This is a genomic window from Mesorhizobium sp. M0894, assembly GCF_040319725.1.
Taxonomy (GTDB): domain Bacteria; phylum Pseudomonadota; class Alphaproteobacteria; order Rhizobiales; family Rhizobiaceae; genus Mesorhizobium.
The window spans coordinates 111,840-336,161 of record NZ_JAMYOG010000003.1 but is presented as its reverse complement, the minus strand read 5'-3'; the positions used below and the strand labels follow the sequence as shown (position 1 = coordinate 336,161).

The 224,322-nt window shown below is 63.1% G+C and carries 226 protein-coding genes, 1 tRNA gene, 1 other RNA gene, 1 pseudogene and 1 riboswitch (2 of these 230 running past the window's edge); of the genes and pseudogenes, 137 read left to right on the top strand and 92 right to left on the bottom strand.

Going from position 1 to position 224,322, the window contains the following annotated elements:
• Positions 1-901, top strand: partial view of an alkaline phosphatase D family protein gene (locus NKH91_RS07935; protein ID WP_352787997.1) — the 3' portion only. Its footprint begins 674 nt before the window's first position; 901 of the gene's 1,575 nt are visible here — the last part of the coding sequence; its start codon lies beyond the left edge, outside the window; it ends in the stop codon at positions 899-901.
• Positions 902-947: 46 nt separating this feature from the next.
• On the opposite strand, the gene NKH91_RS07930 is transcribed toward NKH91_RS07935, so the two are convergent.
• Positions 948-1,229, bottom strand: coding sequence for a hypothetical protein (locus tag NKH91_RS07930; protein ID WP_352480975.1), 282 nt, complete (start codon positions 1,227-1,229; stop codon positions 948-950).
• A 198-nt stretch (positions 1,230-1,427) separates the two neighbouring features.
• Here NKH91_RS07930 and typA point away from each other — a divergent pair, with 198 nt between their 5' ends.
• The gene (gene typA, locus NKH91_RS07925) at positions 1,428-3,257 is read left to right on the top strand and encodes a translational GTPase TypA (protein WP_023719738.1); all 1,830 of its coding nucleotides are present in this window, start codon (positions 1,428-1,430) and stop codon (positions 3,255-3,257) included.
• Positions 3,258-3,314: 57 nt separating this feature from the next.
• On the opposite strand, the gene NKH91_RS07920 is transcribed toward typA, so the two are convergent.
• Positions 3,315-3,941, bottom strand: a complete 627-nt coding sequence (locus NKH91_RS07920) for a DUF1062 domain-containing protein (protein WP_352480974.1) — start codon at positions 3,939-3,941, stop codon at positions 3,315-3,317.
• Between the two features lie 393 nt (positions 3,942-4,334).
• Here NKH91_RS07920 and NKH91_RS07915 point away from each other — a divergent pair, with 393 nt between their 5' ends.
• A complete protein-coding gene (locus tag NKH91_RS07915) occupies positions 4,335-4,949 on the top strand; it encodes a LysE family translocator (protein ID WP_352480973.1) in 615 nt (204 codons plus the stop codon).
• Positions 4,950-4,958: 9 nt separating this feature from the next.
• On the opposite strand, the gene NKH91_RS07910 is transcribed toward NKH91_RS07915, so the two are convergent.
• Entirely contained in the window at positions 4,959-5,282 is a 324-nt protein-coding gene (locus NKH91_RS07910; protein ID WP_023678126.1) for a YciI family protein, read from the bottom strand.
• Between the two features lie 123 nt (positions 5,283-5,405).
• The gene (locus NKH91_RS07905; protein WP_023719735.1) at positions 5,406-5,969 is read right to left on the bottom strand and encodes a peroxidase-related enzyme; all 564 of its coding nucleotides are present in this window, start codon (positions 5,967-5,969) and stop codon (positions 5,406-5,408) included.
• Between the two features lie 134 nt (positions 5,970-6,103).
• On the opposite strand from NKH91_RS07905, the gene NKH91_RS07900 reads away from it, so the two are divergent.
• Entirely contained in the window at positions 6,104-10,888 is a 4,785-nt protein-coding gene (locus tag NKH91_RS07900) for an NAD-glutamate dehydrogenase (RefSeq protein WP_352883967.1), read from the top strand.
• 185 nt (positions 10,889-11,073) lie between these two features.
• A complete protein-coding gene (locus tag NKH91_RS07895; protein WP_352845500.1) occupies positions 11,074-12,450 on the top strand; it encodes an MFS transporter in 1,377 nt (458 codons plus the stop codon).
• Between the two features lie 34 nt (positions 12,451-12,484).
• Here NKH91_RS07895 and purH read toward each other — a convergent pair whose 3' ends face one another.
• From purH to htpX, 4 genes are all read right to left on the bottom strand, one after another.
• Complete coding sequence (gene purH, locus NKH91_RS07890) at positions 12,485-14,101, bottom strand: bifunctional phosphoribosylaminoimidazolecarboxamide formyltransferase/IMP cyclohydrolase (RefSeq protein WP_352845276.1); 1,617 nt, start codon at positions 14,099-14,101, stop codon at positions 12,485-12,487.
• Between the two features lie 84 nt (positions 14,102-14,185).
• Positions 14,186-15,934: a heparinase II/III family protein gene (locus NKH91_RS07885; protein ID WP_023719730.1), complete on the bottom strand. Its 1,749-nt coding sequence runs from the start codon at positions 15,932-15,934 to the stop codon at positions 14,186-14,188.
• A gap of 146 nt (positions 15,935-16,080) precedes the next feature.
• A complete protein-coding gene (locus NKH91_RS07880) occupies positions 16,081-17,469 on the bottom strand; it encodes an RsmB/NOP family class I SAM-dependent RNA methyltransferase (RefSeq protein ID WP_352845274.1) in 1,389 nt (462 codons plus the stop codon).
• Positions 17,460-18,476 (bottom strand): zinc metalloprotease HtpX, encoded by a 1,017-nt coding sequence (gene htpX, locus NKH91_RS07875; protein ID WP_352845272.1) that lies wholly within the window; start codon positions 18,474-18,476, stop codon positions 17,460-17,462. The genes NKH91_RS07880 and htpX overlap by 10 nt, the downstream gene beginning before the upstream one ends.
• Positions 18,477-18,592: 116 nt before the next feature.
• Here htpX and NKH91_RS07870 point away from each other — a divergent pair, with 116 nt between their 5' ends.
• Positions 18,593-18,805, top strand: coding sequence for a DUF1674 domain-containing protein (locus NKH91_RS07870; RefSeq protein ID WP_023719727.1), 213 nt, complete (start codon positions 18,593-18,595; stop codon positions 18,803-18,805).
• Positions 18,806-18,838: 33 nt separating this feature from the next.
• Here NKH91_RS07870 and NKH91_RS07865 read toward each other — a convergent pair whose 3' ends face one another.
• A complete protein-coding gene (locus NKH91_RS07865) occupies positions 18,839-19,510 on the bottom strand; it encodes an HAD-IA family hydrolase (RefSeq protein ID WP_352845270.1) in 672 nt (223 codons plus the stop codon).
• Between the two features lie 177 nt (positions 19,511-19,687).
• On the opposite strand from NKH91_RS07865, the gene NKH91_RS07860 reads away from it, so the two are divergent.
• The 3 genes from NKH91_RS07860 to NKH91_RS07850 all read left to right on the top strand — a co-directional run bounded on the left by NKH91_RS07860 (position 19,688) and on the right by NKH91_RS07850 (position 23,888).
• The gene (locus tag NKH91_RS07860; protein WP_352845269.1) at positions 19,688-20,557 is read left to right on the top strand and encodes a transglutaminase-like domain-containing protein; all 870 of its coding nucleotides are present in this window, start codon (positions 19,688-19,690) and stop codon (positions 20,555-20,557) included.
• A gap of 319 nt (positions 20,558-20,876) precedes the next feature.
• Positions 20,877-22,238: a pilus assembly protein TadG-related protein gene (locus NKH91_RS07855; protein WP_352845268.1), complete on the top strand. Its 1,362-nt coding sequence runs from the start codon at positions 20,877-20,879 to the stop codon at positions 22,236-22,238.
• 384 nt (positions 22,239-22,622) lie between these two features.
• Positions 22,623-23,888 carry a class I SAM-dependent methyltransferase gene (locus NKH91_RS07850; RefSeq protein WP_352845267.1) on the top strand — a complete coding sequence of 422 codons (1,266 nt, stop codon included), beginning with the start codon at positions 22,623-22,625 and terminating at the stop codon, positions 23,886-23,888.
• A 3-nt stretch (positions 23,889-23,891) separates the two neighbouring features.
• Here the strand turns inward: NKH91_RS07850 and NKH91_RS07845 are convergent, their stop codons facing one another.
• A complete protein-coding gene (locus NKH91_RS07845; protein ID WP_023719722.1) occupies positions 23,892-24,635 on the bottom strand; it encodes an MOSC domain-containing protein in 744 nt (247 codons plus the stop codon).
• Positions 24,635-26,590 (bottom strand): acetate--CoA ligase, encoded by a 1,956-nt coding sequence (acs, locus tag NKH91_RS07840; RefSeq protein WP_023719721.1) that lies wholly within the window; start codon positions 26,588-26,590, stop codon positions 24,635-24,637. The genes NKH91_RS07845 and acs overlap by 1 nt, the downstream gene beginning before the upstream one ends.
• Before the next feature lie 304 nt (positions 26,591-26,894).
• Between acs and NKH91_RS07835 the strand changes: the two genes are divergently transcribed.
• Complete coding sequence (locus NKH91_RS07835; RefSeq protein WP_023719720.1) at positions 26,895-27,167, top strand: usg protein; 273 nt, start codon at positions 26,895-26,897, stop codon at positions 27,165-27,167.
• Positions 27,168-27,213: 46 nt separating this feature from the next.
• On the opposite strand, the gene NKH91_RS07830 is transcribed toward NKH91_RS07835, so the two are convergent.
• Both NKH91_RS07830 and NKH91_RS07825 read right to left on the bottom strand, forming a co-directional pair.
• Positions 27,214-28,248, bottom strand: a complete 1,035-nt coding sequence (locus NKH91_RS07830) for an aldo/keto reductase (RefSeq protein WP_352640103.1) — start codon at positions 28,246-28,248, stop codon at positions 27,214-27,216.
• A 37-nt stretch (positions 28,249-28,285) separates the two neighbouring features.
• Positions 28,286-29,464 (bottom strand): MFS transporter, encoded by a 1,179-nt coding sequence (locus NKH91_RS07825; RefSeq protein WP_352480967.1) that lies wholly within the window; start codon positions 29,462-29,464, stop codon positions 28,286-28,288.
• 136 nt (positions 29,465-29,600) lie between these two features.
• Here NKH91_RS07825 and NKH91_RS07820 point away from each other — a divergent pair, with 136 nt between their 5' ends.
• The gene (locus NKH91_RS07820) at positions 29,601-30,509 is read left to right on the top strand and encodes a LysR family transcriptional regulator (RefSeq protein ID WP_023719717.1); all 909 of its coding nucleotides are present in this window, start codon (positions 29,601-29,603) and stop codon (positions 30,507-30,509) included.
• A 67-nt stretch (positions 30,510-30,576) separates the two neighbouring features.
• Here the strand turns inward: NKH91_RS07820 and NKH91_RS07815 are convergent, their stop codons facing one another.
• The gene (locus NKH91_RS07815) at positions 30,577-31,626 is read right to left on the bottom strand and encodes an aldo/keto reductase (RefSeq protein WP_352883976.1); all 1,050 of its coding nucleotides are present in this window, start codon (positions 31,624-31,626) and stop codon (positions 30,577-30,579) included.
• Positions 31,627-31,733: 107 nt separating this feature from the next.
• A complete protein-coding gene (locus tag NKH91_RS07810; RefSeq protein ID WP_352845264.1) occupies positions 31,734-32,396 on the bottom strand; it encodes a YggS family pyridoxal phosphate-dependent enzyme in 663 nt (220 codons plus the stop codon).
• A 146-nt stretch (positions 32,397-32,542) separates the two neighbouring features.
• Between NKH91_RS07810 and leuS the strand changes: the two genes are divergently transcribed.
• On the top strand, positions 32,543-35,167 hold the full coding sequence (leuS, locus tag NKH91_RS07805; protein ID WP_023719714.1) for a leucine--tRNA ligase: 2,625 nt from the start codon (positions 32,543-32,545) through the stop codon (positions 35,165-35,167).
• The gene (locus NKH91_RS07800; RefSeq protein ID WP_023719713.1) at positions 35,154-35,735 is read left to right on the top strand and encodes an LPS assembly lipoprotein LptE; all 582 of its coding nucleotides are present in this window, start codon (positions 35,154-35,156) and stop codon (positions 35,733-35,735) included. Before leuS ends, NKH91_RS07800 begins: the two co-directional genes overlap by 14 nt.
• A 101-nt stretch (positions 35,736-35,836) precedes the next feature.
• Here NKH91_RS07800 and fsa read toward each other — a convergent pair whose 3' ends face one another.
• Positions 35,837-36,490 carry a fructose-6-phosphate aldolase gene (gene fsa / locus NKH91_RS07795; RefSeq protein ID WP_023719712.1) on the bottom strand — a complete coding sequence of 218 codons (654 nt, stop codon included), beginning with the start codon at positions 36,488-36,490 and terminating at the stop codon, positions 35,837-35,839.
• 90 nt (positions 36,491-36,580) lie between these two features.
• On the opposite strand from fsa, the gene NKH91_RS07790 reads away from it, so the two are divergent.
• A complete protein-coding gene (locus NKH91_RS07790; RefSeq protein WP_352480965.1) occupies positions 36,581-38,764 on the top strand; it encodes a primosomal protein N' in 2,184 nt (727 codons plus the stop codon).
• A gap of 8 nt (positions 38,765-38,772) precedes the next feature.
• On the opposite strand, the gene NKH91_RS07785 is transcribed toward NKH91_RS07790, so the two are convergent.
• Together NKH91_RS07785 and NKH91_RS07780 are read right to left on the bottom strand one after the other, a co-directional pair.
• A complete protein-coding gene (locus tag NKH91_RS07785; protein ID WP_352845263.1) occupies positions 38,773-39,228 on the bottom strand; it encodes a type II toxin-antitoxin system VapC family toxin in 456 nt (151 codons plus the stop codon).
• Positions 39,225-39,470, bottom strand: coding sequence for a type II toxin-antitoxin system Phd/YefM family antitoxin (locus NKH91_RS07780; protein ID WP_023719709.1), 246 nt, complete (start codon positions 39,468-39,470; stop codon positions 39,225-39,227). Before NKH91_RS07780 ends, NKH91_RS07785 begins: the two co-directional genes overlap by 4 nt.
• Before the next feature lie 215 nt (positions 39,471-39,685).
• Here NKH91_RS07780 and NKH91_RS07775 point away from each other — a divergent pair, with 215 nt between their 5' ends.
• The 7 genes from NKH91_RS07775 (at position 39,686) to lepB (ending at position 46,540) form a co-directional block, all read left to right on the top strand.
• Complete coding sequence (locus NKH91_RS07775; RefSeq protein WP_023719708.1) at positions 39,686-40,081, top strand: AGROH133_08824 family phage infection protein; 396 nt, start codon at positions 39,686-39,688, stop codon at positions 40,079-40,081.
• A 246-nt stretch (positions 40,082-40,327) separates the two neighbouring features.
• Entirely contained in the window at positions 40,328-40,888 is a 561-nt protein-coding gene (locus NKH91_RS07770; RefSeq protein ID WP_023719707.1) for a F0F1 ATP synthase subunit delta, read from the top strand.
• On the top strand, positions 40,888-42,417 hold the full coding sequence (gene atpA, locus NKH91_RS07765) for a F0F1 ATP synthase subunit alpha (protein ID WP_023719706.1): 1,530 nt from the start codon (positions 40,888-40,890) through the stop codon (positions 42,415-42,417). The genes NKH91_RS07770 and atpA overlap by 1 nt, the downstream gene beginning before the upstream one ends.
• A 28-nt stretch (positions 42,418-42,445) precedes the next feature.
• Positions 42,446-43,330 carry a F0F1 ATP synthase subunit gamma gene (locus NKH91_RS07760; protein WP_023719705.1) on the top strand — a complete coding sequence of 295 codons (885 nt, stop codon included), beginning with the start codon at positions 42,446-42,448 and terminating at the stop codon, positions 43,328-43,330.
• A 67-nt stretch (positions 43,331-43,397) separates the two neighbouring features.
• Positions 43,398-44,963: a F0F1 ATP synthase subunit beta gene (atpD, locus tag NKH91_RS07755; protein ID WP_023719704.1), complete on the top strand. Its 1,566-nt coding sequence runs from the start codon at positions 43,398-43,400 to the stop codon at positions 44,961-44,963.
• A gap of 102 nt (positions 44,964-45,065) precedes the next feature.
• Positions 45,066-45,473, top strand: coding sequence for a F0F1 ATP synthase subunit epsilon (locus tag NKH91_RS07750; RefSeq protein WP_023719703.1), 408 nt, complete (start codon positions 45,066-45,068; stop codon positions 45,471-45,473).
• An 89-nt stretch (positions 45,474-45,562) separates the two neighbouring features.
• Positions 45,563-46,540: a signal peptidase I gene (lepB, locus tag NKH91_RS07745; RefSeq protein ID WP_502898975.1), complete on the top strand. Its 978-nt coding sequence runs from the start codon at positions 45,563-45,565 to the stop codon at positions 46,538-46,540.
• Between the two features lies 1 nt (position 46,541).
• On the opposite strand, the gene uxuA is transcribed toward lepB, so the two are convergent.
• Positions 46,542-47,720: a mannonate dehydratase gene (gene uxuA, locus NKH91_RS07740; RefSeq protein ID WP_352480964.1), complete on the bottom strand. Its 1,179-nt coding sequence runs from the start codon at positions 47,718-47,720 to the stop codon at positions 46,542-46,544.
• Positions 47,717-49,219 carry a mannitol dehydrogenase family protein gene (locus tag NKH91_RS07735; protein WP_352845261.1) on the bottom strand — a complete coding sequence of 501 codons (1,503 nt, stop codon included), beginning with the start codon at positions 49,217-49,219 and terminating at the stop codon, positions 47,717-47,719. Before NKH91_RS07735 ends, uxuA begins: the two co-directional genes overlap by 4 nt.
• Before the next feature lie 175 nt (positions 49,220-49,394).
• Here NKH91_RS07735 and uxaC point away from each other — a divergent pair, with 175 nt between their 5' ends.
• The 9 genes from uxaC (at position 49,395) to recQ (ending at position 58,732) form a co-directional block, all read left to right on the top strand.
• Positions 49,395-50,804 carry a glucuronate isomerase gene (gene uxaC / locus NKH91_RS07730; protein ID WP_352883982.1) on the top strand — a complete coding sequence of 470 codons (1,410 nt, stop codon included), beginning with the start codon at positions 49,395-49,397 and terminating at the stop codon, positions 50,802-50,804.
• Between the two features lie 37 nt (positions 50,805-50,841).
• Positions 50,842-51,819 carry a TRAP transporter substrate-binding protein gene (locus NKH91_RS07725; RefSeq protein ID WP_352845257.1) on the top strand — a complete coding sequence of 326 codons (978 nt, stop codon included), beginning with the start codon at positions 50,842-50,844 and terminating at the stop codon, positions 51,817-51,819.
• 103 nt (positions 51,820-51,922) lie between these two features.
• Positions 51,923-52,450 carry a TRAP transporter small permease gene (locus NKH91_RS07720; protein ID WP_023719697.1) on the top strand — a complete coding sequence of 176 codons (528 nt, stop codon included), beginning with the start codon at positions 51,923-51,925 and terminating at the stop codon, positions 52,448-52,450.
• Between the two features lie 4 nt (positions 52,451-52,454).
• Positions 52,455-53,735, top strand: coding sequence for a TRAP transporter large permease (locus NKH91_RS07715; RefSeq protein WP_023719696.1), 1,281 nt, complete (start codon positions 52,455-52,457; stop codon positions 53,733-53,735).
• Positions 53,736-53,744: 9 nt separating this feature from the next.
• Positions 53,745-54,521 carry a FadR/GntR family transcriptional regulator gene (locus tag NKH91_RS07710; RefSeq protein WP_352480962.1) on the top strand — a complete coding sequence of 259 codons (777 nt, stop codon included), beginning with the start codon at positions 53,745-53,747 and terminating at the stop codon, positions 54,519-54,521.
• A 28-nt stretch (positions 54,522-54,549) separates the two neighbouring features.
• Complete coding sequence (gene kduI / locus NKH91_RS07705; protein WP_352845256.1) at positions 54,550-55,407, top strand: 5-dehydro-4-deoxy-D-glucuronate isomerase; 858 nt, start codon at positions 54,550-54,552, stop codon at positions 55,405-55,407.
• The gene (gene kduD / locus NKH91_RS07700) at positions 55,404-56,171 is read left to right on the top strand and encodes a 2-dehydro-3-deoxy-D-gluconate 5-dehydrogenase KduD (RefSeq protein WP_352845254.1); all 768 of its coding nucleotides are present in this window, start codon (positions 55,404-55,406) and stop codon (positions 56,169-56,171) included. The genes kduI and kduD overlap by 4 nt, the downstream gene beginning before the upstream one ends.
• A gap of 24 nt (positions 56,172-56,195) precedes the next feature.
• On the top strand, positions 56,196-56,534 hold the full coding sequence (locus tag NKH91_RS07695) for a cupin domain-containing protein (RefSeq protein WP_352845253.1): 339 nt from the start codon (positions 56,196-56,198) through the stop codon (positions 56,532-56,534).
• A gap of 362 nt (positions 56,535-56,896) precedes the next feature.
• Entirely contained in the window at positions 56,897-58,732 is a 1,836-nt protein-coding gene (recQ, locus tag NKH91_RS07690; protein ID WP_352845251.1) for a DNA helicase RecQ, read from the top strand.
• Positions 58,733-58,753: 21 nt separating this feature from the next.
• Here recQ and NKH91_RS07685 read toward each other — a convergent pair whose 3' ends face one another.
• Positions 58,754-59,008: a hypothetical protein gene (locus NKH91_RS07685; RefSeq protein ID WP_245278615.1), complete on the bottom strand. Its 255-nt coding sequence runs from the start codon at positions 59,006-59,008 to the stop codon at positions 58,754-58,756.
• A 197-nt stretch (positions 59,009-59,205) separates the two neighbouring features.
• The gene (locus tag NKH91_RS07680; RefSeq protein WP_352845250.1) at positions 59,206-60,099 is read right to left on the bottom strand and encodes an alpha/beta fold hydrolase; all 894 of its coding nucleotides are present in this window, start codon (positions 60,097-60,099) and stop codon (positions 59,206-59,208) included.
• 740 nt (positions 60,100-60,839) lie between these two features.
• On the opposite strand from NKH91_RS07680, the gene NKH91_RS07675 reads away from it, so the two are divergent.
• A complete protein-coding gene (locus NKH91_RS07675; protein WP_352845249.1) occupies positions 60,840-61,439 on the top strand; it encodes a TetR/AcrR family transcriptional regulator in 600 nt (199 codons plus the stop codon).
• 76 nt (positions 61,440-61,515) lie between these two features.
• Positions 61,516-62,091, top strand: a complete 576-nt coding sequence (locus tag NKH91_RS07670) for a DUF308 domain-containing protein (protein ID WP_352845247.1) — start codon at positions 61,516-61,518, stop codon at positions 62,089-62,091.
• Between the two features lie 129 nt (positions 62,092-62,220).
• Here the strand turns inward: NKH91_RS07670 and NKH91_RS07665 are convergent, their stop codons facing one another.
• The 4 genes and pseudogenes from NKH91_RS07665 to NKH91_RS07650 form a co-directional block, all read right to left on the bottom strand.
• Positions 62,221-62,631, bottom strand: a complete 411-nt coding sequence (locus NKH91_RS07665) for a DUF2182 domain-containing protein (protein ID WP_352845246.1) — start codon at positions 62,629-62,631, stop codon at positions 62,221-62,223.
• 76 nt (positions 62,632-62,707) lie between these two features.
• A pseudogene (locus tag NKH91_RS07660) lies at positions 62,708-62,773 on the bottom strand (hypothetical protein); the annotation flags it as partial.
• 300 nt (positions 62,774-63,073) lie between these two features.
• Complete coding sequence (locus NKH91_RS07655; protein WP_023719685.1) at positions 63,074-63,712, bottom strand: DUF1326 domain-containing protein; 639 nt, start codon at positions 63,710-63,712, stop codon at positions 63,074-63,076.
• A gap of 432 nt (positions 63,713-64,144) precedes the next feature.
• Positions 64,145-64,234, bottom strand: a tRNA-Ser gene (locus NKH91_RS07650).
• 339 nt (positions 64,235-64,573) lie between these two features.
• On the opposite strand from NKH91_RS07650, the gene NKH91_RS07645 reads away from it, so the two are divergent.
• From NKH91_RS07645 to NKH91_RS07635, 3 genes are all read left to right on the top strand, one after another.
• Positions 64,574-65,266 carry a 50S ribosomal protein L21 gene (locus NKH91_RS07645; protein ID WP_352845244.1) on the top strand — a complete coding sequence of 231 codons (693 nt, stop codon included), beginning with the start codon at positions 64,574-64,576 and terminating at the stop codon, positions 65,264-65,266.
• A 98-nt stretch (positions 65,267-65,364) separates the two neighbouring features.
• Positions 65,365-65,634 carry a 50S ribosomal protein L27 gene (rpmA, locus tag NKH91_RS07640; RefSeq protein ID WP_023678077.1) on the top strand — a complete coding sequence of 90 codons (270 nt, stop codon included), beginning with the start codon at positions 65,365-65,367 and terminating at the stop codon, positions 65,632-65,634.
• A 115-nt stretch (positions 65,635-65,749) separates the two neighbouring features.
• Positions 65,750-66,337, top strand: coding sequence for a GNAT family N-acetyltransferase (locus tag NKH91_RS07635; protein WP_352845243.1), 588 nt, complete (start codon positions 65,750-65,752; stop codon positions 66,335-66,337).
• A gap of 10 nt (positions 66,338-66,347) precedes the next feature.
• On the opposite strand, the gene NKH91_RS07630 is transcribed toward NKH91_RS07635, so the two are convergent.
• Complete coding sequence (locus NKH91_RS07630) at positions 66,348-67,217, bottom strand: endonuclease/exonuclease/phosphatase family protein (protein ID WP_352588214.1); 870 nt, start codon at positions 67,215-67,217, stop codon at positions 66,348-66,350.
• A 171-nt stretch (positions 67,218-67,388) separates the two neighbouring features.
• On the opposite strand from NKH91_RS07630, the gene obgE reads away from it, so the two are divergent.
• The 5 genes from obgE (at position 67,389) to NKH91_RS07605 (ending at position 73,076) form a co-directional block, all read left to right on the top strand.
• Complete coding sequence (obgE, locus tag NKH91_RS07625) at positions 67,389-68,420, top strand: GTPase ObgE (RefSeq protein ID WP_352845242.1); 1,032 nt, start codon at positions 67,389-67,391, stop codon at positions 68,418-68,420.
• Positions 68,421-68,422: 2 nt separating this feature from the next.
• The gene (proB, locus tag NKH91_RS07620; RefSeq protein WP_352845241.1) at positions 68,423-69,577 is read left to right on the top strand and encodes a glutamate 5-kinase; all 1,155 of its coding nucleotides are present in this window, start codon (positions 68,423-68,425) and stop codon (positions 69,575-69,577) included.
• 13 nt (positions 69,578-69,590) lie between these two features.
• Entirely contained in the window at positions 69,591-70,877 is a 1,287-nt protein-coding gene (locus NKH91_RS07615) for a glutamate-5-semialdehyde dehydrogenase (RefSeq protein WP_352845239.1), read from the top strand.
• A gap of 249 nt (positions 70,878-71,126) precedes the next feature.
• Complete coding sequence (locus NKH91_RS07610; RefSeq protein WP_352845496.1) at positions 71,127-71,714, top strand: nicotinate-nucleotide adenylyltransferase; 588 nt, start codon at positions 71,127-71,129, stop codon at positions 71,712-71,714.
• Positions 71,715-71,786: 72 nt separating this feature from the next.
• Complete coding sequence (locus tag NKH91_RS07605) at positions 71,787-73,076, top strand: MFS transporter (protein WP_023719677.1); 1,290 nt, start codon at positions 71,787-71,789, stop codon at positions 73,074-73,076.
• 29 nt (positions 73,077-73,105) lie between these two features.
• On the opposite strand, the gene NKH91_RS07600 is transcribed toward NKH91_RS07605, so the two are convergent.
• Positions 73,106-73,963: a mechanosensitive ion channel family protein gene (locus NKH91_RS07600; protein WP_023719676.1), complete on the bottom strand. Its 858-nt coding sequence runs from the start codon at positions 73,961-73,963 to the stop codon at positions 73,106-73,108.
• A 240-nt stretch (positions 73,964-74,203) separates the two neighbouring features.
• On the opposite strand from NKH91_RS07600, the gene rsfS reads away from it, so the two are divergent.
• The 8 genes from rsfS to NKH91_RS07560 all read left to right on the top strand — a co-directional run bounded on the left by rsfS (position 74,204) and on the right by NKH91_RS07560 (position 82,473).
• The gene (gene rsfS / locus NKH91_RS07595; protein ID WP_023678068.1) at positions 74,204-74,581 is read left to right on the top strand and encodes a ribosome silencing factor; all 378 of its coding nucleotides are present in this window, start codon (positions 74,204-74,206) and stop codon (positions 74,579-74,581) included.
• 61 nt (positions 74,582-74,642) lie between these two features.
• Positions 74,643-75,125, top strand: a complete 483-nt coding sequence (rlmH, locus tag NKH91_RS07590; protein WP_352845238.1) for a 23S rRNA (pseudouridine(1915)-N(3))-methyltransferase RlmH — start codon at positions 74,643-74,645, stop codon at positions 75,123-75,125.
• Positions 75,126-75,276: 151 nt separating this feature from the next.
• Positions 75,277-76,620, top strand: coding sequence for a murein hydrolase activator EnvC family protein (locus tag NKH91_RS07585; protein WP_023719674.1), 1,344 nt, complete (start codon positions 75,277-75,279; stop codon positions 76,618-76,620).
• Positions 76,621-77,946 carry a S41 family peptidase gene (locus NKH91_RS07580; protein ID WP_023719673.1) on the top strand — a complete coding sequence of 442 codons (1,326 nt, stop codon included), beginning with the start codon at positions 76,621-76,623 and terminating at the stop codon, positions 77,944-77,946.
• A gap of 198 nt (positions 77,947-78,144) precedes the next feature.
• A complete protein-coding gene (locus tag NKH91_RS07575) occupies positions 78,145-79,356 on the top strand; it encodes a divergent polysaccharide deacetylase family protein (protein WP_352494139.1) in 1,212 nt (403 codons plus the stop codon).
• A 1-nt stretch (position 79,357) separates the two neighbouring features.
• Entirely contained in the window at positions 79,358-79,879 is a 522-nt protein-coding gene (locus tag NKH91_RS07570) for an RNA pyrophosphohydrolase (protein ID WP_352480951.1), read from the top strand.
• Between the two features lie 29 nt (positions 79,880-79,908).
• Positions 79,909-81,078, top strand: a complete 1,170-nt coding sequence (alr, locus tag NKH91_RS07565) for an alanine racemase (protein WP_352883991.1) — start codon at positions 79,909-79,911, stop codon at positions 81,076-81,078.
• Positions 81,079-81,216: 138 nt separating this feature from the next.
• Complete coding sequence (locus tag NKH91_RS07560; protein WP_352494141.1) at positions 81,217-82,473, top strand: D-amino acid dehydrogenase; 1,257 nt, start codon at positions 81,217-81,219, stop codon at positions 82,471-82,473.
• 38 nt (positions 82,474-82,511) lie between these two features.
• Here the strand turns inward: NKH91_RS07560 and NKH91_RS07555 are convergent, their stop codons facing one another.
• Positions 82,512-83,393, bottom strand: coding sequence for a LysR family transcriptional regulator (locus NKH91_RS07555; protein WP_352480948.1), 882 nt, complete (start codon positions 83,391-83,393; stop codon positions 82,512-82,514).
• A gap of 375 nt (positions 83,394-83,768) precedes the next feature.
• On the opposite strand from NKH91_RS07555, the gene NKH91_RS07550 reads away from it, so the two are divergent.
• The 3 genes from NKH91_RS07550 to NKH91_RS07540 all read left to right on the top strand — a co-directional run bounded on the left by NKH91_RS07550 (position 83,769) and on the right by NKH91_RS07540 (position 86,590).
• Positions 83,769-85,265 (top strand): CoA-acylating methylmalonate-semialdehyde dehydrogenase, encoded by a 1,497-nt coding sequence (locus NKH91_RS07550; protein WP_352845236.1) that lies wholly within the window; start codon positions 83,769-83,771, stop codon positions 85,263-85,265.
• A 405-nt stretch (positions 85,266-85,670) separates the two neighbouring features.
• Positions 85,671-85,970: a hypothetical protein gene (locus tag NKH91_RS07545; RefSeq protein WP_023719666.1), complete on the top strand. Its 300-nt coding sequence runs from the start codon at positions 85,671-85,673 to the stop codon at positions 85,968-85,970.
• 305 nt (positions 85,971-86,275) lie between these two features.
• Positions 86,276-86,590, top strand: a complete 315-nt coding sequence (locus NKH91_RS07540; protein ID WP_352494142.1) for a hypothetical protein — start codon at positions 86,276-86,278, stop codon at positions 86,588-86,590.
• 14 nt (positions 86,591-86,604) lie between these two features.
• On the opposite strand, the gene NKH91_RS07535 is transcribed toward NKH91_RS07540, so the two are convergent.
• Positions 86,605-87,258 (bottom strand): GntR family transcriptional regulator, encoded by a 654-nt coding sequence (locus tag NKH91_RS07535; protein WP_352845235.1) that lies wholly within the window; start codon positions 87,256-87,258, stop codon positions 86,605-86,607.
• 103 nt (positions 87,259-87,361) lie between these two features.
• Here NKH91_RS07535 and NKH91_RS07530 point away from each other — a divergent pair, with 103 nt between their 5' ends.
• The 13 genes from NKH91_RS07530 (at position 87,362) to NKH91_RS07470 (ending at position 102,217) form a co-directional block, all read left to right on the top strand.
• Positions 87,362-88,255 carry a dihydrodipicolinate synthase family protein gene (locus NKH91_RS07530; protein ID WP_023719663.1) on the top strand — a complete coding sequence of 298 codons (894 nt, stop codon included), beginning with the start codon at positions 87,362-87,364 and terminating at the stop codon, positions 88,253-88,255.
• 48 nt (positions 88,256-88,303) lie between these two features.
• Positions 88,304-89,554: an NAD(P)/FAD-dependent oxidoreductase gene (locus tag NKH91_RS07525; RefSeq protein ID WP_352815015.1), complete on the top strand. Its 1,251-nt coding sequence runs from the start codon at positions 88,304-88,306 to the stop codon at positions 89,552-89,554.
• Between the two features lie 28 nt (positions 89,555-89,582).
• Complete coding sequence (locus tag NKH91_RS07520) at positions 89,583-90,584, top strand: 4-hydroxyproline epimerase (RefSeq protein ID WP_023719661.1); 1,002 nt, start codon at positions 89,583-89,585, stop codon at positions 90,582-90,584.
• A gap of 334 nt (positions 90,585-90,918) precedes the next feature.
• Positions 90,919-91,821 (top strand): branched-chain amino acid ABC transporter permease, encoded by a 903-nt coding sequence (locus tag NKH91_RS07515; protein WP_023719660.1) that lies wholly within the window; start codon positions 90,919-90,921, stop codon positions 91,819-91,821.
• Positions 91,822-91,825: 4 nt separating this feature from the next.
• Positions 91,826-93,421, top strand: a complete 1,596-nt coding sequence (gene livM, locus NKH91_RS07510) for a high-affinity branched-chain amino acid ABC transporter permease LivM (protein WP_352480943.1) — start codon at positions 91,826-91,828, stop codon at positions 93,419-93,421.
• Entirely contained in the window at positions 93,421-94,932 is a 1,512-nt protein-coding gene (locus NKH91_RS07505; RefSeq protein WP_023719658.1) for an ATP-binding cassette domain-containing protein, read from the top strand. The genes livM and NKH91_RS07505 overlap by 1 nt, the downstream gene beginning before the upstream one ends.
• Entirely contained in the window at positions 94,932-95,660 is a 729-nt protein-coding gene (locus NKH91_RS07500) for an ABC transporter ATP-binding protein (protein ID WP_023719657.1), read from the top strand. The genes NKH91_RS07505 and NKH91_RS07500 overlap by 1 nt, the downstream gene beginning before the upstream one ends.
• Positions 95,661-95,677: 17 nt before the next feature.
• Positions 95,678-96,025: a DUF6867 family protein gene (locus NKH91_RS07495; protein ID WP_023719656.1), complete on the top strand. Its 348-nt coding sequence runs from the start codon at positions 95,678-95,680 to the stop codon at positions 96,023-96,025.
• Positions 96,026-96,165: 140 nt separating this feature from the next.
• The gene (locus tag NKH91_RS07490) at positions 96,166-97,284 is read left to right on the top strand and encodes a branched-chain amino acid ABC transporter substrate-binding protein (protein ID WP_023719655.1); all 1,119 of its coding nucleotides are present in this window, start codon (positions 96,166-96,168) and stop codon (positions 97,282-97,284) included.
• A gap of 174 nt (positions 97,285-97,458) precedes the next feature.
• Complete coding sequence (pyc, locus tag NKH91_RS07485; protein ID WP_352845234.1) at positions 97,459-100,917, top strand: pyruvate carboxylase; 3,459 nt, start codon at positions 97,459-97,461, stop codon at positions 100,915-100,917.
• A 161-nt stretch (positions 100,918-101,078) separates the two neighbouring features.
• Positions 101,079-101,339, top strand: a complete 261-nt coding sequence (locus NKH91_RS07480) for a DUF2312 domain-containing protein (protein ID WP_023719653.1) — start codon at positions 101,079-101,081, stop codon at positions 101,337-101,339.
• Positions 101,340-101,390: 51 nt separating this feature from the next.
• On the top strand, positions 101,391-101,831 hold the full coding sequence (locus NKH91_RS07475; RefSeq protein WP_023719652.1) for a hypothetical protein: 441 nt from the start codon (positions 101,391-101,393) through the stop codon (positions 101,829-101,831).
• A 71-nt stretch (positions 101,832-101,902) separates the two neighbouring features.
• On the top strand, positions 101,903-102,217 hold the full coding sequence (locus NKH91_RS07470) for a hypothetical protein (RefSeq protein WP_352845233.1): 315 nt from the start codon (positions 101,903-101,905) through the stop codon (positions 102,215-102,217).
• A gap of 3 nt (positions 102,218-102,220) precedes the next feature.
• Here the strand turns inward: NKH91_RS07470 and msrB are convergent, their stop codons facing one another.
• The 5 genes from msrB to NKH91_RS07445 all read right to left on the bottom strand — a co-directional run bounded on the left by msrB (position 102,221) and on the right by NKH91_RS07445 (position 106,159).
• A complete protein-coding gene (gene msrB / locus NKH91_RS07465) occupies positions 102,221-102,625 on the bottom strand; it encodes a peptide-methionine (R)-S-oxide reductase MsrB (RefSeq protein ID WP_352845231.1) in 405 nt (134 codons plus the stop codon).
• A 108-nt stretch (positions 102,626-102,733) separates the two neighbouring features.
• Positions 102,734-103,555 carry an MBL fold metallo-hydrolase gene (locus tag NKH91_RS07460; protein ID WP_352480939.1) on the bottom strand — a complete coding sequence of 274 codons (822 nt, stop codon included), beginning with the start codon at positions 103,553-103,555 and terminating at the stop codon, positions 102,734-102,736.
• Positions 103,556-104,746: a vWA domain-containing protein gene (locus NKH91_RS07455; protein ID WP_352845230.1), complete on the bottom strand. Its 1,191-nt coding sequence runs from the start codon at positions 104,744-104,746 to the stop codon at positions 103,556-103,558. It lies immediately after the preceding gene.
• A gap of 8 nt (positions 104,747-104,754) precedes the next feature.
• Positions 104,755-105,201 carry a GNAT family N-acetyltransferase gene (locus NKH91_RS07450; protein WP_352845229.1) on the bottom strand — a complete coding sequence of 149 codons (447 nt, stop codon included), beginning with the start codon at positions 105,199-105,201 and terminating at the stop codon, positions 104,755-104,757.
• A 118-nt stretch (positions 105,202-105,319) separates the two neighbouring features.
• On the bottom strand, positions 105,320-106,159 hold the full coding sequence (locus NKH91_RS07445; protein WP_023719646.1) for an AAA family ATPase: 840 nt from the start codon (positions 106,157-106,159) through the stop codon (positions 105,320-105,322).
• Between the two features lie 176 nt (positions 106,160-106,335).
• On the opposite strand from NKH91_RS07445, the gene ssrS reads away from it, so the two are divergent.
• The 4 genes from ssrS (at position 106,336) to NKH91_RS07425 (ending at position 108,900) form a co-directional block, all read left to right on the top strand.
• Positions 106,336-106,491: non-coding RNA, 6S RNA (gene ssrS / locus NKH91_RS07440), on the top strand.
• Positions 106,492-106,571: 80 nt separating this feature from the next.
• Positions 106,572-107,159 carry a 5-formyltetrahydrofolate cyclo-ligase gene (locus NKH91_RS07435; protein ID WP_352787922.1) on the top strand — a complete coding sequence of 196 codons (588 nt, stop codon included), beginning with the start codon at positions 106,572-106,574 and terminating at the stop codon, positions 107,157-107,159.
• Between the two features lie 81 nt (positions 107,160-107,240).
• Entirely contained in the window at positions 107,241-108,065 is an 825-nt protein-coding gene (locus tag NKH91_RS07430) for a TIGR00282 family metallophosphoesterase (RefSeq protein WP_352787920.1), read from the top strand.
• Between the two features lie 70 nt (positions 108,066-108,135).
• Entirely contained in the window at positions 108,136-108,900 is a 765-nt protein-coding gene (locus NKH91_RS07425) for a TerC family protein (RefSeq protein ID WP_352494148.1), read from the top strand.
• 128 nt (positions 108,901-109,028) lie between these two features.
• On the opposite strand, the gene NKH91_RS07420 is transcribed toward NKH91_RS07425, so the two are convergent.
• The 4 genes from NKH91_RS07420 to NKH91_RS07405 are packed head-to-tail and all read right to left on the bottom strand — an operon-like array spanning position 109,029 to position 110,849.
• Entirely contained in the window at positions 109,029-109,496 is a 468-nt protein-coding gene (locus NKH91_RS07420) for an SRPBCC family protein (protein ID WP_352845228.1), read from the bottom strand.
• Positions 109,497-109,527: 31 nt separating this feature from the next.
• Positions 109,528-109,890: a hypothetical protein gene (locus tag NKH91_RS07415; protein WP_352640128.1), complete on the bottom strand. Its 363-nt coding sequence runs from the start codon at positions 109,888-109,890 to the stop codon at positions 109,528-109,530.
• Between the two features lie 55 nt (positions 109,891-109,945).
• Positions 109,946-110,338 carry a VOC family protein gene (locus NKH91_RS07410; protein ID WP_352640129.1) on the bottom strand — a complete coding sequence of 131 codons (393 nt, stop codon included), beginning with the start codon at positions 110,336-110,338 and terminating at the stop codon, positions 109,946-109,948.
• 28 nt (positions 110,339-110,366) lie between these two features.
• Positions 110,367-110,849 (bottom strand): SRPBCC domain-containing protein, encoded by a 483-nt coding sequence (locus NKH91_RS07405; protein WP_352787918.1) that lies wholly within the window; start codon positions 110,847-110,849, stop codon positions 110,367-110,369.
• 51 nt (positions 110,850-110,900) lie between these two features.
• Here NKH91_RS07405 and NKH91_RS07400 point away from each other — a divergent pair, with 51 nt between their 5' ends.
• The 3 genes from NKH91_RS07400 (at position 110,901) to NKH91_RS07390 (ending at position 112,514) form a co-directional block, all read left to right on the top strand.
• Positions 110,901-111,224 carry an ArsR/SmtB family transcription factor gene (locus NKH91_RS07400; RefSeq protein ID WP_023719639.1) on the top strand — a complete coding sequence of 108 codons (324 nt, stop codon included), beginning with the start codon at positions 110,901-110,903 and terminating at the stop codon, positions 111,222-111,224.
• Between the two features lie 232 nt (positions 111,225-111,456).
• On the top strand, positions 111,457-112,206 hold the full coding sequence (locus tag NKH91_RS07395; RefSeq protein WP_352480936.1) for a YebC/PmpR family DNA-binding transcriptional regulator: 750 nt from the start codon (positions 111,457-111,459) through the stop codon (positions 112,204-112,206).
• Entirely contained in the window at positions 112,203-112,514 is a 312-nt protein-coding gene (locus NKH91_RS07390) for an Rdx family protein (RefSeq protein WP_352480935.1), read from the top strand. The genes NKH91_RS07395 and NKH91_RS07390 overlap by 4 nt, the downstream gene beginning before the upstream one ends.
• A gap of 20 nt (positions 112,515-112,534) precedes the next feature.
• Here the strand turns inward: NKH91_RS07390 and NKH91_RS07385 are convergent, their stop codons facing one another.
• Both NKH91_RS07385 and NKH91_RS07380 read right to left on the bottom strand, forming a co-directional pair.
• A complete protein-coding gene (locus NKH91_RS07385) occupies positions 112,535-113,014 on the bottom strand; it encodes an anthrone oxygenase family protein (protein WP_352480934.1) in 480 nt (159 codons plus the stop codon).
• A gap of 1 nt (position 113,015) precedes the next feature.
• The gene (locus NKH91_RS07380) at positions 113,016-113,849 is read right to left on the bottom strand and encodes a Rossmann-fold NAD(P)-binding domain-containing protein (protein ID WP_352884001.1); all 834 of its coding nucleotides are present in this window, start codon (positions 113,847-113,849) and stop codon (positions 113,016-113,018) included.
• 112 nt (positions 113,850-113,961) lie between these two features.
• On the opposite strand from NKH91_RS07380, the gene NKH91_RS07375 reads away from it, so the two are divergent.
• Entirely contained in the window at positions 113,962-114,603 is a 642-nt protein-coding gene (locus NKH91_RS07375; protein WP_352845224.1) for a TetR/AcrR family transcriptional regulator, read from the top strand.
• 16 nt (positions 114,604-114,619) lie between these two features.
• Here the strand turns inward: NKH91_RS07375 and NKH91_RS07370 are convergent, their stop codons facing one another.
• The gene (locus tag NKH91_RS07370; RefSeq protein WP_352640133.1) at positions 114,620-115,693 is read right to left on the bottom strand and encodes a helix-turn-helix domain-containing protein; all 1,074 of its coding nucleotides are present in this window, start codon (positions 115,691-115,693) and stop codon (positions 114,620-114,622) included.
• Between the two features lie 160 nt (positions 115,694-115,853).
• Between NKH91_RS07370 and NKH91_RS07365 the strand changes: the two genes are divergently transcribed.
• Positions 115,854-116,108, top strand: a complete 255-nt coding sequence (locus NKH91_RS07365) for a hypothetical protein (protein WP_352884004.1) — start codon at positions 115,854-115,856, stop codon at positions 116,106-116,108.
• A complete protein-coding gene (locus NKH91_RS07360) occupies positions 116,105-116,560 on the top strand; it encodes a hypothetical protein (RefSeq protein ID WP_352884006.1) in 456 nt (151 codons plus the stop codon). Before NKH91_RS07365 ends, NKH91_RS07360 begins: the two co-directional genes overlap by 4 nt.
• Positions 116,561-116,630: 70 nt before the next feature.
• On the opposite strand, the gene rpmE is transcribed toward NKH91_RS07360, so the two are convergent.
• Entirely contained in the window at positions 116,631-116,852 is a 222-nt protein-coding gene (gene rpmE, locus NKH91_RS07355; RefSeq protein ID WP_006327661.1) for a 50S ribosomal protein L31, read from the bottom strand.
• Positions 116,853-117,056: 204 nt separating this feature from the next.
• Between rpmE and NKH91_RS07350 the strand changes: the two genes are divergently transcribed.
• On the top strand, positions 117,057-118,859 hold the full coding sequence (locus tag NKH91_RS07350; protein WP_352480929.1) for an ABC transporter transmembrane domain-containing protein: 1,803 nt from the start codon (positions 117,057-117,059) through the stop codon (positions 118,857-118,859).
• A gap of 25 nt (positions 118,860-118,884) precedes the next feature.
• Here the strand turns inward: NKH91_RS07350 and NKH91_RS07345 are convergent, their stop codons facing one another.
• Together NKH91_RS07345 and NKH91_RS07340 are read right to left on the bottom strand one after the other, a co-directional pair.
• Positions 118,885-120,912, bottom strand: a complete 2,028-nt coding sequence (locus NKH91_RS07345) for a DUF3857 domain-containing protein (RefSeq protein ID WP_352845220.1) — start codon at positions 120,910-120,912, stop codon at positions 118,885-118,887.
• A 206-nt stretch (positions 120,913-121,118) separates the two neighbouring features.
• Positions 121,119-122,603, bottom strand: a complete 1,485-nt coding sequence (locus tag NKH91_RS07340; protein WP_352884009.1) for a carboxypeptidase M32 — start codon at positions 122,601-122,603, stop codon at positions 121,119-121,121.
• 184 nt (positions 122,604-122,787) lie between these two features.
• On the opposite strand from NKH91_RS07340, the gene NKH91_RS07335 reads away from it, so the two are divergent.
• Complete coding sequence (locus NKH91_RS07335) at positions 122,788-123,138, top strand: DUF1304 domain-containing protein (RefSeq protein WP_352950962.1); 351 nt, start codon at positions 122,788-122,790, stop codon at positions 123,136-123,138.
• 79 nt (positions 123,139-123,217) lie between these two features.
• Here NKH91_RS07335 and NKH91_RS07330 read toward each other — a convergent pair whose 3' ends face one another.
• The 7 genes from NKH91_RS07330 to NKH91_RS07300 all read right to left on the bottom strand — a co-directional run bounded on the left by NKH91_RS07330 (position 123,218) and on the right by NKH91_RS07300 (position 129,319).
• Positions 123,218-123,616 (bottom strand): hypothetical protein, encoded by a 399-nt coding sequence (locus tag NKH91_RS07330; RefSeq protein WP_023719630.1) that lies wholly within the window; start codon positions 123,614-123,616, stop codon positions 123,218-123,220.
• Between the two features lie 262 nt (positions 123,617-123,878).
• Positions 123,879-124,910: a peptidoglycan -binding protein gene (locus NKH91_RS07325; protein WP_352480924.1), complete on the bottom strand. Its 1,032-nt coding sequence runs from the start codon at positions 124,908-124,910 to the stop codon at positions 123,879-123,881.
• A 1-nt stretch (position 124,911) separates the two neighbouring features.
• Positions 124,912-125,937, bottom strand: coding sequence for a MotA/TolQ/ExbB proton channel family protein (locus NKH91_RS07320; RefSeq protein WP_352849185.1), 1,026 nt, complete (start codon positions 125,935-125,937; stop codon positions 124,912-124,914).
• Between the two features lie 115 nt (positions 125,938-126,052).
• Positions 126,053-126,760, bottom strand: a complete 708-nt coding sequence (gene trhA / locus NKH91_RS07315) for a PAQR family membrane homeostasis protein TrhA (protein WP_023719627.1) — start codon at positions 126,758-126,760, stop codon at positions 126,053-126,055.
• Positions 126,761-126,859: 99 nt separating this feature from the next.
• Positions 126,860-127,660 carry an inositol monophosphatase family protein gene (locus NKH91_RS07310; RefSeq protein ID WP_023719626.1) on the bottom strand — a complete coding sequence of 267 codons (801 nt, stop codon included), beginning with the start codon at positions 127,658-127,660 and terminating at the stop codon, positions 126,860-126,862.
• An 81-nt stretch (positions 127,661-127,741) separates the two neighbouring features.
• A complete protein-coding gene (gene efp, locus NKH91_RS07305) occupies positions 127,742-128,308 on the bottom strand; it encodes an elongation factor P (protein ID WP_023678016.1) in 567 nt (188 codons plus the stop codon).
• A 138-nt stretch (positions 128,309-128,446) separates the two neighbouring features.
• Positions 128,447-129,319, bottom strand: a complete 873-nt coding sequence (locus NKH91_RS07300; protein WP_352849188.1) for a LysR family transcriptional regulator — start codon at positions 129,317-129,319, stop codon at positions 128,447-128,449.
• 95 nt (positions 129,320-129,414) lie between these two features.
• Between NKH91_RS07300 and NKH91_RS07295 the strand changes: the two genes are divergently transcribed.
• Complete coding sequence (locus NKH91_RS07295; protein ID WP_352494151.1) at positions 129,415-130,431, top strand: zinc-dependent alcohol dehydrogenase family protein; 1,017 nt, start codon at positions 129,415-129,417, stop codon at positions 130,429-130,431.
• A 45-nt stretch (positions 130,432-130,476) separates the two neighbouring features.
• Here NKH91_RS07295 and NKH91_RS07290 read toward each other — a convergent pair whose 3' ends face one another.
• The 3 genes from NKH91_RS07290 to NKH91_RS07280 all read right to left on the bottom strand — a co-directional run bounded on the left by NKH91_RS07290 (position 130,477) and on the right by NKH91_RS07280 (position 133,218).
• Positions 130,477-131,508, bottom strand: a complete 1,032-nt coding sequence (locus tag NKH91_RS07290; RefSeq protein ID WP_023719623.1) for a tetratricopeptide repeat protein — start codon at positions 131,506-131,508, stop codon at positions 130,477-130,479.
• A gap of 1 nt (position 131,509) precedes the next feature.
• Positions 131,510-132,157 (bottom strand): thiamine phosphate synthase, encoded by a 648-nt coding sequence (locus NKH91_RS07285; protein ID WP_023719622.1) that lies wholly within the window; start codon positions 132,155-132,157, stop codon positions 131,510-131,512.
• A 176-nt stretch (positions 132,158-132,333) separates the two neighbouring features.
• Entirely contained in the window at positions 132,334-133,218 is an 885-nt protein-coding gene (locus NKH91_RS07280; protein WP_023719621.1) for a DMT family transporter, read from the bottom strand.
• A gap of 133 nt (positions 133,219-133,351) precedes the next feature.
• On the opposite strand from NKH91_RS07280, the gene NKH91_RS07275 reads away from it, so the two are divergent.
• Both NKH91_RS07275 and NKH91_RS07270 read left to right on the top strand, forming a co-directional pair.
• Entirely contained in the window at positions 133,352-133,801 is a 450-nt protein-coding gene (locus NKH91_RS07275) for an Lrp/AsnC family transcriptional regulator (protein ID WP_023719620.1), read from the top strand.
• Between the two features lie 95 nt (positions 133,802-133,896).
• Positions 133,897-134,667: a sulfite exporter TauE/SafE family protein gene (locus NKH91_RS07270; protein WP_023719619.1), complete on the top strand. Its 771-nt coding sequence runs from the start codon at positions 133,897-133,899 to the stop codon at positions 134,665-134,667.
• A gap of 40 nt (positions 134,668-134,707) precedes the next feature.
• Here the strand turns inward: NKH91_RS07270 and NKH91_RS07265 are convergent, their stop codons facing one another.
• Entirely contained in the window at positions 134,708-135,259 is a 552-nt protein-coding gene (locus tag NKH91_RS07265) for a DUF2269 family protein (RefSeq protein ID WP_023719618.1), read from the bottom strand.
• Positions 135,260-135,837: 578 nt separating this feature from the next.
• On the opposite strand from NKH91_RS07265, the gene rcdA reads away from it, so the two are divergent.
• From rcdA to ftsH, 19 genes are all read left to right on the top strand, one after another.
• Positions 135,838-136,365: a protease adaptor protein RcdA gene (gene rcdA / locus NKH91_RS07260; protein WP_023719617.1), complete on the top strand. Its 528-nt coding sequence runs from the start codon at positions 135,838-135,840 to the stop codon at positions 136,363-136,365.
• A 305-nt stretch (positions 136,366-136,670) separates the two neighbouring features.
• Entirely contained in the window at positions 136,671-137,183 is a 513-nt protein-coding gene (gene ruvC / locus NKH91_RS07255; RefSeq protein ID WP_352480921.1) for a crossover junction endodeoxyribonuclease RuvC, read from the top strand.
• Between the two features lie 56 nt (positions 137,184-137,239).
• Positions 137,240-137,509: an AbrB/MazE/SpoVT family DNA-binding domain-containing protein gene (locus tag NKH91_RS07250; protein WP_023719615.1), complete on the top strand. Its 270-nt coding sequence runs from the start codon at positions 137,240-137,242 to the stop codon at positions 137,507-137,509.
• Positions 137,487-137,909, top strand: a complete 423-nt coding sequence (locus NKH91_RS07245) for a type II toxin-antitoxin system VapC family toxin (RefSeq protein WP_352849190.1) — start codon at positions 137,487-137,489, stop codon at positions 137,907-137,909. Before NKH91_RS07250 ends, NKH91_RS07245 begins: the two co-directional genes overlap by 23 nt.
• Positions 137,910-137,922: 13 nt before the next feature.
• Entirely contained in the window at positions 137,923-138,543 is a 621-nt protein-coding gene (gene ruvA / locus NKH91_RS07240; RefSeq protein ID WP_352849192.1) for a Holliday junction branch migration protein RuvA, read from the top strand.
• 67 nt (positions 138,544-138,610) lie between these two features.
• Positions 138,611-138,895 (top strand): AbrB/MazE/SpoVT family DNA-binding domain-containing protein, encoded by a 285-nt coding sequence (locus NKH91_RS07235; RefSeq protein ID WP_352494156.1) that lies wholly within the window; start codon positions 138,611-138,613, stop codon positions 138,893-138,895.
• Positions 138,892-139,296: a type II toxin-antitoxin system VapC family toxin gene (locus NKH91_RS07230; protein ID WP_352494157.1), complete on the top strand. Its 405-nt coding sequence runs from the start codon at positions 138,892-138,894 to the stop codon at positions 139,294-139,296. Before NKH91_RS07235 ends, NKH91_RS07230 begins: the two co-directional genes overlap by 4 nt.
• A complete protein-coding gene (gene ruvB / locus NKH91_RS07225; RefSeq protein WP_352494158.1) occupies positions 139,293-140,333 on the top strand; it encodes a Holliday junction branch migration DNA helicase RuvB in 1,041 nt (346 codons plus the stop codon). The genes NKH91_RS07230 and ruvB overlap by 4 nt, the downstream gene beginning before the upstream one ends.
• A gap of 125 nt (positions 140,334-140,458) precedes the next feature.
• A complete protein-coding gene (gene ybgC, locus NKH91_RS07220; RefSeq protein ID WP_023719610.1) occupies positions 140,459-140,929 on the top strand; it encodes a tol-pal system-associated acyl-CoA thioesterase in 471 nt (156 codons plus the stop codon).
• A gap of 297 nt (positions 140,930-141,226) precedes the next feature.
• A complete protein-coding gene (gene tolQ / locus NKH91_RS07215) occupies positions 141,227-141,937 on the top strand; it encodes a protein TolQ (protein ID WP_023719609.1) in 711 nt (236 codons plus the stop codon).
• A 9-nt stretch (positions 141,938-141,946) separates the two neighbouring features.
• Positions 141,947-142,405 (top strand): protein TolR, encoded by a 459-nt coding sequence (gene tolR, locus NKH91_RS07210; protein WP_023719608.1) that lies wholly within the window; start codon positions 141,947-141,949, stop codon positions 142,403-142,405.
• Positions 142,406-142,412: 7 nt separating this feature from the next.
• Positions 142,413-143,579, top strand: coding sequence for a cell envelope integrity protein TolA (gene tolA / locus NKH91_RS07205; RefSeq protein ID WP_352849196.1), 1,167 nt, complete (start codon positions 142,413-142,415; stop codon positions 143,577-143,579).
• Between the two features lie 29 nt (positions 143,580-143,608).
• The gene (gene tolB, locus NKH91_RS07200; RefSeq protein WP_352849199.1) at positions 143,609-144,919 is read left to right on the top strand and encodes a Tol-Pal system beta propeller repeat protein TolB; all 1,311 of its coding nucleotides are present in this window, start codon (positions 143,609-143,611) and stop codon (positions 144,917-144,919) included.
• Between the two features lie 44 nt (positions 144,920-144,963).
• Entirely contained in the window at positions 144,964-145,200 is a 237-nt protein-coding gene (locus NKH91_RS07195; protein WP_352849200.1) for a four helix bundle protein, read from the top strand.
• The gene (locus tag NKH91_RS07190) at positions 145,191-145,340 is read left to right on the top strand and encodes a four helix bundle protein (protein WP_352815064.1); all 150 of its coding nucleotides are present in this window, start codon (positions 145,191-145,193) and stop codon (positions 145,338-145,340) included. The genes NKH91_RS07195 and NKH91_RS07190 overlap by 10 nt, the downstream gene beginning before the upstream one ends.
• 231 nt (positions 145,341-145,571) lie before the next feature.
• On the top strand, positions 145,572-146,078 hold the full coding sequence (gene pal, locus NKH91_RS07185) for a peptidoglycan-associated lipoprotein Pal (RefSeq protein ID WP_352480915.1): 507 nt from the start codon (positions 145,572-145,574) through the stop codon (positions 146,076-146,078).
• Between the two features lie 187 nt (positions 146,079-146,265).
• Entirely contained in the window at positions 146,266-147,375 is a 1,110-nt protein-coding gene (gene ybgF / locus NKH91_RS07180; RefSeq protein ID WP_023719604.1) for a tol-pal system protein YbgF, read from the top strand.
• Between the two features lie 54 nt (positions 147,376-147,429).
• Entirely contained in the window at positions 147,430-148,851 is a 1,422-nt protein-coding gene (gene tilS / locus NKH91_RS07175) for a tRNA lysidine(34) synthetase TilS (RefSeq protein WP_352588259.1), read from the top strand.
• 106 nt (positions 148,852-148,957) lie between these two features.
• Positions 148,958-150,883 (top strand): ATP-dependent zinc metalloprotease FtsH, encoded by a 1,926-nt coding sequence (gene ftsH / locus NKH91_RS07170; protein ID WP_023677989.1) that lies wholly within the window; start codon positions 148,958-148,960, stop codon positions 150,881-150,883.
• A 595-nt stretch (positions 150,884-151,478) separates the two neighbouring features.
• Here the strand turns inward: ftsH and NKH91_RS07165 are convergent.
• On the bottom strand, positions 151,479-152,144 hold the full coding sequence (locus tag NKH91_RS07165) for a hypothetical protein (protein WP_502896311.1): 666 nt from the start codon (positions 152,142-152,144) through the stop codon (positions 151,479-151,481).
• An 874-nt stretch (positions 152,145-153,018) separates the two neighbouring features.
• Between NKH91_RS07165 and glmM the strand changes: the two genes are divergently transcribed.
• The 5 genes from glmM to serA all read left to right on the top strand — a co-directional run bounded on the left by glmM (position 153,019) and on the right by serA (position 159,576).
• Positions 153,019-154,371, top strand: coding sequence for a phosphoglucosamine mutase (glmM, locus tag NKH91_RS07160; RefSeq protein WP_352494163.1), 1,353 nt, complete (start codon positions 153,019-153,021; stop codon positions 154,369-154,371).
• Positions 154,372-154,598: 227 nt separating this feature from the next.
• Positions 154,599-155,441: an outer membrane protein gene (locus NKH91_RS07155; protein ID WP_352849204.1), complete on the top strand. Its 843-nt coding sequence runs from the start codon at positions 154,599-154,601 to the stop codon at positions 155,439-155,441.
• Positions 155,442-155,675: 234 nt separating this feature from the next.
• The gene (locus NKH91_RS07150) at positions 155,676-156,425 is read left to right on the top strand and encodes an outer membrane beta-barrel protein (protein ID WP_352494165.1); all 750 of its coding nucleotides are present in this window, start codon (positions 155,676-155,678) and stop codon (positions 156,423-156,425) included.
• A gap of 189 nt (positions 156,426-156,614) precedes the next feature.
• On the top strand, positions 156,615-157,790 hold the full coding sequence (locus tag NKH91_RS07145; RefSeq protein ID WP_352849206.1) for a phosphoserine transaminase: 1,176 nt from the start codon (positions 156,615-156,617) through the stop codon (positions 157,788-157,790).
• Between the two features lie 187 nt (positions 157,791-157,977).
• Positions 157,978-159,576 (top strand): phosphoglycerate dehydrogenase, encoded by a 1,599-nt coding sequence (gene serA / locus NKH91_RS07140; RefSeq protein ID WP_352849208.1) that lies wholly within the window; start codon positions 157,978-157,980, stop codon positions 159,574-159,576.
• Positions 159,577-159,660: 84 nt separating this feature from the next.
• On the opposite strand, the gene NKH91_RS07135 is transcribed toward serA, so the two are convergent.
• Entirely contained in the window at positions 159,661-160,563 is a 903-nt protein-coding gene (locus NKH91_RS07135) for a DMT family transporter (protein WP_352547151.1), read from the bottom strand.
• Between the two features lie 216 nt (positions 160,564-160,779).
• Here NKH91_RS07135 and NKH91_RS07130 point away from each other — a divergent pair, with 216 nt between their 5' ends.
• Together NKH91_RS07130 and NKH91_RS07125 are read left to right on the top strand one after the other, a co-directional pair.
• The gene (locus tag NKH91_RS07130) at positions 160,780-162,078 is read left to right on the top strand and encodes an adenylosuccinate synthase (protein ID WP_023680654.1); all 1,299 of its coding nucleotides are present in this window, start codon (positions 160,780-160,782) and stop codon (positions 162,076-162,078) included.
• A 74-nt stretch (positions 162,079-162,152) separates the two neighbouring features.
• Positions 162,153-163,859: a hypothetical protein gene (locus NKH91_RS07125; RefSeq protein ID WP_352950961.1), complete on the top strand. Its 1,707-nt coding sequence runs from the start codon at positions 162,153-162,155 to the stop codon at positions 163,857-163,859.
• A gap of 30 nt (positions 163,860-163,889) precedes the next feature.
• Here NKH91_RS07125 and NKH91_RS07120 read toward each other — a convergent pair whose 3' ends face one another.
• Genes NKH91_RS07120 through NKH91_RS07105 form a run of 4 tightly spaced genes read right to left on the bottom strand, consistent with a single transcriptional unit; the run spans position 163,890 to position 166,955 of the window.
• Positions 163,890-164,189, bottom strand: coding sequence for a CcdB family protein (locus tag NKH91_RS07120; RefSeq protein ID WP_352847118.1), 300 nt, complete (start codon positions 164,187-164,189; stop codon positions 163,890-163,892).
• A complete protein-coding gene (locus NKH91_RS07115; RefSeq protein WP_352480905.1) occupies positions 164,189-164,431 on the bottom strand; it encodes a type II toxin-antitoxin system CcdA family antitoxin in 243 nt (80 codons plus the stop codon). Before NKH91_RS07115 ends, NKH91_RS07120 begins: the two co-directional genes overlap by 1 nt.
• Positions 164,432-164,488: 57 nt before the next feature.
• Positions 164,489-166,309: an ABC-F family ATP-binding cassette domain-containing protein gene (locus NKH91_RS07110; RefSeq protein ID WP_352847121.1), complete on the bottom strand. Its 1,821-nt coding sequence runs from the start codon at positions 166,307-166,309 to the stop codon at positions 164,489-164,491.
• Between the two features lies 1 nt (position 166,310).
• A complete protein-coding gene (locus tag NKH91_RS07105) occupies positions 166,311-166,955 on the bottom strand; it encodes a thiamine diphosphokinase (protein ID WP_352847123.1) in 645 nt (214 codons plus the stop codon).
• A 127-nt stretch (positions 166,956-167,082) separates the two neighbouring features.
• Positions 167,083-167,197: riboswitch (TPP riboswitch) on the top strand.
• 43 nt (positions 167,198-167,240) lie between these two features.
• Between NKH91_RS07105 and thiB the strand changes: the two genes are divergently transcribed.
• The 4 genes from thiB (at position 167,241) to NKH91_RS07085 (ending at position 172,608) form a co-directional block, all read left to right on the top strand.
• On the top strand, positions 167,241-168,254 hold the full coding sequence (gene thiB, locus NKH91_RS07100; RefSeq protein WP_352847126.1) for a thiamine ABC transporter substrate binding subunit: 1,014 nt from the start codon (positions 167,241-167,243) through the stop codon (positions 168,252-168,254).
• Positions 168,255-168,487: 233 nt separating this feature from the next.
• Entirely contained in the window at positions 168,488-170,107 is a 1,620-nt protein-coding gene (gene thiP, locus NKH91_RS07095) for a thiamine/thiamine pyrophosphate ABC transporter permease (RefSeq protein ID WP_352847129.1), read from the top strand.
• A complete protein-coding gene (thiQ, locus tag NKH91_RS07090) occupies positions 170,104-170,895 on the top strand; it encodes a thiamine ABC transporter ATP-binding protein (RefSeq protein ID WP_352847131.1) in 792 nt (263 codons plus the stop codon). Before thiP ends, thiQ begins: the two co-directional genes overlap by 4 nt.
• Positions 170,896-171,138: 243 nt before the next feature.
• Positions 171,139-172,608: a M48 family metalloprotease gene (locus NKH91_RS07085; RefSeq protein WP_023721023.1), complete on the top strand. Its 1,470-nt coding sequence runs from the start codon at positions 171,139-171,141 to the stop codon at positions 172,606-172,608.
• Between the two features lie 13 nt (positions 172,609-172,621).
• Here NKH91_RS07085 and NKH91_RS07080 read toward each other — a convergent pair whose 3' ends face one another.
• Entirely contained in the window at positions 172,622-173,479 is an 858-nt protein-coding gene (locus NKH91_RS07080) for an RNA polymerase factor sigma-32 (RefSeq protein WP_031194549.1), read from the bottom strand.
• Between the two features lie 328 nt (positions 173,480-173,807).
• On the opposite strand from NKH91_RS07080, the gene NKH91_RS07075 reads away from it, so the two are divergent.
• The 3 genes from NKH91_RS07075 (at position 173,808) to NKH91_RS07065 (ending at position 176,153) form a co-directional block, all read left to right on the top strand.
• Positions 173,808-174,581, top strand: coding sequence for an amino acid ABC transporter substrate-binding protein (locus NKH91_RS07075; protein WP_352847134.1), 774 nt, complete (start codon positions 173,808-173,810; stop codon positions 174,579-174,581).
• A 121-nt stretch (positions 174,582-174,702) separates the two neighbouring features.
• Positions 174,703-175,383, top strand: coding sequence for an ABC transporter permease subunit (locus tag NKH91_RS07070; protein ID WP_023721020.1), 681 nt, complete (start codon positions 174,703-174,705; stop codon positions 175,381-175,383).
• Positions 175,380-176,153 (top strand): amino acid ABC transporter ATP-binding protein, encoded by a 774-nt coding sequence (locus tag NKH91_RS07065; RefSeq protein ID WP_023721019.1) that lies wholly within the window; start codon positions 175,380-175,382, stop codon positions 176,151-176,153. The genes NKH91_RS07070 and NKH91_RS07065 overlap by 4 nt, the downstream gene beginning before the upstream one ends.
• Positions 176,154-176,229: 76 nt before the next feature.
• Here the strand turns inward: NKH91_RS07065 and NKH91_RS07060 are convergent, their stop codons facing one another.
• The 7 genes from NKH91_RS07060 to NKH91_RS07030 all read right to left on the bottom strand — a co-directional run bounded on the left by NKH91_RS07060 (position 176,230) and on the right by NKH91_RS07030 (position 184,214).
• Positions 176,230-176,811: a CarD family transcriptional regulator gene (locus tag NKH91_RS07060; RefSeq protein ID WP_006327799.1), complete on the bottom strand. Its 582-nt coding sequence runs from the start codon at positions 176,809-176,811 to the stop codon at positions 176,230-176,232.
• A gap of 367 nt (positions 176,812-177,178) precedes the next feature.
• Positions 177,179-177,517 (bottom strand): ferredoxin FdxA, encoded by a 339-nt coding sequence (gene fdxA / locus NKH91_RS07055; protein WP_023721018.1) that lies wholly within the window; start codon positions 177,515-177,517, stop codon positions 177,179-177,181.
• A 148-nt stretch (positions 177,518-177,665) separates the two neighbouring features.
• Complete coding sequence (locus NKH91_RS07050; protein WP_023721017.1) at positions 177,666-178,052, bottom strand: RNA-binding S4 domain-containing protein; 387 nt, start codon at positions 178,050-178,052, stop codon at positions 177,666-177,668.
• Positions 178,053-178,064: 12 nt separating this feature from the next.
• Positions 178,065-181,469, bottom strand: coding sequence for a helicase-related protein (locus tag NKH91_RS07045; RefSeq protein WP_352847137.1), 3,405 nt, complete (start codon positions 181,467-181,469; stop codon positions 178,065-178,067).
• Positions 181,470-181,867: 398 nt separating this feature from the next.
• Positions 181,868-182,167, bottom strand: coding sequence for a hypothetical protein (locus NKH91_RS07040; protein WP_352480898.1), 300 nt, complete (start codon positions 182,165-182,167; stop codon positions 181,868-181,870).
• A gap of 32 nt (positions 182,168-182,199) precedes the next feature.
• The gene (phbB, locus tag NKH91_RS07035; protein ID WP_023721015.1) at positions 182,200-182,925 is read right to left on the bottom strand and encodes an acetoacetyl-CoA reductase; all 726 of its coding nucleotides are present in this window, start codon (positions 182,923-182,925) and stop codon (positions 182,200-182,202) included.
• Positions 182,926-183,029: 104 nt separating this feature from the next.
• Positions 183,030-184,214: an acetyl-CoA C-acetyltransferase gene (locus tag NKH91_RS07030; protein ID WP_352480897.1), complete on the bottom strand. Its 1,185-nt coding sequence runs from the start codon at positions 184,212-184,214 to the stop codon at positions 183,030-183,032.
• 278 nt (positions 184,215-184,492) lie between these two features.
• On the opposite strand from NKH91_RS07030, the gene phaR reads away from it, so the two are divergent.
• Complete coding sequence (gene phaR, locus NKH91_RS07025; protein WP_023721013.1) at positions 184,493-185,101, top strand: polyhydroxyalkanoate synthesis repressor PhaR; 609 nt, start codon at positions 184,493-184,495, stop codon at positions 185,099-185,101.
• A gap of 127 nt (positions 185,102-185,228) precedes the next feature.
• Here the strand turns inward: phaR and NKH91_RS07020 are convergent, their stop codons facing one another.
• Positions 185,229-185,675 (bottom strand): hypothetical protein, encoded by a 447-nt coding sequence (locus NKH91_RS07020; protein WP_023721012.1) that lies wholly within the window; start codon positions 185,673-185,675, stop codon positions 185,229-185,231.
• Positions 185,676-185,776: 101 nt separating this feature from the next.
• Here NKH91_RS07020 and NKH91_RS07015 point away from each other — a divergent pair, with 101 nt between their 5' ends.
• Positions 185,777-186,430, top strand: coding sequence for a TetR/AcrR family transcriptional regulator (locus tag NKH91_RS07015; RefSeq protein WP_352847139.1), 654 nt, complete (start codon positions 185,777-185,779; stop codon positions 186,428-186,430).
• Positions 186,431-186,471: 41 nt separating this feature from the next.
• On the opposite strand, the gene NKH91_RS07010 is transcribed toward NKH91_RS07015, so the two are convergent.
• The gene (locus NKH91_RS07010) at positions 186,472-187,620 is read right to left on the bottom strand and encodes a citrate synthase (protein WP_023721010.1); all 1,149 of its coding nucleotides are present in this window, start codon (positions 187,618-187,620) and stop codon (positions 186,472-186,474) included.
• Positions 187,621-187,711: 91 nt separating this feature from the next.
• Between NKH91_RS07010 and NKH91_RS07005 the strand changes: the two genes are divergently transcribed.
• From NKH91_RS07005 to NKH91_RS06980, 6 genes are all read left to right on the top strand, one after another.
• Positions 187,712-188,800 (top strand): citrate synthase/methylcitrate synthase, encoded by a 1,089-nt coding sequence (locus tag NKH91_RS07005; RefSeq protein WP_352788768.1) that lies wholly within the window; start codon positions 187,712-187,714, stop codon positions 188,798-188,800.
• Positions 188,801-189,001: 201 nt separating this feature from the next.
• Positions 189,002-189,784 (top strand): 3-hydroxybutyrate dehydrogenase, encoded by a 783-nt coding sequence (locus NKH91_RS07000; protein WP_023721008.1) that lies wholly within the window; start codon positions 189,002-189,004, stop codon positions 189,782-189,784.
• 26 nt (positions 189,785-189,810) lie between these two features.
• On the top strand, positions 189,811-190,941 hold the full coding sequence (locus tag NKH91_RS06995; protein WP_023721007.1) for a patatin-like phospholipase family protein: 1,131 nt from the start codon (positions 189,811-189,813) through the stop codon (positions 190,939-190,941).
• Positions 190,942-191,318: 377 nt separating this feature from the next.
• Entirely contained in the window at positions 191,319-192,530 is a 1,212-nt protein-coding gene (locus tag NKH91_RS06990; RefSeq protein WP_352847142.1) for an efflux RND transporter periplasmic adaptor subunit, read from the top strand.
• A 2-nt stretch (positions 192,531-192,532) separates the two neighbouring features.
• Entirely contained in the window at positions 192,533-195,709 is a 3,177-nt protein-coding gene (locus NKH91_RS06985) for an efflux RND transporter permease subunit (RefSeq protein ID WP_352847144.1), read from the top strand.
• 99 nt (positions 195,710-195,808) lie between these two features.
• Positions 195,809-195,967, top strand: a complete 159-nt coding sequence (locus NKH91_RS06980) for a DUF3309 family protein (RefSeq protein WP_023678456.1) — start codon at positions 195,809-195,811, stop codon at positions 195,965-195,967.
• Positions 195,968-196,004: 37 nt separating this feature from the next.
• On the opposite strand, the gene NKH91_RS06975 is transcribed toward NKH91_RS06980, so the two are convergent.
• Positions 196,005-196,982 carry an SDR family oxidoreductase gene (locus NKH91_RS06975; RefSeq protein ID WP_352847146.1) on the bottom strand — a complete coding sequence of 326 codons (978 nt, stop codon included), beginning with the start codon at positions 196,980-196,982 and terminating at the stop codon, positions 196,005-196,007.
• A 94-nt stretch (positions 196,983-197,076) separates the two neighbouring features.
• Here NKH91_RS06975 and NKH91_RS06970 point away from each other — a divergent pair, with 94 nt between their 5' ends.
• Entirely contained in the window at positions 197,077-197,988 is a 912-nt protein-coding gene (locus tag NKH91_RS06970; protein ID WP_352847149.1) for a LysR family transcriptional regulator, read from the top strand.
• Here NKH91_RS06970 and NKH91_RS06965 read toward each other — a convergent pair.
• From NKH91_RS06965 to NKH91_RS06950, 4 genes are all read right to left on the bottom strand, one after another.
• Positions 197,946-199,127, bottom strand: coding sequence for an MFS transporter (locus NKH91_RS06965; RefSeq protein WP_352494176.1), 1,182 nt, complete (start codon positions 199,125-199,127; stop codon positions 197,946-197,948). The two genes, NKH91_RS06970 and NKH91_RS06965, sit on opposite strands and share 43 nt — an antisense overlap.
• A gap of 169 nt (positions 199,128-199,296) precedes the next feature.
• Positions 199,297-199,758 (bottom strand): cupin domain-containing protein, encoded by a 462-nt coding sequence (locus NKH91_RS06960; protein ID WP_352480892.1) that lies wholly within the window; start codon positions 199,756-199,758, stop codon positions 199,297-199,299.
• A gap of 165 nt (positions 199,759-199,923) precedes the next feature.
• Positions 199,924-200,232 (bottom strand): DUF1244 domain-containing protein, encoded by a 309-nt coding sequence (locus NKH91_RS06955; RefSeq protein ID WP_023721000.1) that lies wholly within the window; start codon positions 200,230-200,232, stop codon positions 199,924-199,926.
• Between the two features lie 25 nt (positions 200,233-200,257).
• Positions 200,258-201,055 carry an N-formylglutamate amidohydrolase gene (locus NKH91_RS06950; RefSeq protein ID WP_023720999.1) on the bottom strand — a complete coding sequence of 266 codons (798 nt, stop codon included), beginning with the start codon at positions 201,053-201,055 and terminating at the stop codon, positions 200,258-200,260.
• A 285-nt stretch (positions 201,056-201,340) separates the two neighbouring features.
• On the opposite strand from NKH91_RS06950, the gene NKH91_RS06945 reads away from it, so the two are divergent.
• From NKH91_RS06945 to NKH91_RS06930, 4 genes are all read left to right on the top strand, one after another.
• Entirely contained in the window at positions 201,341-201,787 is a 447-nt protein-coding gene (locus NKH91_RS06945) for a DUF1036 domain-containing protein (RefSeq protein WP_502894514.1), read from the top strand.
• Entirely contained in the window at positions 201,784-203,214 is a 1,431-nt protein-coding gene (pyk, locus tag NKH91_RS06940; RefSeq protein ID WP_352847151.1) for a pyruvate kinase, read from the top strand. Before NKH91_RS06945 ends, pyk begins: the two co-directional genes overlap by 4 nt.
• 215 nt (positions 203,215-203,429) lie before the next feature.
• On the top strand, positions 203,430-203,864 hold the full coding sequence (locus tag NKH91_RS06935) for an NAD(P)H-dependent flavin oxidoreductase (protein ID WP_352847153.1): 435 nt from the start codon (positions 203,430-203,432) through the stop codon (positions 203,862-203,864).
• Positions 203,792-204,511: an NAD(P)H-dependent flavin oxidoreductase gene (locus NKH91_RS06930; protein ID WP_352847154.1), complete on the top strand. Its 720-nt coding sequence runs from the start codon at positions 203,792-203,794 to the stop codon at positions 204,509-204,511. Before NKH91_RS06935 ends, NKH91_RS06930 begins: the two co-directional genes overlap by 73 nt.
• Before the next feature lie 75 nt (positions 204,512-204,586).
• On the opposite strand, the gene NKH91_RS06925 is transcribed toward NKH91_RS06930, so the two are convergent.
• Together NKH91_RS06925 and ykgO are read right to left on the bottom strand one after the other, a co-directional pair.
• On the bottom strand, positions 204,587-205,186 hold the full coding sequence (locus tag NKH91_RS06925; protein ID WP_023720995.1) for a tetratricopeptide repeat protein: 600 nt from the start codon (positions 205,184-205,186) through the stop codon (positions 204,587-204,589).
• Between the two features lie 95 nt (positions 205,187-205,281).
• Complete coding sequence (ykgO, locus tag NKH91_RS06920; protein ID WP_006327841.1) at positions 205,282-205,407, bottom strand: type B 50S ribosomal protein L36; 126 nt, start codon at positions 205,405-205,407, stop codon at positions 205,282-205,284.
• Positions 205,408-205,643: 236 nt separating this feature from the next.
• Here ykgO and NKH91_RS06915 point away from each other — a divergent pair, with 236 nt between their 5' ends.
• Positions 205,644-206,066 (top strand): lysozyme inhibitor LprI family protein, encoded by a 423-nt coding sequence (locus tag NKH91_RS06915; RefSeq protein ID WP_023720994.1) that lies wholly within the window; start codon positions 205,644-205,646, stop codon positions 206,064-206,066.
• Between the two features lie 70 nt (positions 206,067-206,136).
• On the opposite strand, the gene NKH91_RS06910 is transcribed toward NKH91_RS06915, so the two are convergent.
• From NKH91_RS06910 to NKH91_RS06875, 8 genes are all read right to left on the bottom strand, one after another.
• Positions 206,137-207,213, bottom strand: a complete 1,077-nt coding sequence (locus tag NKH91_RS06910; protein ID WP_352480890.1) for a 5-(carboxyamino)imidazole ribonucleotide synthase — start codon at positions 207,211-207,213, stop codon at positions 206,137-206,139.
• Positions 207,210-207,707 carry a 5-(carboxyamino)imidazole ribonucleotide mutase gene (purE, locus tag NKH91_RS06905; protein WP_023720992.1) on the bottom strand — a complete coding sequence of 166 codons (498 nt, stop codon included), beginning with the start codon at positions 207,705-207,707 and terminating at the stop codon, positions 207,210-207,212. The genes NKH91_RS06910 and purE overlap by 4 nt, the downstream gene beginning before the upstream one ends.
• 99 nt (positions 207,708-207,806) lie before the next feature.
• The gene (locus NKH91_RS06900) at positions 207,807-209,012 is read right to left on the bottom strand and encodes an aminotransferase class V-fold PLP-dependent enzyme (protein ID WP_352847156.1); all 1,206 of its coding nucleotides are present in this window, start codon (positions 209,010-209,012) and stop codon (positions 207,807-207,809) included.
• A 17-nt stretch (positions 209,013-209,029) separates the two neighbouring features.
• Positions 209,030-209,491 (bottom strand): RidA family protein, encoded by a 462-nt coding sequence (locus NKH91_RS06895; protein WP_023678474.1) that lies wholly within the window; start codon positions 209,489-209,491, stop codon positions 209,030-209,032.
• A gap of 34 nt (positions 209,492-209,525) precedes the next feature.
• The gene (locus NKH91_RS06890; RefSeq protein ID WP_023720990.1) at positions 209,526-210,320 is read right to left on the bottom strand and encodes an amino acid ABC transporter ATP-binding protein; all 795 of its coding nucleotides are present in this window, start codon (positions 210,318-210,320) and stop codon (positions 209,526-209,528) included.
• 4 nt (positions 210,321-210,324) lie between these two features.
• The gene (locus tag NKH91_RS06885) at positions 210,325-210,975 is read right to left on the bottom strand and encodes an amino acid ABC transporter permease (RefSeq protein ID WP_352847158.1); all 651 of its coding nucleotides are present in this window, start codon (positions 210,973-210,975) and stop codon (positions 210,325-210,327) included.
• 1 nt (position 210,976) lies between these two features.
• Positions 210,977-211,642 carry an amino acid ABC transporter permease gene (locus NKH91_RS06880; RefSeq protein ID WP_023720988.1) on the bottom strand — a complete coding sequence of 222 codons (666 nt, stop codon included), beginning with the start codon at positions 211,640-211,642 and terminating at the stop codon, positions 210,977-210,979.
• Between the two features lie 71 nt (positions 211,643-211,713).
• Positions 211,714-212,595 (bottom strand): transporter substrate-binding protein, encoded by an 882-nt coding sequence (locus NKH91_RS06875; protein WP_031194546.1) that lies wholly within the window; start codon positions 212,593-212,595, stop codon positions 211,714-211,716.
• 127 nt (positions 212,596-212,722) lie between these two features.
• On the opposite strand from NKH91_RS06875, the gene NKH91_RS06870 reads away from it, so the two are divergent.
• Positions 212,723-213,526, top strand: a complete 804-nt coding sequence (locus NKH91_RS06870) for an IclR family transcriptional regulator (RefSeq protein ID WP_023720986.1) — start codon at positions 212,723-212,725, stop codon at positions 213,524-213,526.
• Positions 213,527-213,560: 34 nt separating this feature from the next.
• Here NKH91_RS06870 and NKH91_RS06865 read toward each other — a convergent pair whose 3' ends face one another.
• Positions 213,561-213,764 carry a YdcH family protein gene (locus NKH91_RS06865; protein WP_023678480.1) on the bottom strand — a complete coding sequence of 68 codons (204 nt, stop codon included), beginning with the start codon at positions 213,762-213,764 and terminating at the stop codon, positions 213,561-213,563.
• A gap of 241 nt (positions 213,765-214,005) precedes the next feature.
• Here NKH91_RS06865 and NKH91_RS06860 point away from each other — a divergent pair, with 241 nt between their 5' ends.
• The 7 genes from NKH91_RS06860 to NKH91_RS06830 all read left to right on the top strand — a co-directional run bounded on the left by NKH91_RS06860 (position 214,006) and on the right by NKH91_RS06830 (position 220,746).
• On the top strand, positions 214,006-214,185 hold the full coding sequence (locus tag NKH91_RS06860) for a YdcH family protein (RefSeq protein WP_023678481.1): 180 nt from the start codon (positions 214,006-214,008) through the stop codon (positions 214,183-214,185).
• Between the two features lie 204 nt (positions 214,186-214,389).
• Positions 214,390-215,643: a flavodoxin-dependent (E)-4-hydroxy-3-methylbut-2-enyl-diphosphate synthase gene (ispG, locus tag NKH91_RS06855; protein WP_352480886.1), complete on the top strand. Its 1,254-nt coding sequence runs from the start codon at positions 214,390-214,392 to the stop codon at positions 215,641-215,643.
• Positions 215,644-215,647: 4 nt separating this feature from the next.
• Positions 215,648-216,502, top strand: coding sequence for a lytic transglycosylase domain-containing protein (locus tag NKH91_RS06850; RefSeq protein ID WP_352847160.1), 855 nt, complete (start codon positions 215,648-215,650; stop codon positions 216,500-216,502).
• A gap of 174 nt (positions 216,503-216,676) precedes the next feature.
• Positions 216,677-217,873, top strand: coding sequence for a phosphoglycerate kinase (locus tag NKH91_RS06845; protein WP_352847162.1), 1,197 nt, complete (start codon positions 216,677-216,679; stop codon positions 217,871-217,873).
• Between the two features lie 140 nt (positions 217,874-218,013).
• Positions 218,014-219,039, top strand: a complete 1,026-nt coding sequence (locus tag NKH91_RS06840; protein ID WP_352847164.1) for a class I fructose-bisphosphate aldolase — start codon at positions 218,014-218,016, stop codon at positions 219,037-219,039.
• Between the two features lie 152 nt (positions 219,040-219,191).
• Positions 219,192-219,929, top strand: coding sequence for a DUF899 domain-containing protein (locus NKH91_RS06835; RefSeq protein WP_023720981.1), 738 nt, complete (start codon positions 219,192-219,194; stop codon positions 219,927-219,929).
• Between the two features lie 85 nt (positions 219,930-220,014).
• Positions 220,015-220,746 carry an SGNH/GDSL hydrolase family protein gene (locus NKH91_RS06830; RefSeq protein ID WP_352847167.1) on the top strand — a complete coding sequence of 244 codons (732 nt, stop codon included), beginning with the start codon at positions 220,015-220,017 and terminating at the stop codon, positions 220,744-220,746.
• 116 nt (positions 220,747-220,862) lie between these two features.
• Here NKH91_RS06830 and NKH91_RS06825 read toward each other — a convergent pair whose 3' ends face one another.
• Complete coding sequence (locus tag NKH91_RS06825; protein WP_352847169.1) at positions 220,863-221,024, bottom strand: hypothetical protein; 162 nt, start codon at positions 221,022-221,024, stop codon at positions 220,863-220,865.
• Positions 221,025-221,227: 203 nt separating this feature from the next.
• On the opposite strand from NKH91_RS06825, the gene NKH91_RS06820 reads away from it, so the two are divergent.
• The 3 genes from NKH91_RS06820 (at position 221,228) to NKH91_RS06810 (ending at position 222,682) form a co-directional block, all read left to right on the top strand.
• Complete coding sequence (locus NKH91_RS06820; RefSeq protein WP_023720979.1) at positions 221,228-221,395, top strand: hypothetical protein; 168 nt, start codon at positions 221,228-221,230, stop codon at positions 221,393-221,395.
• 141 nt (positions 221,396-221,536) lie between these two features.
• Positions 221,537-221,944, top strand: coding sequence for a hypothetical protein (locus tag NKH91_RS06815; RefSeq protein ID WP_352815082.1), 408 nt, complete (start codon positions 221,537-221,539; stop codon positions 221,942-221,944).
• Positions 221,945-221,962: 18 nt separating this feature from the next.
• Complete coding sequence (locus NKH91_RS06810; RefSeq protein ID WP_023678491.1) at positions 221,963-222,682, top strand: helix-turn-helix transcriptional regulator; 720 nt, start codon at positions 221,963-221,965, stop codon at positions 222,680-222,682.
• Positions 222,683-222,742: 60 nt separating this feature from the next.
• Here the strand turns inward: NKH91_RS06810 and NKH91_RS06805 are convergent, their stop codons facing one another.
• The 3 genes from NKH91_RS06805 to NKH91_RS06795 all read right to left on the bottom strand — a co-directional run.
• Positions 222,743-223,438: a DUF1013 domain-containing protein gene (locus NKH91_RS06805; protein ID WP_352847172.1), complete on the bottom strand. Its 696-nt coding sequence runs from the start codon at positions 223,436-223,438 to the stop codon at positions 222,743-222,745.
• Between the two features lie 355 nt (positions 223,439-223,793).
• Positions 223,794-223,934 carry a DUF1127 domain-containing protein gene (locus NKH91_RS06800; RefSeq protein WP_023720976.1) on the bottom strand — a complete coding sequence of 47 codons (141 nt, stop codon included), beginning with the start codon at positions 223,932-223,934 and terminating at the stop codon, positions 223,794-223,796.
• 132 nt (positions 223,935-224,066) lie between these two features.
• Positions 224,067-224,322, bottom strand: the 3' portion of a protein-coding gene (locus NKH91_RS06795) for an NAD(P)H-quinone oxidoreductase (RefSeq protein WP_352847175.1). Its footprint extends 755 nt past the window's final position; 256 of the gene's 1,011 nt are visible here — the last part of the coding sequence; the start codon falls outside the window, past its right edge; it ends in the stop codon at positions 224,067-224,069.

Below are 224,322 nucleotides of genomic sequence, written 5' to 3'. Positions count from 1 at the left end.
CAACATGATGGACAAGAACGTTCTTGCGCTCAGTGCCATCTGCCCGACTTTCTATCAGTGGGACGACCATGAGGTGCTTAACAACTGGTCGGACTCGAAGGACCTGAGCGCCGACGACCGCTACACAGAAAAATCAATCCATGTGCTGGCAGCACGTGCGGCGCGCGCCTTCCACGAGATGACGACGATCCGCTACGAACCGTCGGAGCCGGGCCGCGTCTACCGCAAAATCGCTTATGGTCCGCTGCTCGACGTGTTCTTCCTCGACATGCGTTCCTACCGCGGCCCCAACGGTCCGGATATGCAGGAGACGATGACGCCTGAATCGCGCATCCTCGGCGAACAGCAGATCAAGTGGTTGAAGCGTGAGCTGGCAAATTCCAACGCGACGTGGAAAATCATCGCCGCCGATATGCCGCTCGGCCTCGTGGTCTGGAATGACGGTACCAAGAAGGTCGGGGCCGAGGCAGTCAGCAATGGCGACAATGGCCCGGCCAAGGGGCGCGAGCTGGAAATTGCCGACCTTCTTCGCTATATAAAGAACGCGGGCATCAGCAATACCGTTTGGCTCACCGCAGACGTGCATTACACGGCCGCGCATTACTACAATCCGGACAAGGCGCAGTTCCAGGACTTCAATCCGTTCTGGGAATTCGTTTCGGGTCCGATCCATTCAGGCACGTTCGGACCGAATGGTTTCGACATGACCTTCGGCCCGGAGCTGAAGTTCATCAAGGCACCGACTGCCGAGCAGGGTCAGAACCTGCCGCCGTCGGCCGGCCTGCAGTTCTTCGGACTTGTCGATATCGATGGCGCTACAGAGCAGCTGACGGTGCGGCTGATGGATCGCGACGACAGCGAACTCTACAAGGTCACGCTCGATCCGGTGCGGTCGGCGTGAGCGACTGCACCATTATCCTCGGGCCAGCCCGAGGGTAGGACGTGTATCAATCGGGATAGCAGACGACGGGAATGTTGGGCCAGACGGCGCCGTCGCATCCGGCATTTTGCTGCCTTTGCTTGAAGGCGGCGCTGACTGGCCCGGTCACCACCGGGTCGACGCCATCGGGAGCATCGGCAAAAAGCTGCTCCGCCGACCGCTTGTCGGACGGCAGGGCAGTCCGCGTCTCCTTGAACGACGCGGCCGACTGCGCCGCGCCTGCCGCGAGGAGGACGGCGAGTGCGCTACATGCCAAAATCGGCCGGAGTCTGCTGCCTGCGTCGATCATGAAATTCGAACTGCCCGGACCATGAAAGGTTCCGCCTTGGTTAATAATTCCACTTCACACCAAGACATTTAAGATTTGGTGACTTTATTTGGTGACTCGCCTCCTCTTTCGCAATTGCGAAAAACCCTGTATGAGCCGCCCAACCGAAAGAGGCAGCGCCTTTTGGCCTGCTGCCTGCAACGCTCCCGAGACCAAAACATGAAAATCCGCAATATCGCGATCATCGCGCACGTCGACCATGGAAAAACCACCCTCGTCGACCAGCTCCTGAAACAGTCCGGCTCGTTCCGCGACAACCAGCGCGTCGCCGAGCGCGCCATGGATTCGAACGATCTCGAAAAGGAACGCGGCATCACCATCCTGGCCAAGGCGACCTCGGTCGACTGGAAGGGCACCCGCATCAACATCGTCGACACGCCCGGCCACGCCGACTTCGGCGGTGAGGTCGAGCGCATCCTGTCGATGGTGGATTCGGCCATCGTGCTGGTCGACGCCGCCGAGGGGCCGATGCCGCAGACCAAATTCGTCGTCGGCAAGGCGCTCAAGGTCGGACTGAAGCCGATCGTCGTCATCAACAAGATCGACCGGCCGGATGCTCGCCACGTCGAGGTGGTCAACGAGGTGTTCGACCTGTTTGCCGCGCTTGACGCGACCGACGAGCAGCTCGACTTCCCGATCCTTTACGGTTCGGGCCGTGACGGCTGGGTCTCCGAAAACCCCGAAGGTCCGAAGGACCAGGCTCTGGCGCCGCTGTTCGACCTCGTCATCAAGCACGTGCCGGCGCCGACCGTTCATCCTGGCCCGTTCCGCATGATCGGCACCATTCTGGAAGCCAATCCGTTCCTCGGCCGCATCATCACCGGCCGTATCGAATCCGGCACGCTGAAATCCAACCAGGCGGTCAAGGTGCTGCACCATGACGGCACCCAGGTCGAAACCGGCCGCATCTCGAAGATCCTTGCTTTTCGCGGGCTCGAGCGCCAGCCGATCGACGAAGCGCAGGCAGGCGACATCGTCGCCATCGCCGGCTTGTCGAAAGGCACCGTCGCCGACACGTTCTGCGACCTGTCGGTGACCGAGCCGCTGCACGCGCAGCCTATCGATCCGCCGACGGTGACGATGTCATTCCTGGTCAACGATTCACCGCTGGCGGGCACCGAAGGCGACAAGGTGACCAGCCGCGTCATCCGGGACCGCCTGCTGCGCGAGGCCGAAGGCAATGTCGCGCTGAAGATCGAGGAATCGCCGGACAAGGATTCGTTCTTCGTCTCCGGACGCGGCGAATTGCAGCTGGCCGTGCTGATCGAGACGATGCGCCGCGAAGGTTTTGAGATCGCCGTGTCGCGGCCGCGCGTCGTCATGCAGAAGGGCGAGAACGGCGAATTGCTGGAGCCGGTCGAGGAAGTCGTCATCGACGTTGACGAGGAGCATGCCGGCGTCGTCGTGCAAAAAATGTCGGAGCGCAAGGCCGAGATGGTCGAGCTGCGCCCTTCGGGCGGCAATCGCCAGCGCATCGTCTTCCACGCGCCGACGCGCGGCCTGATCGGCTACCAGTCGGAACTGCTGACCGACACGCGCGGCACCGCCGTGATGAACCGGCTGTTCCATGCCTACGAGCCTTACAAGGGTGAGCTGCCGGGCCGCACCAACGGCGTGCTGATCTCCAACGAACAGGGTGAATCGGTGGCTTATGCCATGTGGAACCTGGAAGACCGCGGCCCGATGGTCATCGACCCAGGCGTCAAGGTCTATCAGGGCATGATCATCGGTATCCATTCCAGGGACAACGACCTCGAAGTCAATGTGCTCAAGGGCAAGAAGCTGACCAATATCCGCGCCGCCGGCAAGGACGAGGCGGTAAAACTGACGCCGCCGATCCGCATGACGCTGGAACGCGCGCTGGCCTGGATCCAGGACGACGAGCTGGTCGAGGTGACGCCGAAGACCATCCGCCTGCGCAAGCTCTATCTCGACCCGAACGAGCGCAAGCGTTTCGAGAAGTCGGCGAAAGTGGTCGGCGCGGCGTAAGCCACTTTTCTCAGCCACTATGAGGGAGGGAGCACGTGCGTGCTTCCTCCCTTTATCTTACCCGCCGGCAGCCGCGATAATGCCGTCCCGGTCTGGATCGCTAGACAGGTCGATGCGGATCGCCGTTCCCGCCCGGGCCGGCCTGCGCAAGGCTTTGGCCCCATCCGGACCAACCACCAGCAATCGCTTCTCTTCCCAAACCTGAAGCCGCGATCGCGAGACACCGAGTTCGTTGGCGAGCAACCGGTCGAGCCGCAGCGCTGTCGGCATTTCGAGCTCGAGCTGGAGTTCGAGGGCGGCGGTGTTTTCCGGCCTGTCCCCGAGCACCTGCTTATGAACGGCGGCTTCAGGAAACTCCTCGACGCGCCCGATCCTGCTTCGCAGTGCGGCAATATCGAAAGCATGGCGCCGCGCCAGGACCGGATCGTTGCGTTCGAGCGCCTGCAATATTGCCGGTTCGATATCGCGGCGACTGCATCGCTCCAGAATGCCGAAATTCCAGGAATTGTCGCAATCGATGCAGCGGTAGATCAACCAGGCATCAATGCGTTTGCCATTGGCATTGACCCGGAATTTGCCGCTGCAGCGATAGGCTTTCAGACCGCCGCAGCGATTGCAGTTGAGGTGAGGTCGCGGTGCGGTCTTGGGCGCGATCGTCCAGCGGATACGCAGTATCGAAGGCATGCCGAAAAGCCCTTCCCGTCGGGAAGTTCGTCAGATCGGCGATGTCGAGATGCCCCTGCGGGCACGGCGTGGCGAGAGACTGCGGCAGTTGGAAATCAGGTGTCGCGGGTTATGCGCGACAGCGGTTCAGCAGTGCCAAACCGGTCTCGAACCGCCACCCTGAAGAACAGATGATGTGAAAACAGGCACCGCGACTGCGACGCCCTGCTCTGTGTCGGGGGAGTTGGCGAGACCGGCGGTTACGTAGGCAAAGTGAAGCTCGGAAAGGATTTCGAGACGACACTTCTAGCCGCGAGGTGCCTGGCCGACAAGCCTTCTTTCGGTGGACGCTACCGTCGCTGGAACAGTTGGGTTATGTTGAAGCGTCCAAAAATTTCTAACGAGATCCGCGTCATGCATTTCACGTCGCTTCTGATTTTTGCCGGCGCCCTGCTTGTTGCCGCCGGCTCGCCGGGCCCGTCGATTGCCGCACTTGTGGCGCGGGTCATCGCAAAAGGGTTTCGCGACGTGTTTCCGTTCCTGCTTGCCATGTGGATCGGCGAAGCGATCTGGCTATCACTGGCGGTGTTTGGCCTCGCCGTGGTGGCGCAGACGTTCCACTTCGCCTTTGTCGTCGTGAAATGGGTTGGCGTCGTCTATCTCGCCTGGCTTGCCTGGAAGATGTGGACCGCACCGGTCGAGGCAAAAGAAGGTTCGCTGCCGCGCGAAGATTCGCCCGTCAGACTGTTCTTTGCCGGCATGGCGGTAACGCTCGGCAACCCCAAGATCATGATGTTCTATCTGGCGCTGCTGCCGACCATCATCGATCTCGGTTCAGTCAGCGTGATCGGCTGGGTCGAGCTGACGGCGACCATGGCCGTGGTGCTGGTCGCCATCGATTTGACCTGGGTGCTCGCCGCATCGCAGGCGCGCAAGCTCTTGAGGAGCAAACGGGCGATGAAGATCGCCAACCGCGTCAGCGCCGGCACCATGGCCGGCGCTGCGGCGGCGATCGCGGCGCGGTCCTGAGCCGGGGCGTCAACCCATTTCGATTATCGGCGCAATCTCGACGCTGAAACCCGGGTCCGTCAGGATAGGACAATCCTTGGCTTTGCCGACGGCATCGTCGATGTCTTTCGCTTCGATGATGGTGTAACCGGCGGTTGGATTGCTGCCGCCATTGTTCTCGACCTTGCCGCCGGGCAGCAGGGTCTTCGACATGCCGACTGGATTGCCACCGTCGACCACGGCTGAGCCAAGCTTGCCGTACCAGCCGTTCCAGGCATCCATCGCTGCCTTCCGTTCGGCCTCCTCGGTCGGCATCTTGCCCGAGCCGTGATAGACGTAGAGAAATTTCGCCATGTTCTCCTCCTTTGATCGGCGGCATCGAACCGGCATGCGGTCATGCCGCATGCCGATCATCGGACCAAACCGGCAAACAAGCAACGAGAATGCGATGTAGCTAATATATACGACCGCGGTGCCCTATCGCGCCATCGCGTGATATTCATCGTTCGGCCGCATATCGATCGCCGATGCCAGCCGGTTCGACATGTTGAAGAACGCGGCAGTCGAGGCGATATCCCAGATGTCGCGGTCGGAAAAGCCCACTTGCCGCAGCGCCGCCCGGTCGGCTGCGACGATCTTTGCCGGCTGCTCGGTCAGCTTCACCGCGAATTCGAGCATGGCGCGCTGCCTGTCTGACAGCTCGGCGGCGCGAAAATTCATCACCATCATCTCGCCGAAGGCCGGGTCGCCGGAAAGCTGGCGCACCGCCGCGCCATGTGCAACCAGGCAATAATAGCAATGGTTGACCGATGAGACGACCACCGCGATCATCTCTCGCTCCAGCTTCGACAGGCCGGATTCACCCAGCATCAAATCATTGTACATGTCGGTGAAAGCGCGCAGCTTCTTCTCGTCGAAGGCGTAGGCGAGCAGCACATTGGGAACGAGGCCGAGCTTCTCCCGGCATTTGGCGAAATAGGCGTTGGTCGCTTCGCTCAGCTCCGCCGGTGCGAGGTCAAGCGCGGTGATTTTGTCTGTCATAGGGGATTTCTCCTCGTTTTCCGCCAGGCTGCCGGTGAATTCCGACATTTCGTCGCAAGCCGTCAAACCTTTGTCGCCAAATACCCGTCATCTGCTACGATAGTTGTAAAAACATGACGGGAGGGAATTAGCTCATGGCCGGCCTGAAATCCGCAAGCCAGTTGAAAAAGATGAGTCCGGCCAAGGGCAGCGAAAAGCCCGGCAGGCTTGCCGACTACTTGCTGGCCCGAGCTCCGGCCGAAGATGTCGCCGCCTACGACGTCATCGATCTCGAACGCGCTGCCGAACTCGCCGGCCGCGCTGTCGCCCGGCACAAGAAGGACGACTGCGTCGTTGCCATAGACGTCGATTCCGGTGTCGTCCGCCAAGGCCGGCCGATGACGGTGATCACCGTCGTCAACGACAACATGCCGTTCCTGTTCGATTCCGTCCTCGGTGAGATTACAGAGAGCGCCGGCGAGCCGCTGCTGGTTACCCACCCGGTCATCGTGGTCAGGCACGGCAAGAACGGCGTCGAGGAAATCCTCGGCGATGGCGGTTATGCCAAGGGCGAGCACAGCCATGACCGGCTGAGCGTCATCCATGTCCATATCGGCCGCCTTTCGGCCGAGCAGGCCGAAGGCCTTTCCGCACGCCTGACGAAGCTGCTCGGTCAGGTGCGCGCCGCCGTCATCGACTGGAAGCCGATGCTTGCCCGCCTCGACCAAGCGATCTCGGAATTCCGCTACTCGCCGGTGCCGCTCGACAAGGCCCATGTCACCGAGGCGATCGCCTTCCTCGAATGGCTGCGCGACGACAATTTCACCTTTCTAGGCATGCGTGAATTCAAATACACCGGCGGCGAGAAGAGCGGCATGCTCGAGCGTGCCGAAAAGCCCGGCCTCGGCATCCTTTCCGATCCCGACGTGCTGGTGCTCAGGCGTGGCACCGAAGCGGTGAGCACGACGCCGGAAATCCGCGCCTTCCTGCATGGGCCGGAACCGCTGATCGTCACCAAGGCCAACGCCAAGTCATCGGTGCACCGCCGCATCTACCTCGACTACATCGGCGTCAAGACCTACACCGGCAAAGGCGTGCTTTCAGGCGAGCTGCGCATCGTCGGACTGTTCACCTCGACTGCTTATACGCGCTCGGTGATGAAAATCCCCTATCTGCGCTCGAAGGCCGAAACCGTCATTGCCAAATCCGGCTTCAATCCCGGCGACCACTCCGGCAAAGCATTGATCAACGTGCTGGAGAGCTATCCGCGCGACGAGTTGTTCCAGGTTCCGGTGCCGATCCTGCGCAAGCATGCCGAAGCCATACTGGGCTTGATCGAGCGGCCGCGCGTCAGGGCATTGGTGCGTGTCGACCAGTTCGACCGCTTCGTCTCTGTACTCGTCTTCGTGCCGCGCGACCGTTACGACAGCGTCGTGCGCGAGAAGATCGGCACCTATCTGAAGACCGTCTTCGAAGGCCGGCTGTCGGCCTATTATCCGGCCTTCCCGGAAGGCGGGCTGGCGCGCGTCCACTTCATCATCGGCCGCTCCGGCGGCAAGACGCCGAAGGTCGAGCAGGCGACGATCGAGGCGGCGATTCGCGACATCGTACGGACCTGGGACGATGCACTGCGCGAGACCGCGACCGAGACCGGGGCCGACGCGAAGCTAACGGCCATCGCCTCGCGCTTTTCGGAAAGTTATCGCGACAGTTTCCCGCCGGCCGTGGCGCTGGCCGATGCCGGGCGCATCGCCAGGCTCGATGCGTCAAATCCGATCGCCATCGACTATTACCGTCACGCCGACCAGAAGCCGCATCAGGCGGCGCTGAAAATCTATCACCATGGCAGCCCGGTGGCGCTGTCGCGGCGCGTGCCCGTGCTGGAAAACATCGGTTTCCGCGTCATCAGCGAGCGTACTTTCGAGGTCGGCGACAATCAATCCGGCATGGTCTTCATCCACGACATGGAACTTGAGAACAGCTACGGCAGGCCGATCGACCTCGGCATTGGCGGCGCGCTGTTCGAGGACGCGTTCCTTTCCGTCTGGCGCGGCAATGTCGACAATGACGGCTATAACGGCCTCGCCCAGACCGCAGGCCTGTGGTCGGGCGAGATCACGGTCCTGCGCGCCTATGGCCGCTATCTGCAGCAGGCCGGTATCCCGCAGAGCCAGGATTTCATCGCCGCCGCACTCAACCGCTATCCCGAGATCGCCCGCGGACTGCATGCGCTGTTCGTCGCCCGCCTCGGCCCGACGGATGAGACGGAAGGCGTCGTTCAGGCCAAACATCTGAAGGCCAAGATCACGGATGCGCTGGAAGACGTTCCCAACATCGACGACGACACCATCATCCGACGTTATCTGAACCTGATCGAAGCCTCGCTGCGCACCAATCATTTCGTTGCCGATACGAAAGAGAAGGGCCAATCACTGGCGATCAAGCTCGATTCGCAATCGGTCGACGGGCTGCCGGCGCCGCGGCCATGGCGCGAGATCTTCGTCTATGGCTCCGAGGTCGAGGGCGTGCATCTGCGCTTCGGCCCGGTCGCGCGCGGCGGCCTGCGCTGGTCGGACCGTGCGCAGGACTATCGCACCGAGGTGCTTGGCCTGGTCAAGGCACAGCAGGTCAAGAATGCGGTGATCGTGCCGGTTGGCGCCAAGGGCGGCTTCTACCCGAAAAAGCTGCCGATGAGCGCCGGGCGCGACGCCATTTTCGAGGCCGGCACGGCCGCCTACAAGAATTACGTTTCCAGCCTGTTGTCGATCACCGACAATATCGGCCTGGACGGCGTCATCCCGCCAGCCGGCGTGGTGCGGCGCGATCAGGATGATCCGTACTTCGTCGTCGCCGCGGACAAGGGAACGGCGACCTTCTCGGACACCGCCAACGCCATAAGCGAAAGGCACGGCTTCTGGCTCGACGACGCTTTCGCCAGCGGCGGTTCGGCCGGATACGACCACAAGAAGATGGGCATCACCGCGAAGGGCGCCTGGGAAGCAGTCAAGCGGCATTTCCGCGAGATGAACCGCGACATCCAAACCACGCCGTTCACTGTCGTCGGCGTCGGCGACATGTCGGGCGACGTGTTCGGCAACGGCATGCTGCTGTCGGAGCAGACCCGGCTGATAGCCGCCTTTGATCATCGCGACATCTTCATCGATCCCGATCCCGACATGGCGGCTTCGATGGCCGAGCGCCGGCGTATGTTCGCTCTCGCCCGTTCAAGCTGGCAGGATTACGACAAGACGAAGCTGTCGGAGGGCGGCATCATCGTCTCGCGCAGCCAGAAGTCGATCACCTTGCCGGCGCCCGCGGCTGCGGCGATCGGCCTCGGCAAGACAACGGCCACGCCAGTCGAGATCATGAGTGCCATTCTCAAGGCGCCGGCAGACCTTTTGTGGTTTGGCGGCATCGGCACCTATGTCAGGGCATCGGGCGAGACCAACCAGGACGTCGGCGACCGTGCCAATGACGCGATCCGCATCACCGCGCTCGACCTGCGTGCCAAGGTCATCGGTGAGGGGGCCAATCTCGGCGTCACGCAGCGGGCGCGCATCGAATTCGGATTGAATGGCGGCCGCTGCAACTCAGATGCGATCGACAATTCGGGCGGCGTGAATTGCTCCGACGTCGAGGTCAACATCAAGATCGCGCTGGCTTCCGCCATGCGCAAGGGATCGCTGACCCGGCCGGCGCGCAACAAATTGCTGGCCGAGATGACCGATGAGGTCAGCGCCCTGGTGCTGTCCAACAATTACCAGCAGACGCTGGCGCTGTCCCTTGCCCGTAAGCGCGGGCTCGCCGACATCGCCCATCAGAGCCGCTTCATGGCGGCGCTGGAGGCGCGCGGACTGCTCGACCGTGCCGTCGAGGCGCTGCCGTCGCCGGCGGCCTTTGCCGAGCGCGAGACGCGCGGTGAGCCGCTGACCCGGGCCGAGCTCGGCGTGCTGCTCGCCTATGCCAAGATCGTGCTGTTTTCCGATATCGTCGCCAGCGACGTGCCGGACGATCCGCATTTCGACCGTGATCTGATGGGCTATTTCCCCGATCGCATGGCGAAGAAATATGCGGGAGAAATCCACGGCCATCGGCTGCGCCGCGAGATCATCGCCCGTGTCGTCGCCAATGATCTGGTCAATCGCGGCGGCCCGTCCTTCGTCAACAGGCTGCAGGAAGCGACTGGCCGCAGTGCCGCCGATGTCGTGCGCACCTTCGCCGTGGTGCGGGATGGCTTTGCGCTGCCGGCGCTCTACCGGCAGATCGACGCGCTCGACAACCAGATCGACGGACAGATCCAGCTCGACCTCTATCAGGCGGTCAGCCGGCTGATCTATGTGACCAGCGGCTGGTACCTGAAGAACGATGCCGGCACCGCGCCGCTCGGGCAGCGGATCACCGAATTGCAGGATGCGCGCAAGGCGTTGGAGCCGAAGCTCGTGTCGCTGCTGCCGGCCTTCTCTCGCGAGCGGATCGAGGAGCGGCGGCACGGCCTGTCGAAGGGCGGCGCGCCGGAGAGTCTTGCCGAACAGCTGGCGCTGACCGACGTGGCGGAACTCATCCCCGACATCGCGCTGACGGCGCGGACGGCGAGTGCCGGCATCGTCGCTGCCGCCAAGGCGTTCTTTGCAGTCAGCGATGTCTTCCGCATCCCGCGCGTCGAGGACGCGGCGCGCTCGATCACGCCCTCGGATTATTACGATCAGCTGGCCCTTTCCCGCGCCACCGACACGATTGGGGCGGCCAGGCGCGGCATCGCCGTGGCGGCACTCACCGGCCATGCCGAGGCGGCGGATCCGGTGACTGGATGGTTGGAGTCCGGCGGCGAACGGGTCGGACGCATCCGCGAGCGGCTGCAGGCGCTGACCGAGGGCGGCGACATCACCGTGTCCCGGCTGTCGGTGGCGTCCGGCCTGATGAGTGATCTGACGGCGCTGTGAGAAGTCTTCCACATCGCGCGGGATTGCCGGGAAGAACTGCGCTATAGAGCGAACGGCGCGCGGCGTTGGGGCGCCCGGAGCATGATCGCGAACGTAACGATCGGCTTTTGGACAAGATCGTGCTCAACAAGAAGACGGAGCATCATGCCGATTCGATCGGCATGGAGAGCTCCAGCGGAGGGGACATGGCTGAGGTGGCAGTGCAGCGTGCGTCGGGACGCGGCATCTGGGGATGGATGCTGTTCGACTGGGCGGCCCAGCCGTTCTTCACGGTCGTCACCACCTTCATCTTCGGTCCTTATTTCGTCTCGCGAATGGCCAGCAATCCCGAGACCGGGCAAGCGGCCTGGGGCTACGGCATCGCCGCCGCCGGCCTCGTCATCGCCGTTTTGTCGCCGATCCTCGGCTCGATCGCCGATCAGACCGGACCACGCAAACCGTGGATAGCCTTCTTCGCCGCGGTCAAGATCACCAGCCTCACCTTGCTGTGGTTCGCCGCGCCCGGCTCCAACCTTTTTCTGGTCGTGGCGTTGTTCTCGCTGGCATCGGTCGCGGCTGAATTCTCGACCGTGTTCAATGACTCGATGATGCCGCGCCTGGTGCCGAAGAGCGACATCGGCAGGATCTCGAACATGGCTTGGGGGCTCGGCTATCTCGGTGGCATGATCGCGCTAATCTTCGTCGTTACCGTCATGGCCGGCTCGCCTGAAACCGGCAAGACCGTCGTCGGGCTCGACCCGATCTTCGGCCTTGACCCCAGGCTCGGCGAGGACGCGCGCGCCACCGGACCGTTGTCGGCGGCCTGGTATTTCCTGTTCATCCTGCCGATGTTCTTTTTCACGCCTGATGCGATCAAAGGCATTCCAATCGGGCCGGCGGTGCGCGAGGGCCTGTCGGAACTGAAGTCGACGCTAGCCGAAGTAAGCAAGCGCAGCGGTATTTTTCGCTTTCTCGTCGCCCGCATGATCTATCAGGACGGCGTCAACGCGCTGCTGGCGCTGGGCGGAACGTTTGCGGCGGCAATGTTCCATTGGTCGATCACAGAGATCGGCCTGTTCGGCATCATCCTCAACGTCGTTGCCATCGTCGGCTGCGTGGTTGCCGCACGCCTCGACACTGCACTGGGTTCCAAGACCATAGTGATGATTTCGCTGGTCATGCTGAGCATTGCCACGATCGGCATCGTCTCGACCGGCCCGGGCTATACGCTGTTCGGCGCCTGGGTGATGCCCGGACTGGACGGCGGCGGACTGTTCGGCACGGCGGCGGAAAAAGCCTACATTTTCTACGGCCTGCTGATCGGGCTTGCCTTCGGGCCGGTGCAGGCATCGTCGCGCTCCTACATGGCGCGCAGCGTCTCCGCAGCCGAATCCGGCCGCTATTTCGGCATCTATGCGCTGGCCGGTCGGGCAACAAGTTTTGCAGCGCCCTTCATGGTGGCCACGATCACCCTGGCCAGCGGCTCGGCGCGGCTCGGAATGGCGGCGATCGTGCTGTTCCTCGGCGCAGGCATGGCGATCCTGATCGGCACGCCCTATCCGGCGGATCGGCCGGCGGAGTGAGCTGCTCTTCCCTTCTCCCACAGGGGGAGGGGGTTCAATGCCGGAAGTGCCTCACTCCGGTGAAGACCATGGCAATGCCGTGAGCGTCGGCGGCGGCGATGACGTCGTCGTCGCGCATCGAGCCGCCGGGCTGGATGACGGCGGTGGCGCCGGCTTCGATTGCCGACAAAAGCCCATCCGCGAACGGGAAAAAGGCATCCGAGGCGACGACCGAGCCCTTGGTCAAAGGCTCCGTCAGACCGGCAGCGTCGGCCGCGTCGAGCGCCTTGCGCGCGGCGATGCGCGAGGAATCGACACGGCTCATCTGGCCGGCGCCGATGCCGACGGTGGCGCCGTCCCTGGCATAGACGATCGCGTTCGACTTGACGTGCTTTGCCACGCGAAAGGCGAATTTCAGATTGGCCATTTCGGCCGGCGTCGGAGCGCGCCGGGTCACCACCTTCAGCTCGAGGTCATCCACCACCGCATTGTCGCGGCCCTGGACGAGCAAGCCGCCAGCAACCGATTTCAAGCCAAGGCCCGCCGCGCGCGGGTCGGGCAGGCCGCCGGTGACCAGCAGGCGTAGATTCTTCTTGACGCCAATGATGCGGATTGCATCATCGGACGCCTCCGGTGCGATGATCACTTCGGTAAAGGTCTTGACGATCTCTTCGGCGGCTGCGGCATCGAGGATACGGTTCATGGCGACGATGCCGCCGTAGGCCGAGACCGGGTCGCAGGCCAGCGCCTTGGCATAGGCCGCTTGCAGCGAAGCGCCTTCGGCGACGCCGCACGGGTTGGCGTGCTTGATGATGGCTACCGCTGCGGAGCGGGTCGGATCGAACTCGCCGACCAGCTCGAAGGCGGCGTCGGTATCGTTGATGTTGTTGTAGGAAAGCTGCTTGCCCTGAAGCTGGCGTGCCGTGGCGACGCCCGGCCGCCTGTCGCCGTTGACATAGAAGCCGGCGCCCTGATGCGGGTTTTCGCCGTAGCGCATCACCGACTGCAGCCTGCCGCCGAAGGCGCGCCATGTCGGATGCTCGATCTCCAGCGCCTCGGCGAACCATCCCGAGATCGCCGCATCGTAGCTGGCGGTGCGGGCAAAGGCCTTGGCTGCCAACTTCTTGCGGAAATCCAGCGACAACGAGCCGAAATTCATCTCCAGCGCGTTGAGCACCGAGGCATAGTCGTCAGGGTCGGTGACGATGCCGACGTATGCGTGGTTCTTGGCCGAGGCACGGATCATCGCCGGGCCGCCGATGTCGATGTTTTCGACGATCGCGGCGTAGTCGGCGCCGGAGCGGCGCACCTCCTCGAATGGATAGAGATTGGAGACGACGAGATCGATCGGCTCAATGCCGTGGTCGCGCATCGCCGCGGCGTGCTCTGGATCGTCGCGAACGCCGAGCAGTGCACCATGCACCGACGGGTGCAGCGTCTTGACGCGCCCGTCCATGATCTCGGGAAAGCCGGTGAGCTCGGATACGTCGTGCACCGCCATGCCCGCATCGGCGAGGGCCTTTGCCGTGCCGCCGGTCGAGACCAGCTCGACGCCGGCCGAAGCCAGCGCCCTGGCGAAATCGATCAGGCCGGTCTTGTCGAAGACGGAGAGCAGCGCGCGACGGATGGGTACAAGGTCGGGCGCGGGAATATTCTTGGCGGCGACGGCCATGGGCTGGCGGCCTTTCCACGTGTGGTTGGAGAGCGTCCGCGGGCCGTAGCATATGAGGCCCGGAAATCAAGCCGCAAGGCTTGATCAGTGTCTGCCGTTGCCACCAGCTTCAGCTTTTTCCTGACGGCCGGCGATAATTGTCCGCGTCAGTTGCCAATGGACCTCGGGAATCTCCGAGGCCTTGAAGGCAAGCACGATCTGGCGGCTGCGGCGTGGGCCGCCAAGCCCGGCGAAATAGATCGATTCCTCGACCTCGGGTGCCACTTCGGTGGAGGTAAACACCCAAGTGTCGGCGTGGTCGGCGGTCAGCACCAGACGGTCATGCTCATCCTGGAGCACGTTTATGTCGGGATGGACATGGAAACGCACTGTAACGAAATCACGGCCATTGTTGCGGATAGAAGCGCCGCCCGGCCGCAGGAAGCGGTCCCTGCCGGCAAGCACATTGCCCTCGGTCGACAATTTCAGCTCGCGCTCATGCAGGAAGCCGAAGCGCGCCACATAGCCGTCATGGCGGGCGATGAAGCCCTGGCTGCCCTTCTGGTCGGTGCGCTTGCAAGGCACATGCTGCGGCCCGCCTATCAAAGGCGTGCCGAGCAGGTCGTTGACGCGCAAGGAGTGGTTGAAGCGCGCCGACGACGTGTCGTTGATGGTAGCGGTGGAGTGGGCGGCGGTGGCGCGGGCAAGCGGCCGGAACTCGGCGGCACCATAGGTGTCTATGCCGGCATTGACGATATAATGCTGGCGGCCCGACGACAATTCGAAGGCGAGGCATCCGGCGTGAGCAGCATTGGACACGTCGACGGGCGGCGGCGGGCCGGTATCGGCGATCACCGTGACACCACCCATCGACAGGCGCTCATAACCCGAATGCGGCGCGTGCAGCAGTGGTGCGCCGGCGGTGTCGTCGTGATGCAGGATGCTGGCGATGCGGTCGTGGATGGTGGCGCCCATGCCGTTGAAGCGGGCAAGGCTGCCATCCTGATGGCGAAAGAAGCGCAGTGCCGGCAGCATCCGGTCGATGGCGCCGATCAGGGCGGCCGGCGGTGTCTCGGCCTGATTGGCGTATGTCTGGCGCAATGGCAGAAGGTCGGCGAGGATTTCAAGCACGGTCATCGGATTACGCGAGATATGGCCGCCGTCAGGCAGGATCTGGCGGTCGAGCTCCTCGGCGAGATTGCGGGTGGCACCGCGCAGCGCCGAGGCCGGCGCCGGCAGCGACAAAGCGGCAAAGGCCAGCGCAATGCGGGCGCGCAGCCTGTCCTTGCCGTCCGGCATCTCGCGCACCATGGCGCGCAGATAGCGGATCTGGACGGCAAGCGATTTCAGGAACGCACGGTAGAACGGAAACTCGGCGCCCTGCAACACGATCGAGGAATGCTGCAGCCAGGCAATGACACGCTTGGCCGTCGTGCCGGGCTCCCAGGCGACGCCGGAAATATGGCTGCCATGGATTGCAATCCAGTCGGAAACCAACGCCCGCGCGTTGGCGGCGGCGAGCTCCGTGCTGGCGGCACGCATGTGGCGCAGCCAGCGAAAGCCATGCAGCGTTTTTTGCCAGCCGGGATTGGGCACGTCGATCTGGAAGGGCGATTTGCCACCGGTCTCGACCAGATGCCCCGAAAGCGGATAGCGGCCGTAATAGATCTCGAGTGCGATCTGAGGATCGGCGAGTCGCAGGTCCGGCGGGGCAATCAGGACGCGCTCCGGCGTGCGGCCGGAGTAGCGCCAGCGATAGAGTGGCCCGGCACGCAAGCGCCGGCGCGTCTTGCGCCAGAACTCCCTCGCGACAAGCGTCCACAGACGCGTCGTGTTACCGGCAGCGATTGCCAAAACCCCTCCTGATCGTCCTCACCCAAGCACAAGTTTATATGATTCAAGAACTTGTGCGAAGGCGAATTCCGCGGCAGTGGGGCCGTTCAGCCTGTTTTCCATGCCTCCTCGCCCCAAGAAGTCGGATGGCGCTTCAAGATCGGCCCTTAGCCGGCTCTGCGCATGCGGGCGGCAAAGAAACCGTCCAGCCCGGAACGCGCCGGTGAGCCAAGCTCCAGATCGGCCGGCGTGGTGCGCAACGTGCCTTGCGGCGTCAGGAATGGGTCGATGCCGGCAATCTCGCCTGGCCGAAGCGGGTCGTCGATGATCTCCGCATTGCCGGCGAGAAAGTCGCGATAGAGCTCTTCGCCTTCCAGCGGATCGAGCGAACAGTTGGAAAAGACGATGCGACCGCCAGGCTTGACCAGGGTGATGGCGCGGGCAAGCAGCCGGCGTTGCAGGTCGGCCAATTTTTCGACGTCGGCCGCCGTCTTCGTCCAGGGAACGTCGGGATGCCGCCGCACCGTGCCGGTCGAAGAGCAAGGTGCGTCGAGGAGGACGGCGTCGAAGCGGTTCTTCGGCTCGTATTTGAGCAGATCGGCCTCGACGATCTCCGCGGCCAAGCCGAGCCTTTCGAGGTTCTGCGTCAGCCGTGCCAGCCGCGTTCTGGACATGTCGAGCGCAGTGACATGGGCGCCGGCGAGGATCAGCTGGGCGGTCTTGCCGCCCGGCGCGGCGCAGACGTCGGCGATTCGCAAACAATTGATGTCGCCGAACAGCCGGGCCGGCAGGCTGGCCGCTGCATCCTGAACCCACCAGGCGCCTTCCCCAAAGCCGGGCAGTTCGGTCACGGAAGCGCTGAGCTTCTCGACCCGCACCGTGCCGGTCGGTAAGACGAAGCCGCCGAGCCGTTCGGCCCACAGCGCCGGGTCCGACTTGACCGAGAAGTCGACCGGCGCCTCATGGCGGTGGGCGAGCAGTATCTGCCTGGCCTTGTCGAGGCCGTAGACCGTTTTCAAACGGTCGGAAAACCATTTTGGTGCCTCGTCGGTTGCGGCAATTGCGGTCGCGAGCTCGTCCTGCTTGGCCCGCGCCAGCGTACGCAGCACGCCGTTGACGAGGCCGGAAAAGCGCGCCGTGCGCGGATCGGACTTGGCGTGCGTCACGGCGAGGTCGACGGCGGCGCTGTCGGGAACATCGAGGAACAGGATCTGTGCCGCCGCCACGTGCAGGATGTGCGAAAGCGCCGTAGCGTTGGGCGGCAGCGGCTTTTCCAGGCGGCGGGCCAAAAGGCCTGATATGGTCATGCGGTAGCGCAGGGCGGTGACCAGAATGGCGCGCACCAGGGCGCGGTCGCGCAAGTCGAGCGCCTTGTATTGCGGATGGCCGTTTTCATGGTCGGTCAGCCCGTCGAGTGGCGTTCTCGCGTCGATGACTGCGGCAAGCAGGCGCGCGGCTGCCTTGCGCGCGGCGAGACCGGCTGCGGCCTCGCTGCCCGAATTGTGCTCGCGATCACCTGGAATTGCGTGCCGGCGTTGTGCTGCGCTCACGACCACGGACCTTTGGGTCCGGTCGGATTGCGTCCCCAGGGATTGGGTCTCGGCTTGGCCGGCTCAACCGGCCCCTCGGGCCGGGCGGCCCTGTCCCACGGACCTGACGGCTGCTGCCCGGTCTCTTTCGGCGCCGGCTTTGGCGTCGCGGCCGCTTCGGGTGCGCCGGCCATCTCGCTCGCCATCCTCTGCAATGCGGCGATGCGGTTTTCTGTGCTCGGGTGAGTGGAAAACAAACTGTCCATGCGCTCGCCGGAAAGAGGATTGATGATGAAGAGATGGGCGGTTGCCGGATTGCGCTCGGCATCCGGGTTGCGGATGCGTTCGGCGCCCCGCGCGATCTTGTCAAGTGCCGAGGCGAGCCACAGCGGGTGTCCACAGATTTCGGCCCCGCGCCGGTCGGCCTCGTATTCGCGGGTGCGGCTCACCGCCATCTGCACGATCATGGCGGCCAGGGGCGCGACGATCATCGCCACCAGCACGCCGACGATGCCGAAGGAATTGTTGTTGTCGCGGTTGCCGCCGAAGAACAAAGCGAAATTGCCGAGCATCGAAATTGCGCCGGCAAAGGTCGCGACGATCGTCATGGTCAGCGTGTCGCGGTGCTGCACATGGGCAAGCTCATGCGCCATCACCGCCGCGACTTCTTCATGTGAGAGCTGCTCGAGCAGGCCGGTGCTGGCGGCGACAGCGGCATTTTGCGGATTGCGGCCGGTGGCGAAGGCATTGGGCTGAGGATTGTCGATGAGATAGGTTCTCGGCATCGGCAGGCCGGCGCGTTGCGCGAGACCCTTCACGATGGCGTAATATTCGGGCGCGTTGCTTTCGTTGACCTCGATCGCACGGTGCATCGACAGCACCATCTTGTCGGCGTTCCAATAGCTGAACAAATTGGTGCCGGCGGCGATCAGCAAGGCGATCATCATGCCGCCGGATCCGCCGACCAGATAGCCGACACCCATGAACAGGGCCGTCATTGCGGCCAAAAGCATGGCGGTGCGAAGGGTGTTCATCGTCTGCTCCGTTCTGGCCCAACAAAAGGGTCGATCCTTGTGGGCCCATCGCTATATGATGGGAAACAGCGGTTCCCGTTTCAATCGGGGCCTGTTTCAATCTAGCGGAAGATCGCATGATCGACAAAACCAGCCAAACGCATGCTAACGGCTCGCCGCACAAGCCACTGACGCCGGCAGCCCGGCGCGCCTTGGCCGAGGCCGAGGCCCGGCGGGAGCAATATCGCGAGAAGGAAGCCACGCTGCCGAGGGAGATCGGTGGGCGCGGCGGCAAGGAACCCGGCCGCTACGGCGACTGGGAGGTCAAGGGCCTGACCAGCGACTTTTAGCCCAGGCAGGGTGCTGGCTAAGCAGGGTACCAGCTAAGCAGGCTGGGCGGCCCGCTCCGCTTCGATGGCAATCCAGCCGCTGGCATCGACGGCGACGCCGATCGCGTCATAGCCGGCGATGGCGGCATGCGGCGTCTCCAACGGATGCCGGTGCGTGGCGCTGATCACGACGACCGCGGCGCCCGCGGCCTCGGCTGCTGCTATGCCTGCCGGTGCGTCTTCGAAGACGAGGCAATCGCGCACGTCGACGCCGAGCCGTTCGGCCGCCAGCCGGAAGCAGTCGGGCGCCGGCTTGCCGCGGGAGACATCCTCTGCCGCAACGATCACGGCGGGAGCCGGAATGCCGGCGGCCTGCAGGCGCAGCAGAGCGAGTTCACGGGGCGCCGAAGTGGCGATCGCCCAGCTCCCGGGCGGCAGCGACGCCAGGAATGCCGCGGCGCCGGGAATCGGGTGGATGCCTTCGACGTCGGCTGCTTCGGCCTGCAAAAGCGCATCGGCTTCGCGGGCAGGATCGATCCCTGGGAGCGCCAGCCGGCCGATGGTCTCGATCGCCCGCACGCCGTGGATGGTCGGCAGGAATGCAGCGACGTCAAGACCTTGCCGGTGCGCCCAGGCTGCCCAGACCCTTTCCGCCGCGGCAATCGAATTGAGAATCGTGCCGTCCATATCGAACAGGAAGGCCGCGAATTTTCTGCCTGCAAACATCGGTTTTCCCGGGGTCATCTTGGAAGGATTATTTCGAAGGGAGCATATCGATCGACCGTAACGTTGCCGCGTCCGTATGGGAAGCCGCGAGACCTCGTTTTCGACGTTCGCAAGGAACCGCGCGCACTCTCCTGCGTTGACCAGCACTATCTTTCATGACGATCGCAGGGGAGGGCGATGCTGATTCGGCTCGGCTATGAAATTGGCATTGAATGCGTTGCACCAACGCCGGTCGTTTCATTGCTCGACATCCACGGGGATCGTCAGACAGACATCAAGCGGCAGACGCGCGTACTGACGTCGCCATCCGTGCCGACCAGGGTCTACCACGATCTTTTCGGCAATAGCTGCCGCCGCTTCACGGCGCCGGCAGGAAGCTTTCGCATCCTCTATGACGCGGTGATCGAGGACGGTGGCGAGACGGACGAGGTCAACACGCTGGCCGGGGAAGTCCCGGTCGCGGAATTGCCGGACGAGGTGCTCGGCTATCTGCTTGGCAGCCGTTACTGCGAGACCGATCATCTCAGCGATCTCGCCTGGCAACTTTTCGGCCAGCTTCCGCCGGGTTGGGCGCGGGTGCAGGCGATCGTCGACTATGTCCACAACCGCCTGTCCTTTGGCTACGGCTATGCGCGCCCGACCCGCACGGCGGCGCAGGCGCATGAGGAGCGCGTCGGCGTCTGCCGCGACTTTGCCCATCTGGCGATCACGCTGTGCCGCTGCATGAATATCCCGGCCCGTTACGTGAACGGCTATCTTGGCGATATCGGCGTACCCGCCGATCCGGCGCCGATGGATTTCTCGGCGTGGGTGGAAGTGTTCCTCGACGGCAGATGGTACACGTTCGATCCTCGCCACAATGTGCCGAGGATCGGCCGCGTCGTCATAGCGCGCGGCCGTGACGCCACCGACGTGCCGCTGCTGCATAGTTTCGGCCCGCATCGACTCAGCCGGTTCAAGGTCTGGACGCACGAGCAGGAAGGCAATCTCTTCAAGCCGCCCTATCGCGGCGTCGACAAGACCGTCAGCGCACGGATGCTGGCATAGTCCTTTCACAGTCCAGATTTCCATCTCCCGCTACCGCGGTCGTGCTGAACCGGTTCGATACATCTCGTCTGTACCGGATTGGGACGCAGTCCAGTCGTCCTGAATTGCGAGCCTGATCATGGTAAGCGCTTTGTCAACAAAGCCGCGCTGACGCGACTTTCATTTACCGGCTGTTTACCTTGCCGTCGCTTGAAACCGTTTGGAAACAATGGCCTGAGCGAGAGCCGCTCGCTTTCTCGCGCCTGGCGGCGCGATCCGGCCGGATTCCTGCAATGCGCCTTCGGACAGCTGCAGGCTGTGGCGAATGGAGGCGGAAGGAATGCAGCGTTTCGGGGGTCTTGTTCAGGCGATCGGCGGCTTTGCCGGGGATCGCAGCGGAAATTTCGCGGTGCTGTTTGGTATAATCAGCTCGGTGCTGGCGCTGAGTGTCGGCTTTGCCGTCAACGTGTCCCAACTCTACAATGTGAAATCGAGCCTGCAAGGCGTCGTCGACGCTGCGGTCACCTCGACGGCGCGCGACCTGACAACCGGCGTCATCAGCGAGGCCGACGCCAGCAAATCGGTGCAGGCCTTTCTCGATGCCAACAGCACGGCGGGTATCCTGCAGGACAACCAGATCGTTCTCGACAAGCTGACCGTCGACCGGACTGCAAACACGGTTCAGGCGGATGTCCATGTCAATGTCAGCTACTATTTCCCGCTTTTCGGCACGAGTGGCATGCAAAGCGTTCCCGCATCGACGATGGCGCTCTATTCGGACAAGCAGATCGAAGTCGCAATGATGCTCGATGTGACCGGGTCGATGGCCGGCCAGAAAATCATCGATCTGCGGACGGCTGCGGCGAATGCCGTCGACAGTTTCCTGGGCGGTCAGGACCCCTCCAAGCCACGAGTGCGGGTTGCCATCGTGCCTTACGCAAATTCGGTGAATGCGGGTACACTTGCGCCCAGCAGCGTCTATGTGGAAACCAGCACCAGCCAACGCAAACAGGCGCCGGCCAATGACGCCGTGCAATATATCTCGGGCTTCATCCGTCCGGACAATTGCGCCACCGAACGCAAGGGGATCTATCAATATTCGGACGCGGGCCCCGACGCCAGCATGGTCAACCGCGACTACCTGCTGTCGTCCTTCGCTTGGCAAACCGGCACCGCCGCCTGCCCGGCCGCCACGCTGATGCCGCTGACGGCGGATGCGACGGCGCTCAAGACGGTCATCAAGAATTTCGTCGCATCCGGCGGCACCGCCGGCCATATCGGCGTGCAGTGGACCTGGTACATGCTGTCGGAGAACTGGGGTAGCATCATGAGGACTTCGCAACGGCCGGCCAAGATGGATCCAAAAAAGGTCGCCAAAATCGCGATCCTGATGACCGACGGCGAATTCAACCTATCCTACTTCGATGCGAGCACGGTGAGCGACGTTTACAATGACGCCGGTAAGGAGCCGACCCGCACGGCCGCCAAGACACTCTGCGCTGCCATGCGCAACAAGGGCATTGAGATATTCACCATTGGGTTTGACCTAAACGAAACGAATGCCAAGGCGACGCTCCAGGATTGCGCCAGCCCGGACACCGCCAAGATCAAGCACTTTTATCAGGCGGCCAATGGAACCGAACTCAACCAGGCTTTCCAGGATATAGGGCGCAACGTCGAGATGTTGACCGTAACCAGATAGGGGACAACAGCCCAAAGGAAAAGGCCGCCGCTTCTTGCGAAGTCGGCGGCCTTCCGTGTTTCCGTCCATGACGCGGTTCCTGGCGGCGACACTGGTCGCCAGCCGCGCATCTCGCGCCTTAACGGGAAGACTGCTTCCCGAAAGTGCAATCCGCTGAGGCCACGTTCTGGAAAACGAAATCACTCGACATCGGATCACCTCCTTTCGATTTGTTGAACACTCCCCCATGATGGGGTGTCACCCGGGAAATGGCAAGGCGCCGCATCCAAAAATCCTGAACAAGCGTGCTTGCGCACCCAGGCGGCTTGCGGCCGGCCGATCTGGCAGGCAAGATCGGGCCGCTATTGTTCCGGGCCACTATTTTGCCGGGTAAGGGAGGACGGGATGGAGGCAGCCGAGAGAGCGGCCCGGATTGTTCGGACGGTCATCGAAACGATGAAGCCGGGTTTTGCGGTGAGGCTGTGGACGGGCGAGCGGATCGGCCCGGCTGCCGGCCCGGTGCTCACCATCAACGACCAGGACATCGTCTGGCAGATCGTACGTCGGCCCTCTTTATCGACGCTGATCGAGATGTGGATTGCGAAGGCGGTCGACGTCGAAGACGGATCGCTGTTCGATTTCTATGCCTTGCCCACGCACGGCAAGCTCAGGACGAAGCTCAAGACACTGCCGAAGCTGGCGATCCTGCGCGACCTGCCGGCGGTGCTGTTTTCGCGAAAACAGATGACGGCGCGAACCGATCTTTCCGGCCGCAATCCTTACGTCAGCGGTTCGAGCAAGGAGGCGATCCAGCATCACTACGACATTTCCAACGCATTCTACCGGCTCTTCCTCGACGAGCGCATGGTCTATAGCTGCGGCTACTTCAAGGACTTCGCCAACGATATCGATCAGGCGCAGAGAGACAAGCTCGACCATATCTGCCGCAAGCTTCGGCTGAAGCCCGGCGACAGATTGCTCGACATCGGCTGCGGCTGGGGAGCGATGCTCATCCATGCCGTGAAGAATTATGGCGTCGTCGGCCACGGCGTTTCGCTATCGGAGGCACAGACCGAGTTCGCCCGCGAACGCATCCGCGCTGAGGGGCTGGAGGATCGCATCACCATCGAGATAAAGTCCTATGCCGAGCTGTCCGGTTCCTTCGACAAGATCTCGTCGATCGGCATGTTCGAACATCTGGGGCTTGCCAACCATGCCGCCTATTTTTCGACCATCCATCGCCTGCTCAAACCCGGCGGCATCTATCTGCACCATGCCATCACCCGCCGCGACAAGGGCAACATGAAGAAGACGCTGCGCAAGGGGCCGGAATTCAAAGCGCTGATCAAATACATTTTTCCGGGCGGCGAACTCGATACGATCGGCATGACGCTCGGCAATCTCGAGGCGCACGGCTTCCTCATCTATGACGTCGAAAACTTGCGCGAGCACTATGCGCGCACCTGCCGGCTATGGGCCGAGCGCCTCCACGCACGCTTTGACGAGGCCATCGCCGAGGTCGGCGAATCCAAGGCGCGGCTCTGGCTGCTTTATCTCACCGGCTGCTCGATTACCTTCGAACGCGCCTCGGCGCAGATTTTCCAGACCGTCGCCACCAGGCGCGCGCGCGGCCCAAGCGGCCTGCCGCCGACGCGGGCGGATTTATACTAATAGCTACAGGAGACGCATCGTGGCGCCGATCTCGACGCGGGCCGGTCGATCGACAGTGCAGTAGACGCCGAAATTATGGGCGTTGTGGCGGACCAGGCTGCGCAGGATTGCCGGGTCGTGGTCGAACCCGTCCTGGCCAATGATGGTGAAGCCGCAGCGGCGGCACGGCTCGGAGATGGTCAGGAGCAGGTCGCCGATCGCCAGCTTGCGCCCGATCCATTCGGTTTCGGGGAATGACCCCTCGATCTTCGGCATGTCGACGACGATGTTGGGGCGGAAGCGGCGCGGGTCGGCGGTGCCGTCTGGATGCAGCAACTTCAACTGCGCCAGCGAAGCGGTGGTCAGCAGATGAATGGGGGCTTTGACATAGCGTTCCGCCAGCAGGGGACCGGCGTATCCCGGTGTAGTATTCTCGCGGCGGAACGGCCGGATGGAGGCCGCAAAGCCGAGATAGGCGGAAATGGCGCGGTCGCTATCAGCGCCCGGTGCGGCTAGCCAGTCGCCATCCGGGACCGCAACCTCCAGTGCGCCGGCCGGCGACAGCCGGGTTCGGATGCGGGGCACCTTGTGCCATTTCACTTCGCGGTCCGGCCGTGCGATTTCATTGTTCGACGTGTCGATAAGACCAAACAGGCGGTCGCCTTCAACGGTATGCCGGGCGACCGAGATCGCCTGCTGGCGCTCGCCGGCGAGCGAGCTCGCGGGATAGCGCCAAAGCTCGGTGACGGCACCCAATATGGCTTGCATCAGCTCTTCTTGTTCTGCCGATTGGCGATCAGGTCGTCGACGACCGCCGGATCGGCCAGCGTCGAGGTGTCGCCGAGCGCGGCAAAATCGTCCTCGGCGATCTTGCGCAGAATGCGCCGCATGATCTTGCCGGAACGGGTCTTCGGCAGGCCGGGCGCGAACTGGATCTTGTCGGGCGAAGCGATGGCGCCGATCTCCTTGCGGACATGGGCGACGAGCTCCTGGCGCAATTCCTCGCTTGGCGTCTCGCCGGCCATCAGCGTGACATAGCAGTAGATGCCCTGGCCCTTGATATCGTGCGGGTAGCCGACGACGGCCGCTTCCGAGACCTTCTCATGCGAAACCAGCGCCGATTCGACCTCGGCGGTGCCCATGCGGTGGCCGGAGACGTTGATGACGTCGTCGACGCGGCCGGTGATCCAGTAGTAGCCGTCAGCATCGCGGCGGCAGCCGTCGCCGGTGAAGTACCTGCCCTTGTAGGTCGAGAAATAGGTCTGCACGAAGCGGTCGTGATCGCCATAGACGGTTCGCATCTGGCCCGGCCATGAGTCGGCAATACAAAGATTGCCGCTGGCTTCACCCTCCAGCACCTTGCCGTCACCATCAACCAGCTGCGGGTTGACGCCAAAGAAGGGCCGCGTCGCCGAGCCCGCCTTGAGGTGGGTGGCGCCCGGAACCGGCGTGATCATGATGCCGCCGGTCTCGGTCTGCCACCAGGTATCGACGATCGGCACCTTGCCGTTGCCGACAACGTTGAAATACCATTCCCAGGCTTCTGGATTGATTGGCTCGCCGACGGTGCCGAGCACGCGCAGCGACTTGCGCGACGTCTTGGTGACATGGGCGTCGCCGGCGCCCATCAGCGCGCGCAGCGCCGTCGGCGCGGTGTAAAAGATGTTGACCTTGTGCTTGTCGATCACGTCCCAGAAACGCGACTGCGACGGGTAATTCGGCACGCCTTCGAACATCAGCGTGGTGGCGCCGTTGGCGAGCGGCCCGTAGACGATGTAGCTGTGGCCGGTGACCCAGCCGACATCGGCGGTGCACCAGTAGACGTCCCCGTCGTGATAGTCGAAGACATATTGGTGGGTCATCGAGACATAGACGAGATAGCCGGCGGTGGTGTGCAGCACGCCTTTCGGCTTGCCGGTCGAGCCCGACGTGTAGAGGATGAACAGCGGATCCTCGGCGTTCATCTTCTCGGGCTTGCATTCGGCCTTAACCGTCGCGACCTCGTCATGGTACCAGACGTCGCGCCCGGCGGCCCAGCCGGTCTTGCCGCCGGTGCGGCGTACTACCAAGACCTTTTCGACTTTCGTTCCGGCCTTGGCGGCGATCTCGATCGCCTTGTCGGTGTTCTCCTTCAAGGGGATCGGCTTGCCGCCGCGCAGGCCTTCGTCGGCGGTGATGAGGAAGGTCGACTTGCAGTCGTCGATGCGTCCGGCCAGCGCGTCCGGCGAAAAGCCGCCGAAGACCACCGAATGAATGGCGCCGATGCGCGTGCAGGCGAGCATCGCATAGGCGGCCTCCGGGATCATCGGCATGTAGATGGTGACGCGGTCGCCCTTCTTGACGCCGTGCTTCTTCATCACATTGGCGAGGCGGCAGACATGTCCGTAAAGCTCGTTATAGGTGATCTTCCTGTCGTCGTAGGGATTGTCGCCTTCCCAGATGATGGCGGTCTGTTCGCCGCGCTTCTTCAGATGCCGGTCGATGCAGTTCCAGGAAACGTTGGTCTGGCCATCCTCGAACCATTTGATTGAGACCTTGCCGTCGAAGGACGTGTTCTTGACCTTGCTGTACGGCTTGAACCAGTCGATGCGCCTGCCGTGCTTGCCCCAGAACTTGTCCGGGCTCTTGACGCTGTCGGCGTACCATTTCAGGTAGGTGTCATTGTCGATCAGCGCGTTCTTCTTCCACGCCGGCTGGACGCGATGGACATGAACATCGGACATTTCTTCGCCTTCCTCCCGAAACCAAACCGCCGGCTTGACTGCCGGCAGGATCGCAGCGTTGCGGCCGCGAATTCGCGCGCATTATTAACAGTTCGGCGATGACGGCAACATTAGACGTTGGATTTGCGCGGCGGGATGCCGCAGGTCCCTTCCCGGGTGGTGTCAGCACTCTAGCGAGACGGCTGCTAACCGCATGTTTTTGCGGCAGAAATCTGGCTCGACCGCAGAAATATCAATAGACGATTAAGCAAATGGGGTGCACAATTTCAGGCTGGGAGGAAAGAGAATCAACCAGGGGACCGCAATGCGCGACCATTCCGAAATGGACCTGATGCTCAAGGGCTATGGCTTGACCACGGCCAAGATTCTTTATCACTTTCCCGATCATCCGCATCTGCTGCAGAGCTTCATCTGGCAGGATTACGACATCGCCCCGAAATTTCCGGTGCTTATCCGCTTCATCGAGTTCTGGCAGGCCAAGCTCGAAGGCCCGCTGCATTCAGTCAGCTACACGCACCAGAAGCTGATCGCGCCGAACGAATGGCGCAAGGTCGACGGCGAGTTCGTGCTGCATTAAAGCACGCGGGCGGCAGCCTGGGAGCCGCCGCCCAGCTTTTGGAGCGTCAGACGGCGGGCGGGTTCAGCCGGGCAAAACCCTCCTGCCGGCGATAGGGAAAATACGGGTAGGGTGCGGTGACCTCGCTTGCCGTGTCCAAGATTTTCATCTGATCCGGGGTCAGTGACCATCCGACGGCGCCGAGATTCTGGCGCAACTGCTCCTCGTTGCGCGCGCCGATGATGACGGAGGCGACAGTCGGCCGCTGCAGCAGCCAATTGATGGCGATCTGCGGTATGGTCTTCCCGGTTTCCTCGGCGACAACATCAAGCGCGTCGACGACCCGATGGAGATGCTCGTCGTCGACGGGCGGTCCGAAGCTTGCCGTGTCGTGCAGCCGGCTTTTCTCGGGCAGCTTCTGGCCACGGCGGATCTTGCCGGTCAGGCGGCCCCAGCCGAGCGGGCTCCACACCAGCGCACCGACGCCCTGGTCGAGGCCGAGCGGCATCAACTCCCATTCATAATCGCGCCCGACCAGCGAGTAATAGACCTGGTGGGCGACGTATCGGGGATAGCCGTATCTGTCCGCCAGGCCGAGCGACTTCATCACTTGCCAGCCGGAAAAATTGGAAACGCCGACATAACGCAGCTTTCCGGCGCGCACGAGCCTATCCAGCGTCGATAGCACCTCCTCGATCGGTGTTGCGGCGTCGAACGCGTGCAGCTGCAGCAGGTCGATGTAGTCGGTGCCAAGACGCCTCAGTGCGTCCTCGACGGCCTTGATGAGGCGCGAGCGGGACGAGCCGGCGTCGTTGGGACCGTCGCCCATCGGCAGCGAGGTCTTTGTCGAGATCAGTACGGCATCGCGGCGGCCCTTCATCGCTTCGCCGAGCACCTGTTCGGAAGCGCCATTCGAATAGACGTCGGCGGTGTCGAACAGGTTGACACCCGCCTCCAGGCAGATGTCGACCAGCCGCCGGGCTTCCGTCGCATCGCTGTTGCCCCAGGCGCCGAACAGCGGCCCTGACCCGCCGAAGGTTCCAGCGCCGAACGAGAGCGCCGGGACTTTCAGGCCCGATGCGCCAAGATTTCGATAATCCATCTGTTTCTCCTATGGTGTACAAGGGTTCTTCGAGTTGCTACGAGCGGGCGGGTGCCGGTTCACCGAGCGTTGGGCGATCGAGGCGTAGCGCCAGCGCTGCCACGGAAAGCGCCGAGAGCGGCAGCAGGGCCGCGACCCAGGTGACGGCGCCGAGGCCGGGGCCATGGGCGATGACCACGCCGCCGAGCCAGGCGCCGGCCGCATTGCCGAGATTGAAGGCGGCGATGTTGAAGGACGAGGCGAGGCTCTGGCCGGCGCCTTGTGCCTTTTCCAGTACCCACATCTGCAGCGGCGCCACGGTGGCGAAGGCGGCGGCGCCGAGCAGGCCGACATAGATGACGGCCATAACCTGGCTGTGCAGGGCGAAGGTCATGGTGCCGAGCACCAGCGCCAGCACGACGAGACTGCCGAGAACGGAAGGCACCAGCCAGCGGTCGGCGAACTTGCCGCCAGCGAGGTTGCCGGCGATGAGGCCGCCGCCGAAGACCAGCAGGATCGGCGACACCGCTGCTTCCTCAAAACCGGTGATCTCGGTCAGCAACGGGGCGATGTAGGTGAAGACGGCGAAGACGCCGGCATAGCCGAGCACGGTGGTGGCAAAGCCAAGCAGGACGGGCGTGCGGCCGAGCACGGCGAGATCGGCGCGCAAATTGCTTTGCTCAGGCGCTGTCTGGCTGCGCGGCACCAGCAGCAGGATGATGGCGAAAGCGACCATGCCGACCAGGGTCACCGCCCAGAAGGTCGCGCGCCAGCCGAAGGCCTGGCCGAGCCATGTTCCGAAGGGGACGCCGAGGATGTTGGCGATGGTCAGGCCGGTGAACATCAGGGCGATCGCCGATGCCTTCTTGTTGGGCGCCACCAGCCCGGTCGCCACGACCGAGCCGACGCCGAAGAAGGTGCCGTGGGCGAAGGCGGTGAGCACGCGCGCACCCATCAGCGTCCAGTAGTCTGGGGCCAGCGCGCACGCGAGGTTGCCTAGCGTGAAGATTGCCATCAGCGCCAGAAGCACGGTCTTGCGCGGCCACCGGCCGGTGGCGATCGTCAGCAGCGGCGCGCCGATGACGACGCCCAGCGCATAGCCGGAAATCAGTTGACCGGCAGCTGAGATCGAGACGCCGAGATCGGTGCTGACGTCGAGCAGCAGGCCCATGATGACGAATTCGGTGACGCCAATACCGAAGGCGCCGGCGGCAAGAGCGTAGAGAGCAAGAGGCATGGCGGTTCCCACTTCGATGACGGCCAGTTTCGACGACGGGCGCCGTGTCCTCTCACGCCCGGCCCGAAAGATCGTGATGCACCGAACTGTGAACCAGCCTTGCCTAGGGCACATTGCCTGTGAAATAGATTCACCAATGGCCAGGCCCGACATCAACCGCTCCGGCGAGATCGAAGTGTTCGTCCGCGTCGTCGAGGCCGGCAGCTTTTCGGCCGCTGCACGTGCGCTGCGCATGAGCCCGTCGGCGGTTAGCAAGCTGATCGCGCGGCTGGAGGGGCGTCTTGGCGCCCGGCTGGTCATCCGCTCGACGCGCAAGCTGCGACTGACCCCGGAAGGGGCGGCCTTCTTCGACAGCGGCGTGCGCATCCTGGCCGACATGGCGGTAGCCGAGCGCGAGGCAGCGGCGGGTGCCGCGCCGCGTGGCCGGCTGCGGATCAATAGCTACGTGCCTTTCGGGCAGCACCGGCTGATCCCGCTTTTGCCGCGTTTTCTAGAACGATACCCCGAAATCTCGGTCGATCTGGTGTTGACCGACAGTGTTATCGACCTGATGGAGGAGCGCGCCGACGTCGCCATACGTGCCGGCCCGCTCGGCGAATCACGGCTAGTGGCGCGCAAGCTCGGGCAGAGCCGGGTGGTCGTCGTTGCCGCGCCATCGTATCTCGAAGCGCGTGGCACACCCAAGACGCCCGCCGATCTCGATCGTCACAACCGGATGGGCTTCTGTTTCGTGCGCCACGTCGAGGGCTGGCCTTTTGTCGACGCGGCCGGCAAGCCGATCACCATATCGATCGTTGGAAACACGCTGGTCAGCGACGGCGAGGCGATGCGGTTGATGGCGCTCTCAGGGGCGGGCATCGCCCGGCTGGCACGCTGGCACGTGGAGGCCGACATTGCCGCCGGCCGGCTGCTGCCGCTGCTGGAAGAGTTCAACCCCGGCGACGAGGAACTGACCCATGCGGTTTATGTCGGCCAAGGCAAGCATTTGCCGGCGCGGGTACGGGCCATTTTAGATTTCCTGGCCGAAACCGCGCGGCTGGGCTGAAGCGGAAGGCATTCGGGAGCCACTTGGCTCCCGAATTTGGCTGCCGAAATGTCACGTCGACAAGGAACTACTTCTTTGGCGTGAACGGCGCCGGCCTGCGGCCCGCCGCCTGGCGTTCGAGCATCCAGCCCGGATATTCGGGCGGGAGCGCGCTGACTTCGTCGAGACGAGCAAGATCGTCGGCATCGAGCTTCAACTCGGTCGCCGCAAGGTTCTGTTCCAACTGGTCCATGCGGCTGGCGCCGATGATGACGCTCATCACGAACGGTTTGGCCAGGACAAAGCCGAGCGCCACCGTGGCGACGCTGACGCCGTGCTGGGCGGCGATCTCGCGCATGACGGCGACCGCTGCCCAGGCACGGTCCTCATTGACCGGCGGGAAATTGAAGCTGGCGCGGCGACCTTCGCCATTGCCGGGGGCACCGGGTCCGTACTTGCCCGAGAGCAGGCCGCCCGCGATCGGTGACCAGACCATCAGCCCGAGCTTCTCCTCGTTGAGCAGCGGCACGATCTCGCGCTCGAGATCGCGGCCAGCGATCGAGTAATACGATTGGACGGTTTCGAAACGGGCAAAGCCCTTGCGCTCGGCAATACCCAACGCCTTGGCGATGCGCCAGGCCTGCCAGTTCGAGACGCCGACATAGCGGACCTTGCCAGCGGCAACCAGGTCGTCGAGCGCCCGCAGCGTTTCGTCTATCGGCGTGACCGTGTCGGTGCCGTGCAGCTGATAGAGATCGATATGGTCCAGCTGCAGCCGTTCGAGGCTACCTTCGACCGAATCCATGATATGGCCGCGCGAAGAACCGCGCTGGTTCGGGCCGCCGCCCATGGCGCCGTGAACCTTGGTGGCGATGATCACGTCCTGCCGATTAACGCCGAGATTTCTCAGCGACTGGCCGAGAAGCCGTTCCGAGGCGCCGAAGGAATAGACATCCGCCGTGTCGAAGAAATTGACGCCGGCGGCGAGCGAGCGGGCGACGATCTCGTCGACGCCATCCTGGTCGAGGCTGGCGATCAGGCCCCATTGGGCATTCTCGCCGGCGGCGCCGAATGTCATCGTACCGAGGCAAAGTTCGGAGACGAACATCCCCGTATTTCCAAGTTGATTGTAACGCATGGTGGCTCCAGAGGCTTTGGGATAACTCGAACCATATAGGAACGAAACGTTCCGTTTCTATTGCTGGCATAGTCAGCGTCAGCCTGTGGCCTAAGGCCGGCTGCGCCTCATCTGGCGCCGAAAATCGCCGATCCAACCCTGACACTTGTCGCGCCGAAGGCGATCGCCGTTTCGTAGTCGCCGGACATGCCCATAGAGAGCTTGTCAACGCCGGCCTCAAGCCCAAGCTTTTCTAGCAGCGCGAAATGCGGACCGGGGTTCTCGTCCGCCGGCGGAATGCACATCAGCCCTTCGATGGCGAGGGCGTGAACCGAGCGGCAGCGGGCCACGAAGGCGACGGCCTCGCGCGGCTCGATGCCGGCCTTTTGCGGCTCCGAGCCGGTGTTGACCTGGACGTAGAGCCTTGGCGTCCTGCCCTGCCTGGCGATTTCCTTGCGGAGTTCGGCGGCGATCTTTTCACGGTCGACGGTTTCGATGACGTCGAACAGCGCCACCGCTTCCTTTGCCTTGTTCGATTGCAACGGCCCGATCAGGTGCAGCTCGATGTCGGGGAAAGCTTCCTTCAGCGCCGGCCACTTGGCTTGCGCCTCCTGGACGCGGTTCTCGCCGAAGACGCGCTGGCCGGCCTCGATAACCGGACGGATATCGGTGGCATCGAAGGTTTTCGAGACCGCAACCAGCGTCACCGCCCCGGCCTCGCGTCCGGCCTCGCGCTCGGCAGTGGCGATCCTTGCCTTGACGGTGAAAAGCTGTTCGACGGCGCTCGCCATGCCTATATCCTGCCTGTGTTTGGCTTTTCGCCGGATCGCCGCAGTTGACGGGTCCGGTAATCCATGGTGAACACCGCGACGACATTTCCTGAGCCGCCCGGGCATTGTCCGGCGGCTCGCGCATGCTTTTAAGTGAAAAACACCCGATGGCAACCGAACGATACAATCCGCGCGCGTCAGAGCTCAAATGGCAGAACGCCTGGGACGCCAAGAAGCTGTTCGAAGCCGACAACGATGACCCGCGCCCGAAATACTACGTGCTGGAGATGTTCCCCTATCCATCGGGGCGCATCCATATCGGCCATACCCGCAACTATACGATGGGCGACGTGGTGGCGCGCTACAAGCGGGCCAAGGGTTTCAACGTGCTGCACCCGATGGGCTGGGACGCCTTTGGCATGCCAGCCGAAAACGCAGCAATGCAGAACAAGGTCCATCCCAAGGACTGGACCTATCAGAACATCGCTGCCATGCGCGAGCAACTCAAGGTCATGGGCCTGTCGCTCGATTGGGCACGCGAGTTCGCTACCTGCGATGTCGATTATTACCACCGCCAGCAGATGCTGTTCCTCGATTTCGTCGAGAAGGGCCTGGTGACGCGCAAATCCTCCAAGGTCAACTGGGATCCGGAGGACATGACGGTGCTTGCCAACGAGCAGGTCATCGACGGGCGCGGCTGGCGCTCGGGCGCGCTGGTGGAACAGCGCGAGCTGACGCAATGGTTCTTCAAGATCACCGACTATGCGCAGGATCTGCTGGATTCGCTCGACCAGCTCGACGACTGGCCGGAAAAAGTGAAGCTGATGCAGGCGAACTGGATCGGCCGTTCTGAAGGCCTGCTGATCCGCTGGCCGCTGGCCAAGCCAGTCGCCGGCGAGCATGAGCTCGAAGTCTATACGACAAGGCCCGACACCATCTTCGGCGCCTCCTTCATGGCGATTGCGGCCGACCATCCGCTGGCCAAAAAGGCGGCCGAAGACAATCCGGCGCTGGCAAAGTTCATCGACGAGGTCCGCCACATGGGCACGTCGGTGGCGGCCCTGGAGACGGCCGAGAAGAAGGGCTTCGATACCGGCATCCGCGTCGTCCATCCGTTCGACGAGAAGTGGACGCTGCCCGTCTATGTCGCCAATTTCGTGCTGATGGACTACGGCACCGGCGCCGTTTTCGGCTGCCCGTCCGGTGACCAGCGCGACCTCGACTTCGCCAACAAATACGGCCTGCCGGTCATTCCAGTGGTGATGCCGGAAGGCGAGAATCAAGGAAGCTTCCAGATCATCGACGAGGCCTATGTCGGCGACGGCGTGATGATCAATTCGCGCTTCCTCGACGGCATGAAGCCGGATCAGGCATTCGACGAGGTGGCGAAGCTGCTCGAACAGAAGACCATCGGCAACCGGCCGATGGCCGAGCGCAAGGTGAATTTCCGCCTGCGCGACTGGGGCATTTCGCGCCAGCGCTATTGGGGCTGCCCGATCCCGATGATCCATTGCGAGGATTGCGGCGTTGTGCCGGTGCCGAAAGCCGACCTGCCGGTCAGGCTGCCTGACGATATCGAGTTCGACCGGCCGGGCAATCCGCTCGACCGTCATTCGACATGGCGGCACGTCAAATGCCCGCGTTGCGGCAAGGATGCGCGGCGCGAAACCGACACGATGGACACGTTCGTCGATTCGTCGTGGTATTTCGCGCGCTTCACCGCGCCCTGGGCCAACGATCCGACCGATCCCAAGGCCGCGACTGAATGGCTGCCGGTCGACCAGTATATTGGCGGCATCGAGCACGCCATTTTGCACCTGCTCTATTCGCGCTTCTTCACCCGCGCCATGCGCGAGACCGGCCATGTCGATCTCGCCGAGCCGTTCAGGGGCCTGTTCACGCAAGGCATGGTGGTGCACGAGACCTATCGGGTTGGCGGCGCCTCGAACGGCCGCTGGCTTGCGCCGAGCGAGGTCAGGCTGGAGGACGCCGACGGCAAGCGCCGCGCCTTCGAAATCGCCACTGGCGAAGAGGCGGTGATCGGTCCGCTCGAAAAAATGTCGAAGTCGAAGAAGAATACCGTTAGCCCTGAAGAGATCACCGACGGCTACGGCGCCGATACGGCGCGCTGGTTCATGCTGTCGGACTCGCCGCCCGAACGCGATGTCGAATGGACCGACGAGGGTGCGGCCGGCGCGCATCGCTTCATCCAGCGCATCTGGCGGCTGGTGTTGACGGCTGCCGATTCGCTCGCCGGAGTTCGGCCAGAGGCGGCGAAGGACGGCGAGGCCGGAACAGTGTCCAAGGCCGCGCACAAGATCCTCAAGTCTGTCGGCGAGGATATTGAAAAGCTCGCCTTCAACCGTGCCATCGCCCGTATCTATGAGCTCGCCAATGCCTTGACCGTACCGCTCAACGAGGCAGCCGAAGGCAAGGCCGGTCCGGCGCTCCAAGCGGCCTGCCGTGAAGCCGTCGAGATCCTGGTGCACCTGATCGCGCCGGTCATGCCGCATCTGGCCGAGGAGTGCTGGCAGACGCTCGGCGGCACCGACCTTGTCGCCGAACGGCCCTGGCCGGACTACGATCCCTCGCTTGTCGTCGACGCCGAGATCGTGCTGCCGGTCCAGGTCAACGGCAAGAAGCGCGGCGATTTGACAATTGCCCGCGACGCGGACCAAGGTGCGGTCGAAAAAGCGGTTCTGGCTCTCGACTTCGTGCAGAAAGCGCTCGAAGGTAAGGCGCCGCGCAAGGTGATAATCGTGCCGCAGAGGATCGTCAATGTTGTTGCCTGATCCGAAAAAAGCGGAGCTGACGCCGCGCCGTATCATGCTCTACGGGCTGCTCGCTTCGGTGGCGCTGGTTTCCGCCTGCACGGTGCGGCCGCTCTATTCAAGCGCGCCGCTGATCGCCGGCTCTCAGGTCGGCGCTGCTGCCGAACTGGCATCGATCTCGGTCAAGCCGGTCAAGACCCGCTACGCCCAGCAGGTCCGCAACAATCTGATCTTCGCGCTCGGCCAGGGCGCCGGCGAGCCTGCTTCGCCGGTCTATTCGCTTGATCTCGGCGTCTCCGAACTCGTCGAATCGGCGGCAATCGAGCAGGTCACGACCGACGAGGACGAGCCGACCGCCGGCACAGTGACGCTGACCGCCAACTATGTGCTGAGCGATGCCAAGACCGGCACGGTCATAGCGAGGGGCAAGCGCTCTATCCCGTCCTCATACGATAGGCCGCGCCAGGAATTCGCGTCGTATCGGGCGCAGATCGACGCCGAGAACCGCGCGGCGCGCGAACTGGCGGATGTGCTGCGGCTGTCGATCGCCCAAGATCTGATCAAGCACGGCAAGCCGGCGGCAAGCTAGGTCTTTCCATCCTGGATTGAAGCGCTCCGTCTGTGGCGGATTGCGCTGTCAGCAAAAGGCCGATTGCTCGGCCTTTTTTGTTCGACGTAGGACATTTCGCTTCAGCCGATCTTCTGGCCGGTCTTTGCCCAGTCGGCGAGAAACTGCTCCAGGCCCTTGTCGGTCAGCGGGTGCTTGACCAGCGCCTTGAGCGTCGCCGGCGGGGCGGTGATGACGTCGGCGCCGATCAGCGCCGCCTGTTTGACATGGTTCACCGTGCGCACAGAAGCGGTCAGGATTTCGGTCTGGAAATCATAATTGTCGTAGATGGTGCGGATATCGGCAATCAGTTCCATGCCGTCCCAACCGCTGTCGTCGATGCGGCCGACGAAGGGCGAGATGAAGGAGGCGCCGGCCTTGGCGGCGAGCAGCGCCTGGGTGGCCGAGAAGCACAGCGTGACGTTGACCATGCGGCCGTCCGACCGGATGTCCTTGCAGGCTCTCAGGCCGTCGAGCGTCAGCGGCACCTTGATGCAGACATTGTCGGCGATCCTGGCCAGGATCTTGGCCTCCGCCATCATATCCTTGTACTCGGTGGCAACGACTTCGGCTGAGACCGGTCCCTTGACGATCTCGCAGATCTCTCTGGTGACGTCGGCGATCTTGCCGCCCGATTTCAGGATCAGCGACGGATTGGTGGTTACGCCGTCGAGCAGTCCCAAATCGTTCAGCTCACGGATTTCCTTGACATCGGCGGTGTCGACAAAAAATTTCATGGCGGTCTCCTGAAGATTTTTCATGTGCAGGTCATGCACATTCGGGGTCGGACTTTGATCTAGACCAAAGTCGGGGCAAGGTCACGCCTCATGATCGAAGATTCGCCCTTTGTCGCGGCCGCACCGGTGCTGGTCCCAATGCCTGCTGAGCGCCCCTACACCTATGCTGTGCCGGCTGGCATGCGCGTGGTGCCGGGCTCGATCGTGCGCGTTCCGCTTGGGCCCCGCCAGGTCGCCGGCATCGTCTGGGACGGCGCCGTCGAAAAGGTCGACGCGAAGAAATTGCGGCCGATCGAGCAGGTTTTCGACTGCCCGCCGATCGACCGCGCGATGCGGCGTTTTGTCGATTGGGTGGCGCAGTACACGCTGTCGCCGCCCGGCATGGTGGCGCGCATGCTGCTCAGGGCGCCGGAGGCGTTCGATCCGGAGCCGTGGATCGAAGGGCTGCAGCGCACCTTCGCCAAGCCCGACCGGATGACGGAGGCGAGGACGCGCGTGCTGGAAACGGCCGAAGGTGGGCTCGCCTGGACGCGGTCGGGCCTGGCGCATGCGGCAGGCGTGTCGTCGACGGTGGTGGACGGGCTGAGGGCGCAGGGGGTATTCGAGACGGTGATGATCCCGCCGCGGCCGGTGGTCGCAGCACCCGATCCCGGCTACGCCGTGCCGGCACTGATGCCCGACCAGAGCGATGCCGCCGAGATGCTGCGCGCCAATGTCGCGGCCGGCATATTCGGCGTCACCCTGCTCGACGGTGTAACCGGATCCGGCAAGACGGAGGTCTATTTCGAGGCGGTTGCGGCCGCGCTCGATCGCGGCACGCAAGTGTTGATCCTGCTGCCGGAAATCGCGCTGACCCACGCCTTCCTCGAGCGCTTTCAGGAGCGGTTCGGCGCCAAGCCGGCTGAGTGGCACTCGGACCTGCCGCCAAGAATGCGCGAAAAGGTCTGGCGGCAGGTGGCGGAAGGCGGCGTGCGGGTGGTCGCAGGCGCGCGCTCGGCGCTGTTCCTGCCGTTCAGGGAGCTTGGGCTGATCGTCGTCGACGAAGAGCACGACCCCGCCTACAAGCAGGAGGATCGCGTCTTTTACAACGCGCGCGACATGGCCGTGGTGCGCGGCCATATCGGCGGGTTTCCGGTCGTGCTCGCCTCGGCGACACCGTCGGTCGAAAGCCGGGTCAATGCCAGCCAGGGCCGCTACAGCAGGGCGGTGCTTTCGGCGCGCTTTGCCGAGGCGGCACTTCCCGATCTCAAGACGATCGACATGCGCCGTGCGCCGCCTGCACGCGGCGGCTTCCTGTCGCCTGTACTGCTCGGCCATATACGGCAGACGCTGGAAAGAAAGGAACAGTCGCTGCTGTTTCTCAACCGGCGCGGCTATGCGCCGCTGACGCTCTGCCGGGTCTGTGGCCACCGCTTCGGCTGTCCGGTCTGCTCGGCCTGGCTGGTCGAGCACCGCTTTCGCGGTCAGCTCGTCTGCCACCATTGCGGGCACAATGAACGCCGGCCCGAGGCCTGCCCGGAATGTGGCACGCTCGATCATCTGGTCGCCTGCGGGCCGGGCGTAGAGCGCATCGCCGAGGAGGTCGTCGCGCATTTCCCTGATGCCCGCACCATCGTACTGTCGTCCGACCTGATGGGCGGCGTGCGGCGGCTGCGGCTCGAGCTCGAAGCCATAGCCAATGGCGAGGCCGACATCGTCATCGGCACGCAACTCGTCGCCAAGGGCCACAATTTCCCCAACATGACGCTCGTCGGTGTCGTCGATGCCGATCTCGGCCTGGCCAATGGCGACCCACGCGCCGCCGAGCGCACCTTCCAACTGCTCAGCCAGGTGACCGGCCGCGCCGGCCGCACCGGCAAGAAGAGCCTTGGCCTGCTGCAGACTTTCCAACCCGACCACCCGGTGATGCGGGCGATCGTCTCCGGCGATGCCGAGGCCTTCTACGAGCGCGAGATCGCCGAACGCGAGCGGGCGGGGCTGCCGCCCTTCGGCCGGCTCGCCGGCGTCATCGTCAGCGCGGCGACTCGGGCGGAAGCCGAAGGGCACGCCCGCGGCCTGCGCCGTGCCGCGCCGCAAGCCATCGACCTGTTCGTCCTCGGTCCGGCCGAGGCGCCGCTGTCATTGATCGGCGGCCGCCATCGCTTTCGCCTACTGATCCAGGGCGAGCGGCGCGCCGACATGCAAGGGTTCATCCGCACCATGCTGGCCGAGGGACCGAAGATAAGGGCCTCGGTGCGGGTCCAGGTCGATATCGACCCGCAAAGCTTTTTGTAAGGTGTCGATTACCCTTTCGAGACGCGTTCGGTGAATGGGTTCAGGTAAGGCACGTCGAGAATCGCAAAACGCCGGGTGTTGGCCGTCAAAACTGACAGGCCGTGCAAACGGGCGGTAGCTGCGATCAGAATGTCCGCCAGTCCCGGATTGGCGCCTCTGGCGATAGTGGCGTCTTCCAGTTTTCCGGCTTCTCGCGCGATTGCTAAATCGATGGGAAGGATGCGCTGGTTGAACTCTAGAAGCAACCTTTCGAACCACTCATTGATGCGCTCCGCCTTCATATGCCCGCCCGCCCGCTTCAGTTTCGCGATTCCTCGTTCCACCTCCAAGATGACGATCGACGAGAGCTGCCAAGAGCCGCGTTCTCCTTGTACAGCAACCCAGTTCTGCACGTGTGACGGAAGCAGAGGCCGACCAGGTGCAAATGCCGAGAGAAAAGACGTATCAAGCAGATAGCCGGTCAAAACTCCACTTCCCGCGACGGCGATTCGTTTCGCTCAAGCTCGATGCCGCCTGGATACCGAAGCAGGAAATCCACGAAGTCTTTTTGGCTGTTCTGCGGATAAAGTTTCCGTCCCTCACCGATTGGCACCACCATGACTGCGGGCTTGCCGTGCTTGGTGATAACCGTGGGCTCACCGTTCTCAGCGGCCTCCACGAGCGCGGAAAGGCTGGCCTTTGCCTCTCGCAGTTGCATCGTCTTCATGCGCGGAACCCCTTGTGGTCTCATGTAGTCACAATATAGGAATTGTGCAGAAAAAAACAGCCCATTGTTTAACGTCCTGTTAGCCCGGTCGAGACAACGGTCGCGCTCGCGTTGAGCTGACGCGCCCTGCAAATTGCCGACGGCCCATCTGGCGCATGTCAGTTGCTTCGCTAGAATGCCCGAAATTTTGAATATCCATTTACGAGGGGACAAGGATGGAATTTGCGTTTCCATGGCCGATGAGCCAGGGCGAGTGGCTGGCATGGTCGAGCGCGGTCGCGACTCTATTGCTCGGCCTGTTGCTATTCCTGGCTCCACAGCTGGCGTTCCGCATCCTGCGGCTGCAGGTCAGACCGGAGAAGGCAGCGGCGATCGCCGAGGGGCGCGGCCGGATGTCGGGCTTCTATCTCGGCGTCAGCCTGTGCTGCATCCTCTTGGCGCAGCCGCTGCTCTACATGGCGCTCGGCTTCTCCTGGCTATTCACCGCCTTCGGCCGGCTGCTGTCGATGATGTCGGACGGCGCCAATACGCCGTTCAACTGGGCATCCATCGTCGTCGAGCTGGTGCTGGCGGCGCTGCCGCTCGCGTTCGCCTTCGGCTTTTTGCCCTGAATCACAGAGCAATCCGGGGTTGGTTGCTGAACTCGGCGAGCGGATGCGACAATAGTGCCTGAAAACCATGCCGGACGACGCATTGCGGTCTGAAAATGCCTGTGCTAGACGGCAATCGACTTTCGACCGGGGATAGCGGAAGCCGCGCCTCCGTGCTTGGAAAAATGCAGTAAGGTCAAAGATTTAGCCAGAGTTTTTGCTCGCGCCAACAATCTGCGGCCTGTCAGACAAGAGAAAAGACGGTCCGTGGCCCAATCGTCATCGCCAATCTCAGGTGTCGCAGAACGCTATGCGGGTTCGCTGTTCGAACTCGCGCTGCAGGCCAATTCGGTGGCCAGCGTCGAGACCGACCTCAACAGTTTCGAAGCGATGCTCGAAGGCAGCGCTGACCTTTCGAGGCTGATCAGGAGCCCGGTTTTCTCCAGCGAAGACCAGGCCAAGGCGATCGCCGCGATCGCCGACAGAGCGGGGATCACGGGCCTCACTGGCAATTTCCTGCGCGTCGTTGCCCAGAACCGCCGGCTTTTCGCCGTGCCAGGAATGATCAAGGCGTTCCGCCAGATCGCCGCCGAACACCGCGGCGAGACCGCCGCCGAGGTCACCTCGGCGCATGCGCTGACGCCTGCCCAGGAAACCGAGCTGAAAGCGGCGCTGAAAAGCGTCGCCGGCAAGGATGTGGCGATCACCGTCACCGTCGATCCGTCGCTGCTCGGCGGGCTGGTGGTCAGGATCGGCTCGCGCCAGATCGATACGTCGCTCAAAACCAAACTCAATTCGCTCAAGCTTGCACTGAAAGAGGTCGGCTGATGGACATCCGCGCCGCGGAAATTTCCGCAATTCTGAAAGACCAGATCAAGAATTTCGGCAAGGAGGCCGAGGTCTCCGAAGTCGGCCAGGTGCTGTCCGTCGGTGACGGCATCGCCCGCGTCTATGGCCTCGACAATGTCCAGGCCGGCGAGATGGTCGAGTTCCCCGGCGGCATCCGCGGCATGGCGCTCAACCTCGAAGCCGACAATGTCGGCGTCGTTATCTTCGGCGCCGACCGTGACATCAAGGAAGGCGATACCGTCAAGCGCACCGGCGCCATCGTCGACGCGCCTGTCGGCATGGGCCTGCTCGGCCGCGTCGTCGATGCGCTCGGCAACCCGATCGACGGCAAGGGCCCGATCCAGGCCACCGAACGCAAGCGCGTCGACGTCAAGGCGCCCGGCATCATCCCGCGCAAATCGGTGAACGAGCCGATGTCGACCGGCCTCAAGGCCATCGACGCGCTGATCCCGGTCGGCCGCGGCCAGCGCGAGCTGGTCATCGGCGACCGCCAGACCGGCAAGACCGCGATCATCCTCGACACCATGCTCAACCAGAAATCGGTGCACGACAACGGCCCGGAGAAGGAAAAGCTGTACTGCGTCTATGTCGCCGTCGGCCAGAAGCGCTCGACCGTGGCGCAGTTCGTCAAGGTGCTGGAAGAGCGCGGCGCGCTCGACTATTCGATCATCATCGCTGCGACCGCGTCTGATCCGGCGCCGATGCAGTTCCTGGCGCCGTTCACCGCCTGCACCATGGGCGAATATTTCCGCGACAACGGCATGCACGCGCTGATCAGCTATGACGATCTGTCGAAGCAGGCCGTCGCCTATCGCCAGATGTCGCTGCTGCTGCGCCGTCCTCCGGGCCGCGAGGCCTATCCGGGCGACGTTTTCTACCTGCACTCGCGCCTGCTCGAGCGCGCCGCCAAGCTCAACGACGACAATGGCGGCGGGTCGCTGACGGCGCTGCCGATCATCGAGACGCAGGCCAACGACGTGTCGGCCTATATCCCGACCAACGTCATCTCGATCACCGACGGCCAGATCTTCCTGGAAACCAATCTGTTCTTCCAGGGCGTCCGTCCTGCGGTCAATGTCGGTCTGTCGGTGTCGCGCGTCGGCTCTTCGGCGCAGATCAAGGCGATGAAGCAGGTTGCCGGGTCGATCAAGGGCGAGCTCGCGCAGTACCGCGAAATGGCTGCTTTCGCGCAGTTCGGCTCCGATCTCGACGCCGCCACGCAGCGCCTGCTCAATCGCGGCTCGCGCCTGACCGAGCTTTTAAAGCAGCCGCAATTCTCGCCGCTCAAGGTCGAGGAGCAGGTCGCGGTGATCTTCGCCGGCGTCAACGGCTATCTCGACAAGCTGGCGATCAACCAGGTCGGCAAGTTCGAGCAGGGGCTGTTGTCGCACATGCGCTCGGCCGGCAAGGACGTGCTCGACGGCATCCGCAAGGAGAAGGCGCTGTCCGACGATCTGCGCGCCAGGCTGAAGGCAGAGATCGACGCCTTCGCCAAGACCTTTGCTTGAGTGGGCCGGACGGGATCAGGTTTGAAGCATGCCTTCGTTAAAAGACCTTCGTAACCGTATCGCCTCGGTCAAGGCGACGCAGAAGATCACCAAGGCGATGCAGATGGTCGCCGCGGCGAAGCTGCGCCGCGCGCAGGAAGCGGCTGAAGCGGCGCGTCCCTATTCGGAGCGCATGGGCGCGGTGCTGGCCAACATCACCCAGGCGATCGGCGGTGGCGGCGATGCCCCGGCGCTGATGACCGGCACCGGCAAGGACGACGTGCATCTGCTTGTCGTCTGCACGGCCGAACGCGGCCTGTGCGGTGGCTTCAATTCGCAGATCGCCCGCTTTGCCCGCGACCACATCCGCAAGCTTCTGGCCGACGGCAAGCAGGTCAAGATCATCTGCGTCGGCAAGAAGGGGTTCGACATATTGCGCCGCGACTACGGGGCGCTGATCATCGAGCGTGTCGATCTGCGCGAGGTCAAGACGCTGGGCTTCGTCAATGCCGATGCCATCGCCAAGAAGGTGATCCACCTGTTCAACGAAGGCGGCTTCGACATCTGCACGCTGTTCTATTCGCAGTTCAAGTCGGTGATCAGCCAGATCCCGACAGCGCAGCAAATTATCCCGGCGGGCGTGGTTTCGGATGCTGCTGAAGCGAAGGATGGTGGCAGCGCTGTCTACGAATACGAGCCGGAGCCGGGCGAAATCCTCTCCGATCTCATCCCGCGCAACATCTCCGTGCAGGTCTTCCGCGCGCTGCTCGAGAATGCGGCCGGCGAGATGGGCGCCAAGATGAGCGCCATGGACAATGCGACGCGCAATGCCGGCGACATGATCAACAAATTGTCGATCACCTACAACCGCCAGCGGCAGGCGCAGATCACCAAGGAATTGATCGAAATCATTTCGGGCGCCGAGGCGCTCTAGGCACGCTCCCAAGGAGGTCATCGACCTCAAGCGTGTGAGAAACAAAGAGACGAAAAGGGTAAAGACGATGGCGAAAGCAGCGACCCCGAAGACGGCAGCCCCTAAGGCCGCGGCACCAGCAAAGGCTCCGGCGGCAGCAAAGGCCGCTCCGGCCAAGAAGGCGGCAGCAATCAAGGCCGCCGCCGTGAATACGCCGGCCGCTACCATCAAGAAAACCGGCTTGGCGGGCAAGGTTCGCCAGGTCATCGGCGCTGTTGTCGACGTGCAGTTCGGCGAACATCTGCCGGCGATCCTGAACGCGATTGAGACGATCAATGTCGGCAATCGCCTGGTGCTCGAAGTGGCCCAGCATCTCGGCGAAAACACCGTACGCTGCATCGCCATGGACTCCACCGAAGGTCTGGTTCGCGGCCAGGACGTCTATGACACCGGCGCGCCGATCACCGTGCCGGTCGGCCCTGGCATGCTCGGTCGCATCATCAACGTCATCGGCGAGCCGGTCGACGAGGCAGGCCCGGTCGACGGCATCGAGATGCGCTCGATCCACCAGCCGGCGCCGACCTATGTCGAGCAGTCGACGGAAGCGCAGATCCTGGTCACCGGCATCAAGGTGCTCGACCTGCTGGCCCCCTATGCCCGCGGCGGCAAGATCGGCCTGTTCGGCGGCGCCGGCGTCGGCAAGACGGTGCTGATCCAGGAACTGATCAACAACGTCGCCAAGGCGCATGGCGGCTTCTCGGTGTTCGCCGGCGTCGGCGAGCGCACCCGCGAAGGCAACGACCTCTATCACGAGTTCATCGAGTCCGGCGTCAACAAGAAGGGCGGCGGCGAAGGCTCCAAGGCCGCGCTCGTCTATGGCCAGATGAACGAGCCGCCGGGCGCGCGCGCGCGCGTCGGCCTGACCGGCCTGACAGTTGCCGAATACTTCCGCGACCAGGGCCAGGACGTGCTGTTCTTCGTCGACAACATCTTCCGCTTCACGCAGGCGGGCTCGGAAGTGTCGGCGCTGCTCGGCCGCATTCCTTCGGCCGTGGGCTACCAGCCGACGCTGGCCACCGACATGGGCGCGCTGCAGGAGCGTATCACCACGACGACCAAGGGTTCGATCACCTCGGTGCAGGCGATCTATGTGCCGGCCGACGATTTGACCGACCCGGCACCAGCGACTTCATTCGCCCACCTCGACGCGACGACCGTGCTCAACCGCGCGATTTCGGAAAAGGGCATCTATCCGGCGGTCGATCCGCTCGATTCGACTTCGCGCATGCTCGACCCGATGGTTGTCGGCGAGGAGCACTACCAGGTCGCGCGCCAGGTGCAGTCGATCCTTCAGCGTTACAAGTCGCTGCAGGACATCATCGCCATCCTGGGCATGGACGAGCTGTCGGAAGAGGACAAGCAGACGGTTGCCCGCGCCCGCAAGATCGAGCGCTTCCTGTCGCAGCCCTTCTTCGTCGCCGAAGTGTTCACCGGCGCGCCGGGCAAGTTGGTCGACCTCGCCGACACCATCAAGGGCTTCAAGGGCCTTTGCAACGGCGATTACGACCACCTGCCGGAGGCCGCCTTCTACATGGTCGGCGGCATCGAGGAAGCGGTCGAGAAGGCACAGCGCCTGGCGGCTGAAGCGGCGTAAGCCAAAGCGAATAGCGAATAGGGAGTAGCGAATAGGGGTCTATGAGCCGGACGAGTTTCTTCACTACTCGCTACTCACTATTCCCTATTCGCTAAATTGATCATGCCTGAAGCTTTCAAGTTCGAACTGGTCTCGCCGGAGCGCCTCTTGGTTTCCGAGCAGGTCGAATCCGTCGTCATCCCAGGCGCCGAGGGCGAAATGACCGTGATGGCGCATCACGCACCGGTCATGACCACGATCAAGCCGGGCGTCGTCACGTTGAAGACCGCTTCCGGCAAGGAAGAACGCTACGTGGTGTTCGGCGGCTTTGCCGACATCGTTCCGGCCGGCTGCACGCTGCTGGCGGAATCGGCTGTGGCCGTCGGCGACATCGACCGCGCCGAGCTTGCCCGCCGCATCCAGGAGGCGAGGGAAGACGCCGCCGACGCCAAGGACGACCAGACCCGCAGCAAGGCCGAGCAGTTCCTTAACCAGCTCACCACGCTTGAAGGCGCCATCCTGCCGGCTTAACGCGAAGGATCAGTTCGGCGTCGAGAAAGCGAGGCTTGCCTCGCTTTTTTATTTGGTGAACAGTCAGGCTGCCTTGGCGTGGGGGGCCGATGACAGAACAAACAGTGCAACAAGAAACAGTCTCGCGATCCAGATGGTCGACGGCACTGGTGTCGGCCCTTGGCGGCCCGTTTGGCGGATTTCTATGGATTGGCGCTGGCAAACTGGCTGTCATAAGCCTGTTTGTGATCAGTGCTGTCAGCATCGCGCTTTGCTACATCGGAATTCCGGTGGTGCCGGGCATGGATCTTGCGGCGGCGGGCAACTTTTCAGGTATCGGCTTGATGATCCTGTGGGCGACGCTCGTTGTTCCCTTTGCGCATCGGTTCAAGCCGGACAAATGGTATGCGCAAGGGGTGTCGGTGTTCGTGTTGGCGTTTTACGCCTCCATCGTGGCTGCGTTTGTAATCCGCTCGTTGGTGTTCCAATCGTTTTCGATCTCGTCTGGCAGCATGACGCCGACGTTGCGGGAGGGCGACTATCTCTTCGTGTCCAAATCCGCATACGGCTACAGTCGCTACAGCGTGCCCTTCAACGTGCTCTCATTTGACGGGCGCCTATTGGGCGCGGAACCCAAAAGGGGAGATGTGGTGGCATTCAAGTTCCCGCCCGATCCGAGCGTGAACTACATCCAGCGGATCGTCGGCTTTCCGGGCGAAAAGATCCAGATCATCGACGGGATGCTTTACATCAACGAGGTAGCGGTGGGGCTCGAGGATATCGGCTCTTTTTCGTCCGAAGAGTTCCCCGATCCAGTCAAACTTCAACGTGAAACTTTGCCAGAGGGCGTGTCCTACACCGTTCTCAACCTGACAGATTCATCCATCGGGGACAACACGAACTCGTGGATCGTGCCCGCAGGCCACTATTTTGCACTTGGCGACAATCGGGACAATTCCTCCGACAGCCGATTCAGCGTCGGGTTTATTCCCAGTGAAAATCTGGTCGGCAAGGCCGTGCGGCTGTTCTGGAATTTTAAAGGCGTCGACTATTCTTCCCGGCAAGTATTGGATCCGTCAGGCAAATAGCTCACACCGTCAGCGCTTCCACGGCGCGCATGACGCCGCGCAGTTCGGCGAGGCCCTTCAGGCGGCCGATGCAGGAATAGCCGGGGTTCACCTTCTTGCCGATGTCGTCGACAATGGCATGGCCATGGTCCGGACGCATCGGAATCTGCCAGTCCGCCCTGCCTGCCGCCTTGCGCCGCCGCTCCTCGCCAATCAGCGCCGACACGACCGCCACCATGTCGGTGTCGCCGTCGAGGTGCTCGGCTTCGTGGAAGGAGCCGTCGGGCTCCTTGGTGACATTGCGCAGATGGGCGAAATGGATGTTCTCGGCGAAAGCCTTCGCCATTGCCGGCAGATCGTTCTGCGCGCTCGCGCCGTAGGAGCCGGTACACAGTGTCAGTCCGTTAGCCGGCGAAGCGACGGCGTCGAGCAGCGCGCGGGCATCGGCTGCCTTGGAAACGATGCGCGGCAGGCCGAACAACGAAAAAGGCGGATCGTCGGGGTGGATCGCCATCCTGACGCCGGCCTCTTCGGCAACCGGCACGATCTCGCGCAGGAAGGCAAACAGGTTTTCGCGCAGTCCTTCGGTAGAGACGTCCTTGTAGAGGTCGAGGGCGCGGCGGAAGCTCGCTCGATCGAAGATGAATTCGCGCGCCGGCACCCAGCCGATCAGGTTGAGCTCCAGTCTCGCCTTGTCGCTTTCGCTCATGCCTTGCAGCCGCACACGCGCCGCCTCGACACGGGCCGGCGGGTGATCGGCCTCCGCCCGTTTTCGCTCGAGGATGAAGACGTCATAGGCGCAGAGCTCGACGACATCGAAGCGCAGCGCAGTGCCGCCATGCGGCATCGGATAGTCGAGGTCGGTGCGCGTCCAGTCGGTGATCGCCATGAAATTATAGCAGATGGTGTTGATGCCGGCGGCAGCGACGGCGCGGATCGAGGCCTTATAATTGTCGATCAGGGTGCGCCAGTCGCCACTGCGGGTCTTGATGTCCTCATGGACGACGATGCTCTCGACCACGTCCCAGGTCAGGCCTGCTGCCTGGATCTCTGCCTTGCGCCTGGCGATCTCGTCCGCCGGCCAGGCGCGGCCGTCATTGAGGTGATGCAGCGCGCTGACGATGCCGACGGCGCCGGCCTGACGGACATGGGCAAGCGTCACCGGGTCGTCGGGCCCGAACCAGCGCCAAGTCTGTCTCATGGCTTCTCACTCCCTATGCCAAGCGCCGCCAAGGCAGCGGCAGGCCCGCTCCGCCGCAGGCGCTCGAGATGGGCTGTCGTCAGATCAATCAGTGTCATGCGCTGGGAATGGTCCCTGGCGAAGCCGGCGAGATCGAACATCGCTGTCACAGCTTCATCAGCCGGCCGGCTGCCGAGCGCCGTAAGCCGAGTGTCGATCGGGTCGGTGAAATGGGCTTCGGGCAAGGTCTTGCCGCGCGCCTCGCAAGCGGCGATCCAGGCGGCCACCACCAGCATCAGATGGGCTGGGGGATCCCCGGCACTCAGCCGCTCGACGGCCGAGGCGACGATGCGCTGTGGCAGTTTCTGGCTGCCGTCATTGGCGATCTGCGCCGTGCGATGGGCCAGCGCCGTGTTCGAGTAACGTTCGGCGAGCTGGGCCGTGTAGCCGGCCGTATCGAGCCCGGCGTCCTGCGGCAGCGTCGGGATCGCCTCGGCCCACAGTCCGTCGACGAATTGCCGGATCGCCGGATCGGCAAAGGCGCGGTCGACCGTGTCGTAGCCGCTGAGCAGGCCGAGATAGGCGATTGCCGAATGCGAGCCGTTGAGCAGCCGCAGCTTCATGTCCTCGAACGGCCCGACGTCGCCGACCATAGTGACGCCGAACTCTTCCCAGGCCGGCCTGCCGGCCGGAAAGTCGTCCTCGACCACCCATTGGCAGAACGGCTCGGTCATCACCGGCCAGGCATCCTTGACGCCGAGCTCTACGGCGATACGCGCCCGGTCGGCATCCGTGGTCGCCGGCACGATGCGGTCGACCATGCTCGACGGAAAGGCGACGCCGTCGGCGATGTGTGCGGCGAGCCTGGCATCGCCTGAAGTGGCGAGCCTGGAATCGCGCAGTGCGGCGAATTCGACCAGCAGGCGGTGCAGCGTGGCGCCATTGGCCGGAAGGTTGTCGCAGCAGAGCACGGTGAAAGGCTGGATGCCGGTGGCACGGCGGCGCGACAGCGCCTCCGTCAGGAAACCATGCGCCGTTCGTGGCATTTGCGGGTTAGCCAGATCATGGACGATGTCGGGGTGGGTATTGTCCAGTCCGCCGCCGGCTGCCCTCAGATAGGCCTTTTCGGTGATCGTCAGCGTGACGATACGGGTGAGCGGATCGGTCAGAGCGGCGAGCACCGCAGCCGGATCTTCCGGCGCCACCAGCAGCGACAGGATCGAACCGACGACGCGCAGCTCTTCTTCGACGCTGCTCCTGATCGCCAGTGTGTAGAGGCCATCCTGCGGCGCCAATGCGTCGCGCGTGTCTGGACTGCGCAAGGACACGCCGACAATGCCCCAGCCTGTCTCTCCAGCCGCCAGACAGTCGTCGACATAGGCCGCCTGGTGGGCGCGGTGGAACGCGCCGACGCCGAGATGGACGATGCCTGGCGCAATAGCGCCGCGGTCGTAGCGGGGAACCGCGACCGAAGCCGGCAGTGCCTTCAGCGTGCTGTTGGAAAGGCGTCTATTGGTCATTGCGCGGCGTGTCTGATCGAGGTTGCTGGGTCACTGTTGGCAGGCGGCGTAACACCCGTTGCCGTCACGCACAATGGGCAATGGCCGACGAAAAGTCATCATACAACAACCCATTTTTTGTATGTTGACATTATTTCTTTCCAACCCTACCGATGTCCGGATTGGGAGGATTTACGTGGCCGCATTGACGGATCCAGATTTGCTGTTTGCCGCCGAGGCGCGCCCGCTTTCGCTGGCCCGCGATCTCTACGCCGCGGTCAAGGACCTGCCGATCGTCAGCCCGCACGGCCACACCGATCCGCGCTGGTATGCGCTCAACGAGGCGTTTCCCGATCCGGCGCAGTTGCTGATCGTGCCGGACCACTACATTTTCCGCATGCTGTTCAGCCAGGGTGTTCGGCTTGAGGAGCTTGGCGTGCCGACGCGTGACGGTTCGCCGGTGGAAACCGACGGCAGAACGATCTGGCGGCGCTTCGCCGAGCATTATTACCTGTTCCGCGGCACGCCGACCCGGCTGTGGTTCGACCATGTGCTCGCCCATCTGTTTGGTATCGACGAGCCGCTGAATGCCAAGACGGCCGACCGCCACTACGACACGATCGCGACGCTGCTGCAGTGGGAGAATTTTCGCCCGCGAGCGCTGTTCGAGCGCTTCAACATTGAGGTCATCGCGACGACCGAAGGCGCGCTCGACGATCTCAGATGGCACCAGATGATCCGCGACAGCGGCTGGGAGGGCCGCGTCGTCACCGCCTATCGGCCGGATGCGATCGTCGATCCCGACTTCGAAGGCTTTTCGGCCAATCTCGACCGGCTTGGCGAGATCACCGGCTGCGACACCGGCAATTGGGCCGGCTATCTCGATGCGCATCGCCAGCGGCGCGCCTTCTTCAAGAGCTTTGGCGCGACTTCCTCCGATCACGGCCATCCGACGGCCGAAACCGCCAATCTCTCGGATGCCGCCGCCGAGGAGCTGTTCAACCGCATCCGCCGGGGCTCGAACGACGAGCGCGAGCGAAAGCTGTTTCGCGCCCAGATGCTGACCGAGATGGCCAAGATGAGCCTTGACGACGGGCTGGTCCTGCAAATCCATCCCGGCTCCTGGCGCAATCATTCGCCGGCTGTCTTTCAGAAGTTCGGCAGGGACAAAGGCTTCGATATCCCGACTCGAACCGATTATGTGACGGCGTTGAAGCCGCTGCTCGACTGTGTCGGGCTGGAGCGCGATCTCACCATCATCCTGTTCACCCTCGACGAGACCAGCTATGCGCGCGAGCTGGCGCCGCTCGCCGGTGTCTACCCGGCATTGAAGCTCGGGCCGGCCTGGTGGTTCCACGACAGCCCCGAAGGCATGCGCCGGTTCCGCGAGATGACCACCGAAACGGCCGGTTTCTACAACACCGTCGGTTTCAACGACGACACCCGCGCCTTTCCGTCCATACCGGCCCGCCATGATGTGGCGCGCCGGGTCGATTGCGCATATCTGGCGCGTCTCGTCGCCGAGCATCGGCTCGGCGAGGACGAGGCGCACGAGCTGGCGCAGGAACTTGCCTATACGCTCGCGAAAAAGGCGTACCGGCTCTAACGGCGCTTGCCGCCATCGTTCAAACGGGAGGAAACCAATGCTGCATTTTTCAAGACGGGCGGGAGCTACGCTACTTGCCGCCGCACTGCTGGCCGGAACGGCACGCGCCCAGACGGTCCTGCGCTCGTCTGACACACACCCGGACGGCTATCCGACGGTCGAGGCGGTCAAATATTTCGGCGAGCTCGTGAAAGAGCGCACGGCCGGCCGCTATGTGGTCGAACTCTATCCTTCCGCGCAACTCGGCGAGGAAAAGGACACGATCGAGCAGGTGCGCACCGGCGTGATCGATCTCAACCGCGTCTCGATGGCGCCGTTCAACGGGCTCATCCCGGAGACCACCGTACCCTCGCTGCCCTACATCTTCCGTTCGGAAGACCATATGCACAAGGTCATGGACGGGGCGATCGGCGACCAGATCGCGGCGGCGTTCGACCAGGTCGGGCTGGTGCTGCTCGCCTTTTACGATGGCGGCTCGCGCTCCTTCTACAATTCGAAGAAGCCGATCAACACTGTAGCCGACATGGCCGGCATGAAGTTCCGCGTCATCCAGTCCGACATCTTCGTCGATATGGTGGCGGCACTCGGCGCCAACGCGACGCCGATGCCGTATGGCGAGGTGTATTCGGCGATCGAGACCGGGGTGATCGACGGTGCGGAGAACAATTTTCCGAGCTACGACACCGCCAAGCACGCGGAAGTCGCCAAATACTATTCGCTCGACGAGCACACGATGGTGCCGGAAGCCTTCGTCATGGCGAAGTCGAGCTGGGACAAGCTGACGCCGGAAGACCAGGCGATCTTCAAAGCGGCCGCCAAGGAGAGCGTCGCCAAGCAGCGCGAGCTGTGGACCGCCAAGGTCAAGGAATCGCGCGCCAAGGTCGAGGCGGCCGGTTCGCAGATCACGACGCCGGATAAGCAGCCCTTCATCGACGCGATGGGCCCGGTCTACGAGAAGCACGTCAAGGACGACAAGCTGAAGGCCATGGTCGAAGCCATCAAGGCCGTGCAGTGATCAAGCGGCGGCGCGGACATCCCGCGCCGCCGTCCTCTTGCGGAGAAAACCGGTGACTTCCAGCCTAAAACCAAGACCGCTCCTGTCCGGCGTCGCGCAAGTGATGTCGCGCGTCAGCACGGCGGCGCTGTCGATCGCCGGCATCGGGCTGGTGCTGATGACCGCCTTCGTCGCCTGGCAAGTGTTCGGCCGCTATGTTCTGAATCGTTCGCCGAGCTGGACCGAGCCGGGCTCGGTGATGCTGATGAGCTGGTTCATTTTCCTCGGCGCTGCCGTCGGCGTGCGCGAGAACTATCATCTCGGCTTCGACGTCCTGCTCTACGTGCTGCCAAAAGGCGGCAAGCGCTGGCTGCGGATGATTTCGGACCTCGTCGCGCTCGCCTTCGGCATCGGCATGATCTGGTACGGCAGCCAGCTGGTCGCATTGACCTGGGGCTCTGTCTTGCCGTCACTCGGCATATCGGGGGGCTGGGACTATGTCCCGCTTGTCGCGGGAGGCGCGCTCATCGTGCTCTTCACGCTGGAGCGCATCGTGCTTCGCCTCTCCGGCGCGCCGATCGACGATGCCCTCGATGAATTGCCGCCGGCCGAAGTCGCAGCCGAACTCGACACCGCCAACGTGAAGGTCTGACGCCATGGAACTGTGGATTCTCTTCGGCGTCTTCACCCTGCTGATGCTTATCGGCACGCCGATCGCTTTCTGCCTCGGCGTCGCAAGCCTGGCCACCGTCCTCTATATGGGCCTGCCGCCGCTGATCGTCTTCCAGCGCCTGAATTCCGGCATGAGCGTCTTTTCGCTGCTGGCCATTCCGTTTTTCATCTACGCCGGCGACTTGATGGTGCGCGGCGGCATCGCCAGCAAGATCGTTGCCTTCGCCGGCTCGCTCGTCGGCCATTTGCGCGGCGGCCTCGGGCAGGTCAACATCGCGACCGCTACACTATTCGGCGGCATTTCGGGCTCCGCGGTGGCGGAGGCAGCCGCGGTGGGCGGCCTGATGATCCCGCAGATGAAGGCGCGTGGATATGGAGCGGACTACGCCGTCAACGTCACGTCGATGGCGGCGCTGATCGCGCTGCTGCTGCCGCCGTCGCACAACATGATCATCTACGCGATCTCGGCAGGCGGAAAGATCTCCATCGCCGATCTGTTCACGGCCGGCATCATCCCGGGCCTGCTGCTGGCCCTGTCACTGATGGTCACCGCTTATTTCGTGGCGCGCTCCCGCGGCTATCCGACCGAGCCGTTTCCGGGCTTCACCGCGGTCGCGCATCTTTTCGCCGTCGCGGTGCCCGGCCTGCTGCTGATCGCGATCATCTTCGGCGGCGTACGATCGGGCGTCTTCACGGCCACCGAGAGTTCCTGTATCGCCGTCATCTATGCGCTGCTCGTGACCGTCTTCGTTTACCGGCAGATGACCTGGGAAGGGTTCGTTCATGCCACCCATGGCGCCGTGCGCACCACGGCCATGGTGCTGCTTATCATCGGCATGGCGGCGGCATTCTCGTGGCTGATGGCCTTCCTGAAAGTACCGGCAGCGCTGATAGCCTCCATGAACGCGATCTCGGACGATCCGCTGGTCGTGCTTCTGCTGCTCAACCTCTTGATGCTGTTCCTCGGCACGTTCATGGACATGGGGCCGACGATCATCATTTGCACGCCGATCTTCCTGCCCGTGGCGCAGGCCTACGGCGTCGATCCGGTGCATTTCGGCGTCATCATGATCCTCAATTTCGGCATCGGGCTGAACACGCCGCCGGTGGGCGCAGTGCAGTTCGTGGCGTGTGCCGTGGGCAAGATATCCGTCTGGGAATCGATGCGCTCGATCTGGCCGTTCTATGGCGCAGGCCTCGTGGTGCTGGCGCTCGTCACTTACATTCCAGCCATTTCGCTATGGCTGCCGAGCGTCTTCAAATAGGGGTGCGACATGGCATCGGACACCGCAGTCGGGCTCCGCGTCGAACGAAGACCGAAGCTTTCGGAAACCGTCGTCGCGGCGATCCGCAAGCAGTTGCAGGCGGGCGAGATCCAGCCTGGGCAAAAGCTGCCGACCGAGGGCCAGTTGACTGAAACCTTCGGGGTCAGCCGCACCGTGATACGCGAGGCGCTGGCCAAGCTCGCCGCGGACGGCCTGGTCGAACCGCGCCAAGGCGCCGGCGTCTTCGTCACCGAGCATATCTCGACAGCGTTCGGTGCTCTGGCAGCAGAGATGGGCAGCAAGGATTCGATCGCCCTCAACGTGCTCGAAGTCAGGTTGGCCATCGAGATCGAATCCGCCGGGCTCGCTGCCCTCCGCCGTAACGCCGCACAGGAAGCGGCGATCCAGGAGGCCTTCTTCGAGTTCGAACGGCTGCTCCTCAACAGCGAGCCGACGGGACCGGCCGACCTCGCCTTCCACCGCGCAATCGCCAGCGCCACCAACAATCCGTTCTATGTCGAGATGCTCGATGTGCTCGGCCGGCGCGCCATCCCTTGCGATGTGACCTCGCCCTGGTCGACCGAATTCGCGCAGTCCGACGCCTACCAGCGCGGCCTGCAGCGCGAACACCTGATGATCCTTAATGCCATCTCGGCAGGCGATGCCGAGGCGGCACGGGAGGCGATGCGCGCGCATCTCGGTGCCAGCCAGCAGCGCTATCGCGAACGCCTGCACGCGCGTCAGGTGTTTTATGCCGACTCGGTCAAGGCCGCGGCAACTGAATAAGCAATTGAGGCAGCTCCATGGGACAGCAATGAATCACACTGACAATCATACGGATTTCACCTCGCGCTTTGCCATCGATCCTGTTTCTGCCGCGGCGATGGGCACGGACGAACTGCGTCACAATTTTCTGATCGAGGACTTGTTCCAGCCGGGCCGTATCAGCCTGACCTACACCCATTACGACCGCATGATCGTCGGCGGTGCCATGCCCGCCGGCGCGCCGCTGCCGCTGCAGGCGATCAAGCCAACCGGGACCAAGAATTTTCTCGACCGCCGTGAGATTATCATCGTCAACATCGCCGGTGCAGGCATCGTGACAGCCGGCGGTCAATCCTACGAGCTGCAGGCGCGCGACATGCTCTATCTCGGCATGGGCACGGATGAGGTATCGTTCGCTGCGACCAATCCGGCTGAGCCGGCTAAGTTCTACCTGCTCAGCGCGCCGGCGCATCAGAGCCATCCCAACCGGCTGATCCGCATCGGCGATGCCAAGCGGCTTGATCTCGGCAGCCAGGCGACCTCCAACGAACGCTCGATCTTTCAGTTCATCCATGCCGATGGCGTGAAGACCTGTCAGCTGGTCGTCGGCATGACCCAGCTTGCCCCTGGTTCGGTCTGGAACACCATGCCATGCCATGTGCATGACCGGCGCATGGAGGCCTATCTCTATTTCGACCTGCCGGAGACGGCGCGGGTGTTTCACTTCATGGGCGAACCGGACGAAACGCGTCATCTCCTCGTGCGCAACGAGGAGGCGGTGCTGTCGCCGGGATGGTCGATCCATTCGGGCGCCGGCACCTCGAACTACGCCTTCATCTGGGCGATGGCCGGCGACAATGTCGACTATACCGATGTCGACCTGGTGGCGATGGAGGAGCTCAAGTGAGCGACCTCGCGGCCTTCAGCCTTGCCGGCAAGCGTATCCTCGTCACCGGCGCCAATACCGGCATCGGCCAGGGCATCGCCGTGTCGATCGCGCGTGCCGGCGGCGCGGTCGTCGGCGTCGGTCGCTCGGCGATGGACGAGACGGCGGAGAAGATTGCGGCGGCCGGCGGACGCTTCGAGGCGGTCCGCTGCGACCTTGGCGATGATGCCGCCGCCCAGGCGATGCTTGACCGCGTCTGGGACGATACGGGGCCGCTCGACGGCCTGGTCAACAATGCCGGCATTATCCGGCGTGCCGATGCGGTCGACTTGACCGAAGCCGACTGGGACGACGTCATCGGCGTCAACCTCAAGACGGTGTTCTTCCTCAGCCAGAGTTTTGCCAGGCGCGTGCTTGCCGACCCGGGACGGCGTGGCAAGATCGTCAACATCGCTTCGGTGCTGAGTTTTCAGGGTGGCATCCGTGTCGCCTCCTACACCGCCTCCAAACATGGCGTGCTCGGCATCACCCGACTGCTCGCCTGCGAATGGGCGGCAAAGGGCATCAACGTCAACGGCATTGCGCCAGGCTATATCGAGACCAACAACACCGAGGCGCTGCGTGCCGATCCCGACCGCAGCGCTTCGATCCTGGCGCGCATTCCGGCCGGGCGCTGGGGCGCGCCGGAAGACATCGGCGACGCAGCCGTCTTCCTGCTGGCGCCGGCGTCGAACTATATGCACGGCGCGGTGGTGCCGGTGGATGGCGGCTGGCTGGCGCGATGAACAACAAAAGATGAGAGTTTGGCGATGACCGGAACCAAGATCTTCTCGCATGCCGGCGAGGGTGCGTGGACGCCGACGCCGGATGGCAACCGCAGGCGCGTGCTCCTGCACACGGACGAACTGATGATGGTCGAGTTCGCCTTCGACAGGGGCGGCGTCGGCGCGCTGCATTCGCATCCGCATGTCCAGGCGAGCTACGTCGCCGAAGGCCGCTTCGAGGTCACCATCGACGGCAGGACCGAGATCTTGGAAACCGGAAGCAGCTTCATCGTTCCTTCCAACCTGGTCCATGGCGTCAAGGCACTGGAGGCGGGACGACTGGTCGACAACTTTACGCCGCCCCGCGCCGATTTCCTCGACTGAGCTGCGGGCCCGAAGATCAGGCTGTCAGTTCTCGGAACGAAAAACCCGCGCCTCCGGAGAGACGCGGGCGTGTTGCCTGGGCGCTTGTGGCGCCGCGGTACTCAAAACATCACCGCAGAACCTGAACCTGCCGAATGATGGTGAAGATAGGATTAACCGCTCCGAGGCGGCGCGATATTCACAGCCAAGACGAATAGGGGCTGGAACGACGGTTTGATATCGGCCAATGAGAGAGAAGTTCGCTTCAGGCGGTGCCGAGGACGGGACCAGAGGGGTCGATAAATGTTCGAATCTGCTGTCCAGGCAATCACCCGGCGATTCGCCGGGGAATTTCGGCAGGTCGTATCCCCGAAAGTTCTGTAATGCAGATTGCGGCGAGCATCCCGGCAGAGGATTCCAAGCGGCGCGTCCTGAAGGATGTCTTCGGCTTCGATGATTTTCGTCTCGGCCAGGCGGCCGTGATGGAGGCGCTGCTGGCCGGGCATCATGTACTGGCCGTCATGCCGACGGGTGCGGGCAAATCGCTCTGCTACCAGGTCCCGGCGCTGGTGCTGGGCGGCCTCACCATTGTCGTTTCGCCGCTGGTAGCGCTGATGCAGGACCAGGTCGCCGCATTGCGCCTTGCCGGTGTGGCGGCCGATACGATCAATTCCTCGCTCGATCGCGATGCCAATGTCGCTGCATGGCGCCGCGTCGCGGCAGGGCAGACACGGCTGCTCTATCTTGCGCCGGAGCGGCTGATGACCCCGCGGATGCTCGAGGCGTTGACCAAGCTCGATGTCCGGCTGATCGCCATCGACGAGGCACATTGCATCTCGCAATGGGGACCGGCGTTCCGGCGCGAATACGAAGAATTGTCGCGGCTGCGCGGCATCTTCCCCGATGTGCCGATCATTGCGCTGACGGCGACTGCGGACGAGACGACGCGCACCGACATTGCCGCGCAACTGTTCGACGGGCGCGTCGATACCGTGGTGCTCGGCTTCGACCGACCGAACATCAAGCTAAGCATCGAGCCCAAGCAGGACAGCAAGCGCCAATTGCTGAATTTCGTGCAGCGCCATGCCGGCCGAAGCGGGATCGTCTATTGCCTGTCACGCAAAAAGACCGAAGAGATGGCGGCGTTCCTCGAGCGGAACGGCGTACGCGCGCTCGCCTATCATGCCGGCATGAGCAAGGACGCGCGTGAAGCGAATCAAAACGCTTTCATGACCTTGTCCGGGGTGGTGATGGTGGCGACCATCGCCTTCGGCATGGGGATCGACAAGCCGGACGTCGCCTATGTCTTCCACACCGACCTGCCGGGCAGCTTGGAAGCCTACTATCAGGAAATCGGGCGGGCGGGCCGCGACGGGCGGGCGGCCGAGGCGCATATGCTCTTCGGTCTCGGCGACATCCGTATGCGCCGGCTTTTCATCGACGACGAGGGCGCACCGGCGGAGCACAAGAGGCGCGCGCATGGCCGGCTCGATACGTTGATCGGCTATTGCGAGACGGCGCAGTGCCGCCGCCAGATCCTGCTTGGCTATTTCGGCGAAAGTGCTTCGCCTTGCGGCAATTGCGACAACTGCCTCGACCAGGCGCCGCATGCGGATGGCGACGCCGAGGCGCGGATCATCCTGGCAGCGATCACACAGACCGGCGAGCGCTTTGGCGCTGCCCACGTTGTCGATGTCCTGCTCGGCCATGAGACCGAGAAGGTCCTGGCCAGGAACCACCACAGGCTTGCCAGCTTCGGCACCGGTGTGGCGCATAAGAAGAGTCTCTTGCTGTCGCTGCTTCGCCAACTCGTCGCGGGAGGGTTCCTGACATTGAACTCAGCCGGCCATGGCGGCCTCGCCGTCGCCGAGAAAGGCCGTGAACTCGCCCGGGGCGAGGCTTCATTCCGGTATCGCGTGGACGCGCGCCAGTCATCGCGAGGCAAGATACGTCCTGTGGATACCGCAGCAGGCACGGAAGGTCTGGATTCGGCGCTGCTGGCCGCGCTCAAGGCGGTACGGCTGCGTCTTGCCCGGGAACGCCAAGTGCCGGCCTTCGTGATCTTTTCGGATCGTACGCTGATCGATATGGCCGAACGCTGCCCGCGTGATCTAGACGCCTTCGCCGCGGTCAACGGCGTCGGAGCCGCCAAGCTCAAGGATTTCGGCGAGATATTCCTCGGCGCGATCGCTGCGCATCAGTCCGGTCTCTCGGGTTGAAGACCCACTCCAGCGACGCAATCAGCACCTGCTTCGTCTCGCCGCTGCAATCGCAGCCTCCTGCTGCCGCAAGCGCTCGATCTTCGCGCTTTGGCGGGCAGCGACGGTCGAGGCGACACGCTGCCCTCCCCACAGCCAGTCCGGAATGTTGGTGTGGACGACTTTGCCGCGAGCGATGGCTGTTGCCGACATCTCGTCAGCGACCGTGCCGATCGCCACGTTGAGCTCGACGCAACTCATCTTGTCGTATTTCGCAGCATCAAAGGATGCAGGCAAAGGCGATGCACAACTTCCGACAAACATCAGGCTGCATATCACAGGCGTGGCCGTGGAGATCGGCTTCATTCTCTTATCAAGCACGTTGATGCCGGACAGACGAATATCGGAGGATTCGCGACCTCGGGCCGCGAAGCACTCCCGAGGTTCCGCGTAACTGAAGCATGTGACCTCTACAACCCTCTGTCCTGACCGTCCTATTTGTCCTCGAAGAATTCCGAGAGAACCGCTGCTACCGTGTCGGGGTGCTCTTCTGGGAAAAAGTGCCCGCCTTGGACAGCGCGTCCTTCCACTCTGTCAGCCCATTTCCTCCAGATAGCCAGCGGCCCGCCTTCTTGCGCATACCAGTTCTCCAGGGCGCCTTCGCCACTCCATAGCGCCATTAGCGGGCACTCGATGCGACGACCGTTTGCCTGGTTCAGCGCGTCATGTTCACGATCGATCGTCGCAGCGGCGCGATACTCTTCGCAGATCGCATGAATATGCGCGGGATCGCGAAGCGCATCAACATAGGCGTCCCTGACCTCTTTGGAGACCATTTTCGTCGACGATCCCCATTGCGTTATTGCATCGTCGACGACTGCATCGGGAGCCGCGCCGATCAGACGTTCCGGCAGGGGCTCCGGCTGGGCAAGCAGGCTCCAGGGCCAGAAGCCGAGCGCCAGTCTGGCATCCGCCCGATCCCATGTTGCGGCGGTGGGGACGATGTCGAGGACGGCGATTTTGAGCACTTTGTCGGGATGGTCGAGCGCCAGGCGATAGGCAACCCGCCCGCCGCGATCATGCCCGGCAACCATGAACCGCTCAAACCCCAGTTCCTTCATGGCTTGAACCATGTCGCCGGCCATGGCGCGCTTGGCGTATTGGCTATGATCGGCAGAGGAAACCGGGCATCCGCTTTGGCCATAGCCTCGAAGGTCGGCGGCGACCACCGTGAAGCGGGGCGCCAAGGCTGCGGCGATATCCCTCCACATCAGATGCGTCTCTGGAAAACCGTGAAGAAGCAGCAGCGGCGGACCGGTGCCACCGACCCTTGCGAAAATGGTCGTATAGTCCAGTCGCAAGCTGGTGGCTCTGAAACCTGCAAACACCGTCAGCCTCCTCCGGCGCCGTCAGACAAACTCTCTAAGGGCGCTAACGGTCGCCTGAAGCGAAAACCCCGGCCGCGATGGCCAGGGTTCAAGCCGGCCAATTGCTAGAATCGAAACCAGACCCAGACGCGCCTGCGGAAGCACCGCCTGCGCCGATAGCCATTCCGCCAGTAAACGCGACAGACCCTTCTCCAAGCACGCCGGCGGCGCCGGCGCGGCCGGTGCCACCGGCGATGATAGACTGGTTGCAACTCTGCTTGAGTATCGTCGTCGAAGGTCTCGACGTCCGGCGCCTCGAGTTCATCGAGAATGCCGTTTCTGGCAGTTGGAACGCCGGCCACTGCGTTGATTGGCCGAACCGTGCTTGCAAGGGCCGCGGCCCCGGCAATGCCAAACATTCCTGTCAAAAATAGTCGCCGATCCATGGAAACCTCCCAATCTTCAACCAGCGATAGAACAAGGCTAACGATGGGGAGATAGCGCAGTCGGTGCAAACGCCTAGTGCCGCGCGGCGATTGCGATGATCCGGTCGGCCGAAGGGTGTCGCCTTCTCCTCGAAGTGGGACGGCTACTTCGATCGACAAACACTCGGCGCTTTTTTGAATTGATGGCGGCCGAGACACAAGGAACATCGAATGACGTCTGCGCCATAGCCACCCAATTCCACGCTACTGCTCTCGCTTTGGTCGTTGCGTTGCAAGAGGGCTTGACTGCCATCCTACCAGAAGGTAGGTAAGGGCATGGGCAACGTGTCTACTACCTCCGACGACATCCTGGCTTGTGCGCGTTCTCTGATCGTCGCTGGCGGCTACAACGGTTTCAGTTATGCCGACATCGCTGATGTGGTCGGGATTCGTAAGGCGAGCATCCATCACCATTTCCCAAGCAAGGTCGATCTGGTCCGAACGCTGGTTGCGCGGTATCGGGAAGAAGCTGAAGCGGGGATGGCGAATCTCGAACTTCAGGTCTCCGATCCGCTCGAACAGCTTCAGGACTACGCTGGCTATTGGGAAGTCTGCATCGCGGATGCCAGCGCTCCGTTTTGTATCTGCGCGCTGTTGGCAAGCGAACTCCCCGTGCTGCCCGAGGAAGTTGGCCTTGAGGTCCGGGCGCATTTCCGCTCCCTGTCGGCTTGGCTGACATCCGTGCTGGAGCGCGGTGCGCGGCTCGGCCGATTCCAACTGATGAGTACCCCTCGTGCCGAGGCTGAAGCGTTCATGGCGACTGTCCACGGCGCGATGCTTTCGGCACGGGCCTATGGCGATCCGAAGATATTCGCCGTCGTGACACGCCCGCTCCTGGAGCGGCTCGCTTCGCGTTCCCTCCAGATACAATCCTAAGACCTCAAATAACCATCGCCGTAACGGCTCTGCGACGTTCGTCGAGAGCCCTTCCTACTAGTCGAAAGGACATCCAATGACGGTTCACAATAGCGATCTTTCCCGCGCCAGCCAGGAACAATGGCTCAAGCTCTATTACTTCGCACGAACGGCGGTCTCGGCTGTCTGGGTGGCGGCTGCCTTTACAGTGGGACAGAATTCCGGGGTGGTGGCGGCGGTTTTGCTCGTGGCTTATCCTGCATGGGATGCCCTCGCCAATTTTGTCGACGCATCGCGCAGCGGAGGATTGGGACAGAATCGCACCCAGACCATCAACGTCGTGGTCAGCGCGGTGACAACGCTCGCGGTCGTTGTTGCGCTGAAGATGAGCATGAATTGGGTGCTTGGGGTGTTCGGCCTATGGGCGATCCTGTCTGGCCTGCTTCAACTCGGCACCGCGGTCCGCCGTTGGAAGAGCTCTGGCGCGCAGTGGGCGATGATCCTGAGCGGAGGGCAATCAGCACTGGCAGGCACGTTTTTCATCGCGCAGGCGCGGATGCCGATGCCGCCATCCATCACCAACGTGGCCGGCTATGCCGCAGTAGGCGCCCTCTACTTCCTGGTTTCGGCGGTGTGGCTGAGTGTGAGCCAATTGCGGCGGAAGGCTGCATAGCCCGCCATCTTGAGCCATCACCGACCCGATCAGAGGGCTGCCAGCTGCTAGTATCGGTTCGCCAAACACAACGACCCGCCCTTATCCTTAAGGACCGATATGTTTGGAATTTCACCACCCGGCTGGGGGCTAGCCGCTCATCCAAGGCATCTCGATCGCGCCGAACGATACAGCGATCCCGAGGGCCATCAGCGCAATGCCCAAAGCAACTTCGAAGCGGCGGCCGCGCTGCAGCAGCTTCTCGACGAAGACGACCAGCGTCAACAGCAGCATCCAGGCGACGCTCATGATGCCCACCGCGACCAGCACGGCAAACAGCGCCCAGCAGCAACCAAAGCAATAGAGCCCGTGCCGCAGCCCCATCTCGAGTGCGCCAACCCGCCCGTCGCGCCAATGCTGCGCAACGAAAGCGAGCGGCGAACGGCAATGGCTGAGGCAAATGTGCTTGAGGGTCGTGAATTGGTAGAGTCCGGCGACGCCAAGCGTGATGCGCGAGCGGCGCCCATTTCGAACGCTGAGGCGGATCGAGGCTGGTCGCAAACTCGCTTCCGAACTGGACCAGGACATACACGAGAAGGCCCGCCGCCGCCCAGACGAGCATGTAACCCGCGACGAATATCCACGTCGGGATGGCAACGTGCTGTTCGCGCATGGCCTGCGCCGCCGCGAACATAAAGATCATGGGCGCGGCCGCCGGCAGCATCATGGCAGCCATCATCACCGTCCATACAGCAAGAAAGGCGGCGGCGCCGGCGAGTGACCAGCCGTCGGCGGCAATTCCGGCCATCGCCATGCCGGCCATGCCTTCCATACCCTCCATCCCGCCGCGCACCGCAATGCCCATAGGCATATCCATGCTGAGGGTCAGCGCCCACGCCGCCGCTGTTAGCACGACGAGCGATGCGAGAAGGCCGAGCGGCATGCCACGCAAATTCCGGAGCCGCGACGATTTCCCGGGGAACGCGTCAGGCATCGGCACGTCCTAGTTCGGGCCGGTCCAGTCGAACGGAATGTGTTTGCTCGAGCGCGCCGTGCCCGTCCAGTCGAGCCCGAAGCCTTTGGTGCTCACCTCGACCGAACGCCCCCAGGTGGCAACCTGGCCCGGGCCGACCTCCGAGCCCGGCGGGTTGATCGTCTGCACCCGCTTGCCGGGTGGTGTTGTGGGACCTGAAAGCGCTTCCGCATGCCCGACGACGAGGCCAGGAATCTCGACCCGCCAGGTGGCAAGGTCGCCCGCCACCTCGAAAGTGATCGGCACGAACTCCATGCCACGCATCTCGCCGATGTTGGCGGCAAAACCCGCCGGCCAGCCGCCAGCCTGCCCGCCGAAGATCGCCTGCAGGGCTTCACGTTGCCGCTCGTTCGCCTTCTCGTCGAGGTACATGCCCATCACGGCCTTTGCCTCGCCGGCCCATAGATTGCCTTCGAACTCGCCGAGCGCCACCAGCGACAGGCCGTCGAGCTTCACGTCGCCATACTGACCCTCGCGTACATGCCAGGCGAGCACGCCCTGGCAGTGATTGCCGGTCGGCCGCTGGGCGAACTCGCAAGGGCAAGGGATGTCGCAGCTGCAGATGTCGAACCAGTCGCCTGCGAGCCGCCATTGAGGCACTGCATTCATGGCTCTTCCTCCCGGAATGTAGCGCCATTTATACGTCGAAGGCGGGGCGCACTCCAGCAGTTAGTGCATCGCTCGCTGATTTTTGGTGGACTTGACGCCCCAGACACAAGTCACCGCGTTTTGATCAGGAACTGCTCGCAACAGAACCCAGCCGCCATCCAGTGCGACCACGGAAGTGGTTTCCTGCTCCGTTCCATGTGATCGATGAGGTCGTGGGTAGGTTCGCGACGGGTCGATCACCAAATACACGATCCAGCTGACGCTCGCTTGACCCACATTGCGAACCGACAACCTTCCGCAACACCGCTCGGTTGCTTGGTCAACGACCTAGCGGGCCAAGGGTTAACGCCGGGCTGCAATTGAGCTCCGCGGCTTCACGAGCATTTATGGCTGAGTTCGGCAGGCCAAATCAAAAAATGAAGTTAGTATCACTGGCGGAGAGGGAGGGATTCGAACCCCCGATGGGCTTGCACCCATGCCGCATTTCGAGTGCGGTGCATTCGACCACTCTGCCACCTCTCCGCGGTCATGGTCCGCCGTTGCCGGCGCGGCGCACTAGATAACGGCTGGACAGGCAGGTTACAAGGGCCAATCTGCCCCGGCGCGACAGCTTCTGTCCGTGCTTCCTTCGAGGCTCCGGCAGCCGCTGCTCGATATTTGCAAGGACTGGGCTCAACCCCGTTTGCAGCTTGCCCGCAGCGCTTGCCTTGACTCAAGCCGAACCTTCGGTTAGGGACAACGCGCAATCGGCGTGGAGGGATCTTCCGCGCCGCTTGTTTTTTGAACCCGCAGACTGACAAAAAGACGGCCGAACCGCCTCAGGCGGTTCATCAAGGCCGACCGAACAGCGAAAGGCAAAAAATGTTCGCAGTCATCAAAACGGGCGGCAAGCAGTATCGCGTTGCCGCCAACGATCTCCTGAAGATTGAAAAACTCGAAGCCAATGTCGGCGACATCGTCGAAATCGGCAATGTGCTCGCGCATGGCGAAGGCGAGAACGTCACGTTCGGCGCGCCGTTCGTCGATGGTGCGATGGTCACCGCCGAAGTCGTCGAGCAGGGCAAGAACCGCACGGTCATCGCCTTCAAGAAGCGTCGCCGGCAGAATTCGCGCCGCAAGATCGGCCATCGCCAGCTTTTGACCACTGTCAGGATCGCCGAGATCCTGCTGGGTGGCGCCAAGCCGGCGAAGAAGACCGCCGCCAAGACCGAAGCGAAGGCCGAAGTTGCCGCCAAGACCGAGGCGAAGACTGAAGCCGCGCCGAAGGCCGCAGCCAAGGCAGAGGCTGCGCCGAAGAAGGAAGCCAAGGCCGAGGCAAGTGAAGCCGCCGCGCCGTTGTTCAAGGCGCCGAAGGGCGAGCCGGACGATCTGACGGTGATCAAGGGCATCGGCCCGGTTGCCGCCGGCCAGCTCAACGAACAGGGCATCACCACCTTCGCCCAGATCGCCAAGCTGTCCGACAAGGATGTCGCCAAGATCGACGAGCACATGCCGTTCAGCGCCGACCAGATCAAGGACTGGCGCGAGCAGGCCAAGGAATTGGCGAAGAAGTAGAACGAACCGGCGCAATCGTCGCCGGATCGGACTTGAAACGGAACGCGAACGCGTTCATAAGATCGTTTAGGCGCCTTGCGGCGCATCGGAGTAGTTAGATGGCACACAAGAAAGCTGGCGGATCGTCGCGCAATGGTCGCGACTCCCATTCCAAGCGGCTCGGCGTGAAGAAGTTCGGCGGCGAAGCCGTGATTCCGGGCAACATCATCATTCGTCAGCGTGGCACGACGTGGCATCCCGGCACCAATGTCGGCATTGGCACGGACCACACGCTGTTTGCGCTGGAAGCTGGCGCAGTCACCTTCAACAAAAAAGCCAATGGCCGAACCTACGTATCGGTGAACCCGATGACGAAGGCAGCGGAGTAGCCGGTTCCGCAAGAGAACACCGGCACCCATCTCGGGACCGGTGTCTGGCCAAGCCAGGAAATGGATCAGGGGAGATGGGTTTCCATCTCCCCTTTTTCTTGCCTGGAGGACTGACATGGTTGCCGAAGCGGAAGTGACAGACGACGAAAGTTACGCGATAGATTGCCCGGTCCTGGTCACCGAGCGGCTGGTCATGCAGGCCCCGCGTGAAAGCGACATCGAGCAATTGGTGGCGCTCGCCGATAACCGCCATGTCGCGGAAATGCTGGCCCGCATGCCGCATCCCTATGGCGAGGCCGAGGCACGCGCTTTCCTGGCCATGACGGCATCGCGCCGGGCCGGAATCGCCTATGCGTTGACGCTGGCCGGCACCGAGACCTTCGTCGGCTGTGCCGGGCTCAACACCACGGATCGCGGGCTGGAGCTCGGCTATTGGATCGGCGAGCCGTACTGGAAACGCGGCTACGCGACGGAGGCAGCGCACGCACTGGTCGACCTTGCTTTCCAGAGAACCACGATCCAGGTGCTGCACGCCTCGACGCGGGTGATCAATCCGGCCTCGCGCCGGGTCATCCACAAATGCGGCTTCCAGTATGCCGGCCAGGGCATGCTGAATTCGATCGTTGCCGGCCAGGTGCCGGTCGAGCGCTACCGCCTCGATCGCAAGACCTGGACCAGCCTGCGGAACTGGGTGCATTTTTGATGGATGCGGCTCACGCCATCTCGACCCAGACCGGCAAGTGATCCGAACCGGCCGCTTGCCGGTCGACCCACAGGCGCCTCAGCGATTTGGTAAGCGAGGCGCTGGTGAAGATGTAGTCGATGCGCTTGTGGCGGCTGGCATCGCCCGGCCGCTTGGGGTCGACCCAGGTGACGAGATCGGCGCCGGCCGCGCCGAGGCGCGCGGCGGCATCGACGGCGAGGTCGGCGGTCACCGGCATGCCGAATTCATGGTCAGGCTGGCCGGCGAGTTCGACGTGTTCCGGCGATCCGGCGAGCATGTTGAAGTCGCCCATGACGACGAAGGCTTCGGGACAAGGCAAGTCCGGTAAGCCGATCTCGGCGACGCCGGAGAGCCCACCGCCCTCGAGCGGGTAGTTCAACAGGCGTTCGCGCAGAAAGCGGATCTGGCTCAGGCGTTCGACCGGGCTGCGATGGTCGAGATGAGTGGAATAGAAGCGGACGAAGCCAAGCGGCGTTTCGATCAGCGCCTCCAGCGCGCCGCGCTGGAAGTTCATCGCCTCGAAACTGCGGCTGCGCGGCAAAAGGAGATTGCGCGACAGATGGATCGGCGTTCTCGACAGCACCATGTTGCCGAGCTGGAAGGTGGTCGTGATGGCGCGGCCGTTCTCCAGGCGCGATCCGGCGTCGGCTTCGAAATTGCTGCCGTAGACGGCAAAATAGTCGGGCAGCGCCTCGCCGAGCTCGGCCACCATGTCGCGGCCGCCATTCTTCGGGTTGGCGCGGGTGACCTCCTGCAGCGCGATCACGTCGGCGCCGCGCACCGCATCGGCGATGCGACCGACATCATAGCGGCCGTCGAGGCCGATGCCGTAGTGGATATTGTAAGTTACCAGCTTCATTCCGACATCTCGCGCTTGGAAAGCCGAAGATCGATTTTCGGCAAGGGTCAACCAAATGCTACGCGTCCAGAGATACGCGCGACGTTACAGCAGCAAAAACGGCCCTCGCCCTTCGACCCGCCTTGCTTTAGAGCAATCCCGCAAAGCCAATAGCAGAAACCATACAATCCGATGAAATTTCTCGATCAAGCCAAGGTCTACATCCGCTCCGGCGACGGCGGCGCCGGTTCGGTGTCGTTCCGGCGCGAAAAGTTCATCGAGTTCGGCGGCCCGGACGGCGGCGACGGCGGCCGCGGCGGCGATGTCTGGGTGGAGGCGGTCGACGGACTAAACACGCTGATCGACTATCGCTACCAGCAGCATTTCAAGGCCAAGACCGGGACGCACGGCATGGGCCGCAACATGACCGGCGCCAAGGGTGCCGACGTGACGCTGAAAGTGCCGGCCGGAACACAGGTCTTTGCCGAGGACAATGAGACGCTGATCTGCGATCTGACGGTCGTCGGCCAGCGCTTCCTGTTGGCCAAGGGCGGCAATGGCGGCTTCGGCAACCAGCATTTCAAGACCTCGACCAACCAGGCGCCGCGCCGCGCCAACCCCGGACTACCGGGCGAAGAGCTCAATATCTGGCTCAGGCTGAAGCTGATCGCCGATGCCGGCCTGGTCGGGCTGCCCAATGCCGGCAAGTCGACCTTCCTGGCGGCCGTCACCGCGGCCAAGCCGAAGATCGCCGACTATCCCTTCACCACGCTGCATCCGGGCCTTGGCGTGGCCCGCATCGACGGGCGCGAATTCGTCATTGCCGACATTCCCGGCCTGATCGAAGGCGCGCATGAAGGCGTCGGCATCGGTGACCGCTTTCTCGGCCATGTCGAACGCACGCGCGTCCTTCTGCACCTCGTCTCGGCGCAGGAAGAAAATCCGGGCAAGGCGTACAAGACCGTGCGCGTCGAACTCGACGCCTATGGCAACGGGCTGACCGACAAGGTCGAGATCGTCGCTCTTTCGCAGGTCGACATACTCGATGCCGACGCACGCAAAAAGAAGGCCGCCTCGCTGAAACGCGCCGCCGGCCGCGCGCCGATGCTGCTTTCGGCGGTCACCGGCGAGGGCGTCGAGGCGGTGTTGCGCGCGCTGATGGCTGTGGTGGCGGAGGCGCGCGAAGCTGTCGCTGCGCCGGTCGAGACGCGCTGGAACGCATAGCCATGGCCGCGCAATCGCTGAAAAATTATCGGCGCATTACCGTCAAGATCGGCTCGGCGCTGCTTGTCGACCGCACGACGGGCCTGAAGCGCGACTGGCTGGCCTCGCTTGCCGACGACATCGCCGTGCTGGCCAATGGCGGCGCCGAAATTCTCGTTGTGTCTTCCGGTGCGATTGCACTTGGCCGCACCATCCTTGGCCTCGGCAAGCGGGCGCTGAAGCTCGAGGAGAGCCAGGCGGCGGCCGCCGTCGGGCAGATCGCCTTGGCCGGCGCCTGGTCGGATGCGCTCGGCAAGAATGGTTTGAAATCGGGCCAGATCCTGTTGACGCTCGGCGACACGGAAGAGCGCCGCCGTTATCTCAACGCGCGGGCGACGATCTCGACGCTGCTCAAGATGAAGGCGGTGCCGGTCATCAACGAGAACGATACGGTGGCCACCTCCGAAATCCGTTATGGCGATAACGACCGGCTGGCGGCGCGCGTCGCCACCATGATGGGCGCCGACCTTTTGGTGCTGCTCTCCGACATTGACGGGCTCTACACGGCACCGCCTGCGCGTGACCCGCACGCTCGGTTCATTCCGATCGTCGACCGCATCACCCCCGACATCGAGGCGATGGCGGGTGCCGCCGCTTCGGAATTGTCGCGCGGCGGCATGCGCACCAAGCTCGATGCCGGCAAGATTGCAACCGCCGCCGGCACCGCCATGATCATCACATCAGGCACGCGGCTGTCGCCGCTGCTGGCAATCGAGCGCGGCGAGCGCGCCACCTTCTTCCGGCCGAGCAGCAGCCCGGTCAAAGGTTACAAGACCTGGATCGCCGGGCAGCTCGAACCGGCTGGCCGGCTGACCGTCGATGCCGGCGCCATCGGCGCGCTGCTCTCCGGCAAGTCGCTGCTGCCGGCCGGCGTCAAATTGGTCAGCGGCAATTTTGCGCGTGGCGACACGGTGGCGATCCTGTCGCCCGAGGGCCGCGAGATAGCGCGCGGGCTGGTTGCCTATGATGCCGCCGATGCCGTAAGGATCGCTGGGCTGAAGACGACCGAGATCGAAACCGTGCTCGGCTACGAGGCGCGTTCGGCGATGATCCACCGCGACGACCTTGTGGTGAGCCATGCCGGTGGTGAGCAAGTAGTCGGTGACCAGGTTACATAGCGGAGGATGAGCCATGCTGACGCTGCATGAAAAATCCCGGGATGACACCGTCGCGCTGATGGCCGATATCGGCCGCCGCGCGCATGCCGCGGCCCGACCGCTGGCCATCGCAGCGGCCGAGCGCAAGCACAAGGCGCTGGTCGGCATGGCTCAGGCGATCCTTCGGCATGAGCAGGATATCCTCGACGCCAACGCAATCGACATCAGAAATGGCGAGGAGGCTGGCCTATCGGCAGCGTCGATGGATCGGCTGAAGCTCGATCCCGTCCGCATCCGCGCCATGGCAGACGGCATCAGCGAGATCGCCGAGTTGCGCGACCCAATCGGCGAAATCATTGCTGGATGGGACCGGCCGAACGGGTTGCACATCGAACGGGTGCGCACGCCGCTAGGCGTCATCGGCGTCATCTATGAGAGCCGGCCGAACGTGACCGCCGATGCCGGTGCGCTCTGCCTCAAGGCGGGCAATCCGGTGATCCTGCGCGGCGGCTCGGATTCAGCGAATTCTTCCGCCGCGATCCATGCCTGCCTGGTCGAGGGGCTGAAGGCAGCCGGGCTGCCGGAGGATGCCATACAATTGGTGCCGACCACCGATCGCGCCGCCGTCGGCGAAATGCTGAAAGGGCTTTCCGGCAATCTCGAGGTCATCATTCCGCGCGGCGGCCGCAGCCTGGTCGAGCGTGTGCAGAAGGAGGCGCGGGTGCCGGTCTTCGCCCATCTCGAGGGCATCTGCCATCTCTATATCGACCGATCGGCTGATCTCGACATGGCGGTCAAGATCGCGGTCAATGCCAAGATGCGGCGCACCGGGGTGTGCGGCGCTGCCGAGACGCTGCTGGTCGACCGTGCCGTCGCCGTCACGCACCTGGTGCCGATCCTCGAGGCCCTACGGGCGGCAGGATGCGAGATCCATGCCGATGCCGAGGTGCTGAGGCTTTATGCCGATGCCCAGCCCGCGACCGATGCAGACTGGGTGACCGAATATCTCGACGCGATCATCGCTGTGAAGCTGGTCGACGGCATTGGCGGCGTGATCGAGCATATCGAGACGTTCTCCTCGCATCACACCGAGGCGATCGTCGCCGAGGACGCCACAGCGGTCGACCGGTTCTTCAACGAGGTCGATTCGGCGATCCTTCTGCACAACGCCTCGACCCAGTTTGCCGATGGCGGCGAATTCGGCATGGGCGCCGAAATCGGCATCGCCACCGGCAAGATGCATGCCCGCGGACCGGTCGGCGTCGAGCAACTGACGTCGTTCAAATATCGTGTACGCGGGTCGGGACAGGTGAGGCCTTGAAGCTTTGTGTTCAAAGAACCTGAAGCCTTGCGCCCAGCCACCCCCCTCTGTCCTGCCGGACATCTCCCCCTCAAGGGGGGAGATCAGCTCTCGTTCGCGATTTCGCCAATTGCCGGGCGGGCAGAATTCAAGCTGTCATTGAAGCTGACAATCTCCCCCCTTGAGGGGGAGATGCCCGGCAGGGCAGAGGGGGGTGCCTGACGCATGCTTGCCTTGTCCGAACATGCCATATCCTCCCGTTACCTCAAGATGCCGCATGCCGGGAAAGGCGTGGCGGTCGGGCTGTTTGGCGGTTCGTTCAATCCGCCGCACGCCGGGCATGCGCTGGTCGCCGAGATCGTACTCAGACGCCTTGCTCTCGACCAGCTGTGGTGGATGGTGACGCCCGGCAACCCGCTCAAGAACGCTAGTGAACTTGCGCCGCTGGCCGAGCGGCTGCAGCTGTCTGAAAAGATCGCCAAGAACCCGAAGATCAAGGTCACCGCCTTCGAGGCGGCCCACCACGTCCGCTTCACCGCCGACACGCTGGCGTTGGTCAAGGCGCGTAACCCCGGCGTCGATTTCGTCTGGATCATGGGGGCCGATTCGCTTCGCGACTTCCACCGCTGGCAGCGCTGGCGCCGTATCGTGATGACGTTCCCGATCGCGGTGGTCGACCGGCCAGGTGCGACGCTGTCGTTCCTGTCGTCCGTGGTCGCCAAGACTTTCGACTATGCCCGCGTCGACGAAGGCGACGCACCGCGGCTCGCCCGCATGAACGCGCCGGCCTGGACCTTCATCCACGGCCCGCGTTCGTCGCTGTCGTCGAGCACGATCCGCAATGTGGCAAAGGGCTGAGCGGGCGGAAGGCAAGTCCAGCCATGTCGCATTTGCCGCTGCCTTGACCTGCTTGATGGGCGATCCTCGGTCATGACGATTCTCGAGCGCGACCAGGACAAGAACGGTCTAGGGCAGCCGGCGCCCTCGATCGCCATTGCCAGCATCCTCTTGTCGATGGCGCTGATCGCCGTCGGCAATGGGCTCATGTTCGCCTATATCCCAGTCCGGCTCGGCGCCGAGGGCTTCGATCCGACTTGGGCGGGGCTGATCGTCACCGGCCTTTCGGCTGGCGGCCTCGCTGGCTGCATCCTGACCGGGCCGCTGGTGCGGCGTGTCGGCCATGCCCGCGTGTTCATGGTACTGTCGGCGCTGATCGTGCTGTCCAACGCCGCGGTCGGCGCCGGGCCGCACCCATTGCCATGGATCGCTGCACGGGCGCTCTACGGCTTTGCCATATGCGGCCTGTTCATTGTCGCGCAGAGCTGGCTGAACGATGTCGTCGCAAACGCCATCCGCGGCCGGGTCATGGCTATCTTCTACGTTGCCTATGTCGCCGGACTCGGCGTCGGCTATTCGACGCTGGCGTTGATCGATATCCGCGCGGCCGATGCGCCGCTGATCGGCATTGCCTTCACCGCGCTGTCGATCCTTCCCGTCGGGCTGACGCGGCTCGCGCAGCCACCGGCGCCGCAAGCGGCGTCGGTGGCGCTCGGCCGCGCCTGGCGAATCTCGCCGGTCGGCGTTGCCGGCATGCTTGCCGTCGGCGGCCTGTCGATGACGATTTCGGGTTTTGCGCCAATCCATGCCACCGCCAGAGGCTACAGCCAGGCCGACGTCGCCTTGCTGCTTTCGGCAATGCCGGTCGGCACGCTGATCCTGCAGATTCCCCTCGGCTGGATTTCCGACCGCACCGACCGGCGCTTTGTGCTGATCGCAGCGTCGGCGCTTGCCGCCGCGGCGGGCCTGTTTGCACTGGGTTTCGACGGTGGCGCTCTGGCGACGCTGCTCGTCATCTACGTGGTCTGGGACGGCGCCTCGGAATCGATCTATTCGCTGGCCAGCGCCCATGCTGGCGACCGCGCCGGCAAGGACGACATGGTGGCGCTGTCGAGCTCGCTCTTGTTTGCCTGGTCGCTGTCCGGCTTCGTCGTGCCCGGCATTGTGACCGGGCTTTCCGCCATCTATGGCACGCAGGCCTTCATCTATGTGGCAATCGTCATTGCCGCCGCCTACTGCTTGTTCGTTCTCTGGCGCGTCGGCATGGTGCGGCCCGTGCCCGCCACCGAGACCGGCAGTTTCGCGCCGATGACGGCGCAGGCGCCGTTGCCTGTCGATCTCGCCTTCGCGCCCGAAGATCAGCGCGGGCGCGGAGAGCTTTGAGGGCCATCTGCGGGCTGGCTTCAAATGCTCTATTGCTGCGTGGCTGAGGCCTCCGGCTGCGGCGCTTGCGGCGCCGGCGCCGGAATTGAAAGGCCTTCGGCATCGAACGCCTGCTTGACACTCTTGGTGAGGTCGATCTGGGCGGCGAAGAAATCGGCAGCCGCCGTCCAGTAGCGCAAGGTGATGGCGACAGTGCTGTCCCCGACAGTCGCGACAAAGGCGATCGGCGCCGGCTGCCGCCTGACGCGCCGGTCGGCGGCGGCGACACCGAGCATGGTCTTTTGCGCGAAATCGATGTCGTTCCACGAGCCGATGCTGAGCGTGATGTCGCCGCGGCGCACACCATTGCGGGTGAAATTGCGGACCGGCTGGTTCCACAGGGTCGAGTTAGGTGCAAGCACGTAGACACCTTCGACCGTCCTCAGCGTTGTTGCAAACAGCCCGATCTCCTCGACGGTACCGGATATGGCGCCGACCTCGACATATTCGCCGATGCGGAACGGCCGCAGCGCCAGCAGCATGATGCCAGCGGCAATGTTCTGCAGCGTGCCTTGCAGCGCCAGACCGATGGCCAGGCCGGCGGCACCGATGGCGGCAATGATCGAAGCCGTCTGCACGCCGAACTGGCCGAGAACCATGATCACGACAAGCCCGAGGATGGCGTAGCGGACGACCTGCGAGAAGAAATGGCGGAGCGTTTCGTCGAAGCCGTGAACGTGGCCGAGGCCGGCATAGATCGAACGCTCGGCGAGGCCGGCGACGATGTAGCCGATGACCAGCAGGATGACGGCGCCGACCGCCGAAAGCGAGTAGGAGACGATCAGCGTGCTGAGTTGCGCCAGGCCGGATTGCACGGTGAGGAGGGCGTTCTGAGGATCGATCGGCATGTCGGGATTCCGGTTCGTGGATGAGCCGATAACCGCTGCGGGGCGAGGCGGTTCCGAATTTCTGGCCCGGAAAAGCCGCATATTCGGCCGTTACCGGGCGTCTGCTTGCGAGCGGTGTCTTGAAACTGCAACCTAACTCTGCCTATCTAAGCAGTGTCACCTGATTTGAAAGGTGATTTGGTTGTTCTTGCTGCGAAAGGAAATACACTGAGAACAGCACTGCGGAAGAAGGCCGACATCGTGCCTTCGCCGGCCGGGATCAGCGTAAACGACGCCGTGTCCCGCGCCATCAAGACAGTCCTTGCCAGTCTGGAAGACTCCAAGGCCGAAAACATCGTCTCAATCGACATTCAGGGGAAATCGAGCCTCGGCGACTACATGGTCGTCGCGTCGGGCCGATCGCACCGTCATGTCTCGGCTGTCGCCGATCATCTCCTCAAGGCGCTCAAGGATGCCGGGCTCGGCACGGCGCGCGTCGAGGGGCTGGCTGGCGCCGACTGGGTCCTGATCGATTCGGGCGACATCATCGTCCATGTCTTCCGTCCCGAGGTCCGCGACTTCTACAATCTCGAAAAGATGTGGCAGGCGCCGGATCTTGAGGAAGAGACCCTCCACTGAGCCGTATTCGTCTTGATGCATGTCGTTGTGCGACACGCATCAGCGGCTCTCCGAGGCAGGGATGAAGATTACCGTTCATGCCGTGGGCCGAATGAAAGCCGGCCCCGAGAAGCAGTTGGCCGACCGCTATTTCGAGCGTTTCGCCAAGAGCGGCCCTGCCGTAGGCCTCGAATTCGCCGGGATCGCCGAGATTGCCGAAGGCCGCGCGCAGACGGCCAATGAGCGCCGGCGCGAGGAAGGCCAGAAGCTGCAGACGCACTTGCAACCGGGCACGGCGCTGATGCTGCTGGATGAGCGCGGCAAGAACCTTTCCTCCGAGGATTTCGCCGGCCGCATAAGCTTGCTGCGCGATGGCGGGCGCAAGGCGCTGGTGATCGCCATTGGCGGCGCCGACGGCCATGACCAGTCGCTGCGTGACTTGGCTGATCTGAGGGTGTCGCTCGGCGCTCTGACCTGGCCGCATCAGCTGGTCCGCGTCATGCTGGGCGAGCAGCTTTACAGGGCGGCCACGATCCTTTCCGGCCACCCCTACCATCGTTCATGAAGCCGGTTCGATCAGCGAATTGACGCCAGCCGCCCGGATTTCTGCCCCAATGCTCATCGACAGTTTGGGCTCATAGGGGTTTGCGGATGGCGGCCGGGCTCGAACATGGTTGATGGTTCGTTAACGAAGCCGCGCATAGAGTTGGGCTTCAATGTCTGAAGACTGGAAATCACGAACGGGCTCCTGGCGCGTGCGCTACGGCATCGCAGCGGCGGTGATCGTGGTTTCGCTCGGGATCGCGCGGGCTGAGAACACGCTCGACCTGGCGCCGGACCCGGACCAGAGCCGCGCCGAATACGAAAAGGTATCGAAAGAGATCACGCTGTCGTCCGAGCGGCTGGCCAAGCTCGCCGCCGACATAGCGGCGGTCAAGAAGGACCATGCCTCGATCACCGCGGCACTGATCCAGTCGGCGATGACCGAGCAGAAGCTCGGCCAGGACATCGAGGACATTGGCGGCAAGCTGGAAGGGCTGAAGGCGCAGGAGCAGAAGATACGCGCCTCACTGGCCGCCAGACGTGACGTTCTGGCCGAAGTGCTCGGCGCGCTGCAGCGCATGGGGCTCAATCCGCCGCCGGCGATCCTGGTCAAGCCGGAGGACGCATTGTCGTCGGTGCGCAGCGCCATCCTGCTCGGTGCCGTGGTGCCGGAACTGCGCCAGCAGACCGACATGTTGCTGGCCGATCTCAAAGAGCAGTCGCGGGTGACGGCCTCGATCGAGGCCGAGCGGGCGCGGCTGACGGCAGCGGTCGGCGAGCAGGCGGCGGAAAAAAGGCGGCTCGGCATGCTGCTCGAAGCCAAGCAGAAGCTCGCCGCCGATACGCAAACCGCGCTGGCCGCCGAAAAGCAACGGTCCGCGACGCTGGCGGCCAAGGCCGGCAGCCTGAAAGAGCTGATCGCATCGCTCGAGGCCGACAGGGCCCGCAAGGCGGCGGATGCGGCCAAGGCAGCCGAGCAAAAGACGGTGGACGCCGACAAGGGCCCGGCATCGGCCCCGGCGCCAACGGAACTGGCCTCGCTGCCGGTGCCGGAGAGCAACAGGCTCACCGCTGCTGCGCCGTTTTCCGCGCTTCAAGGGCAGATCGCGCTGCCGGTCACCGGCAGGATCAAGCGGCGCTTCGGGGCCAACGACGGTAACGGCGCGGTGATGCTCGGTGACATGGTTGCGACACAATCGGGAGCCATCGTCACAGCGCCGGCGGATGGAAACGTGCTTTATGCGGGGCCTTTCCGCTCTTACGGTCAACTCTTGATCCTGAATGCGGGTGACGGCTATCATGTCGTCCTAGCGGGGATGAGCAGAATCAGCGTCGCGTCTGGCCAGTCGGTGCTCGCAGGTGAGCCGGTCGGCGCGATGGGAGAGGCCCGGGTGGCGAGCACCTCGGCATCGAAGAATGGAAATGCCACGCCGGAGCTCTATGTCGAGTTCCGCAAGGATGGAAAACCCGTCGATCCGGCCCCATGGTGGGCGGACCGTTTTTCTGGAAGGACGTGAATGATGCGGAAACTGTCGCTTCTGTTTGCCGGTGCGCTGATGGGTGCATCGGCGATGAGCCTGGTCTATGGCGCGCCCGGCTCGACGGCGAAGGCTGCGGGCTCCGAGACCTATAAGCAACTGGCGATCTTCGGCGATATCTTCGAGCGGGTGCGGGCGAATTATGTGACGCCGCCCGACGACAAATCGCTGGTCGAAAATGCCATTAACGGCATGCTGTCCTCGCTCGACCCGCACTCCTCCTACATGAATGCCGAAGAAGCGCAGGACATGCGCGTGCAGACCAAGGGCGAGTTCGGCGGCCTCGGCATCGAGGTCACCATGGAGAACGACCTGGTCAAGGTGATCACGCCGATCGACGATACGCCGGCCGCCAAGGCTGGCGTGCTCGCCGGCGACTATATCGCCAAGATCGACGGCGAGGAGGTTCGCGGCCTGACCCTCAACGACGCCGTCGAGAAGATGCGCGGGCTGGTCAACACACCGATCAAGCTCACCATCCTGCGCCAGGGCGCCGACAAGCCGATCGAACTGACGGTCGTGCGCGACATCATCAAGGTAAAGGCGGTGAAGTTCCGGGTCGAAAACGACATCGGCTACATGAAGATCACCTCCTTTACCGAAAAGACCTATGACGACCTCGAGAATGCCATCGACACCATCAAGAAGCAGGTGCCGAACGACAAGCTCAAGGGTTACGTGCTCGACCTGCGCCTCAATCCGGGCGGTTTGCTCGACCAGGCGGTGAGTGTGTCGGATGCCTTCCTCGACCGTGGCGAGATCGTCTCGACGCGCGGCCGCGATCCGAAGGACGTCACCCGCTTCGACGCGCGGGCCGGCGACGACATCGGCGGCAAGCCGCTGATCGTGCTCGTCAATGGCGGCTCGGCCAGTGCCTCGGAAATCGTTGCCGGCGCGCTGCAGGATCTGCGCCGCGCCACGGTGGTCGGCACGCAGTCCTTCGGCAAGGGTTCGGTGCAGACCATCATTCCGCTTGGCGAGAACGGGGCGCTGCGGTTGACGACGGCGCTCTATTACACACCGTCCGGCAAGTCGATCCAGGGCAAGGGCATCACGCCCGATATCAAGGTTGACCAGCCGCTGCCGGCGGAACTGCAGGGCAGGGACCTGACGCGCGGCGAATCCGACCTCAAGGGCCATATCAAGGGCGCCGACGAAGGCACGACCGGTTCGGGCTCGGCAGCCTATGTGCCGCCGGAACCGAAGGACGATTTGCAGCTCATCTATGCCGAGCAGCTGCTGCGCGGCCAGAAGACCGATCCGGCGTTCCCACCGAATCCGCAGAAGGCCGTGTTGAACCAATAAGGGCAGGCAACCCGGGCCAAACAGGTCTGGCTGCCTGAGCGAAGCGATGCGATGCTGCCGGGGCCGCGAGGCTCCGGCAGTTTGATTCGGGGCCGCGGCCGGCATGCTGCGCGTCCAGTGAAGCGAGGGGACGCGCCGACATTTTGGATTTGCGCCTCCGGAGGTTTCACTTCGGAGATGCGCGCCGGGGGTGCGGGCTTGGCTGATATCGGCAAGGACATAGAACGACCTCTCGGACAGGCGATCCGGGCGCCGCGCCCAGGCAGCAGGATCAGCGCCGGTGCAGTCGCGGCCGCGCTCGTCGTGCTGGCCGTGGTCGGCGTTTCCGGCGCGATCGCCTTGCGCGACAAGCCGTTCCGCAAGCCGCAAGAAGTCGCCGTTTCGACGCCGAAGATGCCGGCAGCGGCGGATCCCGCCGCGGCGCCGGCCAAGGCGACGCCAGCAACGGAAGCGCCAAGCAACGCAAGCGAACAGAAGACGGGCGAACAAACGACAAGCGGGAAGATGGGCGGTCCGCAGATCATCCATGTCCAGACCGAAGAGGGCGACGGTCCGCCCAAGGCGGCCATTGTCATCCGCGACCCTTCGACGATCGGCCAGAACCTCAGGATCGCGCACATTCCCGACAAGGCGCTGATCGAGGCCAGCGAGACCGGTCCGCTGCCGATCCGCGCCGCCGACGGCCGGCGCCCGTTCGATGTCTATGCGCGGCCGTGGTCCGGCGCACGCGGTGCACGCGTGGCGCTCGTCATCGGCGGGCTTGCCGTGTCGCAGACCGGCACGCAGGCAGCCATCGCCAAGCTGCCGGCGGAAGTGACGCTGGCCTTCGCGCCGCAAGGCAACAGCATCGGCCGCTGGATGCAGGTGGCGCGGCAAGGCGGCCATGAGGTCATCATGCAGGTGCCGCTCGAGCCGTTCGACTATCCGAACGTCAACCCCGGCCGTAACACGCTGACCGTGGCAGCGGCGCCGGACGAGAATTTGAAGAATTTACGCTGGGCGCTGTCGCGAACGACCAACTACACCGGCGTCATGAACTATATGGGCGCCCGCTTTTCGGCCGACGCGACGGCGATGGGGCCGTTGATGGCCGAGCTTGGCAAGCGTGGTCTGGCCTATGTCGACGACGGTTCGTCGGCGCGCAGCCTGGCATCCGAATTGGCGCTGAAGGACGGCGTGCCGTTCGTCGGCGGCGATACGGCGATCGACGCGGTGCAGGACCGCGGCGCCATATTGAAGAAACTGGATGGGCTGGAAGCGACGGCACGGGCGAAAGGCTTTGCCGTCGGCATCGGCTCGGCCTTCGACCTGACAGTCGATACCGTGTCGTCCTGGGTGACCGAGGCCAAGAAGCGCGGCATCGAGATCGTGCCGATTTCGGCGGTGGCCATAGATCCGGAAAAAGGCTGACATGGCAAAGAACAAGCTCGTTGACGCCGAGACACTGCCCTACCGGCCCTGCGTAGGGGTGATGGTCCTCAATGGCGATGGCATGGTCTGGGTCGGCCATCGCATTGCCGAGCCGGACAGCGAATTCGCTGGAACCACGCAGCTCTGGCAGATGCCACAGGGCGGCATAGACGATGGCGAGGAGCCGCTGCCCGCGGCGGAGCGCGAGCTTTACGAAGAGACCGGCATGCGCTCGGTGTCGCTGCTGGCCGAGGCGCCGCACTGGATCAAATACGACCTGCCGGCCCATCTGGTCGGCGTCGCCTTCAAGGGACGATATCGCGGCCAAACGCAGAAATGGTTTGCCTTCCGCTTCCACGGTGACGAAAGCGAGATCGAAATCAATCCGCCGCCGGGTGGCCACAAGGCCGAGTTCGACCGGTGGGCGTGGCGGCCGATGCTGGAACTGCCCGGTCTGATCGTGCCGTTCAAGCGCAAGGTCTACGAAGACGTGGTGGCAGCGTTCCGGCACCTGGTGGCGTAGCCGCCGGCCTTCCGCTAAAACAGGTCGGCATGACCGACATCTCCAGCAAATCCCTTCCGCAGACCGTCTCTCTACCGCAGGCCGGCGCCCCGAGTGAGCCGATCAGCGAAGTGGCGGCGGGGGCGATCCTGACCGTCGATCTTGGCGCCGTCCGTGAGAATTACCGGCGGCTGAAGGCGCGTCTGGGCGGCGTCAGCTGTGCCGGAGTGGTCAAGGCCGACGGTTACGGGATTGGCGCGGCGCCGGTGGCGGCGGCGCTGATGGCTGAAGGCTGTGATATTTTCTTCGTCGCGCATTTGGCCGGCGGCGTCTTGCTGCGCAAGGCGCTCGGCTCAGACCCGGCCATCTACGTGCTGAACGGCATTCCGCCAGGTGCGGAACGGGAAGCGGTTGCGGCGGGGCTTTGCACTGTCGTCAACAGCGCCAGCCAACTTGCGGCATGGCGCGAGATGGCCGGGCGGGTGGGCCATAAATTGCCTGCCGCCGTCCAGGTCGACAGCGGCATGTCGCGGCTCGGCATGGCGCCCGAGGAGGTGAAAGCCATCGCGCAGGATCCGCAGGCTTTCGATGGTGTCGAACTGACCTTCGTGATGAGCCATCTCGCCTGCGCCGACGAACCCGAGCAACCGGCCAACGAGCAGCAACGGCTGGAATTCGAACGGCTGCGCCGGATGCTGCCGGGAGCGCCGGCGTCGCTTGCCAATTCATCAGGCATTTTTCTCGGGCAGCGCTATCACTACGACCTCGTTCGTCCGGGTGCCGCTCTCTATGCCATCAATCCGACGCCGGCGAAGGACAACCCGATGCTGCCGGTGGTGCGATTGCAAGCCAAGGTCATCCAGACGCGGATGCTGGAGGCCGGCGCCGGTGTCGGCTACGGCCACACTTTCCACACCAAGGCCCCGCTTGCCGCGGCGACGATTTCGCTCGGCTACGGCGATGGCTGGCATCGACGCGCCGCTTCCGCTGCCTGGTTCGAAAATGTGCGGCTGCCCTTCATCGGCCGGGTTTCGATGGATTCGATCATCCTTGACATTTCCGCATTGCCGCCCGGCAAGCTGAAGGCCGGCGACCTCGTCGAACTGATCGGGCCGTCGTCGCAGACCGTGGACCAGGTAGCCGGCCAGGCCGGCACCATCGGCTATGAGGTCTTGACCAGCCTCGGCCACCGGTTCCACCGGCGCTATGTGAATGGCTAGGACGCAAGCTTGTTGTCCTCACGCATGTCGTTTCCCTCAGCATCGGCACTTGGCGGACGCCGCAGAATCCGGCAGACAGAAGGCGGCGATGATCCCGGACCCGAACCCTGACGAGACGCCGTTGCGGAGAACTAAGCGATGAAGATCTTCGTGCTGGGCGGCGGTGTGATCGGGGTCACCACCGCCTATTTTCTTGCCGAGGCCGGCCATCAGGTGACGGTGATCGACCGCCAGAAAGGCCCGGCGCTGGAAACCAGCTTTGCCAATGCCGGCGAGATCTCGCCCGGCTATGCCTCGCCCTGGGCCGGGCCCGGCGTTCCGCTGAAGGCCGTCAAATGGCTGTTGATGAAGCATGGTCCGCTGGTGGTGCGGCCGGCGCTCGATCCGCATATGTGGATATGGCTGGTCAAGATGCTGCGCAATTGCACGGCTGAACGCTACGCGCTGAACAAGGCGCGCATGGTGCCGCTGGCCGAATACAGCCGCGACACGCTGAAGGCGCTGCGCGAGGCGACCGGCATCGCCTATGACGAGCGCGCCAAGGGTACGCTGCAGCTTTTCCGAACGCAAAAGCAGCTCGATGGCGTCGGCGGCGATGTCGAGGTGCTGAAGACCTATGGCGTCCCTTATGAGGTCCTCGACCCCGACGGCTGCATTGCTGCCGAGCCCGCGCTGGCTGGCGTGCGCGAGAAATTCGTCGGTGGCCTGCGGTTGCCCGGCGACGAAACCGGCGACTGCAAGATGTTCACCGACAGGCTTGCGGAGCTTTGCGCGGCACGCGGCGTCACCTTCGAATACGACACGGAGATACGGCGCGTCGTCAAGAAGCGCGATCGCATCACCAACATCAGCACCAGCAAGGGCTGGATGGTCGCTGACGCCTATGTGATGGCGATGGGCAGCTATTCGGCGCGGTTCATGCGCATGCTGAAGCGGCCCATCCCGGTCTACCCGGTCAAGGGCTATTCGATCACCCTGCCGATCAAGGACGCCGCCGCCGCGCCGGTGTCGACGGTGATGGACGAGAGCTACAAGGTGGCGATCACCCGCCTCGGCGACCGTATCCGGGTCGGCGGCACGGCGGAAATCTCCGGCTTCGACATGCGGCTGCACGAATCGCGGCGCCGCACGCTCGAACATTCGGTCGGCGACCTTTTCGCGGGCGGCGGCGACATGCGGTCGGCCACCTTCTGGTGCGGGCTGCGGCCGATGACGCCGGACGGGCCGCCGCTGATCGGGCGCACCGATTTCTCCAATCTCTATCTCAATACCGGCCACGGCACGCTCGGCTGGACCATGGCCTGCGGCTCGGCCAAGGTTCTGGCCGACATCATCTCCAGCCGGGTGCCAGACATCGACGTCGGCGATCTCGGGCCGGGACGATATGCCAAGTAAGACCCCCAGCAGCTAAGACAGCCAGCGGCCGATAGATCTCACGCGAACAATCCCCGATCCCGTTCGACGGCCTTGGTGATGAAGCTCGCGACGATCTGAACGCGGCGCAGCGGCCTGACCGATTCATGATAGACCAGCCAGTAGGCGCGGCGGATGGGTGCGACGATATCGAGAGGCACCAACTCCGGCATCGAGTGGGCAACGAAGGTGTGCAGTATGCCGATGCCGGCGCCGGAACGCACCGCTTCGGCCTGGCCGAGCGCTGAGGAAATGGCGAAGCTGGTGCGCCAGTCGGCGCTGAATTCGGCCGCGTAGTCGAGCGAGGGACTGACGATCAGGTCCGGCACGTAGCCGATCAGCGTGTGCTGGCCCAGCTCGGCGGCGCTTCCGGGCAGGCCATGCGTGTCGGCGTAGGCCCGCGACGCGAACAGGCCGAGCGTGTAGTCGACCAGCTTTCCCGCCACCAGCCGGCCTTCCGTCGGCCGTTCGACGGTGATGGCAATGTCGGCCTCGCGCCGGGATAACGAGAAGGAGCGCGGTACCGGCACCAGCTGGATGGTGAGTTCACGGTGCAGAGCGGTCAGCGCGCCGAGGCGCCTGGCCAGGAAGGCGACGCCAAAACCGTCCGGCGCGCCGATGCGCACGGTGCCCGAAACGTCGTCGCCTTCGCCTGAAACGGTCGAGCGCGCGGCGATCATGTCGCCCTCCATGCGTTCGGCGATTTCGAGGAAACGTTCGCCTGCTGGCGTCAGCTCGCTGCCGGTGGTAAGCCGGCGAAACAGTTTTGTCCTGAATGCATCCTCGAGGGCGGCAATGCGGCGCGAGACGGTCGCGTGATTGAGCTCCAACCGCCTGGCGGCGCCGAGGATCTGGCCGGCGCGCGCCACGGCAAGGAAGATGCGAACGTCATCCCAGTTCATGGGGATGGTCCGTTTCGATAGAGAGCGCCGTGTTCCCGCCCACCCCCCTCTGGCCTGCCGGCCATCTCCCCCGCAAGGGGGGAGATCGGATGTCCGGTCGGCTTTCGCCAATCTCCAACGTCGCAAAAAGGGCGGTAAGGCCGAAGTCGCCAATCTCCCCCCTTGCGGGGGAGATGTCCGGCAGGACAGAGGGGGGTGTGAAGAAACTCAACTCAGCAATCCAAGCGATAGGAGTACACTCCCTACCATTTGCGCCATTTGATGCACAATCGCGCGCCGCTATCTATTTTCTGCACAACGGTTGCGTTTTCACTCGCGTTGCCATCGCTCCCGCAAAGGCGGACAATGCCTCATCACGAACCAGGGAGAGAGACCATGATCGAATACGGTCATTTCATCGGCGGCAAGCGTGTCGCCGGAACCAGCGGCCGCAAGCAGGACGTCATGCAGCCGATGGACGGCACGGTGCGTGGCACGGTGGCGTTGGCTTCGCAGGCGGAATTGCGCGCAGCGGTCGAAAACGCCAAGGCGGCACAGCCCGGCTGGGCGGCAACCAACCCGCAGCGGCGCGTGCGCGTCCTGATGCGGTTCCTCGAGCTGGTCGCCAAGGAGTATGATGCGCTGGCCGAGATATTGGCGCGCGAACACGGCAAGACCGTCGCCGACGCCAAGGGCGACATCCAGCGTGGCCTCGAAGTGGTCGAGGTCTGCATCGGTGCGCCGCATATGATGAAGGGCGAGTTCACCGATGGCGCCGGCCCCGGCATCGACGTCTATTCGATGCGCCAGCCGCTCGGCGTCGTCGCCGGCATCACGCCGTTCAATTTTCCAGCGATGATCCCGTTGTGGAAGATCGCGCCGGCCATCGCCTGCGGCAATGCCTACATCCTCAAGCCGTCGGAGCGCGATCCGGGCGTGCCGATGCGGATTGCCGAACTGTTCATCGAGGCCGGCCTGCCGGCGGGCATCCTCAATGTCGTCAACGGCGACAAGGAAGTGGTCGACGCCATCCTCGACGATCCCGACATCAAGGCTATCGGTTTCGTCGGCTCGACACCGATCGCCCAGTACATCTATTCGCGCGGCTGCGCGGCCGGCAAGCGCGTGCAGTGCTTCGGCGGCGCCAAGAACCACATGATCATCATGCCCGATGCCGACATGGACCAGACCGTCGACGCGCTGATCGGCGCCGGCTACGGCTCGGCCGGCGAGCGCTGCATGGCGATCTCGGTGGCCGTCCCGGTCGGCAACGACACCGCCAACCGGCTAATGGAAAAACTGGTGCCGCGCGTCGAGAGCCTGAAGGTCGGTCCGTCGACGGATTCTTCCGCCGATTTCGGCCCTCTCATCACGGCGCAGGCGCTGGAGCGGGTCAAATCCTATGTCGACACCGGCGTCAAGGAAGGCGCCAAGCTGGTGGTCGATGGCCGCGGCTTTTCCATGCAGGGCTACGAGAACGGCTACTATATGGGCGGCTGCCTGTTCGACAACGTGACTGCCGACATGCGCATTTACAAGGAAGAGATCTTTGGGCCGGTGCTGTCGGTGGTGCGCGCGCCGACTTACGAAAACGCCATCAAGCTCGCCAACGAGCACGAGATGGGCAATGGCGTCGCCATCTTCACCCGCGACGGCGATGCGGCGCGGGATTTCGCCTCGCGAGTCCAGGTCGGCATGGTCGGCATCAACGTGCCGATCCCGGTGCCGATCGCCTACTATACGTTTGGCGGCTGGAAGGCGTCCTCGTTCGGCGACCTCAACCAGCACGGGCCGGACGCGTTCCGCTTCTACACCAAGACCAAAACGGTGACGTCGCGCTGGCCGTCCGGCGTGAAGGACGGCGCCGAGTTCGTCATCCCGACGATGAATTAGCCGGACGGTTTCCTGTCTGCGCGTCCTCGCTTCGGCTGCGGGCGCGCGGGCCGGCGTGAAGGACGGCGCCGAGTTCGTCATCCCGACGATGAACTAGCCGGACGGTTTCCTGTCTGCGCGTCCTCGCCGTCGGCTGCGGGCGCGCGGACCGGCGTGAAGGACGGCGCCGAGTTCGTCATCCCGACGATGAACTGATCCAAATCGCAGAAAGCAAGAAAAGGCCCGGGCTTGGAGCCCGGGCCTTTTTTGTCGCCGTCTTCATCGGCATGAACACGAATGTGATGGAACCAAGAAGGTAGCAATCCTCTTAGGTTGCAGTCCTGCCGCGAAGGAGGAGCTGGCAGATCAACCAACGGCGCTGGTGACGGCTCCGGGGGATATCGTCCGGCGCAAAGGAGATGTCAGATGACACGTCTCATGGCGATCATAGCTTGCGCGGCAACGGCGGCGCTTTCCGCCATCCCGGCAATGGCTGCCGAGCAATGCGCGGCACGCGCCGATATGGTCAAGGCGCTCGGCGAGAAGTTTCATGAAAACCCGAGCGCGGTTGGCGTCGTCAATCCGAATGTGGTGCTTGAAGTCTTCGTTTCCGACAAGGGCACCTGGACCATCCTCGCCAGCGATACAAAAGGTCAAAGCTGCGTGATTTCAGTCGGCGAAGGCTGGGAGAGCGCGATGACGATAGCGGCGCTGCCCGGTACCTGAAGTAGGCCTTTCCTATTCACCTGGCCGCAGCCTCGGCACGGCAGCCGGGCTGCGGCTTTATTCTCGGCGACCTTAAAACGGATCTCCCCGCGCCCGCTTGAGGCGCGCACGGCTTGCTATTTTTCGATAGCGATACCATATATGGAACATAGCGAGAACATCCAGAATCGTTCCCGCTGGCGGCAGACCGGAACACGGAAAGGAGCGACGCGATGATGACGTCGGAACCGGCCTGGATCGCTCCGGCAAAATGAGGCCGTCAATCACCTCCCTTTGCCGGATCGTGATGGCAAAGGAGGTGCCCTATGGCACGCAAATCGCTGTTAGGATGGGTGAAGACCGTAGCTTTTGCTGGCTTATTCGCGGGGGGTACGAATGCCGCAAGCGCGCAATATCAATACTGCGTTGAACATGGCGACCTTGTCGCCCACCTGGCCGAGAATTTCCAGGAAAGACAGTTTGCTCTCGGACTGATCGGTCAGGAGGCGGTCATGGAAGTTTTTGTCGCCGATAGCGGAAGCTGGACGGTCATCGTGACCGACGTCGCCGGCAGAAGCTGCATTGTCGCAGCCGGCGAAAATTGGGAAAGCGTGGAGGCCCTGCCCGGCCAAAACTCATGAGGGAGCGGGCGGCGTCAGCGCGTAGCAGCTGCCTCAGCGTGGCCGCGCAGCAACGCCATCAGCCGCTTGGCGTCCTTGGCCGCGGCCTCTTCGTCGCCGGCGAGGATCGAGCGGATCAATGCGACATGGTGCTCGGCGGATTCGGCCAAGCCGGTATCGGCCTTGTAGCGGAACCAGAAGCGGCGGCTGTGGGTTTGCAAGGGCGCCGCCAGGCGCGCCGCGAACGGGTTGTCTGCAGCCAGCGCCAGCGCCTCATCAAGCGCCTTGTCGGCTTGGATGAAGCAAAGAACATTTTCCGAAATCACGGCCTTTTGCATGGCCAGCGCTGCGTCATGAAACAGGTCGGCGGCCTCGCGGGTGACGAAGCGGGCGGCCGAGCGGGCAAGCACGACCTCGACGCCGCGGCGGGCGTCGAGGACGCGCAGCCAGTCGCCAGGGTGAAGCGGGGCAACGGCAATGCCGGCACGCGGCCGGACCTCGAGCAGCCCCTCCCAGGCCAGCCGCTGGATCGCTTCGCGCACCGGGGTGCGGCCAAGGCCGAGCCTGTCGATCAGCGCCCCCTCGGTGATGAAGCTCGCGGGCGCCAGTTCGAGCGTTACGATCATATGCTCGAGCCTGCGGTAGGCCTTCGCAGTCGCCGGCTCGGAGCCTGGGTTGTCATATACCAATGCGGCGTCTCCTGATATATTTTTGATATATCATATCAGATTCAACGTTGACAGCCGGCTTCTTAAGAAATATACGACTGATATATCAGATGGAGCAACCGACATGTGGGCCGGAGTTTTCCCCGCCGTTACGACCAAATTCACCGAGGATGATCGCCTCGACCATGCCGAGATGGAGCGCTGCTTTGCGCTGCAGATGGAGGCCGGCTGCGACGGCATCATCGTCTGTGGCTCGCTTGGCGAAGGACCGATGCTGTCGCATGACGAAAAGATCGAGGTGCTGAAGACCGCGCAGAAGATCGCCGGCAACAAACCGGTGCTGTTGACGGTCAACGAAGCCGGCACACGCGAGGCGGCGACGATCGCGCGCCGCGCCGCAAAAGAAGGCGCCAACGGTTTGATGGTGGTGCCGAGCCCGATCTACCATACCAATGCCGAGGAGACAGTCGCGGCACTCAGCGCCGTCGCCGCGGCCGGCGACCTGCCGGTGATGATCTACTCCAACCGGCTTGCCTACCGCGTCGACGTCACCGTCGACCAGATGGAGGAACTGGCGAAGGACCAGCGCTTCGTCGCCATCAAGGAGTCCTCCGACGATATCCGCCGCTCGACCGAGATCATCAACCGCCTCGGCGACCGCTACGATTTGTTCACCGGCGTCGACAATCTCGCCTTCGAGGCGCTGTCGGTCGGCGCTATCGGCTGGGTGGCGGGCCTGGTCACCGCGTTCCCGCGCGAGACGGTCGCTATCTACCAGCTGATGAGACAGGGCCGCCGCGAGGAGGCGCTGAAGATCTACCGCTGGTTCCGGCCGCTGCTCGATCTCGACGTATCGACCTATCTGGTGCAGAACATCAAGCTCGCGGAAGTCTTCGCCATCGATACCAATGACCGGGTGCGCATGCCGCGCCAGCCATTGTCGGGCGAGCGCCGCAAGGCTGTCGAAAAGATCGTCAGGGATGCGCTGGCGGTGCGGCCAGAGCTGCCGACATTCTGATCCAGTCACTTTGAGGCTATTTGCAGATGTGCAGCGCGGCGCATGGCAATGAATGATGATGCTACGCTCGATGTTGCCATCATTGGTGGCGGCATCATCGGCATCTGCGCCGCCGCCTTTCTGGCCGAGGCGGGGCGAAACGTCACGATCTTCGATCGGACGGGGATCTGCGAGGAAACCAGCTCCGGCAATGCCGCTGCCTTTGCCTTCTCCGATGTGCTGCCGCTCGCCCACAAGGGCATGATCAGGCAGCTGCCGAAATGGCTCGCCGACCCGCTCGGCCCGCTCAGCATTCCGCCCGCCTATTTGCCGAAGCTGTTGCCTTGGCTGGTCCGCTTCTGGCGGGCCGGCCGAAGCGACCGCTATGAAGCCGGCCTTGCCGCGCAGGCCGGGATGATGAAGCTCGCCGAGGCGGAATGGATGGGCTTGCTCGACCGTTCCGGCACACGGCCGATGCTGCACGAGGACGGCTCGCTCGAACTCTACGAAAGCGAGGCCGAGTTCAAGGCGTCGCTGCCCGGCTGGGCGGCAAGGCAGCGCTTCGGCATCGGCTTCAACCATGTCGAAGGCAGCGCTCTCGCCGCCTTGCAGCCCGGCCTGTCGCCGCGCTTCGCCAGGGGCACGTTCGTGCCGGGGTGGAAGACCGTCGCCGACCCCAAGCTGCTTGGAAAGGCCTTATGGGCCTATGCCGAGAGGTTGGGCGCGGGGTTCGAAAAGGCCCGGATCGAGCGTATCGAGGCGGGACAGGGCGACGCGATCCTGACCATGGCCGACGGTACGACGCGTCGGGCAAAGCATGTCGTCATCGCTGCCGGGGCCTGGTCGCATCTGCTGGCGAGACATCTCGGCGACGGCATCCCGCTGGAGACCGAGCGTGGCTACAACACGACGCTGCCGAAGACTGCGTTCGACGTAAAGCGGCAATTGATCTTCTCCGGGCATGGCTTTGTCATCACGCCGCTCGAGACCGGCCTGCGCGTCGGTGGCGCGGTTGAGCTCGGCGGCCTCGAAAGGCCGCCCAATTATGCGCGCTCGAAAGCACTGCTCGAAAAGGCGCAAAAATTCCTGCCAGGGCTGGATCCGGCCAATGGCCGCGAATGGATGGGGTTCCGGCCGTCGCTGCCGGATTCGTTGTCGGTGATCGGGCGGTCGCAAAAAACGCCGTCGGTGGTGTATGGCTTCGGCCATGGTCATCTCGGCCTGACCCAGGCCGCGGCGACCGGACGCTTGATCCGTGAGCTCGTTCTCGGGCAGAGTCCATCGCTCGATCTCGGTCCGTTCAGTCCGCAACGGTTTTGAGATCGAAGACATTCAGTTGGGAGCCGGCATGGCCAAGAATTCCTTCTTCTGCATAGACGGCCACACCTGCGGCAATCCGGTGCGGCTGGTCGCCGGCGGCGGACCGCTGCTCAACGGCTCGACGATGATGGAGCGGCGAGCGCATTTCCTGGCCGAATATGACTGGATCCGCACCGGGCTGATGTTCGAGCCGCGCGGCCATGACGTGATGTCCGGCTCGATCCTCTATCCGCCGACGCGCGAGGATTGCGACATCGCCATCCTGTTCATCGAAACCTCCGGCTGTCTGCCGATGTGCGGCCACGGCACAATCGGCACTGTGACCTTTGCCGTCGAACATGGGCTGATCAAGCCGAAGACGCCGGGCGTGCTCAGGCTGGATACGCCGGCGGGCCTGGTCGTCGCCGAGTACAAGCAGGTCGGCGACTATGTCGAGGAGGTGCGCATCACCAATGTGCCGTCCTTCCTCTATGCCGAGGGACTGACGGTCGAATGCCCCGGGCTCGGCGAGATCAGCGTCGATGTCGCCTATGGCGGCAATTTCTACGCCATCGTCGAACCGCAAACGAACTATCGCGACATGGCCGACCATTCGGCGGGCGAGCTGATCGCCTGGAGCCCGGTGGTGCGGCAGCGGCTCAACGAGAAATATTCCTTCGTCCACCCGGAGAATCCCGGCATCGACAAGCTGTCGCACATATTGTGGACCGGTGCGCCGACCAACCCGCAAGCCGATGCCCGCAACGCCGTCTTCTACGGCGACAAGGCGATCGACCGCTCGCCCTGCGGCACCGGCACCTCGGCGCGGATGGCGCAGCTTCACGCCAAGGGCAAGCTTGGGGTTGGCGACGACTTCGTCCATGAATCGATCATCGGCTCGCTGTTCAAGGGCAGGGTGGAAAAAGAGGTCACCGTCGCCGGCAAGCCGGCGATCATTCCGTCGATCGGCGGCTGGGCACGGATGACCGGATTGAACACGATCTTCATCGACGACCGCGACCCGTTCGCACACGGCTTCGTCGTCAAATAGAAAAAACGCTGACGCAGGGGAAGAAAGAGAGCGTAAACGGATTGCGATCAACGACGCAACGATCCCGCTCATCAACTTATTTTGACGGCGATTTCTTCGAAACGAGGCGCATGGTGCGGTTGAATCGTCAAAGACATTGCGTTAGGCCAATGGTAGGGTCCGCGATGGTCCAGGGGCCGGACGGGAATAAAACGGGCAATCGGACGGCGTGCGGCGAAAACACGCATAGCCATCGAAAAATCACGTTGCAATCCGGGCTCGAAACTTTACGACTAGGGGAAATACGAAAAGGAATGCGTCTGCATGGGCGACATTCCAGGGGAGCCACGACAGCATGCAGTATTTTGTCCAGCAGCTTATCAATGGGCTGACGCTGGGATCGATCTATGGGCTGATAGCGATCGGCTATACGATGGTCTACGGCATCATCGGCATGATCAATTTTGCCCATGGCGACATCTTCATGGTCGGGGCATTCACCGCTCTCATCGTTTTCCTCATTCTCGGCGCATTGTTCTATTCCTTGCCGGTGGTGATCGCGCTGCTGATCATGATGATCGTCGCGATGCTGCTGACCAGCCTGTATAATTGGACGATCGAGAAGGTGGCCTACCGGCCTTTGCGCGGTTCGTTCCGGCTGGCGCCGCTGATCACCGCGATCGGCATGTCGATCGCCCTGTCGAACTTCGTCCAGGTGACGCAAGGGCCGCGCAACAAGCCGATCCCGCCGATGGTGTCCACGGTCTACAACATCGAGGGCATCAGCGTATCGCTGAAGCAGATCATCATCGTCATCGTCACCGCGCTGCTGCTGGCGCTGTTCTGGTATTTGGTCAACAAGACCTCACTGGGCCGGGCGCAAAGGGCATGCGAGCAGGACCGCAAGATGGCGGCGTTGCTTGGCATCGACGTCGACCGCACCATCTCGATCACCTTCGTCATGGGTGCGGCCCTTGCTGCCGTCGCCGGCACGCTGTTCCTGATGTATTACGGCGTCATCGCCTTCTCCGACGGTTTCACGCCCGGCGTGAAGGCGTTCACCGCGGCGGTGCTCGGCGGCATCGGCTCGCTGCCCGGCGCCGTGCTCGGCGGGCTGATGATCGGCTTCATCGAAAGCATGTGGTCGGCTTATTTCTCGATCGACTACAAGGACGTCGCCGCCTTCTCCATCCTGGCGATCGTCCTGATCTTCCTGCCTTCCGGCATATTGGGCCGGCCAGAAGTCGAAAAGGTCTGAGGTCATGGCGGTCACTGTATCTCCGGAGCGCGGCGTCGTCGCCACCCCAGTGCAACGCGCCACGCGCGAGGCGCTTTATGCTGGTGCCATCGCGCTCGGCCTGTTCGTGCTGTTCATCGGCCTGCGGACCGATCAGAACATCTCCAACGAGCTGATCCTCGTACAGCGCTGGGGCCTGCTCGCCGCCGTGGTGATCGCCACCATGCTCGGCCGCTTTCTCTACGTTGCCTACGGCCAGCCCTTCCTGGCCAACCAGAAGATTGCCGACATCGCCACCGGGCTGTTGCCGGAAAGCGTGGCGACGCGGTTCTTCCGGTTGCCATATTTCATTGCTGCCGTCGTCGTAGTGGCTGTGCTGGCGCTGCTGGCCGGCTCGCTCGATGGTTTGCTGGGGCCGGGTCTCGCCGGTTATGCGCGCTTCGCGCGGGCGCTGGCGATCATCTATGCGCTGGCCTCGGTGCTGTTCTATTTCCGCACCTTCATCCTCGCCCATTTCTCGGCGTTGGGCATAACCGCACTGGCGCTCTACCCGATCATCGTCGTGGCGGTGCTTGCCGTGTACGCAGGGTCGATGGCCGGCGGGTTCCAGGGTTCACTGAAATGGGTCGACAATTTCGGCATCCAGATCCTGATCTATGTGATGCTGGCCTGGGGGCTGAACATCGTCGTCGGCCTCGCCGGCCTGCTCGATCTCGGCTACGTCGCCTTCTACGCGGTCGGCGCCTATGCCTATGCGCTGCTCGGCACGCATTTTGGCCTGTCGTTCTGGATCCTGCTGCCCGCCGCCGGCGCCATGGCCGCCTTCTGGGGGGTATTGCTCGGGTTTCCGGTGCTGCGTCTGCGCGGCGATTATCTGGCGATCGTGACGCTTGCCTTCGGCGAGATCATTCGTCTCGTGCTGATCAATTGGCGCGAGGTTACGAACGGCTCGGCCGGCATCTCCGGCATCCCCAAGGTCACCTTTTTCGGCCTGATGACGTTCAACGTTTCGGATCCGAATTATATCGCCAAGGTGTTGGATATCGCCACATCGAGCGCCTACTACAAGATATTCCTCTACTATCTGATCCTGGGGCTCTGCCTGCTCACCGCCTTCGTCACGATAAGGCTAAGGCGCATGCCTGTCGGCCGCGCCTGGGAAGCGCTGCGCGAGGATGAGATCGCCTGCCGCTCGCTCGGCATCAACACCACCACCACCAAGCTCACTGCCTTTGCCACCGGCGCCATGTTCGGCGGCTTCGCCGGCTCGTTCTTCGCGGCACGGCAAGGTTTCGTCAGCCCCGAGTCCTTCATCTTCCTAGAGTCGGCCATCATTCTGGCTATGGTCGTGCTTGGCGGCATGGGTTCGCTGGTTGGCATCGCCGTCGCCGCCATGGTGATGATCGGCGGCACGGAGGTGCTGCGCGAACTCGATTTCCTGAAGCAGGTCTTCGGCCCCGACTTCACCCCGGAACTCTACCGCATGCTTTTATTCGGCATGGCCATGGTCATCGTCATGCTGTGGAAGCCGCGCGGCTTCGTCGGCAGCCGTGAACCGACAGCCTTCCTCAAGAAGAGCAAGGCCGTATCCGGCTCCTTCACCAAGGAAGGCCACGGCTGATGAGTGATACGAACCCATCTCCCATGAACGATGCCATCCTGCAGGTCGACCATCTGTCGATGAAATTCGGCGGTCTGGTCGCCATCGGCGATCTCTCCTTCCAGGCCAAGCGCGGCGAGATCACCGCGCTGATCGGACCGAACGGCGCCGGCAAGACCACGGTGTTCAATTGCATCACCGGTTTCTACAAACCGTCGGAAGGCATGCTCACGCTCAACCGGCGCGACGGCTCGAGCTATCTGCTCGAACGCCTGCCGAACCATGAAATCCCGGCACGCGCCAAGGTGGCGCGCACCTTTCAGAACATCCGCCTGTTCTCGGGCATGACGCTGCTCGAGAACCTGCTGGTAGCCCAGCACAACAAGCTGATGAAGGCGTCCGGCTACACCGTGCTCGGCCTGTTCGGCTTCAGCGGCTACCGGAAGGCATCGGCCGAGTCGGTCGAACTGGCCAGGCACTGGCTGGAGAAGGCCGATCTCGTCGACCGTGCCGACGACCCGGCCGGCGACCTGCCCTATGGCGCGCAACGACGCCTCGAGATCGCGCGAGCGATGTGCACGGGTCCGGAGTTGCTCTGCCTCGACGAGCCGGCTGCCGGCCTCAATCCGAAAGAATCAATGGCGCTCAACGCGCTGCTGATGGACATCAAAGACAACACCGGCACCTCGATCCTGCTGATCGAGCACGACATGGCGGTGGTCATGCAGATTTCCGACCACGTCGTGGTGCTCGAATACGGGCGCAAGATATCGGACGGCAGCCCGCATTCGGTACGCACGGACCCGCGCGTCATCGCTGCCTATCTCGGCGTCGAAGACGAGGAAGTCGAGACGGTACTGACCGAAGTCGGCGACGAGGACGTCATCGAGCAATTGGACACCGGTCCCGATTCCGCGCACGGCCCAGGCACATCGTCTTCGTATCTCGCCGGACCGGTGACCGATACGATCGGCCACAGCGAGGGCGAGCGCGTGACCGTGTCGAAAGGCGCCTCGAAAGCCGGGCAGTTCGATGCAAAGTCGAGTGCCGCGGCAAGCAAGGCAGCAGCGCAAGCCGCCGCTCCCCCGGCCAAGGCGGAACCCGCTGCAGCTAAGCCGACCGCGAAACCCTCCACGGCTAAGGCGCCGGCCAAGTCGAAGGTCGCGGGCGTTTCGAACCGGCTCACAGCGCCACGTGGCGGCGAGGCCGACAATCTGACCCGCATCAAGGGCATCGGCACGGTCAACGAGAAGAAGCTTAACCAGCACGGCATCTTCCATTTCGACCAGATCGCGGCATGGAAGAAAGCCGACGTCGCGGCCGTCGAGGCCTATCTCGCCTTCGACGGACGCATCGCCCGTGAGGACTGGGTTGGTCAGGCCAAGCTTCTCGCCGCCGGCAAGGAGACGGAATTTTCGCGCCGCGTCGACGCCGGGAAAGTGGAAACGAGCCACGCTTCCGGGAAAACTGCGAAAACAGTTGCCGGCAAGACTGCTGCCGCACCTGCGGGCAAGCGCGGAGGGCGCAAGTGATGGCCGGCACAACGCTGCTCGATATCAAAGGCGTCCAGACCTACTACGGCAACATCAGGGCGCTGAACGGTGTCGACGTCACCGTCAGGCAGGGCGAGATCGTGGCGCTGATCGGCGCCAACGGCGCCGGCAAGTCGACGCTGATGATGACCATTTTTGGTGCTCCGCGGGCCCGGGCGGGCACGATCACCTTCGCCGGCACCGATATTACCCAGATGCCAACGCATGAGATCGCGCGCATGCGGATCGCCCAGTCGCCGGAGGGCCGGCGCATCTTCCCGCGCATGACGGTGATGGAAAACCTGCAGATGGGCGCCAGCCTCGACGGCCTCAAGCATTACGACGAGGACGTCGAGAAGGTGTTCACGCTGTTTCCGCGCCTGAAGGAACGCATCGCCCAGCGCGGCGGCACCCTGTCGGGCGGCGAACAGCAGATGCTGTCGATCGGGCGTGCGCTGATGGCACGGCCGAAGCTGCTCCTGCTCGACGAGCCGTCGCTCGGCCTGGCGCCGCTGATCGTGAAGCAGATCTTCGACGCCATCCGCGAGTTGAACCGGACCCAAGGGCTGACAGTGTTTCTGGTCGAGCAGAACGCCTTCGGCGCGCTGAAGCTCGCGACGCGCGGCTATGTCATGGTCAACGGCAATGTGACGATGAGCGGCACCGGCAAGGAGCTGCTCGCCAATCCGGAAGTGCGCGCCGCCTATCTCGAAGGCGGCCACCACTGAGTTCAGGAGACTTCATCATGCAGGGCATTCTCTACGAGGAACCCTCGATCTGGCAGTTCTTCTTCGTCACCTGCCTGCTCGGCGGCTGGGCGGCATGGATGACCGGCAAGGCCAGCGCCCAGACATGGCGCAGCTTCCTCCAATTGTTCGCCTACATGCTCGGCCTTGGCATTGGCGTAAGGTTCATTCATCACGCGCTGTTCGGCGGCACGATGTTCTCGCTGCATTACTATATCGTGGATACGATCGTACTGATGATATTGGGCTTCATCGGCTATCAATACACGCGCACAAACCAGATGGTGACACAGTATAATTGGCTCTATGAAAGAGCATCGGTTTTGAGCTGGAAGCCGAAAGGTTGACGTTCATGATTAACGCCGTTTCGGGGATGAATCGGCGTGACAAGTGCCTGAAAATCGGCAAAGTACGTTTTCTGCGAGTAAAAGTGGGCATCGCATGAAAGCATCATCCAACGCCCACTCCGTAAATGGGAGCGTTTTACATGAAAAAATCACTTTTGTCCGCCGTCGCCCTGACCGCGCTGATCGCGTTCAGCGGCAGCGCGTGGGCTGACGTCCTGGTTGGCGTCGCCGGTCCGATCACCGGTCCGAATGCCGCCTTCGGCGCGCAGCTGCAGAAGGGTGCCGAACAGGCCGTCGCCGACATCAATGCGGCCGGTGGCATCAATGGCGAGCAGATCAAGCTCTCGGTCGGCGACGACGTCTCCGATCCGAAGCAGGGCATCTCGGTCGCCAACAAGTTCGTCGGCGACGGCGTCAAGTTCGTGGTTGGCCACTTCAACTCGGGCGTCTCGATCCCGGCGTCGGAAGTCTACGCGGAAAACGGCATCCTCGAGATCACGCCGGCCGCGACCAATCCGAAGTTCACCGAACGCGGCATGTGGAACACGTTCCGCACCTGCGGACGTGACGACCAGCAGGGCAGCATCGCCGGCGCCTATCTCGCGGCGAACTTCAAGGATGCCAAGATCGCGGTCATCCACGACAAGACGACCTACGGCCAGGGCCTTGCCGATGAGACCAAGAAGGCGATGAACGCAGCCGGCCTGACGGAAGTCATGTACGAAGGCGTCAATGTCGGCGACAAGGACTTCTCGGCGCTGATCGCCAAGATGAAGGAAGCCGGCGTTTCCATCATCTATTGGGGTGGCCTGCACACCGAAGCCGGCCTGATCATCCGCCAGGCGGCTGACCAGGGCCTCAAGGCGACGCTGGTTTCCGGCGACGGCATCGTGTCGAACGAGCTGGCCTCGATCGCTGGCGACGCAGTTGCGGGCACGCTGAACACGTTCGGCCCGGATCCGCGTCTGATCCCGACGAACAAGGAACTCGTCGAGAAGTTCCGCGCGCAGGGCTTCGAACCGGAGGCCTACACGCTTTACTCCTACGCCGCCATGCAGGCGATCGCCGAAGCAGCCACCGTTGCCAAGTCGAACGACCCGCAGGAAGTTGCCAAGGCGCTGCATGAGAAGGGTCCGTTCAAGACCGTTCTGGGCGACCTCTCCTATGACGCGAAGGGCGATCCGACGTTGCCCGGCTACGTCATGTACGAGTGGAAGAAGGGCGACGACGGCAAGTACACCTACATCCAGAAGATGTAAGCCTGTCGACGACGATAATTTTGGAGATGCCCGGCGCTTGCGCCGGGCATTTCCGTTTTGACGACATCGAGTTGATTTAAATCGGTTTAGCCGCTGCCCGATTTTGTTTGCACTGCAGCATTTTCGCGCTAATCATGTCCGGCAGTTCCCTTCCCCGTGTCCGGAGCCCTGTCCTTGGCAATCTCGAAGATCCTTGTCGCCAACCGCTCCGAAATTGCCATCCGCGTCTTCCGCGCGGCTAATGAACTCGGCCTCAAAACCGTGGCGATCTGGGCGGAGGAAGACAAATACTCCCTGCATCGCTTCAAGGCCGACGAAAGCTACCAGGTCGGGCGCGGGCCGCACCTGACCAGGGATATGGGGCCGATCGAAAGCTATCTGTCGATCGAGGAGGTTATCCGCGTCGCCAGGCTTTCGGGCGCCGATGCCATCCATCCAGGCTACGGCCTGCTGTCGGAGAGCCCGGAATTCGCCGAGGCCTGCGCCACGGCCGGCATCATCTTCATCGGGCCAAAGCCGGATACGATGCGCAGGCTGGGCAACAAGGTCGCCGCCCGCAATCTCGCAATCGAAGTCGGTGTGCCGGTAATTCCCGCCACCGATCCCTTGCCGGACGACATGGCGGCGGTGAAGGAACTCGCCAGGACGATCGGCTACCCGGTGATGCTCAAGGCGTCCTGGGGCGGCGGCGGCCGCGGCATGCGCGCCATCCGCTCCGAGGCCGATCTCGCCCGCGAGGTGATGGAAGGCAAGCGTGAGGCGAAGGCGGCTTTCGGCAAGGACGAGGTCTATCTCGAGAAGCTGATCGAGCGCGCCCGCCATGTCGAGGTGCAGGTGCTGGGCGACACGCATGGCAACGCCGTGCACCTATTCGAGCGCGATTGTTCGATCCAGCGCCGCAACCAGAAAGTGGTCGAGCGGGCGCCGGCGCCCTATCTCGAAATGTCGCAGCGCGAGGAGCTTTGCGGCTACGCGCTGAGGATCGCGCGCGAAACCAGCTATATCGGCGCCGGCACGGTCGAGTTCCTGCAGGATGCCGATACCGGAAAATTCTATTTCATCGAGGTCAATCCGCGCATCCAGGTCGAGCACACCGTCACCGAACAAGTGACCGGCATCGACATCGTCAAAGCACAGATCCACATACTCGACGGCTTTGCCATCGGCACGGCGGAATCGGGCGTGCCGACGCAGAAGGACATCAGGCTCAACGGGCACGCGCTGCAGTGCCGCATCACCACTGAAGACCCCGAGCATAATTTCATCCCCGACTATGGCCGCATCACCGCCTATCGCGGCGCCACCGGCTTCGGCATCCGCCTTGATGGGGGCACCGCCTATTCGGGCGCGGTCATCACCCGCTTCTACGATCCATTGCTGGAAAAGGTGACGGCGTGGGCGCCGACGCCGGCCGAGACCATCGCCCGCATGAACCGGGCGTTGCGCGAATTCCGAATCCGGGGCGTGGCGACCAATCTCACCTTTCTCGAGGCGATCATCAATCACCGGAGCTTCGCCGACAATTCCTACACCACCAAGTTCATCGACACGACGCCGGAACTGTTCGCCAGCGTGAAGCGGCAGGACCGCGCGACCAAGCTGCTCAACTATCTTGCCGACGTTTCGGTCAATGGCCATCCCGAGACGCGCGGCCGGCCGCAGCCAAAAGCAGATGCGGCGCCACCGGTGGTGCCATATCTCAACGGCAATGTGCCTGACGGCAGCAAGCAGAAGCTCGACGTGCTCGGGCCGGAGAAATTCGCGGCGTGGATGCGCGAGCAAAAAGAGGTGCTGGTCACCGACACGACAATGCGCGACGGGCATCAATCCTTGCTCGCGACGCGTGTGCGCACCTATGACATCGCCGGCATCGCCGGCACCTATGCGCGCGCTCTGCCGCAGCTTTTGTCACTCGAATGCTGGGGCGGCGCAACATTCGACGTCGCCATGCGCTTCCTCACCGAAGATCCATGGGAGCGGCTGTCGCTGGTGCGCGAGGCAGCACCCAATCTTCTGCTGCAGATGCTTCTGCGTGGCGCCAACGGCGTTGGCTATACCAACTATCCCGACAACGTCGTCCAGCATTTCGTCCACCAGGCCGCTGCTGGCGGCATCGACCTGTTCCGCGTCTTCGACTGCCTGAACTGGGTCGAGAACATGCGTGTGGCCATGGATGCGGTCGGCGCCGAGGGCAAGCTGATCGAAGCGGCGATCTGCTATACCGGCGACATACTCGATCCGGCGCGGGCGAAATACGATCTGAAGTACTATGTCGGCCTGGCCAGCGAATTGCAGGCGGCGGGCGCCCATATCATTGCCGTCAAGGACATGGCGGGGCTTCTAAAGCCGAGTGCTGCCCGCGTGCTGTTCAAGGCACTGCGCGAGGCGACAGACCTGCCGATCCACTTCCACACGCACGACACATCCGGCCTGTCGGCGGCCACCGTGCTGGCAGCGGTGGAGAGCGGTGTCGACGGCATCGACGCGGCGATGGATTCGTTATCTGGCAACACCTCGCAGCCATGCCTGGGTTCGATCGTCGAGGCGCTGAAGGGCACCGAGCGCGATCCGGGCCTCGACCCGCAATGGATCAGGAATATCTCGTTCTACTGGGAGGCGGTGCGCAACCAGTACGCCGCCTTCGAAAGCGACCTGAAGGGGCCAGCATCGGAGGTCTATCTGCACGAAATGCCTGGCGGGCAGTTCACCAACCTCAAGGAACAGGCGCGCTCGCTTGGGCTGGAGACGCGCTGGCACGAAGTGGCGCAGACCTATCACGACGTCAATCTGATGTTCGGCGATATCGTCAAGGTGACGCCGTCGTCCAAGGTCGTCGGCGACATGGCGCTGATGATGGTCAGCCAGGACCTGACCGTCGCCGACGTCGAGAATCCGGCGAGGGACATCGCCTTCCCGGATTCGGTGGTGTCGATGTTGCGCGGCGATCTCGGCCAGTCGCCGGGCGGCTGGCCAAAGCCATTGCAGAAGAAGGTGCTGAAGGGCGAAAAGCCGATCACGGCGCGGCCGGGTTCGCTGCTTAAGCCGGCGGACCTCAAGGCCAGCCGCGCGGAGGTCGAGGAAAAGCTCGAGCGCAAGCTCAGCGAATTCGAGTTCGCTTCGTGGCTGATGTATCCGAAGGTGTTTTCCGATTTTGCCGCCGCGCAGGAGACCTACGGCCCGGTCAGCGTGCTGCCGACGCCGACCTATTTCTACGGCATGAAGCCGGAAGACGAGATTTTCGTCGACATCGAGAAAGGCAAGACGCTGGTGGTGCGCTGCCTTGCCATGGGCGATGTCGACGAAAAGGGCATGGTCACCGTATTCTTCGAGCTCAACGGCCAGCCGCGCCGCGTGAAGGTACCGGACCGGGCGCATGGCGCGTCCGCTGCCAAGGCACGGCGCAAGGCGGAGCCGGGCAATGAGGCGCATGTCGGCGCGCCGATGCCTGGCGTCGTCTCGGCGCTTGTGGTCGCTGCCGGCCAGGCGGTGAAGGCCGGCGACGTGCTGCTGTCGATCGAAGCGATGAAGATGGAAACGGCGTTGCATGCCGAACGCGACGGCACCATAGCCGAGGTGCTGGTCAAGGCCGGCGACCAGATCGATGCCAAGGATCTGCTGATCGCGTTCGGGTGAAATAGGCCGGCATCAGAGAGCCTTGTCGGCGCCTGGCAGCAGCCCCTTCATGCCGCATCGATAGCACCTTGACCCGCCGCGCCCGGTCGGGCATCGAACCGCTGCAATTCGCCGCTCGGGTCCCCGTGAGTCGCGGCGAGAAACGACGCGGAGTGAAGAATATGGCCGACGACATCACCGAAACCAGCCAGACTGTTGCCGCCGGCCAGCTGCGCGCCTTCATCGAACGCATCGAGCGGCTCGAGGAAGAGAAGAAGACGATTGCCGACGACATCAAGGAAGTGTTCGCCGAGGCCAAGGGCACCGGATTTGACACCAAGGCGATGCGGTCGATCATCCGGCTGCGCAAGAAGGACCAGGCCGAGCGGCAGGAAGAGGAGTCCATCCTCGATCTGTACAAGGCCGCGCTTGGAATGGTGTAGGCCGATAACAGCCTTGGGCGCCGGTTGCGGCGCCCCTCGACGGTTCGAACCATGAGCGAATTCGATTTTGGCGCCCGCCGCGCCTCTGAATTCCGCCAACGCAGCTTCTGGACGCTGTTCGCGGAACGGCATCCGGATGAAAGGGCTCTGCTGGCGAGGCGTGGACCGTGGTTCTGGCAGCGTGGGCTGCCCGACTTCGCATTGGTCCTTTCCATGTACGTCGCGCCTGCGCAGAATCATGTCGGCGTCTTCTTCGGCCGCAACGAGAAGTTCGGTGCCACGCAAGCCTGGTCGCGGCTGAAGCCGTTCCAGCCGGCCATCGAAGACAGGCTGAAGCTCAGGCCAGAACAAAGTTGCGACGGCCTCGGCATCAATTCGATGTGGCGGGTGAATTGTTTTGCCGAAGACAATTGGCCGGCGATGACCGACTGGCTGGTGACGGAAGCCTCGCGTTTCGAGCGCGCGATTGCCGAAGTTCTGGGTCAGGAATAAAGCAGGGTTTCCAGACGCAATCCTTGTGGAAGGGTTGCGCTGGTGAGCAGAGCGAGGGAGCCGGTGGATCGATGACGATCATGTCGCGCGTTGCCGCCTTCTTCCGCTCACGCTGGCTCGGCGGCGTGCCGCTCGATCGGCTGTTCTGGCGCGACCTGGTTGTTGTCGGCACAGCGATCAACGTCGCGTCGTCGGTGGTGGCGCTCATTCTGCTCGGGCTGAAGCTGCCGCTTGCGCTGGTTCTGGCGGTGCATTTCGCGCCGGTGCCCTACAACATCTTCCTGACTTTTGCCGTTTGGCGAACTGCCGGAAAATCAAGTGGCGCCAAGGCCTCGCTGATGACGCTTGGCGCCACGTTGTGGCTGATCCTGGCGGTCGTGGCCTGACGATCAGGCGGCCGGCTCGAATTTGAGCGCCACGCCGTTGATGCAATAGCGCAGACCGGTCGGCGGCGGGCCGTCCTCGAAGACGTGGCCGAGATGGCTGCCGCAGCGGGCGCAATGGCATTCGGTGCGGACCATGCCGTAGCTGCGGTCGACGGTGGTCTCGACCGAGCCCGGCACCGGATCGTTGAAGCTCGGCCAGCCTGTGCCGCTCTCGAATTTCAGCTTGGATTCAAACAAGGGTTGGTCGCAGCCGACGCAGGAGAAGGTGCCGGCGCGCTTCTCGTGCAGCAGGGCGCAGCTTCCCGGCCGCTCGGTGCCGTGGTTGCGCATCACCGCATATTGCTCAGGCGTCAGCCGGGCGCGCCATTCGGCGTCGGTGCGGATAACGGGGTAGGTGTGGCTGTCCATTTTTTCCTCTTAGCTTAGGTCGCTATTTGGGTTGCCTTCCCAACTTCGCCTGAAATAGGGATTTGTTACCGCGTTTGCCCGTATTTCTATCCTGTCGCGAAGAATTCCTCAGGCGATGGCGGCGAGATAGCGCGCAACCGATGCTGAAAATGCCGCCTTTGCATCTCCGATGACGTTCTGGTTCCACCACGCGCCATAGATATGGTCGAACGCGAAAGGCTCCAGCGCGGCCTTGATGCCGAGCACTTTCGAAGCGTTGAGCGGGATGTAGTTCGGGTAGCTGTACATGAAGCTGAGATGGCGGCGAGTCGGCGTCACCTGCACGATGTCGCCGGCCAGGATGGCATTGCCGCCGTCGCGCTTCCAGTGCAGCACCTGGCCACCGGCAAAGTGGCCGCCGCAGCGGATGAGCGTCAGCGACGGGTTTATGGCGCGCGTCTCGCCTTGCCAGCTGATGATCGCCGGATGCGGCCGCATGATCCACTGACAATCATCGGCGTGCAGATAAATCGGCACGCCGCCAAACGCCTCGCTCCACTCGACCATTGCCGAATAATAATGGCAGTGCGAAATGGCGATCGCGGCGAGGCCGCCCCGGCGGTTGATCTCGGCCACCGCCTCGTCGCTGACCATCGAAATGCAGTCCCACAGCACATTGCCGTGCGGCGTTTGCGCCAGCAATGCCCGCTGGCCGATGGCGAAGCGCGGCTCGATGCCGAAGGCGAGCACGCCGGCGTCGTCTCTCATCGCGAGCCGATGGCCGGCGGCGAGCTCTTCCGGCGTGGTCCAGGCCTGGCCCTCCCAACGCACATATTGCCGCTCGTCCTCGCAGATCGGGCAATGTCGCGGCGGCGTCGCTGTCGCCGCGAACTGGACACCGCATTGCAGGCAAAGGAAACAGGTCGACCTTCCTGTTTTGCGTGGATCCATTCAGTGCTTCCTTGAAAGTTGCTTCGTCGCGGCTTCGAGGCCGGCGAGCGTCAGTGGAAACATGCGGCCGTCAAAAATATCGCGGATCATGGCAATCGAATGGGTAAAACCCCAGTGCTTTTCGCTTTCAGGATTGAGCCATACCGCATTTGGCCATTGCTGCAGCAACCGGCCGAGCCAGACGGCGCCGGCCTCCTTGTTCCAGTGCTCGACCGAGCCGCCGGGATGGGCGACCTCGTAGGGGCTCATCGAGGCGTCGCCGACGACGAGCACCTTGTAGTCGGGGCCATATTTATGCAGGAGATCGAAGGTCGGAATCACCTCGGCATGGCGGCGGCGATTGTCCTTCCACACGCCCTCGTAGAGGCAGTTGTGGAAATAGAAATATTCGAGCTGGCGGAATTCGGCGCGGGCAGCCGAAAATAGCTCCTCGACGCTCCTGATGTGGTCGTCCATCGAGCCGCCGACATCGAAGAACATCAGCAGCTTGACCGCATTGCGACGTTCGGGTTGTGTCTTAACGTCGAGATATCCGTGCTCGGCGGTGGCGTGGATGGTCCCTGGCAGGTCGAATTCCTCTTCGGCGCCTTCGCGCACCCAGCGGCGCAAGCGCTTCAGCGCGACCTTGATGTTGCGGGTGCCGAGCTCGACGGCATCGTCGAAGTTCCTGAACTCGCGTTTGTCCCAGACTTTTACCGCGCGGCGGTTGCGGCTTTCGTGCTGGCCGATGCGCACGCCTTCGGGATTGTAGCCATAGGCGCCGAAGGGCGAGGTGCCGCCGGTGCCGATCCATTTCGAACCGCCCTGATGTCGGCCCTTTTGCTCCTCCAGCCGCTTCTTCAGCCTCGCCATCAGCTTTTCGAAGCCGCCCAGCGCCTCGACCAGCTTCTTCTCCTCATCGGTCAGGTGCTTTTCGGCGAGCCTCCGCAGCCATTCCTCCGGGATGTTTGCGACATCGACCGGGTTTTCGCCAGCCCGCGCCTCGACACCTTTGAAGATGTGCGAAAAGACCTGGTCGAAGCGGTCGATGTGGCGCTCGTCCTTCACCAGAGCGGCGCGGGCGAGATAGTAAAAGCCCTCAACATCATAGTCGACCAGCCCGGCCTCCAGCCCCTCCAGCAGCGACAGATATTCGCGGAGCGAGACCGGAACCCGCGCTGCCTTCAGTTCGAGGAAGAAGGGGATGAACATCTCACGGTCTACAGCAGATCATACTCGATGAAGCCGGTCCTGCGCGCCACATGGTCGTAGAGCTTGCGTGCGGTGGTGTTGGTCTCGTGCGTCATCCAGTAGACGTTCTTGACGCCGATCTTGCCGGCTTCCTGCCTGACCGCTTCGATCAGGGCGGCGCCGACGCCCTTGCCGCGCACATCGGGGTCGGCAAACAGGTCCTGCAGATAGCAGTTGTTTATCTCCGACCAGCAGGAGCGATGGTAGAGATAGTGCGTCAGGCCGACGGCCTTGCCGTCGAGGGTGGCGATGAAGCCTTTCGGCTCGAACTCGCCCGCCGTGAACAGCCGCTTCCAGGTGACGGCGTAAACCGCTTCCGGCAACTTGGTTTCGTAGAAGATGAGATAGGCGGTCCACAGACGCCGCCAATCGGCATGGTCGGATTGCGCCAATGGGCGGACGGTGATCTCGGTCATTTCATTTCCCTCTGAACTCGGCAACCCGAAGCTGCCTCCGTCCCTGACCAAGGGCAACGGTCCAGCGACGGGAAACCGCTGTCCGAGGGCTTTCGTCGGCTTCCGACTGACCAGCCCCTCACCCCTGCCGTCTCGCCATGAAGGCCAGGCGCTCGAACAGATGCACGTCCTGTTCGTTCTTCAGCAACGCGCCATGCAGTTTCGGCAACGCATTCTTCGGGTCGGCGCGCAGGTCCTCGGGCGCGATGTCGTCGGCGACCAGCAGGCGGATCCAGTCGAGTGCCTCGGAGGTCGACGGCTTCTTCTTCAGGCCGGGCACATCGCGGATCTCATAGAACTGGGTCAATGCCGCTCGCACCAGTTTCTGCTTGATGCCGGGATAATGCACGTCGACGATTTTGTGCAAAGTGTCGACGTCGGGGAAGCGGATGTAGTGGAAGAAGCAGCGGCGCAGGAAGGCGTCCGGCAATTCCTTCTCGTTGTTGGAGGTGATGATGACGATCGGCCGGACGGTGGCGCGGATGGTCTCGCCGGTCTCGTAGACGAAGAACTCCATCCTATCCAATTCCTGCAACAGATCGTTGGGGAACTCGATATCGGCCTTATCGATCTCGTCGATCAGAAGCACGACTTTCTTGCCGGCGGCAAAGGCATTCCATAATTTGCCGCGCTTGATGTAATTGCGAATGTCGTTGAAGCGCTCGTCGCCGAGCTGGCTGTCGCGCAGCCGCGAGACGGCATCGTATTCATAGAGACCCTGCTGCGCCCGCGTGGTCGATTTGACGTGCCATTCGATCAGATCCAGACCGAGCGCTGCCGCCACCTGGCGGGCAAGTTCGGTCTTGCCGGTGCCGGGCTCGCCCTTGACCAGCAACGGCCGCTCCAGCGCGATCGCCGCGTTGACCGCCACCATCAGATCCTTGTCGGCAACATAGGCTGCCGTGCCTTCGAAACGCATTTTTGCTCCCGGGTTCATCGCGCGACCCTAAGGACGCGGCCTTCGGTGTGCAAGGCGCTGCTGGCGAAGCGGGGATTTTGCCGGCGCTGACCTCGTTGAGGGGTTCTGCGTCGATTTAAGACTCGAAGCGTGTCGTCTCTCTGGCGCTGGGCCTGCCGTCTGCCTATATTGGCGGGGACGGTCTGCGCTTCCCGGCAGGAGAACATTTTCCCCGGGGCCTTAATGATCCCTAGGGAGCTGTCCCTGGGAAGACCCGTGGGTTTTCTCATACGGCGCCCACCTACTTTGTAGGTTCCCGGGATCGCTCTCTCCACCGGTTGTGTGGATCGTCACTCACATTTCAGTGGGCCATGCGGTAGGAAACGTCGCTCCCAAAACCCCGTCCAGATCCGACTTTTTCTATCCTGGCTCCATGACCTCCTCAAAAGACCTGAAAAAAAATCTTCGCAACCAAGCCCTCGGGCGCCGCGATGCGCTCGATCCGTTCTGGCGTGTGGAGGCAGCACTCGAAATGGCCGAGACGGCGCGCGACCAGATCACCGTCGAGCCGGGCCAGATCGTCTCAGGCTTCTGGCCGATGCGCTCGGAAGTCGACGTCCGGCCGCTGATGTTTGCCTTGCGCGAGAAGGGCGCGAGGCTCTGCCTGCCGGCCATTCTCGACAAGACCACCATCGTTTTTCGCGAACTGGTGCGCGGCGCGCCAATGATCGACATGGGCTTCGGCACCGTCGGGCCGCATGAGGAAGCCGAGGTACTCGATCCGCAGGTGATGCTGGTGCCGCTTGCCGCCTTCGATGCGCGCGGCCACCGCATCGGTTACGGCGCCGGCTATTACGACCGGGCGATCGCGCGGCTGGCCGACAAGGGGCAGCAGCTGCGGCTGATCGGCATTGCCTTCGACTGCCAGGAGGTGGCCCAGGTGCCGGACGAGCCGCATGACGTGATCATTCCGGAAATACTCACCGAGAGCGGGTTGCGCCTGTTCGCGCCGAAATTGTAGATAAGTTCCTGGACGCATGGTCTTTTTCGAAAGTCATGCAGCTTTTTGCTTCGCTGACCTTCGGTTCGGGATCACGCTTATATGAGACTTCTCTTCCTCGGCGACATGGTCGGCAAGACAGGACGTACGGCGGTGTGGGAACAACTGCCCGGCCTGATCTCGGATTTCAAACTCGACTTCGTCATCGTCAATGGCGAGAACGCCGCCGGCGGCTTCGGCATCACCGAGGAGATTTTTCGCGAGACGATCTCGGCCGGCGCCGATGTCGTCACCACCGGCAACCATGTCTGGGACCAACGCGATGCGCTGATTTTCGCGCCGCGCGAGGAACGCTTCCTGCGTCCGTCCAATTTCCCGAAAGGCACGCCGGGGCGCGGCTCGGGCGTCTACATCGCCAGGAACGGCGCGCGCGTGCTGGTCGCCAACATCATGGGCCGGGTGTTCATGCATCCCGAGCTCGACGATCCATTCCAGGCCGGCGAGCGCGAACTTGCCGCTTGTCCGCTTGGCGAGCAGGCCGATGCGACCGTCATCGATTTCCATGCCGAGGCGACCTCGGAAAAAATGTGCTTCGCCCATTTCGTCGACGGCCGTGCCAGCCTTGTTGTCGGCACCCACACGCATCAGCCGACCGGCGATCACCAGATCCTCAATGGCGGCACCGGTTATATTTCCGATGCCGGCATGTGCGGCGATTACGATTCCTCGCTCGGCATGGACAAGGAGGAGCCGCTCAACCGGTTTTTGTCCAAGGTGCCGAAAGGCCGTTTCGAGGCGTCGACCGGACCGGCGACATTGTGCGGCGTCGGCGTCGACATTTCCGACCGTAGCGGCCTGACTGAACGGATCGCGCCGTTTCGCCGCGGCCCGCGGCTGGAGGAAACGGCTCCATCCTTCTGGTCGTGACATTGATATGGACGCTTGCAATACCCAATTGCCGGCGAAACTGCTCTAGATCGTAGAGGGGACGACCTCCATGCAGCTAGTCGAATTCCTGGCGCCGCATTTCGCCTTTGTCTCCGACCCGACGGCATGGGTCGCGCTGCTGACGCTGATCGTGCTGGAGGTCGTGCTCGGCATCGACAATCTGATCTTCATCTCGATTTTGACCAACAAATTGCCGGTAGCGCAGCGAGCCCGCGCCCGGCGGCTCGGCATCTCCGCCGCGCTGGTGATGCGGCTGATCCTGCTGGCCACCATCTCGATCATCGTCCAGTTGACGATGCCGATATTCACCGCCTTCGGCCACGGCTTTTCATGGCGCGACCTGATCCTGATTGCCGGCGGCCTGTTCCTCGTCTGGAAGGCGACCAAGGAGATCCACCACACGGTCGATCTCGATGATCACCAAGACACGATGATGGGCGAAACACTGCAGCTGTCGCTGGCCGGCGCCATTTTCCAGATATTGCTGCTCGACCTCGTCTTCTCGATCGACTCGATCATCACCGCCGTCGGCATGACCGACGAAATCGCGATCATGTACATCGCGGTGATCGTGGCGGTGAGCGTGATGATGCTGGCGGCCGGGCCGCTGGCCGATTTCATCGCCAGGAACCCCAGCATCGTCATGCTGGCGCTAGGGTTCCTGCTGATGATCGGCATGACGCTGATCGCCGACGGCATGGGTTACCACGTGCCGAAAGGCTATATCTACGCCGCCATGGGCTTTTCGGCACTGGTCGAAGGACTCAACATGCTGGCGCGACGGCGGAAGAAGGCCAAGGGCGGCGGGCACTGAGTCCAGCGGAGCGAACCGGCAGCGCAGAGAACTAGGGCTCGGTCTCGATCGTCGCGGCCATGCAGAACCTTTGAGAGGTTGGCGGGACGGAGGGATCGCTGCGGAATGGCTTTTGGCACCCGAAGACCTTACTGCGCCGGCAAACCCTTCGGATGGCGGTCGCCGGTCAGGCCAAGCGTCAAGCCTTGCTCGAGCCACGCCTTGGCGCCGGCGAGCACCAGCGCAAAGCCGCCCGTCGAGTCGATCGCCTGCTTGATCTGCTCGTCGCCGCTACCGGCAAAGCCAAAATTGCGGACCTCGACAAAGGTCGTGCCGCCGGGCATCTCGGTAAAAGTCCACACCACCGTGGTCGGTGGATCGCTCCATTGCATGACGATCTTCTCGTTCGGCACGATCTCGCTGACCGTTACCGTCGTCGAGGCGCCATACATGCGCCATTCCCAATGGATTTCCTTGCCGCTGTCCAGCCTGTCGCTGCCGTGGGTGAACCAGAATTTTGTCGTGATCGCCGGATCAACGATAGCTTCGAACACGTCGGCGACCGGCCGCCTTATCAGCATGCCGGCTTCGGCGGTCGGTGTTTCACGGATTTCCATAGCGTCCTCCTTTCCACGGCGCCGCCCCGGTTCACCAAGCATCGGGTTCGCGCACGAGGTGAATGATGTTGGCCGGGTTGGTGATCCAGCCGCCGCGAAAGCCTTCACCCAGTGCCTCGATGGCGTCGCAGCGCACGACGCCGGCCTTGGCGAGATGGTCCGCCGCGCCTGGAAAATCATCGGTGAACAGTTCCAGCCAGACCTCGGCCTGACTAAGCATCGGCGCCTCGTCGATCCACAGGCGATTGGGACCGAGTTCAAAGCCGATAGCGGGCGCCTTGGCCGTGAATGGCTTCAGGCCGATGACGTCGCGATAGAAGGCGATCGTTGCCTGGTATTGATGTGGCGGCACTTTCATGGCGATGTTGATGCCGCCGCTGATCTTCGCGGTCATTTGCTGGCTCCATTCCCGTGTTCAGGTTCGATTGGCCGGTTCGGTCCAGAACCCGCTATGCCAAATTGATTTGCCAGGAGACTCCGAACCTGTCGTTGAGCCATGCAAACCGGCGGCTGAAACCATAATTGTCCAGCGGCATCAGAAATTTGCCGTCCTTGGCCAGGGCCTCGACAATGCCGTTCAGCTCTGCCTCCGTGGAGCAATCCACATACAGCGAGACCGACGGCGTGAATGTGAAGGCATGGTGCACGGGGCTGTTGTAGACCATCACTTCCAGACCGCTTATGGACACGCGCGCCAGCTTGACCGTCCCTTCCGGGCCGTCTTCGCCGGAGCCGTAACGTGTGACGTCAAGGACGCTGCTGTCGGGGATCGTCTCGCAATAGAAGGTCATTGCCTCTTCGGCCTTGCCCTCGAACATCAGAAATGGCGTCACTTGCTTCATCGCAGGCCTCCGTCATCTTGGTGGTTTTTCAGATGTTGTTCTCGTTGGCCGGCTCGCCCTTCATCTCGCTGCGGTAATAGCCGTCGCGCAGATTGATGCCGTATTCGACATAGGCCTTCATGCAGGCCAGCATCTGCGACCAGCCCTCGCAATTGAGATAGGACTTCTTCAGGCCGACCGCGTCCTCGCGCCAGCCGGTCTCGGCGATGGTGACAAAGGTGCCGCCATCATCGAGCGGTTCGAAATTCATCTCGATGCGGGTCTTGTAGGCTGGCTTGCCGTCGGCATCGGAGGCGTCCCAGTGCAGCACGATGCGGCTGTCCTTGATCACTTCGTCGACCTCGACGGGGACGTTGCCCCACCAGACAACACCGGCACCAGCCACCAGCGGCGCGCTGGCGCCGCCGATCGTAGTGAAATAGCCGCTAAGCTTCTTCGGATTGACGACCGCGTCGAAGACTTCGGCGACAGGTTTGCCGATGCGGCCCGAAACCCTGAATCCAAGAGACATATCCACAGCTCCTTCCTTGAATGGCTCAACGATATGTTATAGAAACATAACATGTCAAGCCATTCGCGGGACGACAATGTTTTCAAGGCGCTGGCGCATCCGCGCCGGCGTGAGTTGCTGGACCGGCTGAAGGATGCGCCGCAGACCACCGGCATGTTGTGCGATGCCTTCCCCGACATGGACCGCTGCACGATCATGCTGCATCTGAAAGTGCTGGAGGAGGCCGACATGGTCGTGGCGCGGCGCGAGGGCCGCGAGCGTTGGAACCATCTCAACGCGCTGCCGATCAAGCACATCCACGACCGCTGGATCAGCCAATATGCCACGCACGCGATCAGCATTCTCGACCGGCTGAAGTCCGATCTGGAGGGGTGAACGGCCGCCGAAGCCTGCCTTTTCGGGTCTCAAGCCCTTGCGTGTCGTCTGCCACGGCGCGGCTGGACGAATTGAGCCGATTTATCTATAAGCCGGCCATTCCGACATAGAGCGCCGTACGTCCGTCCGGACGCAGCAGGACGTTCTGAGATTTTGAATTCGAGCACTTTGCAAGGCGCCGGGTGGTTCACCAGGCCGCGGATGCTCTAGCCGAGAAGACGACAGGGGTGCCATGGCTGGCCATTCACAGTTCAAGAACATCATGCACCGCAAGGGCCGTCAGGATGCGGTGCGATCGAAAATGTTTTCCAAGCTGGCGCGCGAAATCACCGTCGCCGCCAAGAGCGGCACGCCCGATCCATCGATGAACCCTCGCCTGCGCCTTGCGGTGCAGAACGCCAAGGCGGTGTCGATGCCGAAGGACAACATCCAGCGCGCCATCAACAAGGCGTCGATGGGCGATGCCGAGACCTACGAGGCCGTGCGCTACGAGGGTTATGGGCCGGGCGGCGTCGCGCTGATCGTCGAGGCGCTGACCGATAACCGCAACCGCTCGGCGTCGAATGTGCGCGCTGCCTTCACCAAGGCCGGCGGGGCGATGGGCGAGACCGGCTCGGTGTCGTTCATGTGGGACCGCATCGGCGAGATCTACTATCCGGCATCGGCCGGCAGCGCCGAAAAGGTGATGGACGCGGCGATCGAGGCCGGCGCCGACGACGTCCAGTCGGACGAGGAAGGCCACACGATCTACTGCGCCTTCGAGAATCTCGGCGAGGTGTCGAAGGCGCTGGAAGGCGCGCTCGGCGAGGCTGAATCGGTGAAGCCGATCTGGAAGCCGCAGACCAATATCGCGGTCGACGAGGAGCGGGCACAATCGCTGATGAAGCTGGTCGCGACGCTTGAAGATGACGACGACGTGCAGAGCGTCTACGCCAATTTCGAGGTCGACGAGGAGACCTTGGCGAAGCTCAGCGCGGCATGACCCAACACGCGCTGCCTACAGTCCGCATCACCTATTGCACGCAGTGCCTGTGGCTGCTCAGGGCCGGCTGGATGGCGCAGGAGCTGCTGTCCACCTTCGGCACCGATCTCGGCGAAGTGGCGCTGGTGCCCGGCACCGGCGGCATCTTCACCATTTCCTGCAATGACACGCTGGTCTGGGACCGCAAACGTGACGGCGGTTTTCCCGACGCCGCAAAGCTCAAGCAACTGGTTCGCGACGTCATCGATCCGGATCGCGATCTCGGCCATGCCGATCGCAAGGGTCATAAGTCGAAGGACCCTGCCTGAGGGTCTTCTTGCCCCGGCATTCACCGCCACGCGAAGATAAAGCAGCCCAGCGCCACGATGGCGGTGATGGTGCGGACATGGTTCCACATCACCCAGTCCTTGAGATAAGTGGCCCATACCGCGGCGCCGTTGGCGCTTGCCGGATCGACGGCGGCCAGGGCGTTGTTGAGCGGCACGTTGAACATCATCGTCACGATCGGGTTGCCGACGAGATAGATCAGGGCGCCGGCGAGAAGCCAGAACGCGCCCGGCTGGCTCCAGCCGATAAGAGCGCCGGCGGCAAGCACAAGACAGACCAGCCCGGTGCCGAATAGCGCGGTCATGAATGCCGGCGTAATCACGGTGATGTTGATCGAATTCATGGCGGCGATGCCGCCTCCGGCAGGCAAGCGGGCGAGCGCCGGCATGATAAAGTTGGAGAAGGCGAAGAAAACGCCGCCGACAACGCCTGAGCCAATGGCAGCGACGAAGGTGAGGGTGGGAAGCAGTTTCATGATCATGTCAGTTCCTCCAGATGCCCGTGGCGGCGGTTTCGGTTGCGTAGGTGGAAAAGTCTTTTGGGGCGCGGCCGAGCACGCGCTGGACGCCGTCGGTCAGCGTTTCGTTGCGGCCGTCGAGCACTTCGGTGAACAGCTCGTTGAGCAGCCAGGCGAACTCGGCCGGCAACTCGTGCCAGGCTATGGCGGCGGTGAACTCGGCATGGGAAACCCGCTTGAAACGGATGTCGCGGCCTGCGGCCCTGCCGATCTCGGCGACCGCGTCGGCAAAGCTCAGCAGCCGCGGCCCGGTCAGCTCATAGAGCTCTCCGACATGTCCTTGCCGGGTTAGTACGGTAAAGGCGGCCTCCGCGATATCGTCGGCATCCACAAATGGTTCGCCCACACTGCCGACCGGCAACGCCACCTCGCCCTCCTGCAAAGATTCGACGAGGAAGCCTTCGCTGAAGTTCTGGGAAAACCAGGCGCAGCGCAGGATCGTCCAATCGGCGCCTGAAGCTTTGAGCATCTCTTCGGCGCGCGGTGCTTCCGTTTCGCCGCGCCCCGACAGCAGTACCAGCCGACGCACACCACACTCCACGGCAAGACGAGAGAAGGCGCCGACCGTGTCGGCCGCGCCGGGCACCGCAAGATCAGGATAGTAGCTGATGTAGACGGCGCCCACACCATCAAGTGCGGGTTCCCAGGTCGTGCTATTTTCCCAGTCGAAGGGCGGCGTACCCGAGCGCGAGCCGATCTTTACCGGCAGGCCACGCGCCGTCAGCCGCTCAGCGAGGCGGCGGCCGGTCTTGCCGGTGCCGCCGAGGATCAAAGTTGGTTTCGTTACAGTAGGGTTCATGTCGATTTTCCTCAGTTTGCAAATGTGAGTAATCCTCACATTTGCCAAACGTGATAAACCCTCGTATTTTGCGAGTCAAGCCAATTTGTTGATTGTTCGCCTGGAGACAGTGATGGAAGGCTCTGCCGTATCGGATTCACAGGATGGCCAGATCGCATCGCCGCGCCGGGCGCCGAGCCAGCAGCGTAGCCGCGAGCGGGTCGAGCGCATGCTGGCCGCAGCGTCGGCGCTGATCGCCGAGCAAGGCAGCGATGCGATGCGCATGGGCGAGGTGGCCGAGAGGGCTGGCGTGTCGATCGGCTCGCTCTACCAGTTCTTCCCGGACAAGCGGGCAATCATTTGGGCGCTGGCCGAACGCTACACCGCCGAAAGCCAGGCCTGCATCGCGGCGGCACTCGCCGACGTCAGTGACGCCGACGGCTTGCGCCAGGCGTTTTCGGAGCTGGTGGATATCTACTACCGGTTATTCCTGGCCGAGCCGGTGATGCGCGACATCTGGTCGGGGACACAGGCCGACAAAGCATTGCGCGAGCTTGAGCTTGCCGACAGCCGGGCCAACGCCGAATTCCTCACCACGGTGCTGAAGCGGTTGCGGCCGTCCGCCGATCCGGAAGCGCTGGAAACCACGGCATTTCTCATCTGGCAGATGGGCGAGGCCGCAATGCGGCTTGCGATTTCGGTCGACCGGCAAGAGGGTGACAGGCTGGTTGCGGCCTACAAGCGGATGGCTCTGCGAGAGTTGCTCGGCGCCTGACCGGCGCCGCGCGCATTCATTTTCCCTTGCCTGGCAAGGAGATGGCCGGCATCGTGCCCTTCGGCGGCCGATACTTCCGCCGCCATGCCTTCGGGCTCAGGCCGGTGATGCGCAGGAACTCACGGTTGAAGTTCGATTTGCTGAGGAAACCGGCGTCGAGCATGATGCGGGTGATCGGTTCGTCGGTCGCCGCGAGCAAGCGGCGGGCCTCATCGATCCTCCTGCCGTTGACGTATTGGGATACGCTCGATCCGTGGACGCGATTGACCGCCGATGACACTTGCCGTGCGGGGAGGCCGAGCCGCCTGGCGATGCGCCCGAGGTTGAGATCGACATCCTTGTAGAGATATTTCGATGTCATCAGCGCGTCGACCGCCGCCGCGACCGCGGAATCTTCGCTGGTCACCCGTGGCGTGGTTTGGGCGTGCGACACATCCACTTCCTCTTCGTCGGAAGCAGCGGTTTCGCTGGCAACAGCGGCCGCGCTGCCGAGCAGCATCAGCGCTAGGACGTTGGCGGCGGCAATCACCGCGCCGGAATGAGTGCCACCTGTCCATTCGAGGTCGAAGCTGATGATGATGTCGGTGACCGGCGATGCAAGGATCGCCAGCGCCGTCACCAACAGCGATCGGTAGGACCGCAAGACGCCGTCGAGACGCGATTCGACAAGAACATCCGGACCGGCCAGCGCCAGCCAAAGAAGGGCGGCGCCATAGGACAGGAAAACGAGGATGATCACCGGCCCGACCGGCTCGCGCCAGAAGATCAGGAGCAGGACAACCAGGCAGGCCGGCAGCAAATGCGGCCAGAGTGATGCCAGGCGATGCGCGGACGGTTCCTTCGTCAAACCGCTGAAGGCTATCCAGGCAAGGGGTGCGATCAGTGTCGCCAGGACCGACTGGAACGGCATGATTGCCCTGACATCATAACCCCAGCGAATGCCGATCAGCACCGACTGCAAGGCATAGGCGGCGATCAGCAGCATGAAGGCGATGTTTTCACGCAGATCGGCCTCGTTTCGGCGGACCATCTGCACGAGCAGGATGACCAGCAACAGGGCAACGACGAATGGCAGGGGAATGAAGATCATGATCGCAAGCGTGGTTCCAAAGCGGGCAGCGGCCGACAATGACCCGGATTGCGTTCGCGGTCGTCCCGGATCGCGATCAAGGTCGCGGAAATCGACGTTTCAGATCATCTCGACAACGCCACGGTCCAGTCGCGACCGCCCAACATGATCGGAGACAATGATGAAATCCGCAATTCTCGTCTTGCTGCCTTTTGCCGGCGTTGCCCTGGCATCGCCGGCGACCGGTGAGGCCTCCAAGACGCTCGATCTCGTCGGGGTGAGCGCCGTCGTCATCACCGGCGAAGCCAGTTCCGTCAAGCTCACCACTTCGTCCGCGGCACCCACCACGCGACGATCAGCGGCCGCCGTGAAGGCTGGTTTGCGAGCTGGTATTCGAGTTGGTTCGCCAGTGACTGCCGTTCCGCCAGCGACATGAAGCTGGTGGCCTCGACGCTACGCATCGATGTTGCTCCCTCCTCGTGGCTGGATCCTTCGGACTGCGTGGTCGAGATCAACGCCAACATCCAACCCGAGAGTTCCGTGTCGATCGACCAAGCGGCGCTGCAAGCCAACATGGCGGGGAATTTCTCTACTATCGCCATCGCGGGCAAGGCCGCCGATGTTTCACTCGACGGGCATGCTTCGAGCATCGATCTCAAGGGCGAGGCGCTGAAGGTCAATCTCTTCTATGGCAGCATCCGGCAGGACGAAAACATCGCGATTGCCGGCAAGGCGCTGGATGCCACGCTGTCCTTCGGCCAGCAGGTTCCGATCAGCTATTCGGTGACAGCATTGGCGTCCTTCGTCGACAGTTCGCTTCCCAACACCGCCGGCGCCAAACCCTCGATCGTCATCAAGGGCGATTTCGTTCGCGCGACGATCCGCTGAATAAAAAACCCGCCACAAGGGCGGGTTTTTTATCTGCAGGCAGCCAATGCGGCTTGAGCGTTCTTCGACCTTACAGGCCAAAACCTTCGAAGCGCTTCTTGAACTTCGACAGGCGGCCGCCGCGGTCGAGCAGGGTCTGCTGGCCGCCGGTCCAGGCCGGATGGGTCGTCGGGTCGATATCGAGGTTCATCGTATCGCCTTCCTTGCCCCAGGTCGAACGGGTCATGTATTCGGTGCCGTCGGTCATGACGACCTTGATGGTGTGGTAGTCGGGATGGATGTCGGTCTTCATGGTTCTGTTCCTGGCTTGCCGGGTGCTGCCGACGGGCTGAAGCCTGCGTCGATGCGCCCCTTTTTAAAACTCGAAGCCGCAGCTATTGAGGAGCCACGGCTTCTAAAACGGTCGGCGAGCCTATACATCAGCCGGAATTGAATCACAAGGCCGCGGCAAGCGCATATTGATGGCGCAAACCTCAAAAGGCCAAAGGACACGGTCATGGCGAACATCAGCGGCGATGCAGACGAGCGCAGGCGCTCGCTGAGGCCGCTGCAGCGCCTGTTTCCCTACATCACCCATTACCGCAAAATGGTCATCGGCGCGATCATCTCGCTGGCCGTCGCGGCGGCGACGACGCTGGCGCTGCCACTGGCCGTGCGGCGGATGATCGATCACGGCTTTTCCGCTTCCGATTCCAGCTTCATTGCCGAATATTTCGCCATGCTGGTGGTGATGGCCGCCGTGCTGGCGGCGGCGTCTGCCAGCCGCTACTATTTCGTCATCACGCTGGGCGAGCGCGTCGTTGCCGATATCCGCCGCGATGTCTTTGCCCACGTCACGACGCTGTCGCCCTCCTTCTTCGACACGGCCCAGTCGGGCGAGATCGTCTCGCGGCTCGCCGCCGACACGACACAGGTCAAATCGGCCGTGGGTGCTACCGCCTCGGTGGCTTTGCGCAACGTCATCCTCGGCCTTGGCGCCGTGGCGATGATGGTCTTCACCAGCCCAAAACTGTCCGGCCTGGTCATCGCGGCCATTCCGTTAATCGTGCTGCCGCTGGTCGCCTTCGGCCGCTCGGTGCGGCGCAAGTCACGGCTGGCGCAGGATACTCTGGCCAATGCCACCGCCTATGCCAGCGAGCAGATCGGCGCGGTCCGCACCCTGCAGGCCTTCACCAACGAGAAGCTTGTCACCGGGTATTTTTCATCCGCCGTGGAAGCAGCGTTCGAAGCGGCGCGGGCCTCGATCTTTGCCCGCTCCTTTCTCACCTTCTTCGCCATCTTCATGATCTTTTCCTCGGTGGTGGCGGTGCTGTGGTTCGGTTCGCGCGACGTGCTCGACGGCACGCTGTCGCCAGGTACGCTTGGCCAATTCCTGCTCTATTCGGTGTTCGCTGCTGGCGCGCTCGGCGCCTTGTCGGAGGTCTGGGGCGAACTGTCCCAGGCAGCAGGCGCTGCCGAACGGCTGACCGAGATCCTGGCCGAGAAACCCGCGATCCAGGCGCCCGCCGATCCGAAGCCGCTGCCGGCAAAGGCGAGAGGCGCGATCAGCTTCGACGATGTCTCCTTCTCCTATCCGGCCCGGCCCGACCGCGCCGCCGTCCATGGCCTCAGCTTTCAGGTCAAACCCGGCGAGACGGTGGCGATCGTCGGACCATCCGGCGCCGGCAAGAGCACCGTGTTTTCGCTGCTTCTGCGCTTCTACGATCCGGAAGCCGGCAGGATCGTCATCGACGGAGTCGATCTGCGCGAGGCCGATCCGGCCGCGATCCGCGCGCGCATAGCCATCGTGCCGCAGGATGTCACCATCTTTGCCGCAAGCGCGCGCGACAATATCGGCTTTGGCCGGCCTGGCGCCAGCCAGGCCGAGATCGAGGCGGCGGCGAAAGACGCGCTTGCCGACGAGTTCATCCTGAAACTCGAAAAGGGCTATGACAGCCAGGTCGGCGAGCGCGGGGTGACGCTGTCGGGCGGCCAGCGCCAGCGCGTGGCGATCGCCCGCGCCATTTTGCGCGATGCGCCGATCCTTCTGCTCGACGAGGCGACCTCGGCACTCGATGCCGAAAGCGAGACGCTGGTGCAGACGGCGCTCGACCGGCTGATGCAGGGGCGTACCACGATCGTCATCGCCCATCGGCTGGCAACCGTGCTGAAGGCCGATCGCATCCTGGTCATGGATGGCGGCCGCATCGTCGAGGAAGGCACGCATCAGAGCCTGGTCGCCAAGGGCGGCATCTATGCGCGGCTGGCCAAGCTGCAGTTCGAAACCGGGGCGAATGCCTTCAGGGGCGCGGCCGAGTAGGTCCCCCAGCGACCGCTGGGATTCTTCAGCTACCGAAAGCTCGGCGTTTGCCGCGTCGATAGGCGATGAACAGGGGAACGCCGACAAGCAACGACAACAAAAGCATGCTGGCGACGGTCTGGCGCTGCTCCTTTGCCGGATCGCTGAGCTGCACATCGGCAGGCGGCTCTTCATAGGTAAAATCGTACTGCCACCGGATTTCGTCCGCGACGTCATCGACGGTTTTCAGATAGTCGGCAATCGCCTTGGCCGGCACTTCAGTTGCCAGGCTCTGAAAGTTCCATTCGACTTGAAATTCGGTGGGCGTGTTGGACCAGGACGCCTTGAGAGACAGATAGGGCGTCACGACGTTTTTCATCGACTCGCCGGAAAACCTCGCCTTGAGGTTGCGCACCGTTATCTTGTGACGCCGGTAGAACTGGGGGCCGATGGAGACGGGCCCGGTTCGGTCGACGATTGTCGGGGTTGGAAGAGAGTTGTTGCCGAGATCGGCCGCGCGGATCGGGAAATTCTTTGCCAGATCGTTGGCCGCCAGCGCCTCTGCCGGCAAGCGATAACTTTCCTTCACGCTCACTATGTTGTCGTCGCGGCGATCCACGATTTCCGGCTTGGCGACGGTTTGGATGCCCGGATATTGCTTGTTGTAGTATTTCAGGTAGGCGTCCGACACCTCGCTCAGCGACCGGCTGGCCAAATTGCCGCGCATCCAATCGGCATCGGCGTCCTGATATGTCGAGAAGACCGTCAGCACGAGGGGATCGCCCGGTTTCCGCGGAAAATCGAAGTCCTCGGCGATCTGGATCGATGGGCTGGTAAGCACAGGACTCGGCATCTTCTCCAATCCGCCGGTGCTGGAAAGCGGCAGCGCGAAGCCGTAGTCCGACTGTGCGAGATTGGGCGCCTTGCCGCCCTGAAGATAGTCGGTAGCATCCAGCCAATATGTCTTTGTTCCGATCCTCGCCTTGACGATGGCATGGTCGAAATCGCGAAGCGCCGGCAGATGCTGGTCCAGGGCCCGCCCTTCGTCGAGATCGGCCAGGGCAACCTCGGCAGCAATGCCAAGCCGCACAAGCGAAGAAACCAGCAGCAGTGCCTTGTCCTTGCAGTCACCAAACCCGCTCAGGATGACGGTCGCGGGATCACGCGGAATGTAGGAACCGGCACCCATCGACAGGCTTACATAGCGGATCTGGTCCTGCACCAACCGCATTGCCTCGACCATCCGGTCTTCGGGCACGGGATGCCGCAGTGCGATGTCGTCGAGCTTTGCGGCAAAAGCCGAGGGAAAAACGGTCGCTGGCTTGTAATAGGGCGCAACAGCATCGACCACACTTTGCCAATTCGCGGTCGATGCGACATCGATAGAGCCCCAGCCTGGATATGTCACGGGCAGGTTGTCCTCGACATTGACCGGTTTCGGGTTTGGAATTTCCCACAGATAGGTCGTGTCCGGCCCTGTCGACGAGATCGAAGGCTTGAGTTGGGTCCCCCTTGTCTTGGTCTCGAGCGGCTGGCCCGAAGGCCAAATGATGCTCGTGCGGATAAGCGCTACCGGCTCTTCCCATTCGGTGGAGAAATTCTTGAAGAAGAGATCCTTGCCGACGAGCGGCGTTATCTCATAGGTCGATCCGTAATCAACGATGTCGCCGGCGCGCACGTCATCGATGTTGACATGTGCTGTCAGCCAGCCGTCGAAGACGCCTTTCTCGGCATCTCTTTCCCTGCGGAAGATGTCGAATTCGACGTCTTCCAGCCGGTCCAAAACGGCGCCGTCGCGGATGATGTGAAGATGGTTGAGCGTGACCTTGTGCCGGGACGGATCGAATTGCAGATCGATACTCGCGCCCCGATCCAGCCCGGGACGGTCAACGATTCTATAGACTGTGCGCGAGTACTCGACATAGCCGCCGGCGCGATGCTTGATCTGGTCGTCCGAGAGCAGCCATGAAACGCCATTCTTGATTTGATCCGATCGGGTGGGATCGGCAGCCGGAGTATCAACCTGCGTTACCCAGCTTTCCGCGGGGCCCTTGAGAACCATGTCGTCGGACATGGCCGGAGAACTCAGGCCGATCAACAAGATGAAAAATACCAAGCGGGGCCAGAAAGACTTCATCCCATGAAAACTGTAACAGGCAGACATCTACGCTCGCCCAACTTGGAAGAACTCCTTTTTCAGAGGCTTTCCCACCAAAGTAAAGGCCAGTTTCGCGGATTTCTGCGGTCACCGCAGCAAGAACCAGGAACAGACGAAGCGACTCAGTTACCGTACCGCTTCTTCAGGTGATCGGTGAAATGCACGGCATTGAGCTTTTCGCCGGTGGCGCGTTCGAGCAGTTCCGGCGTCGACCAGCGCGAGCCTTGCGACCAGATCCTTTTGCGGCGCCAGTCGTTGATCGCGGCGAAATCTCCCTTGGCGAGGTCTTCGTCGGCTGAAGGATGATCTCTGGTCAGCGCCGCCCATTGCTGCGCCGCCATCATGGCGCCCAGCGTGTAGGAGGGGAAATAGCCGAAGGCGGCACCCGGCCAGTGGACGTCCTGCATCGGACCATCAGCCGGATTGTCTGATGTCGACAGGCCGAGATAATCGCGCATCTTGGCATCCCAGGCCTCGGGCAGGTCGGCTGCTTCCAGCCGCCCCGAGACAAGCTCCTGCTCCAGCTCGTAGCGCAGGATGACATGCAGCGGGTAGGTGACCTCGTCGGCATCGACGCGAATCAGACCGCGCTCGACCCGGTGCACATGCGGCAGGATGTCGTCGATCGTCCAGCTCTCACCAAGGTGTCTTTCGACCACCGGCAGTGCCCAGCGCCAGAATTCTGGATTGCGGCCGATCTGCTTTTCGACGAACAGGCTCTGGCTTTCATGCACCGCCATGCCGCGCGCTCTGCCGAGTGGCCAGTGCGCCCACGCCTTCGGCAGGTTCTGCTCGTACAGCGCATGGCCGGTCTCGTGCAGCACGCCCATCAGCGCCGACAGGAAATCCGAGGTCTTGTAGCGGGTGGTTATGCGCACGTCGCTCGGCACACCGCCGCAGAAGGGATGGTGCGAAACCGACAGCGAGCCGTGGGTGAGGTCGAAGCCGACTGCGGCCATCATGGCGAGGCCGAGCTCGCGCTGCTTGTCCAAGGGGTAGCTGCCGGAAAGCGGCTTCAGCGGATGTTTCGCCAGCCGCTCCTCCTGCACGGCAAGTGCCTCCGGTACGAAGCCTTTCAAGAAAGTCTTCAACTCAGCAAATAAAGGCGTGATGTCGGCGGTGCGATTGCCCGGGTCATATTGCTCCATCAGCGCGTCATAAGGCTCGAGCCCGAGCACCTCGGCGCGAAATGTCGCCTCCTCGCGCACCAGCGCCACGACGCCTTCGAGCGCCGGCAGGAAGCCGGCCCAGTCGTTCTTGGCGCGCAGGTCGCGCCAGAGTTGCTCGGAGCGCATGCGCACAGTCGTCTGGCGCTCGACGAACTCGACCGGCAGGCAGGTCAGGTTGGTGTATTGCCGGCGGAACTCCCTGACCGCGGCCTGCTGCTCTTCGTTCAACGCCTCCTGCTCGGCCGCCGCGATCCAATCGGCAATCTCCGGCGCAGTCGCCTGGGCGTGGTGCATGCCGGCAAGCGCCGACATTGCCTCTGCGCGCTTCTCGCCGCCGCCGACCGCCATATGGGTCGCCTCGTCGGCGCCGAGAATGGCGAGGGCATGTTCCAGCGCTTCGAGCTTGTGGCCGAGGTCGTCGAGATTTTGAAAGGACATGGTGGGTTCCGCTGATTTGACGGCGGGAAAAGATACCAATGGAAAAGTGTTGGCAACCCCTGAAAACCGTCTGCGACCGATGCATCGACTGCCGGCCGCAACGGCCGAAAGGCATCTTGCGGAAGCGGTGGCGTGCGTGATCAATGTCGTTGGCGGCGGCAGACCGCAATGGGGGAGACGAAACATGATCGCCAATGTACTGGTCGGGCTGGTGGCCGTGATCCACCTCTGCATCGTCTATCTGGAGATGGTGCTGTGGGACACGCCGCGCGGTCACATGGTATTCAAGCTGACGCCGGAATTCGCCAGTGCCTCGAAAGTGCTTGCGGCCAATCAGGGACTTTACAACGGTTTTCTCGCAGCTGGGCTGATCTGGGGGCTTTACCTCGGCGAAGCCGGTTTCCAGTTCAAAGTCTTCTTCCTGCTCTGCGGCGCGGCCGCCGGCCTCTCCGGCGCGGCGACGGCGGGCCGTAAAATCCTGTTCATCCAGACAGTGCCGGCAATGCTGGCGCTGATTGCGTTGGCGTTGTGCTAGCGCATGATCCCTGAACCGAAAACTGGAAAAGGATCATACGCAAAATCAATTGCCACAGCGCCGGGCGCTACGGCCGATCTCAGCCGCCTGGATAGTTTGGGCCGTAGCCGTTAGGATAGTATCCGCCATCGCCGCCGTTGCCGATGAGGAAGGCACTGCCGGTATCAGCGCGTAGCTTTTGGCTGACATCGTCGAGCTGCGCCAGCAACTGCTGATATTGCGTGCTCGGCATCGTTCCCTCGCGCGCGGCCCTCTGGGCGGCCCGATCGAGTTGAGCGACCTGCGTGCGCAAGTCACGCGCCTCGCCCGGCTCGAGCTTGTTCGCCCGGATGGCGCCCTGGATACCCGTCTCCACGCTCTGGATCTGATTGATCAAGGCCGTCTCACGCGGGCCGGCGTAAGCGCCAGCAAACGGAACGGCGAGGAGAAGTGTGGCGAGCGTAGCAGTCCTGAGGTTCCTGGGAGCGAAGAAGCGCATGGTTGCGTCTCCTTTACTGGGGAAGGCGATGGTTGGGTTTTCCTGCCTTCCGGCCGCGGGCCGTCAGGTTCCGTCGCGTCGCGATGAGCGGTTCCACCGCCGGCGGTTCTCGGCCCAGACCAAGGCTAAAAGGCGGTGGCGGCAAAGTGTAATTAAAAAAAGGTAATTTTTTCAGCTCTTGCGGCTGCCGCACCAGTGCCCTAGATGCCGCCGACTTGAGCCGGCTCGATCCGGTGCATGTAACGAGCCAAAGGCTTGCAGATCACCGCTCGGTCAGCTTCAGCTCGATGCGGCGGTTCTTGTTGCGCGCCTCTTCGGTATCGGCGGGGTCGAGCGGCTGGAATTCGCCGAAGCCGGCCGCGACCAGCCGGTTGGCCGGCACGCCGTTCTCGATCAGGAACTTGACCACCGATGTCGAGCGCGCCGTCGACAATTCCCAATTGTCGCGGTAGCGGCCGGTGCCGGAGAGCGGCTTGTTGTCGGTGTGGCCGTCGACGCGCAGCACCCAGTTGATCTCCGGCGGGATCTCCTTCTGCAATTCGATGATGGCATCGGCGAGCTTCTTCATTTCGACCTTGCCGGCATCGTTGATCACTTCGGAGCCGGTCGGGAAAAGCACTTCCGACTGGAAGACGAAGCGGTCGCCGACGATGCGGATGTTCTCGCGGTCGGCGAGAATTTCACGTAAGCGGCCGAAGAAATCGGAGCGGTAGCGGTTCAGTTCCTGCACGCGTTGCGCCAGCGCGACGTTGAGGCGGCGGCCGAGATCGGCAATCTTGGTGTTGGACTCGCGATCGCGCGTTTCGGACACGTTGAGCGCTTCTTCGAGCGCTCCGATCTGCCTGCGTAGCGCCGCGATCTGCTGGTTGAGGATTTCAACCTGGCTCAGTGCCTGTTGACTGATCTGGCGCTGGCTGTCGAGCTCGCCGGAAAGTGCCGTTGCGCGCTGGTTGGCGGCGTCGCCGGCGCCAGCGCCTTGCGCCAGCAATTGTTCGAGCCGGCTCTTTTCCGCCTCCGATGCAGACAGCGAGGCCTGCAAATTGGCAAGGGTGTCCTCCTTGTCCTGCGTCGTCGAGCGCTCCAGCGCCAGGAGCTGGGTCAACTCATTGATCTGGGAGTTGAGGCGGTTGAGCACCGTGTCCTTGCCGGAGATCTCGCGGCCGAGCAGGAACTGCGCCAGCACGAAAACCGTGAGCAGGAACATGATCGCCAACAGCAGCGTCGACAGCGCATCGACGAAGCCCGGCCAGTAATCGATGCGGCGGTCGGAGCGCCGGCCTCGTGCCAACGCCACGTCAATGCACTCCAGGTTTCTTCAAGGCGTCGGCGATCTTCTCCAGGGTGTTGCGCATCGCCTTCTGCTCGTCGGACTGGGCCTCGACCCAGTCGCGCATGATCTGCTGTTCCGAGCGCATGTTCTTGACCAGGCCAGAAATGCCGTCGGCGAGATTGGCCATGGCGGTGGCGACGCGCGGATTGGCGCCGCCGCCATTCTCCTGCAGGGTGCGCAGCTTTTCCGACAACAGACGGATTTCATCGGAGGGTTCGCTCTTGGCCGCGTCGGCAACGACGATGTCGGAGGACAGGTCGGTGACCGAGGACAGCCAGTTCTCGAGCTCGGTATAGAAGCGCGTCTGGGCGCGGCCGGCCTGCAGGTCGAGGAAGCCGAGCACCAGCGAGCCGGACAGGCCGAACAGAGACGACGAGAAAGCGGTGCCCATGCCGGCCAAAGGGGCGGAAAGCCCCTGCTTCAGGGATTCGAGCACGGCCGCTGCGTCGCCAGTGCCGGGATCGAGCGACTCGATGGTTTCGCGGATCGAGCCGATCGTGTTGAGCAGGCCCCAGAAGGTGCCGAGCAGGCCGAGGAACACCAGCAGCCCGACAAGGTAGCGCGAGGTGTCGCGGCTTTCGTCGAGGCGGGTGGCGATCGAATCCAGCATGGTGCGCATCGAACTGGTCGAGAAGGCAATCGTCGAGGAGCGGCCGATCATCGCCTTCATCGGCGCCAGCAGCACGGGTTCGGTGGTTTCGGAACCGGCGCGGAACGAATTGACCCAGCGCACCTCGCGGAACAACCGGCCGACCTGGACGAAGGCCAGCAGGATGCCGACCGCCAGCACGCCGATGATCAGGCCGTTGAGGCCGGGATTGGTGACGAAGGCGGTCGAGATCTGGCGGGTCAGGATGGCGGCGATAAAGGCCACGATGAACAGAAAGATCACCATGGTCAGCAGAAAGACCTGCGGGCTCGACAATTTGTGCGGGTCGTAGATCAGAACGTCGGAGCGCCTGCCCATGCCGAAGGATCTGAGTAAAGTCATCCGTGCCCCGTTTCCGATGCCATCGCCGCCGATCACATTGTGTTTGCGACTCTAAACGGAATTGTGACGAAATTGAATGGCGCTTGGCAATATTGCCACTGTCCGCGACCGGAGGTCAAAGCCGGTTGATGACCAGGCAGTCGACCATGGCGGCCAGATGCAGGCCGGCGCCGGTGACGACAAAGCCGTGCCACAGCGCATTGTGGAAGCGCAGGCCTTTCCAGGCGAAGAAGATCACGCCACAGGAATAGACGATGCCGCCGGCAACGATGAGGGCGATCGATGTCGCCGGCAGCGTCCGTAGGAGCGGCTCCACCAGAACGATGCCGCTCCAGCCGATGGCGAGATAGAACACGATTGCCAGCCGGTCGAAACGGCCGGGGAGAAAGACCTTGATGGCGATGCCGACCGTCGCGGCGATCCAGACCAGGACGATCATCGAAACAGCCAGCGGCGAGCCGCCGAGCTGGGCAAGGAACGGCGTGTAGGTCGCAGCGATCAGCAGGTAGATCGCCGCATGGTCGAAGCGCCGCAATATCCATTTCGCCGGCGACGATACCGGCCACAGATTATAGGCCAGCGAAACCGACAGCACCGTGAGCAGCGAGACCACATAGAAGGCGGCGGCGACATATTCGCCGGGGCCGGTCCGATAGGCGGCCAGTGCCAGCAGCGTCGAGCCGGCAGCGATCGCCAGCACGATGCCCACGGCGTGGACGATACCGTCGGCGATGATCTCGGCGCGCGAGTAATGCCAGCGCCCCATGAAGGGGATGTCGAGCTGGGATAATTCGCTCTGGGATGTGGGCCGGCTGTTCGTCATCGATGATCCTGCGTCGCCTTATCTGGGCGGCCGCGGGACAGTATTTCAAGCTTTGGTTGCGGTTTTGCGACTGCGGCGCTTCAGCGCGGCGCGACTATATCAGCGCGCTGGGAGAGGCTTCTTCACGGTCTTCAACAGCGCGCGTTGCATGAGTTCGTTGCCGGCAACGACCGAACCGGCGGTCAGCATGTCCTGGCCGCCAGCAAAATCGGAGACGAAGCCGCCCGCCTCGCGGATCAGCAACATGCCGGCGGCAATATCCCAGGCCGACAGGCCGATTTCCCAAAAACCGTCCATGCGGCCGGCGGCGACGTAGGCGAGATCGAGCGAGGCGGAGCCGAGGCTGCGCACGCCCGAGACCTCGGCCATGACATTGCGCAACTCGACAAGGAAATTGCCGTGCTGGCCACGCCCGAGATGCGGCACGCCGCAGCCGATCACCGCATCGACCAGCTTGGTGCGGCCGGCGACGCGCAACCGGCGATCGTTCATGAAGGCGCCGCCGCCACGCTCGGCGGTATAGAGCTCGTCCATCGCCGGATTGTAGATGACACCGGCGACGATCTGGCCCTGGCGCTCCAGCGCGATCGAGATAGCGAAGAGCGGAATGCCGTGCAGGAAATTGGTGGTGCCGTCGAGCGGATCGACGATCCAGCGGTGCTGGCCGTCGTCGCCCTCGATCACGCCGCGTTCCTCCATCAGGAAGGCGTAGCCGGGCCGCGCCTTGGACAGTTCGGCAAAGACGATGTCTTCGGCCTTGCGGTCGGCCTGGCTGACATAGTCGCCCGGCCCCTTCATCGAGACCTGCAGGTTCTGCACTTCGCCGAAGTCGCGCGACAGCGAGCGGCCGGCCTTCATTGCGGCCTGGACCATGACATTGAGGATCGCGGAACGCGCCATTGCTCTTCTTCCTGTCGCTGCGCCTATCTGCTTTGACGCGTGATCCTATCCAAAAAGTCTGCCACTTTTCGGGATCACGCCTCAATCGGCGCGGCGCACGTAAGTGATTTCATTGGTGTCGACGATGATGCGCTCGCCCGAGCCGATGAACGGCGGCACCAGCACACGGATGCCGTTTTCGAGTATCGCCGGCTTGTAGGACGAGGCTGCCGTCTGGCCCCTCACCACCGGGTCGGCCTCGGTGATGGTCAGCGTCACCTGGTCGGGCAGCGAAATGCCGATCGGCCTTTCGTCATAGAGCTGGACCGTCACCATCATGCCGTCCTGCAGGAAGGCGGCGCGATCGCCGACGAACTCCTTCTGCAATTCGAGCTGCTCGTAGCTTTCGGTGTCCATGAACACCAGCGCGTCGCCCTGCTCGTAGAGGAAGGAAAAATCCTTCAGATCGAGCCGGATCTGCTCGACCGTCTCGGCCGAACGGAAGCGCTCGTTGAGCTTGGTGCCGTTGATCAGGTTCTTGAGCTCGACCTGGTTGTAGGCGCCGCCCTTGCCGGGCTTGACGGTGTTGGTCCTGACCGCCACCCAAAGGCCGCCATCATGCTCGATGACGTTGCCGGGACGGATTTCGTTGCCATTGATCTTGGCCATGGTGAGGTGATCCGGAAATGAGATGATCGCCGCAAAGGGCAATTTGGCGCCTCCAAGACCACAAATCGCTAGCAGAGGCAAGGAGCGCCTTCCGATGAAGCGGGAACGAAGCTCGCCCGGCAGCGCGGCGCGGCAGCCTCAGTCCGTCCTGACGATGGCGGTTACGGCCGCGCTCATGGCGTCGGCTACCTCTGTTAAAAGATGCAGGTGCGGCGAACGCAAGACGACAATTCGCAGCGACAGCTCGAGGCCGGGAGCGTCGACCAGGGCAATGCCCTCCGGCAGCTTTTCCTGCAGCAGCCGCTTGGGCAGCAGGCCAAGGCCTTGGCCTCGACGAACCCAGTCGATCTGCAGCGCGCTGTCCTGAATCTCGGCGCCGACCATCAACCTGTGGCCGCCCTCGGCAAGGGCAGCCGCCAGCCGCCGGCGCGCGTCGCAAGGTTCAGGACTGAGAACCCAGGGCATGGTCTTGACGTCGGCTTGCCGGCCGGTGTTTTCGGCGGCGATGATGGCGAGGGGCTCGGTTCCGACAACGCCGTCGCCAGTTTTGGAATTGCCGCCGTCCAGGATGAAGGCGAGGTCGAGCTGTCCGCGCTTGTGCTGGTCGGCCAGCTCAAGGCTCCAACCGCTCTTCAGACGCAGCGAAACCTTCGGAAACCGCGCCACGGCATCAGCAATGGCGGCGGCCACGGCTTTGTCGCAAAGTCCATGGGCGAGGCCGAGCCGCAGCAGACCCTCCGGCTCGTTGCCCCTGCCGAATGATCGCAGCGCGTCGACGGCGGCGAGAATGTCCTTGCCGCGTGCCAGCACCTCTACGCCGGCCGGGGTCAGTCGCGACGGCTTTAGCCGGCGGTCGAGCAATTCCGTGCCGAGCATCTCCTCCAGCCGCTGGATCTGGCGGGTGACGGCCGGCTGCGTCAACGGCAGGCGTCGAGCCACCTTCTGAATCGAACCCTCCTCGGCAAAGAGGGCCAGTGTTTTCAGTTCTTCGAGCACGAGACACCTGAACATGTCAGAGAGGCATAATTATGCTGAACATTATGAATTTGAAATCCGATGGATGGCAAGCGATTTTCCTCCGGCAGGACCAGCAGAGAAGGAACACGATGAAAGCGATCGAATTGCAGAGCCCGGGCGGCCTCGAGAATCTCAGAATGGTCGAGCGGCCGATGCCTGAACCAGGGCGCCAAGAGATGATTGTGAAGGTGAAGGCGACGGCGCTGAACTACCGCGATGCCGAGATCGTCCGCGGCAGCTATCACACGAAATTTGCATTGCCGCTGGTGCCGCTGTCGGACGGCGTCGGCGAAGTCGTAGCCGTCGGCGCCGAGGTCAGCAGGTTCCAGATCGGCGACCGGGTCTGCGGCACGTTCTGGCAGCGCTGGGTCGGCGGCAGTTTCGCGATGGCCGAGCCCTCCTATCAACGTGGCGGCCCGATCGACGGGCTGCTCAGCGAATTTGCTCGGCTCGATGAACAGGCGGCGGTGCTGGCGCCGGCCAATCTGAGCGACTTCGAGGCGGCGACGCTGCCCTGCGCCGGCGTGACGGCATGGCACGCGCTGTTTACAGAGGGCAGCGTCAAGCCCGGCGATACCGTACTTTGTCTCGGCACCGGCGGCGTTTCCTTGTTTGCGATGCAATTCGCCGCCGCTGCCGGGGCGCGCGTCATCGTGACGTCGAGCAGCGACGAGAAACTTGCACGGGCAAAGCAACTGGGCGCGCATGATGGCGTGAACTATCGCAGCGTCCCCGACTGGGCATCGGCCGTGTTGGGATTGACGGATGGGCGCGGCGCCGACCATATCATCGAGGTTGGCGGACCGCAGAGTTTTACACAATCGCTGAGGGCAGCGGCGCGCGGCGCCCAGATCAACGTCATCGGCTATCTCGGCGGCAGTGACGGCGCCATCAACCCGCTCGACATCTTCCGCCGGCAGGTCAGGGCGCGAGGCATACCGGTGGGCTCACGCGAATCCTTCGAGGCGATGAACCGCGCCATTGTCGTCAACCGATTGAGACCGGTGATCGACCGGGTCGTACCGTGGACCCAGGCCGCCGAAGCCTTTCGGTACCTTGAACACGGCTCGCCCTTCGGCAAGGTCGTGCTCGATCATACGCAATGAGCCTCGCGCTTGCGAGTCCGGGTGCAATGAGTCGCGAGATCACAGTCAGGGCAGGCGATTGGCCCGTTGCAGCGCCTGCTGCGTCTGCTCGTCGGTCAGGCCCTGCAGGAAATCGTCCATCTCTTGGTCGATGAGCCCAGCGCGGCGGGCGACAACATACCAGGCGCCGGCGAGGATCAGATCCGGATCGGTGCCGATGCCGTTCATGTAGAGCTTGGCGAGACGGTTCTGGGCGGCGACGTTGCCGCCTTCTGCGGCCTGCTTCATCCAGTTAAAGCCCGATTTCAGGTCGCGGGCGCCGCCGCGCCCCTCGATCATCCAGGTGGCGAGATCGATCTGCGCCGTGTCGTAGTTCTGCCGCGCAGCCTGTGCCAGCAGGCCGCGGGCGCGGACATCGTCGCGCGGCTTGCCGCCGGCGCCATTGGCGTAGACCTGTGCCATCGCATATTGTGCGTCGGCAAGCCCGGTCGCGGCGGCGCGCTCGTAATAGGATACGGCTTTGGCAATACCGGCATCGCCGGGCTCCTGTTCGACCATCAGCTGGGCAAAATTAAACTGCGCCAGGCGGTTGCCGGCTTCGGCGGCGGCCTGCATCAGCGCATAGGCCTCCTTCTCGTCCTTTTTGACGTAGCGGCCATCGAGCAGCATCAGCGCATACTGGAATTGCGATTCCGGGATGCCCTGCTCGGCGGCAAGCGCATACCACTTCGCCGCCCCTGCCGCGTCGACCGGCACGCCGAGGCCGCGCGACAATATCTCGGCCACCAGCGTCTGTGCCGCCGGATCGCCGTTTTGAGCACGGGAAATCGCAAGGTTGTAGGCCGTCTTGTAGAGGCCGCGCTGAAAGGCGCCGTAGGCGGCGTCGGACGGTTTTGCGCCGAAGCGGTCGGGGTTGATGGTATCGGCCGACGGCAAAGGGGCCGTGGTGGCGGGCTGCGGCAATGGTGGGAGAAACGGCTTGTCGGCAGGCTCGCTGGAATCCGGCCTCGGCTGCGGCAGCGGAACGGGTTCCGCCGCTATCGCCTGGGTTACGGCCGTTGCGAGAAAAGCGCTGAAAAGGATCGTCCGAGAGAGCACGTCAGTCCTCGAAGCGCGGTGCGGTTTCGTCGAGCAGCGCGTTGGCGGTGGCAACCGCCGTCTTCGGATCGACGTCGCCGGCGAAAACCGCGCTGGAAAGCGCCACGAATTCGGCACCGGTGGCGGCGACAGCTTCCACCGAGGCAAGATCGGATCCGGCCATGACGATGCAAGGGATCTGGATCACGTCCGCCCACCATTGCCCGAGCGACAGGTTGCGGGGATGCGGCTCCGGCTTGTTGTCGTAGCCGAAGCGACCGAAGAAAATATAATCGGGCCTGACCTCGCCAAGTTCCAGCGCGTCGTCGCGGGTCTTGGCGCCGCCGGTGCCGACCATCATCCTGGCCTGGAAGTGTTCGATCGTTTCGGCGAGCTCGTCCTTGCCGACCTCGACATGGATGCCGTCGGCCTGGACGCGGCCGGCGATGCGGGTGTCGCCAGCAATGATGACGGCAATGCCGGCCGCTTGCGCCACCGGCACGATCTGCTCGGCAAAGGCCTGGAAGGCGGCCTCGTCCATGCCGTTTTCCGGCAGGATCAGCGAGGCGACGTCACCGCCGTCGAAGGCTGCGGCGATGCGCTCGGCCGGCACGTTCGGCGGCGCGATCAGCACGATACGGCAGCGGTTGGGGGGCGTTGCGTCATTCATTGGTGTTCGGTCCCGGTTATCGCCTATGCCGGGCGAAGATGGTTGCATTGCGGCATAGAGCAAAGTGCGGGGATTGAACAGGCGGCAGCGGGATCACGATTGCCGTCAAGATTCTATCGGGCTCGGCGCATGACTACCGTTGGCCGAAATTCTCCTCGCCTGGTCGCTTGCGGGCTCTACGCAGGCACTTTCGATTTCCAAAGCGACCAGCCGAGGTTCATGCCGGCGGCGGCGACCAGGATGGCGGCGGCGCCGGCGATCTGCGCCGGATGCAGCCGGTGGCCGAAGGCGACGACGTCGACGAGGATGGCGACGACTGGATAGATGAAGGACAGCGACCCCTGCAGATGCGTCGGCAGTTTCTGGATGGCGCCGTACATGAGGATGTACATCAGGCCGGTATGGACGATGCCGAGCGTCGCCAGCATGACCCAGCTCCGCGCATCGGCGGGAAGGTGGGTGAGATTGGCGAAAGGTGCCAGCATGAGAACGCCGACGCAGACCTGGATCAGGGCGATCAGGTGCGGCGGCGTGCCTTTGAGCTTCTTGGTGACGATAGCCGCAACGGCCCAGAAGAAAGCCGCGGCCAGCGCCATCGCAATGCCGGTAAAGTAATCCGTACCATGATCGCCTGCATCGGGCGCGGCCTGCACGATCAGCAGCATGCCGGCGAAGGCGATGCCGAGCCAGGTCAGCTTGGTCACCGTCAGCCGTTCGGAGAAGAAGAGCGCGCCAAAACCGACCAGCATGAAGGGTTGCGTATTGTAGACAGCCGTGGCGATCGAGATCGACGCGCGGGAAAACGCGCTGAACAGCAGCAGCCAGTTGATAACGATGGCAGCACCGCCGAGAGCCGCGATCGCGACAATGCGAAGCGACAGCCTGCCGCGCAGCAGTCCCAGCGCCGTGCAGATAACCAGCAGCGTTACCGCACCGAAGGCGCAGCGCCAGAACACCACGTCCATGATGGGTTGGCCGGACAGGACGACGAACCAGCCGATCGTGCCGAGGATCGCCATCGCCGCAGTCATTTCGATCGTGCCGCGTACCGTGTTGTCCATGGATGCTCCCGAAACCCGTTGAGATTCTATAATCCCACGGCAGATATGGGCCTTTCCATGACTTGTAGCTGGTGATATGCAGAACGAACCTAATTTAATTAGGTAAACATCGGCTTTTTCTTGGAATTATAAAATGCTGGACGAGCTCGATAGAAAGCTCCTCGATATCCTAGTCAGGGATTCACGGACCTCGCTGAAGGAATTGGCGCTGCAGGTCGGGTTGTCGTCGCCAAGCGTTTCGGAGCGGCTTCGGCGGCTTGAGGATCGCGGCGTCATTCGCGCATTCACCATCGACATCGATCCGCAGGCGCTCGGCTACGCCTTGCAGGCGATCGTTCGCATCCGGCCGTTGCCCGGTAAGCTGCACATCGTCCAGAAGCTGATCGAGGAAATCCCGGAATTCGGCGAATGCGACAAGGTGACGGGCGATGACTGCTTCGTCGCCCGGCTGTTCGTCCGCTCGATCGGCGAGCTCGACGGGATTCTCGACCGCATCGCCGACAAGGCCGAAACCAGCACCGCCATCATCAAGGCGCAGCCGATCCGGAGACGCCCGCCGCCGCTCGACATGCCAAACATGTGACGGGCTCCGGTGGCGTGGCCCACGTATTTGCGGTCGCGGTCTGGCCATTTCTGGTCTATTCCAGAGTTCAACTTTCCCTCCAGCCTCCTTTCCCCATGTCAGGCCTGCTCATCGATCCCTGGTTCTATGCCGCGGCCATGCCGGCCGTCATCCTCGTCGGCCTGTCGAAAGGCGGCTTCGGCGGCGCCGTCGGCTTTGTCGGCGTGCCATTGATGGCGCTGACCATGCCGCCGGTTCAGGCTGCCGCAATTCTTCTGCCAATTCTGTGCCTGATGGACATTGTCTCGGTGTGGACATGGTGGGGTATCTTCGACCGCAAGATGCTGGCCGACATGATGCCGGGTGCCGTGATCGGCATTGCCCTTGGCTGGCTGACGGCGGCACTTGTAACCGAAGAGATGGTCCGGCTGATCGTCGGCGCGGTCGCCCTGATCTTCGTGCTGCGCTGGCTCTATTTGCAACTCCGCCACGGTGCCGGCCACGCGGCGGAGCCCAACCGCGTTGCCGCCGGCTTCTGGGGTACCGTTGCCGGGTTCACCAGCTTCGTCGCCCATGTCGGCGGCCCGCCTTTTCAGGTCTATGCGTTGCCGATCAGGCTGGATCCGAAGGTGCTGTCCGGCACCGCGGCGATCTTCTTCGCCGTCACCAATGCACTGAAGCTCATCCCCTATTTCGCGCTCGGCCAGTTCGACACCACCAATTTGACCGCGTCGGCGGTGCTGATGCCGCTGGCGCCGCTGTCGACAATCGCCGGCGCCTGGCTGGTGCGGCGGATGCGGCCGGAGCTGTTCTATCCCTTCACCTATGCGACCGTGGCGGTCGTCGCGGTCAAGCTTCTGTGGGACGGCATCGCCGGCCTTCTGTAAGACGGCGGCCCCAGGCGGCCGCCGCCGGATTCCTTAAACCTCAGGCGGCACTCGGCAGCAGCGGCCGCGTCCTGCCAAGCGCGAGAGCAGCGCCGGTTGCCAGCACGAACGCCATGCAGCCAAGAATGGTGATGTCGTGCAGTGTCGGCTTCAGCACCATGTCCGCGATGATCATCAGCATCACCGAATAGTCGAAGCGCGCGGCATTGAGGACGCGCTGGCCCTGGGCAAGCACCGCCGGCGTCACGCCATCCTTGGCGATCATGCCTGCCATGCGGTCGGCAGTCGGCTTGAAGACGAACATGCCGATGCAGAAGGTCGTCGCATAACCGGCAAGGCCGATCAGCACCCACAAATCGGAAAAGCCGACCCAGAAGCCGCACATGATGAGGCCGAAGAGCAATGTCAGCATCGACATCGGCGCGAAGAACCGGTTACCGAGCTCGCCAGTGGCGCGCATCGCCTGCAACATGCCTTCGACGTTTCCAGCGCGGTCGGCGCGTACCGCAAGCAGCATCAGGGTGAAGCCGCCGCCGACCCAGAGGATCGCCGAGACGATGTGCAGAAATTTAACGGCCGAGTACCAGTCCATTGTTCGCTCCTTGAGAAATTTTCATGATTGCCGGAGCGCAATTTTGCTCCGCCTCGTTGCGAGGAGCGGGCGTTTAGCGCGGCGCCTGTTTCGGAACGATGTCGCGCGGCGAGCGGATCTGTTTCGGTATGTCGGTCACGATCTGGAGGAACGGTGGCGCAAGCGCGTCGCCCCCACTTTCCAGCCGGTGGTGAGAGCGGCGGCTTAGCCGGCCATCTGTGCTGTTACGGCACAGATGCTGGGCGCTTGATCGAAAAATATGCCCTGCGTTAAGGCTTTGTTAAGCTTTACAGGCGTTTACTATGTCCATCCAGTGATCTGGATTCTTACCGAGTGGTTGGAGCCACTTTGTTTGACGCCTCCCTGTTAAACTCCTGAGAGCCGCCTTATCCGCGGCTCTTTTTTTGTTCGCCGGCATGGAGCCCCTTGGGCCAAATGCGGCCGTTAACCGTTTGTTAAACATGTGCTTGCCTTCGCCGGCAGCGAAGCGCATTTTCAAGCTTCAGTCGTTTAGGCTGCCGGATATGGCGGCCAAGAGCCGAATCGGCCGGCTGTCAGGCAAGTGCAGGGGCGCAGCGATGAACGAGCCTTCGAAGGCGAGCGCGAACACCATCAAGCTGGCGGAGCGCCGGGTTTTCTCCCAATCCTTCAAGCCGCTCTATCAGGAAGGCATGGGCTTGGTCGAGCAGGCGGCCGAATATCTCGACGGCAAGGGCCGCGCCGAGGCCAAGAAGCTGTCGAGGCTGGCGGCGACGCTTTATGCGGCCGAGTCGATGCGGCTGACCACCAGGCTGATGCAGGTCGCCTCGTGGCTGCTTTTGCAGCGGGCGGCGAATTCCGGCGAGATGACCCGCGATCAGGTGGCTTCCGAAAAATCCAAGGTGCGTCTCGACACCGCCTCCGCGCATGACGAGGCGCCCGGCTGGGCCGAGCTGCCGACGGATTTCGTCGACCTCGTCAACCGCTCGCTGCGCCTGCAGGCGCTGGTGCGCCGCATGGACGAGGAGATCTATGGCGGCCTCGCCGAGGTGCCTCAGTCGAGCCGTCGCCTCAATCCGGTCTCCGACCAGATCACGTTGCTCAACACGGCTTTCGCCCGCGGCTGAGAGACCGTTTGGAAACTCTACTCCAGCGGCCATCTGGCGGCGTTTTCTCCGCTTACCTGCAGCGCCGCGTCCTTTTGGACGCGCAAAGGACACTGCAGCACTTTGATTGCGCATGATCCCCTCGGGATCACGCGTGGGCTCACGGACCAAATGTCCGCTGCGCTCCGGTTCTCGAAACCACCACCATATGACTCGCCGGAGCGACTTTCGAAACGGTCTCAGAGGCTTTGTGGACATCACGAGCCCCGTTTCTGGTTTGTTCACATTTCGCTGGCATCGCTGCCCGCCGAAGGTAGACTTGGCGGATGGGGGAAGCGATTCGCATCATCGGCATCGATCCGGGGCTTAGGCGCACCGGCTGGGGCATCGTCGAAAGCCTTGGCAATTCGCTGCGCTTCGTCGCTTCCGGCACAGTACGGTCCGACGACAAGGCGGCGCTGGCGGTGCGTCTTTGCCAATTGCATGACGGGCTTGCCGAGATCCTGCATGCCACGATGCCGCACGAGGCGGCGGTCGAGCAGACCTTCGTCAACAAGGATGCCGCGGCGACGCTGAAACTCGGCCAGGCACGCGGCATCGCCATGCTGGTGCCGGCGCGCGCCGGCCTTGCCGTTGCCGAATATGCGCCCAACGCCGTCAAGAAGGCGGTGATCGGCGTCGGCCATGGCGACAAGAAGCAGATCCATATGATGGTCAAGGTGCTGATGCCGAAGGCGACTTTCGACACCGACGACGCCGCCGATGCGCTGGCCATCGCCATCTGTCACGCGCATCACAGGCAGAGCATCGCCTACAGGATGGCGATGCTGGCCGAATAAGTTTGTTCTTGACTTGTTCTCCAGTGAACAATAAGTAATACCAACGAGGTATTACCATGCGCGTTACCACCAAGGGCCAAGTGACCATCCCGAAGGAAATACGGGATCATCTGGGTATCGGCCCGGGCTCGGAGGTGGAGTTCGTCCCCACCGAGGACGGTGCTCGTGTCATTGCGGTCGACGAAAACATGTCGAAGGAGGAAGCCTCGCGCAGATTCAGCCAGATGCTCGGCCGTATGGCTGGTACGCTGGATCTGGGGGGCATGACGGCGGACGAATATGTGGAATGGCTGAGGGGCCCGCGTGAAGACCTCGACATTGATTGACACAAATGTCCTGATCGACGTTTGGGGTCCTGCCGGACAGGAGAGGAAATGGTCGGCGTCGGCGATCACCGCATGCCGGCGCGACGGCGCGCTTGTCATCAACACAATCGTCTGGTCCGAACTCGCGCCGCTGATTGCAACGGAGCAAGCCCTTCGCCAAGCAGCCGACATGCTCAAGATCGAGCGTGAACTCCTGCCGTGGGAAGCGGCCTTCCTCGCTGGTGTCACGCACTCCCGCTATCGCCGCGCCGGCGGCCTCCACGAACGAGCGCTGCCGGATTTCTTTATTGGAGCCCATGCGGTTGTCGCTGGGCATCGCCTGCTGACGCGCGATGCCGCGCGCTATCGCAGCTATTTCCCGGACCTCGATATCATCTCTCCGGAAACCCACCCGGCATGATCGGCACGCTCAAATGATCGGCAAGCTAAAAGGCACGCTGGACGAGATCGACGAGGATTTCTGCATCGTCGATGTGCATGGCGTCGGCTATGTCGCCTATTGCTCGGCGCGCACGCTTGCGGCATTGCCGCCGCCCGGCGAGGCGGTGGTGCTGTTCATCGAGACCTATGTGCGCGAGGACGTGCTGCGGCTTTATGGGTTCCAGTCGGTGCTGGAGCGCGAATGGTTCCGGTTGTTGATGAACAATGTGCAGGGCGTCGGCGCCAAGGTGGCGCTGGCCATCCTGTCGACGCTGGCGCCGGCCGACCTCGCCAATGCGATTGCGTTGCGCGATATCGCCATGGTCAGCCGCGCGCCGGGCGTCGGCAAGAAGGTGGCGGAGCGCATCGTCACCGAGTTGAAGAACAAGGCGCCGGCCTATGCAGGTGCTGCCTCCGGCACCATCGGCCTGAAGCAGGAGCTCGGCGAAGGCGTTGCTTCGGCGCCGATCACCGACGCAGTCTCGGCGCTGGTCAATCTCGGCTATTCTCGCGACACTGCCGCCAACGCAGTGGCGGCGGCGTTGAAGACGGCCGGCGAGGAAGCGGACGCGTCGAAGCTGATCCGCTTCGGGCTGAAGGAGCTGGCACGGTGAGATGTTGCTGGAAAGTGAAATTCCGACTACCATGTGATCGGTAAGAATTTTCTCCAGGAGTAAGAATATGGGCGCATATGCCAGTCTGACCTCCAAGGGACAGCTTACGATCCCAAAGGACGTCCGCGACGCCTTGTCGCTCAAGACAGGCGACACGATCGCCTGGACAGTCATGGATGGTTACCTGATCGGAACGCCGCGCAACCTCGGATTTGCCGACCTCGCCGGGTTCTTGGGAGATCCGCCTGGCGGTCCCGCTACGCTGGAGGAAATCGACGCCGCTGTGCGGGATGCGGTCGGCCGGCATGTTGTCGGGGATAGACCAAATGACGGACAAGAGGGTGCCGCTTGACGTCGATCGGCATCGATACCAACGTTCTGCTTCGCATGGTGCTCAACGATGATCCGGAGCAGCGGGCGAAGGCGCTTGCGTTCGGCCGCGGCCTCAGTCTGGAAATGCCCGGCTTCGTGAGCTTGATCGTGCTGGTCGAATTCAGCTGGTCGTTGGCTTCGCGCTACAGGCAGCCCAAGGAACAGGTGCTGGCCGCGATCCAGAGGCTGCTCAAAATCAAGACGCTGGAGTTCGAAGACTTCGATGCCATCGTCATCGCGCTCGAACGATCGAATTCAGTGCAGGTCGACTTTGCCGACGCGTTGATTGCGGAGCACAATCGAAAATTAGGTTGCACGCACACGGTCACCTTCGATCAGCGCGCTGCCAAGGCCATTCCCGGTATGGAACTGCTCGCATGAGCCTTTCGCCACGCCTCATTGCTCCCGACAAACGCGGCGAGGATGCCGAGCAGACCTTGCGGCCGCAGACGCTCGGCGACTTCGTCGGCCAGGCGGCGGTGCGGGCCAATCTCAAAGTCTTCATCGAGGCCGCCAAGGGCCGCAGCGAAGCGCTCGATCATGTGCTGTTCGTCGGCCCGCCCGGCCTCGGCAAGACGACGCTGGCGCAGATCATGGCGCGCGAGCTCGGCGTCAATTTCCGCTCGACCTCCGGTCCGGTCATCGCCAAGGCCGGCGATCTCGCGGCGCTGCTCACCAACCTCGAAGACCGCGACGTGCTGTTCATCGACGAGATCCACCGGCTCAACCCGGCGGTCGAGGAAATCCTCTATCCGGCGATGGAGGATTTCCAGCTCGACCTGATCATCGGCGAGGGGCCGGCGGCGCGCTCGGTCAAGATCGACCTGGCCCGCTTCACCCTCGTCGCCGCCACCACCCGGCTCGGCCTGTTGACCAACCCGCTGCGCGACCGCTTCGGCATCCCGGTCAGGCTCAATTTCTATTCCGTCGAGGAACTCGAGCAGATCGTGCGGCGCGGCGCCCGCATCCTTGCCATGCCGCTCGGTGACGACGGTGCTTTGGAGATCGCCCGGCGGGCGCGCGGCACGCCGCGCATCGCGGGCCGGCTGTTGCGCCGGGTGCGCGACTTCGCCAGCGTTGCCGGCGACGGCCATGTCGACCGCAGGATCGCCGACGAGGCGCTGACGCGGCTGGAGGTCGACGGGCTCGGCCTCGACGCGCTCGACCGCCGCTATTTGTCGATGATCGCCCGGAATTTCGGCGGCGGGCCAGTCGGCATTGAAACCATCGCCGCTGGGCTTTCCGAGCCGCGCGATGCCATCGAGGACATCATCGAACCCTTTCTGATCCAGCAAGGCTTTATCATGCGCACGCCGCGCGGCCGCGTGCTGGCGGCCAATGCCTGGCGGCATCTCGGCCTCGACGCGCCGAAGGACCTGGCGCAGCAGCAGATCAGCCTATTCCAGGAAGAGCCGTAAGTTCCGCTGCTTATGGCTTCGGTGCTGGCAGTTCCCGGCCCCGCCCTCCAGGTCTTGATCATCGCCGGTCTATGCGCAAAACAGGTGTTGCTTAAAACAGGGCCCGTCGGGCCAAAAGGACAGCAATGGACGATCACCGTGAATCGGCATTGTCCGCCGGGCTTTCCGGCGCGCTGACGGAATTCGGCCATCGATTGATGGCGCGGGTCTATTATGCAGACACCGATTTTTCCGGCGTCGTCTACCACGCGCGCTATCTCGAGTTCTTCGAGCGCGGCCGTTCCGATTATCTGCGCTTGGCCGGCGTCCACCACACCGAGCTTGCCGAGGGCAAACATGGCGAGAAAATAGTCTGGGTGGTGCGGCGCATGGAAATCGATTTCCGCGGTTCGGCCCGCATGGACGACATCCTGACCATCGATACGCGCACCGACGAGATTTCCGGTGCGCGGATCGTCATGGCGCAGCAATTGAAGCGCGGCAGCGAAGTGCTGGTCGAGGCGCGGGTCGAAGCGGCGATCGTCGGCGACAACGGACGGCCGCGGCGCTTTCCCAAGGACTGGATCGCAGCCTTCATGCCCAGAACGCGCAAATAAGGGTTCAGAGGCGGACGATCCCGGAGCTCTCGGTTAGGGGGCCAGGACCGCCGGCGGCTCGTCGGGGCGCGGCAATGCGCCGCGCTGTACGTCCTAACCCATCCTTAACCATAACGGTCCATGAAGGGATTGGTTAAGATTGGGAGAATCCAAGCGCCTTCCTTTCACCAATATTTGCCCCGAAAAGGCCGCCAATGGTGCATTTGGGGTTATTCCGCCAGCTTAACGCGAACGGACCACAAGGGATGCCCATGGGCCAGCCGCCAGCCACGCCCGGAAAATCTTTAAGGACGTAACATGGAAAACATCGCTCTCGCCGAACCGGGCGCGCATTTATCGATTTGGGCCTTGTTCATGCAGGCCGGTTGGGTGGTCAAGCTGGTCATGATCGGGCTGCTCTGCGCCTCGATCTGGACCTGGGCGATCATCGTCGACAAGCTCGTCGCCTATGCCCGCATGCGGCTGGCGCTCAATCGCTTCGAACAGGTGTTCTGGTCGGGACAGTCGCTGGAAGAACTTTACCGCACGCTCGCCGACCGCAAGACGACCGGCATGAGCGCGATCTTCGTCGCCGCCATGCGCGAATGGAAGAAGAGCTTCGAGAAGGGCGCGAAATCGCCGCTCGGCCTGCAGACCCGCATCGACAAGGCCATGGATCTGGCGCTGACCCGCGAGATGGAAAAGCTGGAAGGGCGGCTCGGCTTTCTCGCCACCACCGGCTCGGCGGCGCCCTTTATCGGCCTGTTCGGCACGGTTATCGGCATCATGACCTCGTTCCAGGCGATCGCCGCGTCGAAGAACACCAGCCTGTCGGTGGTCGCGCCCGGCATCGCCGAGGCGCTGCTGGCGACGGCCATCGGCCTGCTCGCCGCCATCCCTGCCGTCATCGCCTACAACAAGCTGTCGTCCGACGCGAGCAAGATCGCGGTGCGCATGGAAGGGTTCGCGGATGAGTTCTCCGCCATACTCTCGCGCCAAATCGATGAAAAAGTCGTGCAGAAGGCCTGAGGAACGATCATGGGAATGTCCGTAAGCGCAGGTGGCGGAGGACGCGGCGGGCGCGGCCACAGGCGGCGCGGCCGCCATCACGCCCTGATATCGGAGATCAACGTCACGCCGATGGTCGACGTGATGCTGGTGCTGCTGATCATCTTCATGGTCGCGGCGCCGCTGCTGACGGTCGGCGTTCCGGTCGATCTGCCCGAGACGAAGGCCAAGGCGATGAACGCCGATACCCAGCCGATCACTATTTCGATCGACGCCACGGGTAAGATCTTCCTGCAGGAGACCGAAATCCCGCTGGAGGAGCTGGTCGCGAAACTACAGGCGATTTCCAAGACCGGCTACGAGGAGCGCATCCGCATCCACGGCGACAAGGCTACGAACTACGGCACCGCGATGGAGGTGATGGCCCAGATCGCGGCCGCCGGCTACAAGAACATCGGCCTGATGTCATTGCCGAAGCAGGACCAATAGACGCGAGATGAAGACCGGCCTCACCACATCGGTGATCTTGCATACGGTGGCGCTCGCCTTCGGCCTGTTCACGCTGTCGGCGCCGGCCGCGCTTCCGTCGTCCGATGTCGAGTCGGTCGCGGTCGAAATCGTGCCGATGGAGGCCGTCTCGCAGGTTTTGCAAGGCGACAAGAAAGCCGTGATGCACGAAAAGCCGGCGCCGCTGCCGACACAGCGTCCCGACATCGTTCCCGACGCCCAGAAAGTCGGCGATAACAGCGTCGACACCGACAAGCCCCCGACACCTGAGCCCAAGCCCCAGCCAGTCGACATGACGGCGGCTCCGCCACCCGCGCCGACGCCAGTCGAAAAGCCCAAGCCCGAGGACGTGCCGAAGCCGAAGGAAGAGCCGAAGCCAATTCCCGCTACGGAGGTGGCGCCGGTGCCGCAGCCGAAGGAAGAGGTCAAGCCCGAACCTGTCAAGCAGACCGAGCCCAAGCCGACGCCGGCCAAGGAGCCGACGCCCACACCGCCGCAGGACAAGACTGCCGCGATCGATCCGCAGCCCGAGGTCAAGCCGGATGCCGTCGCCGAGGCGATTGCCAAGCAAACGCCAACCGAGGAGGCGCAGCTTCCGGACTCGGCGCCAGCACCCGAGGCTCGGCCGAAGCCGCAGCCGGCCCAGGCCGAAAGCGCCAAGGCGCCGGAGCGCAAGGACGCCGACAAGCCGGTCAAGGAAGCCTCGTCCAAGCCGAAATCGGACGACAAGCAATTCAATGCTGATGAGATTTCCGCTCTCCTCGACAAGCAGAAGCCGTCCGGCGGCGGCGCCAAGCGCTCGACCCAGCAGGCTTCGCTCGGCGGCGAGAAGAACCAAGGCACCAAACTCTCGCAGAGCGAGCTTGATGGCCTGAAGGCCCAGATCAAACGCTGCTGGAGTGTGACACCCGGCACATTCGATGGCGACAGCCAAAAAGTCACCATCAGGATGAAGCTCACGCAAAATGGCGAGATCGACGGCGCTCCGGAAGTCGGATCCGCGGGCGATGGCTCAATGGGCTCCCGCGTTGCCTCGGAAGCAGCGCGGCGCGCAGTGCTGCGATGTGCGCCCTACAATCTGCCAGTCGCAAAATATGACGGCGAACTGGGATGGAACGAGGTCGAGGTCAATTTCATCCCCAGCGACATGTACTGATTTGCCGAGAGAACAACGAGGCTGAACGAATGAAGAAGTTGCTTACGACGCTGATGCTGATCGGCACGATTGCGACCGCCATGAGCGGGCTCGCCACGCTGCCGGCAAAAGCGTTGGTCCAACTCGATTTGACCCAACCCAATATTGAGCCGCTGCCGATCGCCATCACCGATTTCCAATCGGGCGACGCGTTGGGCGCGGAGATATCGGGGATCGTCATCGACGATTTGAAGCGCTCGGGCCTGTTTGCTCCGATCGACAAGAGCGCTTTCATCGAGAAGATCTCCAATCCGGATGCCACGCCACGCTTCGAGGACTGGAAGGTAATCAATGCGCAGGCTTTGGTCACCGGCAGCGTCGGCAAGGAAGCCGACGGTCGCATCCGTGCCCAGTACCGGCTGTGGGACGCCTTTGCCGGCCAGCAGCTCTCGGGCGAACAGTTCTTCGCCAACGACGCCAATACCAGGCGCGTCGGCCATATCATCGCCGACGCCATTTACGAGCGGCTGACCGGCGAGAAGGGCTATTTCGACACCCGCGTCGTCTTCATCGACGAGTCCGGCGCCAAGAATGCGCGTAAGAAGCGGCTTGCCATCATGGACCAGGACGGCGCCAACGTCCGCTATCTCTCGAACGGCAAGTCGATCGTGCTGACGCCGCGCTTCTCGCCGAACCGGCAGGAAATCACCTATATGTCCTACGAGAGCGGTCAGCCGCGGGTGTACCTGCTGCAGATCGAGACGGGGCAGCGCGAGCTGGTCGGCAATTTCCCCGGCATGACGTTTGCGCCGCGCTTTTCGCCGGATGGCCAGAAGGTAATAATGAGCCTTCTGCGCGACGACGGAAATTCCAACATCTTCGCCATGGACCTGAGAAGCCGCTCGACGACCAGGCTCACCAATTCGACCGCCATCGATACCTCGCCATCCTACTCGCCTGACGGCAGCAAGGTGGTGTTCACGTCGGACCGCGGCGGCCGCGCGCAGATCTATGTGATGGGCGCCGACGGCTCGGGCCAGACCCGCATCTCGTTCGGCGACGGCGTCTATTCGACGCCGGTGTGGTCGCCGCGCGGCGATCTCATCGCCTTCACCAAGCAGACCGGCGGCGAATTCCAGATCGGCGTCATGCGCACCGACGGTTCGGGTGAGCGCATCCTGTCCACCGGCTTTCAGCAGGAAGGGCCGACCTGGGCACCCAACGGCCGGGTGCTGATGTTCTTCCGCGATTCCAATGGCGGACCAAAACTTGTTTCGGTCGACCTCACCGGCCGCAACGAACAGTCGATCCCGACGGCGAACTTCGCCTCGGATCCGGCCTGGTCGCCGCTGCTCGAATAGAGGAACTGAGGAATTGACGAACTGACGAGTTGAAGAACTGAAGAATGGAGAAGCCAGGGGCCTACATCGAGCACGCGAGGGATTTGGAAGTCTATAAGCGCGCCTATGCGGTTTCCCTTGGGGTACACAGAGCCACGCTTGCTTTTCCGAAAATGGAGCAATACGCGCTCGCCGATCAACTACGTCGTTCCAGCAAGGCGATCTGCGCCAATTTGGCTGAGGGTTTTGCCAAACAGACCGCTCCAAGCCCGAATTCGCACGCTTCATTTCGATGGCCATAGGGTCATGCAGTGAAGTGGAGACGTGGATTTCGTATGCGTTCGACCTCGAGTATATCACACAGGTGCAACGCGACGACTGGTTGCAATCCTATGCCCGCATCTACGGAATGCTGGTCAATCTCAGAGAGAAGCTGAGGTGATCTCTTTCCTCAATTCCTCAACTCTTCAATTCTTCAATTCCCTCTTTTTCATGTTTTGGCCGCATTTCCGCCTACGGTCCGCGCTCATTGTCGCCCTTGAGTAGCCCTCGGCAGAACGGTTGTGGACGGCAGCCGAAACCAAATTTTAACCGTGTTTCTTGAGCGCCGGTTAACCCAAACGTGGTTACTGGACGATCAATGAAATCACTCGAATTGCGAAGGAGAGGCGGCATGGGCCGTATCGCAGCACTTACCACAAACCCGGTCATGATCGCGCTGGTCGCGATGCTCGCGATTACCGGTTGCGCCTCGAAGAAGACGCCGAACAGCGCCGCCGATCTCGGCCTCAACGGCGCCGGCGCGGCAACGCCCGGGTCAGCCCAGGACTTTACCGTCAACATCGGCGACCGCATCTTCTTCGACACCGATTCGTCGTCGATCCGCGCCGATGCGCAGACGACGCTGGCGCGCCAGGCACAGTGGCTGAACCAGTACAAGCAGTATGCCATCGTCATCGAAGGCCATGCCGACGAGCGCGGCACGCGCGAATACAATCTGGCGCTCGGCGCCCGCCGTGCTGCCGCCACCCGCGACTTCCTGGTCGCGAAGGGCGTTTCGGCGCAGCGCCTGAAGACCATTTCCTATGGCAAGGAGCGTCCGGTCGCGGTTTGCGACGACATCTCCTGCTGGTCGCAGAACCGCCGCGCCGTAACCACCCTGGGCGGCGCCGGCTCCTGATCGGCATAAATGCAACACTTGGTGCGAAAGGCGGCCAAAGGGCCGCCTTTTTCATATCTGCCCGCTCCAAACAAAATTTGGCCGAAGTCTCACGTCCTGTTAAGAGCCGAGAGCGTCTGGCTAGTCCCAGTTGGCTGGTCTACTTCGAGTGAGAGGCGCGCAACAACGGTTTCACGGCGAGAGGCACATGCATTTCAGATCGGTCTTGAGCGGCACGCTTGCGCTGCTGCTCGTATCAAGTATCGCGGCACTTGCTGACGGGGCAAGCGGCACCGAGCAGTCATCGGAAAGCGGCTTTTCCTTCCATCTGCCGACGATCAAACTGCCCGGCATTTTCGGTGAAAAGAAAAAGCCGGATCAGGTTCAACTCGCGCAACAGGATGGCACCGGCACTCCGGCGCTGGAGGAACAGCTCCGGCAGATGAACGGCAAGATCGAGGAACTCAACTTCCAGGTCCTGCAGATGCAGGAGCAGATCCGCAAGCAGCAGGAAGACAACGAATTCCGCTTCCAGCAGTTGGAAGGCGGTCCGCAAGGCGCGCAGCAGCCGGCCGAGCAGAAGAAGTCCGAGGCGGCGCCCAACAGCGACAACCCCAACGGCGACAGTAACGTGGCGGAGGCGCCTGCAACGCAGGCTCCGGCCGCTGCCGACACGCCGCCAGCCGGCGACAAGAGCGTCGAGGACGTCATCGTCGAATCGCCCAACGGCGATCCCGGCAAGCTGATCCCCGGCGCGCCGCCCAAGACGTTCGGCACCATCACCGTCGACAAAAACGGCAATGTCGTCGAAGCCGATGGCAATGCGCAGGCGAACGCGCCGGAGCAGAATACGGCCCCAGCCAACGGCGCCAACGCAGCCGGCAACAAGGCCGGCAAATCCGACGATACGGTGGTCGCGGCACTCCCCTCGACCAACGACCCGGAGGAGCTTTACCGCAACTCTTACCAGTTCATCCTGTCGGGCGACTACAGCACCGCCGAACAGGGCTTCCGCGACCATATCGCTCGGTTTCCCCGGGACGCCAAAGCGGCGGACGCGCATTACTGGCTCGGTGAATCGCTGCTCGGCCAGCAGAAATACCGCGATGCGGCCGAGACTTTCCTCGCAGCCAGCAAGGACTATCCCAAGGCCAAGAAAGCGCCAGACATGCTGCTGAAGCTCGGCGTCTCACTGGTCGGGCTGAAGCAGCGCGACGTGGCCTGTGCCACCTTCAGCGAGATCGGCAAGCGCTACCCCGATATTTCCGGCGCGCTCAAGGAGCGGGTCAAGCAGGAAAGGGCACTCGCGGCGTGCTAGTTTTTCTGTTGCACGTCGTTGCCCCAAAACCGGGCCCACTTTTGGGCGACATGCATGACGCTCGACACCGAGCCTGATCTTTCGGATTTTTCGCGGATCGACTTTTCCAACGGCGCTGTTGTGGCCGTGTCCGGCGGCAGCGACTCGACCGCCCTTCTCCTCCTCCTCAAAGCCCATCTCGACCGTACCGCACCGGCAACGAAATTGCTGGCGGTGACGATCGATCACCAATTGCGGCCGCAAGCGGCAGCGGAAGCGCAAGCCGTGGCCAGGCTGTGCGCGGCGCGCGGCATTGCCCATCGCATCGTCGTCTGGTCGGGGCACAAACCAGCGACCGGCCTGCCCGCCGCCGCGCGCGAAGCCCGATACCGGCTGCTCGCCGAGGCCGCCGAAGCGGCAGGCGTCGGGCTGATCCTGACCGGCCACACCGCCGACGACCAGGCCGAGACCGTGCTGATGCGGCAAGCGCGTGACGAGGTGCCAAGTGAGGAGAGGCCGCGGGGCCTTGCCGGCATGGCGCCGGCAACCCTCTACGACTGGCGGTACTGGATCGTGCGGCCGCTGCTCGGCGTGCGGCGTGCGGCGCTGCGCGAATTCCTCCGGCGCGAACAGGTCGCTTGGGTCGAGGACCCGACCAATGCCGACACTGCTTTCGAGCGCCCGCGCGTCCGCGCAGCACTTGTTGAAGGCGACGATGCGCTTCGCATGGCTGAAACGATGGCGCAGGCCAGAAAGGCGGCGGTCGAGCGTGAGCAGTTAGGACAGCGCGCGGCCATGCTGATCCGCGGCTTGGCCTCGAGGCCAGCCGCCGGCCTCGTCCGCCTCAACCGGGATTTTGCGACGGGCGCCGACAGCCGGGCGGCTATTTATGCGCTGCGCATCCTGCTGGCGGCGACCGGCGGTACCGCCTTCCTTCCCGACCAGGCCCGCAGCGAAGCCCTTTTCGGCCGGCTCCGGGCCGGGCCGCTTTGTGCCACATTGTCGCGGAGCGTGGTCGATGCCCGGCGTACCGGCATCTTTCTGCATCGTGAGTTGCGCGATCTGCCGCCCGCTGTTGCGGTTTCCGACAATGGCCTTTGGGACGGCCGCAGACGGATCACATTGAGCGACAGTTCAGGTGCATTGTTGATCGCGCCGCTGTTGGTTGCCCCGCTCGGGGTGGCTCTTGCCGCAAAGCGGGCAATTGCCGGGCATGGCACGCCGGCAAGCCTTGTGCGTGCCGCCTTGGCCGCCGAACCAGCGCTATGGCGGGATGGCGAATGCCTTGGTCTGCCTGGGCAAGGCCCGGGTTTGCCTGAGGAAAGCCCGATGCCGGCGGCGGTCGCCGCATATCCGGCAGTCGCGCCCTTCGCCCGTTTCCTGCCGTCCTTCGATCTGGCGCCGGCCGATGCCGTCGCCGCGTTGCTTGGCGCGGCGCCGGTTCCAGCCGCGCCATTCGGCGGCCACAGTGCCGGCCTACCACGGGCGAAAGCTTAACCGAGACCTGCTGTTATGCTTGGCAAGGGGAGACGCTCTCCCTATGTTAGGGCCAAGTTTCCTCTCACGACGTGCGTCCGCCCAGCGGGCGCCAACGGGACAATTGATGAATCCAAATTATCGCAACCTCGCGCTCTGGGCGATCATAGCGGTCCTGCTCATCGCTCTCTTCAATCTTTTCCAAACGCCGCAGACGCGTGGAGCCTCGAGCGATGTCCCCTATTCGCAGTTCCTACAGGAGGTCGCGGCGGGACGGATCAAGTCGGTGACCATCGCCGGCGCCCGTATCTCCGGCAACTACACGGACAGCTCCAACGGCTTCCAGACCTATTCGCCTGGGGATCCGTCGCTGGTTTCGCGGTTGCAGGACAAGAACGTCACCATTAATGCGCGTCCTGAATCCGACGGCTCCAATTCGCTGTTTGGCACCCTGATATCCTGGCTGCCGATGATCCTCATCCTCGGCGTCTGGATATTCTTCATGCGCCAGATGCAGTCCGGTTCCGGCCGCGCCATGGGCTTCGGCAAGTCGAAGGCCAAGCTTTTGACCGAAGCGCATGGCCGCGTCACCTTCCAGGACGTCGCCGGCGTCGACGAAGCCAAGGAAGATCTGGAAGAGATCGTCGAGTTCCTGCGCGACCCGCAGAAATTCCAGCGGCTCGGCGGCAAGATCCCGCGCGGCGTGCTGCTCGTCGGTCCTCCCGGAACCGGCAAGACGCTGCTCGCCCGCTCGGTCGCCGGTGAAGCCAACGTGCCGTTCTTCACCATTTCGGGCTCGGATTTCGTCGAGATGTTCGTCGGCGTCGGTGCAAGCCGCGTCCGCGACATGTTCGACCAGGCCAAGAAGAACGCCCCTTGCATCATCTTCATCGACGAAATCGATGCCGTCGGCCGCCATCGCGGTGCCGGCCTCGGCGGCGGCAATGACGAGCGCGAGCAGACGCTGAACCAGCTGCTGGTCGAGATGGATGGCTTCGAATCCAACGAAAGCATCATCCTGATCGCCGCCACCAACCGGCCCGACGTGCTCGATCCGGCGCTGCTCAGGCCGGGCCGCTTCGATCGCCAGGTGGTGGTGCCGAACCCCGACATCGTCGGCCGCGAGAAGATCCTGAAGGTGCATGTGCGCAACGTGCCGCTGGCGCCCAATGTCGACCTCAAGGTGATCGCACGCGGCACGCCGGGCTTTTCCGGCGCCGACCTGATGAACCTGGTCAACGAGTCCGCCCTGATGGCGGCGCGGCGCAACAAACGCCTCGTCACCATGGCCGAATTCGAGGACGCCAAGGACAAGATCATGATGGGCGCCGAGCGCCGCTCGTCGGCGATGACGCAGGCTGAGAAGGAGCTGACAGCCTATCACGAGGCCGGCCACGCCATCCTGGCGCTCAATGTGCCGTCGGCCGATCCGCTGCACAAGGCGACCATCATCCCGCGCGGCCGGGCACTCGGCATGGTCATGCAGCTGCCGGAAGGCGACCGCTATTCGATGAGCTACAAATACATGATCTCGCGCCTCGCCATCATGATGGGCGGCCGTGTCGCCGAGGAGTTCAAGTTCGGCAAGGAGAACATCACCTCAGGCGCCTCCTCCGATATCGAGCAGGCGACCAAGCTGGCGCGCGCCATGGTGACGCGCTGGGGCTTCTCCGACAAGCTCGGCCATGTCGCCTATGGCGACAACCAGGAGGAGGTGTTCCTCGGCCATTCGGTGGCGCGCACGCAGAATATCTCGGAAGAGACGGCGCAGATCATCGACGCCGAAGTGCGCCGGCTGATCGACGAGGCCTATTCGACGGCAAGGTCCATCCTGACCAAGAAGAAGAAGGAATGGATCGCGCTGGCGCAAGGCCTGCTCGAATACGAGACGCTGTCCGGCGAGGAGATCAAGCAGCTGATCGCCGGCAATAAGCCCGCACGCGACCTCGGCGACGACACACCGCCGAGCCGCGGCTCGGCCGTGCCGAAGTCCGGCCGCCGCAAGAAGGGCCCCGAGCCCGAAGGCGGTATGGAACCCCAGCCGTCAAGCTAGGCTCCGGCCCAGGAGAGATCGACTTCGAAACGCCGCGGCTCTGACCGCGGCGTTTTTCTTTGGGGAATGCGACCCTTCCTGCATCGCTGGAAATTGGCGAAAGTGACGATGACGGCCAATCTCCCCCCTCGCGGGGGAGATGTCCGGCAGGACAGAGAGGGGCGCGAAGGAACGCGGCCTTCTATCGTCCTCGTTGACGACTTCGGGAAGATCGACAAGGCGCGCCGGTGAAGGAATTCGCAGTTTTTTGCCGACGGCGCCACATTTTGTTCTTGCTTTGTGCCGGCAGCTATGCTACTAATTTGCGTATGGTGCCAATTGGCTCCAACGACCCGCCCGCCGAGGCGGGTTTTTTGTTTCAGGCTCCTTCGACCAAACGTGGCGCGTGCTGCCGACCATCGATGTCGGCGGGACAGCGCCCCTCTCTGTCCTGCCGGGTCCTGCCGGACATCTCCCCCACGAGGGGGGAGATCGCTAGAGCGGCGGCCGACTGCGCGCGGATGCCGCCTCTTCGGAACGCGCGGCAGCATGCAGCAACAAAAAAGCCCGCGAACCTTGCGGCTCGCGGGCTCATGTCGTCGGATGATGGCGCTGGTCAGCTCTTCAGCTTGGCGTTGCAGAGGCTGTAGAAGCCGCCGCCCTTCTGGATCCACCTGAGGCCGCCCAGCGTGTTGGCGTCCTTGTTGGCGTAATACAGGTCGAGGCAGGTGTGCATGCGGCCCTTGGCCGGGGTCTCGGTAGCGTATTTCTTGGAGATCGCCGTCGGGAATTTCACGCCCTGGGGGGCGGTGATGGTCGGCGCTTGCGGATCGCCGGTGTACTTCGCATCGGGAGCCGGCAGGGTGTCGTCGTCGTCGGCTGCGCCGGCGCCGCATTGGCTCTTGCGGAAGTCGTTCCACTTCATGCCGTTCAAAGTATTGCCGGACTTGGCGGCCTGATATTTGGCGCTGCAATCAGCCATGCTGAGGCCTTTGCCGGTATCGGTCGCGGCAGCTGTCGTCGCCTTGGCAGGTGCCGCGGCAGGTTGTGCCGCTGCAGTTGCGCCGGCGGCGCATTCACTCTTGCGGAAATCGTTCCATTTCATGCCGTTGAGCGTGCCGGCAGCCTTGGCGGCCTGGTATTTGGTGCTGCATTCCTTGGCCGTCAGGCCCGGCGCAGCGTCGTCGGCGGTGGCTGCCGCAGCCTTGGTCGTGGCGGCGGGTTGTGCGGCTGCCGTCGCGTCGGCGGCGCACTGGGTCTTGCGGAAATCGTTCCACTTCATGCCGTTCAGCGTGCCGGCGGCTTTTGCCGCCTGGTACTTGGTGCTGCACTCCTTCGCCGTCAGCCCAGGCGCCGCATCGTCGCCGGCGGCTGCCTTGGTGGTGTCGGCGGCCTTGGCCGTGGCTTTGGCTGGGGCGGGATCGGTCGTAGCGGCGGTGGCATCGGTGCCGCATTGGGCCTTGCGGAACTGGTTCCAGTTCTGCCCGCCAAGCGTTCCCGCATCCTTGGCCGCGTTATACTTGGTGCTGCACTCGGCCATGGTCAGCGCATTGGCAGGCGCCGCCAGGAATAAGGTCGCGACGGCAAGGCCCGTCAAAGTGGCAAGTCGATGGATGAGCATGCGTTTTCTCCCTATGGCGGTTCATGATATGTCCCAGTGCAGCAATAGCGCTCAACGGCTGGTTGCGCCAGATGCTAAGTAGCGTAGAGACAATTTAGAAGTGCATTCTTTTCTTTAAGGTGATGAATTCGTTGCCGGGACTGTTTCCCAGCCAAGTTCGTCCGGGTGCATTGCACGGAGAGCGCGCATATGGCTCGTTCCCAGCGAGTACACTGCGTCGCATGACAGCCAGTCAAATCGGCGGGTGCGACGGACCTGAGCCTATCTCTGTCTGAAGCAGCGCGATGCGGATTCGGGTTCAAGGCCACACTGTCACAAACCAAAGGATCCAGATGAGGTTTGAGGTTGACGTTTCTGATGCTGCTGCCGCAACAAGGGCTCGAAACTTGAAAATCAACACACTAGCGTGACGCAAAACACACAAGACAACAATTTTCTAAGGATTGGTCGTCCATAATCATACAATGTGATGACAGAGCTCGGCCGATTTTATGGCATGAGATGCTCGGAAAGAACCATCGGGAAGCTGGCTAGCATGGCAGGACATTATTTCGGTACGGACGGTATTCGTGGGCGCGCCAACAAGTTTCCAATGACGGCGGAGGTCGCCATGAGGGTCGGCATGGCCGCCGGCCTCTCGTTCCAGCGCGGCAGCCACCGCCACCGCGTCGTGCTCGGCAAGGATACCAGGCTTTCCGGCTACATGATCGAGAACGCGATGGTGTCGGGCCTGTGCGCCGCCGGCATGGATGTCTTCCTGCTCGGCCCGATCCCGACGCCAGCGGTTGCAATGCTGGTGCGCTCGCTGCGCGCCGATATAGGGGTGATGATCTCTGCCTCGCACAACCCCTACTACGACAATGGCATCAAGCTGTTCGGCCCCGATGGCTACAAGCTGTCCGATGAGATCGAGGAGCGTATCGAGGGGATGCTCGATAAGGATATCGAACTGGCGCTTGCCGATTCCGATGGGCTCGGCCGCGCCAAACGCGTCGACGGCGTGCATGACCGCTATATCGAATTCGCCAAGCGCACGCTGCCGCGCTCGATGTCGCTGTCGGGCCTGCGCATCGTCGTCGATTGCGCCAATGGCGCCGCCTACAAGGTGGCGCCCGACGCGCTGTGGGAACTCGGCGCCGAGGTCGTTGCCATCAATGTCGAGCCTAACGGCTTCAACATCAACAAGGAATGCGGCTCGACTCATCCGGCCGGCCTGCAAAAGAAGGTGCACGAGGTGCGCGCCGATATCGGCATAGCGCTCGACGGCGATGCCGACCGCGTCGTCATTGTCGACGAGAACGGCGCGATCGTCGATGGCGACCAGATCATGGCGCTGATCGCCGAATCCTGGCATCAGAGCGGGCGGCTGGCCGGCGGCGGCGTCGTCTCGACGGTGATGTCCAATCTCGGCCTCGAACGCTTCCTCGGCGACATGAACCTGCAGTTGCATCGCACCAAGGTCGGCGACCGCTATGTCGTCGAGCACATGCGTGCCCATGGGCTCAATGTCGGCGGCGAACAGTCGGGCCACATCGTGCTGTCCGATTTCTCGACTACCGGCGACGGCCTCGTCTCGGCGCTCCAGGTGCTCGCCTGCATCAAGCGGCAGAACCGGCCGGTCAGCGAATTGTCGAAGAAGTTCGAGCCGGTGCCGCAGCTGTTGAAGAACGTGCATATTTCCGGCGGCAAGCCGCTGGAGGAGGCGCCGGTCAAGGCAGCGATCGAAGATGCGCGCCATCGCCTCGGCAAGGCCGGGCGCTTGGTCATCCGGCCATCCGGCACGGAGCCGCTCATCCGTGTCATGGCGGAGGGCGACGACCCGCAGCTTGTCGAGTCCGTGGTCAACGACATCGTCGAGGTCATTTCGGAAACGCGCAGCGCCGCCTGATCTCCCTCCAATATCAGTTCAAAAAGCCCGCCCTTGCCGGCGGGCTTTTTGTTGGATCGCCTGTCAGTCCTGCAACAGCAACGGCCGCCAGAATCCTCGGATTTTAGAGATTCGTGGTTAATCGATACGGTTAAACGCCTTTTAACCTTTCCGATTCATTATCCACAACTGAGGTCAATCATATTTCGGGCGCGTTCGCCGTTCGAGGGTTCTCAGGGGTGATAAGCATGTTCAACACAGCAAGAATGGCTCTCCTGGCCGCGCTGTTTGCCGGCGTCGGGCCGGCATTCGCCGCCGATTTCGTCGAGCCGCCGGTGGTCGAGGAGGCGCCGCCACCGATCGCCTACGAGCCGCCGGCCGAGTATGGCGGCTGGTATATCCGCGGCGATATCGACTATCACTGGTCGAAGTTTCGCGGTGGCGACTATATCACCTACGGTGTAGCGCCCCAGAATCCCGGCAAGTTCGATACAGGCAAGCTGGATGGCGCCTTCTCGGCCGGCGCCGGTGTTGGTTACCAGATCGACGAGCATTTCCGTACCGATCTCACCTTGGACTGGATGAGCAAATCCAAATTCCGCGGCTCGACCAACGGCTTCTGCGGCGTATTACAAACCCCTTGCACATCCGTCGACACCTCGTCCTATTCGGCGCTGCTGCTCTTGGCCAACGCCTATGTCGATATCGGCACCTGGCATGGCGTCACACCTTATGTCGGAGCGGGCATCGGCGGCGCCTGGGTCAAGTGGGATGAACTGCACAACGTCGATGACGACGGCGAGTTCGAGCATCATGGCGGTAAGGGCTGGCGTTTTGCATATGCTGCGATGGCGGGCGCATCCTACTGCCTGACCGACCGCGTCAAGCTCGATGTCGGCTACCGCTTCAGCCACATCAATGGCGGCAAGATGTTCGACTATGCTTCAGATAGCAATGTCGGCCCAGGCTATGACCGAGGCATCAACGTGCACGAAGTGCGCGGCGGCCTGCGCTACCAGTTCGGCAGGTCGGACTGCGCTCCGCCCCCGGAGCCCTATGTTCCGGAACCCGAGCCCGTCTACACCAAGTAGTCGCTTCGAAATCAAGGAATTCGTCGACCGCCCGGCTGATACCGGGCGGTTTTCGTTTGGCTGCCTAAAGATGCTGCGTTGCTCTGTAATGCCGTCCAGCTCGAGGAGCGAAAACGGATCAAATCAATTGCTAACGCCTTGTTATCCTTAACCCGCACTTAACCACTATGGTTAACAATGCTCTCTGAAACGGCGCGCGCGATCGCGAATGCGCCAAGTCGGGAGCCGGGGACCATGACATTCAAATCGCCTGTAGTGCTGGCGCTTGCAGCAGTCGTCCTGATGCCGCTCACGCCGGCGCTTGGCGCCGATTACGATCCGCCGGTCTATGTCGACCAGGCGCCCGACTATGTACCGGTCGAGGTTGGCTCGGGATGGTATCTGCGCGGCGATGTCTCCTATCTGGTGCAGAAGAGCTTCAAGGATGAGGATTTCGCCTTCACGCCCGCGAGCTTCGACGAAAAGGAAGATCCCATCTTCGCCAGCATAGGCTTCGGCTACCATTTCAACGACTATCTGCGGGCCGATCTCAATGTCGGCTATCTTCCCGGCAACAAGATCGACGTCGGCTATAACGACGGAACGACGGTGGCATCGGCGACCCTGAAGAACTATGCCTTCTCAGGCATACTCAATGGCTATGTCGACCTTGGCACCTATGTCGGAATCACACCTTATCTCGGCGCTGGTATCGGTGTCGTCCAGAGCAAGCGTCGCCTCTCGGCGAGCTACTTCACGGACAACGCCAACCCCGCCGACGATTTCGTCCTGCGTGACAACAAGACCCAATACTCCTTCGCCTACACGCTGAATGCCGGCCTTGCCTACCAAGTGTCCAAGAACGTCTCAGTCGATCTGGGCTATCAGTATTTTTCCGCGCCAGACGCCGAATATGTGACTGCGGAGAGCCTGACTTCTTTTCCGATCCGCAAAGGAATCAACAATCATCAAGTCAAAGTCGGACTACGCTACGACCTCTGGTAGGCTCGATCGAAGCCGAGGCGTTAACAATGGCGGGTCGTAGGCCCGCCGTTCGCATTTTTGCCCCGGGCGCTGGCAATATCCTGACAGCGACAAAAACTTTCCCCTTGACGCCGAAAGCCTGAACGCATATCGCCGTTCGTGGGCCACCCCTCCCCAACGAGGGGCCACTATCTGGAAGGATAGACCACGATGACGACGCATACGAAGCCCGGATTCCGTCCGGCAAATCCCAATTTTTCCTCAGGTCCCTGTGCAAAACGCCCCGGCTGGTCGGTCGAGGCGCTCAAAAATGCCGCGCTCGGGCGCTCGCACCGTGCCAAGATCGGCAAGACCAAGCTCGAACAAGCGATCGATCTGACGCGGGAAATCCTCCAGGTTCCGGCAGACTATCGCATCGGCATCGTGCCGGCCTCGGACACCGGCGCGGTCGAAATGGCGCTGTGGTCGCTGCTCGGCGAACGCGGCGTCGACATGGTCGCCTGGGAGAGCTTCGGCTCCGGCTGGGTCACCGATGTGGTCAAGCAGCTGAGGCTTGCCGATGTGCGCAGGTTAGAGGCCGACTACGGGGCACTGCCCGACCTGACCAAAATAGACTTCGACCGCGACGTGGTCTTCACCTGGAACGGCACGACGTCGGGCGTGCGCGTGCCGAACGGCGATTTCATCCCGGCCACCCGCAAGGGCCTGACCATTTGCGACGCCACTTCGGCGGCCTTTGCGCAAAAGCTCGATTTTCAGAAACTCGACGTCGTCACCTTCTCCTGGCAGAAGGTGCTGGGCGGTGAGGGCGCGCATGGCATGCTGATCCTCAGCCCGCGCGCCGTCGAACGCCTGGAAAGCTACAAGCCGGCCTGGCCACTGCCGAAGATCTTCCGCCTCACTTCCGGCGGTAAGCTGATCGAGGGCATCTTCAAGGGCGAGACTATCAACACGCCGTCGATGCTGTGCGTCGAGGACTATCTCGATGCGCTGCATTGGGCGAAGTCGATCGGCGGCCTCGATGCGCTGATCGCCCGTGCCGACGCCAATGCCGCCGTGCTCGATGGCTTTGTCCGGAAATCTTCCTGGCTCGGCCATCTTGCAGCCGACCCGGCGACGCGCTCGAACACATCGGTATGCCTTTCCTTCACCGATCCGGATGTCGCGGCACTCGACGCCAACGGACAGGCCGCGTTCGCCAAGGCAATTGTCTCGGTGCTCGACAAGGAAGGCGTCGCCTATGACATCGGCGCCTATCGCGACGCCCCGCCCGGCCTGCGCATCTGGTGCGGCGCGACGGTCGAGGCCTCCGACCTCGAGGCGCTGCTGCCTTGGCTGGACTGGGCCTTTGCCGCGCAAAAGGCGTCGCTCAAAGCGGCGGCCTGATCCCTCCCCCTCGAGGGGAGGGTGGCCCGAAGGGCCGGGTGGGGTCGCCTCCACCCGCTCAACGGCACGAGCTCAACGATCCACCATCCAGAAAGATTCGGCCGCATCCGGCCGCACCGACCCCACCCCGGCGCTTCGCGCCGACCCTCCCCTCAAGGAGGGACGCCAATCGCAAAGGACCAAGCCAATGCCTCGCGTTCTCGTCTCGGATAAACTTTCCACCACCGCCGTGCAGATCTTCAGGGATCGCGGCATCGACGTCGACTATTTGCCGGATCTCGGCAAGGATAAGGAAAAACTGCTCGAGGTGATCGACCAGTATGATGGGCTGGCCATCCGCTCGGCGACAAAGGTCACGGAGAAGCTGATCAACGCCGCGACCAGGCTGAAGGTCGTGGGCCGCGCCGGCATCGGCGTCGACAATGTCGACATCCCGGCGGCGAGCCGGAAGGGCATCATCGTGATGAACACGCCCTTCGGCAATTCGATCACCACCGCCGAGCATGCGATCGCCATGATCTTCGCGTTGGCCCGCCAGATACCGGAGGCCAACGCCTCGACCCATGCCGGCAAATGGGAAAAGAACCGCTTCATGGGTGTCGAGATCACCGGCAAGACGCTGGGCATCATCGGCTGCGGCAATATTGGCTCGATCGTCGCTACGCGCGGCGTCGGCCTGAAGATGCATGTCATCGCCTTCGATCCGTTCCTGTCGGACAGCCGCGCCGAGGAGCTCGGCGTCGAAAAGGTCGAGCTCGACGAGCTGTTCGCCCGCGCCGACTTCATCACGCTGCACACACCGCTCACCGACAAGACGCGCAACATCATCGACGCCGCGGCGATCGCCAAAATGAAGACCGGTGTGCGCATCATCAATTGCGCGCGCGGCGGGCTGGTCGTCGAGGCCGACCTGATCGCGGCACTGAAAAGCGGCAAGGTGGCAGGCGCCGGCATCGACGTGTTCGAGGTCGAACCGGCGGAGTATAATGAACTGTTCGGCATGGAGAATGTCGTGGCGACGCCGCATCTCGGCGCGTCGACCACCGAAGCGCAGGAGAATGTCGCCCTTCATGTCGCCGAGCAGATGTCCGACTATCTGATCAAGGGCGCCGTTTCCAACGCCATCAACATGCCGTCGATCACCGCCGAAGAGGCGCCGCGGCTGAAACCTTTCGTCAAGCTTGCCGAAGTGCTCGGCGCCTTTGTCGGCCAGGTCACCGAGGATCCAATCAAGGAGGTCGAGATACTGTTCGACGGCTCGACGGCGACGATGAACACGCGCGCGCTGATCAGCGCCACCCTTGCCGGGCTGATCCGGCCGCAGGTCTCCGACGTCAACATGGTGTCGGCGCCGATCATGGTGAAGGAGCGCGGCATCATCGTCGCCGAGGTCAAGCGCGACAAATCCGGCGTGTTCGACGGCTATATCAAGCTGACGGTCAAGACCGAGCATAGGACACGCTCGATCGCCGGCACCTGCTTCTCGGATGGCAAACCGCGCTTCATCCAGATCAAGGGCATCAATCTCGACGCCGAGGTCGGCCAGCACATGCTCTACACGACGAATGCCGATGCGCCTGGGATCATCGGCCTGCTCGGCACGGTCTGCGGCGAGAACGGCGTCAACATCGCCAATTTCCAGCTCGGCCGCAACCGGCCGGGCGGCGATGCCATCGCGCTGCTCTATCTCGATGCGCCGTTCCCGGAAAACGTGTTGGCGCAGGTGCGCTCGCACAAGTCGATCGACTCCGCCAAGCGGCTGCACTTCGACGTCGGCGTGGCCTGAAATTCGGTCGCCCCGTGTGCAGCAGCACGCGGGGCGCTTCCACGGTCGTTGATGGACCGCAGTCAAACGTCGCGGCAAGCGACTTCATTCAGCGGCGGATATCGCCGTCTTCCGTCCGCTGTATTCGGCGAGGCCGATGCCGCCGAGCACCAGCGCGAGCGCCAGCGCCTGATAGAGCTGGAACGTCTCGCCGACGATCAGCACCGACAGCAGCGTACCGAAGATCGGCACCAGGTTGATGAACAGGCCGGCCCGGTTGGCGCCGATCAGCTCGTTGCCCCTGATATAGAAGATCTGCGATATGACCGAGGCACCGATGGCGGTATAGAACGCGACCGCCCAGCCGCGTGCATCGGGGACGATGACCTTGCCGGCGGCAATCTCCCACAGGAAGAAAGGCAGCGATGTGATGAGTGCGGCAACCGACAGCGCCAGCATCAGGCTCTGCCAGCGGATGACTGGCTTCAGCCGCAACCCCACCGAATAGAACGAGTAGCAAAGCACGGCGACCAGCATGATGGCGTCGCCGAAGTTGAGATCCAGCCTGAGAAGCTGGCGTGGATCGCCATGGCTCGCCGTCACCGCGACACCGGCGATGGTCAGCACGACGCCGATGACCTGCACGCCATTGACGCGCAGGCGAAAGAGCACAAAATTGGCGATGATGATGACGATCGGGATCGCCGCCTGCTCGATCGAGACGTTGATCGCCGTGGTGTAGTTGAGCGCCGTGTAGAAGATCGTGTTGAAGAAGGCGAAGCCGCAAGCGCCGAGCCCGCCAAGCAGCAACCAGTGCCTGCGCACCACCGGCCAATCTTGGCGCAGCGTTGCCCAGCCGATCGGCAGCAAGATCAGAACCGCCAGCAGCCAACGCAGGAAGACCAGCGTCATCGGCGAGATATGACCGACCGCCAGCTTCCCCGCCACGGAGTTGCCGCCCCACAGCAAGGTGGTGAACAGCAGGAACAGATAGGCGGCTCGATGCATCGTGAAGTCCCGGCCAGGCGGAGAGAAATGCGCGGTCGTTGCGGGCCTATTGCGGCAGCTCGCGCAAGTAAATGATGTCAAAGGCGAAAATTGTTGTGCCTCGGAGCGTTTTGGGCGGCAAAGAATGGTCGCGCTCGCCCGGTCTTGACGCTATAGAGGCCTGTCGTTTCGAACCGTTTCAAGCTGCCTGGCGCGGCATCTCAAGGGAAAAGAAGCATGGCCAATGTGGTGGTCGTCGGCTCGCAATGGGGCGATGAGGGCAAAGGCAAGATCGTCGACTGGTTGTCCGAGCGCGCCGACGTTGTCGTGCGCTTCCAGGGCGGCCACAATGCCGGCCATACGCTGGTCGTCGATGGCAAGGTCTACAAGCTGTCGCTGCTGCCGTCCGGCGTGGTGCGGCAAGGCAAGCTGTCGATCATCGGCAATGGCGTCGTCTTCGATCCGCACGCTTTCGTCGCGGAGGTGGCGAAATTGAAGGCACAGGGCGTCGAGGTGACGCCGGACCGCCTGAAAATAGCCGAAAACACCGCGCTTATCCTGTCGCTGCACCGGGAGCTGGACGGATTTCGCGAGGACGCCGCTTCCAATTCCGGAACGAAGATTGGCACGACCCGTCGCGGCATCGGTCCGGCCTACGAAGACAAGGTGGGCCGACGCGCGGTCAGGGTGATGGATTTGGCGGATTTGGAAACGCTGCCCTTGAAGGTCGACAGGCTGCTGACGCACCACAATGCGCTGCGCCGTGGGCTCGGCCATGCCGAGGTCACGCATGAGGCGATCATGAGCGAGCTGATCTCGGTCGCCGACGAGATTCTGCCCTATATGGACCGGGTCTGGAAAATCCTCGACGACAAGCGCCGCGCCGGCGAGCGCATCCTGTTCGAGGGCGCGCAAGGCACGCTGCTCGATATCGACCATGGCACCTATCCGTTCGTCACCTCCTCCAATACGGTTGCCGGCCAGGCCGCTGCTGGATCCGGTGTCGGCCCGGGCGCCATCGGCTATGTGCTCGGCATCACCAAGGCCTATACGACGCGCGTTGGCGAAGGCCCGTTTCCGACCGAACAGAAGAACGAGATCGGCGAGTTCCTGGGCACGCGCGGCCATGAATTCGGCGTCGTTACCGGCCGCAAGCGCCGCTGCGGCTGGTTCGATGCCGTGCTGGTCCGCCAGGCTGTCGCCGTCAACGGCATCAAGGGCATTGCGCTGACCAAGCTCGATGTGCTCGATGGGCTGGACGAGATCAAGGTCTGCACCGGCTACCGCCTCGACGGCGAGGCGATCGATTACCTGCCGGCCAGCCAGGGCGCGCAGGCGCGCGTCGAACCGGTCTACGAGACGCTGGAGGGGTGGAAAGGCACCACCGCCGGCGCGCGCAGCTGGAACGACCTGCCGGCCCAGGCGGTGAAGTACGTCCGCTACATCGAGGAGCTGATCGGCGCGCCGGTCGCACTCCTTTCCACCAGCCCTGAACGGGACGACACGATACTTGTGACCGATCCGTTTCAAGACTAGTTTCTCAGCCTTTCCGGGCATTGCGGCTGATTTGCGGGGGCCGGCCCAGAAACAAAATGCAGGTCGACTGAAGCATGGTAGATTTTGTTTCTGTTCTGAAAAAGACGCTCGACAATCTCGGCGAGCCGTCGGCGGAGGTGCGCGCCAGGGTCTACGACAAGGCTCGTTCGACGATTGCGAAGAAGATTGCCGAACGCGATCCACCACTTGCGCCGTCGGACGTCTCCAGGCAGAAGCGTGCACTCGAAGATGCCATCGCAAGCATTGAGCGAGAGTATGGCAAACCGGCGCCGGCATCCGATCCGCTGGCGGAGCTGGAGGACATCTTCTCCTCCATCGACCGCAACAAGAACCAGCCCAGCCATGTCCGCCAGCCGGCCAAAACCGAGCCGGCAAAGACCGGGCCGGCACAGACCGGGCCGGCACAGACTGGGCCGGCATGGCAGCCCACGCCCGCCAAGGGGGCGCCGAACTGGCAAAAGCCGCAGCCCGTCGCTCTTTCTCAGGAGCGCGCTGGTCCGCCGCCGTCCGACATGGATCTTCCGACAGCCGATGACCAAGACGGGGTTTTTCGGGGCGATGACTTTTCCAACGACGGCGACCCCGCGGAGGACAGGTTCCAGCGGCTCCATCCTGCCGAGCGCAGGCGCAGCTATGGCGGTGTGATTGCTGCTGCCGTCGCCTTGCTGGTCATTGCCGGTGGCGGTTACGGCATGTGGTTGAACAAGGATGCGTTCGGCAGCATGCTCGGCCTCGACGGGACCAAAACCGTCACCACCGAACCGCTGGTAAAACCAGCCCCGGCCAAGCCGGTGGCCGATGCGGCCGTACCGGCCGCCGCGCCTCCGACGGAGGCCGGCGAAGGCGCGAAGTTCACGCAGCGCCTGACGCCCGAAGGCCACGAGGTCGATCCCGGCCCCGCGGCCGGGCAGGCGGGCATCGGCGAAGGCGAATCCGTCGCCGCGCTGACCACGCCGCCGTCGGCCGCACAACCGCCGACCAGCCCGGCACCCGCCGCGCCGGCACCGGCCGCGCCCGCAGACGCGCAAGCCACGGCCAATGCTCCAGCAGTCGACGGGTCCGCTGCACCAACTCCCGCAATGCCGCCCGCCAACGGGGCGGCAGCGCCTGCCGATGCTGCAGCTGTCCCGCCAGCGCCTGCAGCGGCCGCCACACCGCCCGTGGCGGCAGCGGCACCGACGGTAGTTCCGCCGGAAGCCGCGCTGGCCGTCGGCCAGAAGGCGATCTTCTACGAGGAGCGCACCAGCACCGCTCAAGGCTCGGCCGAGCCCGGCAATATCGTCTGGTCGCTGGTGCAGGAATCGCCCGGCGGCGACCTGCCGCCCGAGCCGGCGATCCGCGCCGAGGCGACCATTCCAGGCAAGGATATCCAGTTGCGCATGACGATCCGTCGCAACACCGACCAGACGCTGCCGGCCAGCCATATCATCGAGATGATCTTCCTGACGCCTGACGGCTTCGAGGGCGGCGGCGTCGACAACATCCTGCGAGTCGCCATGAAGGGCTCCGAGCAGGATGCCGGCAGTCCGCTGATCGGTATCCCGGCCAAGATCGCCGACGGTTTCTTCCTGGTTGCGCTCAACGACACCAAGGCGGATGAAGACGCCAATCTGACCTTGCTCAGGGGCCAGGACTGGATCGACGTGCCGGTCGTCTACAAGACCGGGCGGCGGGCGCTGCTGACGATGGAAAAGGGCATTCCCGGCGAGAAGGTGTTCGACGAGGCGCTGAAGGCCTGGCAGACAAAGACAGCGGGCTGAGGCCGCTCACCAGCCCAACCCCTCTTTGGCTCAGAAGCCTTGGAACAGCATGTCGAGTGCGCTCACGATGTCGTCGTGATGGCGAGAAAGATTTCCTTCGGCAATGGGCAATTCAGATGTCATCAAGGCTGACATGAATTGAGTGACCATGACATGGTCCTTACCGTTGATGGTGAAGATAGGATTTAGCCGGCGGCCCGGCACTGGAGCCTTATTGGCTGGCATCAGCGGGACGACTACCTTGGTGTCGAGCCGTCCCAGAAGGTCGGACTGAACATCGAGAAGATAACCGTCGCCTTCGGCACTCTGGTAGAAATCATAACGCGCCATCAAAACAGCCGGTGCTTGGCCAGAGGCAAGCCGTTGCGCCTGACATAGTCATTGGAACTCTCGATCGCTTCCTTGTTTTCCTCCTGCCATCGCCGGGTTTTTTCGGCCGAAATCGCCTTGGCGATACCCTCTTCTGCAGCGCGGGATATATTGATGCCCAACGCCTTGGCGTCCTCGATCAATCCGGAGTCGATCGATGTATTAACCGACTTTCTTTGGGTTTTTGGATTCGATCGAGGCATGGAGCCGCTCCCATTTATGCGCATAATGTAGGCGCATATGAGCGTGCATTCAACCTCTCACCCCTCCATCTCTTCGCGCAGCATCTCGAGTTCCAGCCATTCCTCTTCGAGCGCTTCCAGCGTGGCGCGCTCCTTGTCGAGCGCGGCAATCGTCTTCTGGAACGACGCCGGGTCGCGCTCATAATAGGCCGGATCGGCGATGTTGTTCTCCAGCCGCGAGATCGAGGCCGACACCGCCTCGATCTTCTTGGGTAAGGTTTCCAGCGCGAATTTCTGCTTGAACGACAGTTTCTTGGCCAGGCCCCTGCTAGCGGCCGCTTCGCTCCTGCTTGCCGCCGTCGCCTCGCCGGTCTCTGCCTTCGGCCGCGCCTTGCGGTCGTCCAGCCTGGTGCCGCCGCGCTGCGCCAGCATATCGGAATAGCCGCCGGCATATTCGATCCAGCGGCCGTCGCCATCCGGCGCGATGATGCTGGTCACCGTGCGGTCGAGGAAATCGCGATCGTGGCTGACCAGGATCACCGTGCCGGCAAAGCCGGCGACCAGTTCCTGCAGCAGCTCCAGCGTCTCCATGTCGAGATCGTTGGTCGGCTCGTCGAGCACAAGCAGGTTTGCCGGCCGCGCCAAAACGCGGGCGAGGATCAGCCGTGCCCGCTCGCCGCCCGAAAGCTCGCGCACCGGCGTGCGCGCCTGTTCCGGCTTGAACAGGAAGTCCTTCATGTAGGACACGACGTGGCGCTGCTCGCCATTGATGACAAGGTTCTCGCCGCGTCCGTCGGTGAGATACTGCGCCAGTGTCTCCTGCGGATCGACGGCCTCGCGCTTCTGGTCGAGCGTGGCGATCTCCAGGTTGGTGCCGAGCCGCACCGTGCCTGCGTCCGGCTTCAATTCGCCGGTCAGCATCTTCAATAGCGTCGTCTTGCCGGCGCCGTTCGGCCCGACCAGACCGACGCGATCGCCGCGCTGGATGCGTGTCGAGAATCCCTTGACCACGGTCAGATCGCCAAAGCTCTTCTCGATGTTCTTGGCCTCAATCACCAGCTTGCCGGATTCGGCGGCGTCGCTGGCTGTCATCGTCGCCGCACCCTCGGCGCCACGATGACCGCGAAAGCGCTGGCGCATGGTCTGCAACTCACCGAGCCGGCGCATGTTGCGCTTGCGCCTTGCCGTCACGCCATAGCGCAGCCAGTGCTCCTCGCGCACGATCTGGCGGCCGAGCTTGTGCTGCTCGCGCTCTTCCTCCTCCAGCACCGTGTCGCGCCATTCCTCGAAATAGGCAAAGCCCTTATCGAGACGGCGGGTCTGGCCGCGGTCGAGCCAAATTGTGGCGCGTGACACGCGTTCGAGAAAACGGCGGTCATGCGAGATGACGACCAGGGCCGAGGAGGTGCGGGCAAGCTCCTCCTCCAGCCATTCGATAACCGAAAGGTCAAGATGATTGGTCGGTTCATCGAGGAGAAGAATGTCGGGCTCGGGCGCCATGACGCGGGCGAGTGCCGCGCGCCGCGCCTCGCCGCCGGAGAGGTCGTTCGGCCGTTCCTCGCCGGTCAGGCCGAGATGCTCCATCAGATAGGTGGCGCGATAGGGATCGTCGGCGGGCCCGAGCCCCGCCTCGACATAGGCGCGGACAGTCGCAAAGCCGTCCATGTCGGGCATTTGCGGCAAGTAGCGCACAGTCGCCGAGGGCTGGCGGAAGACTTCGCCGTCCTGCGGTTCGATCAGCCCGGCAGCGATCTTGAGGAGCGTCGACTTGCCAGAGCCGTTGCGGCCGACCAGGGCGATCTTGTCGCCAGCTGACGCCGTCAGGGCGGCACCGTCGAGCAGCGGCGCGCCGCCAAAGGTCAGCTTTATCCCGTCGAGATTGAGAAGTGGCGGCGCCATGTCAGCTTTCAGGTAGGGGAAAAGGATGCGCGAGCAGCAGCGCGCGGCCGCTGGCCAGCGCGATTTCCAGCCGGCCCTTGACCTCGTTGGAAATGGTCAGCGACGAGCCGAAGGCAACCTCGACATGGGCGAGCGGCCATTTGGCGCCGGTGACTGTCAGGCCGACGAGATCCGAAAAGCCGAGCACCGAAAACAGCGTACCGTCGACATAATCGAAGCCAGTCTTTCCAGGCAGCAAAGGAATGCCTTCCTGTGCGCCGCTGGTCAAAAGCACTTCCGTTCCGCCTTCCGCCAGCCGGACGCTGAGCGCCAAATGCAGGAAGATGTGGTCGGTGCGTTTGCCGCCGAAGGCGCCTGCGAGCACAAGGCTGGTCGCACCGCGTTCGAGCGCGGCGGCGATAGCGAGTTCACCGTCGGTCTTGTCCTTTTCGGCGGGAAACACCTGCCGTGGCACGGCGGCCAGATCCTCCGGCAAATCGGCAGGCACGGAATCGAAATCGCCGACCCAGAGTTCCGGCATCAGGCCCAGCATACGGGCATGGCCGATACCGGCATCGGCAGCGATGACGCGGGAGCCTTCGACCTGGCGGTCGAGCAGCGGCGTGCGGATAAGATCGCCGCCAAGCAGGATGGTGAATGTGCTCATATCTCGTGGCCCTTACCAGCCCTGCCCCGGAAACGGAAGATGAAACGGCAGACGAAACGGAAGGCTGGGCTTTGGATGCCCGGCAAACTTCCGCTTGCGCAGCACTTCGGCCGGGCCTATGTGTCGCATCGCTCTAACGGGGTGCCGGACGCGATCTTCGCGGACCGGCTGAGAGGCAAGACTGCCAACCCGCTGAACCTGATCCGGTTTGTACCGGCGGAGGGATTAGACGTTTCGGACAGCCCGACGCCTCAATTCCTTTCAACGCGAACGAAGGAGGCGCCGATGCGCAGTTTTTTCCACTCTCTTGCCTCGATTATCCTGCTTGCGGCATCCGCGCTTGCCCTACCGGGGCAGGCATCGGCACAGGATAAGCTGACCGTCTATACCTATGAAAGCTTCACCGCCGATTGGGGTCCGGGACCGGCGGTGAAGAAGGCCTTCGAGGCCGAGTGCACCTGCGTCGTCGAATTCGTCTCGGTCGCCGACGGCGTGGCACTGCTCAACCGTGTGAAGCTGGAAGGGGCCGCGACCAAGGCCGATATCGTGCTTGGCCTCGATACCAATTTGACGGCGGACGCCAAGGCAACCGGCCTGTTTTCGCCGCATGGCGCCGTGACGGACGTCAGTGTGCCGGGTGGCTGGAGCGACGATATCTTCGTGCCGTTCGACTATGGCTATTTCGCTATCGTCTACGATAGCGAAAAACTGAAGAGCCCGCCGAAGAGCCTCAGGGAATTGGTCGAGGGCGATGCCGGCGACAAAATCGTCATCCAGGATCCACGCACCTCGACGCCGGGCCTTGGCCTGCTGTTGTGGGTCAAGTCGGTCTATGGCGACAAGGCGCCGGAAGCCTGGGCCAAACTCAAGGCAAAGGTGCTGACGGTGACGCCGGGCTGGAGCGAGGCCTACGGCCTGTTCACCAAGGGTGAGGCGCCGATGGTGCTGTCCTATACCACTTCGCCAGCCTACCACATGGTTGCCGAAAACACCTCGCGCTACCAGGCGGCGTCCTTCGAGGAAGGCGAATATCTGCAGATCGAGGTCGCTGGGATCACCACCAAGGGCGCGAAGAACCCGCTGGCGGAAAAGTTCATCGCCTTTATGACCGGGCCGAAATTCCAGGACGTCATTCCCGAAACCAACTGGATGTTCCCGGCCGGCAAAACCGACAAGCCGCTCAATCCGGCGTTCGACAAGCTCGTCAAACCGACCAAAACCTTGCTGTTCAGCTCGGAAGAGGTCGCCGCAAATCGCAAGGCCTGGGTCGACGAGTGGCTGGCGGTGATGAGCAAGTAGCTCTGATAGAAAGATGATCGCCCTACGGCGCCCCCCTCTGTCCTGCCGGACATCTCCCCCACAAGGAGGGAGATTGGCCGTCATGCCGGCTTTCGCCAATCTCCGACATTGCCGGAATGAGCGGAGCGCTGAACCTGCCAATCTCTCCCCATGTGGGGGAGATGTCCGGCAGGACAGAGGGGCGCGCGGAGGAACGCAATCCTCGCTAAGAATCTCGAATCTGGTGGTCTAGCGTGCAACGCGCGCCATCATCGGATACCCGCGTCACCGCCGGTATCGTCGCGCTCGCCGCCATCGCGCTGCTGATCGGCGGGGCATTCGCCGGGCTCGTCGTCGAAGCCATGCGCGACCTGTCGGGCGCCGCCTCCGCCTTTGATTCCTATCTCCTCCGTGTTGCCCGCTTCACGCTCTGGCAGGCTCTGTTGTCGACCCTGCTCTCCGTCGCACCGGCGCTGTTCGTCGCGCGCGCGCTGTCGCGGCATCCACAGTTTTTCGGGCGAGGCTTTGTCCTGCAGCTTTTCGCCGTGCCGCTGGCGCTGCCGGCCATTGTTGCCGCACTCGGTGTCTTGGCACTCTATGGCCGCGCCGGGTATTTCGCCGGCTTGCTCGGTGCGATTGGCGGCCAGAACTGGCCCGGCATCTATGGCCTATCGGGTATTCTCGTCGCCCACGTCTTTTTCAACCTGCCGCTGGCAACGCGACTGTTCCTGGAAGCGTTGCAGACGGTGCCGGCTAACCAATGGCGGCTGGCGAGCCAGCTTGGCATGGGTGCTGCGCCGGCCTTCCGGCTGATCGAATGGCCGGCGTTGCGTGCGGCCCTGCCGGGCGTTGCCGGGCTCGTTTTCATGCTGTGCATCACCTCCTTCACCATCGTGCTTACGCTCGGCGGCGGGCCGCGCGCGACGACGCTGGAGGTTGCCATATACCAGGCGCTGCGTTTCGACTTCGACCCGGCGCGGGCGGTGACGCTGACCTTGTTGCAGATTGCCCTGACCTTCGTCGTCGTGCTGGCACTAACGCGGCTTGGCGCCAATATGACCGGCGACGCCAATCTGCCGGTAGCCCCGCGCCGGTATTTTTCAGCCGGTGCGGCCGAGACCGTGCTGAACGCACTGGTGATCGGGCTGGCACTGCTGTTTGTCGCCGGACCGATGGCGGCTACGCTGTCGGCCGGGCTTGGCGCCGATCTCGGCCGCCTGGCCGGCGAGAGCGCGGTGCGGCAAGCGACGGCGACCAGTGCCGTGCTCTCCCTGCTATCGGCGCTGCTCTCCTTGGCGTTGTCGCTGTCGCTGGTTATGGCGCGCCGGGCGCTGGCGCTCACCCGGCGGACCGGCAGGCGGACGCTGCTCGAACACCTGGCCGACACCGGTGCGGGGTTCGTCCTGGTGGTGCCGCCCATCGTCATCGGTGCCGGCTGGTTCCTGCTCCTGCGCAGCGTCAGCGATGTCTTTGCGATCGCCCCTGTCATGGTGGTTGTGGTCAATGCGGTGATGGCGATGCCGTTCGCCATCCGCGCCATCCGCCCCGCCTATGACGCGGCGAGCGAACGCCACGAACGGCTCTGTGCACAGCTTGGCATCTCGGGCTGGAACCGGTTGCGTCTGGTCGACTGGCCGTCGCTGCGGCGGCCGCTCGCCACCGGCTTCGCCTTCGCCATGGCGCTGTCGCTCGGTGATCTCGGCGTCATTGCGCTGTTCGGCAGCGATTCCGTGCAGACCTTGCCCTATCTGTTGCTGGCGCGCATGGGCAGCTACCGCACCGAGGATGCGGCCGGCCTGGCGCTGCTGCTCGGCCTTGTCTGCCTGGCGCTTGTGCTGACCGCGGACTGGCTGGGAAGGAGGGAGAAATCATGATGCCGATCAGCCCGGAACGGTCGATTTCGGTCGAAAAAGGCGCGGCCGTGCGGCTCGATAATGTCTCGTTCAGCTATGGTGAAACGCCGCTTATATTCGATGTCGATTTCCCGGCGTCGGAAATCACCGCCATCATGGGGCCGAGCGGTTCGGGAAAGTCGACGCTGCTCAATCTGGTGGCCGGTTTCGAGGCGCCGCGGTCAGGCCGCGTGCTCATCGGCGGCGCCGACGTCAGCACTGCGCCGCCATCAGCGCGGCCGGTATCGATGGTGTTCCAGGAAAACAACCTGTTTGCCCATCTGTCCCTCGAGCAGAATGTCGGGCTCGGCCGCTCGCCTTCGCTCAGGCTGAGCGAGGCTGACCGCGCCGCAATCGCCGCAGCGCTGAAGCGCGTCGGCCTTGCCGGCAAGGAAAGCCGGCTGCCGCGCGAACTCTCCGGCGGTGAGCGGCAGCGCGTCGCGCTCGCTCGGGTCCTGGTGCGCGACCGGCCGGTGTTGTTGCTCGACGAGCCGTTCGCTTCGCTCGGACCGGCACTGCGCGACGACATGCTCGACCTGGTCGCCGACGTCCATTCGGAGCAGCGCATGACGGTGCTATTCGTCACGCACCAGCCGGACGATGCGCGCCGTATCGGGCAAAACATGGTTTTCCTGGATGGTGGCACGGTTGCCGCGACGGGCACTGCGGCCGATTTTTTCGTCGGGGCTGGACCGGAGGCATTCCGACGCTATATCGGCTCGGGTCCGTTTGCGGCTGGATCACGAGATGTTGCCCGGAAGCGGACATAATTTATGGTCAAACCGGCGGAAGGCGAAGCGGCGCTTGCTTGCCATGGTCGAGGTAGTGTGGCTAGGTCCGCCAGGAGCTGGTCCGGCTTAGACCGTGATTTGCCCTTGCTGCCTCGTATCTGTCGGACGCCGTAGCACTTGATTTTGCGCGTGATGCTTTCCGGAAATCGCGCCCGATTTTCGCGGTCACGTGCCAGGACTTGAAAGGAAGCCGATCTGCCGACCGGCATCGACAATCGGAGGGTGAAACCGCTGGCGCGCTTTCTGGCGCTGGCCGGTCTTGCCGTGGCGCTGGCAAGCTGCCAGATGTTCACGCCTCCCGACGTGCAGGAATCAGGCTTTCAGCCCTCAGACAAGCCGATCACGGTCGACAACGTCGCCGCCAACGGCAAGCTCGCCCAACTGGCGAAGGCGCAGCACCCGCGCATCCTCGCCACCTATGGCGGAGAATATTCCGACCCCAAGCTCGAGCGCATGGTGGCCAAGATCGTCGGCAGACTGACCGTAGTGTCGGCCAACCCGACCCAGACCTACCGCATCACCATCCTCAACTCGCCCAACGTCAATGCCTTCGCGCTGCCGGGCGGCTATCTCTACATCACCCGGGGCCTGCTTGCCTTGGCCAACGATTCAGCCGAGCTTGCCGCCGTCATTGCGCATGAAATGGGCCATGTTACGGCCAATCACGGCCTGCAGCGCCAGCAGCTGGAAGCCGAAGAGGGGTTGGCGACCAAGGTCGTTTCGGATGTGCTCGGCGACAACCCGACGGCCAAGGCGGCGCTGATCCGCGGCAAGCTGAGGCTGGCCCAGTTCTCGCGCAATCAGGAGCTGGAGGCCGACGCCATCGGCATCAAATCGATCGGCGAAGCCGGTTTCGATCCCTACGCTGCCGGCCGCTTCTTGCAGTCGATGTCGGCCTATACCGATTTCCGCTCGATCAGCGGCGCCACCGACGCCAGCCTCGACTTCCTGGCGACGCACCCCAACACGCCGCAGCGTATCGACCTCGCGCAGCGCCACGCCCGCCAGTTCGGCGCGCCCGGTGTCGGGTCGCGCGATCGCGATTCATTCCTTTCCGGCGTAGACGGGCTGCTTTACGGCGACACACCGGAGGAAGGCTATGTGCGCGGCGAAACTTTCCTGCATCCTGGCCTCGGCGTGTCGTTCTCGGTGCCCAACGGCTTCATCATCGACAATTCGGCAGCGGCGGTGACGGCGACAGGCCCGGGCGACATCGCGATCCGCTTCGACGGCGTTTCGATCGACAAGGGCCGCTCGCTGACCGACTACATCCGCAGCGGCTGGGTTGCCGGCCTCGACGACAGCAGCGTGCGCCAGGAAACGATCAACGGCAACGAAGCGGCAACCGCGCATGCCGGCGCCGATGGCTGGCAATTCGATATTGCGGTGATCCGCGCCGGCGGCCAGGTCTACCGCTTGCTGACCGCGGCGCCTTCGGCCAGCACCTCGCTGAGCACGGTGGCGCGCTCGGTCAGCGGCTCGTTCCGCATCCTGAGTGCTGCCGAGAAGGCGGCGTTGAAGCCGCTGCGTATCCGCATCGTCACGGTGCAGCCCGGCCAGACAATGGGCTCCCTGGCCGCACAGATGGTCGGCGTCGACCGCAAGCTGGATTTGTTCAGGGTGCTCAACGCGCTGTCGCCGGGTGCCGCCGTTTCGGCCGGCGACAAGGTCAAGATCGTCACCGACAAATAGCAGCCGACGCGATTCAGGCTGCGAGAAATTCCGGGTTCTGCTTCACCAGCGCCGCCTTGAGCTTTTCCATGGCGCGCGCCTCGATCTGCCGGACACGTTCCTTGGAGATGCCGAGCGTCTCGCCGAGCGCTTCGAGCGTCGCGCCCTCGTCGCTCAGCCGGCGCTCCTCGATAATCCTGAGTTCTCGCGCATTGAGCGCGCCGAGCGCCGTCTTCAGCCAGACAGAGCGGCGTTCGACATCGATCGTGTCGCCGACGACCTCGTCGGGCAGCGGGTCATCCGAAACCAGGAACTCCATCCGCTCGGTTGCGCCCGCATCGTCGGCAAGCGGCGTGTTGAGCGAGCTGTCGGGTGCCGAAAGGCGGGAATCCATCATCGCCACATCGGCCTCGGAAACGCCGAGAGCCGCCGACACTTCGCGGTAAAGCGTGGCATTCGACGTCTGCTCGGCGCCGTTTGCCAGGCGGGCGCGTAGGCGCCGCAGGTTGAAGAACAGCGCCTTTTGCGCCGAGCTGGTGCCGCCGCGCACGATCGACCAGTTGCGCAGGATATAATCCTGCATCGAGGCGCGGATCCACCATGTCGCATAGGTCGAGAACCGCACCTCGCGCTCGGGCTCGAAACGGGCCGCGGCCTCCAGCAGCCCGACATGGCCTTCCTGGATCAGATCGCCCAGGGGAAGGCCGTAGTGGCGGAACCGCGACGCCATAGAAATGACCAGCCGCATATGGGCGACGGTGATGCGGTGCAGCGCGTGCTGGTCATTGTTCTCCTTCCAGCGCAGCGCCAGGAGATGCTCTTCGTCGCGCTCCAGGTAAGGGGCTTTCATCGCCGCGCGAACCATGGTCCGTCCTGCACTGTCTTGCATCATGCCGCGCTCCTGCTTCAGGCGTTGCGGTGCGATCGCTGAATCGTGAGTTGGCGCCGATGGTTGAAATGGCGGCGCCGCGCCCTACAACAGCCAAGAACGTGCGATGCGGGGGAATGTTCCCCCGGACTGTCATGCCGATTGCGCTGTTCCAGGCGATTCGCCATCGGCCTTGACTCAGCCGGGTGCCGCCGGGAGGTGTTGGTTGAGAATGGGATTTCAAGGGCGCGAGATTTTTGAAATTTAGTTTCTTATTTTGGCATCGCGCATCTGTCATTTTCCGGCACTCGCAACGACGCCGGACATCGGCCAAGGACGGGATCACAGAAAAATGAAATGGCTCAAATCGCTCATTATCGCCGGAACGCTGCAGGTTCTGGCAATCGCCGCCGGTCATGCCGGCGCCAATCTCGACCAGATCAAGCAGTCCGGCGTCTTCAAGGTCGGCACGGAAGGAACCTATGCGCCCTTCACCTATCATGATGCTTCCGGCGCGCTGGTCGGCTTCGACGTCGAGATCGCCCGGGCCATCGCCGAGCGCCTCGGCGTCAAAGCCCAGTTCCTCGAAGGCAAATGGGACGGGCTGATCGCCGGTCTCGACGCCAACCGCTACGATGCCGTCATCAACGAGGTCGGCATCACCCAGGCGCGCAAGGCCAAATATGATTTCTCCGATCCTTACATCGCCTCCAAGGCGGTGCTGATCGTGCGCGGCGACAACACCGACATCAAGGGTTTCGCCGATCTCAAGGGCAAGAAGGCGGCGCAGTCGCTGACCTCGAATTTCGGCAAGCTGGCTGAAACCAATGGCGCCGAGCTCGTCGGCACCGACGGCTTCGACCAGTCGATCCAGCTTCTTCTCACCGGCCGCGCCGACGCCACCATCAACGACAGCCTGTCCTTCCTCGACTTCAAGAAGCACAAGCCCGACGCCAATGTGAAGATTGCCGCGCAGGAAGAAAACGCCGACTATTCCGGCGTCATCGTGCGCAAGGGCGATCCGGAACTGGTGGCCGCCATCAATAAGGCGCTGGCCGACATCAAGGCCGACGGTACCTACCAGAAAATCGCCGATACCTATTTCGGCCAGGACGTTTCGAAGTAAACGGCTTTTCTCGCGTGGGCCGAATGCCGGCCCGCGTCGTTCATGTCGCGGCGAGCTGTCTTTGACGGCCCGCCGCTTTCGCGTGATATGAGCGACGGCAATCTGGCAAGGAGGAGGCTTCGTGCCGCACTGGCTGCAATTGATGCTGGAATCCCTGCCTACGCTGCTGTGGGCTGCACTGATCTTCACCGTGCCGTTGACGCTGCTGTCGTTTGCATTCGGTCTTGTCCTCGGCCTGGTCGTGGCGCTTGTCCGGCTGTTCGGTCCCAAACCGCTGGTCGCCGTGGTCCGCTTCTATGTCTGGATCTTCCGCGGCACGCCGCTTCTCGTGCAACTGTTCCTTATCTTCTACGGCCTGCCATCGGTCGGCATCCTGCTCGACGCTTTTCCGGCAGCACTGATCGGCTTTACCTTGAACATCGGCGCATATTCGTCGGAAATCATCCGCGCCGTCATTGGTTCGGTGCCGAAGGGCCAGTGGGAAGCGGCCTATTCGATCGGCATGACCTGGGCCCAGGCAATGCGGCGCACCATTCTTCCACAGGCGGGGCGCGTCGCCGTGCCGCCGCTGTCCAACACCTTCATCTCACTGGTCAAGGATACATCGCTCGCCGCCGCCATTACCGTGCCCGAGATGTTCCAGGCGGCGCAGCGCATTGTCGCCACCACCTATGAGCCGCTGATCCTCTATGTCGAGGCAGCGGCTCTCTACCTGGTCATGAGCTCCGTGCTGTCGGCCTTGCAGGCCCGATTGGAAACGCGGCTTAACCGCTATGGTGGCTTCCTGGAGGCGCGCGCATGATCGGCCTCACCAACATCGAAAAGCGTTTCGGCGACAATTTGGTGCTGAAGGGTGTGACCGTCACCATCGAGGAAGGTAGCGTCACCGCGCTTGTCGGGCCATCGGGCGGCGGGAAAAGTACGCTTTTGCGCTGCATCAACCTGCTCGAGCTGCCGACTTCAGGCACGGTGCGAATCGGCGACGATGCACTCGAATTCCACCCCGGCGGCAGGGTCTCGACCAGGGATATCCAGCGGCTGCGGCTGCAGACCGGCATGGTGTTCCAGAATTTCCAGCTGTTTCCGCATCGCACCGCGATCGAGAACATCATGGAGGGGCTGGTGACGGTGCTGAAATGGCCCAAGGAAAGGGCGCGCGAACGGGCGCTCGCCCTGCTCGAAAAGGTCGGCATGGCGCACAAGGCCGACGCCTGGCCGGCGACGCTGTCAGGCGGCCAGCAGCAGCGCGTGGCGATTGCCCGGGCGCTGGCGCCGTCGCCGAAAGTGCTGCTCTGCGACGAGCCGACCTCTGCACTCGATCCGGAACTGGCGCAAGAGGTGGTCGACGTGCTCGGCAAGCTCGCCAGCGAGGGCACGACCATGGTGATGGCGACGCATGATCTGAGGCTCGCCTCCAAGATCGCGCGGGAAGTGGTGTTCCTCGATGCCGGCAACATCGTCGAACAAGGGCCGGCCGCGGTGCTGTTCAGCAACCCGGAGCGCCAGCGGACCAAGCGGTTCATCGCGACGCTGAAGCAGGAGGCGGAAAGGGAGGGCGGTGGCGAAGGTTAGCAATGCATTCGCCGGTCAGCCAAAACAAAAAACCCGGCGCGAGGCCGGGTTTTTCTGAATTTGAAGGCGAAAAAGCTCAGGCAGCCTCTTCCTGCTCGGCTTCCTCGTTGTCGGCCTTGGCGCCGCGCTTCGGGCCCTTGTTGAGGTTCACCTCGATAAGGCGCACCGCTTCGGTCTCCGACATGCGGTTGACGGCCGCGATCTCGCGGGCCATGCGGTCGAGGGCCGCCTCGTAGAGCTGGCGCTCGGAATAGGACTGCTCCGGCTGGTTGTCAGCGCGATAGAGGTCGCGCACCACTTCCGAGATCGAGATCAGATCGCCGGAGTTGATCTTGGCATCATATTCCTGGGCGCGGCGCGACCACATGGTGCGCTTGACGCGGGCGCGGCCCTGCACGACCTTCAGCGCGCGCTCGACATAATCCTCTTCCGATAGCTTGCGCATGCCGATCGAGGTCGCCTTGGCGACTGGCACCTTGAGGCGCATCTTGTCCTTCTGGAAGTCGATGACGAACAGTTCCAGCTTGTGGCCCGCGACTTCCTGCTCATCGATCGAGACGATCTGGCCGACACCATGTGCCGGATAGACGATGTACTCGCCGGTCTTGAAACCGTGGCGCGCTGCGGTGGACTTCTTCTGCGGGGTGATCGTTGCCATTACGCCCTGAACTCCTTGTTGTGGTACCGGCATCGTGCCGGCCCGAACTCGTGCGACCGGGGTGACCGGTCCTTAGCCACACAACGATGAACTCACCGGAAGGCCAGGACCGGCAAATCGCAACATTGCGACCGCCTGCCCCAGATCGCTCTGGTCCGGATTGAGAAATTCACCTTTCAGTGATTTGGGGCGTTTGCGCCATAAATCGACGTTGTGTCACCGGCATGTTGGGTTGATATAACACAAAAAGTCGGAAGAATCAAGGTTTTGCTGCACGCGCGAAGGCCATGCGCCATCGCCGCCTGTCAAGGCAGTTAATGTATCACGTCTGTTACGCCGCGTCAGGCTGCCGCAATCAGCGCTCTCGTTAATCGCCTTCGCCGGGCTCCGGGGAGAAATATTTCTCGAATTTGCCAGCTTCCCCGTCGAAGGATTTGGCGTCGGCCGGGGGCTCCTTCTTGGCGGTGATGTTGGGCCATTTATCGGCATATTCGGTGTTGATCTGCAGCCATTTGTCGAGGCCCGACTCGGTGTCGGGCTTGATCGCGTCGGCCGGGCATTCCGGTTCGCAGACGCCGCAGTCGATGCACTCGTCCGGGTGGATGACGAGCATGTTCTCACCTTCGTAGAAACAGTCGACCGGACAGACCTCGATGCAGTCCATGTATTTGCATTTTATGCAATTGTCGGTCACGACATAGGTCATTGGTCGGCTCCGGGACGTCCCATTTTGTTGGGCTTTTTTGGTGAGGTAACGCCTTTGTCCGCCGCTGGCAAGGGCAGCCCTTGCCAGCGGTGCCGGGGTTTCCGGAATGGAATTCCAGAGGCCCGGCAAAGCGGAAGTTCGACCTTGCTCAATCGTCGCCGAGCAGGTGGTCGGTCTGGCGGCGTTCCTTCTTCGTCGGGCGACCGCTGCCGGCCTCGCGCAACGGCGGCACCGCATCCGGAAGCGCCTCGCCCTTGGGCGCGGGGGGCGGCGACATGTCCTCGTAAAGCAGGCGGGCTTCTTCGGCCGGGCCGCGCCGTGCGCCGGTGCCAAGGACTTTCCAGACGAAGATCCGCCGCTCGAGCGTGATGGTCAAAACGTCACCCGGCCGGACCGTATCGGATGCCTGCGCTGCTTTGTCGCGATTGATGCGGACGCGTCCGGTGACGACCAGCTTGGCTGCCAGCGTGCGTGATTTTACCGCGCGCGAGAAGAACAGCCACTTGTCGATGCGCTGGCGGGCATCAGTGACCATCGGACGAACAGCTTACTTCTTCAGCTGGTCGCGCAACGCGGCGAGCTTGGCGAAGGGCGAGTCCGGATCGAAGCGGACCGGGCGTTCCTCACGCGGCTTTGGCTGGAAGGCGGGCTTTGCGCCTTGGGCGCCGCCTTTGCCGTCCTGCCGTCCAGCCTTCCAGTCGGGCCGGTTTTCGCGCCGGTCGAGGCGTTCGCCTTGCGGCTTGCCGGCGCGCTGCTCTGCCGCCTCGCCTTGCGGCTTGGGCTTGAACTTGCTGCGGTCGAAGCGTGGCTTGCCGGCGCCGTCGCGCTGATCGTGGCGCCCTTGACGGGCGGGCCGGTCGCCCGGCGTCGGTTGCCCGCCGGCATCTACCGGCGCATCGCTGCGGCCGTCCGGCGCAGCTTGACCATTGCGCGCGCGACTGTCCCGATGATTGTCCCGGGGGCGGTTGTCATGCTGGCGATGACGCGGGCGCTGGTCGAAACGACCCTGCCGCCACAACAGCACAGGTTTTGGCTCCTCGGCTTCTGGGGCAGCTTCGCCGGCGACGGCTTCCGCCGTTGCTGCAGGTTCGGCCGGCGATGCTTCCATAGTGTCGGAAACCGGCGGCTCTGCCGGTGCCGTAGCCTCAGTTTCCGCCCCAAGTTCCGTCCTTGGCTCAACCGCTGGTTCTGCAGCCGCTTCGGCGGCGGGCTGGGTCTCTTGCGTGACTTCTGCCGCAGCTTCAGGGGCTGGAGCTTGCGGCTGGTCTTCCGCGACAGGCTCTGCCGCCGCTTCGGTCACGGCTTCGGCCGCCTCCGCAACAGGAGCCGCATCCGACACAGGCTCCGAAACCTCCGCCGGCGGCTCTGCCGCGGCAGCTGCTTCCGCCATCCTCGCCTGCTCGGCTCGCGTTGCCTCTTCCGCCGCCTGCTTTGCAGCGGCCGCTTCACGCGCGGCATTGTCCTGTGCTTCGAGCCGCGCCTTGACCTCGGCCGCCGGCTTGGCATCGGCGCGATAGCCGAGCCCCTTCAGGATTTCTTCCATGTCGTCGGCGGTGGCGCCGAGGATCGACATCATCGGCGGCGTGACCATGAAGGACTGACCGTCATAGGCGCCGTCGGGGCGAGGCCCGAGGCCCGGCTTCCAGTTGGTCGCCGGCCGGATCAGGTCGGCCAGCCGTTCGAGAATATCGACGCGTACAGCACGCCGGCCAAGATTGCGGTAGCCCGCCAGCTTGTAGAAGGTCTTGTCGAAGGTTGGATCGATGACCACCGAGGTGCGGCCGGAGGCCAGTGCGTGAACGACATCGCCGAAGCCGGGCTTGTCCTTGCCGTCGTTTCTCAGCGCCCACAGCATCGTTATCAACCCGGCCGGCGCCGGCTTGATCAGCGCCGGCACGAAGACATGGTAGGCGCCGAAGCGCACGCCGAGACGGCGAAGCGCCGCGCGGCCCTCCTGGTCGAGCGACTTCATCTCGTCGGCGATGTCGCGACGGTTGATGAGGCCGAAATGCTCGACGAGCTGGAAAGCGATGCCGCGGCCGATGCCGGTGATCTGCTCGGCATTCTTGAGATCGACCAGCGGCTTCAGCAGGGATTCGATCTGGAAATTGACGAAGCGCTCGGCGCGCGCCGCAACCTTGTCGCGGGCCGGGCCGGTGAGTTGCTCGTCGGCGAGCAGAACGAGACGCGGCTTCAAAGCTTCTTCGCCAGCGACCAGCGTGCCGATCGGCGCGCCGATCCAGCGCAGCGTGCCATCCGAACCCAGCGCGATGTCGCCATTGGCCGAGGCGCCGAAGCGTTCGGCACGCGCCTCGAACTCGGCGGCAAGCGCCTTCTGCGCCGCCGCCCGCACCGCCTTGGCGTCCTCGCCGCCGGCGCTCTGGTCGGCGGTGAAGCGGAAACCCTGCAACTCGCCGACGTGATGGCCTTCGACGAGGACGGTTCCGGTTGGGCTGATTTCGGCTTCAGGCATCGTGTTTTCTCTAAGGCGCCGCATGAGGACGGAAGTCCTGCGGTCTACAAAACGTTTCGTCAACCGCTCATGCAGCGCATCCGACAATCTGTCTTCGATTTCGCGCGTCTTTTCCTGCCAGTGTGCCCGATCGGCCAGCCAGCCGGGCCGGTTGGAAACGAAGGTCCATGTGCGGATCTGGGCAATCCTGTGCGATAGCGTGTCGATATCGCCTTCAGTGGTGTCGGCCCGGCGCACCTGCTCGGCCATGTAGTTCTCGTCGACATGGCCGTGCCTGGCAAGGTCCATGTAGATGGAGGCGATCAAGTCGGCGTGCTGGGCCGGCGCGATCTTCCTGTAGTCGGGCAGCGCGCAGGCTTCCCACAGCAGCGCCACCCGCCTGGCGTCGGTGGTGAGTGCCCGGATGTCCTCGTCGCGCGACAGATGCTCGAGCGCCTGCGCGTCCACGGCCGGCAGTGCGCGCGTCAGGCCTTCGACCGGGGCGTTGGTCTCGATCGAGCGCTTCAGCGCATCGAGGTTGGCGAAATCGAAATGCGCGGTACGCCACTGCAGCACTTTCACCGGATCGAAATCATGCGCCTCGATCTTCTTGACCAATTCCTCATCCAGCGGATCGACCTGGCCGGTGACGCCGAAGGTGCCGTCGCGCAGATGCCGGCCGGCACGGCCGGCAATCTGGCCGAGCTCGGCCGCGGTCAGGTTGCGGTACTGGTAGCCGTCGAATTTGCGATTCTGGGCGAAGGCGACGTGGTCGAGGTCGAGGTTGAGGCCCATGCCGATGGCATCGGTGGCGACGAGGTAGTCGACATCGCCCGACTGGAACAGCGCCACCTGGGCGTTGCGGGTGCGCGGGCTGAGCGCGCCGAGCACGACGGCGGCACCGCCCTGCTGGCGGCGGATCAGCTCGGCGATGGCATAGACCTCGTCGGCCGAGAAGGCGACGATCGCGGTGCGCCGCGGCAGGCGGGTCAGCTTCTTCGAGCCGGCATAGGCAAGATGCGACAGCCGTGGCCGGGTCACCACCGACACGCCCCGCAGCAGGCGCTGCAGAATGCCGTGCATGGTGGCCGCACCCAGCAGCAGCGTCTCCTGGCGGCCGCGCAGATGCAGGATGCGATCGGTGAAGATGTGGCCGCGTTCGAGATCGCCAGCGAGCTGGACCTCGTCGATGGCAACGAAGGCGGCGTCGGTCTCGCGCGGCATCGCTTCCACCGTGCAGACCGAGTATTTCGCGCCCGCCGGCTGGATCTTTTCCTCGCCGGTGATGAGCGCAACCTTATGGGCGCCGACCTTCTCGCAGACGCGCGTATAGACCTCGCGGGCAAGCAGCCTGAGCGGTAGGCCGATGACGCCGCTCTCATGCGCCACCATGCGTTCGATGGCGAGATGGGTCTTGCCGGTATTGGTCGGGCCGAGCACGGCCGTCACGTCTCGACCCGACAGGATCAGCGGTTCAGTGTGTTTCGGATGGATGTTCATCGGCCTGGAAATAAGGCTCTCTGCCTCGCATTGTCGGGAGCGCGCCCATATTGGCCGCGTATGACAGGCGACACATAGGGATTTCGGGCGCGAAGCGAAAGCGGAATGTGCCGAGGGCAGGCTGATTGGTCGGTTCGAAGCCAGAAATCTGTTCCCGATTAACAGTTGGAACGAGTCTGGAACGAATCAGCGACGAATCACTGACTCGCGCTGATTCAGGTTTTGTTCACGGCTACATCTGGGATTTCTGCCGGCGAGTCTCACCACATGCTGAATCACAGAAACTGGCCCGATTCATGCAGGCGGCATTCAAACGAGCACCACCGTTAACCTTTGCCGGTGAATGATCGTGGCCGGCCAATCTGCTTCGCCCAACATTATGAAATTATTGATGTTTCCTAATGCGCTTTAATCATTTCGAGGGTGTTTTCGGCTCTCGCCGTTAACGTTCCGCTCAAAGCCGGAACGAATCGGCGACGAATCAGCGATAGGCAAAGTTTCTTGGTTTGTTCACCGCAACATGTTGTGTTGTGAACAGCTTTTCCACCGAGAATCCACAGGCTGCCGGGCAGTTTTTGCACAGGCTGCGCAGCGGCCGTTAACCTTTGCGTGCCGGATTGGGGCAGCGTGCTGAATCGAGATCTTGCAACGGGAAGACCGCTATAGAAACGGGCCGTTTTGCAGGCCCGTTCGTCCAAGCGCGTATCTATCTCAACGTAAAGATAAACGGTCAGGCGATGTACTGCCCGCCATTGGCTGATATGGTCGAGCCGGTGATGAACCCGGCATCGTCGGAAGCGAGGAAGACGACGCAGCGCGCGATCTCCTCCGGCTCGCCGAGACGGCCGACCGGGATCTGCGGAAGGACACGCTCGTTGAGCACCTTCTCGTCCATCGCTTTGACCATCTCGGTGGCGATGTAGCCGGGGCAGATGACGTTGACGGTGATGCCGGCGCGCGCGCCTTCCTGGGCCAACGCCTTGGTGAAGCCGATATCGCCGGCCTTCGAGGCCGAATAATTGACCTGGCCGACCTGCCCTTTCTGGCCATTGATCGAGGAGATGGTGATGACGCGGCCGAATTTGCGGTCGCGCATGCCGCCCCACAACGGATGCGTCATGTTGAAGACGCCGGAAAGGTTGGTGTCGAGGACCTCTTTCCATTGCTCGCGCGTCATCTTGTGGAACATCGCGTCGCGCGTGATGCCTGCATTGTTGACCAGCACCGATACGGGACCGAGATCGGCCTCTACCTGTTTGATGCCGGCAGCGCAGGCCTCGTAGTCGGCGACCGACCATTTGTAGACCGGGATGCCGGTCGCTGCCTTGAACTTTGCTGCCGCTTCCTCATTGCCGGCGTAGTTTGCGGCAACCGAATAGCCGGCGCTTTTCAAGGCGACCGATATCGCCGCGCCGATGCCGCGCGACCCGCCTGTGACGATTGCAACCTTTGTCATGTGTCCTCCCGGGAAATGCAGATGACTGAGCGTTGAAGCGGTAGGGTTTGCCCTCTATTCCCTACTCGCTTTGCGCCAGTATCCTATTCGTATCGCTTATCTCATCACAATGCTTCCACGCACATGGCAACGCCCATGCCGCCGCCGATGCACAGCGTGGCAAGACCTTTCTTGGCACTTCTGCGACGCATTTCGTAGACCAGCGTGTTGAAGATGCGGGCGCCCGAGGCGCCGACCGGATGGCCGATGGCGATGGCCCCGCCATTGACGTTGACGATGGACGGGTCCCAGCCCATGTCCTTGTTGACGGCGCAGGCCTGCGCGGCGAAGGCCTCGTTGGCTTCGACCAGATCGAGGTCGCCGACCGACCAGCCGGCCTTGGCCAGCGCCTTGCGCGAGGAGGGGATCGGTCCCGTCCCCATGATCTGCGGGTCAACGCCGGCGGTCGCCCAGGAAACGATACGCACCAGCGGCGTGATGCCGCGCCTTGCGGCTTCCGCTTCGGTCATCAGCACCACGGCGGCGGCGCCGTCATTGATGCCGGAAGCATTGGCTGCTGTCACCGTGCCGTCTTTGTCGAAGGCGGGCTTGAGCTTGGTCATGGCGTCGATCGTCGCGCCATGGCGGATGTACTCGTCCTGGTCGACTATCGTGTCGCCCTTCCTGCCCTTGACTGTGAAGGCAACGATCTCGTCGTTGAATTTTCCGCCTTTCTGCGCAGCCTCGGCCTTGTTCTGGGAAGCCAGTGCGAACTGGTCCTGGTCGTCGCGGGTGATTTGGAACTGGCGGGCGACGTTCTCCGCCGTGTTGCCCATATGATAACCATAGAAGGCATCGGTCAGGCCGTCCTTGATCATGGTGTCGATCAGCTTGAAATCGCCCATCTTGACGCCACCGCGCAGATGCTGCGCATGCGGAGCCATCGACATCGATTCCTGGCCGCCGGCAACGATGATTTTTGCATCGCCCTGGGCGATCTGCTGCATGCCGAGCGCGATGGCGCGCAGGCCGGAGCCGCAGAGCTGGTTCAGGCCCCAGGAGGTCGCCTCCTGCGGCACGCCGGCGGCCATGGCCGCCTGCCGCGCCGGGTTCTGCCCTTGAGCCGCGGTCAGGATCTGGCCGAGAATGACCTCGTCCACCTCCTTGCCGTCGACGCCGGCGCGGGCAAGCGCTTCCCTGACGGCGACGGCACCCAGTTCATGAGCTGGCGTGTTGGCGAAGGCGCCGTTGAAGGAGCCGACAGGCGTGCGCGCCGCACTGGCGACAACGATGGCGTTGGAAGCGGACATGTTCTTCTCCAGACTTTCGGGGAGCGATTTCGGGTGCCGTCGGGGACTTTTCTTGCCCTTTCCACAACCCGAGTCAAACCCGAAATGGGCATGGCGTTCCTCCGCGGCAAGCAGGCCGCGCGTCGCTGCGATGACGGCCCATCCGTGCTGCGCAGCATAAAATGTTCCCGCACTGCACAAACAGCTTGGATTCATGACGCTTTTGCGCATATCCTTTAACAAGGCGCAATCGTTACCGGCGGCTTACTTAAGCTGGCCGGTGTCCGGGGAGGATGCAGATGGCCGCGAAAGACGAACCTATTGTTATCAAGAAATATGCCAATCGCCGTCTCTACAATACGGGCACCAGCACCTATGTGACGCTCGAGGATCTCGCAGAAATGGTCAAAAAAGGCGAGGACTTTACTGTCCAGGACGCCAAGACCGGCGACGACATCACGCATCCGGTGCTGACCCAGATCATCTTCGAGCTGGAGAACAAGGACGGGCAGAACATGCTGCCGATCCCGTTCCTGCGTCAGCTCATCGCCTACTACGGCGACCAGATGCAGATGATCGTGCCAAGCTTTCTCGAACAGTCGATGCTGGCCTTCTCGAAGGAGCAGGAACGCTTTCGCGAGCAGATGAAAGATGCCCTCGGCAAGTCGCCGATGGACATGATGAAGATCGCGACGCCGATCAAGGTGCTGGAGGAGCAGACTCGGCGTAACATGGAAATGTTCCAGAACGCCATGCGGCTGTTCACGCCGTTCCCGCCTGCGGGGTCTGCGCCGGCAGCAGCACCGGCCGAACAGGCCAGGAAAGAAACACCGGAAAAACCGGACGACCTTCAGGAGCTGAAGGAGCAGATCGCCGCGATGCAGCGCAAGCTCGACACGATGTCGTGACTGCCGGCCGGCGAAGCGCCGGCCCAAAATTTCCCTCAGCAGGCCTGTGTCAGAAAACATCTTCGCCTCGAAGGTGAAGATGTCATCCACGCTCTATTTTGTGGCACGCTCTATTTCGTGGCATGCCCTATTTCGTGGTCACCGTCACCAGAGCGGTAACAGGTTTGCCGTCTACTAGAATGGGCCGGTGATGATCATCGGCAAGAAGCACGCCGATCACGTGTCTGCCGGCGGCATCCGGGCAATGGCCGAAACGGGCCTTGATAAGATCACCGCCAAAGTCGCTGTTCATGCTGTTGTACGGCTTGCCGGGGATGTTGCAGGTGTCTCCGTTGGGATCGATCTTCATATGCACGTGGCCGCATTGCTTGATTTCCCCGCACTCACCCGCAGTGAGCAGCCTGAAGTTGCTCCTGACGACAACGCCTATCGCCTTCTCAGGAGAATTGCCCAGTTCGACAACTGAACCTGCCGTCGGCCAGACGACTTCCAGGGTGGGCCGATCCTCGGCCTCGGCAGATACGAGCGACAATAAGGAGAAAGCGAGGGCAGTCGTTGCGGTGATGCGAAACATGGTAACCTCCGTTGCAATGTAAACATTGATTACATACGCAGCGCTCGAACACAAGGGAAATAATCAGTGATTACATTCCGCTCTCGTGCTATTTGACTGAGATGACCAAGACAACTGATTCCGACGAAGCCGGAGATGCCAAGCGATACCATCACGGCAATCTCGTCGAGGCCTTGATCACGGCAACCGTGGAGATCATCGAGGAGCGGGGAGCCGAGCATGTGTCCGTACGCGAGGCCGCAAAACGTGCCGGCGTTTCGCCCGGCGCGCCATTCCGGCATTTTCGATCGAAAACAGCGCTGCTCACCGCGGTCGCCGAACAGGCCATGGATCGGCTGACAAAGGCCGTTGCCAAGGCGCGGTCGAAAATCGACAGCGCAGATCCCATTGAGGCCTTCGAAGCAATCGGACAAGGCTATCTGGAATGGGCAATTAGCAACCCCACGCATTTCCAGATCATCAGTTCCCGAACCCTGATTGATTTTGAAGGGTCGGACAGCCTTCGTGATCAGAATGAGGCTATTCGGCGGACGATGATCGACTTGCTGACGCAAGCGCAACAACAGGGTCGGCTTGCTCCCGGCACCGACTTTGATCATCTTGTGCTTGCCGCGCGTGCACTCGTTTATGGGTTGGCACGCATGGCGATCGATGGTCATTTCCGGGAATGGCATCCGTCCGAGCCGCCAGCCCTGGCCGCGCAGCGGGCTCTCCGACTTTTCAAGAGCCGGATGACCATTCCATCTAAAGCTTAATCCGCCAGCACCCAAAAAAGGGCCCGCGATTGCGTCGCCAGCTAATGGAACTCCGGCAGCGGTCCCTGGTAGCGGGCGCGTGGTCTGATCAGGCCGCTGCTTGTCACCTGCTCCACGGCATGCGCGGCCCAGCCGATGCTGCGGCCGAGCGCAAACAAGCGAAACGGCGCATCGGACGGCAAACGGAGGCTGCGCGTCAGCGCGGCCAAGGCGAAATCGACGTTCGGGCGCATGCCCGTTGCCGCAAAGGCCGCATCGCAAAGCCGTAACAGCCCATCATCGACATCGATCGCGGCCAGCAACGGTTCCGCACGCGGATCGCCGTCGGGATAAAGCGGATGGCCAAATCCGGGCAGTGGCCTGTCGTGACCGAGCCAGCGTCCGACAGCCGCATCCGGCCCCAATCTCTGCGCATCCTCCGCCAGCATCATGACCGCCTCCGCGGCGCCGCCATGGCGCGGACCGGAGAGCGTGGCGAGGCCAGCAAGCAGGCAGGCCGAAACAGGTGCACCGGTGGACGCGGCGACCCGCGCGGCGAAGGTCGATGCGTTCAGTTCGTGATCGGCCAACAGCACCAGCGAGCGGCGGATCAAGTCTGCGCCGGCTGCATCGAGGGACCAGCCCTGCGCCAGTCGTTCGTGCACGGCACCGATTCCGCGAACCGCGCCGAGCGCCTGGGCCAGAGCGGCGATGGCGCCGGCCGCATCGTGGTTGAGCGAAGCCGCCCTGCGGCCGAGCGAAGGCCGGCCCTTGGCCGCCAACGCGGCCAATTCCGCGAAGGCAGCCGGCCGGCCAGTTGCGCCGTTGCCATGGCGGCTCGCCGACACGAACGACACTGGTGCGTCAGATGCCCAAAGCAGGTTTGCCGTCTGCTCCAGCGTGGCAGTCTCGCAGAGTGCAACCGCATCCTGGCCACGATAGACGAGGCGGCCGTGCAAAACGGTCGAGATCGTGGTGGCGATCGCCGGCTCACCCCAGGCAATTGCACTTTCGGCGATTGCCTGGGGATTTCGGCCGCGCGCCCGGCGGCTCGCCAGCGCCGCGATGTCGTCGGCGCGATACTGGCTGCGGCGTGGGTCGGCCCGATCCGGCCGCATGCCGATGCGTCCGCGGCTGACATAGGCATAGAGCGTCTGGGCGCGCACCTTGAGGCGCTCCAGGGCTTCGTCCCGCGTCAGCCACTCAGTCATGTAAACCTGGAACGTTGATTCGGTTGATCAAGATTGATGGTCCAGCCGCCAACCCTTATCTACGACCCGGAAAGGGTCAAGGAGAAAACCAATGGCGAATGGGCTCGATGATGTGGTGGCGGCAGAAACGGTGCTCTCCGATGTCGACGGTCTTGGCGGCCGCCTGACCATCCGGGGCCATTCGTTGCCGGAACTGGCAGGCCGCTGGAAATACGCCGACGTGGTTCGGCTGCTGTTCGACGGCTCTTTCGACGATCTTCCCGGCGAAAAGGAGCTGGCGAAAGCGATCGGCCGGGCGCGCAGTGAAGTGTTCGAGCGGATCGAACCCTTGCTGCCGTTTCTCGCATCCCTCGATATTTACAGCGCGATGCGCGCCGGCATTGCCCTACTGCCGGACGGCGACAAATTGCCGGACGCGCTCAGGCTGGTTGCGGCACCTGCCGTGCTGACGCCGGCCTTGCTGCGCTTGCAGCGCGGCGAAAGCCCAATTGCGCCTGATCGCAAGGCCGATCATGCCGCCGACATGCTGCGGATGCTGACCGGCATGGCGGCCTCGCCGAAGTTGGCGAAAGCGCTCGATACCTATCTTGTGACGGTTTGCGACCATGGCCTCAACGCATCGACCTTCGCCACGCGCGTGGTCGCCTCGACGCAGGCGGGGCTTACTTCGGCGGTGCTGGCCGGACTCGGAGCGCTCAAGGGGCCGCTGCATGGCGGCGCGCCAGGTCCGGTGATCGAGATGCTGGATGCGATAGAGGCGCATGGCGACGCCGCCATCTGGCTGCGCGACGAGATCGCGCGCGGCCGCCGCATCATGGGCTTCGGGCATCGCATCTACCGTGTGCGCGATCCGCGTGCCGACGTGCTGAAAGCGGTGGTGCGGCAACTCGGCGCCGAGGGCGAAGCCGGCCACCGGCTGGCGTTTGCCGAAAGCGTGGAGCAAGCGGCGCTTGAAGTGCTTCGCATCGCCAAGCCGTCGCGCTCGCTCCAGACCAATGTCGAGTTCTTCACAGCACTTCTGCTGGAGGCCGCGGGCTTTCCGAAAGAGGCGTTCACCAATGTCTTTGCTGCCGGGCGCGTCGCCGGCTGGATCGCCCACGCCCGCGAGCAGCAGACGAGCGGACGGCTGATCCGGCCGCAGTCGCGCTATATCGGGCCGGTGCCGGACCTCGTCGCCTAAGGATTTTCCCCCGCATGCTTTGCGGAAACCGGCCCCGCTACAGCCGGTGCCAGACACTCTCTCGTCAAGGTGAGAGAGGTCCTCATGACAAAAATTTCATGTCATTGCTCCACACATCCGCTGTTCTTGGGTGGCAGAGAGCCTATATGCTGCAGTGCAGCATGGTTCCGCGGGAGCCCGCCTCGAAAGGAATAAGCCGCCTTGACCGCCAGAAAAACCGCCATCGTCACCGGTTCCACCTCGGGCATCGGCCTGGCCATTGCCCACGCGCTCGCGGCCGAAGGCTGCAACATCGTCGTCAATTCCTTTTCCGACACCGCCGACGACCACGCCATCGCCGACGCAATTGCGAAACACCACAAGGTCCAGACCGCCTATGTCAAGGCTGACATGTCGAAGCCGGCCGAGTGCCGGGCTCTGGTCATGAAGGCAGCCGAGACATTCGGCTCGGTCGACATCCTGGTCAACAATGCCGGCATCCAGCATGTCGCGCCGGTGGAAAGCTTCCCGATCGAGAAGTGGGATGCGATCATCGCCATCAACCTGTCATCGGCCTTCCACACCATCGCCGCCGCCATCCCGTTGATGAAACAGGCCGGTGGCGGCCGGATCGTCAACGTCGCCTCGGCCCATGGGCTGGTGGCCTCGCCGTTCAAGTCGGCCTATGTCTCGGCCAAGCACGGCATTATGGGCCTGACCAAGACGGTCGCCCTGGAACTGGCGCGCGACAAGATCACCTGCAATGCCATTTGTCCCGGCTATGTGCTGACGCCGCTGGTCGAGGCGCAGATCCCCGACCAGATGAAGGCCAACAAGATGGACCGCGAGACTGTGGTCCGCGAGGTCATGCTCGAAAAGCAGCCGACCAAGGAGTTCGTCACCGTTGAGCAGGTTGCGGCGGCGGCAGTGTTCCTGTGCTCGGATGCGGCAGCGCAGATCAACGGCACGCACATCTCTGTCGATGGCGGCTGGACCGCTCAGTGAGCCGTCCAGCGGTCAAGGGTCACGCCATGCCGAAAAACGGCAAGGCGGAGGAGCCAAAGAAGATCAACATCGCGCTGCAAGGCGGGGGTTCGCACGGGGCGTTTTCCTGGGGCGTGCTCGATCGGCTGCTCGAGGACGGGCGCCTCGATATAACGGCGGTTTCGGGCACCAGCGCCGGCGCCATGAATGCCGTCGCGCTGGCCGACGGCTTTGTCCGCGGCGGCGTCGAGGGCGCGCGGCGGAAGCTCGATGATTTCTGGCGTGCGGTGGCGGCAAAGGGCCGCTTCAGCCCAGTGCAGCGCATGCCTTGGGACGTCGCCTGGGGCAATTGGTCGATCGAGAACACGCCCGGCTATTTCCTGTTCGACACGATGTCGCGGGTATTTTCGCCCTATGTCGCAAATCCGCTCGCCATCAATCCGCTGCGCGACGTGGTCGAACGTGAGATCGATTTCGACAATGTGCGCGCCTGCAAGTCGATGGAACTGTTCATTTCCGCGACCAATGTCGAGACCGGCCAGTTGCGTGTCTTCTCGGACGGCGAGATCGACCTCGACACGGTGATGGCGTCGGCCTGCTTGCCGCAATTGTTCCGTGCCGTCGAGATCAAGGGCGTGCCCTATTGGGATGGCGGTTATGGCGGCAACCCGGCACTGTTCCCGTTCTTCAAGACAGCGGCCACCGAGGACGTGCTTTTGGTGCAGATCAATCCGGTGGTCCGCGAGGGGACGCCGAAGAGCGCCAATGAGATCCAGAACCGCATCGACGAGATCACCTTCAATGCCGGGCTGTTGCGCGAATTCCGCTCGATCGCCTTCGTCAAGGAACTGATCGCCGCCGGCCGATTGCCGCACGGCGAATATCGCGACATCCGCATGCACCGCATCGATGCCGACGAGGCGTTCAAGGATCTATCGGCATCGTCCAAGGTCAATGCCGAATGGGCGTTCCTTGCCTATCTGCGCGACCTCGGCCGCACCGCAGCCAGTGACTGGCTGGAAGAAAATTACGACGCCGTCGGCAAGCGGCCGACGATCGATCTGTCCGGCGAGCTCGACGACGGCTTGAAGCCGGTGCGCGGGCCGGCGCCGGGCCGGCGGGTCAAGGAGTTTCTTGCGGCGCGCAAGCAGCCCGAGGCCGCCCGCCGTCCGGCCTAGAACGATTCATCCTTTCGGAAACGCCGAACCGCTCTATCTTTTTTGGCGCAATTCCGGACGGAAAACCGTTTCACACTTTTTCTGGAATTGTTCTGGCTCCCCCGCAAAGCAGATGACATCGCAATCTGTCCAATCATCCTGACACTTGCTGCCATACCGCTGTTTTGGCGATCAACAGCCGATGCTGCAGCCGCATCTTTGCGGACAAAGCAACAATCCATCAACTTTTCTGACTATATTGCGACGCAACTTTAAGGTAGAAGCGCGCTTCGCCGATCACGGCAATTTGAATACGGCCTCGCGCGCACCCATATCGGCGACGCGCCCCAAGTAGAAGATGCGGCCTGGCCGAACCCCGCGCACTGGAAAAAATGACGATGCCGAAATTCAGGTTTCACAAGCTTGCAGCCATTGTTGTGCTCATCGGGTTCGCCGGCTGGATGGCGACAGGCGAATTCTCGTCCGTCGGCAGCGCGTCCGCCGACAACAAGCCCAAGGCAGGAGAGGTCGAGCAGCCCAAGGCCGCCGACTCAGGCAAGCCCCAAACTGGCGAACAGGGGGCTGCCAAGCCGGGGACTGCCGAGGCAGAACAGCCCAAAGCGGCCTTGCGGACGGTCGCGATCATAACCCCGCCGCGGCGCATCTATGCGCGCGCTATCCGCATTTCCGGACTGACCGAAGCCGACAAGCGCGCGGTCCTGGCGACACGCGTCGCCGGCGTCATCGACAAGCTGCCGGTCAAGCAGGGTCAGCACGTCAAGACCGGCGACCTGATCCTGATGCTTGCCGCCGAGGAAAAAATCTCGGCGGTCGACAACGCCAAGCAGCTTGTCGTGCAACGTGAGGCCGAGCTGGCTGCGGCCCTGCGGTTGATGAAAACCGGCAATCTGCCGACGCTGCAGCTCGATACGGCCCGCTCCAACCTGTCGCTGGCCAAGTCGCAACTGGACGCCGCGCAAGCCGAACTCGACCGCAACGAGGTGAAGGCGCCCTTCGACGGTGTCATCGACCGGGTGCCGGTGGAGCTTGGCAGTTCCGTCATGCAGGGCGGCGAGGTGGCGACCATTCTGAAGCTCGATCCGGTGATCGCCCGCGGCGAAGTCAGCGAACGCGATCTCGGCTATCTGAAGATCGGTGACGAAGCCAACGTGCGCCTGGTCAGTGGCCAGATCGTCAAGGGTACGGTGCGCTACATCAGCCGGGATGCATCTTCGGCAACCCGTACCTTCCGGGTTGAAGTCGCTATCCCCAATGCTGATGGGTCCGTACCGGCCGGCATGACGGCAGAAATTGCGCTCAGCGCCCAGCCGACCGACGCCGTGATGCTGCCGCGATCGGTGGTGACGCTCGGCGACAAGGGCGACCTCGGCATCCGCGCCGTCGACAAGGATGACAAGGTCGTGTTCTTCCCGATCGACCTGGTCGACGACACGCCGACCGGCCTGGTGCTCGGCGGCATTCCGGCCGACGCCCGCATCATCGTCGCTGGCCAGGAGCTGGTGAAGGAAGGCGAAGTGGTCAAGCCGGTCGAGGCCGACCAGGCGACCATTCAAAAGCTGTTGGGCGAAGCGACGACCGGGACGCAGTAATCATGGACATCGTCAAACTTGCAATCAGCAATGCCCGGCTGACCATTGCGGTCCTGGTCTTTCTCATCCTTGCCGGTGCGGTCGCCTACCAGTCGACGCCGAAGGAAGCGGAACCCGACGTTCCGATTCCGATGATGTATGTCAGCCTGATCTACCAGGGAATCTCGCCGGAAGACTCCGAACGCCTCCTGCTGCGGCCGATGGAAGCCAAGCTGAAGAGCCTGAAGGGCCTCAAGGAGATGCGCTCGGCCGCCTTCCAGGGCGGCGGTTATGTGCTGGTCGAATTCCAACCACAGACGGATCTCGCCACCGCGCTGCAGGACACGCGCAGCAAGGTGCAGGACGGCAAGGCCGACCTGCCGCAAGCGGCTGAGGAGCCCGTGGTCTCCGAGGTCAACATCTCCGAGTTCCCCGTCCTGGTCGTGACGCTGTCGGGCGAGGTGCCCGAGCGCGTGCTGACGGCGGCGGCGCGCGAGTTGCGCGACCGCATCGAGGAAGTGCCTGGCGTGCTCGAGGGCTCATTGCAGGGTGCGCGCGACGACCTCGTCGAAGTGGTCATCGATCCGATGAAACTTTCGTCCTACGGGCTGCAGCTCGACCAGTTGATCGGTGCGGTCGGCGCTTCCAACAGTCTTGTCGCCGCCGGCAACATCGAAGGATCCGAGGGCAAATACGCAGTCAAGGTGCCCTCGCTTATCGAGACACCAGAAGATGTGGCGGCGCTTCCGGTCGTCGCCGGCCCCAACGCGGTGGTGCAGGCCAAGGATATCGCCACCATCCGCTCGACCTTCAAGGACGCCGAGACGGTTACCCGCCTGGACGGCAAGCCGGCGATTGCCATCGAGGTGAAGAAGCGCATCGGCTCCAACCTGATCGATACGATTGGCAAGGTCAGGGAGGTGTCCGACGCCTTCATCAAGACGATGCCGGAGGGCATGCACGTCACCTACACGCAAGACAAGTCCGTCTTCGTGAACCAGTTGCTCGGCGACCTTCAGAACCACGTGATGATCGCCGTCATCCTGGTGTTCATCGTCATTCTCTACGCGCTGTCTGGCCGTGCCTCGCTACTGATCGGATTGGCCATCCCCTCATCCTTCCTGATCGGCATCCTGTTGCTGGCGATGATGGGCTACACGATCAACATGATCGTGCTGTTCAGCCTCATCCTGGCGGTCGGCATGCTGGTCGACGATGCCATCATCGTCACCGAATTCGCCGAGCGACGCATGAGCGAGGGCATGCCGAAGGAACAGGCGTTCGCGCTTGCGGCCAAGCGCATGGCCGGCCCGGTCATCGCCGCGACGATGACGCGCATTGCCGCCTTCTCGCCGCTGTTGTTCTGGCCGGGCATCATCGGCGATTTCATGAAATACATGCCGATCACGTTGATCGTGACGCTCTCGGCCTCGATGCTCTATGCGCTGGTCTTCGCGCCGACGCTGGGCGCCATATTTGCCAAGGCGCCGGCTCATCACCCCGACGACAATCGCGACGGCTGGTACATGGCCGTGGTCAAGCAGGCGGTGCATTATCCCATCACCGTGCTTGTCCTTACCGTCGCGCTGTTGTTTGGCGTGGGCTACGCCTATTCGAAATTCGGCGCCGGCGTCGAATTCTTCCCGAATGTCGAGCCTGACTACGGCCTGCTCTATGTCCACGCCCGCGGCAATCTTTCGCTTGCCGAAATGGACGCGGCCACCAAGACGGCGGAAAATCGGCTGCTCGGCTGGCCGGGCGTGAAGTCTGTCTATACCCGTGTCGGCAAGACGCAGGGCGGCGGCCAGGACGTTCCGGAAGACGTGGTCGGCGTGATCCAGTACGAATTCGTCGACTGGCGCGAGCGCAAATCGGCGAACTCAATCCTGGACGAGTTGCGCGGCGTGATGGCCGGCATTCCCGGTGTCGACGTCGAGGTTCGCGTGCCGGAAGCCGGCCCGCCTACCGGCAAGCCGATCCAGATCAGGCTTTCGGCCGTCGATCCGAAGGGTCTTGACGATAAGGCCCGCGCCGTCGCCGCGCGCATTGCCAAGGTGCCCGGCGTCATCGATATTTCCGATGGCCTGGCGCCGCCCGGGGTCGATTGGGCGCTCGAGGTCGATCGCGCCAAGGCGGCGCAGTACGGCATCAGCCCGACCGCGGTCGGAACGGTGGTGCAACTGGTGACCAACGGGCTGAAGCTCAGCGAGTACCGCCCCGCCGGCGCCGACGATGCAGTCGACATCAGACTGCGCCTGCCCGAGGATCGGCGCACGCTGTCGACGCTCGACGAACTCAGGGTTCAGACCGCGCAAGGCTCGGTGCCGATCTCGAACTTCGTCGTACGCAAGCCGGAGCCGACGGTCGGTATCCTCAATCGCATCGACGGCGCGCGAACGGTGGTCGTCCAGGCCAACGTCGCTGCCGGCGCCCAGGTGGCTGCCGTCCAGCAGGAGGTCACCAAAGCTGTCGCCGACATGAACCTCGGCAGCGGCATTCGCTGGAAGCTTGCCGGTTCCAATGAGGACAGCGCGGAGGCCGGGGCCTTCCTCAGCAAAGCCTTCGGTGCCGCGATCTTCCTGATCTTCATCGTGCTTCTGGCGCAGTTCAACAAGTTCACCAGCGTCTGGCTGGTGCTGTCCTGCGTGGTCATGGCGACGATCGGCGTGTTCCTAGGGCTGCTGCTGACGGGAGAGGCATTCGGCATCGTCATGTCGGGCATCGGTGTCATCGCGCTGGCCGGCGTGGTGGTGAACAACAACATCGTGCTGATCGACACCTACGACCGGTTGCGCGAAGAGGGCTGGGACAAATACGAAGCCGTTCTGCAGACCTGCCGCGAACGTGCCCGCCCGGTGGTGCTGACGGCAGTGTCGGCGATCCTCGGCGTGCTGCCGATCGCTTTCGGCCTCGGCCTCGAAATCTTCCATCACGAGACGACGATCAACGCGCCGTCGACGCAATGGTGGATTTCGCTGTCGTCGGCGATCGTCTTCGGCCTGTCCTTCGCCACCGTGCTGACGCTGGTGGTGACGCCGTCAATGCTGATGGTGTTCACCCGCGCCAAGGTAAAACCCGGTGCGCGTCGGGGCTGGTTCAGTCGCCTGTTGGGGCGCGGCAAGGCCGAGATCTCGTCGGAAGGCCTGGAGGCCGATCTGGGCGCCGAACCGGCGATCGCCTTCCCGAAGGCCGCCGAATAGAGGCTGAATCGCCGTTCTGATCAAGCAAAGGCCGCCCGGGAACAATGGGCGGCCTTCTGCATTGTTCCGTCATTGCAACCTCAAAGCGAGGATTTTCTGATGACGATAAGCACCATTCTCATCATTATCCTTATTCTTATCCTGATCGGCGCGGTTCCGGCGTGGCCGCATTCGCGGTCCTGGGGTTACGGACCATCCGGCATCGTCGGCGTCATCCTGATCGTTGTCCTGGTGCTGCTGTTGATGGGCCGGATCTGACCGCAATCATTGGTCCCCGACAAGCGGCGGATGACCGTCAGGCCATCCGCCTTTTTTCAGATTGCTTCTGCGCTGCCTTCACCGTGGCGATACCGATGTCTTCAAGCGCTTCCGACACTGCATTTTCCAGCGGCGTGTGGGGGATCGCACCGATAATGCCTTCAAGCCTGCCTGAAACCAGCCGGTGCGGCTCGAAGCGGAGATAGGACATCGAAACGATCTCGCGCCACATCGCCACAAATGGGCTGCCGGCACGCAGCACCCACCACGGCATCGACGTCAGTTTCAACGTGCGCCCGAGCGCCTTCTCAGCGGCCGCCTTGATCTCCAGATCGGTCACCGCATGGCCGGGAAAGTTCAGCGCCTCGTAGGAGCCGAGCTTGTCGAGATTGTCGGCCAGTCCGACGAAAGCCTTGGCCAGGTCGGGCAGATAGGCCCATTCATGCACGAGATCGACCGGCCCTGGGGCGGTATAGACGCCCTTGGTCATCTTGGCGGCAACGACCAGATCGAACCACGATCCGCTGCCGGTGCCGCCGAAGAAGTCACCGGCGCGCAGCAGGATGGTGCGCACCCGACCCGCGTCGGCCTCGCGGCGAAACAGGTCTTCCATGGCAACGCGGATGCGGCCCTTTTCCGTCGTCGGACGAAACGGCGTGTCCTCGGCGATCACCGCCGGCATCGGCGAGCCGTAATTGTAGACGGTGCCCGGGAAGAGATGCAGTGCGCCATTCGCCCGGCAGGCAGCCATCACATTCTCGGCCATCGGCAGGCATTTGCTCCAGTCGGTGTAGAGCGGGTTGAGGCCGTTGAAAATGATATCGACGCCTTCGGTCGCGCGGATCAGCGCAGCACGGTCGAGCGCGTCGCCGGCGATCGCCGTGGCGCCTTTGAGCTCCGCCGGCACCTTGCCGCTGCGGGTGACAGCGCGGACGTGGTAGCCAGCATCGATGAAGGCCTTGGCCACCGCGCGGCCGAGCCGGCCATTGGCGCCGAGAATTGCGATCTTGGTCATTGTTCGTCTCCGTGTTTGCGTTACGACGCCAATGTGATCTCTTCGCTAACGAATGGAAATTGACTAAAGCTGGCGATCTGATATTCAATTTTGAATGGATATCGACTGGAACCTGATCAAGAGTTTCGTCACGGTGGCGGAGACCGGGAGCCTGTCGGCCGCCGCGCGAAAGCTTGCCGCAAGCCAGCCGACACTCGGCCGCCACATCGCCGAGCTGGAGCAGGCGCTCGGCGTCACCTTGTTCCGGCGCGGGCGGCGCGGCTATGCGCTCACGGAAGCGGGCAGCACGCTTTTTGAACGGGGCCGCGCGGTGAGCGAGCAGGCGAGCGCATTTTCGCTGCTGGCCCTGGGATCGGTCGAAGCGATCGAGGGCACGGTGCGCATTGCCGCCAGCGAGGTGGTGGCGGCCTATGTGCTACCCGAGATGACGGCGCGGCTCGCCGTCGAGGAACCCGGCATCGAGGTTGAGATCGTCGCTTCGAACCAGGTCGAGAATCTGCTGCGTCGCGACGCCGACATTGCCATCCGCATGGTCAAGCCGGCGCAGAATGAACTGGTCGCGCGCAAGGTGACCGACATTCCGCTCCGCGCCTGCGCGGCAAAATCCTATCTCGACCGGCGTGGCCGTCCGCGCGAGGCCCGCGATCTTGCCGAGCACGATCTGGTCGGCTTTGACCGGAGCGATGAAATCATTCGCGGCTTTGCCCAATTCGGGGTTCCGCTCAACCGCAATGCCTTCCGCTTCAGGACCGACAACCACATAGTTTTGTGGGAGGCACTGCGGGCGGGAAACGGCATCGGCTTTGGCCAGGAGCCGCTGGCAGATCGCGATGCGCTGCTGGAGACAGTGCTGCCGGGGCTCCCGCTGCCGACGCTGCCGGTGTGGCTGGCCATGCACCGCGACGTGCGTACCAGCGTCCGCATCCGCCGCGTCGCGGATTTCCTCTACGAACAGTTCAAGCGCTATTCAGCCGGTGCAGGCTCGGCAGCAAATTCGGCGCGATGAGCGAGCCCGGCCATCAACAGCACGACTATCAGCAACCCGGACAGAGCGACGAAGATCGGGCCGAAGCTCGAGTGTTCGGCGATGAAGCCGATCGCCGAAGGCGCCACCAGGATGCCTGAGTAACCCATTGTGGTGACGACGCTCATGCCGGTGCCGGGCGCCATGCCCTCCTGGTTGCCGCCGGCCGAAAAGATGATCGGCACCATATTGGCAATACCCAGGCCGCAAAAGGCAAAGGCGGCAATGGCCAGCCACGGCGAGGGAGCCAGCCCGGCCACCAGCATGCCGGCTGCAGCGGCAAGCGCCGACGCGCGCAGCGTCGTAACGGCACCGAAACGGTTGCGGACGCCATCGCCGAGAAAGCGCATGACGGCCATGACGCCGGAAAAGGCGGCATAGGCCAGGCCTGCGATAGCAAGATCGGCGCCGAGCTCCTGCCTGAGATACAGCGCTGCCCAGTCGAGCACCGCGCCTTCGGAGATCATCGTCAGCAGCGCCATCAGCCCGACCAGATAGACAAGCGGGTTTGCCGGCAGGGCGAATTTGTGATGCTCGGCGACCGGATGCTTGTCCTCGGCGATCAGGTAGCGGATCGCTACCGCGATGACAGCAAAGGCAAGCGCCGTCACCATCGTCGCATGCGCGAGATGACCATAGTTCTGGATGGCGAAACCGCCCAAAGCGCCGCCTGCGAAACCGCCAAGGCTCCAGAAACCGTGCGAGGACGACATGATGGCGCGGGACAGCCGCCGTTCCACCGCCACCGCATTGGCATTCATGGCGACGTCCATGCCGCCGATCGAACCGCCGAAGATGAACATGGCGATGGCCGCCAGGGGCACATTGGGGGCCAGAGCCACCATCAAAAGACCGAAGCTGCCGGCAAGTCCGAACCAGCGCAGCACGGTGCGCGAGCCATGCTTCGAGATCAGATGGCCGCACCAGGTCATGGCGGTGACGGCGCCGGCGCCGAACAACAGGATCAGCAGGCCGAGCGTGAATTTGCTGATGTCCAGCCGGGTCAGGAACACCGGGATCTGCGGCGCCCAGCTGCCGGTCAGGAAGCCGTTGGCGAGGAAGATGCCGGCCACGGCCCAGCGTCCACGAATCGCGATTTGCGTGATTTTCTGCGCGTCCATCGGGTAGAATCCGGTCCGGAAATGGCTTTGCGCGGCAAATTAGATCGATTCAATTCACAGTCAAGCGCTCTTCGCCGAAAGTGCTTGGACCAGACGGCGCCACAAGGCGCCGGTGGACGCTACGTCCTCTCGTGTCGGCCAACCACCTCGGTGGTCCACTCCAAAATCTCTACGGCTCGGGATAAGGCGCGCCATCTTTGTGCACAAACCGGCCGTCGGCGTTGGTGCTCATCATGTCGATGTCGGAGCAGGTGGTTACGTCGGCGGGCCAACGCGAACCAACTTCGAGATAGATCGCAACTGCGCCCGATTTGTTGATCATGTGATGGCCGTTGCCGGAGCCTTTCGGAAAGGCCGCGCAATCACCCGCGCGCAGCACCGTCTCGCCGGCATCTTCGACGAGCGTCAGCTCGCCTTCGAGCACGTAGACGAACTCGTCTTCGTGCGAATGCCAGTGGCGCTGGCTCGACCAGTTGCCCGGCGGCAGGCGCATGAGATTGATGCCGAAGTCGGTGAGCCCGCCGGCGTTGCCCAGCCGCTGCCGCACGCGTTCGGCACAGGGTGCATCGAACGGAGGTGGATAGGATGAGCCCTTGCGTCCGGGTACGTCGGCGACGTCGATCTTAGGCACGGCAGTCCTCCCATTTGGGGCGAAAACCATTCGTGAAGGTCGTTCAGTGCGATGGATTGTGACCCTGGAACGGTTCATCGTTTCACGGAAACGCCGAACCGTTCCATCCTTTTGTCTTGACGCAATTCCGGACGGAAAACCGTTCACACTTTTCCTGGAATTGCTCTAGTGGTCCCTGGGGCGTCTTGCCTCGAACTCGGCCTTCTTTGCATCGGAGGCCTCGATCTGGTTCAGTGCCTGCCACTCGGCATAGGCCATGCCGTAGATGATCTCGCGCGACTGGTCCTTGCTGAGTTCGACACCCTCGGCTTGCGCCGCATCGCGGTACCAGTTGGACAGGCAGTTGCGGCAGAAGCCGGCGAGGTTCATCAGGTCGATGTTCTGCACGTCGGAACGCTCGCGCAGATGCGCGACCAGCCGGCGGAAGGCAGCGGCTTCGAAATCGCGCTTTTGTACGTCGCTGAGTTCGGTCATGGCTTGTTGGCCTCCTTGGCCTCCATCATGCCGGCCCGGTGCGCGAGCCGAATATTTTCACTGCATGTATATCGGCACGTCGATCTATCGCGTCAACGATCGGCGCCAGCCGTTCGGCCCAGGCGAGCGCACCCTTCCGGTCGGCGATCAGGTCCTGGCGGATCTCGATAAGCGCATGGGCAAAGCCGTTGACGATAGCGTGCCTGAACATGGTATCGCCGCGCAGTGCGCCGTCATAGGGTTCGTTGTCGCCGACGACGAGGCTCTTGTCCTCGGCGAGCATGTCGATCAGCGGCCGCGCAACGCGATCGTCGAGATCCCATAATATGCCGACATGCCACGGCCGCACGAAGCCCTGCATGGTCGGTGTGAAGGAATGCACCGAAAAAATGAAGGGCGCCTGCGCCGACGCTTGCGCCACCGAGGCGATCATGGCGCCGACGGCGTCATGATAGGGGCGGTAAAAGCGATCCAGCCGTCTTTCGCGTTCCTCCGGCGCCATGGGATAATTTCCCGGGATGACGGTGCCGTCATAGAGCTGGCGAATCAGCGTTGGATCGTCCTCGCCGCGATTGGGGTCGATCAGCAGTCGCGAAAAATTGGCAAGCACCGCCGGAACGCCGAGCAGACTTGCGAGTTCGCGGGTTACAGTCTCGACGCCGATGTCGTAGGCGATGTGGCGGTCGAACTCCGCCGCGGGCAGGCCGAGGCTGCCATACTCCTCCGGCAGGTCGCGGCGGGCGTGATCGGCCAAAAGCACCATGCCGCGCTTGCGATCGCCTTCGACGATGTCGAAAGGCGCGAAAACTGTGGATCGGGTCATTGGCGGGAAAGGTCTGTTCGCTGGCTTCCGGGGAGGGTGGTATCGTCATTCCACGAAGAGAACGCTCGCGCAATGCCGTTGTTTGGCCACGGTTTCTGCCAAAAAACTGAGCAGGGGCGACCGTAAGCGCGCCAGAGCCTTCTAAATCGATTGGATTGGACAGATCGGCGCGTTGACATGCGTACGGACTTTTCCGAAAAGGGGCGTTGAGAGATGCAAATGTGGTTCTTGAGGGGTTTCGGGATGGGTTTCGCCGGCAGGCTGCGCGTGCGCCACGCCTTGGCCATGCCCCTCCTGGTACCGGCCATGGGCCTTTTCGCGGTGATTTCGGCCTCGCCGGCACGGGCCGATTTCCGGGTCTGCAACGCCACGCAGAACCTGGTCGGTGTCGGCATCGGCTATCGCGCCAAAGCTGGCTGGATCACCGAAGGCTGGTGGCACATCGAAGGGTCGAGCTGCAAGACGCTGATCGAGGGACCGTTGTCATCAAGGTTTTACTATCTTTATGCAGAAGACGCCGAGCGCGGCGGACGCTGGGATGGCCCGATCAACATGTGCGTGGCCGAAAAAGAGTTCAAGATCGCCGGCGTTACCGATTGCGTCGCCCGGGGCTTTCAGCGCGCCGGATTCCAGGAATATGACACGGGCGAGCAGGCAAGCTGGATGGTCCAGCTGACTGACGAGCCCGCAACGGATGGCGCTCCAGCCGCCCCGGGAACAAACAGTCAATGAGACGCAGCCGCAAGGTCAAGATCCTCGCCACCATCGGTCCGGCCTCCTCGTCCGAGGAGATGCTGAAGAAGCTGTTCGAAGCCGGCGCCGACGTGTTCCGCATCAATATGAGCCATACCGATCATGAATTGATGCGGACGCTCGTCGGCCGCATTCGTGCCGTCGAGGAGGCGGTCGGCCGGCCAATCGGCGTTCTCGCCGACCTGCAAGGGCCAAAGCTGCGCGTCGGCAAATTCGCCAACGGCAAAGAGGTGCTGACCGTCGGCCAGACCTTCACGCTCGACGACAATCCCGAGCCCGGCAATTCGACGAGGGTCTACCTGCCGCATCCCGAAATCCTGCGTTCGGTCGAGGCCGGTCATCGCCTGCTGATCGACGACGGCAAGCTCGAGCTCAAGGCGGTCAGCAGCAACGGCAAGGCGATCGTCTGCACCGTCGTGGCCGGCACGACCATTTCCGACAAGAAGGGCGTCAGCCTGCCCGACACCGATCTTCCGGTCGGCGCGCTGACAGAAAAGGACCGCCGGGATCTCGACGCGGTTCTGGCGACCGGCGTCGACTGGGTGGCGCTGTCCTTCGTGCAGCGGCCCGAGGACTTGGCCGAGGCACGCAAGATCGCACGCGGCCGGGCGCTGATCATGGCCAAGATCGAAAAGCCGCAGGCCGTCGCCCGGCTGGCCGAGATCATTGAACTTTCGGATGCGCTGATGGTTGCCCGCGGCGATCTCGGCGTCGAGATGCCGCTCGAAGCCGTGCCTGGCATCCAGAAGCAGATCACTCGCGCCGCGCGCCGTGCCGGCAAGCCGGTGGTGGTCGCCACGCAGATGCTGGAATCGATGATCACCGCGCCGGTGCCGACACGCGCCGAGGTGTCGGACGTTTCGATCGCCGTGTTTGAAGGCGCCGACGCGATCATGCTTTCGGCGGAGTCCGCCGCCGGCGCCTATCCGGTCGAGGCGGTGGCGATGATGAACCGGATCGCCACCAAGGTCGAAACCGACCCGACCTATGCCGGCATCATCAACGCGCAGCGCTCGGAACCGGAAGCGACCGGAGCCGACGCCATCTCGCTCGCCGCCCGCGAAATAGCCGAGACGCTGAAGCTGTCGGCGATCATCACCTATACCGCGTCCGGCACAACCGGCTTGCGCGCCGCGCGCGAGCGGCCGCAAGTGCCGATCGTGGCGCTGTCGCCGATCCTCAACACGGCGCGGCGGCTGTCGCTGCTGTGGGGCACGCATTGCGTCGTTTCTCCCGATGCCATCGACCTCGACGACATGGTCGATCGCGCCTGCCGCATCGCTTTGGACGAAGGCTTCGGCAAGCCCGGCGACCGCGTCATCATCACGGCCGGCGTGCCGCTGAGGACGCCGGGCTCGACCAACATGCTGCGCATCGCCTATGTCGGATCGGAAGTCGGCCGCTAATGTCGGCTGCGGCTGCCGGATGGGCCGGCTGCATGGCGCGTCGTAAACGCGGCGCCAGCCCGGCGCATCGACCGCAGTCGGGTTAGGATCGACGCCGAACTCCGCCAGCTTGCATCAGCCTGTGGCCGGCCGTGAAGCGGTTCGAAGGCCCTATCCGACTTGAGCTGGAAGTCAGTTAAGGTAATCTCTCCTGGGAGAAAGAGGAGGGTGATCCAATGTGGATGCGCACTGATCTTCTGGAACTCCTCGGCATTGAACACCCGATAATCCAGGCGCCGATGAGCGGCATCACCACGCCGGAACTCGCGGCGGCAGTCAGCAATGCCGGGGCGCTTGGCTCGCTCGGATGCGGCATTCTGCCTGCGGCGGCTATCCGCGAGCAGCTCACGGCGACACAGCACGCCACCAATCGTCCGATCAACGTCAACTTCTTTGCGCACCCGGCGCCGGCACGCGATGATGCGGCAGCTCAAAGTATGCGAGACCGCCTTCGCGGCTGCTATGAGGAGGTCGGCCTCGGACCGGTGCCCGAGCCGGGCGAACCCTTCCCACCTTCGATCGTGAGCGTCTCGAAATTGTGCTCGAGCTTCGCCCGAAGGTGGTCAGCTTCCACTTCGGCCTACCCGACACCGCAATTGTGCAGCAGTTGAAAGCCGGCGGCTGTATTGTCCTCTGTTCGGCTACCACCGTCTCGGAAGCGCGCCAGCTTGAGGCAGGAGGGGTGGACGCCATTATCGCGCAGGGATACGAGGCGGGTGGGCATCGCGGCACATTCACTGGCGACCCTGCTATCGGCACAGCCGGCACTATGGCCCTCGTACCACAGATTGTTGATGCCGTGCGGGTGCCTGTAATTGCTGCCGGCGGTATCTTCGACGGTCGCGGCATTGCTGCCAGCTTTGCACTTGGTGCATGTGGTGTGCAGATCGGCACGGCTTTCCTGGCCTGTCCTGAAGCCAATGTGCAGCCAGTCTATCGCGTAGCATTGCGCTCGGCCAACGACGAGAGCACGTCGGTGACTCGCTGCTTCACTGGCCGCCCAGCGCGCGTGGTGCGCAACCGGTTTGTGATGGAAATGGCTGGTGAGGAAGATGCTGCGCTGGCGTTTCCGCTACAGGCGAGTCTGGTCATGCCGCTTTCAATGGCAAAGGATGAAAGCAAGCGGGCTGACTTCTTGCCTATTTGGGCCGGGCAGGGCGTTGCGAAGCTGCGGGAGATGCCGGCCGCCGCCCTTGTGGAGAAACTCGTCACGGAAGCAAGCGGCATAGATCGGGCCGATAGGGGAGTAGGGGAGTAGGGGAGTAGGGGATGTGTTCCGGAGTGCATCTACACCACTCACATACTGCCTTACTCCCCTATTCCCTTACTGGTCTCAAATGCCTTCGCCGGCAAGCTCTTCGGAAAGTGCGGCGACCTGGTCCTGGGCGCTGCGCATCATCGGATAGATGCCGAGAACGCGCTGCCAGGCCTCGAGCGCCGACTGCTTGTGGCCGGTTTCGGCCATGATCTGGGCCAGGCCGGAAAGCGCGCCGAAATGGCGTGGTTCGAGCTGCAGGGTACGGTCGATGTCCGACATCGACTTCCCGTAGTTCTTCATCATGAAATGAACCGTGGCGCGCCGGTTCCAGCCTTCCGCATAGGTCGGCTGCAGGGTTACCACCTGATCGAGGAAATCGAGCGCAACATCGAATTTCTGGTTTTCAGTCGCCTTTTGCGACCATTGCATCATCAGGTCGATCGAGGCACTGCCCGACTGGGACCACTCGCTGCCGATGCGCCCGGCGATGCGCTCGGCCGCCTTTTCGTTGCGTTCGCGCTTGAGATCGGCAAACAGCTGATCGAGCCGCGCCTGTTTCGTCATCACAACCGGAGGTGCTGTCGGCCGATTTGCTGTCGGATCTTCAGCCCACGCCGGCAGCGAGACAGCGCTGGAAACGAAGAAAGCCGTGAAAAATGCAAAAAGAATCCGCATCGCGGGAATCTAGCCCCCGACGCCGGATCGTCAAACTGAATTTAGCGTGAGAGGCGTATCATGCGCACGGAGGCACGCAGCCTCCGGTCAAAAACTCAACCCTGGCGCGCCTTGTAGCGCGGAGCGGTCTTGTTGATGATGTAGACGCGGCCCTTGCGACGAACCAGCTGGTTGTCGCGGTGACGCGCCTTCAACGCCTTGAGCGAATTCTTGATCTTCATGGTCTTGCCCGTCGGTCTGGGCCCGGTCCCGGGCCGAACTATTAAGGCGCGCCCACAGACGCGCCTTTGAACTGTGCGTGGCTCATAGACGAGGAGCCTTGCCCGTGTCAACCGCAAGCGCGTTGCCTAAACGATACGGACCGTTTCGTATCATCGAAATACCCGCCAACGGCGCCTTGCGGCATTGCGCGGGCTTGAGACGGCTGGAATGATGCGGTTGCGAATTGGAGATCATCATGCGCCGAATTCTTGTGTCCGCCTGTCTTGCCGTCCTTGCGGCAGGTTCTGTTGCCCATGCGCAGGAATGCGACCGCAACGACGACAGCCAGCAGATGATGAACATCTGCGCCGACGCGGACTACAAATCCGCCGACGCCAAACTCAACAAGGCCTACCAAGAGCTCATCAGCGCAAGCGATGCAAAAGCCAGGAAGCTGTTGCAGACGGCGCAGCGCGCGTGGATCGCCTTTCGCGACGCGGAATGCAGCTATTCCGCCGCGGACAGCGAAGGCGGCTCGATCTATCCGATGCTGATATCGGAATGCCTGACGCGGCTGACCGACGACCGCACCAAACAGCTCACCGCCGATTCGACCTGCGCGGAAGGCGATGTGAGCTGCGCCAGCCCCGACGAGGACGAGAGCGGCGACATCCAGTAAGCGTAGGTTCTAACTTTTGTTTGAGCATGATCGTTCCCGAAAACCGGATTCCACTTTTCGGGATCATGCTCTAGCTGCGGCGGCTCACGCGCGTGAAATGGCCCATCTTGCGGCCGGGCCGCGCCTCGGCCTTGCCATAGAGGTGCAGCATCAGATCGGGCTCGGCGAGAAGTTCAGGAACGCGCCGGATGTCGTCGCCGATCAGGTTTTCCATGACGCAGTCGAACTGCCGTGCGGGATTTCCCAGCGGCAGGCCGGCGACGGCGCGGATGTGCTGCTCGAATTGCGAGATGGTGCAGGCGGCCTCCGTCCAGTGGCCGGAATTGTGGACGCGCGGCGCAATCTCGTTGGCCAGCAGCGAACCGTCGGCCAGGACAAAGAATTCGACGCCGATGACGCCGACATAGTCGAGCGCTGCAAGTATCTCGGCCGCCGCCGTTTGAGCCGCAGCCGCCGTGTCGGACTTCACCCCGGCCGGCAGCGTCGAACTGTGAAGAATACCGTTGCGATGGACATTCCAGGCCGGATCGTAGGCGGCGAGCGAACCGTCGATGCCGCGCGCGGCGATCACCGAAATCTCGCGCTCGAAGGCGACGAATGATTCCAGGATCAACGGCACGTTGCCCATCGCCTCGCAAGTGCCGGCAAAGCCGCCTGTTTCCATGTTGCGGAAGACACGCTGGCCCTTGCCGTCATAGCCCATCCGGCGCGTCTTCAATATGCCGCTGCCGTTGAACTTTTTCAGCGCGGCCGTCAGTTCCTCGTCATTGTCGACGGGGCTGAAATCCGCGGTCGGTATGCCGATGCCGTTGAGGAATTTCTTTTCCGCCAGCCGGTCCTGAGCCACTTCCAGTGCGCGTGCCGGCGGATAGACCGGGACCGTGGTGGCAAGTGCCGCGGCGGCCGCAACCGGAACGTTCTCGAATTCGTAAGTAACGACGGCACTGGCCGCAGCCAGCTCGCCGAGCGCGGCCGCGTCGTCATAGGCGGCGACGATCTGCCGGTTGGCGACCTGTGCCGCCGGGCAGTCCGGCTGCGGCTCCAGCACGACGATGCGGTAGCCGAGGCGGGCCGCGGCCATCGCCAGCATGCGGCCGAGCTGGCCGCCGCCAATGATGCCGATGGTCGATCCGGCGGGCCGGCTCACGGCGTGTCCGTCGGCTCGGCGGCCACCTTGGCGGTCTGCGCGGCGCGCCAGCTGTCCAGCCGGGCGGCAAGCTTTTCGTCGCTCAGCGCCAGCACCGCGGCGGCCAGAAGGGCGGCGTTGGCAGCGCCGGCCTTGCCGATGGCCAAAGTGCCGACCGGAATGCCGGCCGGCATCTGCACGATCGAAAGCAGCGAATCCTGGCCGGACAGCGTCTTCGATTCCACCGGCACGCCGAACACCGGCAGTGGCGTCATCGCTGCCGTCATGCCCGGCAGATGCGCCGCACCGCCGGCACCGGCGATGATCACCTTGTAGCCGGCGCCCTTGGCGCCCTTGGCGAAGTCATAGAGCCGGTCGGGAGTGCGGTGGGCCGAGACGATCAGCCGCTTGTGTGGAATGCCAAGCGCCTCAAGCGTTTCGGCGGCGTGGCGCATCGTCGCCCAGTCGGACTGGCTGCCCATGATGATGGCGACGTCGGCGCGGTGATTGTCCAAGCTTCTGCTCCCCGGCGGCAAACGCGCGCATTAGCGGAAATCGAGGGGAGCCGCAAGGATAGGAGCGTCCCGCACTCGGGCGAATGGCGCCATCGCTACCTAATCCGGCCAGCGCAAAGCCCCGGCAGACTGCTTGCGAGCGGACTTCATCGCATCCGCGGGCCGCTCAGCAGCGCTCAACACCGCCCGCAGGCGCTCGGCGACGATCTCCGCCTCGCCGGGGTGCAGATTGCACGGATCAAGGAAGAAGTGGCCGCGCTCGACCTCGTGGTTGCGAACGATAATGGGGGGCGAACCCTCCGCCAGTGCCGAGGCCAGCCCGGCGGCGGTGAACCGGCTTTCGGGCGCAACAAACACCTGCAGGCGCTCGAGAGGATTTCCGGTCGGATCGGGAATGATGTTTGCTGCGATGCCGGGCAGGCCCTGCAATGCGGTTTGCCACAGATGCAGTGCGGCTTCTTCCCGCTGGCGGATGCCGGCATGGTCGCGCCGTTCCCAGGCTTCCAGGGCCGCCATGGTGCCGGCAATGCTCTCCTTGCCGACCTTCATGGCCCGCGCAACGCCGCGGTTCTGGAGATAGGCGGCCCGCACCAGATCCTTGCGGCCGGCAACGATGCCGCTTGTCGGCCCTGAGAGAAATTTGTGCCCGCTATAGACGACAATGTCGGCGCCGCGCGCCAGAAAGCCGCGCAAATCGTATTCCGAGGCGGCGTCGACGATCACCGGCACGCCCTTGGCGTGGCAGATCTCGCAGAACTCTTCGAGCGAGAGCATGCCGTATTGCACGGTGTGGTGCGCGACGACGTAGAGGGCTGCCGCCGTCCGGTCCTGGATCGCCTCGCCTACATGATAGTCCTGCGTAACGCTGACCGTGCCGGCGGGCACTGCCTTGGCTCCGGCAAGCCGGATCGACTGGTCGATCGGCGCGCCATAATTGACGATGTGGCCAAGCTGGACGATGACCTCCGATTTGAGGCCCTCGGTGTCGTCCGGCAGCCGCTCGATCGCAAGAAGGCTGGTTCCGGTCATCGCGCCGGCAATCGCCATGGTTATGCCGCTGGCGCAGCATGCGGTGATAAAGCCGGCCTCGCCGCCGGTGAGGCGTGCAATCACCGTGCTTGCGGCGCGCTGCAGATCGTCCATCTCGACCCATTGCGAGGCGATTTCCGACATTGCGGCAATCGCTTCCGGCACGATGATCGAAGCGCCGAGCGCCGTCATCGTTCCGGAAACATTAATGATCGGGCGAAGGCCGAGCCGTTCGCGGATTGTCGTATTGGAACGGTCAGCGGCATAGGTCGTCATCTCTGTAGATCCTGTTTTCAGGCGGCGATCTCGACGACCGCCTCGATTTCAACTGTGATGTTGCCCGGCAGCGAGCCGACACCGATCGCGGAACGGGCGTGTCCGCCAAGCGTATCAAAGACGGCCGCGAAAAGATCGGAACAGCCATTCACCACCTTGGGGTGCTCGCTGAATGTCGGCGTTGCATTGACAAAGCCAAGCAGTTTGACGACGCGCACGATGCGGCCGAGGTCGCCGGCCGCGGCATGCATGACGGCGAGCAGGTTCAGGCCGGTGAGACGGGCATGCCCATAGGCCTCCTCCACGGAGACATCCTCGCCAACCTTGCCGGTGCAGAGCGCGCCATCAGCGCGCAACGGCCCCTGGCCGGAGAGGAAGATCAGCCGTCCGCTCTCGGCATAGGTGACGAAGTTGGCGATGGGCTTCGGCGGCTCGGGCAGCGTCAGGCCCAATTCCGCGAGCCGGATGTAAGGCGTCATAAAAGCTCCTTGCGACAGCTTTCGCCGTCCGGTGTCAAAAATGCGAGGCGCGAAACCGCGCCAGGAAGCTGCGAAGGCGTTCATTGTCGAAGTCCGCAGCCAGGATCTCGGCGGGAGGTCCGACGGCACTGACGCCGCCATCCGCCATGAAAACGATGCGGCTCGATGCATCGCGTGCAAAAGCCATCTCGTGCGTGACCATCAGCATCGTCATGCCGTCTTCGGCGAGGCTGCGTACGACCTCGAGCACCTCGCCAACCAGTTCGGGGTCGAGCGCCGAGGTTATCTCGTCGAGGAGCAGGATCTTCGGCTCCATCGCCACAGCGCGGGCGATGCCGACGCGCTGCTGCTGGCCGCCGGAAAGCTCGGCCGGCAGACTGTCGGCCTTGTGGGCGAGCCCGACCCGGCCGAGCCAGTGCTCGGCAATGGTGCGGGCCTCGGCATTGCTCTTGCCGCGCACCTTGCGCAGGCCGAGCATGATGTTGCCGGCCGCAGTCAAATGCGGAAACAGATTGAAGCTCTGGAACACCATTCCGGTCTCGGCGCGCATCGCCGCCAGGTCGCGCTCGCTGCGTCGCTGGCGTGTTCCCGCCTCGCGGTAGCCGACCTCTTTACCGTCGATACGGATCGAGCCGTTATCATAGCTCTCCAGGAAGTTGACGCAGCGCAGCAGCGTGGTCTTGCCGCTGCCGGATGGCCCGATGACTGTCACCACCTCGCCGCGTGTCACCTTGAGGCTTACAGAGCGCAGGACCTCGACCGATCCAAAGGCTTTGGAGACCTCGGAGATATCGAGAAGCGCCGGATTTGCGTGCGAGGCTTTGGACATCTTGTTATTCCCGGATGAAGGAGAAACGCCGCTCCAGCCGCCGGCTGGCCAAGGAGAGGGCGTAGTTGACAGCGAAGTAGACGAGCGCGCCGAGGAGGTAGAGCGGCATCGCCTCATAGGTGCGGCCGATGACCTGGTTGATCGCTTGCATCAGGTCGGTGATGCCGAGCAGCGAGACCAGCGCGCTGCCTTTCACCGCGTCGGTGACGCCGTTGATCCAGGGCGGCAGGAAGCGCCTGAACGCTTGCGGAAAAATGACGTAGGCCAGCCGCTGGCGGAAGGTCAGCCCGATCGCCATCGCCGCCTCGGACTGACCCTTGGGAATCGAGCCGACGGCGCCCCTGAGATACTCGACGACTTGTGCGGTCTTGAAGAGGGTGAGGGCGAGTACGGCCGCCCAAAAGGACTCGAGATGCAGTCCCACCGCGGGCAGGCCGTAATAGACGAAGAAGATCAGCACCAGGATCGGAATGCCGCGTATGGTGTCACTGAAGATGCGCACTGCCCAGCGCAGCGGAGCCGGACCATAGACGAGGCCGACACCCATCAGCAGGCCGGCGATAAGCGATAACACTACGACCAGCAGCGACACCCACAAGGTTACGGCAAAGCCTTGGGCGAGGAACGGCAAGGCGTAGATGATCTGGCTCAGCATGTCAGCGCGCCGCCTTGAACCGGCGCTCGACCAGCCGCAGCGCGAAAAGCAGCGCGTAGCCGGTCAACAGGTACATCGCAGTCACCACCAGATAGACCTCGACAATGCGGAACGTGTTGAAGTTGATCCACTGGGCGCCATAGGTGAGCTCGGGTACCGAAATGACCGACGCCACCGACGTGTCCTTGAAGAGCGATATGAAAGTGTTGGAAAGCGCCGGCAGCGTTATGCGCAGCATCGTCGGCAGGCGCACATGGAGCAGCCTTTGCCATGGTGTCAGGCCGATTGCCTTGCCGGCGTCGAGCTGTCCGCGCGGCACCGCCTCGAGCCCCGAGCGAAATACCTCGACCAGATAGGCGCCGCTGTAGAGCGACAGCGTGGCAATGAACGAGGTTTGCGCGCTGTAGGCGATATCGACCACGGTCGGCAGGCCGTAGAAGACCAGGTAGACGAGCAGGATCAGCGGCACGTTGCGGATGAACTCGACATAGCCCGCGATGACGGTCCGCACCGCTCGCCCGGCCGACACGTACCAGACCGCCAGAAGCAGCCCGATGACGATGCCGATCGCGATGGAGATGACAGCCAGCTCAAGGCTGAGCAGCAGCCCCCCCCAGAGCTTGTCGAAATGCCGCCAGATCAGGTTGAAGTTGAGGGTATAGCCCATGCGTCCTGCTTAGTGCCGACAGTCCGGGAACGAGGCGGAAGGGCGCCGGAGGCATCCTTCCGCCTGATGGATCAGATAACCGGGAATCCAGGATGGCGGGCCGGCGGCTCCTGTCCGAAATAATCCTTGAACGCAGCGTCGTAGAGTGCCGTTTCATGGCCGAACATGGCGATGGTGAAGGTCTGGTTGACGAAGGTCAGCCAGTCGAGGTCGCCCTGCCGCAGTGCGGCACCATAAAGCATCGAGAACCAACTCTTGCCGGCATCGAAGTATTTGTCCGGATTGCGCGAGGCGAGCCAGCGGACCGTCGACAGATCGACGGCGGCGGCGTCGGATCGCTTCGATTCCAGTGCCTGCAGCACGTTGGCCTGCGTGTCTATCTGCATCACCTGCGCCTCCGGCAGGACGATGCGCACGTTTGCCTCGGCATCGACGTTTTGCAGGATGGAAATCCGGGTCGCCGAACCGGCGGCAAGCAGCTTGTCGAAGGTCTTATTCTCGGCGTTCGGAAGGGTCAGCAAGGCGATGCCTTCGACATAGTAGGGCCTGGAGAAGTGGATCAGCTGCGAGCGCTGGGCGGTCATGGTCATGAACTGGATGGTGATGTCGACCTTGTTGGTGGTCACGTTCGGAATGCGCTGAGCCGGATCCTGCATGACGAATTCGACTTTGGTCGGATCGTCGAAAAGCCCCTTGGCGAGAATGCGACCCATGGTTATGTCCATGCCCACCAGTTCGCCGGCATCGTTCTCGAAGTGCCAGGGCGCGTTGGTGCTGCCGGTGCCGACGATCACCTTGCCGCGCTCGAGAACGGTGCGCAGCAGGCTGTCAGGCGCTGCCTGGGCCGCAGCTTTCTGGACATCGACCGCAGTGGCGGCACTCATCACTCCGGCCGTTGCAAGCCCGGCCATTCCCAGTTTCAGAAATTCACGCCTTTTGGATGTGTCGTTCACGGCGACCTCCTTCGTGTTGTGTTCCCCGTTGGACCAGCAGCGCAGGCATCGGTTGCAACTGACGTCATTGTCCCTTACAAGGGACGCCTGTACTCTGTACAAGACAGATTAACATCAGGAATCGATAATGCAAGAAGGCAATGCCTTGGCCGCTCGACCGGACGCCGGTCTGGACGAAGACAAGAATTCGGGCTCGCGGGAGAAGGGCCTCAACCGGGTCCTCCAGATTCTGGAGTTTCTCCACGCGACCCAGCGCGCGATCGGCATTGGCGATCTTGCCAGAGGGGTGAACGCACCGCGGTCGACGACCTATACGCTGGTGCGCTCGCTGGTCGACGCAGGCCTGCTGGAGATGGCCGGAGACGGCAATCGGGTCTATTTTGGAAAGAAGCTCTATCTCTACGGAATGGACTATGTGCGGGGCAACGACCTGCTCAGGCGAGGGCGGCAGGAAGTCGACCATCTGTCACGCGAGTCCGGCGAGACCTCGGAGCTGTGCATGCTGCAAAGCGGCCGCTACACCATCGTCCATTCAAGCCCGGGAACCAGGCCATTCAGGATCAGCTCGGCGACGGGTCTGCAAATACCGCTTCCCTGGACAGCTTCCGGGCGGCTGCTCCTCGCCGGCTTCGACAGGGCAGCGATCGAGGATATGGTCTCGGAAGACGACCTCGTACTGCCGGACGGCCGCAGGTTGCAGCTCGACGATTTCATAGCCGATATCGCGGTGGCCAAGTCGGCCGGCTACTGCGTCACCTCCGGCCTTGTCGATGCCTACACGAAATGCCTGGCCGCGCCGGTCTTTTCGGCGCCGGGCAGGGTCGAGGCGACGATGTGCCTGGTGGTTCCCATCGATACCTCGACCGAAAAGACCGATGACCTGATAGAGCTGTTGCTCGAGCGCGCCGCGCGGCTTTCGATCGCGGCATAGGCCGCCTTTTCAGCAGGCCAGCGCCGGCGTCCATTCAAGCGATAATGTCTGGAATGATCTTGTCTTCCAGCGCCATCAGCCTGTCCTTCAGGAAAAGCTTCTTTTTCTTCATGCGCTGGATCTGCAGCGGGTCGCAATTCATGGCGATCATCGCATTGATGGCCGCGTCGAAATCGGCGTGTTCCTGCTTCAGCCGGGAATATTCGAGGCGGATATCTGCCTGTTCCTGATCGGACATTTTTACCGTCTGCACGTCTGCGGCGCCCAAACTATGGGCCTGATTGGGCGGGACCGGGGGTCTTCTTGCACCGGCGCGCAGCCCATACCACATTTCATATTGTCGTGGAATGCTACCACGCAGCATTCGACATCGGTGCGCGATGGTGGCACACTGTCATTATGCCGTCACAGAAGCGAGCCTGCGGTGGACGTGCCATGACGGCTGCAATCCGAGGAAACCATGAAAGGGAGAACCAATCATGTCTCTTGCATCCCATCTTGATGAGCTGCAGCGGAAACACGGCGACATCGAACGCGAAATCGACGATGCGATGACCCATCCGTCGGTAGACGACCTCGAAATCGTGAATCTCAAGCGGCGCAAGCTGGCGCTCAAGGACGAGATTGAAAAACTGAAGGCGAAACCGACGACGCATTGACGCCCATCCAGGACTAGCTGCGCCGCCTGGCGCGCGATTTCTTTCCGGTGGCATGTCTCTATGCTGCCGGAAACGCTTATGGATTTGCGGCAAGCTGCCGTCTTGCCATTTCCGATTTGCTAGGTCTGCGCGCCAGTCGCCATTGACAAGCCATCTTTGCTCCTCCACCTCATGCCCGGACCTTCAAGATTAAAGGCAGCCGGCATGACCGGATATTTTTCCTCACCCTTCCCGCGCCGCAGGTCGGTCGGTGTCGACGTCGGCGGCGTGATGGTCGGCGGCGGCGCCCCAGTTGTCGTCCAGTCGATGACCAACACCGACACGGCCGATGTCGACCAGACGGTGGCGCAAGTGGCGGCGCTGCATCGCGCCGGCTCCGAGATCGTGCGCATAACGGTCGACCGCGACGAAAGCGCTGCCGCTGTGCCGGCCATCCGCGAGCGACTGGAGCGGCTCGGGATCGACGTGCCGCTGGTCGGCGATTTCCATTACATCGGCCACAAGCTCCTGGCCGATCATCCGGCCTGCGCCGAGGCCTTGGCCAAGTACCGCATCAACCCCGGCAATGTCGGTTTCAAGGACAAGAGGGATCGGCAGTTCGCGGCGATCGTCGAGATGGCGATCCGATACGACAAGCCGGTGCGCATCGGCGTCAACTGGGGTTCGCTCGACCAGGAGCTGCTGACCCGGCTGATGGATGACAACCAGGCCCAAGGCTTTCCGCTGACCGCGCAGGAAGTGACGCGCGAAGCGATCGTGCAGTCGGCGATCCTGTCTGCCGAAATGGCCGAAGAGATCGGCCTTGCGCGCGAGAAAATCATCCTCTCGGCCAAGGTCAGCGGCGTGCAGGATCTGATCGCCGTCTACACCGAGCTTGCCACCCGTTCCAACCATGCGCTGCACCTCGGGCTGACAGAGGCCGGCATGGGCTCGAAAGGCATTGTCGCATCATCGGCTGCGATGGGCATCCTGCTCCAGCAAGGCATCGGCGACACCATCCGCATCTCGCTGACGCCGGAGCCGAACGGCGACCGCACACGAGAAGTGCAGGTGTCGCAGGAGCTGTTGCAGACCATGGGCTTCCGGCAGTTCGTGCCGATCGTCGCCGCCTGCCCGGGCTGCGGCCGCACGACCTCGACCGTGTTCCAGGAGCTTGCCCAGAACATCCAGGCCGACCTGCGCAAGAACATGCCGGTGTGGCGCGAACAATATCCCGGCGTCGAGAACCTCAAGGTCGCGGTGATGGGTTGCATCGTCAACGGTCCGGGCGAATCCAAACATGCCGATATCGGCATTTCGCTGCCCGGCACCGGCGAGACGCCGACCGCCCCGGTATTCGTCGACGGCAAGAAGGCGGCGACGCTGCGCGGCCCGTCGATTGCCGCGGATTTCGAGAAAATGGTTTCCGACTACATCGAACGGCGGTTTGGGCAACACGGCAAAGCCGCGGCGGAGTAGTTCGATGCGGCGTTTGCTTGGGGCGACGCTGGCTGTCATTTGCGGGCTGGGCTGGGCGACGGCCGTCCAGGCCGATCCGCCGCGGCCGGCCAAGCAGAAGCTGATCGATCGAGTTTGCGATCTTATCGAGACGCATGCCGACCAGAACGGCCTGCCCCGGGATTTCTTTGCCCGGCTGATCTGGAAGGAGAGTCGCTTCGATCCCAATGCGGTCAGCCCCGTCGGTGCGGAGGGTATCGCCCAATTCATGCCGGGTACCGCCAAGATGCGCGGGCTCGCCAATTCGTTCGATATCGAGCAGGCTATCCCGGCCTCGGCAAAATACCTCGCCGAAATGAAGACCGGCTTTGGCAATCTGGGCCTCGCCGCAGCCGCATACAATGCCGGCGAGAGCCGGGTGACGCGCTGGCTGAATTCCGGCGGCTTCTTGCCGATGGAGACCGAAAGCTACGTTTTGGACGTCATGGGCGAGCCGGCCGACAGGTTCACCGATGCCGCGTATGCCGGCATCATCCGGCCGCTCGACAAGAAGGCGAGCTTCGCTGCCGCCTGCCGCACGCTGCCGGTGATCATGTCCAGAACCGTGCCGATGTCGTCGATCAACATCAAGCCATGGGGCGTGCAGGTGGCCGGCAATTTCCGCCGCGCCGCGGCGCTCAATCAGTGGAGCAATGTGAAACGGCGGTTTCCAGCCTTGCTCAGCGGTCGCAATCCGGTGGTCAGCCGGGTGCGCACACCGATCGGCAGGCGCGGCATCTATGCGGTGCGGATCGGCGCCGACACCAAAGCCAAGGCCGACGATATTTGCCAGAAGCTGCACAGCGTCGGCGGCGCATGCATTGTGGTGCGCAACCGGTAAAGCCATATGTCGGCGCGTTTCGCGCCATTGCTGCCCATCTCGCTCCCGCTGGGCGCTTCATCTTCGACACGCGATCACATTTTCCGTGAACCCTTAAGCAGAACCGTCAGGCAGGTCTTGCATCGTCGTTGATGCGGGGTAAGGTCCCCGCGATTTTTCGCGAAAGGGATCAGCATGGCCGACTTCAAGACACTGGACGACATCGGCAATATCAGCGGCAAGCGTGTGCTGGTGCGTGTCGACCTCAACGTTCCCGTCACTGAGGGCAAGGTCACCGACGCCACCCGCATCGAGCGCATTGTACCGACCATCGCCGAGCTGTCCGGCAAGGGCGCCAAGGTCATCCTGCTTGCACATTTCGGTCGTCCCAAAGATGGACCGGCGCCGGAATTCTCGCTCGAGCCGATCGCCAAGGCGACGGCGGACGTGCTCGGCCGTCCGGTTGGCTTTGCCACCGACTGCATCGGCGACAAGGCCGCGAGCGCCGTCGCCGCCATGGAAAGCGGCGATGTGCTGCTGCTCGAGAACACCCGCTTCTACAAAGCCGAGGAGAAGAACGACCCGGCCTTCACCGAAAAGCTCGCCGCCAACGGCGACATCTTCGTCAACGACGCCTTCTCCGCTGCGCACCGCGCCCATTCGTCGACGGAAGGGCTGGCGCACCTGCTGCCGGCCTTCGCCGGGCGCACCATGCAGGCCGAGCTCGATGCGCTGGAAAAGGGCCTCGGCAATCCCGTCCGCCCGGTTGTCGCCATTGTCGGCGGGGCCAAGGTCTCGACCAAGATCGACTTGTTGATGAACCTGGTGAAGAAGGTCGACGCGCTGGTCATCGGCGGCGGCATGGCCAACACGTTTCTCGCGGCACGCGGCACCGACGTCGGGAAATCCTTGTGCGAGCACGATCTCGCGACCACCGCCAAGCAGATCATGATCGAGGCGGCCGAGGCCGGCTGCGCCATCATCCTGCCCGCCGACGCCGTTGTCGCCAGGGAGTTCAAGGCCGGTGCCGCAAGCGAGACCGTCGCCATTGCAGACGTACCAGCCGACGGCATGATCCTCGATGTCGGCGCGAAAACCGTGAAAACCATTGCCGAATGGATCGACCGTGCCGCGACGTTGGTCTGGAACGGGCCGCTCGGCGCCTTCGAGATCGAGCCGTTCGACCATGCGACGGTGGCGACGGCCAGGCACGCGGCAGCGCGCACCAAGGCCGGCAGGCTGGTCTCGGTGGCCGGCGGCGGCGATACGGTGGCCGCCCTCAACCATGCCGGCGTCAGCGATGATTTCACCTATGTCTCGACGGCCGGCGGCGCTTTCCTCGAATGGATGGAAGGCAAGCCCTTGCCCGGCGTCGACGTCTTGAAGCGCTGAGCGCGGCGTTAATAACAGCGCGAAGCAGTGCGCTCGCGATTTTCAATCGATTCGCGCTTCTCCGACGAAAGGGTTCGACTTGAACCTGCGTTGCTCTGGTGGTCTGCTGGGTACGGGTCAATTCTTTCAGGAGAAGCACGATGAGCGAACGTCTCGAGGACATTGCCGCCGCGATGGTGGCCAACGGCAAGGGCCTGCTGGCTGCCGACGAGAGCTCCGGCACTATCAAGAAGCGCTTCGACGTCATCGGCGTCGAGTCGACCGCCGACAGCCGCCGCGACTATCGCGAGATGATGTTCCGCGCCAGCGATGCAATGACCAAGTACATTTCCGGCGTTATCCTCTATGACGAGACCATCCACCAGAAGGCCGCCGACGGCACGCCGCTGGTCGACATCATCAAGGCATCAGGCGCCATTCCCGGCATCAAGGTCGACGCCGGCGCCAAGCCTCTGGCAAGATTTCCCGGCGATACCATCACCGAAGGCCTGGACGGCCTGCGCGAACGCCTCGCCGACTATTACAAGCTTGGCGCCCGCTTTGCCAAATGGCGCGCGGTAATCGACATCGATGTTGCCAAGGGGGTGCCTTCCGCCACCTCGATCGGCTCGAATGCCCATGCGCTCGCCCGTTACGCCGCGCTTTGCCAGGAAGCCGGCATCGTGCCGATCGTCGAGCCGGAGGTGCTGATGGACGGCGCTCATGACATCGACACTTGCTACGAGATCAGCAAGGCGACACTGACAAAGTTGTACACCGAGCTCTATGCGGTCCGCGTCGTCCTCGAAGGCACCATCCTGAAACCGAACATGGTTCTCGCCGGCAAGAAATCGGGCAAGGTCAGCAGCCCCGACGAGGTTGCCGAAAGGACCATAAAACTGTTCCGCGAGACGGTGCCGGCCGCGATCGGAGGCATCGCTTTCCTTTCGGGCGGGCAATCGGACGAGCAAGCGACCGCCAACCTCAACGCCATCAATGCCATCGGCCCGCATCCATGGAAGCTGACCTTCTCCTACGGCCGCGCCTTGCAGGCCGCTCCGCAGAAGGCCTGGAGCGGCAAGGCGGCGAACGTCGCCGCCGCGCAGGCCGCCTTCGCCCATCGCGCCCACATGAACCATCTGGCAGCGCTTGGACAATGGCAGCCGACGCTTGAGCAAGCCGCCTGACCGGAAACATCTTGCGTTTCTCCCGACCCGGGCCACGTGCCCGGGTTTTTGTTTGAAAGCAGCAAGGGCTGCAATTTCTTGCAACTGAAAATGCAGCTCTGTGTCGGCATTCCTCGCTGCCGAACGTCCTCCGTGAAAAGAGGAGCAGACCTATGCCAAACAACAAGACCGTTTCGCAGGAAGACTGGTTTCAGGCGCACAAGGCGCATCTGGCGCGCGAAAAGGAATTGACGCGCTTTCGCGACCGCGTCGCCGCCGAACGCCGCGAATTGCCATGGCTGAAGATCCGCAAGGACTACGTCTTCGAAACCGAGCAAGGGCCAAAGAAACTGCCCGACCTGTTTGGCGGCAACAGCCAGTTGATCGTCTACCATTTCATGTTCGGGCCGGGCGCCGATTATCGTTGCGAGGGCTGCTCGTTCCTTGCCGACCACATCGACGGCGCCAACCAGCATCTCAGGCACCACGATGTTTCGCTTGTCGTGGTGGCGCGGGCGCCGCTGGCCGAGCTTCTGCCCTACAAGCAGCGCATGGGCTGGAAATTCGACTGGGTGTCGTCCTACGCATCGGACTTCAACTTCGATATGCAGGTGTCATTCACCGACAAGCAGATCGCGGCCGGCGACACGACCTACAATTTCGAGCGGCGCGCGCGGAGATCGAAGGACCTTCCCGGCACCAGCGTGTTCTATCGCGACGAGAAAGGCGACATCTTCCTGACTTTCATCTCGCGCTCCAGAGGCGGCGATCCGCTGATCGGCGCCTATCACTATCTCGACCTGACGCCGAAAGGCCGCAACGAAACCGGGCCGCATCATAGCCTCGCCGACTGGGTGCGGCTGCATGACGAGTATGAAGACCAATCCGGGACGCATGACTGCTGCCATTGAGGCGACAGGCTGTCGCTGCAAGGTCGTTCACCTTCAGTGCAACATGCGCTAAGTGCTGTTCGCTGTGCCCTAAAAGGGATTTGCCATGCGGCGCTTTCCGACCCTTCTCACCTGGCTCGCCTTTCCGGTCTATGTCTGGCAAGGACTTGGCGTGCGTCGCCGCACCACCCGCATGCTGCCGGCACAAGGTCCGGTCATGCACGAGATATCAGGCCAGGCGCCGGCAATCTCGCTGCTGGTGCTCGGCGATTCCTCCGCCGCCTCAGTCGGCATCGGCAATTCCGAAAACGGATTGGCCGCGCAACTGGCCGTTCTAATTGCGCAACGCACCGGCCGCACCGTGCGCTGGCGGGCAGCCGGCTTCAACTCGGCAACCTCTGGCCAGATCCGCGATCATGTGCTGCCCAATCTGTCGGCCGATCTGTGGACGCATATCGTGCTCGCCATCGGCACCAACGACACCAAGAATTTTCATTCGGTACCGCGCTTCAAGCGCGATTTTGGCGGCCTGCTCTACGCGCTGCGCGCCAAATGGCCGGAGGCGCGCGTGGTGTGGTCGCCGGTGCTGGAGTTCACCCGGGCGCCGGCAATGCCGCCGCTGCTCGGCAAGATCCTCGAGATCCGCGCCGGCGAGATGAACCGGATGGGCGAGCGCCTTTGCCTCGAGCGCGGCGCCATACCGGCGCCCCGCCTGCCGATCACTGACGCCGAGGCCGGCTTTGCGTCGGATGGATTTCATGCTTCGGAAGCCGGCTACCGCGCCTGGGCGGAACATCTGGCCGGCTTGGTGCTCGCCAACGAACCGGGCGTCGCGTAGCGGCTGCCGGCACTAAAGCGCGTCGCGTTCGATTGGCCTCATGCGACGCGCTTTAGGTTCTTTGTTTTACGTATGTCGTTGGCGCAAAACCGCTGCACACTTTTGCGCGACATGCATTACGTCCAGTGTCCGAGCACCACCGTAATCGAAATCGCGGCCATAGCCAACAGCGCCAGCTTCCAGAAATCGCTGCGCCGCTTCAGCCCCGGCCAGCCGAGCGGCTTGATGAGCTGGATGACCATCATGGCGATGATGACGAGCGCGAGAAGTTTCGACATGCAGCCTTTGATCAGCATCGCGGCTGGCTGTCAAAGCGGCTCCGCGATCGCGGTCTTTCCACCGCGGCACGCCTCTTTTCAGTACTGTTCGATCACTTCGGTGGACAAATTGGAACGCCGGTCATGAGAGCCGCACCCTCCTGACAGACTGCTGTCAGTAGGGGTGTGCGATAGTGCCTGCATCGAAAGAGAGGAGACCAGCCATGAACGGTTTTACCATTCTGCGTAGCGTGCAGCACTATGTCGGCAAGATCCGGACGATGCGCAATGAGATCCGCACCCAGCGTTTCATGAACACCCTGCCGGCGGACATCCGCAAGGATATTGGCTGGCCGGACATGTATGGCGACCGCCACAATGGCGGCAACTGAGGCAATCTTTCTGCCCGGCGTTTGGATGCGGCCCGGCGATGAGCTTAAACAGGCATGCTGAAGCCTCCTGACAGTATGGTGTCAGGAGGCTCGTGCCATAGTGGGATGGCCGTCAGAGACGGACGGCCGAGAGGACGATCGATGAAAAGCTGGACCGACAGGCTGAACACGCCTGGCATCAACGGCATAACACCGTCGCCACGCACCATCGCTGATGTCGTCGAAGGCCAGCCGATGCTGGTTCCTACAGCTCGCCAGGTCGATGCATTCATCCGCGCCATCCCCGAAGGCATGGACATGGATATCCGGGCTTTGCGCATGGCGCTCGCCATCGAGCACAGTGCCGAGGTGACATGTCCGGTCACCATCGGCTATCATCTGCGTACCGTCGCCGAGGCCGCCAACGAGGATCTTGAGCGTGGCATGGCGCTGGGCGACATTGCGCCGTTCTGGCGGGTGCTCGACGCAAGCACGCCGACAACGAGGAAACTGTCCTTCGGCGCGGCCTCCGTCGCCGCGCAGCGCAAGCGCGAAGGGCTGGAGCAATAGACGCCGAGGGACCATACGATGCGCCGCGCCGACAGGCTCTTCCAGATCGTGCAGCACCTGCGCGGTGGCCGTCTGGTCACCGCCCAGAAGCTGGGCACGTGGCTCGAGGTTTCCGAGCGGACCATCTATCGCGACATCGCCGACCTGCAGTCGACCGGCGTGCCGATCGACGGCGAGGCCGGTGTCGGCTACATGATGAGGGAGGGTTTCGACCTTCCGCCGCTGATGTTCACGCGTGACGAGATCGTCGCGCTGGTCGCGGGCGCCCGCATGGTGCGCGCCTTTGGCGGCGCGGCCATGGCGCGAGCCGCCGACGAGGCGCTGGTCAAGATCGGCGCCGTGCTGCCCGATGCCGAAAAGGACCGCATCGCCCGCACCGAGATCCACACGCCGATGTGGGTGGTAAGCGACGCCGCCCGCGAAGCCATCGACCTGATTGAGCGGTCCATCGAGAAACGTCAGGTGCTGACCATCGACTATTCGGATGAGGCCGGCCGCAGCACCGCACGCGACATCCGCCCGCTCGGCCTGTGGTTCTGGGGCAAGGTGTGGACCTTGGTCGCCTGGTGCGAGATGCGCGGCGATTTCCGCGCCTTCCGCATCGACCGCATCGCCTCGGTGGTCATCGCCGGCCGCACCTTCAAGCCGGAGCGCGGCAAGCAGCTCGCCGATTTCTACCGCGCGGTGGAACGCAGCGAGGACTACGGCATGGCACCGGACCGGGCGGCGCGAAGCTGACACGGAAGATCGCAAAAAAGCCCGCTTGAAAGCGGGCTTTTTGTTTCGGATGCGAGACCTCTATTCCTCTTCGTCCGTATCCTTGTCCTTCGACTTCAGCGCCGAAAGCTTGGCGAAGACGGCGTTGGCGTCGAGTTCGCGGTCCTCGTCCTTCGGCTTTTCCGGCGCCGGCACCAGCCGTTCGGTCAAGGCGGCCGGCAGCAGCGTATCGCCGACCGGCTGCGCCTGCTCGCGGCCGCGCGAGGCGCGGTTGATTTCCATGTCGAGGTCGATCTGCGACGTCAGGCCGAGCGTCACTGGATCCATCGGCTGGAGATTGGCGGAGTTCCAGTGTTTTCTGTCGCGGATCTGGTCGATCGTCGACTTCGTCGTGCCGACAAGGCGGGAAATCTGCGCATCCTTGAGCTCGGGATGGTTGCGCACCAGCCAGAGGATGGCGTTGGGCCGGTCCTGGCGCTTGGACAGCGGAGTGTAGCGCGGACCCTTGCGCTTGGATTCCGGCACCCGCACCTTGGGGTCGGAGAGCTTCAGCCGGTGGTTCGGGTCCTTCTCGGCGCGCGCGATCTCGTCGCGAGTGAGCTGGCCGGTCATGATCGGGTCCATACCCTTGATGCCTTGCGCAGATTCGCCGTCGGCGACCGCCTTGACCTCAAGCGGATGCAGTCCGCAGAACTGCGCGATCTGCTCGAAGGAAAGCGCTGTGTTGTCAACCAGCCAGACGGCGGTCGCTTTTGGCATCAGCAGCGTATTGGCCATTACAAAAATCCTTCTCGTTCGCCCGCGTTCCCGCGCGGGCGGTGGTTTACAGCCACCAAAATGGGAAAATCGCGGTCTATATAACTGCTCACTCGCCATTTCGCAATGTTTTTGGCAGGCGCGCGTCAAGGACGGCATGGCGGCGCGACCAGCAGACCGCGAAGGGTCGGCACATGAAGCCATGCAGTCGAAAGCTTCAAAAAGACAAAGCCCGCCAGACCAAGGTCGGGCGGGCTCGGAACCGACGACGGAAATCCGTCTGCTACGGCTCTGGCTTCTAAGGCTTGATCCCGAACCGCGGCTCGGCGTTGCGGAAAAGCAGCGCCCCGGTCTTCGGACAGGATCGTGCTCGAGATCAAAGCCCTTGGCGGGCGATTCTCTCTATGTCGCCGCGGTTGATGCCGAGATCATTGAGCTGACGAGCGTTCAGCCGGTTCAGTTCGCGCACGGTTTCGTTATACATGCGCCAGTTACGGAAAGCGCGGATCGGGTTCATGGTAGTCCTCCATCGTTTCGATGCCGCGTAAATAGGCATCGGCGATGAAAAATTGAACAGACGCTTTTGCATGGCGGCAATGCGTTTGTTGCATTGCACCATTAAGCCTTCGTTCAGCCTGTTTACCGGCCGTCAGGCGACATCGAGCACAATCTTGCCAATGTGCTCACCCTCCTCCATCCGCTCATGCGCCCGCCAGGCTTCCTTGAGCGGGAAGATCGTGTCCATCACCGGTGCAACCTTGCGCGTGCCGAGCAGCGGCCAAACCTGCGCCTCCAGCGCAGCCGCGACTGCCGCCTTGAAGTCCACCGTGCGTGGCCTGAGCAGCGAACCCGTGTGCACGAGCCGCTTGGCCATGATTTTGAAGAAATCGGCGCTCGCCACCGCT

Bases quoted from the DNA above. Each gene is read 5' to 3' on its own strand.
- NKH91_RS07930 (WP_352480975.1), bottom strand. From the start codon at position 1,229: ATGATCGACGCAGGCAGCAGACTCCGGCCGATTTTGGCATGTAGCGCA.
- typA (WP_023719738.1), top strand. From the start codon at position 1,428: ATGAAAATCCGCAATATCGCGATCATCGCGCACGTCGACCATGGAAAA.
- NKH91_RS07920 (WP_352480974.1), bottom strand. From the start codon at position 3,941: ATGCCTTCGATACTGCGTATCCGCTGGACGATCGCGCCCAAGACCGCA.
- NKH91_RS07915 (WP_352480973.1), top strand. From the start codon at position 4,335: ATGCATTTCACGTCGCTTCTGATTTTTGCCGGCGCCCTGCTTGTTGCC.
- NKH91_RS07910 (WP_023678126.1), bottom strand. From the start codon at position 5,282: ATGGCGAAATTTCTCTACGTCTATCACGGCTCGGGCAAGATGCCGACC.
- NKH91_RS07905 (WP_023719735.1), bottom strand. From the start codon at position 5,969: ATGACAGACAAAATCACCGCGCTTGACCTCGCACCGGCGGAGCTGAGC.
- NKH91_RS07900 (WP_352883967.1), top strand. From the start codon at position 6,104: ATGGCCGGCCTGAAATCCGCAAGCCAGTTGAAAAAGATGAGTCCGGCC.
- NKH91_RS07895 (WP_352845500.1), top strand. From the start codon at position 11,074: ATGGCTGAGGTGGCAGTGCAGCGTGCGTCGGGACGCGGCATCTGGGGA.
- purH (WP_352845276.1), bottom strand. From the start codon at position 14,101: ATGGCCGTCGCCGCCAAGAATATTCCCGCGCCCGACCTTGTACCCATC.
- htpX (WP_352845272.1), bottom strand. From the start codon at position 18,476: ATGAACACCCTTCGCACCGCCATGCTTTTGGCCGCAATGACGGCCCTG.
- NKH91_RS07870 (WP_023719727.1), top strand. From the start codon at position 18,593: ATGATCGACAAAACCAGCCAAACGCATGCTAACGGCTCGCCGCACAAG.
- NKH91_RS07865 (WP_352845270.1), bottom strand. From the start codon at position 19,510: ATGTTTGCAGGCAGAAAATTCGCGGCCTTCCTGTTCGATATGGACGGC.
- NKH91_RS07860 (WP_352845269.1), top strand. From the start codon at position 19,688: ATGCTGATTCGGCTCGGCTATGAAATTGGCATTGAATGCGTTGCACCA.
- NKH91_RS07855 (WP_352845268.1), top strand. From the start codon at position 20,877: ATGCAGCGTTTCGGGGGTCTTGTTCAGGCGATCGGCGGCTTTGCCGGG.
- NKH91_RS07850 (WP_352845267.1), top strand. From the start codon at position 22,623: ATGGAGGCAGCCGAGAGAGCGGCCCGGATTGTTCGGACGGTCATCGAA.
- NKH91_RS07845 (WP_023719722.1), bottom strand. From the start codon at position 24,635: ATGCAAGCCATATTGGGTGCCGTCACCGAGCTTTGGCGCTATCCCGCG.
- acs (WP_023719721.1), bottom strand. From the start codon at position 26,590: ATGTCCGATGTTCATGTCCATCGCGTCCAGCCGGCGTGGAAGAAGAAC.
- NKH91_RS07835 (WP_023719720.1), top strand. From the start codon at position 26,895: ATGCGCGACCATTCCGAAATGGACCTGATGCTCAAGGGCTATGGCTTG.
- NKH91_RS07830 (WP_352640103.1), bottom strand. From the start codon at position 28,248: ATGGATTATCGAAATCTTGGCGCATCGGGCCTGAAAGTCCCGGCGCTC.
- NKH91_RS07825 (WP_352480967.1), bottom strand. From the start codon at position 29,464: ATGCCTCTTGCTCTCTACGCTCTTGCCGCCGGCGCCTTCGGTATTGGC.
- NKH91_RS07820 (WP_023719717.1), top strand. From the start codon at position 29,601: ATGGCCAGGCCCGACATCAACCGCTCCGGCGAGATCGAAGTGTTCGTC.
- NKH91_RS07815 (WP_352883976.1), bottom strand. From the start codon at position 31,626: ATGCGTTACAATCAACTTGGAAATACGGGGATGTTCGTCTCCGAACTT.
- NKH91_RS07810 (WP_352845264.1), bottom strand. From the start codon at position 32,396: ATGGCGAGCGCCGTCGAACAGCTTTTCACCGTCAAGGCAAGGATCGCC.
- leuS (WP_023719714.1), top strand. From the start codon at position 32,543: ATGGCAACCGAACGATACAATCCGCGCGCGTCAGAGCTCAAATGGCAG.
- NKH91_RS07800 (WP_023719713.1), top strand. From the start codon at position 35,154: ATGTTGTTGCCTGATCCGAAAAAAGCGGAGCTGACGCCGCGCCGTATC.
- fsa (WP_023719712.1), bottom strand. From the start codon at position 36,490: ATGAAATTTTTTGTCGACACCGCCGATGTCAAGGAAATCCGTGAGCTG.
- NKH91_RS07790 (WP_352480965.1), top strand. From the start codon at position 36,581: ATGATCGAAGATTCGCCCTTTGTCGCGGCCGCACCGGTGCTGGTCCCA.
- NKH91_RS07780 (WP_023719709.1), bottom strand. From the start codon at position 39,470: ATGAAGACGATGCAACTGCGAGAGGCAAAGGCCAGCCTTTCCGCGCTC.
- NKH91_RS07775 (WP_023719708.1), top strand. From the start codon at position 39,686: ATGGAATTTGCGTTTCCATGGCCGATGAGCCAGGGCGAGTGGCTGGCA.
- atpA (WP_023719706.1), top strand. From the start codon at position 40,888: ATGGACATCCGCGCCGCGGAAATTTCCGCAATTCTGAAAGACCAGATC.
- NKH91_RS07760 (WP_023719705.1), top strand. From the start codon at position 42,446: ATGCCTTCGTTAAAAGACCTTCGTAACCGTATCGCCTCGGTCAAGGCG.
- atpD (WP_023719704.1), top strand. From the start codon at position 43,398: ATGGCGAAAGCAGCGACCCCGAAGACGGCAGCCCCTAAGGCCGCGGCA.
- NKH91_RS07750 (WP_023719703.1), top strand. From the start codon at position 45,066: ATGCCTGAAGCTTTCAAGTTCGAACTGGTCTCGCCGGAGCGCCTCTTG.
- lepB (WP_502898975.1), top strand. From the start codon at position 45,563: ATGACAGAACAAACAGTGCAACAAGAAACAGTCTCGCGATCCAGATGG.
- uxuA (WP_352480964.1), bottom strand. From the start codon at position 47,720: ATGAGACAGACTTGGCGCTGGTTCGGGCCCGACGACCCGGTGACGCTT.
- NKH91_RS07735 (WP_352845261.1), bottom strand. From the start codon at position 49,219: ATGACCAATAGACGCCTTTCCAACAGCACGCTGAAGGCACTGCCGGCT.
- NKH91_RS07725 (WP_352845257.1), top strand. From the start codon at position 50,842: ATGCTGCATTTTTCAAGACGGGCGGGAGCTACGCTACTTGCCGCCGCA.
- NKH91_RS07720 (WP_023719697.1), top strand. From the start codon at position 51,923: ATGTCGCGCGTCAGCACGGCGGCGCTGTCGATCGCCGGCATCGGGCTG.
- NKH91_RS07715 (WP_023719696.1), top strand. From the start codon at position 52,455: ATGGAACTGTGGATTCTCTTCGGCGTCTTCACCCTGCTGATGCTTATC.
- NKH91_RS07710 (WP_352480962.1), top strand. From the start codon at position 53,745: ATGGCATCGGACACCGCAGTCGGGCTCCGCGTCGAACGAAGACCGAAG.
- kduI (WP_352845256.1), top strand. From the start codon at position 54,550: ATGAATCACACTGACAATCATACGGATTTCACCTCGCGCTTTGCCATC.
- NKH91_RS07695 (WP_352845253.1), top strand. From the start codon at position 56,196: ATGACCGGAACCAAGATCTTCTCGCATGCCGGCGAGGGTGCGTGGACG.
- recQ (WP_352845251.1), top strand. From the start codon at position 56,897: ATGCAGATTGCGGCGAGCATCCCGGCAGAGGATTCCAAGCGGCGCGTC.
- NKH91_RS07675 (WP_352845249.1), top strand. From the start codon at position 60,840: ATGGGCAACGTGTCTACTACCTCCGACGACATCCTGGCTTGTGCGCGT.
- NKH91_RS07670 (WP_352845247.1), top strand. From the start codon at position 61,516: ATGACGGTTCACAATAGCGATCTTTCCCGCGCCAGCCAGGAACAATGG.
- NKH91_RS07655 (WP_023719685.1), bottom strand. From the start codon at position 63,712: ATGAATGCAGTGCCTCAATGGCGGCTCGCAGGCGACTGGTTCGACATC.
- NKH91_RS07645 (WP_352845244.1), top strand. From the start codon at position 64,574: ATGTTCGCAGTCATCAAAACGGGCGGCAAGCAGTATCGCGTTGCCGCC.
- rpmA (WP_023678077.1), top strand. From the start codon at position 65,365: ATGGCACACAAGAAAGCTGGCGGATCGTCGCGCAATGGTCGCGACTCC.
- NKH91_RS07635 (WP_352845243.1), top strand. From the start codon at position 65,750: ATGGTTGCCGAAGCGGAAGTGACAGACGACGAAAGTTACGCGATAGAT.
- NKH91_RS07630 (WP_352588214.1), bottom strand. From the start codon at position 67,217: ATGAAGCTGGTAACTTACAATATCCACTACGGCATCGGCCTCGACGGC.
- obgE (WP_352845242.1), top strand. From the start codon at position 67,389: ATGAAATTTCTCGATCAAGCCAAGGTCTACATCCGCTCCGGCGACGGC.
- proB (WP_352845241.1), top strand. From the start codon at position 68,423: ATGGCCGCGCAATCGCTGAAAAATTATCGGCGCATTACCGTCAAGATC.
- NKH91_RS07615 (WP_352845239.1), top strand. From the start codon at position 69,591: ATGCTGACGCTGCATGAAAAATCCCGGGATGACACCGTCGCGCTGATG.
- NKH91_RS07610 (WP_352845496.1), top strand. From the start codon at position 71,127: ATGCCGCATGCCGGGAAAGGCGTGGCGGTCGGGCTGTTTGGCGGTTCG.
- NKH91_RS07605 (WP_023719677.1), top strand. From the start codon at position 71,787: ATGACGATTCTCGAGCGCGACCAGGACAAGAACGGTCTAGGGCAGCCG.
- NKH91_RS07600 (WP_023719676.1), bottom strand. From the start codon at position 73,963: ATGCCGATCGATCCTCAGAACGCCCTCCTCACCGTGCAATCCGGCCTG.
- rlmH (WP_352845238.1), top strand. From the start codon at position 74,643: ATGAAGATTACCGTTCATGCCGTGGGCCGAATGAAAGCCGGCCCCGAG.
- NKH91_RS07585 (WP_023719674.1), top strand. From the start codon at position 75,277: ATGTCTGAAGACTGGAAATCACGAACGGGCTCCTGGCGCGTGCGCTAC.
- NKH91_RS07580 (WP_023719673.1), top strand. From the start codon at position 76,621: ATGATGCGGAAACTGTCGCTTCTGTTTGCCGGTGCGCTGATGGGTGCA.
- NKH91_RS07570 (WP_352480951.1), top strand. From the start codon at position 79,358: ATGGCAAAGAACAAGCTCGTTGACGCCGAGACACTGCCCTACCGGCCC.
- alr (WP_352883991.1), top strand. From the start codon at position 79,909: ATGACCGACATCTCCAGCAAATCCCTTCCGCAGACCGTCTCTCTACCG.
- NKH91_RS07560 (WP_352494141.1), top strand. From the start codon at position 81,217: ATGAAGATCTTCGTGCTGGGCGGCGGTGTGATCGGGGTCACCACCGCC.
- NKH91_RS07555 (WP_352480948.1), bottom strand. From the start codon at position 83,393: ATGAACTGGGATGACGTTCGCATCTTCCTTGCCGTGGCGCGCGCCGGC.
- NKH91_RS07550 (WP_352845236.1), top strand. From the start codon at position 83,769: ATGATCGAATACGGTCATTTCATCGGCGGCAAGCGTGTCGCCGGAACC.
- NKH91_RS07545 (WP_023719666.1), top strand. From the start codon at position 85,671: ATGACACGTCTCATGGCGATCATAGCTTGCGCGGCAACGGCGGCGCTT.
- NKH91_RS07540 (WP_352494142.1), top strand. From the start codon at position 86,276: ATGGCACGCAAATCGCTGTTAGGATGGGTGAAGACCGTAGCTTTTGCT.
- NKH91_RS07530 (WP_023719663.1), top strand. From the start codon at position 87,362: ATGTGGGCCGGAGTTTTCCCCGCCGTTACGACCAAATTCACCGAGGAT.
- NKH91_RS07525 (WP_352815015.1), top strand. From the start codon at position 88,304: ATGAATGATGATGCTACGCTCGATGTTGCCATCATTGGTGGCGGCATC.
- NKH91_RS07520 (WP_023719661.1), top strand. From the start codon at position 89,583: ATGGCCAAGAATTCCTTCTTCTGCATAGACGGCCACACCTGCGGCAAT.
- NKH91_RS07515 (WP_023719660.1), top strand. From the start codon at position 90,919: ATGCAGTATTTTGTCCAGCAGCTTATCAATGGGCTGACGCTGGGATCG.
- livM (WP_352480943.1), top strand. From the start codon at position 91,826: ATGGCGGTCACTGTATCTCCGGAGCGCGGCGTCGTCGCCACCCCAGTG.
- NKH91_RS07505 (WP_023719658.1), top strand. From the start codon at position 93,421: ATGAGTGATACGAACCCATCTCCCATGAACGATGCCATCCTGCAGGTC.
- NKH91_RS07500 (WP_023719657.1), top strand. From the start codon at position 94,932: ATGGCCGGCACAACGCTGCTCGATATCAAAGGCGTCCAGACCTACTAC.
- NKH91_RS07495 (WP_023719656.1), top strand. From the start codon at position 95,678: ATGCAGGGCATTCTCTACGAGGAACCCTCGATCTGGCAGTTCTTCTTC.
- NKH91_RS07490 (WP_023719655.1), top strand. From the start codon at position 96,166: ATGAAAAAATCACTTTTGTCCGCCGTCGCCCTGACCGCGCTGATCGCG.
- NKH91_RS07480 (WP_023719653.1), top strand. From the start codon at position 101,079: ATGGCCGACGACATCACCGAAACCAGCCAGACTGTTGCCGCCGGCCAG.
- NKH91_RS07475 (WP_023719652.1), top strand. From the start codon at position 101,391: ATGAGCGAATTCGATTTTGGCGCCCGCCGCGCCTCTGAATTCCGCCAA.
- NKH91_RS07470 (WP_352845233.1), top strand. From the start codon at position 101,903: ATGACGATCATGTCGCGCGTTGCCGCCTTCTTCCGCTCACGCTGGCTC.
- msrB (WP_352845231.1), bottom strand. From the start codon at position 102,625: ATGGACAGCCACACCTACCCCGTTATCCGCACCGACGCCGAATGGCGC.
- NKH91_RS07460 (WP_352480939.1), bottom strand. From the start codon at position 103,555: ATGGATCCACGCAAAACAGGAAGGTCGACCTGTTTCCTTTGCCTGCAA.
- NKH91_RS07455 (WP_352845230.1), bottom strand. From the start codon at position 104,746: ATGTTCATCCCCTTCTTCCTCGAACTGAAGGCAGCGCGGGTTCCGGTC.
- NKH91_RS07450 (WP_352845229.1), bottom strand. From the start codon at position 105,201: ATGACCGAGATCACCGTCCGCCCATTGGCGCAATCCGACCATGCCGAT.
- NKH91_RS07445 (WP_023719646.1), bottom strand. From the start codon at position 106,159: ATGCGTTTCGAAGGCACGGCAGCCTATGTTGCCGACAAGGATCTGATG.
- NKH91_RS07435 (WP_352787922.1), top strand. From the start codon at position 106,572: ATGACCTCCTCAAAAGACCTGAAAAAAAATCTTCGCAACCAAGCCCTC.
- NKH91_RS07430 (WP_352787920.1), top strand. From the start codon at position 107,241: ATGAGACTTCTCTTCCTCGGCGACATGGTCGGCAAGACAGGACGTACG.
- NKH91_RS07425 (WP_352494148.1), top strand. From the start codon at position 108,136: ATGCAGCTAGTCGAATTCCTGGCGCCGCATTTCGCCTTTGTCTCCGAC.
- NKH91_RS07420 (WP_352845228.1), bottom strand. From the start codon at position 109,496: ATGGAAATCCGTGAAACACCGACCGCCGAAGCCGGCATGCTGATAAGG.
- NKH91_RS07415 (WP_352640128.1), bottom strand. From the start codon at position 109,890: ATGACCGCGAAGATCAGCGGCGGCATCAACATCGCCATGAAAGTGCCG.
- NKH91_RS07410 (WP_352640129.1), bottom strand. From the start codon at position 110,338: ATGAAGCAAGTGACGCCATTTCTGATGTTCGAGGGCAAGGCCGAAGAG.
- NKH91_RS07405 (WP_352787918.1), bottom strand. From the start codon at position 110,849: ATGTCTCTTGGATTCAGGGTTTCGGGCCGCATCGGCAAACCTGTCGCC.
- NKH91_RS07400 (WP_023719639.1), top strand. From the start codon at position 110,901: ATGTCAAGCCATTCGCGGGACGACAATGTTTTCAAGGCGCTGGCGCAT.
- NKH91_RS07395 (WP_352480936.1), top strand. From the start codon at position 111,457: ATGGCTGGCCATTCACAGTTCAAGAACATCATGCACCGCAAGGGCCGT.
- NKH91_RS07390 (WP_352480935.1), top strand. From the start codon at position 112,203: ATGACCCAACACGCGCTGCCTACAGTCCGCATCACCTATTGCACGCAG.
- NKH91_RS07385 (WP_352480934.1), bottom strand. From the start codon at position 113,014: ATGATCATGAAACTGCTTCCCACCCTCACCTTCGTCGCTGCCATTGGC.
- NKH91_RS07380 (WP_352884001.1), bottom strand. From the start codon at position 113,849: ATGAACCCTACTGTAACGAAACCAACTTTGATCCTCGGCGGCACCGGC.
- NKH91_RS07375 (WP_352845224.1), top strand. From the start codon at position 113,962: ATGGAAGGCTCTGCCGTATCGGATTCACAGGATGGCCAGATCGCATCG.
- NKH91_RS07370 (WP_352640133.1), bottom strand. From the start codon at position 115,693: ATGATCTTCATTCCCCTGCCATTCGTCGTTGCCCTGTTGCTGGTCATC.
- NKH91_RS07365 (WP_352884004.1), top strand. From the start codon at position 115,854: ATGAAATCCGCAATTCTCGTCTTGCTGCCTTTTGCCGGCGTTGCCCTG.
- NKH91_RS07360 (WP_352884006.1), top strand. From the start codon at position 116,105: ATGAAGCTGGTGGCCTCGACGCTACGCATCGATGTTGCTCCCTCCTCG.
- rpmE (WP_006327661.1), bottom strand. From the start codon at position 116,852: ATGAAGACCGACATCCATCCCGACTACCACACCATCAAGGTCGTCATG.
- NKH91_RS07350 (WP_352480929.1), top strand. From the start codon at position 117,057: ATGGCGAACATCAGCGGCGATGCAGACGAGCGCAGGCGCTCGCTGAGG.
- NKH91_RS07345 (WP_352845220.1), bottom strand. From the start codon at position 120,912: ATGTCCGACGACATGGTTCTCAAGGGCCCCGCGGAAAGCTGGGTAACG.
- NKH91_RS07340 (WP_352884009.1), bottom strand. From the start codon at position 122,603: ATGTCCTTTCAAAATCTCGACGACCTCGGCCACAAGCTCGAAGCGCTG.
- NKH91_RS07335 (WP_352950962.1), top strand. From the start codon at position 122,788: ATGATCGCCAATGTACTGGTCGGGCTGGTGGCCGTGATCCACCTCTGC.
- NKH91_RS07330 (WP_023719630.1), bottom strand. From the start codon at position 123,616: ATGCGCTTCTTCGCTCCCAGGAACCTCAGGACTGCTACGCTCGCCACA.
- NKH91_RS07320 (WP_352849185.1), bottom strand. From the start codon at position 125,937: ATGACTTTACTCAGATCCTTCGGCATGGGCAGGCGCTCCGACGTTCTG.
- trhA (WP_023719627.1), bottom strand. From the start codon at position 126,760: ATGACGAACAGCCGGCCCACATCCCAGAGCGAATTATCCCAGCTCGAC.
- NKH91_RS07310 (WP_023719626.1), bottom strand. From the start codon at position 127,660: ATGGCGCGTTCCGCGATCCTCAATGTCATGGTCCAGGCCGCAATGAAG.
- efp (WP_023678016.1), bottom strand. From the start codon at position 128,308: ATGGCCAAGATCAATGGCAACGAAATCCGTCCCGGCAACGTCATCGAG.
- NKH91_RS07300 (WP_352849188.1), bottom strand. From the start codon at position 129,319: ATGTTCAGGTGTCTCGTGCTCGAAGAACTGAAAACACTGGCCCTCTTT.
- NKH91_RS07295 (WP_352494151.1), top strand. From the start codon at position 129,415: ATGAAAGCGATCGAATTGCAGAGCCCGGGCGGCCTCGAGAATCTCAGA.
- NKH91_RS07285 (WP_023719622.1), bottom strand. From the start codon at position 132,157: ATGAATGACGCAACGCCCCCCAACCGCTGCCGTATCGTGCTGATCGCG.
- NKH91_RS07280 (WP_023719621.1), bottom strand. From the start codon at position 133,218: ATGGACAACACGGTACGCGGCACGATCGAAATGACTGCGGCGATGGCG.
- NKH91_RS07275 (WP_023719620.1), top strand. From the start codon at position 133,352: ATGCTGGACGAGCTCGATAGAAAGCTCCTCGATATCCTAGTCAGGGAT.
- NKH91_RS07270 (WP_023719619.1), top strand. From the start codon at position 133,897: ATGTCAGGCCTGCTCATCGATCCCTGGTTCTATGCCGCGGCCATGCCG.
- NKH91_RS07265 (WP_023719618.1), bottom strand. From the start codon at position 135,259: ATGGACTGGTACTCGGCCGTTAAATTTCTGCACATCGTCTCGGCGATC.
- rcdA (WP_023719617.1), top strand. From the start codon at position 135,838: ATGAACGAGCCTTCGAAGGCGAGCGCGAACACCATCAAGCTGGCGGAG.
- ruvC (WP_352480921.1), top strand. From the start codon at position 136,671: ATGGGGGAAGCGATTCGCATCATCGGCATCGATCCGGGGCTTAGGCGC.
- NKH91_RS07250 (WP_023719615.1), top strand. From the start codon at position 137,240: ATGCGCGTTACCACCAAGGGCCAAGTGACCATCCCGAAGGAAATACGG.
- ruvA (WP_352849192.1), top strand. From the start codon at position 137,923: ATGATCGGCAAGCTAAAAGGCACGCTGGACGAGATCGACGAGGATTTC.
- NKH91_RS07235 (WP_352494156.1), top strand. From the start codon at position 138,611: ATGGGCGCATATGCCAGTCTGACCTCCAAGGGACAGCTTACGATCCCA.
- ruvB (WP_352494158.1), top strand. From the start codon at position 139,293: ATGAGCCTTTCGCCACGCCTCATTGCTCCCGACAAACGCGGCGAGGAT.
- ybgC (WP_023719610.1), top strand. From the start codon at position 140,459: ATGGACGATCACCGTGAATCGGCATTGTCCGCCGGGCTTTCCGGCGCG.
- tolQ (WP_023719609.1), top strand. From the start codon at position 141,227: ATGGAAAACATCGCTCTCGCCGAACCGGGCGCGCATTTATCGATTTGG.
- tolR (WP_023719608.1), top strand. From the start codon at position 141,947: ATGGGAATGTCCGTAAGCGCAGGTGGCGGAGGACGCGGCGGGCGCGGC.
- tolA (WP_352849196.1), top strand. From the start codon at position 142,413: ATGAAGACCGGCCTCACCACATCGGTGATCTTGCATACGGTGGCGCTC.
- tolB (WP_352849199.1), top strand. From the start codon at position 143,609: ATGAAGAAGTTGCTTACGACGCTGATGCTGATCGGCACGATTGCGACC.
- NKH91_RS07195 (WP_352849200.1), top strand. From the start codon at position 144,964: ATGGAGAAGCCAGGGGCCTACATCGAGCACGCGAGGGATTTGGAAGTC.
- NKH91_RS07190 (WP_352815064.1), top strand. From the start codon at position 145,191: ATGGCCATAGGGTCATGCAGTGAAGTGGAGACGTGGATTTCGTATGCG.
- pal (WP_352480915.1), top strand. From the start codon at position 145,572: ATGGGCCGTATCGCAGCACTTACCACAAACCCGGTCATGATCGCGCTG.
- ybgF (WP_023719604.1), top strand. From the start codon at position 146,266: ATGCATTTCAGATCGGTCTTGAGCGGCACGCTTGCGCTGCTGCTCGTA.
- tilS (WP_352588259.1), top strand. From the start codon at position 147,430: ATGACGCTCGACACCGAGCCTGATCTTTCGGATTTTTCGCGGATCGAC.
- ftsH (WP_023677989.1), top strand. From the start codon at position 148,958: ATGAATCCAAATTATCGCAACCTCGCGCTCTGGGCGATCATAGCGGTC.
- NKH91_RS07165 (WP_502896311.1), bottom strand. From the start codon at position 152,144: ATGAAGTGGAACGATTTCCGCAAGACCCAGTGCGCCGCCGACGCGACG.
- glmM (WP_352494163.1), top strand. From the start codon at position 153,019: ATGGCAGGACATTATTTCGGTACGGACGGTATTCGTGGGCGCGCCAAC.
- NKH91_RS07155 (WP_352849204.1), top strand. From the start codon at position 154,599: ATGTTCAACACAGCAAGAATGGCTCTCCTGGCCGCGCTGTTTGCCGGC.
- NKH91_RS07150 (WP_352494165.1), top strand. From the start codon at position 155,676: ATGACATTCAAATCGCCTGTAGTGCTGGCGCTTGCAGCAGTCGTCCTG.
- NKH91_RS07145 (WP_352849206.1), top strand. From the start codon at position 156,615: ATGACGACGCATACGAAGCCCGGATTCCGTCCGGCAAATCCCAATTTT.
- serA (WP_352849208.1), top strand. From the start codon at position 157,978: ATGCCTCGCGTTCTCGTCTCGGATAAACTTTCCACCACCGCCGTGCAG.
- NKH91_RS07135 (WP_352547151.1), bottom strand. From the start codon at position 160,563: ATGCATCGAGCCGCCTATCTGTTCCTGCTGTTCACCACCTTGCTGTGG.
- NKH91_RS07130 (WP_023680654.1), top strand. From the start codon at position 160,780: ATGGCCAATGTGGTGGTCGTCGGCTCGCAATGGGGCGATGAGGGCAAA.
- NKH91_RS07125 (WP_352950961.1), top strand. From the start codon at position 162,153: ATGGTAGATTTTGTTTCTGTTCTGAAAAAGACGCTCGACAATCTCGGC.
- NKH91_RS07120 (WP_352847118.1), bottom strand. From the start codon at position 164,189: ATGGCGCGTTATGATTTCTACCAGAGTGCCGAAGGCGACGGTTATCTT.
- NKH91_RS07115 (WP_352480905.1), bottom strand. From the start codon at position 164,431: ATGCCTCGATCGAATCCAAAAACCCAAAGAAAGTCGGTTAATACATCG.
- NKH91_RS07110 (WP_352847121.1), bottom strand. From the start codon at position 166,309: ATGGCGCCGCCACTTCTCAATCTCGACGGGATAAAGCTGACCTTTGGC.
- NKH91_RS07105 (WP_352847123.1), bottom strand. From the start codon at position 166,955: ATGAGCACATTCACCATCCTGCTTGGCGGCGATCTTATCCGCACGCCG.
- thiB (WP_352847126.1), top strand. From the start codon at position 167,241: ATGCGCAGTTTTTTCCACTCTCTTGCCTCGATTATCCTGCTTGCGGCA.
- thiQ (WP_352847131.1), top strand. From the start codon at position 170,104: ATGATGCCGATCAGCCCGGAACGGTCGATTTCGGTCGAAAAAGGCGCG.
- NKH91_RS07080 (WP_031194549.1), bottom strand. From the start codon at position 173,479: ATGATGCAAGACAGTGCAGGACGGACCATGGTTCGCGCGGCGATGAAA.
- NKH91_RS07075 (WP_352847134.1), top strand. From the start codon at position 173,808: ATGAAATGGCTCAAATCGCTCATTATCGCCGGAACGCTGCAGGTTCTG.
- NKH91_RS07065 (WP_023721019.1), top strand. From the start codon at position 175,380: ATGATCGGCCTCACCAACATCGAAAAGCGTTTCGGCGACAATTTGGTG.
- NKH91_RS07060 (WP_006327799.1), bottom strand. From the start codon at position 176,811: ATGGCAACGATCACCCCGCAGAAGAAGTCCACCGCAGCGCGCCACGGT.
- fdxA (WP_023721018.1), bottom strand. From the start codon at position 177,517: ATGACCTATGTCGTGACCGACAATTGCATAAAATGCAAATACATGGAC.
- NKH91_RS07050 (WP_023721017.1), bottom strand. From the start codon at position 178,052: ATGGTCACTGATGCCCGCCAGCGCATCGACAAGTGGCTGTTCTTCTCG.
- NKH91_RS07045 (WP_352847137.1), bottom strand. From the start codon at position 181,469: ATGAACATCCATCCGAAACACACTGAACCGCTGATCCTGTCGGGTCGA.
- phbB (WP_023721015.1), bottom strand. From the start codon at position 182,925: ATGACAAAGGTTGCAATCGTCACAGGCGGGTCGCGCGGCATCGGCGCG.
- NKH91_RS07030 (WP_352480897.1), bottom strand. From the start codon at position 184,214: ATGTCCGCTTCCAACGCCATCGTTGTCGCCAGTGCGGCGCGCACGCCT.
- phaR (WP_023721013.1), top strand. From the start codon at position 184,493: ATGGCCGCGAAAGACGAACCTATTGTTATCAAGAAATATGCCAATCGC.
- NKH91_RS07020 (WP_023721012.1), bottom strand. From the start codon at position 185,675: ATGTTTCGCATCACCGCAACGACTGCCCTCGCTTTCTCCTTATTGTCG.
- NKH91_RS07015 (WP_352847139.1), top strand. From the start codon at position 185,777: ATGACCAAGACAACTGATTCCGACGAAGCCGGAGATGCCAAGCGATAC.
- NKH91_RS07010 (WP_023721010.1), bottom strand. From the start codon at position 187,620: ATGACTGAGTGGCTGACGCGGGACGAAGCCCTGGAGCGCCTCAAGGTG.
- NKH91_RS07005 (WP_352788768.1), top strand. From the start codon at position 187,712: ATGGCGAATGGGCTCGATGATGTGGTGGCGGCAGAAACGGTGCTCTCC.
- NKH91_RS06995 (WP_023721007.1), top strand. From the start codon at position 189,811: ATGCCGAAAAACGGCAAGGCGGAGGAGCCAAAGAAGATCAACATCGCG.
- NKH91_RS06990 (WP_352847142.1), top strand. From the start codon at position 191,319: ATGCCGAAATTCAGGTTTCACAAGCTTGCAGCCATTGTTGTGCTCATC.
- NKH91_RS06985 (WP_352847144.1), top strand. From the start codon at position 192,533: ATGGACATCGTCAAACTTGCAATCAGCAATGCCCGGCTGACCATTGCG.
- NKH91_RS06980 (WP_023678456.1), top strand. From the start codon at position 195,809: ATGACGATAAGCACCATTCTCATCATTATCCTTATTCTTATCCTGATC.
- NKH91_RS06975 (WP_352847146.1), bottom strand. From the start codon at position 196,982: ATGACCAAGATCGCAATTCTCGGCGCCAATGGCCGGCTCGGCCGCGCG.
- NKH91_RS06970 (WP_352847149.1), top strand. From the start codon at position 197,077: ATGGATATCGACTGGAACCTGATCAAGAGTTTCGTCACGGTGGCGGAG.
- NKH91_RS06965 (WP_352494176.1), bottom strand. From the start codon at position 199,127: ATGGACGCGCAGAAAATCACGCAAATCGCGATTCGTGGACGCTGGGCC.
- NKH91_RS06955 (WP_023721000.1), bottom strand. From the start codon at position 200,232: ATGACCGAACTCAGCGACGTACAAAAGCGCGATTTCGAAGCCGCTGCC.
- NKH91_RS06950 (WP_023720999.1), bottom strand. From the start codon at position 201,055: ATGACCCGATCCACAGTTTTCGCGCCTTTCGACATCGTCGAAGGCGAT.
- NKH91_RS06945 (WP_502894514.1), top strand. From the start codon at position 201,341: ATGCCCCTCCTGGTACCGGCCATGGGCCTTTTCGCGGTGATTTCGGCC.
- pyk (WP_352847151.1), top strand. From the start codon at position 201,784: ATGAGACGCAGCCGCAAGGTCAAGATCCTCGCCACCATCGGTCCGGCC.
- NKH91_RS06935 (WP_352847153.1), top strand. From the start codon at position 203,430: ATGTGGATGCGCACTGATCTTCTGGAACTCCTCGGCATTGAACACCCG.
- NKH91_RS06925 (WP_023720995.1), bottom strand. From the start codon at position 205,186: ATGCGGATTCTTTTTGCATTTTTCACGGCTTTCTTCGTTTCCAGCGCT.
- ykgO (WP_006327841.1), bottom strand. From the start codon at position 205,407: ATGAAGATCAAGAATTCGCTCAAGGCGTTGAAGGCGCGTCACCGCGAC.
- NKH91_RS06915 (WP_023720994.1), top strand. From the start codon at position 205,644: ATGCGCCGAATTCTTGTGTCCGCCTGTCTTGCCGTCCTTGCGGCAGGT.
- NKH91_RS06900 (WP_352847156.1), bottom strand. From the start codon at position 209,012: ATGACGACCTATGCCGCTGACCGTTCCAATACGACAATCCGCGAACGG.
- NKH91_RS06895 (WP_023678474.1), bottom strand. From the start codon at position 209,491: ATGACGCCTTACATCCGGCTCGCGGAATTGGGCCTGACGCTGCCCGAG.
- NKH91_RS06890 (WP_023720990.1), bottom strand. From the start codon at position 210,320: ATGTCCAAAGCCTCGCACGCAAATCCGGCGCTTCTCGATATCTCCGAG.
- NKH91_RS06885 (WP_352847158.1), bottom strand. From the start codon at position 210,975: ATGCTGAGCCAGATCATCTACGCCTTGCCGTTCCTCGCCCAAGGCTTT.
- NKH91_RS06880 (WP_023720988.1), bottom strand. From the start codon at position 211,642: ATGGGCTATACCCTCAACTTCAACCTGATCTGGCGGCATTTCGACAAG.
- NKH91_RS06870 (WP_023720986.1), top strand. From the start codon at position 212,723: ATGCAAGAAGGCAATGCCTTGGCCGCTCGACCGGACGCCGGTCTGGAC.
- NKH91_RS06865 (WP_023678480.1), bottom strand. From the start codon at position 213,764: ATGTCCGATCAGGAACAGGCAGATATCCGCCTCGAATATTCCCGGCTG.
- NKH91_RS06860 (WP_023678481.1), top strand. From the start codon at position 214,006: ATGTCTCTTGCATCCCATCTTGATGAGCTGCAGCGGAAACACGGCGAC.
- ispG (WP_352480886.1), top strand. From the start codon at position 214,390: ATGACCGGATATTTTTCCTCACCCTTCCCGCGCCGCAGGTCGGTCGGT.
- NKH91_RS06850 (WP_352847160.1), top strand. From the start codon at position 215,648: ATGCGGCGTTTGCTTGGGGCGACGCTGGCTGTCATTTGCGGGCTGGGC.
- NKH91_RS06845 (WP_352847162.1), top strand. From the start codon at position 216,677: ATGGCCGACTTCAAGACACTGGACGACATCGGCAATATCAGCGGCAAG.
- NKH91_RS06840 (WP_352847164.1), top strand. From the start codon at position 218,014: ATGAGCGAACGTCTCGAGGACATTGCCGCCGCGATGGTGGCCAACGGC.
- NKH91_RS06835 (WP_023720981.1), top strand. From the start codon at position 219,192: ATGCCAAACAACAAGACCGTTTCGCAGGAAGACTGGTTTCAGGCGCAC.
- NKH91_RS06830 (WP_352847167.1), top strand. From the start codon at position 220,015: ATGCGGCGCTTTCCGACCCTTCTCACCTGGCTCGCCTTTCCGGTCTAT.
- NKH91_RS06825 (WP_352847169.1), bottom strand. From the start codon at position 221,024: ATGTCGAAACTTCTCGCGCTCGTCATCATCGCCATGATGGTCATCCAG.
- NKH91_RS06820 (WP_023720979.1), top strand. From the start codon at position 221,228: ATGAACGGTTTTACCATTCTGCGTAGCGTGCAGCACTATGTCGGCAAG.
- NKH91_RS06815 (WP_352815082.1), top strand. From the start codon at position 221,537: ATGAAAAGCTGGACCGACAGGCTGAACACGCCTGGCATCAACGGCATA.
- NKH91_RS06810 (WP_023678491.1), top strand. From the start codon at position 221,963: ATGCGCCGCGCCGACAGGCTCTTCCAGATCGTGCAGCACCTGCGCGGT.
- NKH91_RS06805 (WP_352847172.1), bottom strand. From the start codon at position 223,438: ATGGCCAATACGCTGCTGATGCCAAAAGCGACCGCCGTCTGGCTGGTT.
- NKH91_RS06800 (WP_023720976.1), bottom strand. From the start codon at position 223,934: ATGAACCCGATCCGCGCTTTCCGTAACTGGCGCATGTATAACGAAACC.